Annotated in this window: 204 protein-coding genes, 3 tRNA genes and 2 pseudogenes (2 of these 209 running past the window's edge); 98 read left to right on the top strand and 111 right to left on the bottom strand. The window is 62.8% G+C overall.

The annotated features are described in order from the left end of the window. Positions 1 to 655: the 5' portion of a LysE family translocator gene (locus AC19YR_RS00250; RefSeq protein ID WP_500596710.1), read on the bottom strand. The gene continues 20 nt to the left of window position 1, outside the view; only the first 655 of its 675 coding nucleotides appear in the window; it begins with the start codon at positions 653 to 655; its stop codon lies off the left edge, out of view. A gap of 198 nt (positions 656 to 853) precedes the next feature. Here AC19YR_RS00250 and alaC point away from each other — a divergent pair, with 198 nt between their 5' ends. After that, positions 854 to 2,071: an alanine transaminase gene (alaC, locus tag AC19YR_RS00255; RefSeq protein ID WP_095108136.1), complete on the top strand. Its 1,218-nt coding sequence runs from the start codon at positions 854 to 856 to the stop codon at positions 2,069 to 2,071. Positions 2,072 to 2,127: 56 nt separating this feature from the next. Here the strand turns inward: alaC and AC19YR_RS00260 are convergent, their stop codons facing one another. Both AC19YR_RS00260 and AC19YR_RS00265 read right to left on the bottom strand, forming a co-directional pair. Beyond that, on the bottom strand, positions 2,128 to 3,480 hold the full coding sequence (locus AC19YR_RS00260; RefSeq protein WP_500596711.1) for a GntP family permease: 1,353 nt from the start codon (positions 3,478 to 3,480) through the stop codon (positions 2,128 to 2,130). An 83-nt stretch (positions 3,481 to 3,563) separates the two neighbouring features. Continuing rightward, complete coding sequence (locus AC19YR_RS00265) at positions 3,564 to 4,097, bottom strand: gluconokinase (RefSeq protein WP_095108134.1); 534 nt, start codon at positions 4,095 to 4,097, stop codon at positions 3,564 to 3,566. Positions 4,098 to 4,299: 202 nt separating this feature from the next. On the opposite strand from AC19YR_RS00265, the gene gntR reads away from it, so the two are divergent. Next, positions 4,300 to 5,331 carry an HTH-type transcriptional regulator GntR gene (gntR, locus tag AC19YR_RS00270; RefSeq protein ID WP_500596712.1) on the top strand — a complete coding sequence of 344 codons (1,032 nt, stop codon included), beginning with the start codon at positions 4,300 to 4,302 and terminating at the stop codon, positions 5,329 to 5,331. On the opposite strand, the gene AC19YR_RS00275 is transcribed toward gntR, so the two are convergent. Further along, complete coding sequence (locus AC19YR_RS00275; protein WP_500596713.1) at positions 5,328 to 5,948, bottom strand: LysE family transporter; 621 nt, start codon at positions 5,946 to 5,948, stop codon at positions 5,328 to 5,330. The two genes, gntR and AC19YR_RS00275, sit on opposite strands and share 4 nt — an antisense overlap. Positions 5,949 to 6,013: 65 nt before the next feature. Between AC19YR_RS00275 and AC19YR_RS00280 the strand changes: the two genes are divergently transcribed. Then, positions 6,014 to 6,934 (top strand): LysR family transcriptional regulator, encoded by a 921-nt coding sequence (locus tag AC19YR_RS00280; RefSeq protein ID WP_500596714.1) that lies wholly within the window; start codon positions 6,014 to 6,016, stop codon positions 6,932 to 6,934. A gap of 56 nt (positions 6,935 to 6,990) precedes the next feature. Here the strand turns inward: AC19YR_RS00280 and AC19YR_RS00285 are convergent, their stop codons facing one another. Continuing rightward, on the bottom strand, positions 6,991 to 7,878 hold the full coding sequence (locus AC19YR_RS00285) for a LysR family transcriptional regulator (protein WP_095108130.1): 888 nt from the start codon (positions 7,876 to 7,878) through the stop codon (positions 6,991 to 6,993). Between the two features lie 131 nt (positions 7,879 to 8,009). Between AC19YR_RS00285 and AC19YR_RS00290 the strand changes: the two genes are divergently transcribed. Next, positions 8,010 to 8,441: a PACE efflux transporter gene (locus tag AC19YR_RS00290; protein WP_095108129.1), complete on the top strand. Its 432-nt coding sequence runs from the start codon at positions 8,010 to 8,012 to the stop codon at positions 8,439 to 8,441. Between the two features lie 137 nt (positions 8,442 to 8,578). Next, positions 8,579 to 9,010 carry a hypothetical protein gene (locus AC19YR_RS00295; RefSeq protein ID WP_500596717.1) on the top strand — a complete coding sequence of 144 codons (432 nt, stop codon included), beginning with the start codon at positions 8,579 to 8,581 and terminating at the stop codon, positions 9,008 to 9,010. A gap of 36 nt (positions 9,011 to 9,046) precedes the next feature. Here AC19YR_RS00295 and AC19YR_RS00300 read toward each other — a convergent pair whose 3' ends face one another. Beyond that, on the bottom strand, positions 9,047 to 9,241 hold the full coding sequence (locus tag AC19YR_RS00300) for a hypothetical protein (protein WP_500596718.1): 195 nt from the start codon (positions 9,239 to 9,241) through the stop codon (positions 9,047 to 9,049). 305 nt (positions 9,242 to 9,546) lie between these two features. Between AC19YR_RS00300 and AC19YR_RS00305 the strand changes: the two genes are divergently transcribed. Then, complete coding sequence (locus tag AC19YR_RS00305) at positions 9,547 to 9,993, top strand: GNAT family N-acetyltransferase (protein ID WP_500596720.1); 447 nt, start codon at positions 9,547 to 9,549, stop codon at positions 9,991 to 9,993. Here the strand turns inward: AC19YR_RS00305 and def are convergent. The 3 genes from def to AC19YR_RS00320 form a co-directional block, all read right to left on the bottom strand. Continuing rightward, positions 9,947 to 10,486, bottom strand: coding sequence for a peptide deformylase (gene def / locus AC19YR_RS00310; RefSeq protein WP_095108126.1), 540 nt, complete (start codon positions 10,484 to 10,486; stop codon positions 9,947 to 9,949). The two genes, AC19YR_RS00305 and def, sit on opposite strands and share 47 nt — an antisense overlap. A 2-nt stretch (positions 10,487 to 10,488) precedes the next feature. Then, the gene (locus AC19YR_RS00315; protein ID WP_095108125.1) at positions 10,489 to 11,433 is read right to left on the bottom strand and encodes a YihY/virulence factor BrkB family protein; all 945 of its coding nucleotides are present in this window, start codon (positions 11,431 to 11,433) and stop codon (positions 10,489 to 10,491) included. 192 nt (positions 11,434 to 11,625) lie between these two features. Further along, entirely contained in the window at positions 11,626 to 11,817 is a 192-nt protein-coding gene (locus tag AC19YR_RS00320; protein ID WP_095108124.1) for a CsbD family protein, read from the bottom strand. Positions 11,818 to 12,018: 201 nt separating this feature from the next. On the opposite strand from AC19YR_RS00320, the gene AC19YR_RS00325 reads away from it, so the two are divergent. The 4 genes from AC19YR_RS00325 (at position 12,019) to AC19YR_RS00340 (ending at position 16,326) form a co-directional block, all read left to right on the top strand. Then, a complete protein-coding gene (locus AC19YR_RS00325; RefSeq protein WP_095108123.1) occupies positions 12,019 to 12,396 on the top strand; it encodes a hypothetical protein in 378 nt (125 codons plus the stop codon). 247 nt (positions 12,397 to 12,643) lie between these two features. Further along, the gene (plsB, locus tag AC19YR_RS00330; RefSeq protein ID WP_095108122.1) at positions 12,644 to 15,127 is read left to right on the top strand and encodes a glycerol-3-phosphate 1-O-acyltransferase PlsB; all 2,484 of its coding nucleotides are present in this window, start codon (positions 12,644 to 12,646) and stop codon (positions 15,125 to 15,127) included. 83 nt (positions 15,128 to 15,210) lie between these two features. Continuing rightward, the gene (locus AC19YR_RS00335) at positions 15,211 to 15,609 is read left to right on the top strand and encodes a YbaY family lipoprotein (protein ID WP_095108121.1); all 399 of its coding nucleotides are present in this window, start codon (positions 15,211 to 15,213) and stop codon (positions 15,607 to 15,609) included. Between the two features lie 27 nt (positions 15,610 to 15,636). Further along, positions 15,637 to 16,326 (top strand): DUF4197 domain-containing protein, encoded by a 690-nt coding sequence (locus AC19YR_RS00340; protein WP_095108120.1) that lies wholly within the window; start codon positions 15,637 to 15,639, stop codon positions 16,324 to 16,326. Positions 16,327 to 16,571: 245 nt separating this feature from the next. Here the strand turns inward: AC19YR_RS00340 and AC19YR_RS00345 are convergent, their stop codons facing one another. Both AC19YR_RS00345 and AC19YR_RS00350 read right to left on the bottom strand, forming a co-directional pair. Beyond that, positions 16,572 to 19,643 carry an efflux RND transporter permease subunit gene (locus tag AC19YR_RS00345; protein WP_095108119.1) on the bottom strand — a complete coding sequence of 1,024 codons (3,072 nt, stop codon included), beginning with the start codon at positions 19,641 to 19,643 and terminating at the stop codon, positions 16,572 to 16,574. A gap of 6 nt (positions 19,644 to 19,649) precedes the next feature. Beyond that, a complete protein-coding gene (locus AC19YR_RS00350; RefSeq protein WP_095108118.1) occupies positions 19,650 to 20,750 on the bottom strand; it encodes an efflux RND transporter periplasmic adaptor subunit in 1,101 nt (366 codons plus the stop codon). A 93-nt stretch (positions 20,751 to 20,843) separates the two neighbouring features. Between AC19YR_RS00350 and AC19YR_RS00355 the strand changes: the two genes are divergently transcribed. Beyond that, the gene (locus AC19YR_RS00355) at positions 20,844 to 21,482 is read left to right on the top strand and encodes a TetR/AcrR family transcriptional regulator (RefSeq protein ID WP_500596723.1); all 639 of its coding nucleotides are present in this window, start codon (positions 20,844 to 20,846) and stop codon (positions 21,480 to 21,482) included. Positions 21,483 to 21,492: 10 nt separating this feature from the next. Here the strand turns inward: AC19YR_RS00355 and AC19YR_RS00360 are convergent, their stop codons facing one another. Continuing rightward, positions 21,493 to 22,284, bottom strand: a complete 792-nt coding sequence (locus AC19YR_RS00360; protein ID WP_500596725.1) for a class I SAM-dependent methyltransferase — start codon at positions 22,282 to 22,284, stop codon at positions 21,493 to 21,495. Between the two features lie 92 nt (positions 22,285 to 22,376). Between AC19YR_RS00360 and AC19YR_RS00365 the strand changes: the two genes are divergently transcribed. After that, entirely contained in the window at positions 22,377 to 23,000 is a 624-nt protein-coding gene (locus tag AC19YR_RS00365) for an energy transducer TonB (protein ID WP_095108116.1), read from the top strand. A gap of 14 nt (positions 23,001 to 23,014) precedes the next feature. On the opposite strand, the gene AC19YR_RS00370 is transcribed toward AC19YR_RS00365, so the two are convergent. The 7 genes from AC19YR_RS00370 to ppc all read right to left on the bottom strand — a co-directional run bounded on the left by AC19YR_RS00370 (position 23,015) and on the right by ppc (position 30,192). Then, positions 23,015 to 23,710: an extensin-like domain-containing protein gene (locus AC19YR_RS00370; RefSeq protein WP_095108115.1), complete on the bottom strand. Its 696-nt coding sequence runs from the start codon at positions 23,708 to 23,710 to the stop codon at positions 23,015 to 23,017. 6 nt (positions 23,711 to 23,716) lie between these two features. Further along, the gene (locus AC19YR_RS00375) at positions 23,717 to 24,538 is read right to left on the bottom strand and encodes an isocitrate lyase/PEP mutase family protein (RefSeq protein ID WP_500596859.1); all 822 of its coding nucleotides are present in this window, start codon (positions 24,536 to 24,538) and stop codon (positions 23,717 to 23,719) included. 29 nt (positions 24,539 to 24,567) lie between these two features. Beyond that, on the bottom strand, positions 24,568 to 25,428 hold the full coding sequence (locus AC19YR_RS00380; protein ID WP_095108113.1) for a DUF72 domain-containing protein: 861 nt from the start codon (positions 25,426 to 25,428) through the stop codon (positions 24,568 to 24,570). Next, positions 25,425 to 25,721, bottom strand: a complete 297-nt coding sequence (locus AC19YR_RS00385; protein ID WP_500596727.1) for a hypothetical protein — start codon at positions 25,719 to 25,721, stop codon at positions 25,425 to 25,427. The genes AC19YR_RS00380 and AC19YR_RS00385 overlap by 4 nt, the downstream gene beginning before the upstream one ends. Before the next feature lie 150 nt (positions 25,722 to 25,871). After that, positions 25,872 to 26,546 (bottom strand): tRNA (adenosine(37)-N6)-threonylcarbamoyltransferase complex dimerization subunit type 1 TsaB, encoded by a 675-nt coding sequence (tsaB, locus tag AC19YR_RS00390; protein WP_095108112.1) that lies wholly within the window; start codon positions 26,544 to 26,546, stop codon positions 25,872 to 25,874. An 89-nt stretch (positions 26,547 to 26,635) separates the two neighbouring features. After that, entirely contained in the window at positions 26,636 to 27,283 is a 648-nt protein-coding gene (gene adk / locus AC19YR_RS00395; protein WP_095108111.1) for an adenylate kinase, read from the bottom strand. Positions 27,284 to 27,561: 278 nt separating this feature from the next. Beyond that, the gene (gene ppc, locus AC19YR_RS00400; protein ID WP_095108110.1) at positions 27,562 to 30,192 is read right to left on the bottom strand and encodes a phosphoenolpyruvate carboxylase; all 2,631 of its coding nucleotides are present in this window, start codon (positions 30,190 to 30,192) and stop codon (positions 27,562 to 27,564) included. Between the two features lie 305 nt (positions 30,193 to 30,497). Between ppc and AC19YR_RS00405 the strand changes: the two genes are divergently transcribed. The 3 genes from AC19YR_RS00405 (at position 30,498) to lptF (ending at position 32,390) form a co-directional block, all read left to right on the top strand. Further along, complete coding sequence (locus AC19YR_RS00405; protein WP_095108109.1) at positions 30,498 to 30,842, top strand: pilin assembly protein; 345 nt, start codon at positions 30,498 to 30,500, stop codon at positions 30,840 to 30,842. 286 nt (positions 30,843 to 31,128) lie between these two features. Further along, on the top strand, positions 31,129 to 31,542 hold the full coding sequence (locus AC19YR_RS00410; protein WP_095108108.1) for a DUF4398 domain-containing protein: 414 nt from the start codon (positions 31,129 to 31,131) through the stop codon (positions 31,540 to 31,542). 59 nt (positions 31,543 to 31,601) lie between these two features. Further along, complete coding sequence (lptF, locus tag AC19YR_RS00415; protein WP_095108107.1) at positions 31,602 to 32,390, top strand: lipotoxin F family OmpA-related lipoprotein LptF; 789 nt, start codon at positions 31,602 to 31,604, stop codon at positions 32,388 to 32,390. Between the two features lie 55 nt (positions 32,391 to 32,445). Here the strand turns inward: lptF and pcaD are convergent, their stop codons facing one another. The 6 genes from pcaD to pcaR form a co-directional block, all read right to left on the bottom strand. Continuing rightward, the gene (pcaD, locus tag AC19YR_RS00420) at positions 32,446 to 33,237 is read right to left on the bottom strand and encodes a 3-oxoadipate enol-lactonase (protein ID WP_095108106.1); all 792 of its coding nucleotides are present in this window, start codon (positions 33,235 to 33,237) and stop codon (positions 32,446 to 32,448) included. Between the two features lie 62 nt (positions 33,238 to 33,299). Beyond that, a complete protein-coding gene (locus AC19YR_RS00425) occupies positions 33,300 to 33,560 on the bottom strand; it encodes a hypothetical protein (protein WP_500596866.1) in 261 nt (86 codons plus the stop codon). A gap of 19 nt (positions 33,561 to 33,579) precedes the next feature. Then, positions 33,580 to 34,785 carry a 3-oxoadipyl-CoA thiolase gene (gene pcaF, locus AC19YR_RS00430; RefSeq protein WP_500596861.1) on the bottom strand — a complete coding sequence of 402 codons (1,206 nt, stop codon included), beginning with the start codon at positions 34,783 to 34,785 and terminating at the stop codon, positions 33,580 to 33,582. Continuing rightward, entirely contained in the window at positions 34,782 to 35,561 is a 780-nt protein-coding gene (locus AC19YR_RS00435; RefSeq protein ID WP_095108103.1) for a CoA-transferase subunit beta, read from the bottom strand. Before AC19YR_RS00435 ends, pcaF begins: the two co-directional genes overlap by 4 nt. Further along, positions 35,561 to 36,418: a CoA transferase subunit A gene (locus AC19YR_RS00440; protein WP_500596730.1), complete on the bottom strand. Its 858-nt coding sequence runs from the start codon at positions 36,416 to 36,418 to the stop codon at positions 35,561 to 35,563. Before AC19YR_RS00440 ends, AC19YR_RS00435 begins: the two co-directional genes overlap by 1 nt. Positions 36,419 to 36,581: 163 nt before the next feature. Continuing rightward, complete coding sequence (gene pcaR / locus AC19YR_RS00445; protein WP_095108101.1) at positions 36,582 to 37,424, bottom strand: pca regulon transcriptional regulator PcaR; 843 nt, start codon at positions 37,422 to 37,424, stop codon at positions 36,582 to 36,584. Positions 37,425 to 38,068: 644 nt separating this feature from the next. Between pcaR and AC19YR_RS00450 the strand changes: the two genes are divergently transcribed. Both AC19YR_RS00450 and AC19YR_RS00455 read left to right on the top strand, forming a co-directional pair. After that, a complete protein-coding gene (locus AC19YR_RS00450; RefSeq protein ID WP_095108100.1) occupies positions 38,069 to 38,269 on the top strand; it encodes a hypothetical protein in 201 nt (66 codons plus the stop codon). A 374-nt stretch (positions 38,270 to 38,643) separates the two neighbouring features. Then, positions 38,644 to 40,119 carry an inorganic phosphate transporter gene (locus AC19YR_RS00455; protein ID WP_095108099.1) on the top strand — a complete coding sequence of 492 codons (1,476 nt, stop codon included), beginning with the start codon at positions 38,644 to 38,646 and terminating at the stop codon, positions 40,117 to 40,119. Positions 40,120 to 40,266: 147 nt separating this feature from the next. Here the strand turns inward: AC19YR_RS00455 and ccoM are convergent, their stop codons facing one another. The 3 genes from ccoM to AC19YR_RS00470 all read right to left on the bottom strand — a co-directional run bounded on the left by ccoM (position 40,267) and on the right by AC19YR_RS00470 (position 41,098). Then, complete coding sequence (ccoM, locus tag AC19YR_RS00460; RefSeq protein ID WP_015634423.1) at positions 40,267 to 40,383, bottom strand: cytochrome c oxidase subunit CcoM; 117 nt, start codon at positions 40,381 to 40,383, stop codon at positions 40,267 to 40,269. A gap of 144 nt (positions 40,384 to 40,527) precedes the next feature. After that, positions 40,528 to 40,689: a hypothetical protein gene (locus AC19YR_RS00465; RefSeq protein WP_095108098.1), complete on the bottom strand. Its 162-nt coding sequence runs from the start codon at positions 40,687 to 40,689 to the stop codon at positions 40,528 to 40,530. Between the two features lie 67 nt (positions 40,690 to 40,756). Continuing rightward, positions 40,757 to 41,098: an aspartate-semialdehyde dehydrogenase gene (locus AC19YR_RS00470; RefSeq protein WP_095108097.1), complete on the bottom strand. Its 342-nt coding sequence runs from the start codon at positions 41,096 to 41,098 to the stop codon at positions 40,757 to 40,759. A 230-nt stretch (positions 41,099 to 41,328) separates the two neighbouring features. Between AC19YR_RS00470 and rapA the strand changes: the two genes are divergently transcribed. Beyond that, positions 41,329 to 44,175 (top strand): RNA polymerase-associated protein RapA, encoded by a 2,847-nt coding sequence (rapA, locus tag AC19YR_RS00475; RefSeq protein ID WP_500596732.1) that lies wholly within the window; start codon positions 41,329 to 41,331, stop codon positions 44,173 to 44,175. Between the two features lie 87 nt (positions 44,176 to 44,262). Here the strand turns inward: rapA and AC19YR_RS00480 are convergent, their stop codons facing one another. Further along, positions 44,263 to 45,681, bottom strand: a complete 1,419-nt coding sequence (locus AC19YR_RS00480; protein ID WP_095108095.1) for a spinster family MFS transporter — start codon at positions 45,679 to 45,681, stop codon at positions 44,263 to 44,265. Between the two features lie 341 nt (positions 45,682 to 46,022). Here AC19YR_RS00480 and AC19YR_RS00485 point away from each other — a divergent pair, with 341 nt between their 5' ends. Further along, entirely contained in the window at positions 46,023 to 48,314 is a 2,292-nt protein-coding gene (locus AC19YR_RS00485) for a putative bifunctional diguanylate cyclase/phosphodiesterase (RefSeq protein ID WP_500596734.1), read from the top strand. Here AC19YR_RS00485 and AC19YR_RS00490 read toward each other — a convergent pair. After that, positions 48,205 to 49,101 carry an NAD(P)-dependent oxidoreductase gene (locus AC19YR_RS00490; protein WP_500596735.1) on the bottom strand — a complete coding sequence of 299 codons (897 nt, stop codon included), beginning with the start codon at positions 49,099 to 49,101 and terminating at the stop codon, positions 48,205 to 48,207. The genes AC19YR_RS00485 and AC19YR_RS00490 overlap by 110 nt on opposite strands. A gap of 196 nt (positions 49,102 to 49,297) precedes the next feature. Between AC19YR_RS00490 and AC19YR_RS00495 the strand changes: the two genes are divergently transcribed. Next, positions 49,298 to 51,490 (top strand): hypothetical protein, encoded by a 2,193-nt coding sequence (locus tag AC19YR_RS00495; protein WP_095108092.1) that lies wholly within the window; start codon positions 49,298 to 49,300, stop codon positions 51,488 to 51,490. 291 nt (positions 51,491 to 51,781) lie between these two features. Here the strand turns inward: AC19YR_RS00495 and AC19YR_RS00500 are convergent, their stop codons facing one another. Then, positions 51,782 to 52,288 carry a DUF2288 domain-containing protein gene (locus AC19YR_RS00500; protein WP_256576541.1) on the bottom strand — a complete coding sequence of 169 codons (507 nt, stop codon included), beginning with the start codon at positions 52,286 to 52,288 and terminating at the stop codon, positions 51,782 to 51,784. 136 nt (positions 52,289 to 52,424) lie between these two features. Here AC19YR_RS00500 and AC19YR_RS00505 point away from each other — a divergent pair, with 136 nt between their 5' ends. From AC19YR_RS00505 to AC19YR_RS00545, 9 genes are all read left to right on the top strand, one after another. Further along, positions 52,425 to 53,552, top strand: a complete 1,128-nt coding sequence (locus AC19YR_RS00505; RefSeq protein ID WP_500596736.1) for a branched-chain amino acid ABC transporter substrate-binding protein — start codon at positions 52,425 to 52,427, stop codon at positions 53,550 to 53,552. A 232-nt stretch (positions 53,553 to 53,784) separates the two neighbouring features. Next, positions 53,785 to 54,708, top strand: coding sequence for a high-affinity branched-chain amino acid ABC transporter permease LivH (livH, locus tag AC19YR_RS00510; protein WP_095108090.1), 924 nt, complete (start codon positions 53,785 to 53,787; stop codon positions 54,706 to 54,708). Beyond that, positions 54,705 to 55,961 carry a high-affinity branched-chain amino acid ABC transporter permease LivM gene (locus AC19YR_RS00515; protein WP_095108089.1) on the top strand — a complete coding sequence of 419 codons (1,257 nt, stop codon included), beginning with the start codon at positions 54,705 to 54,707 and terminating at the stop codon, positions 55,959 to 55,961. The genes livH and AC19YR_RS00515 overlap by 4 nt, the downstream gene beginning before the upstream one ends. Further along, positions 55,958 to 56,725, top strand: a complete 768-nt coding sequence (gene livG / locus AC19YR_RS00520) for a high-affinity branched-chain amino acid ABC transporter ATP-binding protein LivG (RefSeq protein WP_095108088.1) — start codon at positions 55,958 to 55,960, stop codon at positions 56,723 to 56,725. The genes AC19YR_RS00515 and livG overlap by 4 nt, the downstream gene beginning before the upstream one ends. Then, entirely contained in the window at positions 56,726 to 57,427 is a 702-nt protein-coding gene (locus AC19YR_RS00525; protein ID WP_095108087.1) for an ABC transporter ATP-binding protein, read from the top strand. It abuts the gene before it with no gap. Positions 57,428 to 57,548: 121 nt separating this feature from the next. Then, entirely contained in the window at positions 57,549 to 57,845 is a 297-nt protein-coding gene (locus AC19YR_RS00530; protein ID WP_500596740.1) for a BufA1 family periplasmic bufferin-type metallophore, read from the top strand. A gap of 25 nt (positions 57,846 to 57,870) precedes the next feature. Continuing rightward, a complete protein-coding gene (bufB, locus tag AC19YR_RS00535) occupies positions 57,871 to 58,758 on the top strand; it encodes an MNIO family bufferin maturase (RefSeq protein ID WP_500596742.1) in 888 nt (295 codons plus the stop codon). After that, the gene (locus AC19YR_RS00540) at positions 58,755 to 59,534 is read left to right on the top strand and encodes an HvfC/BufC family peptide modification chaperone (RefSeq protein ID WP_500596743.1); all 780 of its coding nucleotides are present in this window, start codon (positions 58,755 to 58,757) and stop codon (positions 59,532 to 59,534) included. The genes bufB and AC19YR_RS00540 overlap by 4 nt, the downstream gene beginning before the upstream one ends. Further along, on the top strand, positions 59,531 to 60,076 hold the full coding sequence (locus AC19YR_RS00545; protein WP_095108083.1) for a DoxX family protein: 546 nt from the start codon (positions 59,531 to 59,533) through the stop codon (positions 60,074 to 60,076). The genes AC19YR_RS00540 and AC19YR_RS00545 overlap by 4 nt, the downstream gene beginning before the upstream one ends. On the opposite strand, the gene AC19YR_RS00550 is transcribed toward AC19YR_RS00545, so the two are convergent. Then, positions 60,025 to 60,933 (bottom strand): LysR family transcriptional regulator, encoded by a 909-nt coding sequence (locus AC19YR_RS00550; protein ID WP_095108082.1) that lies wholly within the window; start codon positions 60,931 to 60,933, stop codon positions 60,025 to 60,027. The two genes, AC19YR_RS00545 and AC19YR_RS00550, sit on opposite strands and share 52 nt — an antisense overlap. 105 nt (positions 60,934 to 61,038) lie before the next feature. Here AC19YR_RS00550 and AC19YR_RS00555 point away from each other — a divergent pair, with 105 nt between their 5' ends. The 3 genes and pseudogenes from AC19YR_RS00555 to AC19YR_RS00565 all read left to right on the top strand — a co-directional run bounded on the left by AC19YR_RS00555 (position 61,039) and on the right by AC19YR_RS00565 (position 63,823). Next, positions 61,039 to 61,641, top strand: coding sequence for a short chain dehydrogenase (locus tag AC19YR_RS00555; RefSeq protein ID WP_500596745.1), 603 nt, complete (start codon positions 61,039 to 61,041; stop codon positions 61,639 to 61,641). Between the two features lie 163 nt (positions 61,642 to 61,804). Beyond that, a pseudogene (locus AC19YR_RS00560) lies at positions 61,805 to 62,098 on the top strand (hypothetical protein); the annotation flags it as partial. A gap of 111 nt (positions 62,099 to 62,209) precedes the next feature. Beyond that, positions 62,210 to 63,823, top strand: coding sequence for an NAD(P)/FAD-dependent oxidoreductase (locus AC19YR_RS00565; protein WP_095108079.1), 1,614 nt, complete (start codon positions 62,210 to 62,212; stop codon positions 63,821 to 63,823). A gap of 110 nt (positions 63,824 to 63,933) precedes the next feature. Here the strand turns inward: AC19YR_RS00565 and AC19YR_RS00570 are convergent, their stop codons facing one another. After that, on the bottom strand, positions 63,934 to 65,028 hold the full coding sequence (locus AC19YR_RS00570; RefSeq protein ID WP_500596746.1) for a PLP-dependent cysteine synthase family protein: 1,095 nt from the start codon (positions 65,026 to 65,028) through the stop codon (positions 63,934 to 63,936). A gap of 265 nt (positions 65,029 to 65,293) precedes the next feature. Here AC19YR_RS00570 and nhaA point away from each other — a divergent pair, with 265 nt between their 5' ends. Next, complete coding sequence (gene nhaA, locus AC19YR_RS00575) at positions 65,294 to 66,481, top strand: Na+/H+ antiporter NhaA (protein ID WP_095108077.1); 1,188 nt, start codon at positions 65,294 to 65,296, stop codon at positions 66,479 to 66,481. Between the two features lie 66 nt (positions 66,482 to 66,547). On the opposite strand, the gene AC19YR_RS00580 is transcribed toward nhaA, so the two are convergent. Further along, positions 66,548 to 67,012, bottom strand: a complete 465-nt coding sequence (locus AC19YR_RS00580; RefSeq protein WP_095108076.1) for an outer membrane lipoprotein — start codon at positions 67,010 to 67,012, stop codon at positions 66,548 to 66,550. 170 nt (positions 67,013 to 67,182) lie between these two features. Between AC19YR_RS00580 and AC19YR_RS00585 the strand changes: the two genes are divergently transcribed. Next, positions 67,183 to 67,419 carry a hypothetical protein gene (locus AC19YR_RS00585; RefSeq protein ID WP_500596747.1) on the top strand — a complete coding sequence of 79 codons (237 nt, stop codon included), beginning with the start codon at positions 67,183 to 67,185 and terminating at the stop codon, positions 67,417 to 67,419. Between the two features lie 5 nt (positions 67,420 to 67,424). Here AC19YR_RS00585 and pdxH read toward each other — a convergent pair whose 3' ends face one another. The 5 genes from pdxH to dinG form a co-directional block, all read right to left on the bottom strand. Beyond that, complete coding sequence (gene pdxH / locus AC19YR_RS00590) at positions 67,425 to 68,072, bottom strand: pyridoxamine 5'-phosphate oxidase (protein WP_500596748.1); 648 nt, start codon at positions 68,070 to 68,072, stop codon at positions 67,425 to 67,427. Positions 68,073 to 68,096: 24 nt separating this feature from the next. Further along, positions 68,097 to 69,077 carry an OmpA family protein gene (locus AC19YR_RS00595; RefSeq protein WP_095108188.1) on the bottom strand — a complete coding sequence of 327 codons (981 nt, stop codon included), beginning with the start codon at positions 69,075 to 69,077 and terminating at the stop codon, positions 68,097 to 68,099. A 139-nt stretch (positions 69,078 to 69,216) separates the two neighbouring features. Beyond that, positions 69,217 to 70,362, bottom strand: a complete 1,146-nt coding sequence (locus AC19YR_RS00600; protein WP_095108073.1) for a serine hydrolase domain-containing protein — start codon at positions 70,360 to 70,362, stop codon at positions 69,217 to 69,219. Positions 70,363 to 70,528: 166 nt separating this feature from the next. Beyond that, positions 70,529 to 72,727: a beta-galactosidase gene (locus tag AC19YR_RS00605; RefSeq protein WP_500596749.1), complete on the bottom strand. Its 2,199-nt coding sequence runs from the start codon at positions 72,725 to 72,727 to the stop codon at positions 70,529 to 70,531. 88 nt (positions 72,728 to 72,815) lie between these two features. Further along, positions 72,816 to 74,960 carry an ATP-dependent DNA helicase DinG gene (dinG, locus tag AC19YR_RS00610; RefSeq protein ID WP_095108072.1) on the bottom strand — a complete coding sequence of 715 codons (2,145 nt, stop codon included), beginning with the start codon at positions 74,958 to 74,960 and terminating at the stop codon, positions 72,816 to 72,818. Between the two features lie 99 nt (positions 74,961 to 75,059). Between dinG and AC19YR_RS00615 the strand changes: the two genes are divergently transcribed. After that, positions 75,060 to 75,524 carry a DUF2269 family protein gene (locus AC19YR_RS00615; RefSeq protein ID WP_500596750.1) on the top strand — a complete coding sequence of 155 codons (465 nt, stop codon included), beginning with the start codon at positions 75,060 to 75,062 and terminating at the stop codon, positions 75,522 to 75,524. 4 nt (positions 75,525 to 75,528) lie between these two features. Here AC19YR_RS00615 and AC19YR_RS00620 read toward each other — a convergent pair whose 3' ends face one another. The 4 genes from AC19YR_RS00620 to AC19YR_RS00635 all read right to left on the bottom strand — a co-directional run bounded on the left by AC19YR_RS00620 (position 75,529) and on the right by AC19YR_RS00635 (position 78,220). Continuing rightward, positions 75,529 to 76,287 (bottom strand): collagen-like protein, encoded by a 759-nt coding sequence (locus AC19YR_RS00620; protein ID WP_500596752.1) that lies wholly within the window; start codon positions 76,285 to 76,287, stop codon positions 75,529 to 75,531. Further along, on the bottom strand, positions 76,280 to 76,558 hold the full coding sequence (locus AC19YR_RS00625) for a DUF1145 domain-containing protein (RefSeq protein ID WP_095108069.1): 279 nt from the start codon (positions 76,556 to 76,558) through the stop codon (positions 76,280 to 76,282). Before AC19YR_RS00625 ends, AC19YR_RS00620 begins: the two co-directional genes overlap by 8 nt. Positions 76,559 to 76,708: 150 nt before the next feature. Beyond that, positions 76,709 to 77,434, bottom strand: coding sequence for a PA1041 family peptidoglycan-binding anchor lipoprotein (locus tag AC19YR_RS00630; RefSeq protein ID WP_500596753.1), 726 nt, complete (start codon positions 77,432 to 77,434; stop codon positions 76,709 to 76,711). 90 nt (positions 77,435 to 77,524) lie between these two features. After that, a complete protein-coding gene (locus AC19YR_RS00635) occupies positions 77,525 to 78,220 on the bottom strand; it encodes a PA1041 family peptidoglycan-binding anchor lipoprotein (RefSeq protein WP_500596754.1) in 696 nt (231 codons plus the stop codon). A gap of 443 nt (positions 78,221 to 78,663) precedes the next feature. On the opposite strand from AC19YR_RS00635, the gene AC19YR_RS00640 reads away from it, so the two are divergent. The 5 genes from AC19YR_RS00640 (at position 78,664) to AC19YR_RS00660 (ending at position 83,811) form a co-directional block, all read left to right on the top strand. Continuing rightward, positions 78,664 to 79,161 (top strand): DUF6231 family protein, encoded by a 498-nt coding sequence (locus AC19YR_RS00640; protein WP_500596756.1) that lies wholly within the window; start codon positions 78,664 to 78,666, stop codon positions 79,159 to 79,161. A 4-nt stretch (positions 79,162 to 79,165) separates the two neighbouring features. After that, a complete protein-coding gene (locus AC19YR_RS00645) occupies positions 79,166 to 79,642 on the top strand; it encodes a YchJ family protein (protein ID WP_095108065.1) in 477 nt (158 codons plus the stop codon). Between the two features lie 94 nt (positions 79,643 to 79,736). Next, complete coding sequence (locus AC19YR_RS00650) at positions 79,737 to 79,934, top strand: SEC-C metal-binding domain-containing protein (RefSeq protein ID WP_500596758.1); 198 nt, start codon at positions 79,737 to 79,739, stop codon at positions 79,932 to 79,934. Between the two features lie 227 nt (positions 79,935 to 80,161). Further along, the gene (locus tag AC19YR_RS00655; RefSeq protein ID WP_500596759.1) at positions 80,162 to 82,594 is read left to right on the top strand and encodes a penicillin acylase family protein; all 2,433 of its coding nucleotides are present in this window, start codon (positions 80,162 to 80,164) and stop codon (positions 82,592 to 82,594) included. A gap of 101 nt (positions 82,595 to 82,695) precedes the next feature. Then, positions 82,696 to 83,811: a succinylglutamate desuccinylase/aspartoacylase family protein gene (locus tag AC19YR_RS00660; protein ID WP_095108062.1), complete on the top strand. Its 1,116-nt coding sequence runs from the start codon at positions 82,696 to 82,698 to the stop codon at positions 83,809 to 83,811. Between the two features lie 8 nt (positions 83,812 to 83,819). On the opposite strand, the gene AC19YR_RS00665 is transcribed toward AC19YR_RS00660, so the two are convergent. Both AC19YR_RS00665 and dcd read right to left on the bottom strand, forming a co-directional pair. After that, positions 83,820 to 84,029: a hypothetical protein gene (locus AC19YR_RS00665; RefSeq protein ID WP_095108061.1), complete on the bottom strand. Its 210-nt coding sequence runs from the start codon at positions 84,027 to 84,029 to the stop codon at positions 83,820 to 83,822. A gap of 107 nt (positions 84,030 to 84,136) precedes the next feature. Then, positions 84,137 to 84,703: a dCTP deaminase gene (dcd, locus tag AC19YR_RS00670; RefSeq protein WP_095108060.1), complete on the bottom strand. Its 567-nt coding sequence runs from the start codon at positions 84,701 to 84,703 to the stop codon at positions 84,137 to 84,139. A 351-nt stretch (positions 84,704 to 85,054) separates the two neighbouring features. On the opposite strand from dcd, the gene AC19YR_RS00675 reads away from it, so the two are divergent. Continuing rightward, positions 85,055 to 85,264, top strand: coding sequence for a cold-shock protein (locus AC19YR_RS00675; RefSeq protein WP_014336857.1), 210 nt, complete (start codon positions 85,055 to 85,057; stop codon positions 85,262 to 85,264). A 121-nt stretch (positions 85,265 to 85,385) separates the two neighbouring features. Here the strand turns inward: AC19YR_RS00675 and AC19YR_RS00680 are convergent, their stop codons facing one another. Continuing rightward, positions 85,386 to 86,393 (bottom strand): DUF481 domain-containing protein, encoded by a 1,008-nt coding sequence (locus AC19YR_RS00680; protein WP_500596761.1) that lies wholly within the window; start codon positions 86,391 to 86,393, stop codon positions 85,386 to 85,388. A 163-nt stretch (positions 86,394 to 86,556) separates the two neighbouring features. Between AC19YR_RS00680 and AC19YR_RS00685 the strand changes: the two genes are divergently transcribed. The 4 genes from AC19YR_RS00685 (at position 86,557) to AC19YR_RS00700 (ending at position 91,292) form a co-directional block, all read left to right on the top strand. Next, the gene (locus AC19YR_RS00685) at positions 86,557 to 86,901 is read left to right on the top strand and encodes an MGMT family protein (protein WP_095108058.1); all 345 of its coding nucleotides are present in this window, start codon (positions 86,557 to 86,559) and stop codon (positions 86,899 to 86,901) included. Between the two features lie 44 nt (positions 86,902 to 86,945). After that, complete coding sequence (locus AC19YR_RS00690) at positions 86,946 to 88,478, top strand: AmpG family muropeptide MFS transporter (RefSeq protein WP_500596762.1); 1,533 nt, start codon at positions 86,946 to 86,948, stop codon at positions 88,476 to 88,478. 125 nt (positions 88,479 to 88,603) lie between these two features. Beyond that, positions 88,604 to 90,319 (top strand): proline--tRNA ligase, encoded by a 1,716-nt coding sequence (locus tag AC19YR_RS00695; RefSeq protein WP_095108056.1) that lies wholly within the window; start codon positions 88,604 to 88,606, stop codon positions 90,317 to 90,319. 19 nt (positions 90,320 to 90,338) lie between these two features. Further along, positions 90,339 to 91,292, top strand: a complete 954-nt coding sequence (locus tag AC19YR_RS00700) for a hypothetical protein (RefSeq protein WP_095108055.1) — start codon at positions 90,339 to 90,341, stop codon at positions 91,290 to 91,292. A gap of 37 nt (positions 91,293 to 91,329) precedes the next feature. Here the strand turns inward: AC19YR_RS00700 and dinB are convergent, their stop codons facing one another. Beyond that, a complete protein-coding gene (gene dinB, locus AC19YR_RS00705) occupies positions 91,330 to 92,391 on the bottom strand; it encodes a DNA polymerase IV (RefSeq protein ID WP_095108054.1) in 1,062 nt (353 codons plus the stop codon). A gap of 300 nt (positions 92,392 to 92,691) precedes the next feature. Between dinB and AC19YR_RS00710 the strand changes: the two genes are divergently transcribed. The 5 genes from AC19YR_RS00710 (at position 92,692) to AC19YR_RS00730 (ending at position 97,419) form a co-directional block, all read left to right on the top strand. Further along, positions 92,692 to 92,768: transfer RNA gene (locus AC19YR_RS00710), tRNA-Met, on the top strand. A gap of 153 nt (positions 92,769 to 92,921) precedes the next feature. Continuing rightward, positions 92,922 to 92,998: transfer RNA gene (locus AC19YR_RS00715), tRNA-Met, on the top strand. 132 nt (positions 92,999 to 93,130) lie between these two features. Further along, positions 93,131 to 93,207 (top strand) — tRNA-Met (locus tag AC19YR_RS00720). A gap of 274 nt (positions 93,208 to 93,481) precedes the next feature. Next, a complete protein-coding gene (mprF, locus tag AC19YR_RS00725; RefSeq protein ID WP_500596763.1) occupies positions 93,482 to 96,124 on the top strand; it encodes a bifunctional lysylphosphatidylglycerol flippase/synthetase MprF in 2,643 nt (880 codons plus the stop codon). Continuing rightward, the gene (locus tag AC19YR_RS00730) at positions 96,124 to 97,419 is read left to right on the top strand and encodes a virulence factor family protein (RefSeq protein WP_500596764.1); all 1,296 of its coding nucleotides are present in this window, start codon (positions 96,124 to 96,126) and stop codon (positions 97,417 to 97,419) included. Before mprF ends, AC19YR_RS00730 begins: the two co-directional genes overlap by 1 nt. A gap of 65 nt (positions 97,420 to 97,484) precedes the next feature. On the opposite strand, the gene AC19YR_RS00735 is transcribed toward AC19YR_RS00730, so the two are convergent. Further along, positions 97,485 to 99,326: a potassium transporter Kup gene (locus tag AC19YR_RS00735; protein WP_371856227.1), complete on the bottom strand. Its 1,842-nt coding sequence runs from the start codon at positions 99,324 to 99,326 to the stop codon at positions 97,485 to 97,487. Positions 99,327 to 99,693: 367 nt separating this feature from the next. Here AC19YR_RS00735 and rimO point away from each other — a divergent pair, with 367 nt between their 5' ends. From rimO to tsaA, 6 genes are all read left to right on the top strand, one after another. Further along, positions 99,694 to 101,031, top strand: a complete 1,338-nt coding sequence (rimO, locus tag AC19YR_RS00740) for a 30S ribosomal protein S12 methylthiotransferase RimO (protein ID WP_095108050.1) — start codon at positions 99,694 to 99,696, stop codon at positions 101,029 to 101,031. 98 nt (positions 101,032 to 101,129) lie between these two features. After that, entirely contained in the window at positions 101,130 to 101,603 is a 474-nt protein-coding gene (locus tag AC19YR_RS00745) for a GNAT family N-acetyltransferase (protein WP_500596766.1), read from the top strand. A gap of 93 nt (positions 101,604 to 101,696) precedes the next feature. Next, complete coding sequence (locus tag AC19YR_RS00750) at positions 101,697 to 102,407, top strand: rRNA pseudouridine synthase (protein WP_095108048.1); 711 nt, start codon at positions 101,697 to 101,699, stop codon at positions 102,405 to 102,407. Positions 102,408 to 102,484: 77 nt separating this feature from the next. After that, positions 102,485 to 102,946 (top strand): YehS family protein, encoded by a 462-nt coding sequence (locus AC19YR_RS00755; RefSeq protein ID WP_095108047.1) that lies wholly within the window; start codon positions 102,485 to 102,487, stop codon positions 102,944 to 102,946. Positions 102,947 to 103,078: 132 nt separating this feature from the next. After that, positions 103,079 to 103,849, top strand: a complete 771-nt coding sequence (locus AC19YR_RS00760; RefSeq protein WP_095108046.1) for an SDR family oxidoreductase — start codon at positions 103,079 to 103,081, stop codon at positions 103,847 to 103,849. 146 nt (positions 103,850 to 103,995) lie between these two features. Then, entirely contained in the window at positions 103,996 to 104,694 is a 699-nt protein-coding gene (gene tsaA / locus AC19YR_RS00765) for a tRNA (N6-threonylcarbamoyladenosine(37)-N6)-methyltransferase TrmO (RefSeq protein WP_500596768.1), read from the top strand. 63 nt (positions 104,695 to 104,757) lie between these two features. Here the strand turns inward: tsaA and fpr are convergent, their stop codons facing one another. Continuing rightward, positions 104,758 to 105,537 (bottom strand): ferredoxin-NADP reductase, encoded by a 780-nt coding sequence (fpr, locus tag AC19YR_RS00770; protein ID WP_019827846.1) that lies wholly within the window; start codon positions 105,535 to 105,537, stop codon positions 104,758 to 104,760. Between the two features lie 122 nt (positions 105,538 to 105,659). Here fpr and AC19YR_RS00775 point away from each other — a divergent pair, with 122 nt between their 5' ends. After that, the gene (locus tag AC19YR_RS00775) at positions 105,660 to 106,586 is read left to right on the top strand and encodes a LysR family transcriptional regulator (protein WP_095108044.1); all 927 of its coding nucleotides are present in this window, start codon (positions 105,660 to 105,662) and stop codon (positions 106,584 to 106,586) included. A gap of 6 nt (positions 106,587 to 106,592) precedes the next feature. Here AC19YR_RS00775 and AC19YR_RS00780 read toward each other — a convergent pair whose 3' ends face one another. The 3 genes from AC19YR_RS00780 to AC19YR_RS00790 form a co-directional block, all read right to left on the bottom strand. Then, entirely contained in the window at positions 106,593 to 106,955 is a 363-nt protein-coding gene (locus AC19YR_RS00780; protein ID WP_095108043.1) for a diacylglycerol kinase, read from the bottom strand. A gap of 73 nt (positions 106,956 to 107,028) precedes the next feature. Continuing rightward, positions 107,029 to 107,679, bottom strand: coding sequence for a response regulator transcription factor ErdR (gene erdR, locus AC19YR_RS00785; protein ID WP_095108042.1), 651 nt, complete (start codon positions 107,677 to 107,679; stop codon positions 107,029 to 107,031). Between the two features lie 172 nt (positions 107,680 to 107,851). After that, complete coding sequence (locus AC19YR_RS00790) at positions 107,852 to 108,628, bottom strand: tRNA-uridine aminocarboxypropyltransferase (RefSeq protein WP_095108187.1); 777 nt, start codon at positions 108,626 to 108,628, stop codon at positions 107,852 to 107,854. Between the two features lie 194 nt (positions 108,629 to 108,822). Here AC19YR_RS00790 and AC19YR_RS00795 point away from each other — a divergent pair, with 194 nt between their 5' ends. Continuing rightward, complete coding sequence (locus AC19YR_RS00795) at positions 108,823 to 109,245, top strand: quorum-sensing-regulated virulence factor family protein (RefSeq protein WP_095108041.1); 423 nt, start codon at positions 108,823 to 108,825, stop codon at positions 109,243 to 109,245. Here the strand turns inward: AC19YR_RS00795 and AC19YR_RS00800 are convergent, their stop codons facing one another. After that, positions 109,246 to 109,440, bottom strand: a complete 195-nt coding sequence (locus AC19YR_RS00800; RefSeq protein WP_095108040.1) for a hypothetical protein — start codon at positions 109,438 to 109,440, stop codon at positions 109,246 to 109,248. 200 nt (positions 109,441 to 109,640) lie between these two features. Here AC19YR_RS00800 and AC19YR_RS00805 point away from each other — a divergent pair, with 200 nt between their 5' ends. Then, positions 109,641 to 110,759 (top strand): LOG family protein, encoded by a 1,119-nt coding sequence (locus AC19YR_RS00805; protein ID WP_500596770.1) that lies wholly within the window; start codon positions 109,641 to 109,643, stop codon positions 110,757 to 110,759. A 5-nt stretch (positions 110,760 to 110,764) separates the two neighbouring features. On the opposite strand, the gene recX is transcribed toward AC19YR_RS00805, so the two are convergent. The 22 genes and pseudogenes from recX to AC19YR_RS00915 all read right to left on the bottom strand — a co-directional run bounded on the left by recX (position 110,765) and on the right by AC19YR_RS00915 (position 126,628). Next, entirely contained in the window at positions 110,765 to 111,232 is a 468-nt protein-coding gene (gene recX, locus AC19YR_RS00810) for a recombination regulator RecX (protein ID WP_500596771.1), read from the bottom strand. An 8-nt stretch (positions 111,233 to 111,240) separates the two neighbouring features. Then, complete coding sequence (gene recA / locus AC19YR_RS00815) at positions 111,241 to 112,293, bottom strand: recombinase RecA (RefSeq protein ID WP_500596772.1); 1,053 nt, start codon at positions 112,291 to 112,293, stop codon at positions 111,241 to 111,243. Between the two features lie 83 nt (positions 112,294 to 112,376). Then, a complete protein-coding gene (locus AC19YR_RS00820; protein ID WP_095108036.1) occupies positions 112,377 to 112,877 on the bottom strand; it encodes a CinA family protein in 501 nt (166 codons plus the stop codon). An 81-nt stretch (positions 112,878 to 112,958) separates the two neighbouring features. After that, on the bottom strand, positions 112,959 to 113,495 hold the full coding sequence (locus tag AC19YR_RS00825) for a lysis system i-spanin subunit Rz (RefSeq protein ID WP_095108035.1): 537 nt from the start codon (positions 113,493 to 113,495) through the stop codon (positions 112,959 to 112,961). Beyond that, positions 113,477 to 114,040 (bottom strand): glycoside hydrolase family 19 protein, encoded by a 564-nt coding sequence (locus AC19YR_RS00830; protein ID WP_500596773.1) that lies wholly within the window; start codon positions 114,038 to 114,040, stop codon positions 113,477 to 113,479. Before AC19YR_RS00830 ends, AC19YR_RS00825 begins: the two co-directional genes overlap by 19 nt. A gap of 50 nt (positions 114,041 to 114,090) precedes the next feature. After that, positions 114,091 to 114,270 (bottom strand): hypothetical protein, encoded by a 180-nt coding sequence (locus AC19YR_RS00835; protein WP_095108033.1) that lies wholly within the window; start codon positions 114,268 to 114,270, stop codon positions 114,091 to 114,093. A 1,066-nt stretch (positions 114,271 to 115,336) separates the two neighbouring features. Continuing rightward, positions 115,337 to 115,546 (bottom strand): annotated as a pseudogene (locus AC19YR_RS00840) (phage tail protein); the annotation flags it as partial. A 9-nt stretch (positions 115,547 to 115,555) separates the two neighbouring features. Further along, entirely contained in the window at positions 115,556 to 116,155 is a 600-nt protein-coding gene (locus AC19YR_RS00845) for a YmfQ family protein (RefSeq protein WP_500596775.1), read from the bottom strand. After that, positions 116,143 to 117,183: a baseplate J/gp47 family protein gene (locus tag AC19YR_RS00850; protein WP_500596776.1), complete on the bottom strand. Its 1,041-nt coding sequence runs from the start codon at positions 117,181 to 117,183 to the stop codon at positions 116,143 to 116,145. Before AC19YR_RS00850 ends, AC19YR_RS00845 begins: the two co-directional genes overlap by 13 nt. Next, on the bottom strand, positions 117,173 to 117,571 hold the full coding sequence (locus tag AC19YR_RS00855; RefSeq protein ID WP_095108030.1) for a phage GP46 family protein: 399 nt from the start codon (positions 117,569 to 117,571) through the stop codon (positions 117,173 to 117,175). The genes AC19YR_RS00850 and AC19YR_RS00855 overlap by 11 nt, the downstream gene beginning before the upstream one ends. Beyond that, entirely contained in the window at positions 117,571 to 118,080 is a 510-nt protein-coding gene (locus AC19YR_RS00860; RefSeq protein WP_095108029.1) for a phage baseplate assembly protein V, read from the bottom strand. The genes AC19YR_RS00855 and AC19YR_RS00860 overlap by 1 nt, the downstream gene beginning before the upstream one ends. Positions 118,081 to 118,101: 21 nt before the next feature. Beyond that, entirely contained in the window at positions 118,102 to 119,145 is a 1,044-nt protein-coding gene (locus AC19YR_RS00865; protein WP_095108028.1) for a phage baseplate assembly protein, read from the bottom strand. A gap of 3 nt (positions 119,146 to 119,148) precedes the next feature. Next, positions 119,149 to 120,387 carry a DNA circularization protein gene (locus AC19YR_RS00870; protein WP_500596778.1) on the bottom strand — a complete coding sequence of 413 codons (1,239 nt, stop codon included), beginning with the start codon at positions 120,385 to 120,387 and terminating at the stop codon, positions 119,149 to 119,151. After that, entirely contained in the window at positions 120,374 to 121,903 is a 1,530-nt protein-coding gene (locus tag AC19YR_RS00875) for a phage tail protein (protein WP_500596780.1), read from the bottom strand. Before AC19YR_RS00875 ends, AC19YR_RS00870 begins: the two co-directional genes overlap by 14 nt. Next, complete coding sequence (locus AC19YR_RS00880; RefSeq protein ID WP_500596867.1) at positions 121,903 to 122,088, bottom strand: hypothetical protein; 186 nt, start codon at positions 122,086 to 122,088, stop codon at positions 121,903 to 121,905. The genes AC19YR_RS00875 and AC19YR_RS00880 overlap by 1 nt, the downstream gene beginning before the upstream one ends. Continuing rightward, positions 122,034 to 122,330, bottom strand: coding sequence for a phage tail assembly protein (locus AC19YR_RS00885; RefSeq protein WP_095108025.1), 297 nt, complete (start codon positions 122,328 to 122,330; stop codon positions 122,034 to 122,036). The genes AC19YR_RS00880 and AC19YR_RS00885 overlap by 55 nt, the downstream gene beginning before the upstream one ends. Further along, a complete protein-coding gene (locus AC19YR_RS00890; protein ID WP_095108024.1) occupies positions 122,327 to 122,674 on the bottom strand; it encodes a phage tail tube protein in 348 nt (115 codons plus the stop codon). The genes AC19YR_RS00885 and AC19YR_RS00890 overlap by 4 nt, the downstream gene beginning before the upstream one ends. Positions 122,675 to 122,741: 67 nt before the next feature. Beyond that, a complete protein-coding gene (locus AC19YR_RS00895) occupies positions 122,742 to 124,238 on the bottom strand; it encodes a phage tail sheath subtilisin-like domain-containing protein (RefSeq protein ID WP_095108023.1) in 1,497 nt (498 codons plus the stop codon). Beyond that, on the bottom strand, positions 124,238 to 124,420 hold the full coding sequence (locus tag AC19YR_RS00900; RefSeq protein ID WP_095108022.1) for a DUF2635 domain-containing protein: 183 nt from the start codon (positions 124,418 to 124,420) through the stop codon (positions 124,238 to 124,240). The genes AC19YR_RS00895 and AC19YR_RS00900 overlap by 1 nt, the downstream gene beginning before the upstream one ends. Then, complete coding sequence (locus tag AC19YR_RS00905; protein ID WP_500596782.1) at positions 124,417 to 125,001, bottom strand: phage tail terminator protein; 585 nt, start codon at positions 124,999 to 125,001, stop codon at positions 124,417 to 124,419. Before AC19YR_RS00905 ends, AC19YR_RS00900 begins: the two co-directional genes overlap by 4 nt. 72 nt (positions 125,002 to 125,073) lie before the next feature. Beyond that, entirely contained in the window at positions 125,074 to 125,421 is a 348-nt protein-coding gene (locus AC19YR_RS00910; protein WP_095108020.1) for a phage holin family protein, read from the bottom strand. A 463-nt stretch (positions 125,422 to 125,884) separates the two neighbouring features. Next, positions 125,885 to 126,628, bottom strand: coding sequence for a LexA family transcriptional regulator (locus tag AC19YR_RS00915; protein ID WP_095108019.1), 744 nt, complete (start codon positions 126,626 to 126,628; stop codon positions 125,885 to 125,887). 197 nt (positions 126,629 to 126,825) lie between these two features. Here AC19YR_RS00915 and mutS point away from each other — a divergent pair, with 197 nt between their 5' ends. Continuing rightward, positions 126,826 to 129,405 (top strand): DNA mismatch repair protein MutS, encoded by a 2,580-nt coding sequence (mutS, locus tag AC19YR_RS00920; RefSeq protein ID WP_095108018.1) that lies wholly within the window; start codon positions 126,826 to 126,828, stop codon positions 129,403 to 129,405. Positions 129,406 to 129,546: 141 nt separating this feature from the next. Beyond that, the gene (gene fdxA, locus AC19YR_RS00925) at positions 129,547 to 129,870 is read left to right on the top strand and encodes a ferredoxin FdxA (protein WP_095108017.1); all 324 of its coding nucleotides are present in this window, start codon (positions 129,547 to 129,549) and stop codon (positions 129,868 to 129,870) included. Between the two features lie 555 nt (positions 129,871 to 130,425). On the opposite strand, the gene AC19YR_RS00930 is transcribed toward fdxA, so the two are convergent. Further along, entirely contained in the window at positions 130,426 to 131,028 is a 603-nt protein-coding gene (locus AC19YR_RS00930; protein WP_095108016.1) for a peroxiredoxin, read from the bottom strand. 299 nt (positions 131,029 to 131,327) lie between these two features. On the opposite strand from AC19YR_RS00930, the gene AC19YR_RS00935 reads away from it, so the two are divergent. Then, positions 131,328 to 131,546: a bacterioferritin-associated ferredoxin gene (locus AC19YR_RS00935; RefSeq protein ID WP_095108015.1), complete on the top strand. Its 219-nt coding sequence runs from the start codon at positions 131,328 to 131,330 to the stop codon at positions 131,544 to 131,546. Positions 131,547 to 131,745: 199 nt separating this feature from the next. After that, complete coding sequence (gene bfr, locus AC19YR_RS00940; RefSeq protein ID WP_095108014.1) at positions 131,746 to 132,216, top strand: bacterioferritin; 471 nt, start codon at positions 131,746 to 131,748, stop codon at positions 132,214 to 132,216. A gap of 126 nt (positions 132,217 to 132,342) precedes the next feature. Here bfr and grxD read toward each other — a convergent pair whose 3' ends face one another. Together grxD and AC19YR_RS00950 are read right to left on the bottom strand one after the other, a co-directional pair. Next, positions 132,343 to 132,684 (bottom strand): Grx4 family monothiol glutaredoxin, encoded by a 342-nt coding sequence (grxD, locus tag AC19YR_RS00945; RefSeq protein WP_095108013.1) that lies wholly within the window; start codon positions 132,682 to 132,684, stop codon positions 132,343 to 132,345. 108 nt (positions 132,685 to 132,792) lie between these two features. Continuing rightward, a complete protein-coding gene (locus AC19YR_RS00950; RefSeq protein ID WP_500596785.1) occupies positions 132,793 to 134,901 on the bottom strand; it encodes a molybdopterin oxidoreductase family protein in 2,109 nt (702 codons plus the stop codon). Positions 134,902 to 135,272: 371 nt separating this feature from the next. Here AC19YR_RS00950 and argF point away from each other — a divergent pair, with 371 nt between their 5' ends. Then, positions 135,273 to 136,193, top strand: a complete 921-nt coding sequence (gene argF / locus AC19YR_RS00955) for an ornithine carbamoyltransferase (protein ID WP_095108011.1) — start codon at positions 135,273 to 135,275, stop codon at positions 136,191 to 136,193. Next, positions 136,190 to 137,299 (top strand): ABC transporter ATP-binding protein, encoded by a 1,110-nt coding sequence (locus AC19YR_RS00960; protein ID WP_095108010.1) that lies wholly within the window; start codon positions 136,190 to 136,192, stop codon positions 137,297 to 137,299. The genes argF and AC19YR_RS00960 overlap by 4 nt, the downstream gene beginning before the upstream one ends. Positions 137,300 to 137,327: 28 nt before the next feature. Here AC19YR_RS00960 and AC19YR_RS00965 read toward each other — a convergent pair whose 3' ends face one another. Together AC19YR_RS00965 and ybaK are read right to left on the bottom strand one after the other, a co-directional pair. Next, positions 137,328 to 138,116 carry a PhzF family phenazine biosynthesis protein gene (locus AC19YR_RS00965; RefSeq protein ID WP_500596788.1) on the bottom strand — a complete coding sequence of 263 codons (789 nt, stop codon included), beginning with the start codon at positions 138,114 to 138,116 and terminating at the stop codon, positions 137,328 to 137,330. 94 nt (positions 138,117 to 138,210) lie between these two features. Continuing rightward, on the bottom strand, positions 138,211 to 138,681 hold the full coding sequence (gene ybaK / locus AC19YR_RS00970; RefSeq protein ID WP_095108008.1) for a Cys-tRNA(Pro) deacylase: 471 nt from the start codon (positions 138,679 to 138,681) through the stop codon (positions 138,211 to 138,213). Between the two features lie 369 nt (positions 138,682 to 139,050). Here ybaK and AC19YR_RS00975 point away from each other — a divergent pair, with 369 nt between their 5' ends. The 11 genes from AC19YR_RS00975 (at position 139,051) to AC19YR_RS01025 (ending at position 151,567) form a co-directional block, all read left to right on the top strand. Next, the gene (locus tag AC19YR_RS00975; RefSeq protein WP_095108007.1) at positions 139,051 to 139,902 is read left to right on the top strand and encodes an MIP/aquaporin family protein; all 852 of its coding nucleotides are present in this window, start codon (positions 139,051 to 139,053) and stop codon (positions 139,900 to 139,902) included. An 80-nt stretch (positions 139,903 to 139,982) separates the two neighbouring features. Continuing rightward, positions 139,983 to 141,497: a glycerol kinase GlpK gene (gene glpK / locus AC19YR_RS00980; RefSeq protein ID WP_095108006.1), complete on the top strand. Its 1,515-nt coding sequence runs from the start codon at positions 139,983 to 139,985 to the stop codon at positions 141,495 to 141,497. Between the two features lie 75 nt (positions 141,498 to 141,572). Beyond that, complete coding sequence (locus AC19YR_RS00985; protein WP_095108005.1) at positions 141,573 to 142,328, top strand: DeoR/GlpR family transcriptional regulator; 756 nt, start codon at positions 141,573 to 141,575, stop codon at positions 142,326 to 142,328. 257 nt (positions 142,329 to 142,585) lie between these two features. After that, positions 142,586 to 144,124: a glycerol-3-phosphate dehydrogenase gene (glpD, locus tag AC19YR_RS00990; RefSeq protein WP_500596789.1), complete on the top strand. Its 1,539-nt coding sequence runs from the start codon at positions 142,586 to 142,588 to the stop codon at positions 144,122 to 144,124. A gap of 430 nt (positions 144,125 to 144,554) precedes the next feature. Next, a complete protein-coding gene (locus AC19YR_RS00995; RefSeq protein ID WP_095108003.1) occupies positions 144,555 to 145,481 on the top strand; it encodes a glutamate/aspartate ABC transporter substrate-binding protein in 927 nt (308 codons plus the stop codon). Between the two features lie 192 nt (positions 145,482 to 145,673). Continuing rightward, the gene (locus AC19YR_RS01000) at positions 145,674 to 146,420 is read left to right on the top strand and encodes an amino acid ABC transporter permease (protein WP_095108002.1); all 747 of its coding nucleotides are present in this window, start codon (positions 145,674 to 145,676) and stop codon (positions 146,418 to 146,420) included. Then, on the top strand, positions 146,420 to 147,091 hold the full coding sequence (locus AC19YR_RS01005; protein WP_095108001.1) for an amino acid ABC transporter permease: 672 nt from the start codon (positions 146,420 to 146,422) through the stop codon (positions 147,089 to 147,091). The genes AC19YR_RS01000 and AC19YR_RS01005 overlap by 1 nt, the downstream gene beginning before the upstream one ends. Further along, the gene (locus AC19YR_RS01010; protein WP_095108000.1) at positions 147,088 to 147,822 is read left to right on the top strand and encodes an amino acid ABC transporter ATP-binding protein; all 735 of its coding nucleotides are present in this window, start codon (positions 147,088 to 147,090) and stop codon (positions 147,820 to 147,822) included. The genes AC19YR_RS01005 and AC19YR_RS01010 overlap by 4 nt, the downstream gene beginning before the upstream one ends. A gap of 150 nt (positions 147,823 to 147,972) precedes the next feature. Continuing rightward, positions 147,973 to 149,874 (top strand): two-component sensor histidine kinase AauS, encoded by a 1,902-nt coding sequence (gene aauS / locus AC19YR_RS01015; protein ID WP_095107999.1) that lies wholly within the window; start codon positions 147,973 to 147,975, stop codon positions 149,872 to 149,874. After that, a complete protein-coding gene (gene aauR, locus AC19YR_RS01020; protein WP_500596792.1) occupies positions 149,871 to 151,217 on the top strand; it encodes a two-component response regulator AauR in 1,347 nt (448 codons plus the stop codon). The genes aauS and aauR overlap by 4 nt, the downstream gene beginning before the upstream one ends. 20 nt (positions 151,218 to 151,237) lie before the next feature. After that, positions 151,238 to 151,567, top strand: a complete 330-nt coding sequence (locus AC19YR_RS01025; RefSeq protein WP_176465074.1) for a GlpM family protein — start codon at positions 151,238 to 151,240, stop codon at positions 151,565 to 151,567. A gap of 69 nt (positions 151,568 to 151,636) precedes the next feature. On the opposite strand, the gene AC19YR_RS01030 is transcribed toward AC19YR_RS01025, so the two are convergent. Then, complete coding sequence (locus AC19YR_RS01030) at positions 151,637 to 152,653, bottom strand: alpha/beta fold hydrolase (RefSeq protein WP_095107997.1); 1,017 nt, start codon at positions 152,651 to 152,653, stop codon at positions 151,637 to 151,639. Positions 152,654 to 152,847: 194 nt separating this feature from the next. Next, positions 152,848 to 155,160: a 5-methyltetrahydropteroyltriglutamate--homocysteine S-methyltransferase gene (gene metE, locus AC19YR_RS01035; protein ID WP_500596794.1), complete on the bottom strand. Its 2,313-nt coding sequence runs from the start codon at positions 155,158 to 155,160 to the stop codon at positions 152,848 to 152,850. 108 nt (positions 155,161 to 155,268) lie between these two features. On the opposite strand from metE, the gene metR reads away from it, so the two are divergent. Next, positions 155,269 to 156,186 carry a transcriptional regulator MetR gene (metR, locus tag AC19YR_RS01040; protein ID WP_095107995.1) on the top strand — a complete coding sequence of 306 codons (918 nt, stop codon included), beginning with the start codon at positions 155,269 to 155,271 and terminating at the stop codon, positions 156,184 to 156,186. A 155-nt stretch (positions 156,187 to 156,341) separates the two neighbouring features. On the opposite strand, the gene AC19YR_RS01045 is transcribed toward metR, so the two are convergent. Continuing rightward, on the bottom strand, positions 156,342 to 156,977 hold the full coding sequence (locus AC19YR_RS01045) for a LysE family translocator (RefSeq protein WP_095107994.1): 636 nt from the start codon (positions 156,975 to 156,977) through the stop codon (positions 156,342 to 156,344). A gap of 24 nt (positions 156,978 to 157,001) precedes the next feature. After that, positions 157,002 to 157,415 (bottom strand): NUDIX hydrolase, encoded by a 414-nt coding sequence (locus AC19YR_RS01050; protein WP_095107993.1) that lies wholly within the window; start codon positions 157,413 to 157,415, stop codon positions 157,002 to 157,004. Positions 157,416 to 157,640: 225 nt separating this feature from the next. On the opposite strand from AC19YR_RS01050, the gene AC19YR_RS01055 reads away from it, so the two are divergent. The 3 genes from AC19YR_RS01055 (at position 157,641) to AC19YR_RS01065 (ending at position 161,645) form a co-directional block, all read left to right on the top strand. Next, positions 157,641 to 159,473 carry a putative bifunctional diguanylate cyclase/phosphodiesterase gene (locus AC19YR_RS01055; RefSeq protein ID WP_500596795.1) on the top strand — a complete coding sequence of 611 codons (1,833 nt, stop codon included), beginning with the start codon at positions 157,641 to 157,643 and terminating at the stop codon, positions 159,471 to 159,473. 194 nt (positions 159,474 to 159,667) lie between these two features. Then, on the top strand, positions 159,668 to 161,287 hold the full coding sequence (locus tag AC19YR_RS01060) for an FMN-binding glutamate synthase family protein (protein ID WP_095107991.1): 1,620 nt from the start codon (positions 159,668 to 159,670) through the stop codon (positions 161,285 to 161,287). 61 nt (positions 161,288 to 161,348) lie between these two features. Beyond that, positions 161,349 to 161,645: a cupin domain-containing protein gene (locus AC19YR_RS01065; protein ID WP_500596797.1), complete on the top strand. Its 297-nt coding sequence runs from the start codon at positions 161,349 to 161,351 to the stop codon at positions 161,643 to 161,645. 8 nt (positions 161,646 to 161,653) lie between these two features. Here the strand turns inward: AC19YR_RS01065 and AC19YR_RS01070 are convergent, their stop codons facing one another. Together AC19YR_RS01070 and AC19YR_RS01075 are read right to left on the bottom strand one after the other, a co-directional pair. Next, on the bottom strand, positions 161,654 to 163,171 hold the full coding sequence (locus AC19YR_RS01070; protein ID WP_500596799.1) for a glucosyltransferase domain-containing protein: 1,518 nt from the start codon (positions 163,169 to 163,171) through the stop codon (positions 161,654 to 161,656). Next, positions 163,168 to 163,542 carry a GtrA family protein gene (locus AC19YR_RS01075; RefSeq protein ID WP_500596800.1) on the bottom strand — a complete coding sequence of 125 codons (375 nt, stop codon included), beginning with the start codon at positions 163,540 to 163,542 and terminating at the stop codon, positions 163,168 to 163,170. The genes AC19YR_RS01070 and AC19YR_RS01075 overlap by 4 nt, the downstream gene beginning before the upstream one ends. A 208-nt stretch (positions 163,543 to 163,750) precedes the next feature. Between AC19YR_RS01075 and AC19YR_RS01080 the strand changes: the two genes are divergently transcribed. Beyond that, positions 163,751 to 170,287 (top strand): NEL-type E3 ubiquitin ligase domain-containing protein, encoded by a 6,537-nt coding sequence (locus tag AC19YR_RS01080; protein WP_500596802.1) that lies wholly within the window; start codon positions 163,751 to 163,753, stop codon positions 170,285 to 170,287. A 57-nt stretch (positions 170,288 to 170,344) separates the two neighbouring features. Here the strand turns inward: AC19YR_RS01080 and AC19YR_RS01085 are convergent, their stop codons facing one another. Continuing rightward, positions 170,345 to 171,763, bottom strand: a complete 1,419-nt coding sequence (locus AC19YR_RS01085) for an amino acid permease (RefSeq protein WP_095107986.1) — start codon at positions 171,761 to 171,763, stop codon at positions 170,345 to 170,347. A 716-nt stretch (positions 171,764 to 172,479) separates the two neighbouring features. On the opposite strand from AC19YR_RS01085, the gene AC19YR_RS01090 reads away from it, so the two are divergent. Together AC19YR_RS01090 and AC19YR_RS01095 are read left to right on the top strand one after the other, a co-directional pair. Further along, positions 172,480 to 175,617, top strand: coding sequence for a transglycosylase domain-containing protein (locus AC19YR_RS01090; RefSeq protein WP_500596803.1), 3,138 nt, complete (start codon positions 172,480 to 172,482; stop codon positions 175,615 to 175,617). Positions 175,618 to 175,748: 131 nt separating this feature from the next. After that, positions 175,749 to 180,896 (top strand): dermonecrotic toxin domain-containing protein, encoded by a 5,148-nt coding sequence (locus tag AC19YR_RS01095; protein ID WP_500596804.1) that lies wholly within the window; start codon positions 175,749 to 175,751, stop codon positions 180,894 to 180,896. A gap of 122 nt (positions 180,897 to 181,018) precedes the next feature. On the opposite strand, the gene AC19YR_RS01100 is transcribed toward AC19YR_RS01095, so the two are convergent. The 5 genes from AC19YR_RS01100 to AC19YR_RS01120 form a co-directional block, all read right to left on the bottom strand. Continuing rightward, positions 181,019 to 182,200, bottom strand: a complete 1,182-nt coding sequence (locus AC19YR_RS01100; RefSeq protein WP_500596805.1) for a hypothetical protein — start codon at positions 182,198 to 182,200, stop codon at positions 181,019 to 181,021. Between the two features lie 59 nt (positions 182,201 to 182,259). Continuing rightward, positions 182,260 to 182,766 carry a CS1 type fimbrial major subunit gene (locus AC19YR_RS01105; protein ID WP_095107982.1) on the bottom strand — a complete coding sequence of 169 codons (507 nt, stop codon included), beginning with the start codon at positions 182,764 to 182,766 and terminating at the stop codon, positions 182,260 to 182,262. A 39-nt stretch (positions 182,767 to 182,805) separates the two neighbouring features. After that, a complete protein-coding gene (locus AC19YR_RS01110; protein ID WP_371856225.1) occupies positions 182,806 to 183,558 on the bottom strand; it encodes a molecular chaperone in 753 nt (250 codons plus the stop codon). Between the two features lie 28 nt (positions 183,559 to 183,586). Beyond that, positions 183,587 to 186,133, bottom strand: coding sequence for a TcfC E-set like domain-containing protein (locus AC19YR_RS01115; RefSeq protein ID WP_500596807.1), 2,547 nt, complete (start codon positions 186,131 to 186,133; stop codon positions 183,587 to 183,589). 111 nt (positions 186,134 to 186,244) lie between these two features. Beyond that, entirely contained in the window at positions 186,245 to 186,730 is a 486-nt protein-coding gene (locus AC19YR_RS01120) for a CS1 type fimbrial major subunit (RefSeq protein ID WP_500596809.1), read from the bottom strand. A gap of 566 nt (positions 186,731 to 187,296) precedes the next feature. On the opposite strand from AC19YR_RS01120, the gene AC19YR_RS01125 reads away from it, so the two are divergent. Both AC19YR_RS01125 and AC19YR_RS01130 read left to right on the top strand, forming a co-directional pair. After that, positions 187,297 to 187,863, top strand: a complete 567-nt coding sequence (locus tag AC19YR_RS01125; RefSeq protein ID WP_095107979.1) for a PadR family transcriptional regulator — start codon at positions 187,297 to 187,299, stop codon at positions 187,861 to 187,863. Further along, positions 187,856 to 188,632, top strand: a complete 777-nt coding sequence (locus AC19YR_RS01130; RefSeq protein WP_095107978.1) for a siderophore-interacting protein — start codon at positions 187,856 to 187,858, stop codon at positions 188,630 to 188,632. Before AC19YR_RS01125 ends, AC19YR_RS01130 begins: the two co-directional genes overlap by 8 nt. A 61-nt stretch (positions 188,633 to 188,693) precedes the next feature. Here the strand turns inward: AC19YR_RS01130 and AC19YR_RS01135 are convergent, their stop codons facing one another. Together AC19YR_RS01135 and AC19YR_RS01140 are read right to left on the bottom strand one after the other, a co-directional pair. Then, entirely contained in the window at positions 188,694 to 189,353 is a 660-nt protein-coding gene (locus tag AC19YR_RS01135) for a Pr6Pr family membrane protein (RefSeq protein ID WP_500596810.1), read from the bottom strand. A 3-nt stretch (positions 189,354 to 189,356) separates the two neighbouring features. Next, on the bottom strand, positions 189,357 to 189,587 hold the full coding sequence (locus tag AC19YR_RS01140) for a VF530 family protein (protein ID WP_095107976.1): 231 nt from the start codon (positions 189,585 to 189,587) through the stop codon (positions 189,357 to 189,359). Positions 189,588 to 189,787: 200 nt separating this feature from the next. Between AC19YR_RS01140 and AC19YR_RS01145 the strand changes: the two genes are divergently transcribed. The 3 genes from AC19YR_RS01145 to AC19YR_RS01155 all read left to right on the top strand — a co-directional run bounded on the left by AC19YR_RS01145 (position 189,788) and on the right by AC19YR_RS01155 (position 196,078). Beyond that, entirely contained in the window at positions 189,788 to 191,815 is a 2,028-nt protein-coding gene (locus AC19YR_RS01145; RefSeq protein ID WP_500596812.1) for a TonB-dependent receptor, read from the top strand. Between the two features lie 266 nt (positions 191,816 to 192,081). Next, a complete protein-coding gene (locus AC19YR_RS01150) occupies positions 192,082 to 193,446 on the top strand; it encodes a carbohydrate porin (protein WP_500596813.1) in 1,365 nt (454 codons plus the stop codon). Between the two features lie 229 nt (positions 193,447 to 193,675). Continuing rightward, positions 193,676 to 196,078: a glucose/quinate/shikimate family membrane-bound PQQ-dependent dehydrogenase gene (locus AC19YR_RS01155; RefSeq protein ID WP_500596815.1), complete on the top strand. Its 2,403-nt coding sequence runs from the start codon at positions 193,676 to 193,678 to the stop codon at positions 196,076 to 196,078. A 182-nt stretch (positions 196,079 to 196,260) separates the two neighbouring features. On the opposite strand, the gene AC19YR_RS01160 is transcribed toward AC19YR_RS01155, so the two are convergent. Then, positions 196,261 to 196,560, bottom strand: a complete 300-nt coding sequence (locus AC19YR_RS01160) for a hypothetical protein (protein ID WP_500596816.1) — start codon at positions 196,558 to 196,560, stop codon at positions 196,261 to 196,263. 274 nt (positions 196,561 to 196,834) lie between these two features. Here AC19YR_RS01160 and lon point away from each other — a divergent pair, with 274 nt between their 5' ends. The 5 genes from lon to cmoB all read left to right on the top strand — a co-directional run bounded on the left by lon (position 196,835) and on the right by cmoB (position 202,413). Beyond that, a complete protein-coding gene (gene lon, locus AC19YR_RS01165) occupies positions 196,835 to 199,252 on the top strand; it encodes an endopeptidase La (protein WP_500596818.1) in 2,418 nt (805 codons plus the stop codon). Between the two features lie 210 nt (positions 199,253 to 199,462). After that, a complete protein-coding gene (locus AC19YR_RS01170; protein WP_095107971.1) occupies positions 199,463 to 199,855 on the top strand; it encodes a protease inhibitor I42 family protein in 393 nt (130 codons plus the stop codon). A gap of 2 nt (positions 199,856 to 199,857) precedes the next feature. Beyond that, positions 199,858 to 200,502, top strand: coding sequence for a lysoplasmalogenase (locus AC19YR_RS01175; protein ID WP_500596819.1), 645 nt, complete (start codon positions 199,858 to 199,860; stop codon positions 200,500 to 200,502). 214 nt (positions 200,503 to 200,716) lie between these two features. Continuing rightward, entirely contained in the window at positions 200,717 to 201,460 is a 744-nt protein-coding gene (cmoA, locus tag AC19YR_RS01180; protein ID WP_095107969.1) for a carboxy-S-adenosyl-L-methionine synthase CmoA, read from the top strand. After that, positions 201,457 to 202,413 carry a tRNA 5-methoxyuridine(34)/uridine 5-oxyacetic acid(34) synthase CmoB gene (cmoB, locus tag AC19YR_RS01185; RefSeq protein WP_095107968.1) on the top strand — a complete coding sequence of 319 codons (957 nt, stop codon included), beginning with the start codon at positions 201,457 to 201,459 and terminating at the stop codon, positions 202,411 to 202,413. The genes cmoA and cmoB overlap by 4 nt, the downstream gene beginning before the upstream one ends. A 158-nt stretch (positions 202,414 to 202,571) precedes the next feature. Here the strand turns inward: cmoB and tadA are convergent, their stop codons facing one another. Further along, complete coding sequence (gene tadA / locus AC19YR_RS01190) at positions 202,572 to 203,069, bottom strand: tRNA adenosine(34) deaminase TadA (protein ID WP_095107967.1); 498 nt, start codon at positions 203,067 to 203,069, stop codon at positions 202,572 to 202,574. Continuing rightward, positions 203,069 to 204,445, bottom strand: coding sequence for a multicopper oxidase family protein (locus AC19YR_RS01195; RefSeq protein ID WP_500596822.1), 1,377 nt, complete (start codon positions 204,443 to 204,445; stop codon positions 203,069 to 203,071). Before AC19YR_RS01195 ends, tadA begins: the two co-directional genes overlap by 1 nt. 262 nt (positions 204,446 to 204,707) lie before the next feature. Here AC19YR_RS01195 and AC19YR_RS01200 point away from each other — a divergent pair, with 262 nt between their 5' ends. Next, the gene (locus AC19YR_RS01200) at positions 204,708 to 207,656 is read left to right on the top strand and encodes a membrane-targeted effector domain-containing toxin (RefSeq protein ID WP_500596823.1); all 2,949 of its coding nucleotides are present in this window, start codon (positions 204,708 to 204,710) and stop codon (positions 207,654 to 207,656) included. 95 nt (positions 207,657 to 207,751) lie between these two features. Here the strand turns inward: AC19YR_RS01200 and guaA are convergent, their stop codons facing one another. The 4 genes from guaA to AC19YR_RS01220 form a co-directional block, all read right to left on the bottom strand. Next, positions 207,752 to 209,329 (bottom strand): glutamine-hydrolyzing GMP synthase, encoded by a 1,578-nt coding sequence (gene guaA / locus AC19YR_RS01205; RefSeq protein ID WP_095107964.1) that lies wholly within the window; start codon positions 209,327 to 209,329, stop codon positions 207,752 to 207,754. Between the two features lie 126 nt (positions 209,330 to 209,455). After that, positions 209,456 to 210,925 carry an IMP dehydrogenase gene (guaB, locus tag AC19YR_RS01210; RefSeq protein ID WP_095107963.1) on the bottom strand — a complete coding sequence of 490 codons (1,470 nt, stop codon included), beginning with the start codon at positions 210,923 to 210,925 and terminating at the stop codon, positions 209,456 to 209,458. A 113-nt stretch (positions 210,926 to 211,038) separates the two neighbouring features. Next, positions 211,039 to 211,587: a sugar ABC transporter ATPase gene (locus AC19YR_RS01215; RefSeq protein WP_095107962.1), complete on the bottom strand. Its 549-nt coding sequence runs from the start codon at positions 211,585 to 211,587 to the stop codon at positions 211,039 to 211,041. Positions 211,588 to 211,703: 116 nt separating this feature from the next. Continuing rightward, entirely contained in the window at positions 211,704 to 212,471 is a 768-nt protein-coding gene (locus AC19YR_RS01220) for a sulfite exporter TauE/SafE family protein (protein WP_500596863.1), read from the bottom strand. A gap of 103 nt (positions 212,472 to 212,574) precedes the next feature. On the opposite strand from AC19YR_RS01220, the gene AC19YR_RS01225 reads away from it, so the two are divergent. The 4 genes from AC19YR_RS01225 to leuA all read left to right on the top strand — a co-directional run bounded on the left by AC19YR_RS01225 (position 212,575) and on the right by leuA (position 217,780). Continuing rightward, positions 212,575 to 213,489 carry a LysR family transcriptional regulator gene (locus AC19YR_RS01225; RefSeq protein ID WP_500596824.1) on the top strand — a complete coding sequence of 305 codons (915 nt, stop codon included), beginning with the start codon at positions 212,575 to 212,577 and terminating at the stop codon, positions 213,487 to 213,489. A 27-nt stretch (positions 213,490 to 213,516) separates the two neighbouring features. Further along, entirely contained in the window at positions 213,517 to 214,896 is a 1,380-nt protein-coding gene (gene xseA / locus AC19YR_RS01230; protein WP_095107959.1) for an exodeoxyribonuclease VII large subunit, read from the top strand. Between the two features lie 3 nt (positions 214,897 to 214,899). Continuing rightward, positions 214,900 to 215,721 carry a peptidoglycan DD-metalloendopeptidase family protein gene (locus AC19YR_RS01235; protein WP_095107958.1) on the top strand — a complete coding sequence of 274 codons (822 nt, stop codon included), beginning with the start codon at positions 214,900 to 214,902 and terminating at the stop codon, positions 215,719 to 215,721. 379 nt (positions 215,722 to 216,100) lie between these two features. Further along, positions 216,101 to 217,780, top strand: coding sequence for a 2-isopropylmalate synthase (gene leuA, locus AC19YR_RS01240; RefSeq protein WP_095107957.1), 1,680 nt, complete (start codon positions 216,101 to 216,103; stop codon positions 217,778 to 217,780). A 173-nt stretch (positions 217,781 to 217,953) separates the two neighbouring features. Here the strand turns inward: leuA and AC19YR_RS01245 are convergent, their stop codons facing one another. From AC19YR_RS01245 to rlmN, 10 genes are all read right to left on the bottom strand, one after another. Further along, on the bottom strand, positions 217,954 to 218,745 hold the full coding sequence (locus tag AC19YR_RS01245; protein ID WP_500596826.1) for an amidohydrolase: 792 nt from the start codon (positions 218,743 to 218,745) through the stop codon (positions 217,954 to 217,956). Then, complete coding sequence (locus AC19YR_RS01250; protein ID WP_500596827.1) at positions 218,733 to 219,881, bottom strand: pyridoxal phosphate-dependent aminotransferase; 1,149 nt, start codon at positions 219,879 to 219,881, stop codon at positions 218,733 to 218,735. The genes AC19YR_RS01245 and AC19YR_RS01250 overlap by 13 nt, the downstream gene beginning before the upstream one ends. Before the next feature lie 118 nt (positions 219,882 to 219,999). Then, positions 220,000 to 221,472, bottom strand: a complete 1,473-nt coding sequence (der, locus tag AC19YR_RS01255; protein ID WP_095107954.1) for a ribosome biogenesis GTPase Der — start codon at positions 221,470 to 221,472, stop codon at positions 220,000 to 220,002. Between the two features lie 135 nt (positions 221,473 to 221,607). Beyond that, complete coding sequence (gene bamB, locus AC19YR_RS01260; RefSeq protein ID WP_500596828.1) at positions 221,608 to 222,759, bottom strand: outer membrane protein assembly factor BamB; 1,152 nt, start codon at positions 222,757 to 222,759, stop codon at positions 221,608 to 221,610. Further along, complete coding sequence (locus tag AC19YR_RS01265; protein WP_095107952.1) at positions 222,752 to 223,393, bottom strand: YfgM family protein; 642 nt, start codon at positions 223,391 to 223,393, stop codon at positions 222,752 to 222,754. Before AC19YR_RS01265 ends, bamB begins: the two co-directional genes overlap by 8 nt. Positions 223,394 to 223,433: 40 nt before the next feature. Continuing rightward, complete coding sequence (gene hisS / locus AC19YR_RS01270; protein WP_095107951.1) at positions 223,434 to 224,723, bottom strand: histidine--tRNA ligase; 1,290 nt, start codon at positions 224,721 to 224,723, stop codon at positions 223,434 to 223,436. 22 nt (positions 224,724 to 224,745) lie between these two features. Next, a complete protein-coding gene (gene ispG / locus AC19YR_RS01275) occupies positions 224,746 to 225,855 on the bottom strand; it encodes a flavodoxin-dependent (E)-4-hydroxy-3-methylbut-2-enyl-diphosphate synthase (protein ID WP_095107950.1) in 1,110 nt (369 codons plus the stop codon). A 3-nt stretch (positions 225,856 to 225,858) separates the two neighbouring features. Beyond that, complete coding sequence (locus AC19YR_RS01280) at positions 225,859 to 226,851, bottom strand: RodZ domain-containing protein (protein ID WP_500596829.1); 993 nt, start codon at positions 226,849 to 226,851, stop codon at positions 225,859 to 225,861. Further along, positions 226,851 to 227,609 carry a type IV pilus biogenesis/stability protein PilW gene (gene pilW, locus AC19YR_RS01285; RefSeq protein WP_095107948.1) on the bottom strand — a complete coding sequence of 253 codons (759 nt, stop codon included), beginning with the start codon at positions 227,607 to 227,609 and terminating at the stop codon, positions 226,851 to 226,853. Before pilW ends, AC19YR_RS01280 begins: the two co-directional genes overlap by 1 nt. A 12-nt stretch (positions 227,610 to 227,621) precedes the next feature. Beyond that, positions 227,622 to 228,342, bottom strand: partial view of a dual-specificity RNA methyltransferase RlmN gene (gene rlmN, locus AC19YR_RS01290; protein WP_500596831.1) — the 3' portion only. 428 nt of this gene lie beyond the right edge of the window; 721 of the gene's 1,149 nt are visible here — the last part of the coding sequence; its start codon lies beyond the right edge, outside the window — the gene reads right to left on this strand; its stop codon occupies positions 227,622 to 227,624.

Raw genomic sequence — 228,342 nt, forward strand, 5'->3', positions numbered from 1 at the left:
GGGCGGCCTCGAAAGAGGCGGCTTCGCCAACAAACTCATTGTACCCGGAAACGATCACGTACACCGCGAAATAGCAGAAGATCGCCGCAGAAGCCAGGTAGGAGTAGCGCAATAGCTTGTCCCCCAGCAGCTTGCCGCCCTGGGTGGCGGCCAGGCACAAACCGGCGCTCCACAGCAGCCCGGCGCTGAAGAAACCGCCGAGGAACAGGCCCGCGCTGGCCAGGCTGCCGCCACCCGAGCGGGCGATCAGGGTGCCACCCACGGCGGCGAACCAGAGGATCGCGCTGGGCGAGGACATGGCCAGGAACATGCCGCGAAAGAACTCGCGGCGATGGGAGCCGGCGGGCACTTGAGCGGTTTGGGCCAGTGCCGCTTCGTGGTGGATGGCGGCATGGATCATCTTCGCCGCGAAGTACAGCAACAGCAGCGAACCACCGACCCACAGCACCCAGCGCACCGTTTCGTACTGCAGCAACACGCTCATGCCGGCCAGGGCCAGCACGGCATAAATCAAATCGCCAAAACAGGTGCCCAGGCCCAGGGCAAAGCCCTGGAAATAGCCGCGCTGCATGGCCAGGGTAATCATCGCGATATTGGCCACGCCAATGTCCAGGCACAGGGAAAGGCTGAGCAAAAAGCCGCTGGTAAATTCCATGGTCGATTCCAGAAAAACGGTGGCATTGGCGCCGGAACTGGCCGGCAATGTGCCCAATCAGGGCGAAAACAGCCACCAAAATATTTGCCGGCCCACTCTGGACAATTGGCCATCATCGCCCTTATCGTGCCGCCCAGGCCACCGCAGTGGCCAACGTCGCTCGGACGGTTCCGGGCGCTTACGTACTTCGAGGCAACAATGGCCGAACCAGGTTCGCCGCGCCGCTTTGCGCGCATAGATCGACTCCCCCCTTACGTGTTCAACATCACTGCCGAGCTGAAGATGGCCGCCCGTCGTCGTGGCGAAGACATCATCGACTTCAGCATGGGCAACCCCGACGGCCCGACGCCGCCCCACATCGTGGAAAAACTGGTGACCGTCGCCCAGCGCGAAGACACCCACGGCTACTCCACGTCCAAGGGCATCCCGCGCCTGCGCCGGGCGATTGCCAACTGGTACAAGGAGCGCTACGAGGTCGATATCGACCCGGAAAGCGAAGCCATCGTCACCATCGGTTCCAAGGAAGGCCTGGCGCACTTGATGCTGGCCACCCTGGACCAGGGCGACACCGTGCTGGTGCCCAACCCCAGCTACCCGATCCACATCTACGGCGCGGTGATCGCCGGGGCCCAGGTGCGCTCCGTGCCGCTGGTGCCAGGGGTGGACTTTTTCGCCGAGCTGGAACGGGCCATTCGCGGCTCGATCCCCAAGCCGAAAATGATGATCCTGGGCTTTCCGTCCAACCCTACCGCGCAGTGCGTGGAACTGGATTTCTTCGAGCGCGTGGTGGCCCTTGCCAAGCAGTACGACGTACTGGTGGTGCATGACCTGGCCTACGCCGACATCGTCTACGACGGCTGGAAAGCCCCGTCGATCATGCAAGTGCCGGGGGCCAAGGACATCGCCGTGGAATTTTTCACCCTGTCCAAGAGCTACAACATGGCGGGTTGGCGCGTGGGCTTCATGGTCGGCAACCCGGAACTGGTCAACGCCCTGGCGCGGATCAAGAGCTACCACGACTACGGCACCTTCACCCCGCTGCAAGTGGCGGCCATCGCCGCGCTCGAAGGCGACCAGCAGTGCGTCAAGGACATCGCCGAGCAGTACCGCCAGCGCCGCAACGTGCTAGTAAAAGGCCTACATGAACTGGGCTGGATGGTAGAAAACCCGAAAGCCTCGATGTACGTCTGGGCCAAGATCCCCGAAGCCTACGCCCACCTGGGTTCGCTGGAGTTCGCCAAGAAACTGCTGGCCGAGGCCAAGGTGTGCGTCTCGCCGGGGGTGGGTTTTGGCGAGTACGGCGACGATCATGTGCGCTTTGCCCTGATCGAAAACCAGGACCGCATCCGCCAGGCAGTACGCGGCATCCGGGCGATGCTGCGCGCCGATGGGCTGGTGCACAAAGCCAACGGCTGACCCAGGGCGACAATGGGGAGCCGGGCCGGGCCCGGTTCCCCCAACAGCCACTTGGCTTAGACCACCAACGACAGCAGCAGGATAAAGATCAAGGCCACCACCGAGAGGATGGTTTCCATCGCGGTCCAGGTCTTGAAGGTTTCGGCCACGGTCATATTGAAATACTGCTTGACCAGCCAAAACCCCGCGTCGTTGACGTGGGACAGAATCAACGAACCGGCGCCGGTGGCCAGCACCAGCAACTCGCGGTTCACCCCCGGAATCATCCCCACCACCGGCACCACAATGCCCGCCCCGGTAATGGTCGCCACCGTCGCCGAACCCGTGGCGATGCGGATCACCGCCGCCACCAGCCAGGCCAGCAGGATCGGCGAGATTTGCGCGTTCACCGCCATATGGCCGATCACGTCACCCACCCCACTGGTCACCAGCATCTGCTTGAAACCGCCACCGGCGCCGATGATAAGAATGATCGCCGCGGTCGGCGCGAGGCTGGCGTCGAGCAACTTGAGGATCTGCTTGGAACCAATGCCCTGGCGGTGGCCGAAGGTGTATAGCGACAGCAGCAACGCCAGCAGCAGTGCCGAGATGGGGTGGCCGACCATGTCCATCCAGGTGCGCAACCAATGGCCATCGGTGAAGGCCACGTCGGCAAACGTCTTGAGCAGCATCAAGAACACCGGCAGCAGCACGGTGACCAAGGTAATGGCGAAGCTTGGCAACGTCTCGGACGCCGGCTCGCGGGCCAGTTGGTCCACCAGTTCCTGGGACGGGTTACCGGGAATGTACTTGGAGATAAAGGTGCCGTAGATCGGCCCGGCGATGATGGCCGTGGGCAGCGCGACGATCAGGCCATAGAGGATGGTCTTGCCGATGTCCGCGCCAAACACGCCGATGGCCAGCAGCGGCCCCGGGTGCGGTGGCACCAGGCCATGCACCGCCGAAAGGCCGGCCAGCAGCGGGATGCCGATCTTGATGAGCGACACGCCGGTACGCCGCGCCACGATAAACACCAAGGGAATCAGCAGCACAAAGCCGATCTCGAAGAACAACGGGATGCCCACCAGAAACGCCGCGAACATCATCGCCCACTGCACTCGCTCCTTGCCGAAGGCGCGGATCAGGGTTTGCGCGATCTGATCGGCGCCCCCCGACTCGGCCATCATTTTGCCGAGCATGGTGCCCAGCGCCAGGATGATGCCGACAAACCCCAGCACGCCGCCAAACCCGTCCTGGAAGGCCTTGATGATGGTGCCGATGGGCATGCCCGACGTCAGCCCCAAAAACGCGGCGGCGATAATCAGGGCGATGAAGGGATGGAGCTTGAACTGGGTAATCAGCACGATCAGGCCGATCACCGTAACCACTGCGTCTAACAGCAGGAACGTCTCGTGGGACAGACCAAACATGGGGTTTCTCCTGTTTGTTGTTGTTATTAAAGCGGGTGTGGAAGGTTGGGTTGCCAGACAGCGCTATCTTTTTGCCCCGCGCCTCAGGCGCGCGGCGTGAGGCCGTGTTCGATCCACCACCGGGTGGCCTGGCTCGCCAGTTGCTCGACGCTGTGGGTCGAGGCATCAAGGGCCAGGGTGCGCGGCTCGCCCACCGGTGATTCGAGGGTGGCGAACTGGCTGTCGATCAAGGTGGCAGGCATGAAATGCCCCGGGCGATGAGCCACGCGGTCGGCGGCCACTTCGCGACTCAATTCTAAAAATACGAAACCCAGCCCCGGCGAGGCGCTGCGCAGGCGTTCGCGGTAGCTGCGCTTGAGGGCCGAACAGGTCAGCACCGGGTGCTCGCCCGCCGCGAGGGCACGGCGCAGCTCTGCGCACAGGCTATCGAGCCAACCGGCGCGGTCGTTGTCGTCCAAGGGGATGCCGGCGCTCATCTTTTCGATGTTCGCGGCCGGGTGAAAGGTGTCGCCTTCGATGCCGGTGGCGCCGCTGAGGGTGCAAATGGCCTGGCTCACGCTGGACTTGCCGCAACCGGCGACCCCCATGATGACCAAAGCAGTAACGGGTTGACTCATGGAACACCTCAGAACGCAGACAGCGCTATCTTTGCGAATTTGATGCGGGTGCAAAAACAGGCCCTATCGGCGCCTTCTCTCGTTTTTATGGGGGGTCTCGACCGACAGGAACGGGATCAGGCAACCCACGGTTCATGCCAATTGCAGGCACATCGAGACAGCGCTACCTTAGTGCCTCGAATTTTGTTTGGCAAGCAGCCTGATGACCTCCCCTAAAAACGATAAAAACCCCCGCACCACGGGCCGCCCTACCCTCAATGAAGTCGCACGCCTGGCCGGCGTCAGCCCCATCACCGCGTCCCGCGCCCTGCGCGGCATCAGCACCGTGGCCCCGGCGCTGGTGGAAAAGGTGCGCCAAGCCGCCCTGGACCTCAACTACGTGGTCAACCCTGCCGCCCGCGCCCTGGCCTCGGCCCAGAGCCATTCGGTGGTGGTGCTGGTGCCGTCGCTGTCCAACCTGCTGTTCATCGACACCCTGGAAGCCATCCACCAGGTGCTGCGGCCCAAGGGCTTCGAGGTGCTGATCGGCAACTACCACTATTGCCGCGACGAAGAGGAAAACCTGCTGCGCAACTACATGGCCTATCAGCCCCGAGGCCTGTTACTCACCGGTTTCGACCGCACCGAAAGCGCCCGGCGCATGATCGACGCCAGCCAGGTGCCGTGCGTGTACATGATGGAGTTGGACGCCGGCGCCGGGGTCAATTGCGTGGGTTTCTCCCAAGTCAGCGCGGGCGAAACCGCCGCCGCCCACCTGATTGCCCGCGGGCGCAAACACCTGGCCTACATCGGCGCGCAACTGGACCAACGCACCCTGCTGCGCGGCGAGGGCTTTCGCCGCGGCTTGCAGCAGGCCGGCCTATACAACCCGGACTTGGAAGTGCTGACCCCGCGGCCCTCCTCGGTGGGCCTGGGCGGCGAACTGTTCCTGCACCTGATGGCCAGCCAACCGCAAGTGGACGCGATCTTCTTCGGCAACGACGACCTGGCCCACGGCGCCCTGCTCGAAGCCCTGCGCAGCGGCATCGAAGTGCCCGGGCGCGTGGCGATCCTGGGCTTCAACGACCTGCCCGCCTCGGCCCACATGGTGCCGCGCCTGAGCAGCATCAGCACCCCGCGCGAAGCCATCGGCCGGCGCGCCGCCGAGCAGATGCTGGTGCTGATGGCCGGCAACCGCGTGGCGCAACCGGTGCAGGACATGGGTTTTGAACTCAAAGTGCGCGAAAGCACCTAGCCGCGCACGCTCATCAGCCCCAGCAAGGCGCCGAACACCACCAGCACGCCACCGAACACCTGGTCGATGCGCCGCTTGTAGCCCATCAAGCGGTTGCGAATGGCCGGCGCGGAAAAAAACAGCGCCAGCGCCACGAACCACAGCCAGTGCGCGGCGACGATGATCGCGCCGTAACCCAGTTGCAGCGCCAGCGGCGTGTTCGGTTGCAGCACTTGCAGGTACAGGCTGACCACGAAAATCATCGTCTTGGGGTTCAGCGCATTGGTCAAAAACCCGGTGCGCAAGGCCTTGCACAGCGACTGCTGCACCGCGCCAAGTTGCCCCGCCGCCTCGGCCTGGGGCTTGGCGCGCAGCATCTGCACGCCCAGGTAGATCAGGTACAACGCCCCCGCCACTTTCAACGCGGTGAACAGCAGCAGCGACTCGCGCACCACCAAGCCCACGCCAAGCACGGTGTAGGCGACATGGACCATCACCCCCAAGCCAATCCCCAGCGCCGTCATCACCCCGTGGCGCCGCGACAGCAGCAGGCTGTTGCGGGTGACCATGGCAAAGTCCGGCCCGGGGCTGAGCACCGCCAGCACGGTTATGGTGATTACAACTAACAGTTCAGTCATGGGCCGCGCTCCGGGGTATAGAATCAGCGCCACACTTTAATGGCTACAGGGCGGCCAGGCGAACGATGAAAACTGACACTCTCGGTGATAAAAACTCACAGACTGCCAAGCGCCGCCTGCCGCCCCTCAGCGCCCTGCGTTGCTTCGAGATGGCCGCGCGCCTGGAGAGCTTCACCCGCGCCGCCGCCGCGCTGCACCTCACCCACGGGGCCATCAGCCGCGCCGTACGGGCCTTGGAGGACGACCTACAAACGGCCCTGTTCGAGCGCCGCAGCCACCGAGTGTTTCTCACTGACGCCGGGCGTGAACTGCTGCAAACGGTGGAGAACGCCTTCGATCAACTGGAAACCACCGCCCGCCGCTTGCGTACCCCCAGTCCGAGCGCACCGCTGGTGCTGTCCTGCGAGCCAACCTTGCTGATGCGTTGGCTGATCCCACGGATTCCGGCGTTCTACGCCGCCCACCCGGGCATCAGCCTGCAACTGGTGGCCGGGGGCGGGCCGTTTTCGTTCAAGGACGGTATCGACCTGGCCATTCGCCGCCAGGATTTCCCTTGGCCCGCCGATGCCCACGCCGATTGGCTGTTCGACGAAAGCGTCGGCCCGGTGTGCCGCCCCGACCGATCCGCGCACTGGGCGCCCCTGCACAACGGCCAGCCCCGGCTGGCCCGCGACGCCCCGCGCCTGCACAGCGCCACCCGGCCCCAGGCCTGGAGCCATTGGCTCGAAGCCACCGCCAGCCCGACGCCAGAGCCCGCGGAGCAAGTCTTCGAGCATTTCTACTTCAGCCTGCAAGCGGCCGTGGCCGGGCTAGGCCTGGCAATTGCCCCGTGGCAACTGGTGCGCGACGACCTGCAATCGGGCCTGCTGGTGGCGCCTTGGGGCTTTGTTCCCGATGGCAGCGCCTACTACCTCCTGCGCCGGCAAACCCCGGAGCCCGACGGCGCCATGACGGCATTGTTGGCGTGGCTCAGAAGCGCCTTATAGGCGTGGAAAACACCGACGACGTTGCCTTTTTTATAGGAGGCGGGCTCGCCCGCTGGCTACAACAACGGTGGGGTCAGCAGTTGCACGAAGGCAGCGGCGCCTTTGCCCAGGGGTTGGTTTTTCAGCCACACCACGTGCAACGGCAGCAGCAGGCCGTTTTCGGTGTTGTGAAAATCCAGGCGTTTGAGCCGCCCGGCGGCCAGCAGCGGCGCCACCACCGAGAGGGGGAAGTTGCCCCAACCGATGCCGCTTTCCACCATGTCCAGGGCCATTGCCAGGCTATCGGTGCGCCAGTACGACTCGGCCACCAGCGGCCGGGCGTCGGCCAGGGGCAGGTCGCGGCTGGCGACGAGGATCTGGCGCACGTTCACCAGGTCTTCCAGGTACAGCGGCCCATGCGCCCCGGCAAACGCCGGGTGGGCGGCGCCGATGGTGGCCACCAGTTGCTCGCTGCCAATGAACTGGAAACGCTCCAACACGTTCACCGCCAACCCGGCGAAGGCCAGGCACACACTGACGCGGCCGCTGTGCAGCAAATGCAGGACATCGTCCTGGGGCGCGGTCAGCACTTCGATGTCCAACAAGGGATGGCGCTGGGCAATCACCTTAATGGCCGCCAGCAACCGCGAAGGGCCAATATCCGCCACCACGCCGATGGATAACTTGCTCTCCAACCCCAACGACAACTGCAACGCGTGCACTTGCAGTTGCTTGAGCTGCTCGGCGATCAACCGCGCATGGGGCACCAGGGCATTGGCCAGCGCCGTGGGCTGGGGTTCGCGGTGGCTGCGGTCAAACAGGGCGTACCCCAACTCGGCCTCCAGGTTGGCGATACCCATGCTCACCGCCGACGGCACCTTGCCCAAGGCCCGGGCGGCGGCAGAAAACGAGCCGCGTTCGATCACGGCAAGGAACAATTCAATACTCGAAGGGCTGAAACTCACGGCACCACCTATCAATAAAACTGAAAGCTACTGACTTTTTCTATCAGCCGCATTGAAGCTACCTTCTGCGCCCAGCGCCAGCCCTGCCCACAAAAAAGCCTGGCCCCCATCACGCGCACAAGGAATCCCCCATGCAAGGCGTCAAACGCAAACTGGTCTATGTCTCGTTGTTCGAGGTGTTCGGCATGACCTTCTCCGCCCTCGGCCTGGCGCTACTGTCCGGCACTTCGCCAAGCAGCACCGGGCCGCTGGCAGTGGTCATCACCAGCATCGCGGTGGCCTGGAACTTCATCTACACCACCCTGTTCGAGCGCTGGGAAAGCCGCCAGCCGTCGCGCACCCGCACCGTCAAGCGGCGCATCGCCCACGCGGTGGGGTTCCAGTTGACGCTGATCGTGTTCCTGATCCCGTTGATCGCCGGGTGGATGGGCATCAGCCTCTGGGCCGCCTTCCTCCTGGACCTGGCCCTGATTCTGTTCATCCCCTGCTACACCTTTGCCTTCAACTGGCTGTTCGACCGCGTGTTCGGCCTGCCCGCCTCGGCCCTGCCCGACCCGGCCTGACAGCGGCAAAAACCTTCCGCCCAGGGGAAAACCCTCACCGCTCAGCCCCGCCAAAACCCCATGAAACCGGGGCTTTGCGGGGCAGGCACGCAATTTGCTCAAGGCCTTGGCGTTCCCATCGTTCAAGGATTTGAATCATGTCACTCAACGTTCAGACCAGCCCGGTGCTGCAACTGGGCATCCGCCCCGACAAAGACCCCGCCACCTCGGCGGCGGCCAGCACCCAGTTCAACGCCGTGCTGCACAGCGTGCAGAACAGCGCAGACACCACCAAGGTGCCGCCCACCACCAAAGCCGAAACGGCCACCCACGCCACCGACGGCAGCAAGCAGAGCAACGCCCTCAAGGATTTTCTCGAATACATGCACCAGACGCCCGAACAGCGCCTGCGGGCCAAGCTCCTCCTGGAAATGAACCTCACCGAAGAAGAGATCAAAGCCATGCCGCCAGCGGTGCAGTTCGATATCGAGCAGAAAATCGCCAAGCGCATGGCCGAAGAAATAGAGTTCGCCAAGGTCACGAGCGAGCAAGAGATGAAGCTCAAGAGTGAGGGCATGGCGGCGGTATAGCGGTTGCAGGGGAGGGCTTGCGTGGGAGCGGGCTCGTCAGCGATGAGGCTGGCACAGCCAACCTGACCGCCAGGGCGTGGCCGATGGCGTTGGGTTTTCGTGTTCCAGGTTGATCCGTTCGCTGATATTGGAGGCCACTTTAAGCACGCGGTGCACTTGCCGGTCCGGGCCCAGCACCGGCCTGTAGCGGGCCTCCAGCCATAGCTCCTCGCCACTTTTGCTCAGGCGCAAGCTAGTCGGCCATTATCGAGGGAAGTTTGCCTGGGCAAACTAAGGCCAAGCCCGACAAACGGGCTTGGCGCGAGGATCTATCAGTGGCCGAAAACGCCGACCTTCTTGGCTTTTTTATCGGCGCGTTTTTCGTCGGCGGTTTTTGCCGGTTTCTTTTTCGCGGCTTTCTTTGAATCCATGCCTTTGGCCATGATGCGTGCTCCACTCATACGGGAAGGTAACGTTGAGGTATAACACCAATTGCCTGGCAGAATGCCATTTGCCCGATTTAACTGCCCAGTTCCCCGAAAAAGCCCTCTAAAACCATGCCCGAGCTGAATTTCCAAGCATTGCCCGACCTGCATCTGCCCTTGCTCAACAAGTTTTACCGCAGCCACGACACCGCCATGCGCAGTAGCCGCGAAGGGGTTTCGTGGGTGGCGAAAGAGGCGCAGATCGTCGCTGCATTGAACCTGCGGCCGATGGCACAGGGGCATTGGCTGACCGGGTTGTTCGTTGACCCGGCCTACCGTGGCCGGCAGATCGCCAGTGGCCTGGTGGCACAGGCTATCGCCCCGCTCGACGGCCCGGTGTGGCTGTTCTGCCACCCGGACTTGCAAGGCTTCTACGAAAAACTGGGGTTTTGCAGCCAGTGCGCCCTGCCCCAGGCCCTGGCCGAACGGTTGGCGCGCTACCGGCGCAACAAGGCGCTGGTGGCGCTGCAGGCTACTCCAGCGTGCCGTGCGGCAGGTCCGGGAACATCACGTCAATAAAGCCGAACTTGCTGAAATCGCTGATGCGCGACGGGTACAGGCGCCCGATCAGGTGATCGCACTCGTGCTGCACCACCCGCGCGTGAAAGCCCGAGGCCATGCGCACGATCGGCTCGCCCTTGGGGTCGAAGCCTTCGTAGCGGATGTGCTGGTAGCGCTGCACCGCACCCCGCAGCCCGGGCACCGACAGGCAGCCCTCGAAACCCTCTTCGAGGGTCGGCGCCAGGGGCGTAATCAGCGGGTTTATCAGGATGGTCTGCGGCACTGCCTCGGCGTCCGGGTAGCGCTCGCTGTGTTCGAAGCCGAACACTACCAGTTGCAGGTTGACGCCCACCTGGGGCGCGGCCAGGCCAACACCGCCGACGTGTTCCATGGTCTGGAACATGTCGTCGATCAGTTGCCACAACTCGGCGCTGTCGAACATGTGCGGTGGGACGGGTGGCGCGATGCGCAGCAGGCGTTCGTCGCCCATTTTCAGGATTTCACGGATCATCTTCAGGCTTCGTCTGTGGTCGGCTTGAGCGAGTGGTCCCGGCCCAGTCCCGACACGTGTTGTTTTTCGCCGTGCCCAGGCATGTCCTTCTCACCAGGATTTTTGCCATCGGCCGACATGTGCTCGATCACTGCGTTCATTTCCGCCCCCAGCAACAGCACCGCGGCGGAGATATAGAAGTACAGCAGCAATACGATGATCGCGCCGATACTGCCATACATGGCGTTGTAGTCAGCGAAGGTTTTCACGTAGTAGCCAAAGCCCAGGGACGCGATGATCCACACCACCACCGCCAGCACGGAACCTGGGGTGATGAAGCGAAATTCCTGCTGCACGTCCGGCATCACGTAGTAGATCAACGCCACGGCCACCATCAGCAAAATCACGATCAGCGGCCAACGCAGCACGGTCCAGAGGGTGACGATGAAGTCTTCCATGCCCACCTGCCCGGCCACCCAAGCCATCACCTGCGGGCCCAGCACCATCAGCGCGGCGGCGGCCAGCAGCATGCCGGCGATGCCTACGGTGTAGAAAATCGACAGCGGAAAGCGTTTCCAGATCGGCCGGCCCTCGACCACGTCGTAGGCGGCGTTCATTGCGCTCATCATCAGCCGCACGCCCGCCGAGGCGGTCCACAGGGCAATAACGATACCCACCGAGAGCAGGCCGCCCTTCGATTGCTGGAGTTGGTCGATGACCGGGTTGACCTGCTCCAGGGCCTGGGGCGGCAGCACCAGTTCCGATTGCAGGCGCAACCAGGAGAAGAAATCCGGTAAATGCAGGAAACCGATCAGGGCGATCAGGAACAGCAGGAAGGGGAACAGGGAAAACAGCATCTGATAGGCCAGCGCCGAGGCGTAGGTGGACATTTCGTCGTCAACGAACTCCGTGACCGTACGCAGCATCACGCGGTGCAGGGGCAGGCCTTTCAAATCCGGGAAAATCATAGCGTCTCCTTTCGCCGCAAAAAGGTGTGAAGTCGGGGGCGACTCAAGGGCGTTTATTCGGGTGGTTTTTGAAAGCGGATGTTCTACACCAAAGTAGCCTAATTGACCTCATGCCTACAGTTTCGGTTCATTGCACCTACAAAAGCGGCCATCCAAGGATGGCCGCTCAGTGACACTAAAACGCACTTCAACTTACGCCTTATCGACGCCTTTCTTGATGGCGTCCTTGGTTTTGCCGACAGCCTGTTGCGCTTCGCCCTTCAATTCCTGGGCTTTGCCTTCGGCACGCAGTTTGTCGTTATCGGTGGCCTTGCCCACGCCTTGCTTGACGTTGCCGACCGCTTCGTTGGCCATGCCTTTGACTTTATCGCTGGTGCTACTCATGGTGATTCTCCTGGTAACTATCCGGGTGATTCGAGTGCTTGCGTAAAGGTTGACCGGGAGCGTTCTGGGCAAGTTTCATTTATTTTCCCGGCGGCTTTTCAAGGCCCGGCGCAGGTTGGGCTTTATGTTTGCGGCGCAACCCCCGAGAATGCGCACCTTATTTGCGGCCACGCGCCGAAGATCCAACCGTGCAGGTATGTCATGAAACTCAATAAAGCGCAGGCCATTGCCCGCAGAAACCAGGAACTGGGCGGTGCCGTGCTGGGCGTCAACAACTGCCACTTCACCGAGTTGAACCGCAACAAGAACATCTGGTGGTTCGATATACCCCTGGCGCGCCTGGCCATCGGCCAATACGAGTGGATTCACTTGCTGCTGCACAGCCCCGCCAGCGACCAGTTGCTGCACCTGAAAGTGCCCACTGTGTTCCTGCGCGAAAAAATGGAAGGCCTGGTGGTACGCAACGAAGGCAAGCGCAAATCCACGGTGAGCCTGGAACTGAGCGCCGACAAGGACGCCTACCTCGAAGACGTGCGCCCGGCGGGTACCGGGGTGAATTTCGCGCAGTTCCTGCAGTAAGCCCCGCGACAACACCGCCAACAGTCACCACTGCGGGAGCCAGCCTGCTGGCGATAACGTCCACCCAGCCAACATCCGTGTTGAAAGATGTACCGCCCTCGCGAACAAGCTCGCTCCCACAGGGCGCTGTGCCCGCCCTGTCGCGATATTTCCCGCTCATTCGCCGCTTTTTTGCCGATTTTCCGCGGATACGGCACACTAGCGGCCCGAGCGCCCGCTCGGTTTTTTTAACTCATGCAGAAGCCGTATGACCCGCTCCCCGTTCCGCCGTCTTGTGTTTGGCACCTTGCGCCGACTGTTGTACCTCTGGGTGCGCTCGGAAACGATCAACCAGTCGTCCTTCACCCTCAACCTCGACCGCAGTCGTCCGGTGTTCTACGTCCTGCAAAACCCTTCGCTGACCGACCTGGCCGTGCTCGATACCGAGTGCACCAAGGCCGGCCTGCCGCGCCCGGTATTGCCGGTATCGGTGGGCAACCTGATGGAGCCGGCGGCGTTTTTCTACCTCACGCCCGAGCCCGACTGGCTGGGCCGCCAGGACAAACGCGGCGCGCCGCCGACCCTCACCCGGCTGGTCAGCACCCTGACCCAGAACGCCGCCGAAGACGCGCAGATCATTCCGGTCAGTGTGTTCTGGGGGCAATCGCCGGGCAGTGAGTCCAGCCCTTGGAAGCTGCTGTTCGCCGACAGTTGGGCGGTCACCGGGCGCCTGCGCCGCTTGCTGAGCATCATGATCCTGGGCCGCAAGACCCGCGTGCAGTTCTCCGCGCCCATCCACCTGCGCGAACTGATCGAACACAACAAGGGCCACGAACGCACCGTGCGCATGGCCCAGCGCATTTTGCGGGTGCACTTTCGCCACCTCAAAAGCGCGGTGATCGGCCCGGACATTTCCCACCGCCGCAACCTGGTCAAGGGCTTGCTCAACCAGCCGTTGGTCAAGCAGGCGATCCTCGACGAAGCCGAGCGCGAGAACATCTCGCCCGACAAAGCCAAGGCCCTGGCCTTGCGCTACGGCAACGAAATCGCCTCGGACTACACCTTCACCGCCATCCGCTTCCTGGAAGTGGTGTTGAGCTGGTTCTGGAACAAAATCTACGACGGCATCAAGGTCAACAATATCGAGGGTGTGCAGCAGATCGCGCCGGGGCATGAGGTGATCTACGTACCGTGCCACCGCAGCCATATCGACTACCTGCTGCTGTCCTACCTGCTGTTTCGCAATGGCCTGACCCCGCCGCACATTGCCGCCGGGATCAACCTCAACATGCCGGTGATCGGCAGCCTGCTGCGCCGTGGCGGGGCGTTTTTCATGCGCCGCACGTTCAAGGGCAATCCGCTCTATACCTCGGTGTTCAACGAATATCTGCACACGTTGTTCACCAAAGGCTTCCCGGTGGAATACTTCGTGGAGGGCGGGCGCTCGCGTACCGGGCGCATGCTGCAACCGAAAACCGGCATGCTGGCCATTACCCTGCGCAGCTTCCTGCGCTCCTCGCGCATGCCCATCGTGTTCGTGCCGGTGTACATCGGCTATGAGCGGGTGCTCGAAGGCCGCACGTACCTGGGCGAATTGCGCGGTGCGAGCAAGAAAAAAGAGTCGATCTTCGACATTTTCAAGGTGATTGGCGCCCTTAAGCAGCGTTTTGGCCAAGTGGCGGTGAACTTCGGCGAGCCGATCAAACTGGCGCAGTTTCTTGACAGCGAACAACCGGGCTGGCGCAGCCAGGACCTGGGCCCGCAGTTCAAACCGGCGTGGCTGAGCGAAACCACCCATCGCCTCGGCGAGCGCGTGGCGCGCCACCTCAACGAAGCGGCGGCGGTCAACCCGGTCAACCTGGTGGCCCTGGCGCTGCTCTCCACCACGCGCCTGGCCCTGGACGACCGAGCGATGGCGCGGGTGCTGGACCTGTACCTGGCGCTGCTGCGCCGGGTGCCCTACTCGCCCCACACCACGCTGCCCGAAGGCGACGGGCGGGCGCTGATCGAGCACGTCAAGGGCATGAACCTGTTGGCCGAGCAGAGCGACGCCCTGGGCAAAATCCACTACCTGGACGAGCAGAACGCCGTCCTGATGACCTACTATCGCAATAACGTGCTGCACATCTTCGCCCTGCCGGCGTTGCTCGCCAGTTTCTTCCAGAGCACCTCACGCATGAGCCGCGAACAGATCCTGCGCTACACCCGTGCGCTGTATCCGTACCTGCAATCGGAGCTGTTCATCCGGTGGTCGCTGGAAGAACTGGACGCGGTGGTCGACCAATGGCTGGAGGCGTTCGTTGAGCAGGGCCTGCTGCGCTTCGAGAAGGACGCCTACCTGCGCCCGGCGCCGAGTTCGCGGCACTTCGTGCTACTGACCCTGCTGTCCAAGAGCATCGCCCAGACCCTGCAACGCTTCTATATGGCCATCTCGTTGCTGCTCAACAGCGGCCAGAACAGCATCAGCGCCGAAGAACTGGAAGACCTGTGCACCGTCATGGCCCAGCGCCTATCGATCCTGCATGGCCTTAACGCCCCGGAATTCTTCGACAAGAGCCTGTTCCGCCACTTTATCCAGACCCTGCTCGACCAAGGCGTGCTGCGCCGCGACGAGGCCGGCAAACTCAGCTACCACCCGATGCTCGGCGAGTTGGCCGAAGGCGCGGCCAAGCGCGTATTGCCGGCGGAAATCCGCCTGTCGATCCGTCAGGTGGCCCTGCACCGCAGCGAGGACGCGGCAGAGCTGGAGTGAATCGGTAGGCCCCTGGCGGCGCAAATCCGCTAGATTGTCGTAGGCGCCTGTTTGGTAAGGCGCCCACGATAAGGAACCCTGCGATGAAAAAACTCTCCCTGCTTGCCCTCGCCGCGCTGCTCAGCGCCTGCCAGAGCCCGACCCCGGCCGCCAAGGCCAGCCTCGACGGCGAAGTCTTCTACCTGCAACGCATCGCGCTGCCGCCTAACGCCACCCTCAGTGTCAGCCTGCAAGACGTGTCCCTGGCCGACGCCCCGGCGCGGGTCCTCGACCAGCAGAGCGGGCCGATCAAAGGCCAGGTGCCGCTGCCGTTCCACCTCACTTACGATCCGTTGCTGGTGGAGCCCGGCCATCGCTACTCGGTCAGCGCCCGCATCGAGGCCGATGGCAAGTTGCTGTTCATCACCACCGAGCACCACGCCGTGCAACTCAATGGCCAAGACCCGCAGCCATTGAAAGTACGCGTCGATCAAGTCCGTTAACCACCCCTGCCGCCCAAGGAAACCGCCATGCTCCGTCCCTCCCTTCGTTTTGCCGGCCTGTGTGCTGGCCTGTTGGTCAGCGCCAGTGCGCTGGCCTTGTCCCTGAGCGACCTGTCGCAAAAAGACGCCACCGGCGGGCTCAAGGACGCCTTGACCCAGGGCGCGCAAATCGCCGTCAAGCAATTGGGCGCACCCGGGGGCTTTAGCAATAACCCCGAAGTGAAAATCGAACTGCCGGGCAAACTGGGCAAGGTCGCCAAGAAAATGAAGCAGTTCGGCATGGGCGCCCAGGTCGACGAACTGGAAACCAGCATGAACAAAGCCGCCGAAGCCGCTGTGCCGCAGGCCCAGGCGCTGCTGGTGGACGCGGTGAAGAAGATGACCGTGGACGACGCCAAGGGCATCCTCAGCGGCGGCGAAGACTCGGCCACCCAATACCTGAGCAAGACCAGCCGCGAGCAGATCCGCGCCAAGTTCCTGCCCATCGTCAAGCAAGCCACCGACAAAGTGGGCCTGGCGCAGCAGTACAACGCCTTTGCCGGGCAAGCCGCGACCCTGGGCGTGCTGGACGCCAAGAGCGCGAATATCGAAGGCTACGTGACCGAACAGGCCCTCAACGGCTTGTTCGAGATGATCGGCAAGCAAGAAGCCAACATCCGCCAAAACCCGGCGGCCGCTGCCACTAGTTTGGCGAAGAAGGTGTTTGGGACGCTGTAAAGCCTTGAGGAAAATGAAGGGGCAACTGTGGGAGCAACTGTCTTAGCCCTACCATTCGTCACCGCCACTGCGTGCCGCCATCGCGAGCAGGCTCGCTCCCACAGAGCCACCCGCCCCACAGTTCAACTGTGGGGCGGGCGCTGCCCGCGATGGCGGCAGCACAGCCAACATCCCTGTCGGCTATCAGATCGCTATCGCGAGCAAGCCCGCCCCACAGAGGTGGCTACCACAAGGGCCTGCGGCCTTTAGGCGGCTTCCTTCTTGACCCTGAACCACGCCGCATACAGCGCTGGCAAAAACAGCAGGGTCAGGGCCGTGGCGACGATCAGGCCACCCATGATGGCCACTGCCATCGGCCCGAAGAACACGCTGCGTGACAGCGGGATCATCGCCAGCACCGCCGCCAGGGCGGTAAGCACGATGGGGCGGAAACGCCGCACCGTGGCTTCGATGATGGCTTGCCATGGGCGCAACCCGGCCTTGATGTCCTGCTCGATCTGGTCCACCAGGATCACCGAGTTACGCATAATCATCCCCGACAACGCGATGGTGCCCAACATGGCCACGAAGCCGAACGGCTGGCGGAACACCATCAGGAACAACGTCACCCCGATCAACCCCAATGGCGCGGTCAAGAACACCATGAAGGTGCGCGAGAAGCTGCGCAGTTGCAGCATCAGCAGGGTCAGCACCACCACGATGAACAGCGGCACGCCGGCCTTCACCGAGTTCTGCCCACGGGTGGAGTCTTCCACCGTGCCACCCACGTCCAGCAAATAGCCATCTGGCAGTTCGGCGCGGATCGGCTCCAGGGTCGGCAGGATCTGCTTGACCAGGGTGGCCGGTTGCTCTTTGTCGTAGATATCGGCGCGCACCGTGACGTTGGGCAAGCGGTTGCGGTGCCAGATGATGCCTTCCTCGAAGCCGTACTCCAGGGTGGCGATCTGCGACAGCGCCACGCTTTTGCCGTTATCGGTGGGCACCGCCAGGCTTGGCAGCAACGACAGCTCAGTGCGTTCGTGAACGGTGCCGCGCAGCAGGATCTCGATCAACTCGTTGTCTTCGCGGTATTGGCTGACGGCCGACCCGGTGAGCGAGCTTTGCAGGAACTTGGCCAAGTTGGCGGTGCTCACGCCCAGGGCGCGGGCGCGGTCCTGGTCGATGTTGAGGTACACCACTTTGCTCGGTTCTTCCCAATCCAGGTGCACATTGACCACATGGGGGTTCTCGCGCACCTTGGCCGCCACTTTGCGGGCCAGGGCGCGCACCTCTTCGATGTGCTCGCCGGTCACCCGGAACTGCACCGGGTAGCCCACGGGCGGGCCGTTTTCCAGGCGCGTAACCCGCGAGCGCATCATCGGGAACTGCTCGTTGAGGGTCTCGATCAGCCAGGTGCGCAGGCTTTCGCGGTCTTCGATGGTCTTGGCCAGCACCACGAACTGGGCGAAGCTCGCCGCCGGCAGTTGTTGGTCCAGGGGCAGGTAGAAACGCGGCGAACCGGTGCCCACGTAGGCCACATAGTTGTCGATGCCGGCGTGGTCCTTGAGCAAGGCTTCCAGGCGCTTGACCTGCTCGGCGGTGTTGCTCAGGGACACGCCCTCGGCCAGTTTCAGGTCGACCATCAGCTCCAGCCGCCCGGAGGCCGGGAAGAACTGCTGGGGCACGAAGCGGAACAGCACCACCGAGGCGACGAACAACACGATAGTCAGGCCGATCACCGTTTTACGCCGGCGCACGCACCACTCCACCACCCGCCGCACGCGCTGGTAAAACGGCGTGCCGTAAGGGTCGGTGGCGCCATCGGTGGTGCCGTGCTTGGCGGCGTGCAGCTTGGCCAGGTCTGGCAGCAGCTTCTCGCCCAGGTACGGCACGAACACCACGGCCGCGACCCAGGAGGCCAGCAGCGCGATGGTCACCACCTGGAAAATCGAACGGGTGTACTCGCCGGTGCCGGACTGCGCGGTGGCAATCGGCAGGAACCCAGCCGCGGTAATCAGGGTGCCGGTGAGCATAGGGAACGCGGTGCTGGTCCAGGCGTAGCTGGCGGCCTTGATGCGGTCGTAGCCCTGCTCCATCTTGATGGCCATCATCTCGACCGCAATGATCGCGTCGTCCACCAGCAGGCCCAACGCCAGCACCAGAGCACCGAGGGAGATCTTGTGCAGGCCGATGCCCAGGTAATACATGCTGGCAAAGGTCATGGCCAACACCAGCGGAATCGCCAGGGCCACCACCATGCCGGTACGCACGCCGAGGGAGAAGAAGCTCACCAGCAGCACGATCACCAGGGCCTCCACCAGCACCCGCACGAACTCGCCGACGCCGGTCTTCACCGCTGCCGGTTGGTCGGAAACCTTGCGCAACTCCATGCCGGCAGGGAGGTTTTTCTGGACGCGGGCGAACTCCACTTCCAGCGCCTTGCCCAGCACCAGGATATCGCCGCCTTCTTTCATGGCCACGGCCAGGCCAATGGCGTCTTCGCCCATGAAGCGCATGCGCGGCGCGGGCGGGTCGTTGAAACCGCGACGCACATCCGCCACATCGGAGATGCGGAACGTGCGATCACCCACGCGGATCGGGAAGGATTTGATCTCTTCTACCGTCTGAAAATTCCCCGACACCCGTAGCTGCAAACGCTCGCTGCTGGTCTCGAAAAACCCGGCAGTAGACACCGCGTTCTGCTCCTGCAAGGCCTGCTGCACCGCAGCCAAAGGCAGGCCGAGGGTGGCGAGTTTGAGGTTGGACAGCTCGATCCAGATCTTCTCGTCCTGCAAGCCCAGCAGCTCGACCTTGCCGATGTCCTTGACCCGTTGCAGCTGGATCTGGATACGGTCGGCGTAGTCCTTGAGCACCGCGTAGTCGAAACCGCTGCCGGTCAGGGCGTAGATATTGCCGAAGGTGGTGCCGAATTCATCGTTGAAAAACGGCCCCTGGATACCGGGCGGCAAGGTGTGGCGAATGTCGCTGATCTTCTTGCGCACCTGGTACCACAGCTCCGGCACCTGCACCGAGTGCATGGAGTCGCGGGCCATGAAGGTCACCTGGGATTCGCCGGGGCGCGAGAACGAGACAATGCGCTCGTACTCGCCGGTTTCCATCAGCTTCTTTTCAATGCGCTCGGTAACCTGGCGCGAAACCTCCTCGGCCGTGGCCCCGGGCCATTGGGTACGAATGACCATGGCCTTGAAGGTGAACGGCGGGTCTTCGCTTTGCCCCAACTTGGTGTAGGACAAGGCGCCAACAACCGCCAGCAACAGCATCAGGAACAGTACGATCTGGCGATTACGCAACGCCCACGCGGAAAGATTGAAACCCATCGAGGACTACTCCTTGGCCGCCAGGTTAACCGAGCGGTTGGAGCGATCCACGGGCCGCACCTGCTGGCCCTCGTGAAGCACATGCACCCCGGCTGCCACCACCCAATCGCTGGCGTTCAGGCCTTCGAGCACCGGCACGCTTTTTTCGCCAAACGGGCCGACGCGCACGGCGGTGCGCTTGAGTACGTTGTTGGCGTCCACGCGCCAGACGTAGGTCTGGTCGTTTTCTGCGGTCAGCGCCGACAGCGGCACCGAGAGTGGCACCGCGCCTTCGCCCTGAATCGACACCCGGGCACTCTGGCCCAACTCGGCGGGGACTTTGCCGGAGGTGAAGGTGATGCGCGCGGCGAAGGTGCGCGACTTGGGGTCGGCCGACGGCGACAACTCGCGGATGCGCCCGGCGAACGCCTGGCCCGGTTGGGTCCACAACTGCACCGAGACGTCCTGGCCGACCTTGAAACGGCCAAAACTCTGCTCCGGCAGGCTAATCAGCACTTCGCGCTCGCCATCGGTGGCCAGGGTGAACACCGTTTGCCCGGCCGACACCACTTGCCCGACTTCCACGGCGCGGCGCACCACCACACCGTCCTGGGGCGCACGCAGCACCGCATAACTGGCCTGGTTGTTGGACACGTCGAATTCGGCCTTGATCTGCTTGAGGCGCGCCTCGCCGGAGCGGTAGAGGTTCTCGGCGTTGTCGTATTGCGAGCGGCTGACCATCTGCCGGTCCATCAGGGTCTTGTAGCGGTCGCGCTCGGCACGCACCAGGCTCAGGTTGGCCTCGGCGGCCGCGACCTGGGCGCGGGCGGCTTCCAGTTGCAGGCGCACGTCCTGGGGGTCGAGTTCGGCCAGGGGCTGGTTGGCCTTGACCCGCTCGCCTTCATCTACCAGCCGTCGGCTGACCTTGCCGCCGATGCGGAACGCCAGGTCCGGCTCGTAGCGCGCCCTCACCTCACCGGGGTAGCTGTCCATGGCCTGGGCCGAAGGCTCTGGCTGAACCACCATGGCCGGGCGCACCACGACTTGTGCGGGTTCTTCATGGCCGCAGGCAGACAAAAAAAGTGCCAGGCTGGCAGGCAAAGCAAGGGGCAGGACATAGCGGAACATGGTGAAGGACCTTTCGCTAATGGTGCTAGGAATAATTATACTTGCCGGTATGTTATTAATAGCAAACTCACCAGTCCAGTAATAAAGCGAAAAATGTCGAACAATCTTTCTGCCCCCAACGGCCCCGGCCGTCCCAAAGACCTGGCCAAACGCCAGGCCATCCTTGATGCGGCGAAAAAGCTGTTTTTGAGCAACGGCTACGCCAACACCAGCATGGATGCGGTGGCAGCAGAGGCCGGTGTGTCGAAGCTCACGGTGTACAGCCACTTCAACGATAAGGAGACGCTGCTGTCGTGCGCCGTCATGTCCAAGTGCGAAGAGCAGTTGCCTACGCTGTTTTTCGAATTGCCCGACGGCGCGCCCATCGAACAGGTGCTGTTGAACATCGCTCGCGGCTTTCACCAACTGATTAACGGCGAGGATTCGGTCAACCTGCACCGCCTCATCATGGCCCTGGGCAGCCAAGACCCCCAGTTGCCGCAGATTTTCTTCGAGGCGGGGCCGCAACGGGTGCTCAACGGCATGGAACGGCTGCTGACCAAAGTCGATCAGATCGGCGCCCTGCGCATCGCCAGCCCACGGGTCGCGGCCGAGCACTTCTTCTGCCTGCTCAAGGGCGCGGCGAACTTTCGCCTGCTGCTGGGCTGCGGCGGGCCAGTGGTCGGCGCGGCGGCCGAGGCCCACGTGCAGGACGTCGTTGCGCTGTTCATGCGCGCCTACCGCCTCGACTGACGGCCGCTTGCTACAACAGCTGGGGTTTGAGGGCTTTTTTCGGGTAGATGTCGTAGCGGCTGGATTTGCCGTCCAGCGAATGGCTCGGCTTGGGCCCCGCGATGCACGGCGCTTTGCGCGGGCGCTTGACTACCACCCGGTGGCTGGCCAGGGCCAGCGCGGCGGCCAGCAGGGCCGGGGCGTCCGGGTCGTCGCCCACCAAGGGGCGGAACAGGCGCATTTCCTTCTTCACCAGGGCGGTTTTCTCACGGTGCGGGAACATCGGGTCCAGGTAGATCACCTGGGGCGGTTCGCCTTCCCAGTGGCCCATGACGTCGATCGAGTTGCCCTTGAGCAGGCGCATGCGCGCAACGATCGGCGCCACCTCAAAATCCTCAGCGCCACGGGCCAGGCCATCCTCCAGCAAGGCGCCGATCAACGGTTGGCGCTCGATCAGGCTCATCTCGCAGCCCAGGCTGGCCAGCACGAAGGCGTCCTTGCCCAGCCCCGCCGTGGCGTCCAGCACCCGCGGGCGCACGCCTTGGCCCACACCCACGGCCTTGGCGATCATCTGCCCACTGCCGCCGCCGTACAAACGCCGATGGGCCGCGCCGCCCTCGACGAAATCCACCCGCACCGGCCCCGGCGCGTCTGGCCCCAGCTGTTGCAGCTGCAAACCCTGGGCGCCAACCTGCAAGGCGAACTCGGCGTCCTCCAGGGCCAGGGGTAAATCCAGTTGGCCGGCCCAGTGCCGGGTCTGTTCGGCGAACGCCTCGTCCAGTGCCTGGACGATGATGCGGCAGGCCGCGGGTTGTTCAATCATGGAAAACACGCCCAAAAAATTAATGATCGGCAAAAACGGCCGATAACAAAACTATCGGGCATTTTGCCAGAGCTGAACGTCGACCGAGACAAATGTCAGAGATTATTCCCAGTACATTCGTAGGCTTTATCTCGCCCCACGGCGACTACGGCCTACGCAACTCCCAAGCACTGAGCGGCGTCAGCCACCTGTGGCAAGATTTTTTTGCCCGGGCCCTGGCCGAGCAGCAAGGGAGCGCGACGAATACGATCAAGCCGCTGGAACCGGTGGACATCGAGGGCCCCCTCGAACCCACCGCCGGCGCCGACCTGCTCAGCCACATCCTCACCCAGCGCGAATGCGACGTGCAGGACACCGAAATCCGCCCGCCCGAGCCACTGTTCCTGCCCATTGCCGAGTTTGAAGTGGAGCTGCTGGACAAACCCGCGCCGCCCTACCCGGACGACGAAATCGTCGCCCAACAGCAACAGCAGAATTTCGACAGTGGCTGGGTGCGCCCTATTGTCCTCAACGCCGGCCAACCGATTCCAGAACCCGGCCCGGCGCCTCAGCCACGGCCGCTGTTACTGCCGATTGCCGAGTTCGAACTGGAGTTGCTGGACAAACCGGCGCCGGCCTTCGCCGCCGAAGAACTGGCCGAGCAGCAGAAGCAACTCAACTACGACATCGGCTGGGCGCGCCCGCTGATTCTGAACAACCTGCGCCTCGCCGCCTGACCTGCGCTACGCCCTTAACGGCACACCCACCACGGCCCCACGTCCAGATGGAAGTGGTTGCGATGGGCCGCGTTGTAATCGGGGCCGAGCACCACGCTGAACAGGCCACACGCGCCTTCGTGCACCCGCCGCAAGAACTGCGCGTCGGCGCCCTCCCCCGGCCAATCCTTGAGCACATTGATGGCGCGCCCGTCCGCCAGGCGAAACCCGGCGATATCCAGGGCATTGGCCCGGGCGTGTTGGCTGAGGGCGCCAGTTTGGCGGTGGTACATGTTGCGGCAGGCGAAACTGCCGAGGTGATCGACCCGCGCCACGCTCTGGCCATACACCGCGTGCGCCGCCGGTTGCAGGGCATGGCGGTCGAACAGGGCAAAGGCCACCGCCAACGGGCAACTGGCCAGGAAACTGCTGCTCAGGGCCACCGGGCCGCCCTGCACCCGCACCGTGTTGGTCAACGGGCACGTGGCGGCGGGGCTGTCGCTTTGCCGTGCCACCCGCAGGCCCGCGTCCTTGAGCACCTGGTCACACAGCGCCGGGTCATCGCGCAGGCGCAGCAACTTGAAGCGGGTCAGCAGGTTCGGCGCGGCCCGCACATCCAGCGGCGCCCAGGGGTTCCAGGCTGGCGGCACCGGCAGCAGGCCTGCCCACAGCGCCAGCAACGCGGCGCCCAGCAGTACAACCGCCAGTAGCAGGATTTTCAGTACTCGCACCGTTTGTCAGCCCTTGAACAGTTGATTGGCCTGGGCGTAAGGCAGGCAGCGGTCGGTGTAGGTGAAGGTGCCGTGTTCCTGGATCTCCCGGGCAGCGGCCATAAATGCGCCGTAGGCCGCCAGGGCCATGGACGAACCGACACTGATGCGCTTGACGCCCATCTCGGCCAGCTGCGTCACGCTGAGCTTGAGCGCCCCGGACATCAGCACGTTGACCGGTTTGGGCGCCACCGCGCGCACCACCGCCAGTACCTCTTGCGGGGTGCGCAGGCCCGGGGCGTAGAGCACGTCGGCGCCAGCCTCGGCAAAGGCCTGCAAGCGGCGGATGGTGTCATCCAGATCCGGGCGGCCATGCAGGAAGTTTTCCGCACGGGCCGTCAGCAAAAACGGGAACGGCAGGCTGCGCGCCGCCGTGACACAGGCGTCGATACGCTGCACCGCCAGGTCGAAGGGGTAAATAGGATCACCCGCACGCCCGGTGGCGTCTTCGATGGAGCCGCCCACCGCACCCGCCTCGCTTGCCGCCAGAATGGCTTGAGCGCAAGCCTGGGGCGCGTCGGCGAAACCGTTTTCCAAATCCACCGCCACCGGCAAGGGGCTGGCCGCGACGATGGCGCGGACGTTCTCCAGGGTGTCGTTCAGGCTCAAGCCGCCGTCCGGGCGCGCCTGGGAAAAGGCATACCCGGCGCTGGTGGTGGCCAGGGCCTGGTAGCCGAGGCTGGCGAGCATTTTCGCCGAGCCGGCGTCCCAGGGGTTGGGGATCACAAACACCCCGTGCGCCTCATGCAGGGCCTTGAACCCATGGGCGCGTTGGGTTTGGTTAGGCAGGTCCATGGCGAGCTCCTTCGACGGGTTCGTCAGAGCAGGCCAAGCTGCTCCGCGGCGGGTTCTCTGTATAACTCAGGCAGCGCGGGCATGCCAGGCAACCGTGCCATCAACTGGCTATGAAAGCGTTGGGCCAGTTTGGCCGCCAGCAGGTTGTCGGCGGTGTGCAGGAAGATATACGGCGTGCGCCCTTCTTCGATCCAGGTGGCGATTTTTTCCACCCAAGGCACCAGGAACGGATCGTTGGCTTCCAACTGCGGATGGCCGATGAAGCGTACCTGTGGGAACTGGGTGAACGCCGCCGGGCGCGGCGGCACCTTGGGTTTTTTCGCCTGGGCGTGCAGGACCGAAGGCGCGGTGCTGGTGCAACTGAACAGTGCCCGCGGGTCCAGGCAAATGCGCTCCACGCCACGGTCCAGCAGCAAGCGATTGAGCTGGCGCTCGGCGTCGCCCTTGGCGAAAAAGTCGCGATGGCGTACTTCCACCGCCAGGGGCCGTTCAAGGCCATCAATGAATCCGGCCAATTCTCCCAGGCGCTGCGGTGAAAACGCGGCAGGCAATTGCAGCCACAGCGGCGACACCCGCTCGCCCAAGGGGCCGAGCAGTTGCACGAAGGTCTCGGCGGCGCTCAGTTGTTCGCGCAGGTCGCCGCCGTGGCTGATGTCGCCGGGGAACTTGGCGGTGAAGCGAAAGTGCGCGGGCATTGTCTCGGCCCAGCGTTGCACGGTGCTGGCGGCCGGGCGCGCATAGAAAGTGGTGTTGCCTTCGACCGCGTTGAAGACCTGGCTATAGAGTTCGAGAAACTGTGCGGGGCGGGCATCTTGCGGGTACAGGTACTCGCGCCAGGCGTTTTCGCTCCAGGACGGGCAACCGAGGTAATAAGGCAGCATCAGATGTGCAGGTCGAGCCCCAGCACTTCCATGTCCCAATCGACGAAACCGGCGGTGGTCAGGTAGCTGGCCAGGGCGGTGGCCACGCTTTTGCTCATGGTGCGCGGGAAGATCATGTCTTGTTGGCGGGCGGGCAGGTTGGCGGTGCGGGCTTCACCGCGTACCGACACTGGGGTGTCGGCCAGTTCGATCTCGGCGTCGACGATGTCTTCGACACCCTCGTCCACCACCGCATTCGCCTTGCGCGGCTTGCGTTTGATGGGGTACGCCTGGGATGAAACGCCGTCTATACGCATAATCACATGCCCGGTATCAATGATGGCAATTTAGCGGCACCCATGCCGCTAAGCAAATGCCCAAGTGATAACTAGAACACAGAAAGGCAAAAAGGTTTAAAACCGCAGGGAAATTGCCGGGAAAACAGACGATTGGCGGGGCTGCGCGGCTCAACGGGCCTTGGGCGTCGCCACTTTGTCGCGCAGGTACACGGGTTGGGCCTGGTCGGCAGGGACGGCTTCGCCCCGTTCCCAGGCGAAACGCGCCAGGGTCAGCAGGTCTTCGGCGTGGGGCAGCATGGCCGCGTCCTGGCCGCACAGGCTGACGCCAATGCGCTCGCCATAACCCCAACCGGTGCCGGCGCCGAACCAGTCGCCACTGGCGTCAGCCGGCAATGCCGCCACTTGCGGTGGCAATACCGCTTCGCTGCCGGCCAAGCGCATTTCGCCGTCGATGGCGCGGTAGCAACCCCAGTACACCTCGTCCATGCGCGCATCGATGGCGGCCGCCACTTGCACGGCGCCGTGTTCGCGCAAGGCGCGCTGCGCCAGCACCGCCAGGTTGGACACCGGCAACACCGGGCGCTCCAAGGCGAACGCCAGGCCCTGAACCACGCCTATGGCGATCCGTACACCGGTGAAGGCGCCTGGGCCGCGGCCGAACGCAATGGCGTCCACCGCTTGCAGCGTAGTGCCCGCCTCGGCCAGCAATTGCTGGATCATCGGCAGCAGCTTTTGCGCATGCAGGCGCGGGATCACCTCGTAATGGCTCGTCACCTTGCCGTCGTGCAGCAAGGCGACGGAGCAAGCTTCGGTCGCGGTGTCCAGGGCCAGCAAGGTGCTCATCGATGTTTCCGTCACAGAGAAAAAAGTGCGCCAGTATAAACAACAACGGCCCGCAAGCGGGCCGTTGGCGATAAAGCCGATCAGGCTTATCAGCTCAGTGCTTCAAGCACTTTACCGGTAATGGCCTCGACCGAACCCACGCCCGCGATGTGGCTGTACTTGGGTTTGCCCTGGCTGGCGGCCAGGTTCTGGTAGAACTCCACCAGCGGCTTGGTCTGGGAATGGTAGACCGAGAGGCGATGACGCACGGTTTCTTCGGTGTCGTCCTTGCGCTGCACCAAAGGCTCGCCGGTAACGTCGTCTTGGCCTTCGGTTTTCGGCGGGTTGTAAATGGTGTGGTAAACGCGGCCGCTGGCCTCGTGAACACGACGACCGGCGATGCGCTGGACGATTTCTTCGTCGTCAACGGCGATTTCCACCACGTGGTCCAGCTCGACGCCAGCCTTCACCAAGGCTTCAGCCTGGGGAATGGTGCGCGGGAAGCCGTCGAACAGGAAACCATTGGCGCAATCAGCCTGGCTGATGCGTTCCTTGACCAGGTTGATGATGAGGTCGTCGGACACCAGGCCGCCGCTGTCCATCACGCTCTTGGCGATCAGGCCCAGTTCGGTGCCGGCCTTGACCGCAGCACGCAGCATGTCGCCGGTGGAGATCTGCGGAATGCTGAATTTTTCGGTGATGAACTTAGCCTGAGTACCTTTTCCGGCCCCGGGAGCTCCCAGCAGAATTACGCGCATCGATGTGCTCCTCAATTTTTTATTTAGTAACGCTCGGATTCGCCGCGTGGGGCCAATCTGAAAAAGGGGGTAGTGGCCGCCCAAACGGCCAAAGGCTGCTCAAGATACACAGCAGGCCCTGCCCACACAAGCCGCCGAAAGTAGCAAGAACCGCCGCCGCCGTGGCTCTTGCGGGCGGGTATGCCAAGTCGCAACCCGACCACGAAGTCGCCGCCGATGGCCGGTTGCGGTGGCGTGCAACCCGCGCCGGGCGCCCCGCCACCACCACTCCCGATTCCTCAGCCGGTATTGCGCAACCCGGCGGCGATTCCGGCTACAGACACCAGCAGCGCCTGTTCTACGGGGCTGCCCTGGGCCGTCTCCTGCTGCCGGGAACGGGCCAGCAGTTCAGCTTGCAGCAGGTGCAAGGGGTCCAGGTAGGTATTGCGCAAACGGATGAATTCCAGCGTCGCCGGGCTGTGGGCCATGAGTTGCGACTGGCCGGTCAGCCCCAGCACCACGGCGCAGGCCTGCGACAATAGGTCGCGTAAATGCGCGCCCAACGGCAGCAGCTCTGGCTCCACCAGGCGCTCGTCATAGGAGCGGGCGATATCCGCGTCGGCCTTGGCCAACACCATCTCCAGCATGTCGATGCGGGTGCGAAAGAACGGCCACTGTTCGCGCATCTGTGCCAGCAACTCGCCCTCGCCTCGCTCCAGGGCCTTGCTCAGGGCCGATTCCCAACCCAGCCACGCCGGCAGCATCAGGCGCGATTGGGTCCAGCCGAAGATCCACGGGATCGCCCGCAGGCTTTCAATGCCCCCGGCGCGGCGCTTGGCCGGGCGGCTGCCCAGGGGCAAACGGCCCAGTTCCTGCTCAGGGGTGGACTGGCGGAAATACTCGACAAACTGCGGGTTCTCGCGCACCACGGCGCGGTACGCGGCCACGCCGTCGGCGGCCAGTTCGTCCATCAGCCCGCGCCAGGCCGGCTGCGGCGGCGGAGGCGGCAGCAGGGTCGCCTCCAGCACGGCGGCCAGGTAAAGGTTGAGGTTTTGCTCGGCGATGTCCGGCAGGCCGAATTTGAAGCGGATCATCTCGCCCTGCTCGGTGGTGCGAAAACGCCCCGCCACCGAACCCGGCGGCTGCGACAGGATCGCCGCATGGGCCGGGCCGCCGCCACGCCCGACGGTGCCGCCACGGCCGTGGAACAACAGCAGTTCCACTTGCTGCTCACGGCAGATGTCCACCAGGTGTTCCTGGGCCCGGTATTGCGCCCAGGCCGCGGCGGTGGTGCCGGCGTCCTTGGCCGAGTCGGAGTAACCGATCATCACTTCCTGCGGCCCTTGTAGGCGCGCGCGGTAGCCCGGCAACAGCAGCAGTTTCTCGATCACCGGCCCGGCGTTGTCCAGGTCGGCTAGGGTCTCGAACAGCGGCACCACGCGCATCGGCCGCAGTACGCCGGCCTCCTTGAGCAGCAGTTGCACCGCCAACACATCGGAGGCCGCACCGGCCATGGAAATCACGTAAGAGCCCAGGGACGCCCCCGGCGCGGCGGCGATTTCCCGGCAGGTGGCGAGCACCTCGGCGGTCTCGCCCGACGGTTTGAAGTGGCCGGGCAGCAGGGGCCGGCGGTTGCTCAGTTCACGCAGCAAAAAGGCGATGCGGTCGTCTTCGCTCCAGTCGCCGTAGCGGCCCAGGCCCAGGTAGTCGGTGATCTCCGTCATGGCCGCGGTGTGCCGCGAGGAATCCTGGCGCACGTCCAGGCGTACCAAAAACAGGCCAAAGGTCACCGCGCGGCGCAGGCAGTCGAGCAGCGGGCCGTCGGCGATCACGCCCATGCCGCATTGGTGCAGGGATTGGTAGCAAAGCAACAGCGGCTCGCGCAGGTCGCGGTTGCTGTGCAGCACCTCGGCCGGCGCCGGCACGTTCTCGGCCAGCGAGGCCTGGGCCCATTGCCGGGTGGCGCGCAAGCGATCGCGCAGTTGCTTGAGCAGGGTGCGGTAGGGTTCGGCGCTGTCGCCCACGCGGGCACGCAGCTCATCGCTGGCCTGCTGCATGGACAACTCGGCGGCCAGGTGTTCGATGTCGCGCAGGAACAAATCCGCCGCCATCCAACGCGCCAGTAACAGCACTTCGCGGGTCACCGGTGCCGTGACGTTGGGGTTGCCGTCGCGGTCGCCGCCCATCCACGAGGCGAAACGGATCGGCGCCGCCTCGAGGGGTAAATGCAGGCCCGTGGCGGCGAACAGAGCCTGGTCGGCTTTGCGCAGGGAATTGGGGATGGCGTGCCACAGCGAATGCTCGATCACCGCAAAGCCCCACTTGGCTTCGTCCACCGGGGTGGGCCGGGTGCGGCGGATTTCTTCGGTGTACCAGGCCTCGGCGATCAACCGCTGCAAGCGCTGGTGGATCTGCTCGCGCTCGGCGCGGGTCAGGTCGCGGTGATCCTGGGCGGCCAATTGGGAGGCGATGGCGTCGTACTTCTGGATCAGGGTGCGGCGCGCCACTTCCGTGGGGTGGGCGGTGAGCACCAGTTCGATGTCCAGGCGCCCCAATTGCCGGGCCAGGGCCTCGGCGCCATGGCCTTCGGCCAGCAGGCGGGCGAGCAGTTCGGGCAGCACCCGGTCCTCGAACGGCGCCGGTTGCGAGTCGTCGCGCCGGTGGATCAACTGATACTGCTCGGCAATGTTGGCCAGGTTGAGGAACTGGTTGAACGCCCGCGCTACGGGCAGCAATTCGTCTTCGCTCAACTGGCCGAGGGTGGCGCTCAGTTGCGCGTCCACGGCGCCCCGGCGGTCGGCCTTGGCGCTTTTACGAATCTGTTCGATCTTGTCGAGAAAGCCTTCCCCGTACTGTTCCCGGATGGTGTTGCCCAACAGCTCACCCAACAGGTGAACGTCTTCGCGCAGGCGCGCATCAATATCGGTCATCTACGGTTTCTCCAGCAGGCTCGGGGGCGATGGACAAGGCGCCAGAGTGCCGCCGCTGCCGGGTTCTTACAAGCCTTGTAGCAAGCGGGCTTGCCCGCGCTCGGGCGCGTAGCGGCCGTCACCGCGATCTGTCTGACACCGAATGAGGGCTGCTGCGCACGCCAGCGCGGGCAAGCCCGCTTGCTACAACAGGGCAAAGGAAAACTCTTTAAACCTTGTGGGCAAGGGCTAGTCTCAACTGTGAGCCGTATCGCGGCTTGCCACTCACTACGGCCTGCCACGAGCAGGCAATCACTGAGGTTGCCATGAAAATCCGAGACCTGGCCCAGCACTGGGAAGAAAACGCCAAGGGCCGCCTGACCGACACCGGTTACACCATTCGCCTGGACGTCGAGGCCGCCGCACGCCTGGCGGCGATTGCCGAGATGTACCCCAAGCGCCACCCCGAAGAACTGCTGGGCGAGCTGATCGGCGCCGCCCTGGAAGAACTCGAAGCGAGCTTCCCGTACGTGCGCGGCGCCCAGGTGGTGGCCACCGACGAGGAGGACAACCCGCTGTACGAAGATGTCGGCCCCACACCGCGCTTTCTCGCCCTGTCCCGTCGTCATTTGCATGAGCTGGCTTCGGCCCCCGACAAACCCAAGCACTGACCGCCCTCGCCTCCTCGGCTACTCCCTCTGGCTACTCCCACGCCCCTCCCGGGCTGGGAGTACCCCTGGGCGCGGCAAAAGTTCCCGTTCTAGAGCCTCGCGTGCCCAATCAATTTATTTTCGGGCAATTGGCCATCTTCTCTGAACTATTCAAAAACGCCTCGGGTCACAGCCAGTACGCCAAGACTGGAACGGTCGTTTTAATTCACGCCCGCAGCCCTTCGCCCATTTGCCGCGACGGCACCAGTCCAGGACGCATTTTTTGATGTTTTTAAGGAGTTACCCAATGGAGTTGAAGACGATGAAGACCAGCACTGCCAAAACCACGTTTAACCATCTGCGCGGGCTCAAATTGGCCGCGCTGGCAATCGGTAGCACCTTCATTCTGGCCGGTTGCGCTGGCAACCCGCCGAGCGAGCAGTACGCCGTCACCCAGTCTGCGGTCAACAGCGCAGTCACCGCTGGCGGCACCGAGTTCGCGGCCGTGGAAATGAAAGCTGCCCAGGACAAACTCAAGCAGGCCGAACTGGCCATGCACGACAAAAAGTACGACGAAGCCAAGCGCCTGGCCGAACAAGCCGAGTGGGACGCCCGCGTCGCCGAGCGCAAAGCCCAGGCCGCCAAGGCTGAGCGCGCTGTTCAGGATGCCCAGAAAGGTGTTCAGGAATTACGTCAGGAAGGCATGCGCAGCGTGCAATAAGCCGCCGCATCCACCACGCGAAACCTGCACCCTTATATCGATAGAAAGGACGAACCATTATGCGTAAACAATTGATGATCCCAGCTCTTCTGGCCCTTAGCGTTGGCTTGGCCGCGTGCTCCACGCAGCCCAACGCCAACCTGGAACAGGCGCGCACCAACTACTCCGCCCTGCAGGCCAACCCGGCTGCGAGCAAAGTCGCCGCCCTGGAAACCAAGGACGCCAGCGAATGGCTGGACAAGGCCGACAAAGCCTTCCAGGACCGCGAAGATGAAGCCAAGGTCGATCAACTGGCCTACCTGACCAATCAACGGGTCGAGGTTGCCAAGGAAACCATCAACCTGCGCACCGCTGAAGCCAACCTGAAGAACTCCGCCGCCCAGCGCGCCCAGGCTCGCCTGGATGCCCGTGACGCGCAGATCAAGCAGTTGCAGAACAGCCTCAACGCCAAGCAAACCGAGCGCGGCACCCTGGTGACCTTCGGCGACGTGCTGTTTGCCACCAACAAGGCTGAGCTCAAATCCAGCGGCCTGGTCAACATCAACAAACTGGCGCAATTCCTGGCCGAAAACCCGGACCGCAAGGTGATTGTCGAAGGCTACACCGACAGCACCGGCAGCGCGGCGTACAACCAGTCGCTGTCTGAGCGTCGCGCCAACTCGGTGCGCATGGCCCTGGTGAAAATGGGTGTCGACCCGGCCCGCATCGTGGCCCAGGGTTATGGCAAGGAATACCCGGTTGCTGAAAACAGCAGCGTTTCGGGCCGCGCCATGAACCGTCGTGTGGAAGTCACCATCTCCAACGACAACCAACCTGTAGCACCGCGTTCGACCGTCAGCGTCAACTGATTAGGTTTCACGCGTAAGAACCGGGCCCAAGGCCCGGTTTTTTTACGCCTGGCGATCAAGGCGCCAGCAGAAATTGCAGCACCCGCTCACTGAACGCAGCACCGGCCTGCACGTTGGACAGGTGCGCAGCGTAGAACTCGGCGTATTCGGCGCCCGCCACACGGGCCTGGATAAAGTGGCCGCCTGAAGGTGGCGTGACGGCGTCTTCGCTGCCGCTGATAACCAGGGTCGGCACCTTGATGGCGCCCAGTTGCTCACGCAAATCGGCATCGCGCACCGCCGCGCAGTTGGCCGCGTAGCCTTGCGGCGAGGTGGCGGCGAGCATGTCGGTGATCTTGCCGGCCTGTTCGGGGTGGGCCTGGGCGAAATCGGCGGTAAACCAGCGGGCAATCGACGCATCACGCAGGGCCACCATCGCCGCCGCGCCGTCACGCAGTACCGTTTCGATGCGCGGGTTCCACACCGATGGCTCGCCAATCTTCGCCGCCGTGTTGCACACCACCAGTTTGCCCAGCCGCTCACCCGCATTGATGCCCAGCCACTGGCCGATCAGGCCGCCCATGGACAAGCCGCAGAAATGCGCCTGGCGGATCTCCAGGGCATCGAGCAAGGCCAGAACATCGCCGCCCAACTGCGCGATGCTGTAGGGCCCGGGCGTCACCAGCGACCGGCCATGGCCGCGGGTGTCGAGGCGCAGCACGCGAAAATGCTCGGCGAACGCCGGGACCTGGGCGTCCCACATATGCAGGTCGGTGCCCAGGGAGTTGGACAACACCAGCACGGGCGCACCTTGCGGGCCATCGAGTTGGTAGTGCAGTTCGCCCTCGGCGAGTTGAACAAAAGCCACAGCAGCCTCCTTCCAGGCACAGTCAAAAAGAACCGCCCGCCGAACCGGCGAGTGGTGGTCAATCAAAGATCGTGGTGCAAATACGCCGCTTGCGTGGGCAAGCGCAAGCTGAACAGGAACGCCACCGCCATCATCGCCGTGACGTCCCAGTAAACGCTGTTCTCCATCCCCAGGGATTTAAGCCCCCAGAGTGGCTGCTCGCCCAACCGTTCGGGCGTGTGGTCAGAGTGAAAAGGTTGATCGCAGCATTGATCGAGGCTGGCATACCGCGATCGGCGGATCGCCGCCCGGACCCAGCCTGCGCCCACAACACGCTTCACCATTGCCGCTACGGGGCCTGGCTCAGACCCGCTCGATCGCCAACGCCAACCCCTGCCCCACGCCCACGCACATGGTGGCCAGGGCTTTTTTGCCGCCGCTGTGTTCCAGTTGGTGCAGTGCCGTCAGTACCAACCGCGCACCGCTCATGCCCAGTGGGTGGCCGAGGGCGATGGCGCCGCCGTTGGGGTTGACCTGAGGCGCGTCGTCGGCCAGGCCCAGCTCACGCAACACTGCCAAGCCCTGGCTGGCGAAGGCTTCGTTGAGTTCGATCACATCGAAATCACTCACCGCCAGGCCCAGGCGCTCGGTCAGTTTGCGCACCGCTGGCACCGGGCCGATACCCATGACCCGCGGCGCCACACCGGCGCTGGCCATGCCCAGTACCCGCGCGCGCGCGGTCAAGCCGTGCTTTTTCACCGCTTCGGCCGAGGCCAGGATCAGCGCCGCCGCGCCGTCATTGACCCCCGAAGCGTTGCCGGCGGTGACGGTTTTGTCCGGGCCGTTGACCGGTTTGAGCTTGGCCAGGGTGTCCAGGGTCGTGTCACCGCGCGGGTGTTCGTCCTGCTCGACCAGCGTTTCGCCCTTTTTATGGGCAACGCGCACGGCGACGATTTCTTCGGCAAAAAAGCCCCGGGCCTGGGCCGCCGCGGTGCGTTGCTGGCTGCGCAGGGCAAAGGCGTCCTGGTCGGCGCGGGAGATCGCGTAATCATCGGCCACGTTATCGGCGGTTTGCGGCATCGCATCGACACCGTACTGGGCTTTCATCAACGGGTTGATGAAACGCCAGCCGATGGTGGTGTCTTCGAGTTTCATGTTGCGCGAGAACGCGGCGTCGGCCTTGCCCATGACGAACGGCGCGCGGGACATGGACTCCACCCCGCCGGCAATCGCCAACTCCATCTCGCCACTGGCGATGGCGCGGAACGCCGTGCCGATGGCGTCCATACCCGAAGCACAGAGGCGGTTGAGGGTCACGCCCGGGATGGTTTCAGGCAAGCCGGCCAGCAACAGGGCCATGCGCGCCACGTTGCGGTTGTCCTCACCGGCCTGGTTGGCGCAACCGAGGAACACCTCGTCCACCGCGCTCCAGTCCACCGACGGGTTGCGCTCAAGCAGCGCCTTGATCGGCACGGCGGCCAGGTCGTCGGCGCGCACGCCGGCCAGGCCGCCACCGAAGCGGCCGATGGGGGTGCGGATCGCATCGCAGATAAAAACGTCGCGCATCAGGCTTCTCCCGGTGCCTGGCCATGGGCCACGGCGGTGCGTGCTTCAAGGTCGCGCAGGGCGGTCAGTTCCACCTCGGTGGGCGCGGCGGTGTGTTCCACCTGCTCGGCAAACCGCACCGGCCAACCGGTGGCGGCCACCACTTGCTCGCGGGTCACGCCCGGGTGCAGCGCGGTGACGACGAATTCGTGGGTGCCGGCCTCCGGTTCCATGATGCACAGGTCAGTGATGATCCCCACCGGCCCGGCACCCGGCAGGCCCAGGCGCTGGCGCGAATCGCCACCTTCGCCGTGGCCGACCGAGGTGATGAAGTCGAGCTTCTCGACAAAGGAGCGCGAGGACTGCTTGAGGATAATCAGTACGCTCTTCGCCGAACCGGCGATCTCCGGCGCACCACCGGCACCCGGCAAGCGCACCTTGGGCTGGTGGTAATCGCCCACCACCGTGGTGTTGATGTTGCCGAAGCGGTCAACCTGGGCGGCGCCGAGGAAACCAACGTCAATGCGCCCGCCCTGCAACCAATAGCGAAAAATCTCACCGGTCGGCACGACGGTGTCAGCGGTTTCCGCCAGTTCGCCGTCACCAATGGACAACGGCAGCACCGTGGGTTTGGCGCCAATCGGGCCGGATTCGTAGATCAGCACCACGTCGGGCGAGGAGGTCAGGCGTGCGAGGTTGGCAGCCTTGGAGGGCAAGCCGATGCCGACGAAGCACACCGAGCCGTTTTTCAGGCGACGGGCAGCGGCGACGGTCATCATTTCATTGGTGGAGTAAGCCATTAGTGAGCCTCCGAAGCGGCGGCCAGTTTGGCCTGGAATTCGCTGAAGTCAGCGCTGCCGTGGATGTATTCGTTGATCCACGCGGTAAAAGTCTCACGGTCGCGGGCGATAGGGTCCCACGCTTGGTAGAAACGGTTATCGCGTTGGGTATAACCGTGGGCGTAGGACGGGTGGGCGCCGCCCGGCACGTGGCACACCGCGCTCAGCGCCCAGGTCGGCAATACGCAGGCGTTCATCGGCGCATTCAAGTCATCAACGATTTCTTCCACGGTAACGATGCAGCGCTTGGCCGCCAGGGCCGCTTCCTTCTGCACACCGAGAATGCCCCAGAGCAGCACGTTGCCCTTGCGGTCGGCTTTCTGGGCGTGGATCACGGTGATGTCGGGGCGCACCGACGGCACTGCCGCCAACACTTCGCCAGTGAAGGGGCAGGTCACGGTCTTAATCAGCGGGTTGACCTTGGGCAAGTCGGAACCGGCGTAGGCCCGCAGTACCGCGAACGGTAGGCCAGAGGCACCAGCCACGTAGGCGTTAGCCAGGTCGGCGTGGCTGTGTTCTTCGATTTCCAGGGCGTGAGGCCAGTGTTTTTCCACGGCATCGCGCAGGCGATGGAGGGAACCGACGCCGGGGTTGCCACCCCAGGAGAAAATCAACTTGCGCGCGCACCCGGCGCCGATCAACTGGTCGTAGATCAGATCCGGCGTCATGCGTACCAGCGTCAGGTCTTTCTTGCCCTGACGAATGATTTCATGACCCGCCGCCGTAGGAATCAGGTGAGTGAAGCCTTCGAGTGCGACGGTGTCACCGTCATTGACGAATTGCTTCACCGCGTCGTGCAGCGAAAGGATTTCAGCCATGGAGTGGGCTCCCGGGGTTGACCGACATGGACACAAAGGCGCGTAGGGTGCGCCGCGATGCCTGAAGGTTAAGCCGGGGAAAAATGCCAAACAATCCGATAATCGACTAAGTGTTCGATTATCGAACGCATTGTTGTCTAGCTATCAAAGTCTGCTGCCGACCTCAGGCGAACAGTTGGGCGCTGAGGTCGCGGCTCGCTTCCAGCAAGCCTGGGAGGAAGCGCTGTTGCAGGTCATCGCGGCTGACCCGCCCGGCGTGGGTGCTGATGTTCAGCGCCGCCAACACCTGGCCGGAAGCGTCATACACCGGCACGGCGATGGAACGCAGGCCTTGCTCCAGTTCCTGGTCAACGATGCACCAGCCCTGCTGGCGCACCTGCTGCAGGCATTCGAGCAAGGCCTGGGGGGTGTGCAGAGTGCGGCGGGTCTTGGCTTGCAGGTCGGCGTGGTCGAGGTAGTCGCGCAGCGACACATCGTCCAGGGCTGCCAACAGAATCCGCCCCATGGAGGTGCAGTAGGCGGGCAGGCGCCCGCCCACCGACAGATCGACGGAAATCAGGCGCTGGGTGGTGGCGGAACGGGCGATGTAGAGAATGTCCTCGCCTTCCAGGGTGGCCATGTTGCAGGCCTCGTGCATTTGCTCGCTCATGCGGTCCAGGTACGGCTGGGCCGACACGGCCAGGGGCGTGGACGACAGATAGGCGTGGCCCAGGGTCAGCACTTTGGGCAACAGCGAATAGGTACGGCCGTCGGTGGTGGCGTAGCCGAGTTTAATCAGGGTGTGCAGGCAGCGGCGCACGGCGGCGCGGGGAATTTCCGTACGGTGGCTGATCTGGGCGATGGTCAGGTGACGCTTGCGCTCCTGAAAGGCCTGAACCACGGCCAGGCCACGGGCCAAGGAGGTCATGAAATCCGGGTCGCCGGTCAGCGCCTGGATACGCTTGGCCGGCGAGGCGACGATGGGTGGCGCCACGCAAGTGAAGGCATTGCGCAATTGATCGTTCATTGCTGGTCCTCGGCCATGGCGGCACTGGCGCTTCTTATATATAGAAGGAAAAGCTACGGCAGGTGGGGTAGAACCGGGCGATTATCGAACCAACGACCGATAATCGCAATTCATCCAGGGCCAGGCTCAGACTATTTACCCAGCGTTATTTAAAGGTCAAGCCTACCGGGTACTACCGTGCGCAATCGAGGCAGTTTTAATCTTCGCGCAACCGCCAAGGCCTTAGAGTTGACGCGTGATTAGATGTTCAAGCTGGAACTTGCGCACATCGACGCAACGCACAAGTTGAAGACTTTTAACTTCTGGTGATAGTGTTATTCAACCCGGCCGCTATAATGCCAGCCACTGGCGCCGGGATTTATTCAGGTTTCCGGATCCAACTCCCGCAGGTAGCTACCGTTCCACCGGCGCTACCTGCTGTCACCGTCGGCACTTATTCAGTTCCCCCGGTATTTGCAGTTGCTGGTAAATACACTGTCTCACGGCAGTGGTTTTGATCGAGTGCCGTGCCCCGCGCAACATGGATGCTGCCTGGCCAACCGAGGGTACTGCGGTGGAGCGCTAATGCGCCGCGCCCGACTTGACCGATGGCAGAGTTGCTGGCGTATCGCCAGAATTAATCTCAACTTGATAAAGGTAATACTGTGACGAAAGAAGAACTGCGCGCAGAACTTGAGCGCCAGGAACAACGTTACAAGGAAGTTTACGGCGGGGAAGTCACCACCTACGCCGCCCAACCTGAACCGGAACGCAAACCTTGGCGTAAACGCGCCAGCATTCTCGATCAGGCTTTTACCCAAGAACTGGAAAAAATGGAAAAGGAACTCAAGGCGGACGAGCCCTAGCGGCAACTGCTGCTATTCCTGACCCCGTCCCACGTCGCCGGCAAAACCTGCGGCCGGGCGGTCAACCGTCACCCCGCACGGCATACGCGAGCGGCACCTCATTAGCCCCGCGGGTGAGGTAGAAAGTCACGGGCAGCCTTCTTGCTGAAATTTCGTACAGTGCTTTCAACCCTTTGGCACAACCGCGAAGACGCTGCCTGCTCATGGCATTCTCAATAAAATCAAACCCTTGCTTCACCCTGAGAAAACCCGAGCGGCAAAATCGTCCTACAAAATATTTCGTTGAAGAATGTTACCGATGAGCAGCTAGTGCATCGATTACCAGGGTTTTCTGGCATAATCGCGCCCCCTTACGACCGGGTCAGAAAACCTTCATGATCGATTTATTCAGCGGACTAGATGCTTGGGTGCTTGTGAGCCTCTTGCTCGCCCTGGCCTTTGTCCTCGCCTTCGAGTTCATCAACGGCTTTCATGACACCGCTAACGCGGTTGCCACTGTTATCTACACCAAAGCCATGCCACCCCACCTGGCCGTGTTCTTTTCCGGTGTGTTCAATTTTCTGGGCGTGCTGCTCGGCGGCGTGGGCGTGGCCTATGCCATCGTCCACCTGTTGCCGGTGGAGCTGCTCATCAATGTGAACACCGGACACGGGCTCGCCATGGTGTTCTCGTTGCTCGCCGCGGCGATCACCTGGAACCTGGGCACCTGGTACTTCGGTATCCCGGCCTCCAGTTCCCACACGCTGATCGGTTCGATCCTCGGTGTGGGCCTGGCGAATGCGTTAATCAACGACATTCCCCTGGCCGATGGCGTCAATTGGCAGAAAGCCATCGATATCGGCGCGTCCCTGGTGTTCTCGCCCATGGCCGGTTTCCTGGTCGCGGCCCTGGTGCTGATCGGCCTGAAATGGTGGCGTCCACTGTCCAAGATGCACAAAACCCCGGACCAGCGCCGCAAACTCGACGACAAGAAACACCCGCCGTTTTGGAATCGCCTGGTATTGGTGATTTCGGCCATGGCCGTGAGCTTCGTGCACGGTTCCAACGACGGCCAGAAAGGCATTGGCCTGATTATGCTGGTGCTGATAGGCATCGTGCCGGCGCAGTTCGTCCTCGACCTGAACAGCACCACTTACCAGATCGAGCGGACCCGCGACGCCACCTTGCACCTGAGCCAGTTCTACCAGCGCAACAGCGATTCGCTGGGTGAGTTCCTGGCCCTGGGCAAGAACATCAAGGATGACCTGCCGGAGAAGTTCCGCTGCAACCCGCAGCAGACCGAACCGACCATCGCCGCCCTGCTCGGCACCCTCAAGGGGGTTTCTGACTACCATTCGCTGTCTTCCGAGAGCCGCATCGAAGTGCGTCGCAATCTGCTCTGCCTGGACGACACCGCGAAGAAAGTGGGCAAGCTGCCTGGCCTGGCCGCGCGTGAGAAGTCCGATCTGGACAAACTGCGCAAGGACTTGACCGCCACCACCGAATACGCGCCGTTCTGGGTCATCCTGGCCGTCGCCCTGGCCCTGGGCCTAGGCACCATGGTCGGCTGGAAACGCGTGGTGCTGACCATCGGCGAGAAGATCGGCAAGCAGGGCATGACCTACGCCCAGGGCATGTCGGCGCAGATCACCACGGCATGCATGATCGCCATGGCCAACATCTTTAGCCTGCCGGTATCGACCACCCACGTGCTGTCTTCTGGCGTGGCGGGCACCATGGTTGCCAACAAAAGCGGCCTGCAAGGCGGCACGGTGAAAACCATCCTGCTGGCCTGGGTGCTGACCCTGCCTGCCACCGTCGGCCTGTCGGCCGGCTTGTTCTGGGCAGCGTCGAAAGTCCTCGCCAGCTGATTCCAGGCGCAGGACAAAAAAAGGTGCACCCGCAAGGGTTGCACCTTTTTTTATAGTCGTCGGCGCCACCAGCACTTTCTTGCGGGCAAAAAAAAGGGCAACCGAAGTTGCCCAAAATGCCTTGCGTGCTCGTGTAACTGAAAAGACCTATGGCTTTTTGCGCTTATTTGCGTCTTTCCAGATGAAGAATCCAAACCCTGCAAAAAACAGAACCATGAGGCCGACTGTCAGCACTCCGGCTATCACCACATTATCGAAAAACATGACTGGCCTCCTGCGCTCGCCTTGTTGCGATGGAGCTAAGTTAACCAATCGGCGGGAGGAGAAAATTGACCGGGATCAATGGCGCCCGCAAGAGCGCGCAAAGGAGGGGGAATAACTGACGTGCATCAACAAATACGGGGGGTTTCAGCGTTTTTTCGGTTTGTTCTTCGGCTTTTTCTTCGCCTTGCCCAACGGCATGGCCTGCTCGAACGCGTTGCGCACTTCGTTCAGGCGTTTTTCCTTGAGGTCATGGATACGCTTGGTGCGTTCGCTATTGAGGTCGATCAGGTTGTCGTCTTGGCTCATGAGGCTCGCCTGGCAGTCGGGTTCAGGGGCGTTGCAAGCGCCAGAGTAAGGAGCCCGCGCGCGCAAATCAAACCTCGACGTCCACCCACAGGCCTTGGCGCGGTTGCTCTTCCATCAAGGGCGCCACCGGCACGGTGTTGTCGCTGTTGAGTTCATCGCCCGGGATCGCCAAATGCTCCTCGGGGTCTTGCTGGGCCTCGCGCTCGCGCTGTTGGCGCTGCTGGCGGCGCTGCTGTTCTTCACGCAGGAGCAAGGCGGCCTGTTCGGCATCGCGTTTTTGCAGGTCGATGGTGCTTTCATTGGAGCCGGGTTGCACCGGTACAACCGGCGGAATATCCGGTTTGACGCGCACGGGGTCCTGTTGCGAGGTGATGGGGACGACGCTCAACGGCAAGATCGGTGGCAGCATGATTGTTGTTCTCCTGTGGGCAGGCTGTCGGCTGCACGGTCGGCGACTTGAGCCGCCGGTCGCAAACTTGTGACCGGATAGGCACTGATAAGTGCCTTATGTGCTGCAAACAACCCGCAAGGGCCGACGGCCCGACAAGACTTATCTACGCCCAAACGCCGCTAATCCTTTGGCCTCAAGGCCTCGTTCCGCTAGAATAGTCGGCTTTTTCATGGCGGGAGTCAGGTAGCATGGCGCAGCAGTATCAACCGGGGCAACGCTGGATCAGTGACAGCGAAGCCGAGCTAGGTCTAGGCACCGTTCTGGCACAGGACGGCCGCTTGCTGACCGTGCTCTACCCGGCCACTGGCGACACTCGCCAGTATGCGCTACGGAATGCGCCCCTCACCCGCGTGAGGTTTTCCCCAGGCGATACGGTCACTCATTTCGAAGGCTGGAAAATGACCGTGCGCGAAGTCGATGATGTCGACGGGCTGCTGGTCTACCACGGCCTCAACGCGCAAAACGAAGTGGTCACCCTGCCGGAAACCCAACTGTCGAACTTCATCCAGTTCCGCCTGGCCAGCGACCGTCTGTTCGCCGGCCAGATCGACCCGCTGGCGTGGTTCTCCCTGCGCTACCACACCCTGGAACACACCAGCCGCCAGTTGCAGTCGCCGCTCTGGGGCCTGGGGGGCGTGCGCGCCCAACCCATCGCGCACCAATTGCACATCGCCCGTGAAGTGGCCGACCGAATCGCCCCACGGGTACTGCTGGCCGACGAAGTGGGCCTGGGCAAAACCATCGAGGCCGGCCTGGTCATCCATCGCCAGTTGCTCTCGGGCCGCGCCAGCCGCGTGCTGATCCTGGTGCCGGAGAACCTGCAGCACCAATGGCTGGTGGAAATGCGCCGCCGCTTCAACCTGCAAGTGGCGCTGTTCGACGAAGAACGCTTTATCGAAAGCGATGCCGGCAACCCGTTCGAGGACACTCAGTTAGCCCTGGTGGCCCTGGAATGGCTGGTGGACGACGAGAAGGCCCAGGACGCGCTGTTCGCCGCCGGCTGGGACCTGATGGTGGTCGACGAAGCTCACCACCTGGTGTGGCACGAAGACCAGGTCAGCCCGCAGTACGCACTGGTCGAGCAACTGGCCGAAGTCATCCCCGGCATCCTGCTGCTCACCGCTACCCCCGAGCAACTGGGCCAGGACAGCCACTTCGCGCGCCTGCGCCTGCTGGACCCGAACCGCTTCCACGACCTCCACGCCTTCCGCGCCGAAAGCGAGAACTATCGCCCGGTGGCCGAAGCCGTGCAGGAGCTGCTGGACCAGGGGCGCCTCTCCCCGGCCGCCCACAAAACCATCCATGACTTCCTCGGCAACGAGGGCGAAGCGCTGCTCACCGCCGTCAATGACGGTGACACCGAAGCCAGCGCCCGCCTGGTGCGCGAGCTGCTCGACCGCCACGGCACCGGCCGCGTGCTATTCCGTAACACCCGCGCCGCCGTGCAGGGCTTCCCCCAGCGCAAACTGCACCCGTACCCGCTGCCCTGCCCTGACGAATACCTGGAACTGCCCCTGGGCGAACACGCCGAGCTGTACCCGGAAGTCAGCTTCCAGGCCCAGCCGGACGCCAGCGAAGAAGAACGCTGGTGGCGCTTCGACCCGCGCGTGGAGTGGTTGATCGACACCCTGAAAATGCTCAAGCGCACCAAAGTCCTGGTGATCTGCGCCCACGCCGAAACCGCCATGGACCTGGAAGACGCCCTGCGTGTGCGTTCCGGGATTCCGGCCACGGTGTTCCACGAAGGCATGAACATCCTGGAGCGCGACCGCGCCGCCGCCTACTTCGCGGATGAAGAATTCGGCGCCCAGGTACTGATCTGCTCGGAAATCGGCAGCGAAGGCCGCAACTTCCAATTCGCCCACCATTTGGTGCTGTTCGACCTGCCTTCCCACCCGGACCTGCTGGAGCAACGCATCGGCCGCCTCGACCGGATCGGCCAGAAGCACGTCATCGAACTGCACGTGCCGTACCTGGAAACCAGCCCGCAAGAGCGCCTGTTCCAGTGGTATCACGAGGCCCTCAACGCGTTTCTCAACACCTGCCCTACCGGCAACGCCTTGCAGCATCAGTTCGGCCCGCGCCTGCTGCCGCTGCTGGAAAACGCCGATGATGGCCAGTGGCAAGCGCTGATCGACGAGGCCCGCGGTGCTCGCGAAGCCCTGGAAAGCGAACTGCACACCGGCCGCGACCGCTTGCTGGAACTCAACTCCGGCGGCGCCGGTGAAGGCGAGGCGCTGGTGGAAGCGATTTTCGAGCAGGACGACCAGTTCGCCCTGCCGATCTACATGGAAACCCTGTTCGACGCCTTCGGCATCGACAGCGAAGACCATTCGGAAAACGCCCTGATCCTCAAGCCCAGCGAAAAAATGCTCGACGCCAGCTTCCCCCTGGGCGACGACGAAGGCGTGACCATCACCTACGACCGCAACCAGGCGCTGTCGCGCGAGGACATGCAGTTCATCACCTGGGAACACCCCATGGTGCAGGGCGGCATGGACCTGGTGCTGTCCGGCTCGATGGGCAACACCGCCGTCGCGCTCATCAAGAACAAGGCGCTCAAGCCAGGCACCGTGTTGCTGGAACTGCTCTACGTCAGCGAAGTGGTCGCCCCGCGCGCCCTGCAGCTGGGCCGCTACCTGCCACCGGCGGCCCTGCGCTGCCTGCTGGACACCAACGGCAACGACCTGTCGGGGCGCGTGTCGTTCGAGACCCTGAACGATCAACTCGAAAGCGTTCCACGGGCCAGCGCCAACAAGTTCATCCAGGCCCAACGCGACCAGTTGACGCCACGGATCAACGCCGGCGAAGCGAAAATCACCCCTCGCCACGCCGAGCGCGTCGCCGAGGCGCAACGTCGCCTGGCGGCCGATACCGACGAAGAACTGGCACGCCTGACCGCGCTGCAAGCCGTCAACCCAAGCGTGCGCGACAGCGAGCTGGTGGCCCTGCGCCAATTGCGCGAGCAAGGCCTGGCCATGCTCGACAAGGCTGCCCTGCGCCTGGAAGCGATCCGGGTGCTGGTGGCAGGCTGACCCCTACCGCTGTACCGCGCAAAAATAAAAGGCCCGCAGTGATGCGGGCCTTTTTCATTTATTACTGGCGGCTGACACGCCGCGTGCTCAAGCCGTTACCGCCCTCGCCCCCATCACCGGCGCAGCGCTCATGCCCTCCTTCATGCGTTGGGCGTCGCGCACAAAGCAGCGCGAGGCCAGCACCAAAAACACCATGGTCAGCAACAGTGCCCCCGGGATCAGGTACATGGCGTCGTGCAGGCCCACGGCCTTGAAGGCTTCGCTCATTTGCTCAGCGCCAGCGGCCAGCATCGCGGTGTGGGCGAAGTGGTCCGACAGCGCGCCCACCACCACCGGGCCCAAGCCGCCGCCCAGCAGGTACAGGCCAGCAAAAAACAGCGCCATGGCCGTGGCCCGCAGGCGCGGCTCGACCACGTCCTGGATCGCGGTGTAGACGCAGGTATAGAAGTTGTAGGCGAACAGCCAGCCCACGCTGAACACCGCGACGAAGACGCCGATCTCGACGCGCCCGGCGTGCAGCGCCCAAGCAGTGGCCAGGGTGGAGATCACCATGCTCGCGGCGGCGAACAGCAGGCGGCCGTTGGCCACCCGTTGGTGGATTTTGTCGGCCACCCAGCCACCCAGCGTCAGGCCCACCAAGCCGGTCAGGCCGACAATCACCCCGGTGGCCACCGCCGCTTCCTGCAAGGGCAGCAGGAAGTAGCGTTGCAGCATCGGCACCATGAACGAGTTGCAGGCGTAAGTGGCGAAGTTGAAGGTCAGGCCTGCTAGCACCAGCCACAGAAAGGTCGGGATCGCCAGTACGCGACGCACCGGGCGCTCGACCCGCTCCTGGGACACTTGCACGGTTTCCGCCGCGCCGCGCTTGGGTTCCTTGATGAAGAACATGAACACCGCCAGCAGCAGGCCCGGCACCGCGGCAATGAAGAACGGCGCGCGCCAGCTATCGAATGCCTTGACCATCGCGCCGATGGTGAAAAACGCCAGCAACAGCCCCAACGGCAAGCCCAGCATGAAAATACCCATGGCCCGCGCCCGCCGATGGGCCGGAAACAGGTCGCCGATCAGCGAGTTGGCCGCCGGTGCGTAGCTGGCTTCGCCGATGCCGACGCCCATGCGTACCAGCAGGAAAGTCCAGAAACTGCCGACCAGGCCATTGACCGCCGTCAGCCCGCTCCAGGCCGCCAGGCCCCAGCCCATCAACTTGGCCCGCGAGCCGTTGTCGGCCATGCGCCCCAGCGGTAGCCCGGCGATGGCGTAGACGATGGTAAAAGCGGTGCCGATGATGCCGATCTGGAAGTCGCTCAGGCTCCACTCCATCCGGATCGGCTCGATGATGATGGCCGGGATGGTGCGGTCGAAGAAGTTGAACAGGTTCGCAAGGAACAGCAGGAACAGAATGCGCCAGGCATTCGACGCTTGCTTCGAGTTCTGCATGGGGGCGTCTCTTTTTTTTGTTGTTATTGGGGCTGCACTGCCATGAACTCCGCAGCCCGGAACCCGCAATCTAGTCAGCCTGCCGGGTGCTGTCTGTAATGATTCGTAAAGCTGATACCGCGCTATGGCCCGGCCTCGCGTAAGAAGAGGGCGCGCCCGCGCTGGGCTGCGCAGCGCGCCCCGGCGGTGTGGAGCCCTATGGATTTTTGCGGCCGCTACGTGGCCGAGCGCGGGCGAGCCTGCTTGCTACAAAGACAAATGGGGTTATTGCCAATCGATCTTGAGCCCAGCGCAAAATCATTGACACTAATATGCCACTACCGCTTGCAGTGTCAGAAGGCCTTCTATACTCCAGCCATTGGCCAGTATTGATCGCGCTGGCGCGGGCTGACTCTCAAACGGGACACGCTATGGATTGGCTTGGTTTGCAATTCGTTACCCAGCTCCCGGAAAGCGGGCAAGTCATTCTCGATTGCACTCACAACCCCTTTCTGCTGCTTCTGGCGTATGTGGTGGCATGCGCCGCCAGCTTCGCCGTGCTGGACATGGCCGAGCGCCTCAGCCATGTGGAGAAACCCGCGTCCCAGAGCCTCTGGCGCTGTGTCGGGGCGCTTTGCCTGGCCGGCGGGATCTGGACCACCCACTTCATCAGCATGCTGGCGTTCCAGGCACCGGTCGAAATCCATTACGCCCTGCCCATCACTTTCGCCTCGTTGCTGATCGCCTTGATCGCGTCGTACCTGGCCATGCTCACCCTCAGCCACACCCAGTTGAGCCTGGGCCGCTACCTGCAAGCCTCGGTGTGGATCGGCCTGGGCATCGCCACCATGCATTACGTGGGCATGGCGGCCCTGCATTCCAACGCCACGCCCTACTACAACCCGCTGCTGTTTGGCCTGTCGATCCTCATCGCAATCGGCGCCAGTGTCGCCGCCCTGCTGCTGTCGCGGCACCTGCGCAACGGCAGCGGCATGTTCCACCAGTTGCTCAAGTACGGCGCCAGCCTGGTGCTGGGCGCGGGCATCCTGAGCATGCACATGACCGGCATGTGGGCCCTGAGCCTGGTGCTGCCGGCCGGCGAGCAGCCGCTACTGCCGGCGGCCGAAAGCAACCACACACAACTGGGCCTGAGTATCGCCGTGATTGCCCTGCTGATTATCGGCAGCAGCATCAGCGCGGCCCTGGCCGACAAGAAACTGCAAAGCAAGGAGCACGACCTGCGTCGGGTCAACGCCTTGCTCAGCCAACTGGACCAGGCGCGGGTGTCCTTGCAGCATGTAGCCCATTACGACGCCCTGACCAACCTGATAAACCGCCGCGGTTTCAATCAGATCTTCGCCGAGAAACTCATCGAAAAAACCACCTTGGGCGGCATGTTGGCGGTGATCTTCCTCGATATCGACCATTTCAAGCGCATCAACGACAGCCTCGGCCACGACGCCGGCGACGCGTTGCTCAAGGTACTGGCCTGCCATATCAAAAGCGCGACCCGCAGCCATGAAGACGTGGTGGCGCGCTTTGGTGGCGACGAATTCTGCATCCTTATCAGCGTGCATGCGCGCGACGAAGCCCAGCACATGGCCCAGCGCATCATGCAAAAGATGAAGGACCCTATCGAGCTGGCCGGGCGGCGCATGGTCATGACCACCAGCATTGGCATCAGCATGTTCCCCGACGACGGTAAAACCAGCGAAGAGCTGCTGAAAAACGCCGACCTGGCGCTGTACCAATCCAAGGGCACGGGGCGCAACAGCCTGCATTTCTTCAGTTCCAGCATGAAAACCAAAGCCACCCTGGAACTGCAACTGGAAGAGGAATTGCGCAACGCCCTGCGCGACGACCATGACCTGGTGCTCTATTACCAGCCGATCTTCAACCTCAAGACCGGCCAGGTGAGCAAGGTTGAGGCCCTGGTGCGCTGGCAGCACCCGGTCCACGGCTTGCTAGTGCCCGAACGATTTATCGGTATCGCCGAAACCAACGGCCTGATCGCCGAGCTCGACAGTTGGGTGCTGCGCACCGCGTGCCGTGACCTCGCCCACCTGTCCCGCCAGGGCTACCCGGAGCTGAAAGTAGCGGTGAACTGCTCGGCCCTGAACCTGACCCGCGAAGAACTGCCCGGCGAGATCGACACCGCCCTGCGCTCCGCCGACGTGGCGCCGTCACGCCTGGAACTGGAGGTCACCGAAAACGCGCTGATGGGCAACATCACCAACACCCTCAACCTGCTGCGGCACATTCGCGCCCTCGGGGTGTCGTTGTCGATCGATGACTTCGGCACCGGTTATTCATCCCTGGCGTATCTCAAGCGTTTGCCGCTCAACACCCTGAAAATCGACCGTTCGTTCATTCAGGACATTCCCCACTCCACCCCGGACAAGGAAATCGTCCAGGCCATTATCGTCATGGCCCACACCCTGCATTTGCAGGTGGTCACCGAGGGCGTGGAGACCGAGGCGCAGTACGACTTCCTCAGCTACTACGGCTGCGATTTCGCCCAGGGTTACCTGTTCAGCCATCCCCTTGCCCTGGCTGACCTGCCCCAGGTGCTGCGCGAGATCAACCAGCAGCGCTACCGGCCACCGGCCACCCTCAGCCTGCTGAGCGCGGCGCGCGGTACAGATGGACCAGGGTCGAAGGATCTTGCTCCCGAAACCCCTGACCACTGTGCAAACGCATCAACTGGGCAGCCAATCCGCTGAGCGGCGTGGCTGAACCTTGCTCGCGGGAAAACTTAACCGCGCCATCCAGGTCCTTGAGCAACGTGCGCACGTGCCACTTCACCGGCTCGAAACGGCTCTCGGCCATTTGCGGGGCGAGGATCTGGAGCGGCCGCGAGTCGGCAAAACCGCCGGCCAGGGCCTCGGCCAGCAGGCTGGCATCCACCCCGGAGCGTTCGGCCAGCGCCACCACTTCGGCGATCACCAAGGCATTGCACGCCACGATCATCTGATTGCAGGCCTTGGTCACCTGCCCGGCCCCCACCGCGCCCATGTGGGTGATGCGCTGGCCCAGGTGCAGGAGGATCGGCCGCACCCGCGCCAGGTCCGCGGCCTCGCCGCCAGCCATGATCGCCAAGGTGCCCGCCTCGGCGCCCGCAGTACCACCCGATACCGGCGCATCCAGCCACGCCATGCCTGTTTCGGCCTCAAGCCGAGCGGCCATTTCCCGCGTGGCGGTGGGTTCCAGGCTGGAAAAATCCACCAGCAACTGCCCCGTTTTCGCGCCAACCGCCACGCCTTCAAGGCCAAACACCACCTCCTGCACCACCGCGGTGTCGGCCAGGCACAGCATCACCACGTCTGCGTGCTCGCACAGTTGCGCAGGTGCGGCCACTTGCCGCGCCCCCGCTGCCACCAGTGGCGCACATTTATCCGGGTTGCGGTTCCACACCGTTAGCGCGAAGCCCGCTGCCAGCAACCGGCGGCACATCGGCAAGCCCATCAGGCCAATGCCCGCGAAGGCCAATGAAGGTAACGCCGCATTCATAAATCGCTCCTACAAGATTAAAGAACGCCGGTAAACGGCCGATTCAACATGACTCACAAAAGGATTTCCCCTAGCGAATCTAAGGTTAAACCCTATCGCTGCGGCGCAAATCGCACTATAAAGTCGCGACATCCTATCCGTGATGGCCCGATGACATCTCGTCTTCAGGCCGACCAGTCCAAGCACGTGGCGCACAATGACTTCTAAAAACAACCCTGCCAACGAAATATCCGAACTGACAGTGACTACACCGGATAAACCCTCGGCTTCGAAGCCATTGGTCAGCTCGCGCCCGCTTGCCACCCAGCAGTACCTGTATTTCACCGAAACCAACACTGACCGCATCCTCGACAACCTCGACGGCCTGCGCGACATGGTGTTCCCGCGCCCACCGCACCTGGAAGGCGACAGCGAGCAGCACAACGACCAGGAATTCCCCTCGGTGTGCCTGATCGGCCTGGGCCGGTGCGGCTCCAACATTGCGCTGGACGTCGCGGAGCTGGTGTACAACGCGCGCAAGTTCTACCTCAACGAATTCAATAACGAAGACCGCCCCTACGCGGACAAAAAGAACCTCGACAAGGGCTACAGCCCCGCGCAGTGGATCCGCAACAACCTGCGCCTGGGCCCGTACAAGGCCACCAAACCGGTGTTCCTGGTCGAGCCACTGGTGATGCTGGGCGACTTGGACAAAGACATCGCCGGGCGCATCCGTTTTTCGCGCAAGGGCGAGAAAAGCGGCTTCCTGCGCGATTACAGCAAAATGAAAATCATGGACCTGTCCGAAGTCCATGCCGGCGGCGCCGGTAACGCGCCGATCCTGGGCCAGTACCTGGCCAAGATCATCCTGAACAAGGACACCCAGCGCTTCTCCAGCCCCGACTGGAAAATGATCCACTCGTACTTGATCGACTCCTGCGGCATCAAGGCCAACCAGTCGCGCCTGTACTTCTCGATCTTCAGCGCGGGCGGCGGTACGGGCTCGGGCATGGCCTCGGAGTTCGGCCTGGCGCAGCAGCACTCGTACATGAACAAGACGTTCGACACCAAACCGGTGGACGAGCACGACAGCAAAAGCGGCCACTCCTTCGTGTTCGAGCCGATCTTCACCAGCGGCATCTGCGTGCTGCCGAACATTTCCGATCATCGCAGCGAAATGTCTGAAGCGTTGCACATCAATGCCGGTCGCTTGCTGTGCAAGTACCTTTCGGAAGAATGGGATTTTTCGTACAACTTCGCCAACGAAGACAGCAGCGAAGCCAGCGTCATGGGCCGTATCCGCCCCTGGAACGCGATGATGCTGATCTCCAACGACATCATGCGCTACGCCGAAGAAAGCGATGACGGCAACATCCAGAACATTGACGTCAATGCCATGGAAAAACACGCCAACCAGTACATTTCGCAGCAGATCTTCAACATCCTCACCGCCCAGGCCGTGACCACCGATTACGACCAGAACTACTTCCGTCGCGCCGGCATCGACATTGGCGAAACCATCCGCCTGGACGCCAACGACCTGTTCATGAGCCTGGCCGGCCCGGTGGCCATCGCCTACGCCGAATCCGTGGTGCCAGAAACCCCGGCGCCGTCGAGCGACAAGTTCAAGGTATTCGAGAAAGAGCCGCAGCGCCTGAACATCGATGACCTGTTCTTCCGCTCCATCGACCTGCCCCACTTCAACAAGGTGACCCAGGCGATCGAAGGCATCAGCCTGTTGCCCATCGAGTCCAAGCGCTACCGCGCCTCGCTTGAGCAGTACAAGAACTCGGGCTACGACGCGGCCGCGTTGCACGACCTGCACTTCTTCAAGAACTGCTCCTCGGTGGTGTCGATCGTGTCCCTGCCCAAGGACTACAAGCTGTCCTACATGGACCTGAACCGGCTCAAGACCCACCTCAACAGCCTGTTCCCCAACACCACGCTCAAGCGCTATGCCCTAGTGATCGGCGCATCGGCCAACCTGTCGCTGACCACCCTGATCGCCAAGAGCCCGTGCCTGTCGGACGACTTCCTGACCCTGATCGTGGCCTTCATCAAGCGCTGCTTTGCGCGCAACCCGTACCGCTTCGATGAAACCCTGGACAACTCGATCCTGGACTTCATCATCCACGACGAATTCAACGAAAGCCTGATCGACGACCTGCTCAACGAATTCGAGAACCCGGCCAAGATCCTCGACACCAACTGGTACGCGATCAAGCCGATGTACGAGAAAAAGTACCGCGAGCTCATCAACGATAAAGAGAAGTTCGTTTCGATCAACGACATCCGCCTCTCGCGCGATTGCGTGAAAAAGGCCATCAAGTACCTGCGCGAGATCTATCGCCACCGCATCGGCAAGACCAAGGTCATCTCGCTCAATAACCACACGGGCAAGACGGCTTGATTCAATACGTCTAAAAGCATCGCGGGCAAGCCCGCTCCCACAGGTTTTACTTCAGCCTGTGGGAGCGGGCTCGCCCGCGATAGCGATCTTTGCGGCACCGCAAAAGCCCGGTTTTGTTCACATTCAGAAACAATCAGACAGCCTCACGGCCGCCCGATAAACTGTTCCCGTGACGTTAACGTCACCCTCGGCCAAATCTCGCTGTGGCGTTTCTCTACGGCAACGTGCCATCACGCTACTCGGCTACACACTTTCTCCCGCCCTGGCGACGCACCCATTCGGTGCGCGCCATCAAGCCTCTGCTCTTTCCTGGACCATAATCCAGGGCGAAACCACCACCGCCCACAGCTGCGGATCACGCGTCACCAGATCCAACGCCCGCGACGCAGACACCTTGCCCAGCGTCTCAGTGGCCAGCCAGGCAGCCACTTTGTCGGCTTCGTTCTGCGCCATGGCCTGCGCGGCCTCGATCAAATCCAGGGAGCCGTCGACCCACAATAGGGCACCCTTGGCAAAGAAGGGTTCGAGCTCCTTCCACGTAATAGGTGCTGTCTCGCCGAGCAGCTTGGCATAGAGGGTGCTAGGTTCTTCGATCATGGGTCTGTCCAGAAGGGAAATCGGCGCAATCATAACGTCGGTGGTCGGGCAGAAAAACCCAGAGATAAAGGCGTCAACGATCGAAAAATTCGCAAAACCCCGGCATAGCTCAAAAGTCCCACGGCAAACCGGCGTGATTATGTCTTTTTCTTTCAGCAATGCGACATCCTCAGGTTTTGCCCCCAGCAGCCAGCTTTTCAAGCGAACAACCGGCGCTCTACACTGTACCGGTACAGTTGCCGGGGGCATTTCCGGAAGAGATATCCATTTATCTTGTCCGGTTCTGTAGCCTTGGCTGCCAGAACTATAAAAATTACAACAGTAAGAGTGGAGCACTATGAATAAGGCTACTAAGCAGATTTCCAAACTGTTTGCCGCTATGGTCCTGGCCGGGGTCGCCAGCCATTCGTTCGCAGCTGACACCATCAAGATTGGTATTGCCGGCCCTAAAACCGGTCCTGTAGCCCAATACGGCGACATGCAGTTCAGTGGCGCCAAAATGGCCATCGAGCAAATCAACGCCAAGGGCGGCGTCGACGGCAAGCAACTGCAAGCGGTCGAATACGACGATGCCTGCGACCCGAAACAAGCCGTGGCAGTCGCCAACAAAGTCGTCAACGATGGCGTCAAGTACGTTATCGGCCACCTGTGCTCCAGCTCTGCCCAACCGGCTTCGGACATCTACGAAGACGAAGGCATCATCATGATTACCCCGGCGGCCACCAGCCCGGACATCACCGCTCGTGGCTACAAGATGATCTTCCGCACCATCGGCCTGGACAGCGCCCAGGGCCCGGCCGCCGGCAACTACATCGCCGACCACGTGAAGCCGAAGATCGTTGCCGTACTGCACGACAAGCAGCAGTACGGTGAAGGCATCGCCACCGCCGTGAAAAAAACCCTCGAAAGCAAGAACATCAAGGTCGCTGTGTTTGAAGGCATCAATGCCGGCGACAAAGACTTCTCGTCCATGATCGCCAAGCTCAAGCAAGCCAACGTCGATTTCGTCTACTACGGCGGCTACCACCCGGAGCTGGGCTTGATCCTGCGCCAGTCCCAGGAAAAAGGCCTGAAAGCCAAGTTCATGGGCCCGGAAGGCGTGGGTAACGACTCCATCTCGCAAATCGCCAAGGATGCGTCCGAAGGCCTGCTGGTCACCCTGCCGAAGTCTTTCGACCAGGACCCTGCCAACGTCGCCCTGGCCGACGCCTTCAAGGCCAAGAAAGAAGACCCGAGCGGTCCGTTCGTGTTCCCGTCCTACTCGGCCGTTGAAGTCATCGCCGGTGGCATCGTTGCCGCCAAGAGCGAAGACCCTGCCAAAGTGGCCGAAGCCATCCACGCCGGTACTTTCAAGACCCCGACCGGCAACCTGAGCTTCGACGCCAAGGGCGACCTCAAGGACTTCAAATTCGTCGTCTACGAGTGGCACTTCGGCAAACCTAAAACCGAAGTTTCGCCTCAGTAAGGCTGGATTTGGTTGACTGCCCACAAAGCCCACGGCGTGCCGTGGGCTTTGTTTTACGAACGTATCTGGGCCGCGCTTGCGTGATCCGCAAGTCTCCCCACCTGAAAATCTCAAAACCGTCATCAGCGGTTCGCTGGTAACCCGCCGCCCGAAATGGATCGAGATCCATGGGGCCGGAGCGGGAAGATGACTCAACCAGTGAAATGCGTATCAGGTTTTTAGGAGCGCTGTAATGCCTGACATCTATCACTTTTTCCAACAGCTGGTTAACGGCCTGACCGTTGGCAGCACCTATGCCATGATCGCCATCGGCTACACGATGGTTTACGGCATTATTGGAATGATTAACTTCGCCCACGGCGAGGTGTACATGATCGGTTCCTACGTGGCGTTCATCGCCATCGCCGGGCTGACCATGATGGGACTCGACAGTGTCCCGCTGTTGATGACCGCAGCCTTCATCGCGAGCATCGTGGTTACCAGTGCCTACGGCTACAGCATCGAACGGGTTGCCTACCGCCCCTTGCGCGGCAGCAACCGTCTGATCCCGCTGATTTCCGCCATCGGCATGTCGATTTTCCTGCAGAACACCGTTCTGTTGGCGCAAGACTCCAAGGACAAATCCATCCCCAACCTGATCCCCGGCAACTTCTCCATCGGGCCAGGTGGCGCACATGAAGTGCTGATTTCCTACATGCAAATCGTGGTCTTCGTGGTGACGTTGATCGCCATGCTCGGCCTCACCCTGTTCATCTCCCGTTCACGCCTGGGTCGCGCTTGCCGTGCCTGCGCCGAAGACATCCGGATGGCCAACCTGTTGGGCATCAATACCAACAACATCATCGCCCTGACCTTCGTGATCGGCGCTGCACTGGCGGCCGTGGCCGCGGTACTGCTGAGCATGCAATACGGCGTCATCAACCCCAACGCCGGTTTCCTCGTCGGCCTCAAGGCCTTCACCGCCGCGGTACTGGGCGGCATCGGCAGCATCCCGGGCGCCATGCTCGGCGGTTTGGTGCTGGGGGTGGCCGAAGCGTTCGGTGCCGATATCTTCGGCGACCAATACAAGGACGTCGTGGCTTTCGGCTTATTGGTACTGGTTCTGTTGTTCCGGCCGACTGGCATCCTTGGCCGTCCGGAGGTTGAGAAGGTATGACTAGGAATCTTAAATCGGCGCTGTTCAGCGCCCTGCTGGTGTGGGCCGTGGCCTACCCGGTACTCGGTCTGAAGCTGACCATCGTCGGCATCAACCTGGAAGTGCACAACACCAGCACCGCCACACTGATAACCATCGCCGTGTGCTCGTTGCTGATGTTCCTGCGTGTGTTGTTCCACAGCCAGATCAGCGCAGCCTGGAAGGCCTCGCCCAACATGCCGCTGGTACCGGCCAAGGCCAGCAACTTCCTGACCCTGCCCTCAACCCAGCGCTGGATCATCCTGGGCCTGGTGCTGGTGGCACTGGTCTGGCCGTTCTTCGGCTCACGCGGGGCGGTGGACATCGCCACCCTGATCCTGATCTACGTGATGCTCGGCCTGGGGCTGAACATCGTGGTCGGCCTGGCGGGCCTGCTCGACCTGGGCTACGTCGGCTTCTACGCCGTCGGCGCCTACAGTTATGCGCTGCTGTCGCATTACTTCGGCCTGAGCTTCTGGATCTGCCTGCCGATCGCCGGGATGATGGCCGCCACGTTTGGCTTCTTGCTGGGTTTCCCGGTACTGCGCCTGCGCGGTGACTACCTGGCCATCGTGACCCTGGGCTTTGGTGAAATCATCCGTCTGTTGCTGCGCAACATGACCGAACTCACCGGCGGCCCGAATGGCATCAGCAACATCGAGAAGCCGACCTTCTTCGGCCTGACCTTCGAGCGTAAAGCCGCCGAAGGCCTGCAGACCTTCCACGAGTACTTCGGCCTGCCCTACAACTCGATCAACAAGGTGATCTTCCTGTACCTGGTTGCCCTGTTGCTGGCGTTGGCGGCGCTGTTCGTGATTAACCGCCTGCTGCGCATGCCGATCGGCCGCGCCTGGGAAGCGCTGCGCGAAGATGAAATCGCCTGCCGTGCCCTGGGCCTCAACCCTACGGTCATCAAGCTCTCGGCCTTCACCCTCGGTGCAGCATTCGCCGGGTTCGCCGGTAGCTTCTTCGCCGCGCGCCAGGGCCTGGTCACACCGGAATCCTTCACCTTCATCGAGTCGGCGATCATCCTCGCCATCGTGGTGCTGGGCGGTATGGGCTCGCAATTGGGCGTGATCCTCGCCGCGATCGTGATGATCCTGCTGCCCGAGCTGATGCGTGAGTTCAGCGAGTACCGCATGCTGATGTTCGGCGCCCTGATGGTGCTGATGATGATCTGGCGTCCACAAGGCCTGCTGCCCATGCAACGTCCTCACATGGAGCTGCGCAAATGAGCCGCGAGATCCTGAAAGTCGATAATTTAAGCATGCGCTTCGGCGGCTTGCTGGCGGTCAACGGCGTGGCCCTGACCGTGAAGGAAAAACAGGTGGTGGCGCTGATCGGCCCCAACGGCGCTGGCAAGACCACCGTGTTCAACTGCCTGACCGGTTTCTACAAGCCCAGCGGCGGTGAAATCCTGCTCGACGGCCTGCCGATCCAGGGCCTGGCCGGCCATGAAATCGCCCGCAAGGGCGTGGTGCGCACCTTCCAAAACGTGCGCCTGTTCAAGGACATGACTGCGGTCGAGAACCTCCTGATCGCCCAGCACCGTCACCTGAACACCAATTTCCTGGCGGGCCTGTTCAAAACCCCGGCGTTCCGCAAGAGCGAAGCCGATGCCATGGAATACGCCGCGTATTGGCTGGACAAGGTCAACCTGACCGAATTCGCCAACCGCCCGGCGGGTACCCTGGCTTATGGCCAGCAACGTCGCCTGGAAATTGCCCGCTGCATGATGACCCGCCCGCGGATCCTCATGCTCGACGAACCGGCGGCTGGCCTTAACCCCAAGGAAACCGAAGACCTCAAGGCGTTGATAAGCGTGTTGCGCGAAGAGCACAACGCCACCGTGCTGTTGATCGAACACGACATGAAACTGGTCATGAGCATCTCCGACCACATTGTCGTCATCAACCAGGGCACGCCCCTGGCCAACGGCACGCCCCACGAGATCCGCGACAATCCTGAAGTCATCAAAGCCTACCTGGGGGAAGCGTAAATGCTGCAGTTCGAAAACGTTTCCACCTTCTATGGCAAGATCCAGGCCCTGCACAGCGTCAACGTGGAAGTCCGCCAGGGTGAAATCGTCACCCTGATCGGCGCCAACGGCGCGGGCAAGTCCACCTTGCTGATGACCCTCTGCGGTTCACCCCAAGCCCACAGCGGTAGCATCCGCTACCTGGGCGAGGAACTGGTCGGGCAACACTCGGCGCACATCATGCGTAAAAGCATCGCCGTGGTCCCGGAAGGTCGTCGGGTATTTGCCCGCCTGACCGTGGAAGAGAACCTCGCCATGGGCGGATTCTTCACCGACAAGGGCGATTACCAGGAGCAGATGGACAAGGTCCTGCACCTTTTCCCACGCCTCAAAGAGCGCTTTACCCAACGCGGCGGCACCATGTCCGGCGGCGAACAGCAAATGCTCGCCATCGGCCGTGCGCTGATGAGCAAGCCCAAACTGCTGCTGCTCGACGAACCGTCCTTGGGCTTGGCGCCGATCATCATCCAGCAGATCTTCGACATCATCGAACAACTGCGCCGTGATGGCGTGACGGTGTTCCTGGTGGAACAAAACGCCAACCAGGCGTTGAAGATCGCCGACCGTGCCTACGTGCTGGAAAACGGCCGGGTGGTGATGCAGGGCAGCGGCGAGGCCTTGTTGACCGACCCGAAAGTGCGCGAAGCCTACCTGGGCGGCTGATGTACCGGGAGCGGGCCCACCCGCTCCCTTTTTTATTCTTGCGCTGTAACAATCCCCGCACCGCTTTTCTCTAGAGGCATGTGCAAGCAATCACGCTTGCCCGACCTTCTGGAGAAACACCATGACCTCTTCCCTCTCCGCCACCACCCTCGCCCTGGCCCTCGGCACGGCATTGAGCCTCGCCGCCCTACCCACCACCGCCCAAGCAGCCAATGACATGGAGAAATGCTTCGGTGTCGCCCTCAAAGGCCAGAACGACTGCGCCGCTGGCGCCGGAACCAGTTGCGCCGGCTCCTCGAAAACCGACTACCAGGCCGACGCCTGGAAACTGGTCCCCACCGGCACCTGCGTTAAAACCGCCAGCCCCACCTCGCCTACCGGGTTGGGCCAGACCGAAGCCTTCACCGCCAAGTCCTGATCCGTTCCCGGCCTGAGTGTTGAACATGTCTCTCTCATCGCAGCCCCTGCGCCATCGCACTCAGGCCCGCCACGGCGAGCTGCCCCTCAGTGTCGGGTTGGGGCTTAAAAGCGAACACTTTCGCGATGTCCTGGAGACCAAGCCAGACATCGGCTTCTTCGAGGTGCACGCCGAAAACTACATGGTGGCCGGCGGGCCCTTTCATCACTACCTGGGGTTGATCCGCGAACACTATCCGCTGTCGCTACATGGCGTTGGCCTATCGATCGGCACCCAGGGGGCGCTGGATGGAGAACATCTGGGGCGCCTGGCCGGATTGATCGAGCGCTATCAGCCCCAAGCCTTTTCCGAACACCTGGCCTGGTCCAGCCATGGCCCGGTGTTTCTCAACGACCTACTGCCCCTGGCCTACGACGTACCCACCCTGCACCGCGTCTGCGACCACATCGACCAGGTGCAGAACACCCTCAAGCGCCCCATGCTCCTGGAAAACCCGGCCACCTACCTGGAATTTCGCCAATCAAGCATGGATGAAGCGATGTTTATCCGCGAAGTGGTGCACCGCACAGGCTGTGGCTTGCTGTTGGACCTCAACAACGCCTACGTGTGCAGCGTCAACCACCAGCGCCACCCCTTGGCCTATATCGACGCACTGCCATTGTGGGCCGTGGGCGAGATTCACCTGGCCGGGTTCGCCGAAGACACCGACAGCCTGGGCGAACGCCTGCTGATCGATGACCACGGCGCCCCTGTCGACGCCGCCGTGTGGGAGCTGTACCGCGAAGTGCTCAAGCGCTGCGGCCCGGTGGCCACCCTGATCGAGCGGGACAACCGGGTACCACCGTTCGCCGTGCTCCACGCCGAGGCACGCCAGGCGCAAGCGCTGCTCAACGTCATGCAGGCTGGCCCATGAACACTCACACCCTATTTGCCGAAGCACTGCTGGACCCACAAAAAAACTGCCCCCCCGGCCTGTTCTGCCGCAACGGTGCCGATCCGGCGAGCCGCTTCGCGGTTTACCGCAACAATGTGCTGCGATCGTTGATCGGTGCGCTCACCGACCACTACCCGGTCGTCGCGCAACTGGTGGGCGATGAGTTTTTCAGCGCCATGGCCCGCCAGTTCATCCGCCAGCATCCACCACTCAACCCCCGGCTGATTGAATACGGCAATGAACTGGCGCACTTCATCGAAGGCTTCAGCCCCGCCTCCTGCGTGCCTTACCTCGCCGATATCGCGCGCCTGGAGCGGCTGCGGGTACAGGCCTATCACGCCGCCGATGCGGTGCCCCTGCTCCACGAACAGATAGGTGCCGCACTGAGCGATTGCCAAGCGCCAGACCTGTTGCACCTTCAACTGCATCCCTCGGTCAGCACCCTGAATTCCAGCTACGCAGTGGTTGCAATCTGGGCTGCGCATCAGCAGCCGCAGGGCCTGCTGCCAGGCCTAGATCTACTGGAAGGGCAAAACGCCCTGGTATTGCGCAACGGTCAACACGTTGAAGTCTTTGCCGTAGACCCAGGCTCAATCGCTTTCATCCGCGGCGCGCAAAGTGGCTGGCCGTTGGGCCGGGCCGCATCGTGCGGCCAAAACGTCGCACCCGAATTCGACTTGAGCCAATGCCTCGCCTTGCTCATTGGCCACAACGTCATCACTGAGCTGTACCACCACCCAAGGGTTTCACCATGAATACGCCCCCCAACACCTGCAATGCCCGGCCCTGCCTGCTGCAACGCGGCATCGCCTTGCTGGAAAAAATCCCCCATAGCCTGATCGCCTTGCTCGCGCGCTTTTCCATCGCCGCTGTGTTCTGGAAATCCGGGCAAACCAAGGTCGAAGGCCTGGTCGTCGATCTGGTCAGCGGGCAGTTCCAATTCGCCATGCCACGGTTGGCCGACGCCACCCTGTTCCTGTTTCGCCACGAGTACCGCTTACCGCTCCTTCCCCCAGAGTGGGCGGCTTACCTGGCCACCGTGGCCGAACATGTGTTCCCGGTGTTGATTCTGCTAGGCCTGGCCACGCGCTTCTCGGCGGCGGCACTGTTGGCCATGACCCTGACCATCCAGTTCTTCGTCTATCCCGATGCCTACGCCACCCACGGCACCTGGGCCGCGGTCCTGCTCTACCTGATGGCCCGGGGCCCCGGCGCCATTGCCCTCGACGCGCTCATCGCCCGGCGCTACAACCGGTCCAGTGCCTCGCCACTGCGCTTGAACCAGCCAATCAAGTAATCGGCCAGCACCTGGGTGCGCCGGGGCAGGCCGCCCTGATAGGGGTGCACCAGGTACATGGGCGTGCGGCGGGTCTGGTAGTCGCGCAGCAACCAGCACAAGCGCCCATCCGCCAGCTCGCTGTGCAGCATATAAGAAGGCAGGCGAGCGACTCCCGCCCCCACCAGGGCCGCTTTTTTCAGCAGGTTGTAGTGATTGCTGGCAAACGGCCCGCTGACCCGCACCCGCAGCAGTTCATGCTGCTGGTGGTACAACCACTCTTCGCGGCCGCTGTAGTGGCTATTGAGCAGGCAGCGGTGCTCGGCCAAGGCTGCCGGAGTCTGCGGCTCACCGAACTGCTCAAGGTAAGCAGGGCTGGCGCAGGTCATTTCCTCCCACGCCAGCAAGGGCCTGGCCACCAGTCGCTCGTCGTTGCCCACCTGGGAGCGGATCGCCAGGTCAAACCCTTCGCGGGACAGGTCGCGGTAGCTATTGTTGAGCTCCAACTCGATCTGCACCTGCGGGTACTGGCGGGAAAACTCCAGCAGCAATCCATCGAAAAACGTCTCGCCCAACGACACCGGCACCGTCAGCCGAATCGGCCCGGCCATATCGTCCTTCAACCGTGCCAGGGCCTGGCGTGCCCGCTCCAGTTGCACCACCAGGGCCTGCGCCTGGGGCAGCAACGCCGCGCCCGCCGCCGTCAGGCTCAGGCGCCGGGTGGTGCGCTGCACCAGCACCACCGCGAAACGCGCCTCCAGCAGGCTGATGCGCTTGGACAACTGGCCCTTGCTGCACCCCAGGCGCTGCGCCGCCAGGGTGAAACTACCGGCCTCGATCAGGGTGGCGAATGCCGCCAAGTCATCCATTTCGCTCATGGACTGTTTCCAATAAAAAACCAAAGGTTGCCTATTAGCGCGCTTTTCCCGATTAAAAACCACTCTAGACTCAGGCCTCATTCACTCCAATGAGGAAACATCCCGATGAAAATCCTATTGATTGGCGCCAATGGCACTGTCGGTTCGGCGGTCGACAAAGAGCTCGCGCAACGCCATGAAGTCATCCGCATTGGCCGCAGCAGCGGCGATTTCCAAGTGGATATCAGCGACAGCGCCTCGATCCGTGCCCTCTTTGAAAAAACCGGCAAGTTCGATGCCCTGGTATGCGCCGCCGGCAACGTGACCTTCGCACCGCTGGCCGAAATGAGCAGCCAAAGCTTCGCCCTGGGCCTGCAAGACAAACTGATGGGCCAGGTCAACCTGCTGCTGATCGGCCGCGAATTCGCCAATGACGGCGCCTCGTTCACGTTCACCAGCGGCATCCTCAGCCAGGATCCGATCCGCAGCGGCGCCTCGGCGGCCTTGGTCAACGGCGCCCTGGACAGCTTCGTGCGCGCAGCGGCCATCGAATTGCCCCGGGGCCTGCGCGTCAACTCGGTGAGCCCCAATGTGTTGGTCGAAGCCATGGGCAGCTATGCCCCGTACTTCCGAGGCTACAAACCCGTTCCCGCTGCCGATGTAGCACTGGCCTACGCAAAAAGCGTCGAAGGCCTACAAACTGGCCAGACCTTTCATGTTGGCTACTAGTCCTTGTGATGAAGGATCAGCCTGAGTAACGTGGCGGCACTTGTCTGGAGACTCCCCGATGCGCGCCGCCCGTTCCTTGCTGTTTGTTGCCCTGCTCCCGCTATTTTCCGGTTGTTCGTGGCTGATAAGCCAACCCGACCCCAGCGCCAACGCCGGCCAGACCCTGCACGCCAATGGCCACGCTCCACAGTGGAGCGTCACGGTCAACGGCAAGGGCCTGCTGCTGGAACGGGCCGGGCAGGCGCCCCTGGCGCTGCCTTACCTGGAAGAACAGGCCGGTGAAGGGCGGTTCAGCCTGACCAGCGACGCCAATGGCCAGCACATCGAGCTATGGGTCGCGCCGCAACGCTGTGTCGACGCAGGGGATTCAACCGTGCGGCCCTTGAGCGCCGAGCTGCGGATCAACGGCCAGGTGCAGCGCGGTTGCGGGTATTTTGACGGAGCGCGAAGCGGCTGATTTGGCGGGTTGCGGTTTTAACCTCCCGGCAACGGGGCGTTAGCGCCTATAATCGCCGGTTTGTGAAACGCCTTTGGCGCGTTTGTGCGCCCTCGCGAACCGGATACTGTCATGTTACGAATCACCGAACTCAAGCTGCCGATCGACCATCCCGATGAAGACCTGCGCCCTGCCATCGTGCAGCGCCTGGGCATTGCCAGTGACGACCTCCTCGACTTCACCCTGTTCAAGCGCAGCTACGATGCGCGCAAGAAGTCGTCCGAGCTGTGCTTTATCTACACCGTCGATCTGCAAGTGCGCGATGAAGAACCGCTGCTGCGCAAGTTCGCCGATGACCGTAACGTCAACGTGGCGCCGGACATCAGCTACAAAGTGGTCGGCCAGGCCCCGGCAGGCCTGAGTGAGCGCCCGATTGTGGTGGGCTTCGGCCCCTGCGGGATTTTCGCCGGCCTGCTGCTGGCGCAAATGGGCTTCAAGCCGATCATCCTCGAACGCGGCACCGAAGTGCGCCAGCGCACCAAGGACACCTGGGGCCTGTGGCGCAAGAACGTGCTCAACCCCGAATCCAACGTGCAGTTTGGCGAGGGCGGCGCGGGGACGTTCTCCGATGGCAAGCTCTACAGCCAGATCAAGGACCCCAAGCACCACGGCCGTAAAGTCCTGCACGAGTTCGTCAAGGCCGGCGCGCCGGACGAAATCCTTTACGTCAGCAAGCCCCACATCGGCACCTTCCGCCTCACCGGCGTGGTGGAAAACATGCGCCAACAGATCATCGCCCTGGGCGGTGAAGTGCGCTTCCAGCAGCGCGTCACCGATGTGCTGATCGAAGACGGCCAGTTGACCGGCGTCGAGTTGGCCAGCGGCGAACAACTGCACTCGCGGCACGTGATCCTGGCCCTGGGCCACAGCGCCCGCGACACCTTCCGCATGCTCCACGGCCGTGGCGTGTACATGGAAGCCAAGCCGTTTTCCGTGGGCTTTCGCATCGAGCACCCGCAATCGCTGATCGACGCCGCGCGCCTGGGCAAATACGCCGGCCATCCGAAACTGGGCGCCGCCGACTACAAACTGGTGCACCACGCCAAGAACGGCCGCTCGGTCTACAGCTTCTGCATGTGCCCCGGTGGCACCGTGGTCGCCGCCACCTCCGAGCCGAACCGGGTGGTGACCAACGGCATGAGCCAATACTCGCGTAACGAGCGCAACGCCAACTCCGGCATAGTGGTCGGTATCACTCCGGAGGTGGATTTCCCCGGCGGCCCGCTGGCGGGCATCGAGTTGCAGGAACGCCTCGAATCCCACGCCTTTGTGCTCGGCGGCAGCAACTACGAAGCCCCGGCACAATTGGTGGGCGACTTTATCGTCGGCAAACCGTCCACGGCCCTGGGCAGCGTCGAGCCGTCCTATAAGCCGGGGGTTGCCCTGGGTGACCTGGCGCAGGCCCTGCCGGCGTTCGCCATCGAAGCCATCCGCGAAGCCTTGCCGGCCTTTGAGAAGCAGATCAAGGGCTACTCGCTGTACGACGCGGTGTTGACCGGCATCGAGACCCGCACTTCATCGCCGTTGCGCATCACCCGCGACGCGTCGATGCAGAGCCTGAACGTCAAGGGCCTGTTCCCGGCCGGCGAAGGCGCGGGGTACGCGGGCGGGATTCTGTCGGCGGGCGTGGACGGCATCCGCATCGCCGAAGCCGTGGCGCGGGACATGCTGGGGCTGGAGGCCTAAAGCCCCCAGCCAATGCAAGCCCTTGTGGGAGCGAGCCTGCTCGCGATAGCGGCGTGCCAGTCACTCGAGGCGCTGAGGCCTCATCGCGGGCACGCTCGCTCCCACAGTGTTTAGAGATTGGCGCGCAGCACGCTCTCGGGCAGCGGCGCGCCTTGCTCGACGCTGGCCGCCACGGCAGCGATCAACCCGCTCAACTCATAGCCCTGGGCCTTGAGCCATTGTGGGTCGTAGTAGCTGGTGGCATAGCGCTCACCGCCATCGCACAGAATCGCCACGATCGAACCCTGCTCCCCCGCCGCCGCCATCTGCTGCGCGGCCATCAACGCGCCCACCAGGTTAGTGCCGCTGGACCCTCCGACCCGTCGGCCCAGGCGCTCGGCCAGGTAATGCATGGCCGCCAGGGACAACGCATCCGGCACCTTGACCATGGCGTCGATGACCTTGGGCAGAAAAGACGCCTCGACCCGTGGCCGGCCGATCCCCTCGATCCGCGAACCGCAATCGAGGCGCAGGCTGGCGTCGCCGCTTTGGTAATAGTCGAAAAAAACCGAGCGTTCAGCGTCGGCGCATAACACCCGGGTGCAGTGCTGGCGATAGCGCACATAACGCCCCAGGGTGGCCGTGGTGCCGCCCGTGCCGGGGCTGGAAATCAGCCAACTGGGCAGCGGATAACGCTCGAAACGCATCTGCTGGAAGATCGACTCGGCAATGTTGTTGTTCGCCCGCCAGTCCGTCGCCCGCTCGGCGTAGGTGAACTGATCGATGAAATGACCATCGTGTTCCCGGGCCAAGCGCTCGGATTCGGCGTAAATCTGCGTAGGGTCCTGGACCAAATGACTGTGGCCGCCATAGAAGGCAATCTGCGCGATTTTTTCCTGGGACGTGCTGGCGGGCATCACCGCAATAAACGGCAAGCCCAGCAAACGGGCGAAATAAGCCTCGGAAATCGCCGTCGAACCGCTGGACGCCTCGATCACCGGCGCGCCGGGTTTGAGCCAGCCATTGCACAGCGCATACAGGAACAGGGAGCGGGCCAGGCGATGTTTGAGGCTGCCGGTGGGGTGGCTGGATTCGTCCTTGAAATACAGGTCGATTCCCGTGAACCCGGGGAGCGGCAACGGAATCAGGTGAGTGTCGGCGCTACGCTGGAAGTCGGCCTCGATAATGCGAATGGCTTCACGGGCCCACTGCCGGGGGTCGTTCATGGTGTTTTCTCGGTGAACTCAAGCGCTTTACGGGGGCGCCAGAAGGTGACTGACAGCACTTGGCTGATGAGGACTACACAGATTAGGAATATTCCTACATTAAGCACAGGTACAGCTGCATCTCAATTCGCCCCGCAACTGCTAGGCTCCCTGCGGCACAACTGCCCCGTCCGCATATAACAAAAAAGAATATAACTTTTGTTTTAACAACCATCGGTACGGGTTAGGGTGTGCCACCTTTTGAATTCCAGAATGGAGAGCGACCTTGCCTCTGCGTAGCACTTTCACGCGTTTCTTTCAGTTGGAAGCTGCCAGCGGTCTGTTATTGATCGCCGCTGCAGCCCTGGCTCTGATTATCAACAACTCACCGCTGTCGTGGCTGTACAACGGCCTGCTGGAGACCCCCGTGGTCGCCCAGGTCGGCGCCTTGCAAATCGCCAAGCCCCTGCTGCTATGGATCAACGATGGCCTGATGGCCCTGTTCTTCCTGCTCATTGGCCTGGAGGTCAAACGCGAGCTGCTGGAAGGCCACCTGTCCAAACCCTCGCAAGTGGTGCTGCCCGGCGCAGCCGCCATTGGCGGCATGGTGGTACCGGCGCTGATCTACTGGTTCCTCAACAAGGACAACCCGGCGGCGCTAGGCGGCTGGGCGATCCCCATGGCCACCGACATCGCCTTCGCCCTGGGCGTGCTGGCGCTGCTGGGCAAGCGAGTGCCGGTGTCCCTCAAGCTGTTCCTGATGACCCTGGCGATCATCGACGACCTGGGCGCCATTATCGTCATCGCGATTTTCTACTCCCACGAACTCTCCACCCTGTCGCTGATGCTGGCCGCGGCCTGCCTGGTGGCGTTGATTGCAATGAACCGCCTCGGGGTGGTCAAGCTCGGGCCGTACATGATCGTCGGCCTGATCCTGTGGGTCTGCGTACTCAAGAGCGGCGTACACGCGACGCTGGCCGGCGTGACCCTGGCCTTCTGCATCCCGCTGCGCACGAAAAACGCCGAGCCCTCGCCATTGCTGGGCCTGGAGCATGCGCTGCATCCGTGGGTCGCCTTCGGCATCCTGCCGCTGTTCGCCTTCGCCAACGCCGGCGTGTCCTTGGCGGGCGTGAACCTGGAGAGCTTCACCCACCACGTGCCCATGGGCATCGCCGCGGGCTTGCTGCTGGGCAAGACGGTCGGGGTGTTCGGCCTGACCTGGCTGAGCGTGAAGATCGGCATCGCCGCCCTGCCCACCGGCGCCAACTGGGGCCAGGTGTTCGGCGTGGCGATCCTGTGCGGGATCGGCTTCACCATGAGCCTGTTCGTCGGTTCCCTGGCCTTTATCCCCGGGGCCAGTGAATACGCGGGCATGGACCGCATGGGCATCCTCACCGGCTCCATCCTCGCCGCCCTGCTGGGCTACGCGGTAACCGCCATGGCCAGCGGCAAAAACAGCGCCGTTATCAAGTAACGCCAACCTGAAAGCACAAAACCCCGATCAGTCGCCTGATCGGGGTTTTGTTTTTGCGGCCCGTGGTCAGTGGGAAACGCGGCTGGTGCCACCCACGGTGGAGATACGCACCCGCTCGCCAACGCGGAAAATCTCGTTCTCCTGAACCTGCTGCACGTAGGCGCGGATGCTGCCGTCGTCTTCGCGAACGGTGATTTCCACGCCCTGGGTGCGGGTCAGGCCTTCTTCCGTGGCCGAGCCCAGCAGGCCACCGGCCACGGCACCGATCACGGCGGCCACAATGCTGCCGCGACCGCCACCGATGGCGCTACCGCCAACGCCGCCGATCACTGCACCTGCCGCACCGCCGATAGGGGTCTTGGTGCCTTCGATCTTGACCGGGCGCAGGGATTCAATGGTGCCCAGGCGGATCGACTGCACGCGGCGTGCTTCATCGCGCGAATAGGAGTCGCCGGTCAGGCTCGACTGGCAACCGGTGAGCAGCATCGCCAGGGTGGAAAAGGTAGCAACCAGCAGAACAGACTTGCGCATAGCATCAACTCCAAAAAGGACAGGTATTCATTAAACTGCGCAGCTTGACGCCTGTCACGGCGCCGTGGGGATTAACATGTTTTCATTCAGGCGCCGTACAGGCGCAACCGATCTTTCATCAAACAGTAGCGCCAACTCCTACAAACTGCGCCGCACACCCAAGGATTTCCATGGATTACTTCATCATCGTCGCCACCACCCTGGCCGGGCTGTACTTTCACTGGTGGCTCTATGTGCGGATCAAGCGCTGGGTGGATCGCGACCTGGCCCTGTCCATGGCTGGCAACGACCCCCGTAAAAAAGCCTTCATGCTTGAACAACTGGCCAACGCCCACGCCCAGAAGATCAAGCGCCGCGACCTACCGAAGTGGCTAGAGGCCAGCGCGGCGCAGTACCGCGAGCAGTAGACTGCTCAGGGCGCCAGTCGTTCGCGCAGCCAGCCGCCGCCCTGCGCGCGGTAGTTGAGGCGATCATGCAAGCGGCTCGCCCGGCCCTGCCAAAACTCGATGCGCTCGGGCAGCAGGCGATAGCCGCCCCAATGCTGCGGGCAATCGGGCTGGCTGTCGCTGAAACGCGCCTCGGTGGCCTTGAGCAAGCCTTCGAGTTCCTGGCGATCGGCAATCACCCGGCTCTGGGGTGAAGCCCAGGCACCGAGGCGGCTGCCCAGCGGCCGCACTTGGTAATAGGCATCGGACTCCTGCACCGTGACCTTGACCACCCGCCCTTCGATTCGTACCTGGCGCTCCAGGGTCGGCCAGAAAAACGTCATGGCCGCAAACGGCCGCGCCACCAGTTGCCGGCCCTTGGCACTTTCATAGTTGGTGAAGAAGGTGAAGCCCTGCTCGTCCAGGCCCTTGAGCAACAGGATGCGGCAATGGGGGCGGCCCTCCTCGTCGACCGTGGCCAGGGTCATGGCATTGGCCTCCACCGGCGGCTGTTCGGTTTTTACCGCCTCGGCGAACCATTGGTGAAACAGTGCGAACGGCTCACCGGGCGCCTGGGCTTCGGTGAGGCCATCGCGGATGTAGTCGCGGCGCATATCGGCCAGGGCTTGAGTCATGGCGCTTTCCTTGTTCGAGCAGCGTTATTTTTTGACGGTATCGGCCGCCGCGACTTTTTTCGCGGTACTGGCAGCCTTGGCCGGAACAGGTTTTTTCGCCGGCGTTGGGGTCTTGGCCGGTTGCTTCTTGGCCGGGGCCTTGACCGCCGCTTTTTTGGTGGCGGCCGGTTTTTTCGCCGGCACGGCTTTCTTGGCTGCCACGGCCGGGGCCACGGCGGGCTTGGCGGCGGGCTTGACGTCCTGCACGGCCACCAGGCGCACAGGGGCCGGCGCCGGCATGTTGTACTTGCTCAGCAGGGCCAGCATGGTGGCTTGCGGCGTGAGGAGGATTTCCACACGGCGGTTCAGGGCGCGCCCTTCGACACTGTCATTGGCCGCGCGCGGGGCGTCCGAGCCCATACCGCGCAGGCTCAGGCGATCACGCTGCAAGCCGCTGAGGCGGAAGATAGAGGCCACCGACTGGGCGCGCTCCTGGCTCAACTTCAGGTTCGCCGGTGCAGCCCCCGAGGTGTCGGCGTGGCCGAGCACCAGCACGGCGGTCTTGGGGTCCACTTCGAGGATCTTCGCCACCCGGGTGAACGGCCCGAGGGTCACGGGCAGCAGCATGGCCGGGCGATCCGGGTTGAACGAGCCGTCCACCGGCGCCGTCACCACCAGCACGTTTTCCCGGCGCTCCAGCTCCAGGTTGCTGTCCTTGATGGCCGTGCGCAGGCGCGGTTCGTAGTCATCGAGCCAGGCCTGGGTGATTTTTGGGTCGGGCATGGGCACGGCCTTGGTCGCGGCTTTATCCTTGCCGCCAAACGGCCACCACCAGTTACCGCCGGTTTCGGCCTTGGCTACCACTGGCGCAGGTTTGGCAGGCACAGGGGCCGGGCGCTGCTCGGCGACTTTTTCGGAAGAACCGAACTGCCACCAGTGGCCGCCATCGGAATCGGATTGAGGCGTCTGTGCGCAACCGGTGATCGCTAGGCAAAGCCCCAGCGCGACGAATTTATGAGATGACATTGAAAATCCAAAAAATGAGATGAAAAAAATCGGCAGCGGGCCGAACTGCGGCTGTTGTTGTAGCAAGCGGGCGCCCACACCACGCACAAACAGCCCGTTGGAAAACACAAATAGCACAGGGTTCCTGCCGTGTTTGCCCTTACAGACAGCCGGCCAGTACCCGTACCAGTTTCTGCGCCCGTGGGTCCATCAGCACATAGGGCCCCAGGGTGTTGGTGACGAAGCCAAAGGCCACGTCATGCTGCGGGTCGGCGAACCCCACCGAGCCGCCCGCGCCCGGGTGGCCGAAGGCCCGTGGGCCGAGGCCGAAGGTGGCGTTGGGCACATCCGGTTGGTCGAGCATGCAGCCCAGGCCGAACCGGGTGCGGGTCAGCAGGGTCTTGTCTTCGCCCAAGCTGTGTTCGCGGGTCAGTTCTTCGAGCATGTCGGCTTCCAGCAGGCTGCCGTCGAGCAGGCCGCTGTAGAACCCCGCCAAGCTGCGGGCGTTGCCGTGGCCGTTGGCGGCCGGTTGCTGCATGCGCCGCCATTCGGGTTTGTTGGTGCTGGTGAGGATCGACGGCGGGTTGGTGAACGCCCGGGTGGTCATGGCCGTGGGTTCGCGCATCGTCACGTGCAGCAGGCGCTGGGCCGCGGCGTCGCCAACGTTGCCTTTGCCCCGGGCGATATGGGCGACGCGGTGGAACTCTTCATCGGCCAGGCCAACGTGGAAATCCAGCCCCAAGGGCCGCGCCACCCGCGCCACGATGGATTCGCCGGGGCCACGGCCGTCGGCGCGGCGCAGCAATTCGCCCACCAGCCAGCCGTAGGTGATGGCGGCATAACCATGGCCTTCGCCGGGGGTCCACCATGGTGCTTCTGCCGCCAGGGCCGTGACCATGGTGTTCCAGTCATACAGCGCCTCGGGCGGCAGCAGCTCGCGTAACGCCGGCAGGCCCGCGCGGTGGCTGAGCAGGTGGCGCAGGGTCACGCCTTCCTTGCCCGCCGCCGCGAATTCGGGCCAGTAGCGGGCCACCGGGGCATCGAGCTGCAACTTGCCTTCGGCCACCAGTTGCAGGGCGGTGACGGCGGTGAAGGTCTTGGTGCAGGAGAACAGGTTGGCAATAGTGTCGCTGTGCCAGGCCACGCTGGCGTCCTTGTCGGCGGTGCCGGCCCAGAGGTCGACCACGGTTTCCCCGCCGACCTGGATGCACAGCGCCGCGCCACGTTCCTGGGGATCGTCGAACAGCGCCGCGAAGGCTTCGCGCACGGCTTCGAATTTAAGCTCGTAATGACCCTGAATCTGCACCCGGTGCTCCCCCGTTTTTTCGCGTTACAAAGTGGCCCGCATTGTTCCAGCCTTGGAGGGTTTTGGGAACGGTAGCGAGCGAGCTTGGCCGCGTTCGGCTGCGCAATGGTGCCGGGGATGAATCATAACGGGGCGCTTCGCATCCCAGCCCGGGCAAGCGCGCTTGCTACGGTAGGGTTTCGATTGCTTGCAGGTTGCTTTTACGCACGCTCTGCACAAAGCCCTGGAACGGCACGTCGGTGATGCCCACCAGGCCGAAGTGGCCGTTTTCGCCGTCCAGCAGGCGCCCGGTAACGGGTTGGTCCAGGTACTGGAACCAGTGCACGCCGACAATCGACGGCTCGGCCAGGGCCTGCTGGAGAAAGTGCGCGTAGGCCGGGCCGCGGTCTTCTTCGCGAGCCAGTTCGGTGATGCCGCCCCAGAACGGCCCGCGGTCCCGTGAGCCGAAGTTGAACTCGCTAATCAGCACCGGTTTGTCCAGCGCCCGCAGGGCAACAAAATCATGGCCGTCCTGGGGTTTGAGGGTATAGAGGTTGAGGCTCAACACGTCGCAGTACCGGGCGCAGGCCTGTAAGGCCTGGGGCGTGTTGACGGCAAACCGGCCGCCCAGCAGCAGGTGATTGGGCGCGTGCCATTGCAGCGAATCGGCGATGGTCTTGAAGTAGGTGTCGGCGAATACCTGCTGAAAATGCTGGTAGTCGGCTTCGATCTGCGGGTGTTCGGCGCTGGGCAGCGGCGCCGCGAAGCCCGGGTCTTCCAGCAGTTCCCACGCGCTCAATTCGATACCCCAGGCCTGGGACAACCCGGCGTGGTTGCGGTACTTGTCGCGCAATTGCTTGAGGAAGGCGCGCTTGGCCGGGGCGTCGGTGGTCAGGCGCAAAGTGCCCAAGGCCAAGGCATAGCGCGCCTGGGGCGTGTCGCCGGGGCCGGCCCAGGCCAGTTCGTTGTCAGCGAAGTAGCCAATCAGCCAAGCGTCCTGGCGGTGATCGCGGGCAGCAATCGCCACCGCGCGCTCGGTGGCCATGGCAAAGCGAGGGTCGAAGGGGTCGGGCATGGCGCCCCACCAGTCGCTGCCGGTGCTGACGCTGGCGTAATCGCCGACGATGGACAGCGCCAGGGTGTAGGGCACGCGGTCGCTGTTGCCCAGCACGGGCGCGCTCCAGTTGCCCACCGTGTTGAAGCCCCAGGCCTGCAAGCGGTCGAGGGTATGACGGGCCCAGCGTTGCTCGTCGAAGGCCATCGGCGGGCACGATGCGGCCTCATCGAGGCAGGGTTGGCCGTAGGTGCGTTGCAGGTTGGCGCCATAAAAGTCGAACCAGCGCCCGTGGTTGAACCCTCGGCCCTGATCCGCGCCGTTGCCGCCACGGTTATCGCCTGCACCGTGGTAGGCCGCCAGGGGCGTGCCGGCTTCGGGCAAGGCGCTGAACATCGCCTCGCGGCCGGCGACGTAGGTGCGCCCGGCATCCGCCGCCACGGCGTTGACCCCCAGGGAATAGAAGGCGTGCCCCAACGGCGTCACCAGGTACCAGCGCTCGCCGCGCTTTTGCGTGCGAAAGAAGCCGCTGGCACTGAAGGCCGGCACGGCGGTCGAACCGCCATACAGGTCCAGGGTGGCCTGCTGGCGCTGGGCGAGCCAGGTGTCGAGTTGCTGCTGCTCGCGGGCGGCGTGGGTCTTGAGCTGTTCGTCGCTGGCGATTTTTTCCGGCCAGCGTGCGCGGGTGGATTGGCCATGGGCGTCCACTACCGCGCCGTAGGCCGCCTCGACCACCGCGCCCATGTCCTGGGTGCCGAAGCGTTCCAGCAGCAGGCTCTGCGCCGCCCGGGGCTGGTCCATCGACAGCGCCACCGAAACCACCTGGCTGCGGTCGATGGCCCCGGCGCTGCTGGCCAGCAGGATGCGCTGGCCCTGCACGGTCATCGGCATCGGCGGCCCGGCCGTCATGCCCCGAGCCAGGGGCGATGTGGCCTGCAAGGGCACCAGCAGGGTCTGCGCCGGGCCGGCCGGCAGGTCGATGCGGCTGACCAAGGTGCGGCCGTCGTTGCTTTGCACGGTGATGTGCAGGGTCACCGCCCAGTTCATGCCGTTTTGCAGGCGCAGGCTCATGGCCTCGGCGCTGGACCAGTCCCACGCGCCGGTTTGTGGGGCCAGGCGCAAGGTTGGCCGGGGGCTGGGGTTGAAGATCACCCGGCGCAGTACCTCGCCTTCAGCCGTTTGCTCGGCGTTCGATTGCGGCAGGCGGGTGTCCTCGGTCAGCACCCGTACCACTTCGGCGGGGCGCACGAAGTTGAACAGGGTCTGGGGGGCGGCCCACAGGGGCGCGGCGAACATCAGGGCAAATACGGCGGGCAACGAACGGCGAATCATGGGTACGGGTTTCTCCCTAACGACCAGGGTTTGGCCAGCGTGCGAAGGTGGATATCAGACGGGCGTGGGCGCAAAGGCCCACGCCACTTCAGGAAATTTCCCGGCGAAACGGCGGCAGCGCATTGAGGATGGCTTTGCCGTAGCGCTGGGTGACCAGGCGCCGGTCCAGCAGGGTGATGGTGCCGCGGTCCTGTTCGGTGCGCAGCAGGCGCCCGCAGGCCTGGACCAGTTTGAGCGAGGCGTCGGGCACGGAAATTTCCATGAACGGGTTGCCGCCCCGGGCCTCGATCCATTCGGCCAGCGCCGCTTCCACCGGGTCGTCCGGCACGGAAAACGGGATCTTGGCGATCACCACGTGCTCGCAGTAGGCGCCCGGCAAGTCCACGCCCTCGGCGAAACTGGCCAGGCCGAAGAGCACACTGGAATCACCGCCATCGACCCGCGCCTTGTGCTTGTTCAGGGTTTCCTGCTTGGACAGGTTGCCCTGGATAAACACCTGCTTGCGCCAGTCGCGCTCCAGACCATCGAACACGTCCTGCATCTGTTTGCGCGAGGAAAACAGCACCAGGGTGCCACGCGAGCCTTCCACCAACGCAGGCAGGTCGCGGATGATCGCCGCCGTGTGGGCGGCCGCGTCGCGGGGGTCGGCGCGCAGGTCGGGCACCCGCAGCACGCCGGCGTCGGCGTGGTGGAAGGGGCTGGGGACTACGGCGGTGACGGCTTTTTTCGGTAGGCCGGCACGCATGCGAAAACGCTCGAAGGTGCCCAGAGCGGTCAGGGTGGCTGAGGTTACCAGGGCGCCGTAGGCCACGTTCCACAGGTTGCGGCGCAGCATCTCGGCGGCCAGGATGGGGCTGGCGTTGACCTCGATGTCGAACAGCGAACCGCTTTCGGCCAGGGTCAGCCAGCGCGCCATGGGCGGGTTGTCGTCCGGGTCTTCGACGGTGAACGCGGTCCACAGCTCCCAGTTGCCTTGCGAGCGCGACAGCAGGCTGCCGAACAGCGGGTACCACTCCTCGGCCTGGTTGCTGGCGATGCCGATGTTGACCTCGCCGTCCATGCCTTCCTTGAGCAGGTCGGTGAGGCGGGTGAACAGGTCGGTGAGGCGCGAGAACCCCTTCTTCAACTCGATGCCCATTTCGCGCATGTGCTCGGGGATCACCCCGCCGACAAAACGGTGGCGCGGGCGCTCGCGGCCCTCGACGTCTTCACCGGGTTTGAAGTCGGCCACCTGCTCGCACGCGGTGAACATGAACTGCTGCTGGGTCTTGATCTCGCGCGCCAGCTCCGGCACCTGCTCGATCAACTTGCCTAAATCGCCGGGCAGCGGGTGTTGGGCGAGCAATTTGGTGAGGTTCTTGGCGGTGGTTTCCAGCCAGTCGGCGGTGGAGCGCAGGCGCGTGTAGTGGGCGAAGTGGCCGATGGCCTTGTCGGGCAGGTGGTGGCCTTCGTCGAACACGTAGAGGGTGTCGCGCGGGTCCGGCAGCACGGCGCCGCCGCCCAGGGCCAGGTCGGCCAGGACCATGTCGTGGTTGGTGACGATCACGTCAACCTTGCCCATGCCTTCGCGGGCCTTATAAAAGGCGCACTGGCCGAAGTTGGGGCAGTGGCGGTTGGTGCATTGGCTGTGGTCGGTGGTCAGGCGCGCCCAGTCGGCGTCTTCCAGGGCGGTGGACCAACTGTCGCGGTCGCCGTCCCATTTATTGCCGGCAAGTTTTTCGATCATGCTGGTAAACAGCTTCTGGCTGGCCTCATCGACCTCGATCCTGAAGCCTTCTTCTTCAAACAGCTGGGCCGTGGCGGTTTGCGCGTGGCCTTCTTGCAGCAGCATGTCGAGCTTGGACAGGCACATGTAGCGCCCGCGCCCCTTGGCCAGGGCGAAGGTGAAATTCAGGCCACTGTTGCGCATCAGGTCGGGCAGGTCTTTGTAGACGATCTGCTCTTGCAGGGCCACGGTGGCGGTGGCGATCACCAGGCGCTTGCCCGCGGCCTTGGCGGTGGGGATGGCGGCCAGGCTGTAGGCCACGGTCTTGCCCGTACCGGTGCCAGCCTCCACCGCCACCACCGCCGGGTCGCCACTGCGCCGGCCTTCGTCGTCGGTATCGATATCGCCCAGGACCTTGGCCACTTCGGCGATCATCAGGCGCTGGCCGTAACGCGGCTTGAGGCTCTTGGCTTCGAGAAAACGCGAGTAGGCGCCCTGGATCGTGGTTTTGAGTTCGGTGCTAATCATGGTTGTCTGGGCGCGCAAAACGCTGGATAAATTTTCAGTGGTTCGGATCGGCCGCTATCATACCCCGCTAATTAATCCCGCGCAGAACGGAGTACCCCCATGACAGTCTTTGCCCTTCTTTACACCCTCCATGTGCTGGCCGCGCTGGTGTGGGTCGGCGGTATGTTTTTCGCCTGGATGGTCTTGCGCCCCGCCGCCGTTAAGGCGCTGCAAGGCCCAGCGCGCCTGACGCTGTGGGCCGATGTGTTCCCCCGGTTTTTCGTGTGGGTGTGGGTGGCGGTGGTGCTGTTGCCGATCAGCGGCACGGGGCTGATGCACTTGCGCTTCAACGGTTTCGAGACCGCGCCGCGCTATGTGCAGGTGATGATGGGCCTGTACGTGGTGATGACGGCGCTGTTTATCCGCATCCAGGCCCTGCAACTGCCGTTGTTGCGCCAAGCGGTGCAGGCCGAGGACTGGGCGGCGGGCGCCGCCACCCTGGGTTCGATCCGCCGCTTAGTGGGAATCAACCTGCTGGTCGGGTTGAGCCTGGTGGCCATCGCGGCGGCACGCCCGGGGTTGTGAGGCGTTACAGGCGTTGCAGGGTCACTGAGCCTGCATCGCCGGCCGGGCCGGGTTGGCCTTGGGCGCCGGGGCGGCCGCTTTTACCGCCGTCGGCGCGGTAGACGATGCAGCCCTTGGACTGGCCACCGGCCCCCGGCTTACCCGCCGTGCCGGGCAAACCGCCGGCGCCGCCGTCCACCAACACCTTGATTTGCGCCTGCGGATAAGCGTGGGGCAGCGCTAGGCGTACCTGGGCGCCCGCTGCGCCGGGGTGGCCATCGCCGCCGTTGTCGCCATCGGCCCCGCGCCCGGCCTGGCCCCAGGTGCAACCCGGGGCCTTGCCGTTGGCGCCGTCCAGACCCGCATAGCCCGGCGCGCCGGCGCCGCCACGGGCGTCCACCGACAATTGTTCGGCTTTGAGCGAATCAATGCGCAGCTCCAGGTTGCGCCCCGGTTTGGCCGCTTTAAGGTAGTTGCCCGGCGCGCCCCGCGAAGTGATCTGGCTGCCAGTGCCCAATTGCGCATGGGCCACCCGCAGTTGCAGGCCCTGCTCGGCGGGCACGATAGCGATGCGTGCTTCGTGGCCCAGGTGCAACTGGCCCACCTCGACCTGGGTCACGTTGGCCGGGATCAGCAGGGTGGCGTAGTCCGCCACGTCCAGGCGTTCCAATTGCAGGGTGCTGGTGGTATTGGGCAGGCGCAGTAGGGAGTTGGGTTGCACCGTCACCGACTGGGCGAAGGCCAACGGGCTGCAAAGGGCGGCAAGCAAACACAGGTTACGCATGGTGGGCCTCGGTCACGGCCGGGGCCGGAAGGGTTTGGATATGGAAAATGCCCACCAGCAAGATCTGCAAGCGGTCACGCCAAGGGTGGCGGCGGCCTTTGAGGCTGCCATTGAACAGCACGAGTTCCAACACATGGGTCAGCAGCAACAGGCTGCCCGCTAGGCTGACCAGTACGTCGAACGGGTTAATCAGCGGTTGATGCAGGTTGAACAGCACCACCAGCCAGAACACTAAGGTCAAGCATTTACCCAGCCCCCAGAACACTTTCATGCGCCCCCCTTGTTGATTTGAGCGGTTTTATTGGCGCGCACAGTATCGGCGTCTGATGCAAATTTGCCAGCACTTAATGCAAATAATTCTCGAATAGAGCATTGGGCCACCGGCCCATCCCGGCCCGGCGGCCCTGCCTTTATAGAGCAGTCAACGGCCTATCTGCAATTCCACGCGGCGGTTTTGCGCACGCCCTTCTTCAGTGCTGTTGTCGGCCACTGGCTGGCTCTCGCCCAGGCCTTGGCTGGTGAGTTTCTCTGGCGCCAGGCCATTACTGAGGAGGAACGCGGCGACGCTGCTGGCGCGGCGCTCCGAGAGTTTTTGGTTATAGGCGTCGCTGCCCTGGCTGTCGGTGTGGCCAACCACCTTGATGCTCACCACGTCGGCGTTGTTGAGCTTGCTCATCAATGCCGTCAGGGTGCCGCGGGCGGCGGAGGTCAACTCGGCGGAATCGAAGGCAAACAGCACATCGCCCTGGTCGCTGAGGGTGATGACTTCACTCTGCGGTGCCACCGGTTCGGCCGGTTTGACGCTGGCCGGGTACTGCGGGACCGGGCAACCGCGGTTGTCCACTTCGGTATTTTGCGGGGTGTCGGGGCAACTGTCGCGGCGGTCGAACACACCGTCGCTGTCTTCATCGCCATCCTGGGCATAGCAAATCAGGCCACCGGCCAAGACGCCCAACGCCGCGCCGCCGCCCGCCCAGGCGCTGCTTTCTATCGCGCCCAAGCCGCCGCCCACCAGGCCACCGAGCAGGCTGCAAATCGGCCAGGTGCGTTGATTGAGGGGGGCTGTGCCATCGCTGTGGGTTGCGCAACCTGTCAGTAGGCTGCTCAGCAGAAGAACCGGTAACGCGACTCGTGAGAAAACTCTCATTTTGAATGCTCCTGTGTTACCGGCCCATACCGGTCACACAGGAGTAAAGACCCGCATCCGCGACTACACAAGCCGCGGTTTGATTGGCTTCTAGCGGTTGATTTGGATTTCCACGCGGCGGTTCGAGGCACGGCCGTCGGCGGTTTTGTTATCCGCCACCGGGTGGCTCTCACCGGCACCGACCACCGAGACAAAGTTGCTGCGCGGCACACCCGCGCCGATCAGGTACTCGGTTACCGAATGGGCGCGTTTTTCCGAGAGTTTCTGGTTATAGGCGTCGCTGCCCACGCTGTCGGTGTGGCCGCTGACCCGCAATTGGGCGCTCGGCGCTTCTTGCTTGAGGCGCGTGGCGATGGTGTCGAGCTTGGTTTTGTCGGCGCTGGTGAGGCGCGCCGAGTCGAACTCGAACAGCACATCGCGGATCACGATGGTTTCTTCCTTGACCACCACCACTTCCTCGACCACCACCGCGACCGGTTCTGGCGGGCAACCATTGGCATCGACCTGCACCCCTTTAGGCGTGCCCGGGCACTTGTCGCGGCTGTCCGGCACGCCGTCGCCGTCCTCGTCGCCATCGCCATGAACCCAGCAATAGGCCGCCGCCAAGCCGCCCACCACCAGCGCGCCACCGCCGGCCCAGGACGTGCTTTCCGTCGCCCCCAGGCCCGCGCCCACCACACCACCAACGGCGGCGCAGGTTGGCCAGTCGGTTTTCTGCAAACCTGCGCAACCAGTCAACACACTGGTTAGCAGAACCAAGGGAAGTGCTGTGCGAATGATGCTCATCGAGTGCTCTCCTGAGGGATCGGCTTAAAACCGATTCAGGCAGTAAAGACTGCCCTTTTAATATCCGCCAGCAATAGGCCATCAACGACCTCACCCCGTGTTCATGGGGGTGTGCCGGTTAGAGACCAGCGCTGTGGATGACGCCCCTTGTAGGAGCGCTTGTTCGCGATGGCGGCATACCGCCGCCAGACGTGCATCGCCTGCCCCTGCCTCATCGCGGGCAAGGCCCGCTCCTACAGTTGAACGGTGGTGCGGGCGAGATTTTCATTTTTCCTCTGTGGGAGCGAGCCTGCTCGCGATGGCGGCACGCAGTGGCGGTGGCGAATGGCAGGGGTAAGACAGTTGCTCCCACAGGCGTATAGCCCGGGCCGCTATTTGCCCCCTACCCCTAGGCCCTGGCCCTGCGCCGCGCTAGTCTTGCCCGCTCTGACCGAGGAACTTCAATGACCGCAGGTATTTCTTCGCGCACGCCCCAGCAGGCCCTGGCGGCCTTGCTCGCCCGCTACGCCCCGCAGCGCCTGTTGTTGGTCGGCGCTGGCGACTTCCCGGCCCTGGCCGCGTTCCGCCAGGCCCACCCCGGCTGCACCATCGCCCAAGCTCAACCCGGGCCATTGCCCGCCGACCTGGCCGGCCAACGCTTTGACCTGGCCCTGGTGCTCGACTGCCTCGAACACCTGCCCAAGCGCGATGGCCTGAACCTGCTGGGTGGCATCCGCAACCTCAACGCCAGCCGCATCGCCGTGCTGGCGGACCTTTCGGCCTGCGGCTGGCAAGAGACGGACTTTTTCTCCCTGGCCCTGCAAGCCAGCGAGCGTTTCGAGCGCGAGGCACAGGTGCTGACCCTGTTTACCTACGATCTGCTTGACTACAAGCAAGTGCCCGACTGGCTCAACGCGCGATTCTGGGCAAACCCGGAAAACTTCGGCAAGTATTGGTGGTAATACGATGAGTACTTCGATTTGCCCTTGCGGCAGCGGCACCCTGCTCGACGCCTGCTGCGGCCACTATCACGCGGGCCAACCCGCGCCCTGCGCCGAGGCCCTGATGCGCTCGCGCTACAGCGCCTACGTGCTGGGCCTGGTGGATTACCTGGTGGCCACCACCCTGCCTGCCCAGCAAGCAGGCCTGGACCGCCAGGCCATGGCCGACTGGAGCGCGGGCAGCACCTGGCTGGGCCTGGAGGTGGAAAGCCGCGAAGTATTCGGCGGCCAACCGGAACACGCCTTCGTCACCTTCACCGCCCGCTGGCACGACGACAGCGGCGAACACAGCCACCGCGAACGTTCCTCTTTCGTACAAAACAATGGGCGCTGGTACTTCATCGACCCCACCGTAGTGCTCAAGGCCGGGCGCAACGACGCCTGCCCCTGTGCCAGCGGGCAGAAATTCAAGAAGTGCTGCGCCAGCTATTTCACACCCTGAAACCGCGGCGGCGGATTATTCCTCATGCCCAGCGTGCACGCGCCGTACATTGGCGCGATAATCGCCGCCGATTTTTCCTGCGGAGTAACCCCCCATGACCCAAACCCCTCACGTCCACGGCCCTGATTGCAATCACGACCACGAGCATCAACACGAGCATGGCCACGTCCACGGCCCGAACTGCGGCCACGCCCACCAGGAGCCGGTGCGCAACGCCCTCAAAGACGTCGGCCGCAACGACCCTTGCCCCTGCGGAAACGGCAAGAAATTCAAAAAATGCCACGGCGCGTGAGGCCTTAAACACCTCTCCCCTGTGGGAACGAGCCGGCTCGTGAGAGCGGCTCTCTGTTGACGCAGCGGGGCCGAGCCCGCCGCCATCGCGAGCCGGCTCGCTGCCACCGGGCGCATGCTGGGCCTGATTCTCCCGCCACGAAATAACCTGCGCCCCTGCTTGCGCAGGCTCCTGCCGCTCACTAACGTAGCGCCTTTATTCGCACCACCCCGCGTAGGAGTTCCGCCATGGCCTCGCCAGCCTTTACTCAATTCATTCCCCGGTTCGGCGTTGCCGCAGCAGTGGCCGGTGCGCTGGGCCTGACCGGATGTCAGTCCTGGAACGCCCAGGACAGCCTCCCGCCCACCTCGGGCGTGCAAGCGGTCAAAGGGCTGGCACAGAACGTTTCGGTACGCCGCACGCCCGTGGGCATGCCGCTGATCGAGAGCAACAGCTTCCACGATGCGCTGTTCACCCTTGGCTACGTGCACGCCAGCGATCGCCTTACGCAAATGCTCACCATGCGCCTGCTGGCCCAGGGCCGCTTGGCGGAAATGGCCGGCAGCGAGGCGCTCGACGGCGATCGCCTGATGCGCGCGGTCAACCTCAAGAAGAGCGCCGAGGAGCTGTACAACGCCTCGTCGCCACGCCTCAAGCGCTTCTTCGAGGTCTACGCGCGCGGCGTCAACGCCTACCTGTTCCGCTACCGCGACAAACTGCCGCCGGACCTCGCCGCCAGCGGCTACAAGCCCGACTACTGGAAACCCCAGGACTCGGCACTGATCTTTTCCCTGCTCAATTTCAGCCAATCGGCGAACTTGCCCGAAGAACTCGCCACCCTGGTGCTGGCGCAAAGGGTCGGCGCAGACAAACTGGCCTGGCTCACGCCGTCCTACCCGGATGAGATGCTGCCGTTCGCCGAAGCGGAAAAACTCAAGGGCCTCAACCTCGCCACCCAGGTGCCGGGCCTGGCCGCGTTGCAGCAGACCAGCGCCCGCCTCGCGGCGATGAACCTGCTCAATGTCGCCGCCGCCAGCAACTGGGCCATCGGCGCGCAGCGCTCGCGCAGTGGCAAGAGCCTGTTGGCCAGCGACAGCGTTCAGCCCCTGGCCGTACCGTCGCTCTGGACCCCGGTGCAGATCCGCGCGCCCAAATACCAGGCCGCCGGCATGACCGTGGCCGGGTTGCCGCTGATCGTCAGCGGCTTCAACGGCAAAGTGGCGTGGAGCATGAGCGCGGTGATGGGCGACAACCAGGACCTGTTCCTGGAAAAAATCCGCCGCCAGGGCAGCAACCTTACCTACGAAGCCAACGGCAAATGGCTGAACGCGGCGGTGCGCAACGAAACCTATTTCGTCAAAGGCCAGCGGCCGATTCGCGAGCCCCTCTACGAAACCCGCCACGGCGCCCTTCTCAATAGCGTCGGCGGCTACGGCTTGGCCCTGCAAGCCCCGAGCCTCAAGGACGACAAGAGCCTGGACGCGTTCTTCGACCTGTCCCGCGCGCCCAATGTCGAGAAAGCCTCGGACGCCAGCCGGGAAATCCGCGCCATCGCCCTGAACATGGTGTTTGCCGATGCCAGCAACATCGGCTGGCAGGTCACCGGGCGCTTCCCCAACCGCCGCGACGGCCAGGGCCTCGTGCCCTCGCCAGGCTGGGAGGGGCGCTACGACTGGGACGGTTACGCCGACCCGATGCTGCACCCCTACGACCAAGACCCGGCCCAGGGCTGGCTCGGCGCGGCCAACCAACGGGTCATCCCCCAGGGTTACGGCATGCAGTTGTCCAACTCCTGGAGTGCACCGGAACGGGGCGAGCGCCTCGCCGCCCTGGCGGGCACGGGCAAGCATGACAGCCGCAGCCTGATCGCCATGCAGTACGACCAGACCACGCCCTTCGCCGCCAAGCTGAAAAAAGTCTTCGAGGCGCCGGGCATGGCCCAGCCGCTCAAGCACGCCATCGATGCCCTGCCCGAAGCCCAGCGCGCCAAGGCGCGGGAGGCATTGAGCCGCTTGCTGGCGTTCGACGGCCGGCTCAGCCCGGTGTCGGCCGACGCGGCGATCTACGAACTATTTCTGCAAGAAAGTGCACGGCAGATCTTCCTCGACGAACTGGGCCCCGAATCCAGCCCGGCGTGGCAGGCGTTTGTCGCCAGCGCCAGCCTGTCTTACCCAGCCCAGGCCGACCACTTGCTGGGCCGCGAAGACAGCCCCTTCTGGGACGACACCCGTACCCCCAGCACGGAAGACAAACCGGCGATCCTCGCCCGCAGCCTGGCGGCGGCCATCGACGCCGGCACGCAACGCATGGGCGCCGACCGCAAGGCCTGGCAGTGGGGCAAGCTGCACGCTTATGAGTGGAAAAACGCCAACGGCCAAACCGTGCGTGGCCCGCACGCGGCGGGGGGCGACCACAATACGCTGAACGCTGCGGCCTACGCCTGGGGCCAGGACTTCAACACTACGCGGGCGTCGGCGGTGCGTTTTATCGTCGATTTCGGCCAACCGGAACCCTTGATGGTGCAGAACGCGGGCGGCCAATCCGGCAACCCGACCAGCCCGAATGCCCTTAATGGCCTCGACCCGTGGTTCAAGGGCCAGTACCAGAGCCTGCCGCTGCAACCGCAGAATTTTGAGCGTGCCTACGGCAAGGCGCGCTTGACGTTGGTGCCAGGCAAGTAAGGGAAAAGGCAACAACCTGTGGGAGCCTGCTCCCATAGGGCGTACACCCACTCGACCCCTGGGCATCTACCGCCAGGCCGATTCATGAGGACTTTGAGCATATGCGCCACCAGATCCAGCACCTGCTTGCCCCACTGCCCGGCACTGCGCGGCAGATCGACAGCTTCCACTTCGGGCCCGAGGGGGGCGGCAAAATCTATATTCAAGCGTCCCTACACGCCGATGAACTGCCCGGCATGCTGCTGGCCTGGCACCTCAAGCAGCGCCTGGGCGAACTGGAAAAGCAGGACCGCCTGCGCAGCGAAATCGTCCTGGTGCCGGTGGCCAACCCCATCGGCCTGGCGCAAGTGCTGATGGACGTGCCGTTGGGCCGTTACGAGCTCGAGAGCGGGCACAACTTCAATCGCTACTTCGCCGACCTGGGCGAAGAGGTCGGCAACCGGGTCGAGGAGCGCCTCAACGATGACCCACGGCACAACCTGCGGCTGATCCGCGACACCCTGCGCGAGGCCCTGGCCCAGCAGATCGCCAGTACCCAACTGCAATCCCAGCGCCTGACCCTGCAACTATTGGCCTGCGACGCCGACATCGTGTTAGACCTGCATTGCGACTACGAAGCCGTGGCCCACCTCTACACCACACCCGAAGCCTGGGCGCAGATCGAACCGCTGGCCCGCTACATCGGCGCCGAGGCCAGCCTGCTGGCGAGCGACTCGGGCGGGCAATCGTTCGACGAGTGCTTCAGTTTGGTGTGGTTGCAGTTGCAGGAACGCTTTGGCGAGCGCTTCGCCATTCCCCTGGGCGCCATCGCGGTGACCGTTGAATTGCGCGGCCAGGGCGACGTCAACCACGGCCTCGCCAGCCTCGACTGTTTGGCGGTGATCGACTACCTGACCCACCAGGGTGCCATCAGCGGCGAACCTGCGCCGTTGCCGGAGCTACCCTACCCGGCTACGCCCCTGGCCGCCGTGGAACCGGTGCAAACCCCGGTGGGTGGCCTGCTGGTGTTCATTGCCCTGCCCGGCGAATACCTGGAGGCTGGGCAACTGGTGGCAGAAATCATCGACCCCATCGGCGACAGCGTCACGCCTATCCACTGCGCCAACGCCGGGTTGCTCTATGCCCGCACGGTACGGCGCATGGCGACGGCGGGCATGGTCATCGCCCACATCGCCGGCACCAACGCGTACCGCAGCGGTTACCTGCTGGCACCTTGAGGGATGCGTCAGGCCACTGGGGCCGGTGGCGGCTCGTCCGGCAGGGTCGGTTCACCGGGCTCGGTGGGCTGTTCGTTGGGGGTATCGGGGTCAGGCTGGCCGGGAATACCACCTGCCATGCTCACGGGTGGATGGGCCAGCAATGACCAAGCCAGCACGCCAACTTGATTGGGCGAAAGCCTCGCCAGTTCAGCACTGATTTGCGGATCGATCTTCATGGGGGACTCCTGGGCGATGGCCCGGCTCGCCTTGCGCGAACCAGAGCGGTACTGCTTGTAGAGTGCAGGTACGCCCAGGAATTCCCACGGTTTGTCAGATACTCGGATCAGGTCCGAGGCAGGGTGACGCCGAGCTGGCCCTGATACTTGCCGCCACGGTCCTTGTAAGAGGTTTCACACTGCTCGTCGGACTCGAAAAACAGCATCTGCGCCACGCCTTCGTTGGCGTAGATCTTGGCCGGCAGCGTGGTGGTATTAGAGAACTCCAGGGTCACGTGGCCTTCCCACTCCGGTTCCAGCGGCGTGACGTTAACGATAATGCCGCAGCGCGCGTAGGTGCTCTTGCCCAGGCAGATGGTCAGCACGTTGCGCGGAATGCGGAAGAATTCCACGGTGCGGGCCAGGGCAAAGGAGTTGGGCGGGATGATGCACACGTCGCTCTTGACGTCGACGAAGCTCTTTTCATCGAAGTTCTTCGGATCGACAGTGGCCGAGTTAATGTTGGTGAACACCTTGAATTCATCAGCACAACGCACGTCGTAACCGTAGCTCGACACCCCGAAGGAAATCACCCGGTCAGCGCCTTCGCCGCGTACCTGACGCTCTACGAAGGGCTCGATCATGCCGTGCTCTTGCGCCATGCGGCGAATCCACTTGTCCGATTTGATACTCATGGCGGGTGTCCTGAAATAGCGAGGTGGAGAAAATCTGTCCGGCATCTTACCGGGGCGCGCCTTAGGGTTCAAAGACCGGCATGTTTTTCTCGCTTTTCCCACAATAGCTGGGCCCCGCGGGCTCCGGCTGTCACCTTCAGTCACGAAAACCCATAAACCTTTACAAAGACCATTGGCACGTTCCGGAAAAAGGGTTAAGGTGGCGCCACTGTGCTGCTTGTGTCACTGAGAATCTCTACACGATGTTGAATTTCGATCCAACCATCTCCAAGAATTTTTCCTGCTCTTTGCACTCAGTCTCGGCCAGGGCTTTTCCTGAGTCGCAGTTAACTTTGTCCAAGGAGATACACCATGTCTAATCGCCAAACTGGTACCGTTAAGTGGTTCAACGATGAAAAAGGCTTCGGCTTCATCACTCCACAATCCGGTGACGACCTGTTCGTTCACTTCAAAGCTATCCAATCCGACGGCTTCAAAAGCCTGAAAGAAGGCCAACAGGTTTCTTTCGTCGCTACCCGCGGTCAGAAAGGCATGCAAGCTGAAGAAGTTCAAGTTATCTAACTTGTACTGATTACAGCTAAAAGCCCCGCCCTCAAAAGCGGGGCTTTTTTGTGCGCGTCTGTTTTACCTGAATGTGCCGGCGATAGCGCGGTAAATATCGCTATCGCCGATAAACCCAGCCTTACCAGGTCACGCCGAAACCGGCGGTGTAGCGGGTCTTGCTCATATCACTGTCGTTGGTGCCGGTGATGATGTCCTTCTCGGCCTTGAGGTTGAGCGAGGCCCATTCCGTGACCCGATAACGCAGGCCCACTTCGGCATCCAGCGCATAGTCGGCGACGCCCGCCAGGGGCTTGCCCACTTCGCCATTAGTGAAGAACTCAACGCTCTTGCCTAGCAGGTAGCGGTTGTAGTCCCACTTCATGGCCAGGGAATAGAAGTTGTCCTTACCACCGTCCGAATACTCATAGTCGGTGCGGTTGACCAACGACCCCAGCGAGAACGCCCCCAACTCGTCATCCCAGAACTGGTAACCCGGGCCAGTACCGACAGTACGTTGGCGGGCCAGGTCTTCGACTTTGTCGCGCTTGTAGGTCAAACGCCCCTGCCAGAACCACTGCTCGGTGAGGAAGCGGTCCAGCGCATACTCGGCACTCCAGTTGTCGGTGGTCACCACGTCATTCTGGAACACCCGGTTGTACTCGCCCTCGGCAATATGCCGCCACTTGCCATGGCGAGCGGAGGTCTTGAAGTCGACGTCGTAGTCGTCGACGTCTTTCTCGGCGCGCTGATAGTCCAGCGCCACATCGACATTACCCTTCCAGACGAGATCCTCGATCACAGGTTTAGGCTTGATGATCTGCTCGATACTGGCCAGCTCGACGGTTTTCGGCGCCTCGCCGCTGGCCAAGATCACCATGCCCTCCTCGGCCGCGTGCAAGGACTTGGCCTTCTCGCCCACATAGGCATCCTGCTTGACCAACAACTCCTGATCGCTCTCCAGGGTCTTGACCTGATGCCAGTCCAGAGCCACGACCCCGGCGTACTTGGTTTGGATCAGCAATTTGCCGCCATCGAACACCTTGATCTTGCCACTGAGGCGGTCGCCATTTTTCAACCAAACGGTATCGGCCAATACAGGGGTGGAGGTACTGAGGACAGCGAGGCACAGCAGGGATCTGGACAGCATAAGCAAAGACAACGCTCGAGTTCGCGGAAAAAACCGGCATTATCCCCATGGATAAAGCCTTAGGAAGGACTGACCCGAGTATTTGAGTTGAGTTCACTTCCCATTCGAGAATCAGAGACGTTTCCTACATTAATACGGACATACCTCCTACTGGACCACCACAATGAGTGACACGCCCGAAAGCCCGGCGCAGATGCGCCGCACCGCGCTTTACCTGACGCTGGCCCAAGTGCCCGAAGGCAAAGTGGTCAGCTATGGCCAGTTGGCAGAACTGGCAGGCCTGGGTCGCGCGGCGCGCTGGGTAGGCCGCACCCTCAGCCAGTTGCCCGGCGATAGCAAACTGCCCTGGCACCGCGTAATGGCAGCGGGCGGACGTCTGAGCCTGCCCGCCGGTTCCGCCTCGGGTGACGAGCAACGTGCGCGTTTACGCAGTGAAGGTGTCAGTATCCTGAACAATCGTGTTGATATTCAGCGCCATGGCTGGCGCCCGGTAGAGCACAGCGGTTAGAGTGCGCGCTTTGTTTCCGTACTTCTTGAGGCAGACTCCAGCCCATGCCCCGTAAAACCTGGCGAGCCGCACTTGCCGCCTATGCCAGCCCCTCGACGCTCGTGTTGTTGCTGCTTGGTTTCGCTGCCGGCCTGCCTTACATGCTGGTGTTTTCTACGCTGTCGGTCTGGTTGCGCGAAGCCGGTGTGGCGCGCGAAACCATCGGTTATGCCAGCCTTATCGGCCTGGCCTATGCCTTTAAATGGGTGTGGTCGCCGCTGCTCGACCAGTGGCGCCTGCCACTACTGGGCAAACTGGGGCGCCGGCGCTCTTGGCTCGTCCTGTCCCAGGTGTTGGTGATCCTCGGCCTGGTAGGCATGGGTTTCTGTGACCCGCAAAAACACCTGTCCTGGTTGATCGCCATTGCCGTGGTCGTGGCGTTCGCCTCTGCGACCCAAGATATCGCCGTGGACGCCTATCGCCTGGAGATCGCCGACGACACCCGCCAGGCTGCCCTCGCCGCTGCTTATATGTCCGGTTACCGGGTCGCGGCGCTGCTGGCGACCGCAGGCGCGCTGTTTTTCGCCGAAGGCTTCGGCTCCACCGGGTTCAGCTACAAGCACTCAGCGTGGACCGGCACTTACGTGCTGTTCGGCGCGCTGATGGTGCCCGCCCTGCTCACCACGCTTTTTATGCGCGAGCCACCGGTGCCCTTGCGCACCCAACTGTCGGCCGGGCGCTACAGCTTCGTGCATCAACTGGCATCGGTGTTCGTGCTGATCGTGCTGCTGGTGTCGGTGCCGGCCCTGTGCACTCAGCTCTATAACACCGACTTCGCCAGCGTGTTATTCGAGGGCGTCAGCCTGCTGGACCTCCTGCTGGAAGACCGCGCATTCCTGCGTGCCATCCTCTACGGCACCCTCACCGCACTGTGCCTGTCCGCCATCGGCCGACGCGGCCTGGCGCCGGTACTGACGCCGGTCAACGACTTTATCCTGCGCTACCGCTGGCAAGCCCTGCTGCTGCTGGGGTTGATTGCCACCTATCGCATGTCCGACACGGTCATGGGCGTGATGGCCAACGTGTTCTACATCGACCAGGGCTTCACCAAGGATCAGATCGCCAGCGTCAGCAAAATTTTCGGCCTGATTATGACCCTGGTAGGCGCCGGCATGGGCGGCCTGCTGATCGTGCGCTTCGGCATCCTGCCGATCCTGCTGATCGGCGGCATCGCCTCGGCCGGCACCAACCTGCTGTTCCTGATGCTCGCGGGTATGGGCCCGGACCTGCAAATGCTGATGGTGACCATCTCGCTGGATAACTTCAGCTCGGGCCTGGCCACTTCCGCCTTCGTCGCCTACCTGTCGAGCCTGACCAACCTCAAGTTCTCCGCCACCCAATACGCCCTGCTCAGCTCAATCATGCTCTTGCTGCCACGCCTGATCGGCGGCTATTCCGGGGTGATGGTGGAGAAGTTCGGCTATCACGACTTCTTCCTGATAACCGCCCTGCTCGGCGTGCCGACCCTGCTGTTGATCGCCCTACACTGGTTCCAGGAAAACCGCCGCATTCGCCTGAACCCGCAAGAGCAAAGCTGACACCCCAGGGCCACGTGGGCGCAAACGCCTACAGGGCCTGGCCAACCTGATGCCTGTACGCCAGCAATTACCGCCCGTACAATGCCCAGTCATTTCTCGTCATCAGCAACCGACAACGGCCTACCATGCGCACCAGTCAATATTTGCTCGCCACACAGAAAGAAACGCCTTCGGACGCGGTCGTCATCAGCCACCAGCTGATGCTGCGCGCCGGCATGATCCGCAAACTGGCCTCTGGCCTGTACACCTGGTTGCCCATGGGGCTACGGGTCATGCGCAAGGTTGAAGCCATCGTTCGCGAAGAAATGAACGCCGCCGGCTCCCTTGAAGTGCTGATGCCGAGTACCCAACCGGCCGAGTTGTGGCAGGAATCCGGGCGCTGGGAAGAGTACGGCCCGGAATTGCTGCGCTTCAAGGATCGCCATGGCCGCGAGTTCTGCGCCGGCCCGACCCATGAAGAAGTCATCACCGACCTGGCCCGCAACGAGTTGAGCAGCTACAAACAGCTGCCAATCAACCTGTTCCAGATCCAGACCAAGTTCCGCGACGAAATCCGCCCGCGCTTCGGCCTGATGCGTGGCCGCGAGTTCATCATGAAGGACGCCTACTCCTTCCACGCCGACCCCGCCTCACTGCAAGTCACCTATGACCGCATGCACCAGGCGTACTGCAACGTATTCACACGCCTGGGCCTGAAATTCCGCGCGGTCGAGGCTGACAACGGCTCCATCGGCGGCGCCGGCTCCCACGAATTCCACGTGCTGGCCGAGTCCGGCGAAGACGACATCATCTTCAGCAATGGCTCCGACTACGCGGCGAACATCGAGAAAGCCGAAGCCGTGCCCCGGGAAACCTCCCGCGCCGCGCCGAGCGAAGAGCTGCGCCTGGTCGACACGCCCAACGCCAAGACCATCGCCCAACTGGTCGAGGGCTTCAATCTGCCGATTGAAAAAACCGTCAAGACCCTGGTGGTTCACGCGCAAGAAGCCGGCAAGCTGATCGCGCTGATTATCCGTGGCGACCACGAGCTCAACGAAATCAAGGCCGCCAACCAGCCTGGCGTCGCCAACCCTCTGGTCATGGCCAGCGATGCCGAACTGCGCGACGCCATTGGCGCCGGTGCCGGCTCCCTGGGCCCGCTGAACCTGCCATTGCCGATCATCATCGACCGCTCGGTCGCGCTGATGAGCGACTTCGGCGTCGGCGCCAACATCGACGACAAGCACTACTTCGGCGTCAACTGGGAACGCGACCTGCCGGTTCCGACCGTGGCCGACCTGCGTAACGTGGTCGCCGGCGACCCAAGCCCGGACGGCAAAGGCACCTTGGAAATCAAGCGCGGCATTGAAGTCGGGCATATTTTCCAACTGGGCACCAAGTACAGCGAAGCCATGAAGTGCCAGGTCCTGGGCGAAAACGGCAAGCCTGTGACCCTGTCCATGGGCTGCTACGGCATCGGCGTCTCTCGCGTGGTGGCTGCCGCCATCGAGCAGAACAACGACGAAAACGGCATCATCTGGAGCGATACCCTGGCACCTTTCCAGATCGCCCTGGTGCCCCTGCGCTACGAAACCGAACAGGTGCGCGAAGCCACCGACAAGCTCTACGCCGAACTGACGGCTGCCGGCTTCGAGGTGCTGCTGGACGACCGCGACAAGAAAACCAGCCCCGGCATCAAGTTCGCTGACATGGAACTGATCGGCATTCCCCACCGGATCGTGGTCAGTGACCGCGGCCTCGCCGATGGCAACCTGGAATACAAAAGCCGCACCGAAGCCGAGGCACAAGCGCTGCCGGTCGCTGACGTGCTGTCGTTCCTCCAGGCCCGTATCCGCCGCTGAAACCAGATCAAGAGACGTCATGTTCAAGCGAAACACCTTAGGCCTCGGTGGTGCCGCCCTGTGCGGCGCCCTGCTGGTCAGCGGCTGTGCCAATCACATGTCACAACGCAGCGAGCACGAGGAACGTGTCGAGCGCAAATTGCTCGAACACAGCCTGCAGATCGATGTCGGCGAGCCTAAGGTGCTCGAACTGCCTCAGCGCCGCGTGCGGATCCACGAACAGAAGACCTTCGAGGTCACTGAATTCGAGGTCACCCGCCGCTACGACCGCTACACCCCGTACCAACCCTGGCGGGAGGTCTACGAGATCCCGTTGGGCGCGGTCGCGGTGGTCGCGGGTATCGGCGCCAATGTGCTCAACGTGATCGCCCTGGGCAACCTGCCCGACAGCGTCACGCGGGACTGGATCAATTACGGTTTCGCCGGGCTCAACCCGGCCATGAACGTGCCATCCCATGGCCGCGCCCAGCAGAACCTGGCCGCCATCGAAGAAACCCAGCGCGATAAACGCCTGGAATACTCGAGCCTGCCCTGGAGCGAACGCCCGGTAGAGGTCAAGGCCGGCAAGCAGACCTTCAACCTGAGCACCGACCGCAACGGCGTCCTACGCCTCAACCTGCTGGACAGCCCCTTCTCCGAGCAGGACCTGAACCACATCGGCAAATTGCAGATCAGCGTGGAAGATGCCCAGGACGACGTGCATTCGGACTCGTCGCTGGCCATCAGCAGCACGTTGCGCGGCAAGTTGCTGGAGGCTCACGCCCTGATCTACGACGACCTGGAGGATGACGAGGTGAGCCAATGGGTGCACCGGGTCAAACGTCTGTCGGAGCTGGGTTTGGAAGAAGAAGCCAGCGAACTGGAACAGAGCCTGATCGAACTGACCCGCAACGATCCCGAGTTGCAGGGTGAATTCCTCAAATCCCTGACCAAGGACGCCGGGCGCCTGGTCGCCGACCCTGGCGCCAACTGATACCCCAGTAGCGATGGCGGCCGGGACGGCGCCATCCTTACCGCTCGAACAGATCCAACTGTTCAAACCCGCCGCGCAAATCCTGTAGACGCACGCCAATGCCCAGCAACCGCACCGGCTTATCCCCGCGCTTGAAGGCCTGGGTCAGCATCTGCGTGTAACCCTGCAAATCCCGCCCTACTCCCGCCTGTTCCAGGGTGGTTTGCGTGAAATCGTGGAACTTCACTTTGACGAACGGCTTACCCGGGCGGTAGCTGCTGTCGATCCGCGCCATGCGCCCGGCCAGGGTTTCCAGCAGTTCAGGGAGCTTTTCCAGGCAACTGACCAGATCTGGCAGATCTACATCGTAGGTATTTTCAACACTGACCGACTGACGTCGGCTGTCGTTGTGCACCAAACGCTCATCGATCCCACGGGCCAACCCCCAGAGCCGCTCACCAAAACTGCCGAATTCACGTACCAGCGCTAACTTGTTCCAGTCCCGTAGCTCCAGGCAGGTGCTGATGCCCAGGCGCGCCAGTTTCTGCGCCGTAACTTTGCCCACGCCGTGCAACTTGCTGACGGGCAGCGCAGAGACAAAATCCTCGACCTGATCCGGGGTAATCACGAACAGCCCATTGGGCTTTTTCCAGTCGCTGGCGATTTTCGCCAGGAACTTGTTCGGCGCCACCCCCGCCGACACCGTGATGTGCAACTGGTTAGACACCCGCCGGCGGATATCCTGGGCGATGCGCGTGGCGCTGCCATCGAAATGCGGGCACTGGGAGACATCAAGATAGGCCTCGTCCAGCGACAACGGCTCAATGAGGTCGGTGTAGTCGCGAAAGATTCCCTGGATTTCCTTGGACGCGGCTTTATAGGCGTCCATGCGCGGCTTGACGATGACCAGGTCCGGGCACAGTTGCAAAGCGTGGCGGGACGACATGGCAGAACGTACGCCATAAGCGCGCGCCTCGTAGTTGCAGGTCGCGATCACGCCCCGATGGTCTGCCTGGCCGCCGACCGCCAACGGCTTGGCGGCCAGGGCCGGGTTGTCGCGCATTTCGATGGCGGCATAAAAACAGTCGCAATCGACGTGGATGATTTTGCGCTGCGTCATATAAAGGCAGGTTTGGCCAAGAGGAAAAGGACTACAAGATAAATGGAAGCGTAGTATCGCACTGAGAACTGTATATAGCACCAGTACTTTGCTTCTTCTGATTGAGGCGGCGGAAGAAGCGCTAGTAATTTATTTGCTCAATCGAATTAAAGTCGTCAATAGAGCTGAAAGCCATACCTGGCAACCCCTGCAGCGGTTCACGTCCTCTCGATCGGGGTCCTAAGCGATTGAAGCCAAAGAGGTTTCCCCAGGTTTTCGGTTGACAGCCCAGCGTTCCTCTGTAGAATGCCGCCACACAGACGCGGGATGGAGCAGTCTGGTAGCTCGTCGGGCTCATAACCCGAAGGTCGTCGGTTCAAATCCGGCTCCCGCAACCAAACATCAAAAAAGGCTACTCGCAAGAGTGGCCTTTTTTGTGCGTGTCGCTTTTGAGTAGATACCCTTTTCAATCAAAGGCTTAGCTAAGTTGTCCATCCAAGCCATTAACGATTGACACCTGCGCGTATGCCTGTAGGATGCCGCCACACAGACGCGGGATGGAGCAGTCTGGTAGCTCGTCGGGCTCATAACCCGAAGGTCGTCGGTTCAAATCCGGCTCCCGCAACCAAACATCGAAAAAGGCTACTCGCAAGAGTGGCCTTTTTTGTGCGCGCAGGTTTTTAGGTCAGGTGCTGATTGCACGGCCCGGCAGATTAGCGATTGACACATCTTGATTGGCCTGTACAATGCCGCCCACAGACGCGGGATGGAGCAGTCTGGTAGCTCGTCGGGCTCATAACCCGAAGGTCGTCGGTTCAAATCCGGCTCCCGCAACCAAACATCGAAAAAGGCTACTCGCAAGAGTGGCCTTTTTTGTGCCTGTAAGAAATTTCCTTCCAGAACAATAGCCTGCAGCGAAAAGCAGGCACCGGGCCGCTACCCTGCGCCCATTAGCGACTATGCTCTTGCGCTGCTCCACTCCGGCACCTACACCGCGCGGGGGCGGTGAAACAGGATTTGCCGTTGTAACTATCTGAAATAATTTTTCCCCAGGGATTGGTTACCTGGCCGGATGCCCCCATCCTGTCGCGCACCATCCAAGAGGTGATTGATGCGCGCCCATTCGTCCGATCCACAAGACACCGTCACCGCAACCCAACCCATCGCTGCCAAACGCCTGCAATGGCTGGACTTGCTGAGCAAGTACCGCCAGCCCATCGGCCTGGCCGTGACGCTGTTGCTGTTCGCCATGGCCTTGATCGCCTGCCGCCATTTGTTGAGCGCGCTGGACCTCAACGCGCTGCACGACTCGATCCTGAATGTGCCCAAACCGGCGCTGCTCGGTGCCTTGGCCGCGACAGCCGCCGGTTTCGTTTTCCTGCTCGGCTATGAATGGTCCGCCAGCCGTTATGCGGGTGTCAGCCTGCCGCCGCGCACCCTGGTCCTGGGCGGTTTCACCGCGTTTGCCATCGGCAATGCCATTGGCCTGTCCCTGCTTTCGGGGGGTTCGGTGCGCTATCGCCTGTATGCGCGCCATGGCCTGGGGGCGTCCGACGTGGCGCACATGACGCTCTTCGCCAGCCTTTCCCTGGGCTGCGCGCTGCCACCGCTGGCCGCACTGGCGACCCTGAGCAACCTGCCCGCCGCCTCGGCGGCGCTGCACCTGCCCGAAGCGCTGTTGGGCACGATTGCCGTCGCGGTACTGCTGCTCGGCGCGGTGCTGGCCGTGGGTATCTACCGCCGTCGCCTGCCCGAGCAACCCTTCAAAGACAGCCTGCTGGTACGCGCCGGGCGCCGTACCCTGCGCCTGCCGGGGCGGCGCCTGACCTTCTTGCAATTGCTTATCACCGCGCTGGACGTGGCCGCTGCCGCTACCGTGCTGTACTTGCTGCTGCCCGAAGCCCCGCCCTTTGGCGCCTTCGTGCTGGTGTACCTGCTGGCCCTCGCCGCCGGCGTGCTCAGCCATGTGCCTGGCGGGGTCGGGGTGTTCGAGGCGATCCTGCTGGCCGCCTTTGCCAACCAACTCGGCGCCGCGCCACTGGCCGCCGCGCTGCTGCTGTATCGCTTGATCTATGTGATCCTGCCGCTGTTGGTGGCGTGCTTGCTGTTGCTGGTCAATGAAGGCCAACGGTTGTTCCAGTCGCGCCAGTCGTTGCGGGTCGCTTCCGGCCTGGCGGCGCCCATTCTTGCGGTGCTGGTGTTCCTCTCGGGGGTGGTGCTGCTGTTTTCCGGGGCGACACCCGAGATCGACACGCGCCTGGAGCACATCGGCTTCCTGATTCCCCATCGCCTGATCGACGCCTCGCACTTTGGCGCCAGCCTGGTGGGCGTGTTGTGTCTATTGCTGGCCCAGGGCCTGCGCCGGCGCCTGTCGGCGGCGTGGATGCTGACTACCGTGTTGCTGCTGGTGGGCGCCCTGCTCTCGCTGCTCAAGGGCTTCGACTGGGAAGAGGCCAGCCTGCTGACCCTCACCGCGTGCCTGCTGGCGGTGTTCCGCAGTTCGTTCTACCGCCCCAGCCGCCTCACCGAAGTGCCCTTCTCACCGCTGTACCTGGTGGCCAGCGTGTGCGTGCTGGGGGCGTCGATCTGGCTGCTGTTGTTCGCCTACCAGGACGTGCCCTACAGCCATCAGTTGTGGTGGCAGTTCACCCTCGACGCCGATGCGCCCCGGGGCCTGCGCTCGTTGCTGGGCGCCGCCGTGGTGCTGGTGGTGGTGTCGCTGACCTGGCTGCTGCGCACCGCCCGCCCGGTGATCCACCTGCCCAACAGCGAGGAACTGGCCAAGGCCTGGAAGATCCTCATGGCCTCGGCCCAACCCGACGGTGGCCTGGCCCTGACCGGCGACAAAGCGCTGCTGTTCCACCCCAACGACGACGCTTTCCTGATGTATGCCCGCCGCGGCCGCAGCCTGGTGGCGCTGTACGACCCCATCGGGCCGCCCCAGCAACGGGCAGAGATGATCTGGCAGTTCCGTGACCTGTGCGACATCCACCATGCCCGCCCGGTGTTCTACCAGGTGCGCGCGGAGAACCTGCCGTACTACATGGACATCGGCCTCACCGCCATCAAGTTGGGCGAAGAGGCCCGCGTCGACCTGCTGCGTTTTGACCTCGAAGCCAAAGGCAAGGAGATGAAGGACCTGCGCTACACCTGGAACCGCGGCACCCGCGATGGTTTATCCCTGGAGATCCACGAACCCGGCCACGCGCCGATGGACGAACTCAAGGTCATCTCCGACGCCTGGCTGACGGGCAAGAACGTGCGTGAAAAAGGTTTCTCCCTCGGGCGTTTCAGCGAGGACTACCTCAAGCATTTTCGCGTTGCGGTGATCCGCTTCGAGGGACGGCCGGTGGCCTTTGCCAACCTGCTGGAGACCTACAGCCATGACCTGGCCAGCCTCGACCTGATGCGCGCCCACCCGGACGCGCCCAAGTTGACCATGGAGTTTTTGATGGTGGGTCTGATCCAGCACTATAAAAACCACGGCTATGCCCGTTTCAGCCTCGGCATGGTGCCGCTGTCGGGCCTGCAACCGCGGCGCGGCGCGCCCCTGACCCAGCGCCTGGGTTCGATGGTGTTCCGCCGTGGCGAGCAGTTGTACAACTTCCAAGGCCTGCGCCGCTTCAAGGACAAGTTCCAGCCGGACTGGGAACCGCGTTACATGGCTGTCCCCGCCGGACTCGATCCGCTGGTGGCTCTGGCCGATACTGCCGCCCTGATTGCGGGCGGCCTGACTGGATTGGTGAAACGCTGATGACTCTACGCTTCTGGCGGTATGTATTGGTCACCCTGGTGACCCTGGCCCTGATCGCCGCGCTCGGTTACTGGTATTGGAACCGCCCGGCGCCCGAACCGAGCCTGGAACGCCTGGCGCCGGCCGATGGCGCCGCGATAACCCGTGTCACCCCCGGCACCGCACCACGGGCCCACGTGGTGGTGGCGGTGACCGACGAACAGACACTCAGCGACGCCCAGTTGCTGGCCCTGAGCCGTGGCGCCAGTGCACAGATCGTCCAGGTGATCCTGCCCAGCGACTGCATCCACCAGGGCCGCGCCCTGCAATCGGCGCTGCGCCAGTTGCACGGCCCGGCGACCCTGGTCAGCGGCATCGGCCCGGGCGCGGTGCTGGCCTGGCGTTGGCTGGCGGAACAGAAAGACGACAAGGCCCAGGCTGTCTCGGTGGACCTGGCCCTGGAAAAACCCGGCTGCACCCACCTGCTGCCCAGGAAAGCAGCCTACGGCCATTGGCTGGCGGCGTGGAACGACAACCCCGACGACACCAGCGCAGGCTTCGTGCGCGACCAGCCCAATGCGCAAACCAGCATCAGCGACTACGACATCAACCTGACCCAAGTGCTGAACAACGAGCTGCGCAAAATCCTGATCGGCGCCGACAAGGGCAATGGCGGCCTGAACATCCCCGTGGTGGAAGTCCCGGCCCAGGCGAACAACGACACCGTGACCCTATTCCTCTCCGGCGACGGCGGCTGGCGCGACCTGGACAAGGACGTGGCCGGGGAAATGGCCAAGATCGGCTACCCGGTCGTGGGCATCGACACCCTGCGCTACTACTGGCAGCACAAGAGCCCCGAGCAAAGCGCCACCGACCTGAGCGAACTGATGCAACACTACCGGCAAAAATGGGGCACCAAGCGCTTCGTCCTCACCGGTTACTCCTTCGGTGCCGATGTGCTGCCGGCCATCTACAACCGCTTGCCCGAGGCCGAGCAGCAACGGGTCGATGCCATTATCCTGCTGGCCTTCGCCCGCACCGGCAGCTTTGAAATCGAAGTCGAAGGCTGGCTCGGCAACGCCGGCAAAGAAGCCGCCACCGGCCCGGAAATGGCCAAGCTGCCCGCCGCCAAAGTGGTGTGCATCTACGGTGGCGAAGAGGCCGACGAAAGCGGCTGCACCGACAAGAGCGTCGTCGGCGAAGTGGTGAAACTGCCCGGCGGCCATCACTTCGACGAAAACTACCCGGCCCTGGCCAAGCGTTTGGTGGACCTCATCAACAAACGCCAGAACGACAGCAAAGTCGCCGAACAATAAGCTGAGCCCACACAAAAAAAGCCCCCGCTGCCGCAAGGCAACGGGGGCTTTTTTGTGGCGCAGGCTTACATCTCGACTTGGGTACCCAGTTCGATCACCCGGTTTACCGGCAGGTTGAAGAAACGCAGGTTGCCGTTGGCGTTTTTCAACATGAAGGCGAACAAGGCTTCGCGCCAGCGGGCCATGCCTTCGAGCTTAGAGGCGATCACCGTTTCGCGGCTCAGGAAGTAGGTGGTGCGCATGGGGCTGAAGTCCAGGTCTTGCAGGTGGCAGAGCTTCAGGGCCTGGGGTACGTCGGGTTCGTCGGTGAAGCCAAAGTGCAGAATGACCCGGAAGAAGCCTTCGCCATGGGCCACCACTTCGAAGCGCCGCGACGCCGGTACGCGGGGGATGTCTTCATAGACCACCGTCAGCAGTACCACCTGTTCGTGCAGCACCTGGTTGTGCAGCAGGTTATGTAGCAAGGCATGGGGCACGGCGTCCGGACGGGCGGTGAGAAACACCGCTGTACCCTGAACCCGATGCGGTGGCTGCACGCGGATGCTGCTGATAAAGATCGGCAGCGGCAACCCGCTTTCGTCCAGGCGATCGACCAGCAGTTGCTTGCCACGCTTCCAGGTGGTCATCAACACGAACAAAACGATGCCCGCCAGCACCGGGAAGGCGCCGCCCTGAATGATTTTCGGCACGTTGGCAGCGAAGAACAGGCCATCGACCAGCAGGAACCCCAGTAACACCGGCACCGCGAGGATCGGTGGCCATTTCCACAACAGCAGCATCACTGCCGACACCAGGATGGTGGTCATCAGCATGGTGCCGGTCACCGCCACGCCGTAAGCCGAGGCCAGGGCGCCGGACGACTCGAAGCCCAGCACCAGCAGGATCACCCCGACCATCAGCGCCCAGTTGACGGCGCCGATGTAGATTTGCCCCTGCTCATCGCTAGAGGTGTGCTGGATGTGCATGCGCGGGATGTAGCCGAGTTGGATCGCTTGACGGGTCAGGGAGAACGCCCCGGAAATCACCGCTTGGGAGGCGATCACCGTGGCCAGGGTCGAGAGCGCCACCAGCGGGATCAGCGCCCAGCTCGGCGCCAGCAGGTAGAAGGGGTTGCGCGCCGCTTCCGGGTCCGCCAGCAGCATCGCGCCCTGGCCGAAGTAGTTCAGCACCAACGCCGGCAGCACCAGGATGAACCAGGCACGGGCAATCGGCTTGCGGCCGAAGTGGCCCATGTCGGCGTACAGCGCCTCAGCGCCGGTCAGCGCCAGCACCACCGCGCCGAGGATCGCCACGCCCATGCCCGGGTGCACCATAAAGAAGCGCACAGCCCACACCGGGTTCATCGCCTTGAGCACTTCCGGTTGATGGACGATGCCCCAGACGCCCAGCGCCCCCAGCACCAGGAACCAAGTCACCATCACCGGGCCGAACAGGATGCCGATGCGCGCCGTGCCATGGCTCTGGATCAGGAACAACGCCACCAGCACCACCAGCGACAGCGGCACCACCCAATGGTCGATGCCGTCGAAGGCCAGGCCCAGCCCTTCAATGGCCGAAAGCACGGAAATCGCCGGGGTAATCATGCTGTCGCCATAGAACAGCGCAGCGCCGATCAAGCCGCACACCACCAGCAGGGTGCGCAGGCGCGGGTGATCCGCCGCCGCCCGCCGAGCCAGGGCGGTCAGGGCCATGATGCCGCCCTCGCCCTGGTTGTCGGCGCGCAACACAAACAGCATGTACTTGATCGAAACTACCCAGATCAGCGACCAGAAAATCAGCGCCAGGATGCCCAGCACCCCATCGTGATTGACCGGTACTCCGTACCCGCCGGAAAACACCTCTTTGAGGGTGTACAACGGGCTGGTGCCGATATCGCCGTAAACCACCCCGACCGCCGCCACCAGCATGCTCAACGGCTTGGCGGGCGAATGCCCGGCATCCGCCACCTGACTACTTGCCTGACCCATCAACCACTCCTGCCACCGCACCGGGGCTTAATTGGAAAGCGCGCCTACACTTGAAAAACCCGCGCGACCTGTCGTGCAGCATGGGCGTTTTACGCGTTGTAACAGATTCTCAATTGACCTACGGGATCCGCTCGGTCTTGACGGCGCGAAGCATAGCGCAGCACTCGTCGTTTTTCCCTGCATAAAGCTGGTCAAGTGCGTTTCCCATCGCTAGAATTGCGCACTTTTTGACCAGAGGCGCAGCCAAGCGCCCACCCGCAACCTCGTCGTGCCCGACCGGTTGTGTCATTCCATACCGAGGTTAGACATGTCCACCACCCCCGCGCCGGCCAATCCCAAGGTTGGCTTCGTCTCTTTGGGTTGCCCAAAAGCCTTGGTCGACTCCGAGCGCATCCTCACGCAGTTGCGAATGGAGGGCTATGACGTCGTGTCCACCTACCAGGACGCCGACGTGGTAGTCGTCAACACCTGCGGTTTCATCGATTCGGCCAAGGCCGAGTCGTTGGAAGTGATCGGTGAAGCCATCAAGGAAAACGGCAAGGTCATCGTCACCGGTTGCATGGGTGTCGAAGAAGGCAATATCCGCAACGTGCACCCCAGCGTGCTCGCGGTGACCGGCCCGCAGCAGTACGAGCAAGTGGTCAACGCGGTGCACGACGCCGTGCCACCACGCCAGGACCACAACCCGCTGATCGACCTGGTGCCGCCGCAAGGCATCAAGCTGACGCCGCGCCACTACGCCTACCTGAAGATTTCCGAAGGCTGCAACCACAGTTGCAGCTTCTGCATCATCCCCTCGATGCGCGGCAAACTGGTCAGCCGCCCGGTGGGCGACGTGCTGGACGAGGCCCAGCGCCTGGTCAAGGCCGGGGTCAAGGAACTGCTGGTGATTTCCCAGGACACCAGCGCCTACGGCGTGGACGTCAAGTACCGCACCGGGTTCTGGAACGGCGCGCCGGTGAAAACCCGCATGACCGAACTGTGCGAAGCCCTGAGCAGCCTCGGCGTGTGGGTGCGCCTGCACTACGTCTACCCCTACCCTCACGTGGACGAACTGATCCCCCTGATGGCCGCCGGCAAGATCCTGCCGTACCTGGACATCCCGTTCCAGCACGCCAGCCCCAAAGTGCTCAAGGCCATGAAACGCCCAGCCTTTGAAGACAAGACCCTGGCGCGGATCAAGAACTGGCGCGTGATCTGCCCGGATCTCATCATCCGTTCCACCTTCATCGTCGGTTTCCCCGGCGAAACCGAAGAAGACTTCCAGTACCTGCTCGACTGGCTGACCGAAGCCCAGCTCGACCGCGTCGGTTGCTTCCAGTATTCGCCGGTCGAAGGCGCCCCGGCCAACCTCCTGGACGCGGCCATCGTGCCCGATGACGTCAAGCAGGATCGCTGGGACCGCTTCATGGCCCATCAACAGGCCATCAGCTCGGCGCGCCTGCAACAGCGCATCGGCCGCGAGATCGAAGTGCTGGTGGACGAAGTTGACGAACAGGGCGCCGTCGGCCGCTGCTTCTTCGACGCCCCGGAAATCGACGGCAACGTGTTCATCGACAACGGCAGCAACCTCAAGCCTGGCGACAAGGTCTGGTGCAAAGTCACCGACGCCGACGAATACGACCTCTGGGCCGAACAGATCTAAGGCCTGAAGCTGAAAAAGCCCTGCTCTGTGACAAGATGCGGGGCTTTTTTACGGCTATCGTTCTGGGCATCGCCACCACCGCACAAGGAACCGCCGGCATGCTCAAGCACTCGGCCATCCACACCCCCAAACAGAGCGACTACGACGAGTTGACCCAGGTGTGGGAAGCCTCGGTACGCGCCACCCACAACTTCCTGCCCGAGAGCTACATCAGCCTGCTCAAGGACCTGGTGCGCACCCGCTACCTGGATGCGGTGATGCTGATCTGCACCAAGGACGCACGCCAGCACATCACCGGGTTCGCCGGCATCGCGGCGGGCAAGATCGAAATGCTCTTCATCGACCCAGCCCAGCGTGGCCAGGGCCTGGGCAAGCAGTTGCTGCGCTATGCCATCGAGCACCTCAATGCCGATCAACTGGACGTCAACGAACAGAACCCGCAAGCCCTGGGTTTCTACCTCAAGCAAGGTTTTGAAGCCGTCGGTCGCTCAGAGCACGATGGCATGGGCCAGCCCTACCCGCTGCTACACATGCGCTTGCGCCCGGCCCAGGCTGCGTTCCGACGCGGCTGAACCGGCGCAAAAAACCGGCCCCTGCAAATGGACCCGCGATTAACCGGCGCCAGGCAGGTACAATGCCCACCCCTTTTTTACTACGGCCCTGTCATGACTGACCCGATACGTCTCTCCAAACGCCTCATCGAACTCGTCGGCTGTTCCCGTCGGGAGGCTGAGCTGTTCATCGAGGGCGGCTGGGTCACCGTGGACGGCGAAGTGATCGACGAGCCGCAGTTCAAGGTCGACACGCAAAAAGTCGAGCTGGACAAGGACGCCAAGGCCACCGCGCCAGAGCCGGTCACCCTGCTGCTCCATGCCCCGGCGGGCGTGGACGCCGAAACCGCGATGCAGAGCCTGGGCGCCGAAACCCTGAGCGAAGAACACCGCTACGGCAAGCGCCCGCTCAAGGGCCACTTCCTGCGCCTGAACGCCAGCGCCGACCTGCAAGCCAACGCCAGCGGCCTGTTGGTGTTCACCCAGGACTGGAAAATCCTGCGCAAACTCACTGCCGACGCCAGCAAGATCGAGCAGGAGTACGTGGTCGAGGTCGAAGGCGACATGGCGGCCCATGGCCTCAATCGCCTGAACCACGGCCTCACCTATAAAGGCAAGGAGCTGCCGGCAGTCAAGGCCAGTTGGCAGAACGAGAATCGCCTGCGCTTTGCCATGAAGAACCCGCAACCGGGAATCATCGCCCTGCTGTGCCAGGCTGTCGGCCTGAAGGTCATCGCCATGCGCCGCATCCGTATCGGCGGCGTGTCCATCGGCAAGGTGCCGGTGGGCCAATGGCGCTACCTGTCCGCCAAAGAGAAGTTCTAACGACTTCGCGCAACACCCTACATCTCGACGCCGCGCCCAGACGCGGCGCTCACGACCGATCGATCAGGACTGCCCACATGATTCATAACGACGTACTGCGCAGCGTGCGCTACATGCTCGACATCAGCGACAACAAGGTTGTCGAACTCATCAAGCTCGGCGGCATGGACGTCAGCAAGGAAGACCTGGTGACCTACCTCAAGAAAGACGAGGAAGAAGGCTTCGTCTTCTGCCCCGACGAGGTCATGGCCCACTTCCTCGATGGCCTGGTGATCTTCAAGCGCGGCAAGGACGAGAGCCGCCCGCCGCTGCCCATCGAACTGCCGGTCACCAACAACATCATCCTGAAAAAACTGCGTGTGGCCTTCGAGCTCAAGGAAGACGACATGCACGCGATCCTCAAGGCCTCGGAGTTCCCGGTGTCCAAGCCCGAGCTGAGCGCGCTGTTCCGCAAGTTCGGCCACACCAACTACCGCACCTGTGGCGACCAGTTGCTGCGCAACTTCCTCAAGGGCCTGACCCTGCGCGTCCGCCCCTGACCCTTGCCCTGTGGGGCGGCCACCCACGGCCGCCCCACAGGCATGCCCGCCCATTCTCACCAGCAATGATGGCTCCGCTGCGCGCCACTGACCGCTAGGGTAGCGACATCCCCTCAGCCCTCAGGATTCGCCATGCACCCTTACTTCTCCCTGCAAGGCCGCACCGCCCTGGTGACCGGCGGCACCCGTGGTATCGGCAAAATGATCGCCAAAGCCTTCGTCGAAGCCGGCGCCACCGTCTATGTCTGCGCTCGCGATGCCCAGGCCTGCGCACAAACCGCGCTTGAGTTGAGCGCCCACGGTACGTGCCATGGCATCGCCGCCAACCTGGCCACGGAGGAAGGCGTGCAGCAACTGGCCGCCACCCTGGGCGAGCGCATCGGCCAACTCGACATTCTGGTCAACAACGCTGGCACCACGTGGGGCGCGCCCCTGGAAAGCTACCCGGCCAAGGGCTGGGAAAAGGTCATGCAACTGAACGTGACGTCCGTGTTCACCTGCATCCAGCAATTGCTACCACTGTTGCGCAAGGCCGGCTGCGCGGCGAACCCAGCACGGGTCATCAACATCGGCTCGGCGGCCGGTATTTCTTCCTTCGGCGAACAGGCCTACGCCTACGGCCCGAGCAAAGCCGCGCTGCACCAACTGTCGCGCCTCCTCGCTCGGGAGCTGGTGAGCCAGCACATCAACATCAACGTGATCGCCCCCGGGCGCTTCCCCAGCAAAATGACCCAGCACATCGGCAACGATGAACAGGCCCTGGCCGAAGACACCGCGCTGATCCCGATGAAACGCTGGGGCCGAGAAGAGGAAATGGCCGCTCTCGCCATCAGCCTGGCGAGTACGGCCGGGGCCTACATGACCGGCAACATCATTCCTTTGGATGGCGGGTTTAGCCTCTGAGATAGCGCGCGGCTATCGCGGGCAAACCCCACAGGGAAGCGATTGCGCTGAGGTGGGAGCGAACCCGCTCGCGATAGCGCCCCAACGGCCACCCCGGCGCCTACCCGGGTTATCATGCCCGCCCCTCTTGCGCCTCGATCCAGACCATGACCTACAGCGTTTCCCCCATCGGCTTCGTGCGCTCCTGCTTCAAGGAGAAATTCGCCATCCCCCGCCAACCGCAACTGGCACCGGCGGCACGGGGCGTCCTGGAGTTGGTGGCGCCTTTCGATCAGGGCGAAGCGGTGCAGGGGCTGGAACAGGTGAGCCATGTGTGGCTGCTGTTCCTGTTCCATCAAGCCCTGGAAGACAAGCCACGGCTCAAGGTGCGCCCGCCACGCCTGGGTGGCAACAAATCCATGGGGGTGTTCGCCACGCGCGCCACCCATCGCCCGAACGGCATCGGCCAATCGGTGGTGAAGCTGGACAAGGTGGAGGCGGGGCGCCTGTGGATATCCGGTATCGACCTGCTGGACGGCACGCCGGTTCTCGACATCAAGCCCTACGTGCCTTACGCCGACATCATCGCCGCTGCCAGCAACACCATCGCCAGCGCCGCGCCGGCATTGATCCCGGTGCAGTGGCAGGATTCGGCCCTGCAACAGGCTCACAGCCACGCTCAGCGCCTTGCAGAGCCGTTGGTGGAACTGATCGAGCAATGCCTGGCCCAGGACCCCCGCCCGGCCTACCAGGCACCGGCGCCGGAACGCGAGTACGGGGCGCAGTTCTGGGACGTGGATGTGCGCTGGCACTACCCGCAACCAGAGTTGATCCGCGTGCTGGAAGTCATCCCCGCACACGCCTGAACCCCAGAAACGACTGTGGGAGCGGGCAAGCCCGCTCCCACACAGGAGCCGCTTTAAACAGGCTTACTTCTCGACGAATGCACGCTCGATCAGGTAATCACCCGGCTCGCGCATGCGCGGCGAGACTTTCAGGCCGAAGCTGTTGAGCACTTCGCTGGTTTCGTCGAGCATGCTCGGGCTGCCGCACAGCATGGCGCGGTCGTCCTGCGGGTTGATCGGCGGCAGGCCGATATCGCTGAACAGCTTGCCGCTGCGCATCAAGTCGGTCAGGCGCCCCTCGTTCTCGAACGGCTCGCGGGTCACGGTGGGGTAGTAGATGAGTTTTTCGCGCAGCGCTTCGCCGAAGAACTCGTTCTGCGGCAGGTGCTCGGTGATGAATTCGCGGTAGGCGACTTCATTGACGTAGCGCACACCGTGGCACAGGATCACTTTCTCGAAACGCTCGTAGGTTTCCGGGTCCTGGATCACGCTCATGAACGGCGCCAGGCCTGTGCCGGTGCTGAGCAGGTACAAATGCTTGCCCGGTTTCAAGTCGTCGAGCACCAGCGTGCCTGTCGGCTTTTTGCTGATGATGATCTCGTCGCCTTCCTTGAGGTGCTGCAACTGGGACGTCAGCGGGCCATCGGGCACCTTGATGCTGAAGAATTCCAGATGCTCTTCCCAATTGGGGCTGGCAATCGAGTAAGCGCGCATAAGCGGGCGGCCGTTGGGCTGTTGCAGGCCGATCATCACGAACTGACCGTTCTCGAAGCGCAGGCCCGGATCGCGGGTGCACTTGAAGCTGAACAGAGTGTCGTTCCAGTGGTGAACACTGAGGACACGCTCGTGGTTCATGTTGCTCATGTACGTGGGACTCCTGGAGATTTTGCCTGCGCCGACAGGGTGCGCAATTGCATCGCATTCTAATGGCGGTGACAATATCTGTTAAATGGATTATTAAGATAAGGGTTATCGGTTATATCGATATGCGATTTACTCTCCGTCAACTTCAAGTATTCGTCGCCGTCGCTCAGCAAGAGAGCGTGTCCCGTGCTGCCGGCCTGCTTGCCCTGTCGCAATCGGCGGCCAGCACTTCGATCACGGAACTGGAACGCCAATCCAGCTGCCAGTTGTTCGACCGCGCCGGCAAACGCCTGAGCCTCAACGCCCTGGGCAAACAACTGTTGCCCCAAGCCGTGGCCCTGCTCGACCAGGCCAAGGAAATCGAAGACCTGCTCAACGGCAAGTCCGGTTTCGGCTCACTGGCGGTCGGCGCCACGCTAACCATCGGCAACTACCTGGCCACCCTGCTGATCGGCAGCTTCATGCAGCGCCATCCCGAGAGCCAGGTGAAACTCCATGTACAGAACACTGCCCATATCGTGCAGCAAGTTGCCCACTATGAAATTGATCTGGGTCTAATCGAGGGCGACTGTAGCCACCCGGATATCGAAGTGCAGAGCTGGGTCGAGGATGAATTGGTAGTGTTCTGCGCGCCTCAGCACCCCCTCGCCGCCCAGGGCCAGGCGAGCATGGAGCAGTTGACCCATGAGGCGTGGATCTTGCGGGAACAGGGTTCGGGCACGCGCCTGACCTTCGACCAGGCCATGCGCCATCACCGCAACTCGCTGAACATCCGCCTGGAACTGGAACACACCGAAGCGATCAAGCGTGCGGTGGAGTCGGGCCTGGGCATCGGCTGCATTTCCCGCCTGGCCCTGCGCGATGCGTTCCGCCGCGGCAGCCTGGTACCGGTGGAAACCCCGGACCTGGACCTGGCGCGGCAGTTCTACTTCATCTGGCATAAACAGAAGTACCAGACGTCGGCCATGCGCGAATTCCTGGAACTGTGCCGCGCCTTCACCGCCGGGGTGCAGCGTAGCGACGAAATCGTGCTGCCCAGCATCCCCTGAGCGAGGTCAGAGCAGAATCACCGCCCACACCACGGCAATCATGCTCAACGCCACGAATTGCGCGGCGCTGCCCATGTCCTTGGCGTTTTTCGACAAGGGGTGCAGGTCCAGAGAGATGCGGTCGATGGCCGCTTCCACGGCCGAGTTGAGCAACTCGACGATCAGCGCCAGCAGGCACACGGCGATCAGCAAGGCACGCTCGACGCGGCTGACGTGGAACAGGAAACTCACGGGAATCAGGATCACGTTGAGCAAAACCAACTGGCGAAAGGCGGCTTCGCCGACAAAAGCGGCGCGCAACCCATCAAGGGAATAGCCGCCAGCGTTGAGAATGCGTTTAAGACCGGTTTGACCTTTGAAAGGCGACATAGAAGTAGGCAACTGAAAAAAGGAAGGGAAAACTAGTTCAACGGAAGTCAAAAAAGCGTGAAGGCACAACGCCTTACTGGCTGGAAATTGACTCAAGCTGTTGCAGCAACAATGCCGCCTGGGTGCGGGTGCGCACGCCCAGCTTGCGAAAAATCGCCGTAACGTGGGCCTTGATGGTGGCCTCCGACACGCTCAACTCATAGGCGATCTGTTTGTTCAACAAGCCTTCGCAGACCATGGTCAGCACGCGGAACTGCTGCGGCGTCAGGCTGGCCAACCCGGCACTGGCGGCTTTGGCTTCATCGGAAACAGCCACATCCTCGAACGCTTGGGGCGGCCACGACACATCACCGTCCAGCACCGTGCGCACGGCCTGCTGGATCGCTTCCATGGAGCTGGATTTGGGAATGAAGCCACTGGCGCCGAACTCGCGGGACTTGACCATGATCGACGCTTCTTCCTGCGCCGAGACCATCACCACCGGAATTTGCGGATACTGGCCACGCAACAGCACCAACCCGGAAAAACCGTAGGCCCCCGGCATATTCAGGTCCAGCAGCACCAGGTCCCAGTCGGCCTTCTCGGTCAGACGGGTTTCCAGTTCGGCAATACTCGCCACTTCCACTAACCGGACCTCAGGGCCAAGGCCCAAGGTGACCGCTTGGTGCAGTGCGCTACGGAAGAGGGGGTGGTCATCGGCAATCAGGATTTCGTATGTGGCCATCAGTCAAATGATCCTGTTTTTTTATGGGAGAACCGATGGATTCGGTCCTCGCCAAAACAACATAAGGTGACAACCTGCTGGCCATCACCGAAGGGCGAACTCAAACCAAAGGCCCGCCAAACGGGGCGGGCGCCCTAAACGGCGCCAAGCATGCCCAGCGCAGCCTATGGGGTCAAGCCGCAGTGCCACTACGTGCCTGCATGGTAATAGCACCTTGCGGGACAAAGGGCGCCAGTTCAGCGTGGGCGGCAGTGGTCTCGTCTAGGGGTAATTGATGCTTGGCATCCAAGTAATGCTGGCTGAACACGTCAAAATAGGCGCCCAACGCCGAGGACGCGGGGCCATCGCCCGCCAGTTCCAGGCACAAAGCCGCCACTTCGGCTGTACACAGGTGCTCACTGCGGGTGGAGCGGCGCAAGCGGTAGCGCGACAGTTTTTCCGGCAGCAGGCTGAGGATCGGCAAGCCGTCGAAATACGGGCTCTTGCGGAAAATCTTGCGGGCCTCGGTCCAGGTTGCGTCCAACAGAATAAACAGCGGCCGCTTGCGGCTATCGACCTGAACCTCATGAGTGACCCGCTCAGGCTCGACATACTCACCGGGAAACACCAGGTACGGTTGCCACTGCGGGTCGGCCAATAGCGCCAGCAACTGGGGGTTGGTTTCGGTACGCGACCAGATAAAGGCAAAGTTGTCTTGCACCACATCCGCGATCAACCACCCGGTATTGCTCGGCTTGAACACTTCCTTGGCCGTCATTATCAAGCACACCGCCGAGCGGGCCTGGACCTGAGGGCGCCAGGCGCACAGGCAATGGCTCTCGATCACCCTGCAATCATGGCAGCGCGGCGCGCGGGAACCGCGGGCCAGATAAGGCTTGGTGCTCTCTTCCTCGCGCTCGTCACGCAGGCACGCAACGGCATTGACGGCAAAGGGCGAAGCAGCGCGCAGGGTCACAGACAACTCCGGCGGGGAATGAGAATCGGCACAAATAACACTCAGGCGGGCAAAAAAAGTAACCGCAGTTTACCAGAGCAACACGCTCAAACCTGTACCGTCCACACCGCCTCCCCTATAATTCGCCGCCACTGAACGCACAGTCACGTGGCTGGTCGAAGCACCAGTCACTGAACCAGGAGAGTTTCATGCTGCGCCTTATCGTTCCTACCGCTGCCGTTCTGCTGGCGTCATCCTTCGGCGTGCAAGCCGCCTCACTCAAAGAACTCGAACTGAGCAAAATGCTGCAAAGCGTCGCCGCCCAAAGCAGCGTCGGCACGCCCCGGGCCATCAACGAAGACATCCTCGACCAGGGCTACACCGTGGAAGGCAAGGAGCTGATAAACCACCTGAGCGTGCAAAGCAGCCACGCCGAAAAAATGCGCGCAGACCCCAAGGCCGTGTACTTCCAACTGGGCTCCACCGTGTGCAACAACCCAGGCTTTCGCAAGCTGATGGCCAAGGGCGCGGTGATGCGCTACGAGTTCACGGAGGTCAAGACCAACCGCCCGGTTGCGTCGGAACGCTTCCAGGAAGCCGATTGCCTGCAACCGGCCAAAAAGAAAAAGTAATCACTGCTCCATTGCGCGCCGCTGCAAATCATCGGCGCGCAGCTCCGCCACCAGCGCTTGCAGATACTGCGAGTGCTGCCGGGGGCCCTCCAGGCGCCGCCGGCATTCATCCTCAACGCTACGATGATTGGCCCGCGCCGCCGCCTGCAACAGCTGATACAACTCGGTATCGATTTCCAGAATGATTCTGGTCATGTTTCGCCTCCCTGCGCTTGCCCACGCCAAACAGCGTCGTGATGCCTGTGTTGAGTAAATCAGAGCCATCACCGCATGCCGGCACTTCTGACCAGCGGTGATCCGCGCCCACGGCTTGCGATTGAGCGGTTGCCAGGCACGACCAGCGGAGGCCATGATCGAATCGGCAAAACCAGGCGTTGTGCAGAAGGAGACGTTGAATGCCTTACCAATCGAATGACCTCCTCAGCCGAGATCTTCAGGGCAACGGGGGCGAGCTCGCCCAGCAGGTCGAAGAACAACTCAAACTGATTTCCCCCAACAGCGCGAATATCGCGATTTATCGCGACATGATCCTCACCGTCCTGCATATGGCCAAGCAAGACCATAGCCGCTGGAACGCCAAGATCACCCTGCAGGCGTTGCGTGAACTGGAACAGGCATTCCGTGTGCTGGAGCAGTTCAAGGGGCGGCGCAAGGTCACCGTGTTCGGCTCTGCGCGAACCGCCACCGAGCACCCGCTTTACGCCATGGCCCGGGAGCTGGGCGCCGCGCTGGCGAGGTCAGACCTAATGGTCATCACCGGCGCCGGGGGCGGCATTATGTCTGCAGCCCATGAGGGCGCAGGCTTGGAGCACAGCCTGGGGTTCAACATCACCCTGCCCTTCGAGCAGCACGCCAACCCCACGGTCGATGGCACCGGCAACCTGCTGCCGTTCCATTTTTTCTTCACCCGCAAGCTGTTTTTCGTCAAGGAAGCCGATGCACTGGTGCTCTGCCCGGGCGGCTTCGGCACGCTGGATGAAGCATTGGAGGTATTGACCTTGATCCAGACTGGCAAAAGCCCCCTGGTTCCCGTGGTGCTGCTGGACACACCGGGCGGGCGCTTCTGGGAAAGTGCCCTGGATTTCATCCGCAACGAACTGGAGGCCAACCACTACATCCTGCCCAGCGACATGAAGCTGATGCGCCTGGTCTACAACGTCGAGGAGGCGGTGCAGGAGATTCAGCAGTTCTACGGTAACTTCCACTCCAGCCGCTGGCTGAAGCATCAGTTCATCATCCGCATGAATCACCCGTTGAACGAGCAGGCACTGGAGCACATCCAGCAAGCTTTTGCCAACCTGTGTTTGAGCGATTGCTTTCATCAACACAGCTACGCCGGTGAAGAACAGGATGAGGCGCAGTTCAGCCACCTGACGCGACTGTCGTTCACCTTCACCGCCCGTAATCACGGGCGCTTGCGCGAGTTGGTGGACTTTATCAACCTGCCGGAAAACTGGGCCGAGGCCGCCCCGCAGGCTTCACAGCGCAACCGTGAACCGATCAAGCTCACCTGACCGGCTCAGTCATCCAGGCCACGGCCGCTGAACAAGCGGCCGATCATCTCCATCGAAAAACCCCGGTAGCTCAGGAACCGCCCTTGCTTGGCACGCTCGCGGACATCGATCGGCAAGTGCCCGGCGAATTTCCGGCGCCAGGTGTCTTCCAACTGTGCCTGCCAATCGATACCGCTTTCGCGTAAGGCGAGTTCGATATCGGTTCGTTGCAGGCCACGTTGGCTCAACTCTTCACGAATACGCAGAGGGCCGTATCCGGAGCGGGCACGGTAGGAGACAAAGCTTTCGAGGTAGCGCGATTCGGACAGCAAGCCCTCTTGCGTCAAGCGGTCGAGTGCGGCATCGATCATTTCAGGAGGGGCGCCGCGCTGACGCAACTTGCGCGTCAGCTCGACTCGACCATGCTCGCGTCGCGCGAGCAGGTCCATTGCGGTTCGCCGTACGGCGACGGGTGTATCGAGTACGGCTGTCATGGGATCAATCAGATATCGGCGTCAGCCAGATCATCAACAGCTTCCTTGACCGGCGAAGCCTTGGTGTCTGCAGCCGGGGTCAGCAGCTTGTCGCGGATCTGTTTTTCAAGTGTGGCCGCAATCTCTGGGTTCTCCTGCAGGAACTTGGCCGAGTTGGCCTTGCCCTGACCGATCTTGGTGCCGTTATAGGCATACCAGGCCCCGGATTTTTCGACAAAGCCGTGCAACACGCCCAGGTCGATCATCTCGCCGTTCAGGTAGATACCCTTGCCGTAGAGAATCTGGAATTCAGCCTGGCGGAACGGCGGTGCCACCTTGTTCTTCACGACCTTGACACGGGTTTCGCTGCCGACAACTTCATCACCTTCCTTCACCGCGCCGGTACGGCGGATGTCCAGGCGCACCGAAGCGTAGAACTTCAGCGCGTTACCACCGGTGGTGGTTTCCGGGCTGCCGAACATCACGCCGATCTTCATGCGGATCTGGTTGATGAAGATCACCAGGCAGTTGGCGTTCTTGATGTTGCCGGTGATCTTGCGCAGCGCCTGGGACATCAAGCGAGCCTGCAGGCCAACGTGCATGTCACCCATCTCGCCTTCGATCTCGGCTTTTGGCACCAGGGCCGCCACGGAGTCGATGACGATGACGTCGATGGCATTGGAGCGCACCAGCATGTCGGTGATTTCCAGTGCCTGCTCGCCGGTGTCCGGCTGGGACACCAGCAGGTCGTCGACGTTGACGCCCAGCTTGCCGGCGTATTCCGGATCCAGGGCGTGCTCGGCGTCGACGAAGGCGCAGGTCGCGCCCATCTTCTGGGCCTGGGCGATTACGGACAGGGTCAGGGTGGTTTTACCCGAAGATTCCGGGCCGTAGATTTCAACGATACGGCCCTTTGGCAGGCCGCCGATGCCGAGCGCGATGTCCAGACCCAGAGAGCCAGTGGAAATGGCCGGGATCGCCTGACGGTCGTGATCGCCCATACGCATTACGGCACCCTTGCCGAATTGACGTTCGATCTGACCCAGGGCCGCAGCCAAGGCTTTCTTCTTGTTGTCGTCCATTAAAGTCCTCACGTAATCAATAAGGCCTGACGGCCAACACCTGTATAAGTAGACAGTATTATTCCACAGCGTTTGAAGATCGCCTACCCCTGTTTTGAGATTTCTGCCTCGGCATGCAGCAACAACCCCTCTAGCGCGGCCTTCACCGTTTGTCGGCGGACATCGTCGCGGTTGCCGGGGAAGTGCCGCACCTCGCTCACTACCGCCTCTCCTACGCCCCAAGCCAGCCAAACGGTGCCCACCGGTTTATGCGGTGAACCACCGTCCGGCCCCGCCACACCACTGACCGCCACGGCAAAATGCGCCCCGCTTTTAGCCTGGGCGCCACGCACCATGGCCTCGACCACCTCGCGGCTCACCGCCCCAACCTGGTCGAACAAAGGCGCGGGCACGTCCAACTGGCGGGTTTTCTGGCGATTGGAATAGGTCACGTAACCGGCCTCGAACCACGCCGAACTGCCGGCAATGCGCGTGATCGCTTCGGCAATCCCGCCCCCGGTACAGGACTCGGCGGTGCTGACGTGGGCATTGAGCACCTGCAAACGCCGCCCCAGTTCAGCGGCAAGCTGAGTAATTTCGTCCATGACTGTCTCCCGGTCAGGTTGGCGAAACCACCACCCTACACGAGCCGCCTGCCCTGACAAGCCGCCCAGGCGCTCAAAATGTTAGCGCCCAATCGCCCGCACATAGGCCTGGCAGGCGCGCAGGGCAATCAGTCCCTGATCGCCGGCGTCGGTGATGGCGATAATTCGCTGAGCATGCGCTGGGTCAAGTCGGGCGCGCGCGGCGCCATGAACCACGCCGCCGGTGCCGGTAGCGGCGGGCACTGCACCGCCAGCGGCTGAACCCGCACCGTCGAGGAGGACTGACAGCCGCAGATCAGCAGTGGCAAGACGGTCGCGTAGGCGAGTCTGATTGCCTTGTGCATCGCTTAACTCCTGATAGTGCTGTTGGTCACTGGCCTGAAGCTGCTGCTCCAGCGCCAGACGTTGATCCTGGGCGGCCCGTAACCCACTCGCCGCCGCCACGGATAGCTGTTGCAGCGCCTGGGCGTGCAGACTGGCCTGCTCCGCCAACTGCCGCCCAAAACGCCACGCCTGAATTTGCCAGGAACCCGCCGCCGCACTGCCCGCCACCACGGCCAGCAACACAACGACGCCCGTCACCTGGAACCCCCTGGGCATCAGGCCGAAGGCTGGCATAACACCGCCCTCGCCCGTGCCCACAACTGCAAACGGTCCTGCAGCCCATTCAACCCGCCGTTGATCCGCCGGGTGATGCTGTTGAACTGATCCTGGTCCGCCAGCTCATTGAGCCCATTAAGCTGCCAAAACCACCCCGCCGACTCCGCAGCCCACTGCGGTTGCTCCAGCAATTGAGGTTGCTGGAGCAACCGCTCATCGCCAAACAACGCGAGGCTGCATTGCCGATAATTGGCGCGCCCGGTGATTTGCAAGAGGCCGCGGCCGCGGTAACACTGCCCATCTCCATCGGCCTCAGGCGTATTACCCAGGCGCCTTGCCAACGAACCGGTGTCGTACTTGCTCAGGTAGTGCTCACTGCCCAACTCACGCAGGTACTGCAATTGGCCAGACTCATGGCCCACCTGCGCGAGAAATGCAGCGATGCGTTTGGGTGTGGTGATTTGGTGATGAGGCATGGCGGCGTTAAGGGCAGAAATGAAAACGCCCGCTTGGGAGCGGGCGTTTGGGAGGATTTCTAGCAATTTTCGCAGAGTTAGTTGCATTTCCCTGATCTCTTTCAGTCATCTAAAGATGGAGCCCGCTCTAGTTATTTCTAGATAACCGCCTCAGGAGGAACCTCCACCACTGACACCGCGCCACTTTCTTCTACCTTGAATCCGTACCCCAACTGACCTCTTATCAATTTGAGATACTCGTCATCGGTCAATTCAATTCCATCTTCAATAACATCAAGCGATCCGTAGAAACCACCATCTTTTGGGCAGTAAAACATAATAAATCCCCTCTTATTTTCCGGTGCTTTGATAGTGAATAACGGGTACCCACCCTGTCATAGGAGTAGTGATGCTGACGCTGAAGGAGGTCAAGCTTTCGAGTGGTCCCGCAGTGAGCTTGTTTGACTTTATGAATACCAATGGTTCCGGCCCTTGCGCAGATGAGGGACGACCCGCCAAAGAAACAACCGTCTCAAAATGCTGAGATAGATAGGCTCTTGGCAACGTTACCGTATAAAAATGTGAGTACCACGTCACTCCCCCTACTACCTGAGGATTAAAGGCCCCTACTGCGCTGAGAGATACCGTTCCCCATTGGCGGATATCACCTCCTGGTGTTTTTTGGAATCCGGGGTTTACCAGGCTTTGGTTTGCTCCTGTAAACATACTGAGCGTGAGATCCGCTTTCTTGGAGTACGAAGATGCCCACCAACGAGTCGCATCCCTGGTTAAAGTTATCGTGTCCCCTTGCGCCAGCTGAATAGCTGACACGTTTCCAGCTTCAGGAACACTGATCGTTTCAGACCCACTTGGCACAATAGTGAAACTGGTGCTTGCGGTAAAAACGATAGTGCCACCGGTCGGTACTCCGACAATGGGCATCAACGTTTGGGTCGATCCGGCCGCTCCCTCGACAGAGATCAAGGCGCCGACATCTGCCGCAGCCAGGGTGGTGGAGGCGTTAAGGATCCGTTTAACCCCGCTCAGGCTGCCCAGTTGGGATTGATTGACCGCCTGACCAGAAGACACCCCGCGGACCACCTGCTGCGCCCCCCCACTGCTGGCAAGGATCACCCACGACCCGCCGCTCAGCGAGCTGTTGTACTGCAACCACGCATGGCCATTGGCGACTAATTCCCCGCCCTGGAGCGCTGCGTGTGCCGCGCCGACGATGGGCTTGGCGCCCAATCCGTTTGGGTTAAACGTGCTGGCACCGGTATTGGCAGTCTTGATCTTGACCCTCACAACCGTCCCATCAGTCAGTGCGGTCAGCGCCGGTGTGAATGCTGCGACGTAAACCCCGGCAGTCCCGGTGTCAGCCGCATAGTTGGTGGCAGACGCCTGGACAATCGAGCGAATGGCCGTGACCAGTTGATTCAAATCCGCCTCCGCCGGCACCAATCCGCCTGCGGTAATAACGTTCAACATCTCCTGCGTCACCGAGTTCCCCCACGCGGAAGGGATCAGCGACCCCGGCGTTCCCGCCACGGGGTTTTCGTCGACGAATTTGCCATTGACCAGCCCTACGCTGGGGATGCTTTTGGGGTAATCCATTTTTATTCCCTATTCATAGTTGATGTGCACCAGGGTGTGAGCCGGTGCGGTGCGGTGGATGAGGCATTCCAGGGCGCTGCTGGGGTTAACGCCGAAGCGTTCGCCCCAGTAGGTGGCGCCGAAGCGGCGGCCCAGCAGCAGGCGCCCGCCGGTGTTGAGGGTCCACATGAATTGCGCTTGCCAGGTGCCGAAGCGAGCGCTACCAAACCGTGAGCGGCCGAAACGCGGGGCGCGGTGTTCGGTGAGGGTGGCGTTGGGGTAGCCCTGGGTACGGGCGATGTCCAGGTAGTAGGCGATGCTCTGGTTGCCCACTGCCAGGAGCCGGCGGCGCACGGCGAGGCGACGGTCGTCGAACAGCGGCGTGAGGCCCAGGCATGGGTCGGGCAGGTTCATCACCCGCTCCCAGTCCGGCACCAGTTCAGTGACCCCGGCCGGGTCCATTTCGTTGAGCAGGTCCACCGCGCGGGCGTCGATGCGCGCCAGTTCTTCGGCGAGGCCTTGCAGCACCTGGTGGAGTTCCGGCACCCGTTCCGGGTCCCAGGCCGGGCCGCTGGGGAGCAGGCTGCGCAGTTGTTCCTGGTATTGCCCGGCCGTTCTTATTCCAACCATGTGCAACCTCCAAAGGTCAGCAGTTGGTAGCTGGCGGCGGGGACATCGGCCAGGGGCGCCAGCAGCTTGTGATCGGTCTCGCCGGTGGCGCTGCTGATGGCTTCGGCGATGTGGCTCAGCAGCAAGGGTTCGCCCAACCCCGCTTCGCGGTTGTGCAGGTCACGCAGTTGCGCTTCGACGGCCGCGCGCACGGCGCTGGTGTCCGGGGTCAGGCGCAGGCGATAAGCCACTGCGACCGGCGCCGGCGGCATGACTTGCACTTGAGCGGTCACCGGGCGCAACGGCTCGATGTGCGCCAGGACCCGGGCCAACTGCGGTGCACTCGGGATTGGTTGCGGGTCGTCGTCGCGCATCACGAAAACAGCAACGGTGCCCGGCCCCAGGAGGCCGCCGCGACACCAGGCGCGGGTGATGCCGGGGCATTCCAAGGCCCAGGTTTCATAGTCCTGGGCCGAACCGCCGTGGGGGATGATGCGGTACGAACGGATGACCCGGGCACGCAGCGACTCCAGGCTTTCCTGGGCGATGCCCCCGGCCAGGCCCGGCGCCAGCACGGTGAAGGCATTGCCGATGCCCTGGATTGGTTGCACCGGCATCAGCACCAACCCGGCGTCGGCGTTGCCCAAGGCCCCGGCGTCCAGGGCCATGACGGTGGCACTGTTGCTGCCCGCCACCGCCGTGCGCGGCGCGGTTACCCGGTACACGCGCCCATCCAGGGCTTGCAGCAGGGTGTCGGCATCCAGCACCGCGCCGGTGGCCGCGCTGAAACTCACCGTGCCGGTGGCGGCCTGGGCGGGTTTGCGCGGTTGGTTCAGGCGTAACGCGGCGATGCGCTCCAGGGTCGATTCATCGGCCTTATCCGGGAGGATCTGCTCGGCGATCCAGTCCAGGTAGCCATAGAGGCCATAGGCGGCGCCGCTCAGGGTGCGGGCCAGCACCTGGGCATCGGACTGGCGCAGCGCATCGCTGGCCAGGTCGCTTTGGGTGCGTTTAATCAGCACCGGCAGCGAAGGGGTTTCAAACGGCATAGGTCACCTGCCAACTGTCATTAGGGTTGATGTCCAGACGCTCGCCGCTGGCCAGGGTCAGCACCGTGCGCAGGTTCAGGCGCTGAGCGTCGAGGCGTTCGGTGCGGATGTCGATGGCGCTCACGTGGCCGTCGTCGATCAGCCATTGCAAGGCTTGCCGGGCATAGAACTCGGCGTCGCCCTGGGTCTGGCGGGTCAACTTGACCCGGCGCAGCAACCACAGCCGCGAGCCGATGCGGTCATCGGCCACCGTGGGAAAACTGTCGCCCCACCAGCCGAAACGCTCCTCGTCATCGAGGGCATCGTCAGCCGCCGCGCGGCGCCAAGTGAACAGGCTGATAAGCACGGCGCGGGTCAAGGCGCTGTGGAGGTCGTTGAGCAGCACCATCACGCGTCCCCCGCCGGGGCACTGGTCTGGCCCCTGCCCGGTTGTACATTGAGGTGAACGTGCTTGATTTGGCTGATACCACCGGCGATCTGGTCGCCTTGGGAGACGATCTTGCCGCTCTGGGTCAGGGTCGGCGTGTCGATGTTTACCGCCGTGGCCGCGCGGATGTTCAAGGTGTGGGTATCGATATCGATGATGCGCCCGCGCTTGAAGTGGACCTTGTCGCCTTCGTCGGTGTAGATCGCCACTTCGCCCGGCGCCAGGGCCTTGAGGCGGTAGCGGCGGTCAGCCACCACCAGCACCACCGCGTGGGAGCGGTCGCCGCCCAGAAAGGTGGCGATGCCTTCGGCCCCGGCCAGCGGGTGGCTGGTAAAACCGTAGGGCTCAAAGTGCTCCATGTCATCGTTCACTTCGCCAGCGGTGAGGCGCATTTGCAGCGATTGCAGTTTGCTCGCCGAGTTGGCGAGCACCACGGTGCCGCGCGCCAACAGGCGTGTCAGTAGGCTCATGGGGGTTTCCTTGTGAGGGGTTCAGCGGGCCGCGGGCAGTGCCGGGCTGGCGTCGAAGCTATGGGGCGGCGCCACGCTCAGGGTGCTGATGGCACCGCGTTCGGACAGCGACCAGGTGACCTTGGAGATCAGCATGTCCTGGTCAAAACCCAGTACCGGGTCGATCACCCGCACCAGGCTGTTGTGGCGCCACAGGGCGCCATTGGTTTGCCGCCAGCCCTGCACGCTGTAGGTGGCGGCCAACGCCTTGGCGCTGCGGGTGGCGCATTCCCAGTCGGCGCGCTGCTGGGCCAGCTCTGCCGTCAGTTGCGTGGGTTCGCTGATGACCGTGACCCGTTTGCGCGGCGCCCGGCCGTCCGTGGCCAGGCCCGCGACTTCCGCCACGGCACTGCCGCTTTGGCGATCGTCACCCTTGTGCTGGCCGATCACCCGGTACTCGGAAAACACCGAGGTGTAATCCATCGCCGCGCTGGCCGAGAGGATGTTCTTGCCCAGTTCCAGGGCATCGGCCGCACGCCCGGCGCTACCGGGCTGCGCCAACACCACACGACCCTGGGCATCGTCGGTGGAAAACACCCGGTACAGGGTCAGCAAGCGGTCGATGGACTGGAACACGGTTTCACCAGGCACGATGCTGTGGCTGCGCAAGCGTGCGGTCTGGGCGATCTCGCTGACCACGCCCACGCCATAGGGCGCGGCCAGGGCCTGGACGATGCTCAACACACTCTGCTCGCGCCACTGGCCGGGACGGTTGATTGCGGCGCAGTCCACCAGGTCCTGGGTGGTGGAACTGCCTTCGATGCTCAGGCTGATCTGCCGGCCGTCGTAGCTGACCGGCGCCTTGTAGACATGGCCGCTCAGCACCAGGTCGCAGCCGATCCGCACCTGGCAGCGGGCGCCGGGGCGGATGGGCACTGCCAGGGTCTGGCCCGGCCACTGCCAGGTGATGGCGAGGGTAAAGGAGCGGAACTGACGCTCTAGGTCGGCGCTGATTTGCACGCTTTTCCAGCCGCCATAATCCAGACCGTCCACGGTCAGGGTGACGGTATTTTCCAGGTCGGTCATGGCTTACTCCCGGGCGACTTTAAGGTCGGTGGGCGGCAAGAAACCCGGGTGGGGCACGCGGTTGCGCTGCACCACCTCCCCCACCCGCGTGGCGTCGCCAAAGCGCTGATACGCCAGCACCAGGGCCGGCAGGCTCTGCATCGGCGACAGCGTTATCAAGCGCACACCGGAGGAGGCCACCGCCGTCAGGTGCCTGAACACCTGCTGGCGCAAGGCGCTCAGGGCCTGGTAATGCTCGGCATCGGCCTTGAGGGCGGCTTGCCACAGCGCTTCGTTGAGCGCCTCGCGCAGGGCCAGCACATCGTCGGCCACCGGCACTTCCAGGCGTTGCACCGGGCGCAGCGCCTGCTGCGCCAGGGACGGCGTGGCGTTCAAGGGCACGGCATTGGTGGCCACCGGCAGCGCCGCCAGCCAGTGGGCGATCTGCACCAGCAAGGCGTCCTGCACCAGGTTCGCCGTCGCCTGGGCGGCGGCGATGCTGTCCTTGCCGGTGGTCAACTGCGGCGCGTCGATCAGCCTCACCGCGTCAACCTGCTGGGACACCCCGGCGATCACCCCGCGATAGCCGCCGCGGGCGAAATCCTCGAGGTCCTTGAGGTCCCCCAGCAACCCCTTGAACTCGGCGCTCAACTGCCGCGGCAAATCCTTGATGCCGTTGACCAGGGCATGAACGTCGGCATACAGGGCCACCAGCGGCGCAAAGTGCTGCTCGATCACCTGGTACACCGTCGCCAGGCCATTGCGCAGGGCCAGCACACCGATGCGCGCCTGCCTGACCAGCGCCATCGCCAGCTCGAAGCGGCGCAGGGCCGAGCCGAGCAGGCTGTGCGCCGCCAGCAGCAACTGCTGGCGGGTATTGACCGTGGCCGTGGGAAACTGCAGGGGCCGGTCGGGGTAGAACTTCAAGGCGAACGTCACCAAGCCGCCGTCCTGGCGGGCCTGGGTCATGTCGCATTCGCCTACCTTGACCTGCATGCGCCCCAACCACGGGTGCACCAGTTCGCCACTGCCCTGCTCCAACGCCTGGAGCAACAGGTCGCGCTGCTCCAGGCAATCGGCACCGACGATAAACGCCGTCAGGTCATGGACTTTGGCCTGCTGCCCCAAGCCTTCAAAGAACGGCTGGTCCCGTTGTGGGTATTCGTGCAACTGGCCCTTGTGGCCCACCGGGGTTTTCGCCTGGTCAACCCAAAACCCCACGCCGCGAAAAGACGCCGGCAACAAACGATCACGCCAGCTCATTGGAACCTCCTAAAGACAGGGAGCGATAACCGACGCGCGGCGTCAGGTTCAGGCCCGGTTGGTTGCTACGGGGCGGGTCGACCCGCAGGCCGGGCGGTGCGTTTTCAAAGCGCACCGTCAAGCCGCCCTCCACCTGCGCGCGGTTGTTGGCGGCGCTTTGCTGCACCAGTGCGCTGGCGCCCTGGGGCAGATGGCTGGATGCGGTCAGCGACGGCGCTGATGTGCTGGCACTGGCGCCGAAAAAACCCGCTGCTGGCGCGCCCTCGCCTTGTTGGTTGCGCTTGAGTTGCTGTTCGGTGAGGCCTTGGACCTCCCCGGTGATCTTGGCGATAAAACCACCGACGCTGCCGCCGAGCATTTCCCGAAAGGGTGCGAGCACGCCTTGCAGCTTTTGCCACCAACTGGCGAACCATTCAGTGATCGGCTCCCAGTGCTGGGTAATCAGCCCCAGGGGCGACCAGTCGAAAACACTGCCAAGCACCGCATACATCGCCAGGGCTTGCGCCTGGATACCGCCCCAGAGCGCGCTGAACACCTCGCCGATGCTGCCCCAATTGGCAATCACCAAGCCCAACGGCGACCAGTTGAACAGCTCGCGCAAGAACCCCATGACCGGCACCGCCAGGGCCTGGAGCAATGCCCAGAGAGCTGCGAAGAGCCCGGTCAGCGGTGTCCAGTTGGCCATCACCAGGCCCAGTGGGCTGAAGCTGAACAGGCTTTTCAAACCGTCCATCAAGCCCTGGGCCGCCGTGCTGATGCCTTGCCAGAGGCTGGCGAGGAACCCGCTGATCGGCCCCCAGTTGGCCAACACCTGCACCATGGGCGTGAAGGCGAACAGGGTTTTGAAAAACGCGGCCATGGGCAGCACCACGGGGGCGATTTTCTGCCATAGCCCGACAAAAAACGCCGACAGCGGTTGCCAGTTCGCCACGATCAACCCCGCCGCCAGGGCAATGCCCATGGCAATCAGGGTGAAAGGCGTGGCGCCCAGGGCGAGGCTGGCCAGTTCCAACGCCTGGGACGCGCCGGCGACCGCCCCTTGAATCGCGGTAAACGCCCCCACACCGCTCGCCAGGCCTTGCACCAGTTGGGGGTTGTCCACCAGCACCTGGGCCACGCCCGCCAACAGCGGCTCGAACCCCACCGCCACGGCGCTCACCGCCGGCAACAACGCCGCGCCGAACGCCACCGAGACACGCTGGGTACTGTCGCCGAACGCATTCAGCGCTTGCGCCGTATCCGCCGGTAACCGAGGCAGTTCCAGGCCCTGGGTGCTGCGGTTGACCTGCGCCACCTGTTCTTGAAACGCCAAAGCCGAGCGCACACCGTCGACAAAGGGCGCGGCCAACCCCTCACCCTTGACCAACCCGGCCACGTCCAGCGTGCCCAGGCCGGTGTCCGCCAGGTTCTGCTGGAAGCGCTCGACGGTCGCCCGCAGCCCTGCGAGTTTGGGCGATAACTGGTCGATGCCGGTCAACAGCACCGCGCGCCGTTCTACTTTTGCTGTGTCTGCCATCACTGCACCTGTGCCATTGCGTTGATCCGTTGTGCCTGCTGTAGAGACTCGCGCAGCACATCCAGCGACCTGGCCATCATCTGTTCGGGGTCAACCTTCCAGAACCAGGCCAGGTCGTAGGCCACCGCGATCAGGTCGGCGACGGTGGCGATGCCGCACTCATGAAAAAACCGGCGACGGCCCAACTCAGGCCGTTGAGGTCCGCCAGGTCCAGTTGGTTGACCGAGGATGGCGGGATGCCTGCGCACACCGCGATGTATTTAGCCGCCACGTCCATGTCCAGGCTGACCTCCTCGCTTTTGTCGATCTTGTAGGGCAACGCCTTGATGGCGCGCACTTCCTGCACCGTCGGGCGGCGCAGGGTGAGTTCGCCCAGCGGCTCGCCGTGGGCCTCAATGGCCACGCGCAACTTCACCGTGTCGCTCATTGCCAAGTCCCCTTGATGCCTTCGAACTTGAGTTCGATGGTCGCGTCGTCGCCCTTGGCCACCGGTTCTTCCACCAGGTAAGCACCGGCCAGCACATAGACCTTGCCGTTGCTGAACTCGCAGGTGACGGTCATATCGACGCCCGCGATCAACGGTTTGAGCGGGAAGTCCGGGGTGTACAGCGCCGTGACCTTGAACGATGGCGCGATGTCGGTTTCCTTGTAGAAACCCGGCACCACGGTTTCGCGTTTGACCGCCATCAGCGGGGCTTCGCAGCCGCCACTGATGGTCAGTTGCGCGCCGTCGACCTTGACGTAGCAGGTGCCTGCAATCAGTTGACCCATGATGTTTCTCCCAAAAAAAGTAAGCCCGCGCGCGGCGGGCTGAAAAATAGCGGTGTGGCGAAGCGCCTTAGGCGGCCGCGTCGTACTGCAGGCGGAATTGGTTGAGCAGGGCAAACACCCGCAGGCCATTGATGTAGTCGGGCGGGAACAGCACATTGACCCGGCTCGGGTCCTGGCTGTCGCGCTCCACAATCAAGTGCTCGGCGAACAACTCGGCGTTTTCCACGTGGCCTTCCTGTTCGAGCTTGGCGTACTGGGCAATCAGCTCGCCGCGCAGGGTGCTGGGCGTGACGATGGGCTGGCCGGCGCCGAACCGCGTGCCATCGCTGGCCAACTTATGGCGCCCGTACTTGCTGGTCATCACACTTTGCAGGCGGCGCACGATAAAGGCCGACTGGTGCATGGTTTCGCTGTCCAGGTAGGAATTGTCTGCCTGGCCGTAGGCGTTTTTCTGATAGGTGGTGATCGCCCGCTGAATGCGCAGGTAACCGCCCTCGTAGTACGCCGTGGCGATGCCGTAGCTGAGCAGCGACTGGCGCTCGGTCAGGGTGAACCGCTCACTGGCCGGCGCCGGGTCCAGGCCCGGCAGGCTGCCGCTTTGGGTCGGGCGGCTGGCGTCGGCCGAGATGAACACCGCTGTGCGCGCCGCCAGCGCTGCCGCCTGAACCCAGAAGGGTTGCGGCACACCGGGTTCCAGCGCCTGAATGGTCATGTGCTGGTCGTTGCGGGTCTGGCCGGCGGCGACCAACGTCCCCACCGTGCCGCGCTTGGCGGTATAGACATGGCCGAACAACTGCTTAGCCCAAGACCAGCGCCCCGAACTGTCATTCATCGCCCCCTGCCAGGCATTGAGGGTGGCCACATCCGACCACGGCAGGCAGATGAACTCGAACGGCTCATCCCCCAACGCCGCCAATGCCGCGACCTGGTCCGGCACGCCGACGCCGCCGGCCATTTTGGTGATGGCAATCGTCAGGCCCGCCGGGGTGTCTTCGCCATTGCTTTTGCCCAGGCGATTGAATTGCAGGCTGATGTCATTGCCACTGTCGCCAGTCCACTTGGCGCTGAGCTTGACCACGCCCTCCACCGCCGTGGCCAGCACCGGCAAATCCGCCGCTGCGTTGATTTTCAGGGCCAGGGCCGTGGCCGCTTGCACGGCGGTGGCGCCATTGACGATGGCGGCCTGCACCCGGGCGCCGCCCACATACAGGTTGAGCAGGCCGGCTTCAGTGGCCGTGCCGGTCAGTTTCAACTCAGCCTTGGCCGCACTGCCGGTAGCGTTGCGCAGTGGCAGGCACCAGACCTCGCCCACCGGGTCGGTCTTGCGCCAGGCCTCGTACATCGCCGCCAGCATCGAGCCCTGGCCGGCGATTTTCTTTGCCAGTGCCAGGCTAGGCACCAGCACCAGGCTGCCCACTTCCGGGCCGGTCACGTCGTCGTTGACCTGGGCCACGATCAAGCGGCGCATGCTCGAAGAGGCACTGTTGGCCGCCGAGTTGTCCATTTCCGCATAGAACAGCGGAACACGCAGGTCCGCCGGGATGTTGCTGAATCCGATCGCCATTATTGGGCTTCCTGTGGTTTGGCCGCTTTCACGGCTTTAGTGGTGATATCGCCATCCGCCAGGCGGCGACGCCACCAAGCGCTGTCGGACACTTCGCGGCCTTCGGTGGGCAACAGGTCGCCCGCCTCCGGGTCCGGTACAACCCGGCCAGGGGCCGGTAGCACGGTGATGCGTTTGCTCATGGGTTCAACTCTCCAGAAAAAACCACTTCCAGGCGCCCGTCGGGGCCGGGACGTTGCAGGTTGGGGTCGGCCGGGTCGATGGCATCGACCCGCACCGTGACCCCGGACAAAGACGGCAAGCCGTCCAATTCATGCTCTTGCCAGGTCTGCGCCGGGTCCTTGGCCTGGCGGCGGCCCAACTGACACTCGGCGAAAAAATCCAGCTGATACAGCCCGCGCTGTGCATCCAGCGCCAGCCACTCGCCGCCGCCGTACTCGACCCCCGCATAACCGCTACCCGGCCGAAACCCTACGAGCGCGCGCCAAACCTCGGCACGCAACTCATGCAATTGATCCAGAGCGGCGGCGCCTTGGGTGGCGTCTACCACCAGCAGCACGGCGAAGCGGTCGCGGATGATCTGGCACGTGGCGTTTTGCGCCTGGTTCTCAGCGGCGCGGTCACCCAACCCACGGACCAGGGCACAGGGGGTTTGCACTGGGGTGGGCGATTGCAGGACCGGTGGGTCGATCCCCACCGATACCCGTTGGGCGAGGCTGGGGCAGTAGTCACGTAGTTGAGTGAGGATTGGGCTGATTTTCATGGGGGTTACCAGGAAGTGAACGACCCGCGCGGGGCGGGCTGGGGCCAGGAAAAGGGTTGGGCCGGGGTGGCGCTATCGATCGTCACTGGGGGTGCGCGGCGGCACTTCACACACCCCCATGCGCCGCGCCGCCCAGCGTTCGTACAAGCCAATCGCCACATCGGCGCCGGCCATCGCGGTGAGGCAGCCAATGGCGCATGCGGTCCAGATAGACGTGCCGGCGGCGTACAGCAGCATGAAGGCCGAAACGCCGCACACCACGCAGGCGCCGGAGCGCAGGGCGAGGCGGCGCAGCAGCGACCAGCCGCGGGCGCCCTCCTTGTCGGCGCGCCACATTTCGCCGCTGACGCCGCCCAGCAAGGCCAGGGCGATGACCAGCCAGAGCGGCATGTCCAGCAACGCTTGTTGCTCGTTTGTCATGTCACGCCTCCTTCAATTGATGGGCGCTCGGGTAGAGGGATGCGGTAGGCATTGCCAAAAGCCCGGTCACCCAGGCTTTTGAAAATGCGGTCCTTGATCTTTCGGCGCGACTGGCGCGGTACGGATCCATTCAAATTGTTCCTCCGACCGCGACCCTGTCCGCCGGATAACTGCTTACGGTGCTTTACGCTGCACACCCGGGTCAGTTGCCAACCCTCTGAACTGTTGAGGCCAGTTCATCGCTGCCTTTGCCATGGAACTAAAGAGCGTCGTTGCAAGCCGTTGTCGGGCGGCTTGAGACAAAGACTATGCATGTATGCATATACAGTCAATGCATAAATGCATTTATTTATGCGTAGAGAATGCACTGGCGCATAAAAAGCCCGCAAACAAAGGCCTGGATAGTTTTCAATCGGCGAAAAAAAACCCGCACGGCGGCGGGTTTTATCTGACGTGGGAGTGGTTAACGGGCGTACATGCCCCACCAGAAGACGTGGCCAAGGATGACGATCTGCTCATCCTGGATCTCCTGGAAGCTGTAGTCCTCATCCGGATGTTCATCGCGGTTGAAGCTGCGCAGGCGGATCCCGGTGGGCAGGCGATACAGCTGCTTTACGCGCAACTGGCCATTGTGGTTGATGGCGTACAGGTCGCCGTCGATGATGTCGCCAATGGACGACTTCCCGGCATTGACCCCCACCGTCGCGCCGTCGCGCAGTACCGGCAGCATGCTATTACCGCGCACGGTCACGCACTTGGCCTGGTCGAACTGCACACCGTTGTGGCGCAGGCTGCGTTTGCCGAAGCGCAGGCTAGAGCGCTCGCTCTCCTCAATGACGAATCTTCCTGATCCTGCTGCCAATTCAACCTCGCGAAGAAAGGGCACGGACACCTCGTCGTCATCGAGCGGGGTGTCGTCGTCCCACAAACTTATGTCCTTGAGTTCCGCATGCTGCCCATCGAGGGCCGCGTCCCGTGCAGGCGCAATCGGCACACGCCCGCGCAACTGTTCGGTGCTCACGCGAAAATACTCGGCGAGCTTGGAGATGTGCTTGTCCGAAGGGTCGACAATCTTGCCGCCGAGAATCCGCGACAGAGTGGATTGAGGCACACCCGTGCGACGGTGAAGCTCCGTAGGGGAGATCCCGTGGCTATCGAGCAGCTCTCTTAAGACGATAGATACGTTGCGTTTTTGCATAACGCGCATAGTGAGGGTTCTACGCGCCGATGACAAATGCCAATTTGCATTTTTATGCATAAAGCGTGCATGAATATTCACAAAGGACTTACCCCTTGGCGCCTGCGTGTGGCCGACCGCCCATGGTAACCTTGCGCCCATTGCGAAAAGCCGGGCCAGACAGCCCCTTTGCCCCACCACTTTCGACGAATCCGCCTGAATATCCGATGAGCAAAACGACCTCCGATCTGTCCGCGCACACCCCGATGATGCAGCAATACTGGCGCCTGAAAAATCAGCACCCCGACCAGTTGATGTTCTACCGCATGGGCGATTTCTACGAGATCTTCTACGAAGATGCGAAGAAAGCCGCGAAATTGCTGGATATCACCCTGACCGCCCGCGGGCAGTCGGCGGGGCAGGCGATTCCAATGTGCGGGATCCCTTATCACGCCGCCGAAGGCTACCTGGCCAAACTGGTCAAGCTGGGCGAGTCGGTGGTGATCTGCGAGCAGGTCGGCGACCCGGCAACCAGCAAAGGCCCGGTGGACCGCCAAGTGGTGCGCATCATTACCCCGGGCACGGTCAGTGACGAGGCGTTGCTGGATGAGCGCCGCGACAACCTGATTGCCGCGTTGTTGGGCGATGAGCGTTTGTTCGGCCTGGCGGTGCTGGACATCACCAGCGGCAACTTCACCGTGCTGGAGATCAAGGGCTGGGAAAACCTGTTGGCGGAGTTGGAGCGGGTCAACCCGGTGGAACTGCTGATCCCCGACGATTGGCCCAAGGACCTGCCGGCCGAGAAGCGCCGTGGCGTGCGCCGTCGCGCGCCGTGGGATTTCGAGCGCGACTCGGCGTTCAAGAGCCTGTGCCAGCAGTTTTCCACCCAGGACCTCAAGGGCTTTGGTTGCGAGAACCTGACCCTGGCCATCGGCGCCGCCGGGTGCCTGCTCAGTTATGCCAAGGAAACCCAGCGCACCGCCCTGCCCCACTTGCGCAGCCTGCGCCACGAACGCCTGGACGACACCGTGGTGCTCGACGGTGCCAGCCGTCGCAACCTGGAGCTGGACACCAACCTGGCCGGCGGGCGCGACAACACCCTGCAATCGGTGGTCGACCGTTGCCAGACCGCCATGGGCAGCCGCCTGCTGACCCGCTGGCTGAATCGCCCACTGCGCGACCTGCAGGTCTTGCAGGCGCGCCAGAGCTCGATCACCTGCCTGCTGGACGGTTATCGCTTTGAGAAGCTGCAACCGCAGCTCAAGGAAATCGGCGATATCGAGCGGATCCTGGCGCGGATCGGCCTGCGTAACGCGCGCCCACGGGACTTGGCGCGCCTGCGCGATGCCCTGGGCGCGCTGCCGCAGTTGCAAGTGGCCATGACCGAGCTGGAAGCCCCGCACCTGAGCCAATTGGCGCACACCACCAGCACCTACCCGGAACTGGCGGCGCTGCTGGAAAAAGCCATCATCGACAACCCGCCCGCCGTAATCCGCGACGGCGGCGTGCTGAAAACCGGCTACGACAGCGAACTCGACGAACTGCAATCCCTGAGTGAGAACGCCGGGCAGTTTCTGATCGACCTCGAAGCCCGGGAAAAGGCCCGCACCGGCCTGGCCAACCTGAAAGTCGGCTACAACCGTATTCACGGCTACTTTATCGAGCTGCCCAGCAAGCAAGCCGAATCGGCACCCGCCGACTACATCCGCCGCCAGACTCTCAAAGGCGCCGAACGCTTTATCACCCCGGAACTCAAGGCCTTCGAGGACAAGGCGCTATCGGCCAAGAGTCGCGCCCTGGCCCGGGAAAAAATGCTCTATGAAGCCCTGCTCGAAGACCTGATCGGCCAATTACCGCCGCTGCAAGACACCGCCGCCGCCCTGGCCGAGCTGGATGTGCTGAGCAACCTGGCCGAGCGGGCACTGAACCTGGACTTGAACTGCCCGCGCTTTGTCAGCGAGCCGTGCATGCGCATCACCCAGGGCCGCCACCCGGTGGTGGAGCAAGTACTGACCACGCCTTTCGTGGCCAACGACCTGAGCCTGGACGACAGCACCCGCATGCTGGTGATAACCGGGCCGAACATGGGCGGTAAATCCACCTATATGCGGCAAACAGCGCTGATCGTGCTGCTGGCCCACATCGGCAGCTTCGTCCCGGCGGCCAGTTGCGAGCTGTCACTGGTGGACCGCATCTTCACCCGCATCGGTTCCAGCGACGACCTGGCCGGCGGGCGCTCGACCTTCATGGTGGAAATGAGCGAAACCGCGAACATCCTGCACAACGCCACCGAACGCAGCCTGGTGCTGATGGACGAGGTTGGCCGCGGTACCAGCACCTTTGACGGTTTGTCCCTCGCGTGGGCTGCGGCCGAACGCCTGGCCCATTTGCGCGCCTATACGCTGTTCGCCACCCACTATTTCGAGCTGACCGTCCTACCGGAAAACGAGCCGCTGGTGGCCAACGTCCACCTCAACGCCACCGAACATAACGAGCGCATCGTGTTCCTCCACCACGTACTGCCAGGGCCGGCCAGCCAGAGTTATGGCCTGGCGGTGGCGCAACTGGCGGGCGTGCCCAGCGAGGTCATTACGCGGGCACGCGAACACCTGAGCCGTCTGGAGACCACCAGCCTGCCCCATGAAGCGCCCAAGCCGACCAAAGGCAAGCCCGCGCCTCCGCAACAAAGCGACATGTTCGCCAGCCTGCCCCATCCGGTGCTGGATGAATTGGCCAAACTTGACCTGGACGACTTGACTCCGCGAAAAGCGCTCGAATTGCTCTATGCACTGAAGACTCGGGTCTAACGCACGGGCGTGCAAGCTGATAGACTCTCGCGCGGTTTGGGATGCTGCGTGGCCATTAGCCTGACTCGCAGACTATCGCTCCCAACCCTCGCGAGCCCGTCTTGGAAGGGCTCGCAGCCGCCGCCTGAGGAGAAAATTAGAATGACCTTCGTCGTCACCGACAACTGCATCAAGTGCAAGTACACCGACTGCGTAGAAGTCTGTCCGGTGGACTGCTTTTACGAAGGCCCGAACTTCCTGGTGATTCACCCGGATGAGTGCATCGACTGCGCACTCTGCGAGCCAGAATGCCCGGCCGTGGCCATCTTCAGCGAAGATGAAGTGCCCGAAGATATGCAGGAGTTCATCCAGTTGAACGTTGAGCTGGCGGAAATCTGGCCCAACATTACGGAAAAGAAAGAATCTTTGCCCGATGCCGAAAAGTGGGATGGCGTCAAAGGCAAGATCAAGGATCTGGAACGCTGATTACCGCGCGTCCACCGAAAAGGCCCCTTGCGGGCCTTTTTGCTGCCCCGGATTTGGCTTGCGTGTACTTTTTCGCAGGCAAAAAAAGGGGCGGTTTGACCCGCCCACATTTTTTCCCTAATCCCTGTGTTCCTTTTCATCGTCCTGATGAATCGCGTCCTGCGATGTCCTTAAACCCTCTTCCTTGAAGGCTGTGTCTGTCCGTTGACACAGTTCTGATACTAATGGGTTCTGCGCCGAGAACAATCGGCCACGGAGAGCGGACTGCTTGGCTTAATCCACCGCAAACAAAAAAAATAAACCTATAAATCAATAAGATAAAAAACACATCAGGAAAAAATAGGCATCTACCGGCTAATAAAAAACCAAACACCTACGAAAGAGTAAGCCTAGGCTTACACGCGCCGAAGGTTAAGCCTGAAGACTTGGGGGGAGCTGAGGCAGTGGTGCCTACAACCAAAAACGCCCCGGGCCGATAAGGCCCGAGGCGTCATAGATACCAAAGAGCCGCTCCCGCAGCCCTGAGGCCTGCGGGGGCGACTTGGCTATCTAGGTTTACAGCTTGCCGGCGTTTTCGGTCAGGTACGCTGCAACGCCTTCTGGCGAAGCGTTCATGCCCTTGTCGCCTTTTTTCCAGTTGGCCGGGCAGACTTCGCCGTGCTCTTCGTGGAATTGCAGCGCGTCAACCAGACGGATCAACTCTTCCATGTTACGGCCCAGCGGCAGGTCGTTGATGATCTGGGAGCGGACAACGCCCTTGTCGTCGATCAGAAACGCGCCACGGAACGCTACGCCGCCTTCGGATTCAACGTCGTAGGCTTTGGCGATGTCGTGCTTCATGTCGGCAGCCATGGTGTATTTGACTTTGCCGATGCCGCCATCATTGATGGCAGTGTTGCGCCAGGCGTTGTGGGTGAAGTGGGAGTCGATGGAAACGGCAACGACTTCAACGTTACGTGCCTTGAAATCGTCCATGCGGTGATCCAGAGCAATCAGCTCGGATGGGCAGACGAAGGTGAAGTCCAGCGGGTAGAAGAACACCAGGCCGTATTTGCCTTTGATGGCCGAGGACAGGGTAAAGCTGTCAACGATTTCGCCATTGCCGAGTACGGCGGGAACGGTGAAGTCTGGGGCTGGTTTGCCGACGAGTACGCTCATTGGATATCTCCTGGTGTGATGGAGTTAAAGGACGAGATCGCGCCCAGCCTGCCACGGATAAGCGACAGGCCTGTGACTCGATCTCCCTTCGCAAGGACCGACCATCATACACCGCGACTTTGCCCTGTCCTTAGCGGTTTTTGAAAAGCGCCTCAAAAGCGGGCACTCGACCTGTTGCGCCCGTTCGTCGGGCAAAACCTCAAGCCGGGTATTGCCCCACAGAAACAACTTTGACAATCATTCTCGTTAACATTAAGATCCGTCCCAATTGAGCCACAACCTTGCGACGGTTCTCCTATATGTATGTCTGCCTGTGCACCGGCGTCACCGACGGAAAAATCCGCGACGCCATCTACGAAGGTTGCTGCAGCTACCGCGAAGTACGCCAAGCCACCGGCGTCGCCAGCCAATGCGGAAAATGCGCCTGCCTCGCCAAGCAAGTGGTACGTGAAACCCTCACCGAGCTGCAAAGCAGCCGTGCGGCGATTCCCTACCCTGTGGAATTTTCCGTCGCATAACTAACGCATTTCAAAGAACCGGACTTAGTGTCCGGTTTTTTTATGCCCATAATTCAACCGCTTAGCGTTCAGACGCGGAACACAAACATTCTTATTCCGATTAATTTTCATTTATTATTCAACAACTTAGGTTTGACACTTATGAGTACGCAGCTCAAACTCCATTTTATATACCGCGAATAAAGGACAGGGCCCCACCATGAAAGGCGACGTGACAGTCATTCAACATCTCAACAAGATCCTTGCCAATGAGCTGGTCGCGATCAATCAATACTTCCTGCATGCCCGCATGTACGAAGATTGGGGCCTGAACAAACTCGGCAAGCATGAGTACAAAGAATCCATCGATGAGATGAAGCATGCGGACAAGCTCATCAAGCGCATCCTGTTCCTCGAAGGCCTGCCTAACGTGCAAGACCTGGGCAAGCTGCACATCGGCGAGCACACCAAGGAAATGCTGGAGTGCGACCTGCGGATCGAGAAGACCGGCCACGCCGACCTCAAGGCCGCCATCGCCCACTGCGAAGTCTCTGGCGATTTCGGCAGCCGCGAGTTGCTCGAAGATATCCTGGAATCGGAAGAAGAACATATCGACTGGCTGGAAACTCAACTTGGCCTGATCGACAAAGTAGGTATTGAGAACTATCTGCAATCGCAGATGGGTGAATAACCCAAGTTAGCCTCAATAAAAAAGCCCCGCTCTCTTATATGAAGAAGCGGGGCTTTTTATTGCCTTCAATCCAGGCTCGCCGTGAAACGTCTGCGGGACCGGAAGGGCCCGTTCCCGCAGAAGCAATCAGGCTTCGGTCTTGCCAGCGGCCGCTTTTTCAACGGCGGCCTTGATGGTGGTCTGCAACGAACCGTCTGCGGCCATCTCGGTCATGATGTCGCTACCGCCGACCAGTTCACCGCCCACCCACAGTTGTGGAAAGGTTGGCCAGTTGGCGTACTTAGGCAGGTTGGCGCGGATTTCCGGGTTCTGCAGGATGTCCACGTATGCGAACTTTTCGCCACAGCCCATGACGGCCTGGGCCGCTTTGGCCGAGAAGCCGCACTGCGGGGCATTCGGCGAGCCTTTCATGTAAAGCAGAACGGTGTTGTTGGCGATCTGCTCTTTAATAGTTTCGATGATATCCATGAAGCACCTCGGCTGAACTTTCCGACTCAGGGTCGGCACGGTGGCGCATTGTAACGGAAAGCCGAGCCCTATGCTCGGTCTCCCAGTGCCGTCACCGACCAACCGCCATCAAGCCGCCACCACGGTTACCGGCACGCCGTTGAGCGCCGCGTTGCCGGACAGGTGATCCAGTTGCCGTTCATCGGTCAAGTCGTTGGCACTGGCCCCCGGTTGGCCGCTGGCGATTTCCATTTGTACGCCGGGGCGCGCATGGCCCCAACCGTGGGGCAGGCTGACCACACCCGGCATCATGTCGGCACTGGCCAGCACCTCCACCTCGATGGCGCCAATGCGCGAGCTGATGCGCACCCGCTGGCCGTCGCTCAGGCCACGGTGCGCCAAGTCGTCGGGATTCATCAGCAACTGGTGGCGCGGCTTGCCTTTAACCAGGCGATGGTAGTTGTGCATCCACGAATTATTGCTGCGCACATGGCGCCGCCCGATCATCAGCAGCTCATCGGCCGCCGGTGCCTGTAACGCGGCAAAGCGCTGCAGGTCGGCGAGCATCTGCGCGGGCGCGGCCTGAATGCGCTGGTTGGCGGTTTTCAGCCGCGGGGCGAGGTTGGCTTTGAGCGCCCCCAGGTCTACGCCATGGGGGTGGTCGAGCAGCGTGGCGAGAGACAACTGTTGCGCCGCGCCATCGCCATAACGGCCCGCCCGCAAGCCCCGGTCGATCATCTGCGCCGGGGCCATGGTCGGCTTGAGCTCTTTGCCCGTATGGGCGGCGAACGCCTGGGCCAGGCCGACAAAGATCTCCCAGTCATGCAGCGCGCCATCGGGCTTGGGCAGGATCGCCCGGTTGAAACGGCTGACGTTGCGCACCGCGAACATATTGAACGTGGTGTCGTAGTGATCGTTCTCCAGCGAGGACGTGGACGGCAGGATCAGGTCGGCATAACGGGTGGTTTCGTTGATATACAGATCGACACTGACCATGAACTCCAGGCCATCGAGCGCCTGCTCCAGTTGCCGGCCGTTGGGGGTGGACAGCACCGGGTTGCCGGCCACGGTAATCAGCGCCCGCACCTGGCCCTCGCCTTCGGTGAGCATCTCTTCGGCCAGGGCCGAAACCGGCAGTTCACCGCCGTATTCGGCCAGCCCCGAGACCCGGCTCTGCCACTGGTTGAAATGCCCGCCCGAGGTGGATGCCACCAGGTCCACCGCCGGCTCGGTGCACAGTGCGCCGCCGACCCGGTCGAGGTTGCCGGTCACCAAGTTGATGAGCTGCACCAGCCAATGGCACAAGGTGCCGAAGGCCTGGGTCGAGACGCCCATGCGCCCATAGCAGACCGCCGAGGGGGCTGCGGCGAAGTCCCGGGCCAACTGGCGGATCTGCGCCGCCGGCACCGCGCACAGTGGGCTCATCGCCTCGGGACCGAACCGGCTGATGGCCGCGCGCACCTCGGGCAAGCCGTCCACCGGCAAGTGGCTGTCGCGGGTCAGGCCTTCTTCAAACAAGGTGTTGAGCACGCCAAACAACAACGCCGCATCGCCGCCGGGGCGCACGAACAGGTGCTGGTCGGCCATGGCTGCGGTTTCGCTGCGCCGCGGATCGACGACCACGACTTTGCCGCCGCGAGCCTGGATGGCTTTGAGGCGTTTTTCCACGTCCGGCACGGTCATGATGCTGCCGTTGGACGCCAGCGGATTAGCCCCCAGGATCAGCATGAAATCGGTGTGGTCGATGTCCGGGATCGGCAGCAGAAAGCCGTGGCCGTACATCAGGTAGCTGCTCAAGTGATGGGGCAACTGGTCCACCGAAGTCGCGGAGAAGCGATTGCGGGTCTTGAGCAAGCCAAGGAAGTAGTTGCTATGGGTCATCAGCCCATAGTTGTGCACGCTGGGGTTGCCCTGGTACACCGCCACCGCGTTGGCCCCATGGCGCGCCTGAATCGCCGCCAAACGCTCGGCCACCAGGGCGAAGGCCTCGGCCCAGCCGATGGCCTGCCACTGGTTGCCGACGCGGCGCATGGGTTGGCGCAAGCGGTCCGGGTCATTCTGGATGTCTTGCAGCGCCACGGCTTTGGGGCAGATATGGCCACGGCTGAAGGTGTCCAGGGCATCGCCCTTGATCGAGGTGATACGCGGCGCGGCGCCGTCCTCGGTGGTGGTCTCGATGGTCAAGCCGCAAATGGCTTCGCACAGGTGGCAGGCACGGTGATGGAGAGTCTTGGTCATGGCCAGTCTCTTGTTGTGTTCGGGCAACCCGCAACGGGCTGCAAAGCCAAAACTATGGTGCCAGAACGCCCCGCGCACCAGAGACGTTCGCCTTGTGAATCGAGCGGCATCAGGCCAGCCGATACCGGCCAAGCCCCGCCTTGTTTGCCAAGGCGCAGGGGCGCAGTGTACAAATGCCCCTCGCGACCACTCGGTCGCCCCTGCAAAACGCCCAAAACCTTAGCCCTATTGGAAAAACGCGACATTTAATGTCAGTATCGCGCCTTTCCCCATTTCGTCGCCCCGTGCGGCTTTCGCCGCAGGTCTCGCCCGTTTTCTAAATTAAACAAGGCTTTGAGCATCTGCGGTCCGTTGCAAAAAGGTAGTTAATGATGAGCGCAAGGCACTTTCTCTCCCTGATGGATTGCACGCCCGAAGAGCTGGTCAGCGTGATCCGTCGCGGCATCGAGTTGAAGGACCTGCGTAACCGCGGCGTTCTCTTCGAGCCCCTGAAAAACCGCGTTCTGGGAATGATCTTCGAGAAGTCCTCGACCCGCACCCGCCTCTCTTTCGAGGCCGGCATGATCCAGCTCGGCGGCCAGGCGATCTTCCTTTCGCCGCGCGACACCCAATTGGGCCGTGGCGAGCCGATCGGCGATTGCGCCATCGTCATGTCGCGCATGCTGGACGCGGTGATGATCCGCACCTTCGCCCACAGCACCCTCACCGAATTCGCCGCCAACTCCCGCGTGCCGGTCATCAATGGCCTGTCCGACGACCTGCACCCGTGCCAGTTGCTCGCCGATATGCAGACGTTCCTCGAACATCGCGGCTCGATCCAGGGCAAAACCGTGGCCTGGATCGGCGACGGCAACAATATGTGCAACAGCTATATAGAAGCGGCGATCCAATTCGACTTCCAATTGCGCATCGCCTGCCCCGAAGGCTACGAACCCAACCCCGAGTTCGTGGCCAAGGCCGGTGCGCGGGTGACCATCGTGCGTGACCCGCGCGAAGCGGTCCGCGGCGCGCACCTGGTGAGCACCGATGTCTGGACCTCCATGGGCCAGGAAGAAGAAACCGCCAAGCGCCTCAAGCTGTTCGCCCCGTTCCAGGTCAATCGCGCCCTGCTCGACACCGCTGCCGAGGACGTCCTGTTCATGCATTGCCTGCCCGCCCACCGGGGCGAAGAAATCAGCGTCGACCTGCTTGACGACCCACGCTCGGTGGCCTGGGACCAGGCAGAAAACCGCCTCCACGCACAAAAGGCTCTGCTCGAGTTCCTGGTGCCACCGTCGTACCACCACGCATGAGCCAGCCACTACTGCTTAACCTGCGCAACCTCGCTTGCGGCTATCAGGATCAACGGGTGGTGCAGAACCTCAACCTGCACCTCAACGCCGGCGACATCGGCTGCCTGCTCGGCTCTTCCGGTTGCGGCAAGACCACCACCCTGCGGGCCATTGCCGGTTTCGAGCCGGTGCACGAAGGCGATATCAGCCTGGCCGGCGAAGTCATCTCCAGTGCCGGTTTCACCCTGGCGCCGGAGAAACGTCGCATCGGTATGGTGTTCCAGGACTACGCGCTGTTTCCGCACCTGAGCGTGGCCGAAAACATTGCCTTCGGTATCCGCAAGCACCCGCAAAAACAGCGGGTGGTGGAGGAGTTGCTGGAACTGGTCAACCTGAAAAACCTCGGCAAGCGCTTCCCCCACGAGTTGTCCGGCGGCCAGCAACAGCGCGTCGCCCTGGCCCGCGCCCTGGCGCCGGAACCGCAATTACTGCTGCTCGACGAGCCGTTCTCCAACCTCGACGGTGAGCTGCGGCGCAAGCTCAGCCACGAAGTGCGGGACATCCTCAAAAGCCGTGGCACCAGCGCGATCCTGGTCACCCATGACCAGGAAGAAGCCTTCGCCGTCAGCGACCACGTGGGCGTGTTCAAGGAGGGGCGCCTGGAGCAATGGGATACGCCCTACAACCTCTACCACGAACCGCTGACGCCTTTTGTCGCGAGTTTTATCGGCCAGGGGTACTTCATTCGCGGCCAACTCGACACCCCGGAGTCGGTGCAAACCGAACTCGGCCTGCTGCGCGGCAACCGCGCCTACACCTGGCCGACCGGCGGCGCGGTGGACGTACTGCTGCGCCCGGACGACATCGTCTACGCCCCGGACAGCGCCCTCCAGGCGCGGATCGTCGGCAAAACCTTCCTCGGCGCCTCGACTCTGTACCGTTTGCAACTGCCCACCGGCAGCCAGTTGGAATCGATCTTCCCCAGCCACGCCGACCACCAGGTTGGCGCGGATGTGGGAATTCGCGTGGCGGCCGAGCACCTGGTGCTGTTCCAGGCCAGCGGCAGCATGGCGGCGCAGATTCGCGCCGAGGAATCGGGTGTGCGGCGCTATAGCACCGCCAGCTAGGAGCCGAGAGGCGTAGCAAGCAAGCTTGCTACGCCACGTCGATCAACAGCGTGCCGCGTGCCACCAACCGCGCCTGCCCGCCGATCTTCACCCGCTCGCCTTCCAGGCGACAGAACAACGCCCCTCCACGCGCCGAGCACTGATAGGCGTTCAGCTCGGCCTTGCCCAGGCGTTCGGCCCAGTAAGGGATCAACAGGCAATGGGTGGAGCCGGTGACCGGGTCTTCGTCGATACCGATGGCCGGGGCGAAGTAACGCGAAACGAAATCGTGGCCGCTGCCCCGGGCGGTGACGATCGCGCCCAACCACGGCAATTGCGCCAGGGCCGCCATGTCCGGTTGGCAATCGCGCACCGCTTGCTCCGACTCCAGCACCACCAACAACTCGTTGGATTCCCACACCTGCAGGGGCTTGAGCCCCAACGCGGTCTCGATCGCGGCGCTGGCTTCAATCGGGCGCGGCTCGATCAGCGGGAAATCCAGCCACAAACGGTCGCCTTCGCGGGTAACGCTCAAAGGCCCGGACTGGCTGGCAAATTCCAGGCGCTCGGCCGGCTCTTTATAGATCTCGAACAGCACATGGGCGCTGGCCAGGGTGGCATGGCCGCACAGCGGCACTTCGGTAGCGGGGGTAAACCAGCGGATATGCCAGCCTGCGCCCTGGCGCACCACGAATGCGGTTTCGGCCAGGTTGTGCTCGGCGGCGATGTTCTGCATCAACTCATCACTCAACCACTGCTCAAGGCGGTAGACCATCGCCGGGTTGCCCGCGAACGGCCGATCGCTGAATGCATCGACCTGATAGAACTCAAGGGCCATCGCTCTTCTCCTCATTGTGAAGTGAGCGAGCATGGCGCCCGGCGCAACGGCCGACCAGAGACAGATCGGCCCGATTTACGCCATACAGCCTGGGTCAGGGGCGGCCGATATCGGCGAACGTGGCCTGGGTGTGCTCGGCCAGCACCGCCGGTGCCAACTCCACCTCCAGGCCACGGCGCCCGGCACTGACAAAAATGCTCGCCTGGGGCTGGGCCGAGTTATCGATAAACGTACGCAGGCGCTTCTTCTGCCCCAAGGGGCTGATGCCGCCCAATAGGTAGCCGGTGGAACGCTGCGCCGCCGCCGGGTCGGCCATCTCGACTTTCTTCACTCCCGCCGCGTGGGCCAGCCCTTTGAGGTCCAGGGTGCCCGCCACCGGCACCACCGCCACCAACAACTCGCCTTTTTCACTGGCCGCCAGCAGGGTTTTGAACACCTGGGCCGGGGCCAACGCCAGTTTTTCCACTGCCTCCAAGCCGTAGGAGGTCGCCTTGGGGTCATGTTCGTAACTGTGGATGCGATGTTCGGCGCGAACTTTTTTCAACAAATCCAATGCGGGGGTCATGGCAGCTCCAAACCGGGCGAAGGGCAGAAAAAACAGACGCCCGATTCTAGGTGATCGACGGGTAAAAGGCTCTACCACAGCCCTTAAGCCCCGCCGCGAGGCCCCCTAGGGCGTGACCACAAAAGTCGACACGCACGCCCTGGCTGGAATCATTCATACAACTAATAGTTAAATAATGACCAATAGTTCACTTTCGACCTTTGACAGCAGTGTTTCTTGTCTATATTTTTTCGATTCTGAATATATTACCCAAGATAAAAAGCAGTACCCGGCAGTAAGCCTGTGTTCGGATGGGGATCCTTACGCAGGTGCACATCGCGCTTTGGTCATTAGGCAAAGCGCCAGACAACAAAAAAAACGAGGTTTTCGATGACGACTGCTCTACAACAACCTTCGCTCTCGGGCCAATGCATGGCCGAGTTCCTGGGAACGGCCCTGTTGATTTTCTTCGGCACCGGTTGCGTTGCCGCGCTCAAGGTCGCGGGTGCCAGCTTCGGCCTGTGGGAAATCAGCATCATCTGGGGGATCGGCGTGAGCATGGCGATCTACCTCACGGCCGGGGTTTCCGGTGCGCATCTGAACCCTGCGGTCAGCATTGCGCTGTGCCTGTTCGCCGACTTTGAAAAGCGCAAACTGCCCTTCTACATCTTCGCCCAGGTCGCGGGCGCCTTCTGCGCCGCCCTGTTGGTGTACACGCTGTACAGCAACCTGTTCTTCGATTTCGAACAAAGCCACCAGATGGTACGCGGCAGCCAGGCCAGCCTGGAGTTGGCCTCGGTGTTCTCCACCTACCCGCACCCGGCGCTGTCTACGGCCCAGGCGTTCCTGGTGGAAGTCATCATCACGGCCATCCTGATGGGCGTCATCATGGCCCTCACCGACGACAACAACGGCTTGCCACGCGGGGCCATGGCGCCTTTGCTGATTGGCCTGCTGATCGCCGTGATCGGCAGCGCCATGGGCCCGCTGACCGGGTTCGCGATGAATCCGGCGCGAGATTTCGGGCCTAAACTGATGACGTTTTTCACCGGTTGGGGCGACATTGCCTTCACCGGCGGGCGCGATATTCCGTACTTCCTGATTCCAATTTTTGCGCCGATCATCGGTGCCTGCCTCGGTGCTGGCGTTTATCGCGGGATGATTGCCCGCCATCTGCCCAGTGCCGCACCTGTTGTGATGGAGGCCGAACCCGCCGCTGACGGCAAGGTTCGCGCCTCCTGACACCGATGGCCGGGCCGCGCTGCCAACGTAGCGGCCCGCACCATCCGAATTGAACTCCTATTTATTCCAAGGCAATCGACATGACCGACATTGAGAATAAGAACTACATCATTGCCCTTGACCAGGGCACGACCAGTTCGCGGGCGATCATCTTCGATCGTGACGCCAACGTGGTGTGCACCGCCCAACGCGAATTCGTCCAGCACTACCCGCAGGCTGGCTGGGTCGAGCACGACCCGATGGAAATCTTCGCCACCCAGAGCGCGGTGATGGTCGAGGCCCTGGCCCAGGCCGGCCTGCACCATGACCAGGTCGCCGCCATCGGCATCACCAACCAGCGCGAAACCACCGTGGTCTGGGACAAAAACACCGGCCGGCCGATCTACAACGCCATCGTCTGGCAGTGCCGGCGCAGCACCGAGATCTGCCAGCAGCTCAAGCGCGACGGCCACGAACAATACATCAGCGACACCACGGGCCTGGTCACCGACCCGTACTTCTCCGGCACCAAACTCAAGTGGATCCTGGACAACGTCGAAGGCAGCCGCGAACGGGCACGCAACGGCGAGCTGCTGTTCGGCACCGTCGATAGCTGGCTGATCTGGAAATTCACCGGCGGCAAGACCCACGTCACCGACTACACCAACGCCTCGCGCACCCTACTGTTCAACATCCATACCCTGGAGTGGGACGCCAAGATGCTCGAAATCCTCGACATCCCGCGCCAGATGCTGCCCGAGGTCAAATCCTCCTCCGAGATCTACGGCCGCACCAAAAGCGGCATCGCCATCGGCGGCATCGCCGGCGACCAGCAGGCCGCCCTGTTCGGCCAGATGTGCGTGGAGCCGGGCCAGGCGAAAAACACCTACGGCACCGGTTGCTTCCTGCTGATGAACACCGGCGACAAAGCGGTCAAGTCCAGCCACGGCATGCTCACCACCATCGCCTGCGGCCCGCGCGGCGAAGTGGCCTACGCCCTCGAAGGCGCGGTGTTCAACGGCGGCTCCACCGTGCAATGGCTGCGCGATGAACTGAAGATCATCAACGACGCCCACGACACCGAATACTTCGCCAACAAGGTCAAGGACAGCAACGGCGTGTACCTGGTGCCGGCCTTCACCGGCCTCGGCGCGCCCTACTGGGACCCCTACGCCCGTGGCGCACTGTTCGGCCTGACCCGCGGCGTGCGCGTGGACCACATCATCCGCGCTGCACTGGAGTCCATCGCCTTCCAGACCCGCGACGTGCTCGACGCCATGCAGCAGGATTCCGGCGAGCGCCTCAAGGCCCTGCGCGTGGACGGCGGCGCGGTGGCCAACAACTTCCTCATGCAGTTCCAGTCCGACATCCTCGGCACCCTGGTCGAGCGCCCGCAAATGCGCGAAACCACGGCCCTGGGCGCCGCCTACCTGGCAGGCCTGGCCTGCGGGTTCTGGGGCAGCCTGGACGAGTTGCGCGGCAAAGCGGTGATCGAGCGTGAGTTCGAGCCGCAACTGGACGAAGCGGCCAAGGAGAAGCTCTACGCTGGCTGGAAAAAAGCCGTGAGCCGCACCCGCGACTGGGAACCCCACGAAGGCGCCGAACAGGACGCCTAAAGGCACGCAACTGGCCGGGAGCCAATTCCTGCGGCATCATGGGCAAATTTTGCCCGGCAGCCCCAAGGACGCCCCATGAATCTGCCTCCCCGCCAGCAGCAAATCCTCGAACTGGTCCGCGAACGCGGCTACGTGAGTATCGAGGAAATGGCCCAGTTATTCGTCGTCACCCCGCAGACCATTCGCCGCGACATCAACCAACTCGCCGAAGCCCACCTGCTGCGCCGCTACCACGGCGGCGCGGCCTATGACTCCAGTGTCGAAAACACCGCCTACGCCATGCGCGCCGACCAGATGCGCGACGAGAAACAACGTATCGGCGAAGCCATTGCCGCGCAGATCCCCGACCACGCCTCGCTGTTCATCAACATCGGCACCACCACCGAATCCATCGCCCGGGCACTGCTCAACCACAACCACCTGAAAATCATCACCAACAACCTCAACGTGGCAATGATGCTCAGCGCCAAGGACGACTTCGACGTGCTGCTCACCGGCGGCAACGTGCGCCGCGACGGCGGCGTGGTGGGCCAGGCCAGCGTGGATTTCATCAACCAGTTCAAGGTCGATTTCGCCCTGGTGGGCATCAGCGGCATCGACGAAGACGGCAGCCTGCTGGACTTCGACTACCAGGAAGTGCGGGTGTCCCAGGCGATCATCGCCAATGCCCGGCAAGTGATCCTGGCCGCCGACTCCAGCAAATTCGGGCGCAATGCCATGATTCGCCTGGGCCCCATCAGCCTGGTCGATTGCCTGGTCACCGACCAGCAACCCGTCCCCGCCCTGACCCAACTGCTTAACCAGCACAAGGTGCGGCTGGAAGTGGTGTGACGCTTTAACCGCTGTCACGGCCCGCGTTAAGCCTCTGTGAGCGCGCACCGGGCCGGGCGGCGCTGCGCTCGCCCGCGACAGAGATCCCCCCGACACCCCACCCCATGTTCATAATTTTTCCTTTCTCCTCCTTCGATGAGTTTTTTCAATCGAAAGCGGCTGGCTGTGGCCGCGTTTATGGGCTACCATTTTCGCAAATGAACATTAATGTTCGATTTCAAATACAAACCGATCATAAAAGATCGCGAGGCCAGCCCATGACCGCTTCTACCTTGCCTGCTTCACCCCTTGCCGAAGTCTATGACGTTGCCGTAATTGGCGGCGGGATCAACGGTGTCGGCATCGCGGCGGATGCAGCGGGTCGCGGCCTGTCGGTGTTCCTTTGCGAAAAGGACGACCTGGCCAGCCACACCTCCTCGGCCAGCAGCAAACTGATCCACGGCGGCCTGCGCTACCTCGAACACTACGAATTCCGCCTGGTGCGCGAAGCCCTGGCCGAGCGCGAAGTGCTGCTGGCCAAAGCGCCACACATCGTCAAGCAGATGCGCTTCGTGCTGCCCCATCGCCCGCACCTGCGCCCGGCGTGGATGATCCGCGCCGGCCTGTTCCTCTACGACAACCTGGGCAAGCGCGAACAACTGGCCGGTTCCAAAAGCCTCAAGTTCGGCGCCGACAGCCCACTTAAAAGCACCATCACCAAAGGCTTCGAGTATTCCGACTGCTGGGTCGACGACGCACGCCTGGTGGTGCTCAACGCCATGGCCGCCCGCGAGAAAGGCGCCCATGTGCACACCCAGACCCGTTGCGTCAGCGCCCGGCGCAGCAAGGGCCTGTGGCACCTGCACCTGGAGCGCGCCGATGGCAGCCTGCTATCGATCCGCGCCAAGGCCCTGGTGAATGCAGCCGGCCCTTGGGTGGCCAAATTCATCAAGGATGATTTGAAGCTGGAATCGCCCTACGGCATCCGCCTGATCCAGGGCAGCCACCTGATCGTGCCCAAGCTGTACGAAGGCGAGCACGCGCACATTCTGCAAAACGAAGACCAGCGCATCGTCTTCACCATCCCCTACCTCAACCAGTTCACCCTGATTGGCACCACCGACCGTGAATACACGGGCGATCCAGCAAAAGTGGCGATCACCGAAGGCGAAACCGACTACCTGCTGAACGTGGTCAATGCCCACTTCAAGAAGCAATTGAGCCGAGACGATATCCGCCACAGCTATTCCGGCGTGCGCCCACTGTGCAACGACGAATCGGACAACCCGTCCGCCGTGACTCGCGACTACACCCTGGCACTGTCCGGCGCTGCGGACGAAGCCCCCCTGCTGTCGGTATTCGGCGGCAAGCTGACCACCTACCGCAAATTGGCCGAGTCGGCTTTGGCCCAGTTGGCGCCGTTCTTCAAGAACATCCGCCCGAGCTGGACCGCCACCGCCACCCTGCCCGGCGGCGAAGACATGAGCACCCCGCAGGCCCTGGCCGCGCTGATACGCGACCAGTTCGGCTGGCTGCCCACTGACCTCGCCCGACGCTGGGCCAGCACCTACGGCAGCCGCACCTGGCGCCTGCTCGAAGGCGTGCAGCAACTGAGCGACCTGGGCGAACACCTGGGCGGCGGGCTCTACACCCGTGAAGTCGATTACCTGTGCAGCGAAGAATGGGCCACCAGCGCCCACGACATCCTGTGGCGGCGCAGCAAGCTGGGCCTGTTCACCAGTGCCGAGGAACAGCAGAAACTGGCGGACTACCTGAGCAAGGTCGAACAGCACCGCAGCAAGATCGAAGCGGCCTGAGGCCCGGCCCGCGTCGGCAAAAGCCCCCTGACCTTGTGGTCCGGGGGCTTTTTTGTGAACAACGGCTCGCCTCGGGTGGCAGCGAACCTGCTGGCCATGACGGTATTTCTGCGGGCAGAGGTGTGTCGGTCGTACCAGCCCTATCGCCGGCAGGCTGCCACAGGCGAAACCCGTTCGGCTTTCCGAACGCATCACTATGCCTGATTCGGTTAACCGGATAGTTCATCTGAACCATCGGCCCTGCACGCACTCCACTGCCTTGAGAATCGCGGTTTTGACCTAAATCAGCGGGTCTGGCACGACTCATGCTCTACACTCCTGCACGAATGTCCGTAGTGCCATCACTCTTAACGGCCACCGCGGTGTTCGCAGTACATATAAAGGGCCGGTGTACCGGCTCCATAAAAAAAACAATGTCGAGGAAAATTTGATGCGTATCGTTCCCCATCTTCTGGGCGCAGCCATCGCTGCCGCACTGATTAGCACTCCAGTTTTCGCTGCCGAACTCACCGGCACACTGAAGAAGATCAAAGAGTCCGGCACCATCACCCTCGGGCACCGTGACGCTTCCATCCCGTTTTCCTACATCGCGGATGCTTCCGGCAAACCGGTTGGCTACTCCCACGACATCCAACTGGCCATCGTCGAAGCCATCAAGAAAGACCTGGACATCCCGGACCTGAAGGTCAAGTACAACCTGGTCACTTCGCAAACCCGTATCCCGCTGGTGCAGAACGGCACCGTGGACGTGGAATGCGGCTCCACCACCAACAACGTCGAGCGCCAGCAGCAGGTTGATTTCTCGGTAGGCATTTTCGAGATCGGTACGCGCCTGCTGTCCAAAAAGGACTCGACCTATAAGGACTTCCCTGACCTCAAGGGCAAGAACGTCGTGACCACCGCCGGCACCACGTCCGAGCGCATCCTCAAGGCGATGAACGCCGACAAGCAGATGGGCATGAACGTCATTTCCGCCAAAGACCACGGCGAATCCTTCCAGATGCTCGAAAGCGGCCGCGCAGTGGCCTTCATGATGGACGACGCCCTGCTCGCCGGCGAAATGGCCAAGGCCAAGAAGCCTGGCGACTGGGCCGTGACCGGCACCGCGCAGTCCTACGAAATCTACGGCTGCATGGTGCGTAAGGGCGATGCCCCGTTCAAGAAAGCCGTGGACGACGCCATCGTCGCGACCTACAAGTCTGGCGAAATCAACAAGATCTACGACAAGTGGTTCCAAGCGCCTATCCCACCTAAGGGCCTGAACCTGAACTTCCCAATGAGCGACGAGCTCAAGGCGCTGATCGCCACGCCAACCGATAAAGCGGCTGACGATAAATCTGACGCAAAAAAATCCTGATTCCTGACTAACCTTACATCCCGAGGGGGCTAACGCTCCCCCGGGTGTCCGCTACTACCTGCTGGTATTTTTTGGAACACTCGACCCGGTGGTTTTCGAGCCGATCGTGTGTGTCTGGCGCTTTGCGTCAGGCGGGAAAGGATTTTCCCCAAGCGGGTGCTTGTACATCGATCGAACTGAGGGGAGACCCTGATGAATTACAACTGGGATTGGGGCGTGTTCTTCAAGTCCACCGGCGTGGGCAGCGAGACGTATCTCGACTGGTTCATCTCCGGGCTGGGCTGGACCATCGCCATCGCCATCGTGGCCTGGATCGTTGCCCTGACATTGGGCTCTATCCTGGGCGTCATGCGCACCGTGCCGAACCGGCTGGTGTCGGGTATCGCCACCTGCTACGTGGAACTGTTTCGTAACGTGCCGCTGCTGGTGCAGCTGTTTATCTGGTACTTCCTGGTGCCCGACCTGCTGCCGCAAGACTTGCAGGACTGGTACAAGCAAGACCTCAACCCGACCACTTCGGCCTACCTGAGCGTGGTCGTGTGCTTGGGCCTGTTCACCGCCGCCCGGGTGTGCGAGCAAGTGCGCACCGGTATCCAGGCGTTGCCCCGAGGCCAGGAAGCGGCCGCCCGCGCCATGGGCTTCAAGCTGCCGCAGATCTACTGGAACGTGCTGCTGCCCCAGGCCTACCGGATCATCATTCCGCCGCTCACCTCGGAATTCCTCAACGTCTTCAAGAACTCCTCCGTGGCCTCGCTGATCGGCCTGATGGAGTTGCTGGCGCAAACCAAACAGACCGCCGAGTTCTCCGCCAACCTGTTTGAAGCCTTCACCCTGGCGACCCTGATCTACTTCACCCTGAACATGAGCCTCATGCTGTTGATGCGCCTGGTCGAGAAGAAAGTCGCGGTGCCCGGCCTGATCTCCGTGGGGGGTAAATAATGGACTTCGATTTCAGCGGCATCATCCCCGCCCTGCCCGGCCTGTGGAACGGCATGGTAATGACCCTGCAACTGATGGCCCTGGGCGTCGTCGGCGGGATCATCCTCGGCACGATCCTGGCGCTGATGCGCCTGTCGTCCAGCAAGCTGCTGTCACGCCTGGCCGGCGCCTATGTGAACTACTTCCGCTCGATCCCGCTGCTGCTGGTCATCACCTGGTTCTACCTGGCGGTGCCGTTCGTGTTGCGCTGGATCACCGGCGAAGACACGCCGATCGGTGCGTTCACCTCCTGCATCGTGGCGTTCATGATGTTCGAGGCCGCGTACTTCTGCGAAATCGTGCGGGCCGGCGTGCAGTCCATCCCCAAGGGCCAGATGGGCGCCGCCCAGGCACTGGGCATGAGCTACGGCCAAACCATGCGCCTGATTATCCTGCCCCAGGCGTTTCGCAAGATGACCCCGCTGCTGCTGCAACAGAGCATCATCCTGTTCCAGGACACCTCGCTGGTCTACACCGTGGGCCTGGTGGACTTCCTCAATGCTTCGCGGGCCAACGGCGATATCATCGGGCGCTCCAATGAGTTCCTGATCTTTGCCGGTGTCGTGTATTTCATCATCAGCTTTGCCGCCTCGCTGCTGGTCAAGCGTCTGCAAAAAAGGTTCGCCGTATGATCTCAATCAAGAACATCAACAAGTGGTATGGGGACTTCCAGGTGCTGACCGATTGCAGCACCGAGGTCAAGAAGGGTGAAGTGGTGGTGGTCTGCGGCCCGTCGGGCTCGGGCAAGTCCACCCTCATCAAGTGCGTGAACGCCCTGGAACCCTTCCAGAAAGGCGACATCACCGTGGACGGCACTTCCATCGCCGACCCCAAGACCAACCTGCCCAAACTGCGTTCGCGGGTGGGCATGGTGTTCCAGCACTTCGAGCTGTTCCCGCACCTGACCATCACCGAAAACCTGACCATCGCGCAGATCAAGGTACTGGGCCGCAGCAAGGAAGAAGCCACCAAGAAGGGCCTGCAACTGCTTGAGCGTGTCGGCCTCTCGGCCCACGCCCACAAGCACCCCGGCCAGCTCTCCGGCGGCCAGCAGCAACGGGTGGCGATTGCCCGCGCCCTGGCCATGGACCCGATCGTCATGCTGTTCGACGAACCGACCTCGGCCCTGGACCCGGAAATGGTCAACGAAGTGCTGGACGTGATGGTGCAACTGGCTCAGGAAGGCATGACCATGATGTGCGTGACCCACGAAATGGGCTTCGCGCGCAAAGTCGCCAACCGCGTGATCTTCATGGACCAGGGCCAGATCATCGAAGACTGCCCGAAAGAGGAGTTCTTCGGCGATATCAGCGCCCGCTCCGAACGTGCCCAGCACTTCCTTGAGAAAATCCTGCAGCACTAAGCAGCCCATGCTTGCTCGCTCCTTCTGTGGGAGCGAGCCCGCTCGCGATGACCATGGCAAGGAACAGGTTGGCTGTGCGTCCGTCATCGCGAGCAGGCTCGCTCCCACCGGGTACTCCAGCAAGCAGGTGGTTGCCACAAGGCATCTGTGATGAAATGCGACCCCACCCTTTATCGCGCCGCACCGCCATCACTTGCCGTGAAACCCCGCCTGATTCGTCACCTGTTCCTGCCGCCCCTGGTCATCCTGCTGATGATCGGCCTGGGTTTTGCGGGCTATCGGGTCAGCGAGCACTTTGCCGTGCGCGCCCTCGCCGAGAGCGGTGAGCGGCAACTGGAGCTCAACGCCCGCGCGGTGGAGAGTGAAATCAGCAAATACACCTACCTGCCCAGCCTGCTGGAGCTCGAATCCAGCGTCTCCACCCTGCTGGCCGACCCCAGCCCCGAACACCGCGAGACCGTCAACACCTACCTCGAAGGCCTGAACCGGCGCAGCCGCAGCCGCGCGATCTACATCATGGACACCACGGGCCGGGTGATGGCCACCAGCAACTGGCGCGACTTCGACAGTTACCTGGGTGAAGACCTGTCTTTTCGCGCCTACTTCCAGAACGCCGTGCGCGGCCAGCCCGGGCGTTTCTACGGCATCGGCAGCACCAGCGGCGAGCCCGGCTACTACCTGGCCCATGGCCTGGAAGAGCAAGGCAAGATCATCGGCGTGGCCGTGGTCAAGGTGCGCCTGGAAACCATGGAAGAACGCTGGCAGCGGGCGCGCCTGGAGGCCTTCGTCAGTGACGAGAACGGCATCATCATCCTCTCCAGCGACCCGGCGCGGCGGCTCAAGGCCGTGCGCCCACTGAGCGAAGACACCAAGGAACGCCTAGCCCGTAGCCTGCAGTACTACTGGTTTCCGCTCAACGAGCTGCAACCCTTGGCCCGCGAACGCCTGGCCGAAGGCGTGGAGAAGCTCACCTTCCCCGCCAACACCGAGCTGGAGGCCGAGGACACGCAAGTCAGCTACCTGTCCCAGACCCGGCCCCTGAGCGACACCCCGTGGAACTTCACCCTGCTCACGCCCCTGCAGGACCTGCAACGCCAAGCCGTCAACCAGGGCATCCTGGTGGCCGTGGCCTTCGCCCTGGTGGCGTTTTTCCTGATTGCCTGGAACGAGCGACGCAAGGTCATCGCCACGCGCCTGGCCGCCCGCGAGGCCTTGCAGGAAGCCAACAACCAGTTGGAACGGCGCATCGCCGAGCGCACCGACAACCTGCGCGCCAGCAACGAACGGCTCAAGGCGCAGATCCGCGAACGGCGCCTGGCCGAAGAAACCCTGCGCCGCGCCCAGGACGAACTGGTCCAGGCTGGCAAACTGGCGGCCATCGGCCAGATGTCCACCAGCATCGCCCACGAGCTCAACCAACCCCTGGCGGCGTTGCGCACCCTGTCGGGCAACACCGTGCGCTTCCTTGAACGCGGCGCCCTGGACACCGCCAGCGCCAACCTCAAGACCATCAACGAATTGATCGACCGCATGGGCCGCATCACCGCCAGCCTGCGCGCCTTCGCCCGGCGCGGCGACGACCAGGGCCAGGCGAGCCTGGGCAAAGCCGTGGACGCCGCCCTGCAACTGCTCGGCACCCGTATCGAAACCCTGCCGCTGCAGGTGCACCGCCACTTCGACGACGTGCAAGTGCGCATCGACCAGACGCGCCTGGAGCAGATCCTGGTCAACCTGATCGGCAACGCCCTCGACGCCATGCAGGCCCAGCCGCTGCCACAGCTGTGGCTCGAAGGCGAGGCCAGCCCCGGCAAGTACCGCTTGCGGGTACGCGACAACGGCCACGGCATCGACGCCGAGGCCCGCAAGCATTTGTTCGAACCCTTTTTCACCACCAAACCCGGCGAACAAGGCCTGGGCCTGGGCCTGACCCTCTCGGCCAGCCTGGCCGCAGCCACCGGCGGGCAGTTGGGGGTCGAACACCCGGCCAGCGGCGGTACGGCATTCGTGCTCAGCCTGCCTGCGATCGGCCCCACTCAGAACGAGCCGTCATGAACCAAGTGAACGCTGTGAACAACGACCTCATCGTGCTGATCGTCGAAGACGACCCCCATGTCCTGCTCGGCTGCCAGCAAGCCCTGAGCCTGGAAGACATCCCCTGCGAAGGCGTGGGCAGCGCCGAAGAAGCCCTGGCGCGCATCGGCGACAACTTCGCCGGCATCGTCATCAGCGACATCCGCCTGCCGGGCATCGATGGCCTGGAACTGCTGACCCGCCTCAAGGCCCGCGACAAGAGCCTGCCGGTGGTGCTGATTACCGGCCACGGGGATATCTCCATGGCCGTGGGCGCGATGCAAAAAGGCGCCTACGACTTCATGGAGAAACCCTTCTCCCCCGAACGTCTGGTGGACGTTGCCCGCCGCGCCCTCGAGCAGCGCAGCCTGGCCCGCGAGGTCTGGGCGCTGCGCCGGCAACTGGCCGAACGCGACTCCCTGGAAGGGCGGATCATCGGCCGCTCGCCGGCCATGCAGCACTTGCGCGAACTGATCGCCAACGTCGCCGATACCTCGGCCAACGTGCTGATCGAAGGCGAAACCGGCACCGGCAAAGAGCTGGTGGCGCGCTGCCTGCACGACTTCAGCCGCCGCCAATCCCAGCAGTTCGTCGCCCTCAACTGCGGGGGCCTGCCGGAAAACCTGTTCGAAAGCGAAATCTTCGGCCACGAGGCCAACGCCTTCACCGGCGCGGGCAAGCGGCGCATCGGCAAAATCGAACACGCCCACGGCGGCACGCTGTTCCTCGATGAAGTGGAAAGCATGCCCCTGCCCCTGCAAATCAAGCTGCTGCGGGTGTTGCAGGAACGCACCCTGGAACGCCTGGGCTCGAACCTGAGCGTAGCGGTCGATTGCCGGGTGATCGCCGCCACCAAGTCCGACCTCGATGAACTGGGCCGCGCCGGGCAGTTTCGCAGCGACCTGTACTACCGCCTCAACGTGGTGACCCTGGAACTGCCGCCCCTGCGCGAGCGGCGCGAAGACATCCTGCAACTGTTCGAGCACTTCTTGCAGCAGTCGTCCCTGCGCTTTGACCGCACCGCGCCGGAGCTGGACAACCAGACCCTGTCGAGCCTGATGAGCCACGATTGGCCGGGCAACGTGCGCGAATTGCGCAACGTCGCCGAACGCTTCGCCCTGGGCCTGCCGGCTTTCAAAAAATCCGGCACCCCCAGCGACAGCCAGGGCATGGGGTTTTCCGAAGCGGTGGAAGCGTTCGAGCGCACCTTGCTCAACGACGCCCTGCAACGCAGCGGCGGCAACCTCACCCAGGCCAGCCTGGAACTGGGCATGGCCAAGACCACGCTCTTTGACAAGGTCAAGAAGTACGGCCTCAACCACTAAGCGAGAACCCTGTGGATTTATTGCTCAAGGCAGCCCTGGGCGCGGCGGTGGTGGTGATCCTCGCCGCCCTGGCCAAGACCAAGAACTACTACATCGCCGGCCTGGTGCCGCTGTTTCCCACCTTCGCCCTGATCGCCCACTATATCGTCGGCAAGGGCCGCTCCCTGGACGACCTGAAGACCACCATCGTGTTCGGCATGTGGTCGATCATCCCGTACTTCATCTACCTGGCGACCTTGTACCTGATGGTCGATCGCCTGCGCCTGGAAGCCTCCCTGGCCGTCGCCGCCGTTGCCTGGCTGATGGCCGCCACCGTGCTGGTCAGCGTCTGGGTGCGCCTGCACGCCTGACCCCCCGTAGCCAGCGGGCTCGCCCGCGCCGGGGTGCGCAGCAGCCCTAAACCCGGGCCAGCCCGGTTGCTACAACAACAGCGGCGGTGGGGTTTCGAGGCCGGCCCAGTGGCCGGTGTCCTGGCGATGGCGTTTCAGGTAGGGCAGCACCGCCGCCAGTAGCGGCGCCTTGAAGGCCTCCTGGAAACGGTGGGCCAACCCCGGGATCAGCGCCAACTGGCTGCCGCGTATGTGCGCGGCCAGGTGTACGCCGTGCATCACCGGCAGCAACGGGTCGGCGGTGCCGTGGACCACCAGGGTCGGCACCCGCAGTTGGTTGAGCAGCGCCACCCGGCTCGGTTCGGCGAGGATGGCCATGATCTGGCGCTCCACGCCCTGGGGGTTGAACGCCCGGTCGTAGGATTGCGCCGCTTGTTGCAGCAACTCGGCGCGCTCGTCCGCCACTTGCGGGCTGCCCAGGGCGGCGAGCAAGTCGGCCTGTTGCTCCAGCGCCACCGCGCGGTTCGGCGCACTGCGCCGCGACAGCAATTGCACCAGCGCCGCCGTGGGCGCCGGCAGGCCTTCGGCGCCGGAGCTGGACATGATGAGCGTCAAGCTCTCGACCCGTTGCGGCGCCAGTGCGGCCATGTGTTGGGCCACCATGCCGCCCATGCTCACCCCCAGCACGTGAAACTGGCGCACCTGCAACGCGTCCATCAGCCCCAGGCCATCGGCTGCCATATCGCTCAGCGAATAAGGCGCCGCCACCGGCAGGCCGAGTTTGTAGCGCAAGGCCTCGAAGGTCAGGTTGGCGCTGGCCGGCGCCTGGCGCCAAGTGCTCAGGCCGACATCGCGGTTGTCATAGCGGATCACCCGAAAGCCCTGGCGGCACAGTGCAACTACCACCTCGTCGGGCCAGTGGATCAACTGCCCGCCCAGGCCCATCACCAGCAGCAGGGCCGGGTCCGAGTCACGTCCGATACTTTGGTAGGCCAGGCTGACCTGGGGCAGATCGACCCGTTGGGTCGCCACCGCGACATCGCAACGCGAGGCCGCAAAAGAAGGCAGGCCGAACAACAGTGCGGCCAGCAAAAACAATACACGCATGAAAAACACCGAAACGCAGAACCCCAGTAGAACGCGAGTCTGATGATGTTTTTGCCAGCGCGCTGCCACAGTTGCGTGACAGTTTGATGAAGATTGCTTCAGTGGTCGTACGCCACCGCGAGCGGGCTCGCGCCCACAAGCCTTCGGTGGGAGCGAGCCCGCTGGCGATGACGCCCGTCGCAACAATGAACCCCTTAAGCCAACTGGTTACGCAACTGCCGCGCCGCCGCCACCATGTTCACCAGAGCCGCTTCGGTTTCGAGCCAGGCGCGGGTTTTCAGGCCGCAGTCGGGGTTCACCCACAGGCGCTCGGCGGGGATGCGTTTGACTGCCTTGGCCATCAATTTGACCATCTCGGCGGTGTCTGGCACCCGTGGCGAGTGGATATCGTAGACGCCCGGGCCGATGTCGTTGGGGTACTCGAACTGCTCGAAGGCCTCCAGCAGCTCCATGTCCGAACGGGAGGTTTCGATGGTAATCACGTCGGCGTCCATGGCGGCGATGGCTTCGATCACGTCGTTGAACTCGCTGTAGCACATGTGGGTGTGGATCTGGGTTTCATCGGCCACCCCCGAGGCGCTGAGGCGGAACGCTTGCACCGCCCAGTCCAGGTACTCCTGCCATTGCGCCCGGCGCAGCGGCAAGCCTTCGCGGAACGCGGCTTCGTCGATCTGCACGATCTTGATCCCGGCCTTCTCCAGGTCCGTCACTTCGTCGCGCAGGGCCAGGGCCAGTTGCTGCGCCTGCACCTGGCGCGACACGTCTTCGCGGGGGAACGACCACATCAGCATGGTCACGGGGCCAGTGAGCATGCCCTTCATCACCTTGTCGGTGAGGCTCTGGGCGTAGGTGATCCAGTCCACGGTCATGGCTTTGGGCCGGCTCAGGTCGCCGTAGATCACCGCCGGTTTGACGCAGCGCGAACCGTAGCTCTGCACCCAGCCGAAGCGAGTGAACAGGTAGCCGTCCAGTTGCTCGGCGAAGTATTCGACCATGTCGTTGCGCTCGGCCTCGCCGTGCACCAGCACGTCCAGGCCCAGGCGTTCCTGCACTTGCACGGCGTGGCGGATTTCGCTGTGCATGGCGTCGGTGTAGTCGTTGGCCGACAACTTGCCTTGCTTATAGGCCTGGCGCGCCAGGCGAATCCCTGCGGTCTGTGGGAAAGAGCCAATGGTGGTGGTCGGGAACACCGGCAATTGCAAACGGGCGCGCTGCAAGGCGATGCGCTGGGCGAACGGCGCGTGGCGCTGGCTATCGGCAGGCTTGATCGCAGCGATCCGCGCCTGCACCTGGGCCTTATGGATGCGCGGCGACTGCGCACGGCTGGCGGCCACGGCGCGGCTGTCAGCCAGGGCGGCTTGCACCTTAGGCGCCTGCGGGTCGTTGAGGGCGTCGCGCAGCACCGAGATTTCCCCGCACTTTTGCACGGCGAAGGCCAGCCAGCTCTTGAGTTCCGGGTCGAGCTTGTCTTCGCGCTCCACGTCCACCGGGCTGTGCAGCAGCGAGCAGGACCCAGCGACCCAGAGGTTGTCGCCAAAGCGCTCCTGGGCGAATTGAAGTTGTGCCAGCGCCGCTTCCAACTCGCAGCGCCACACGTTGCGCCCGTTGACCAGGCCCACCGACAGCACCTTGTAGGTGGGCAAGCGGTCGAGTACGGCGGTCAGTTGTTCCGGGGCGCGCACGGTGTCGATGTGCAAGCCGTCCACCGGCAGGCCTACGGCCAGCCCGAGGTTGTCTTGCAGGCCGCTGAAGTAGGTGGCCACGAGTTTTTTCAGGGGCGAGTACTGAAGGATGTGGTAGGCGCGCTCGAAGGCGCTTTTCCAGGCCTGGGGCAGGTCCAGGGTGAGGAGGGGTTCGTCGATCTGCACCCATTCCACGCCTTGGGCGGCGAGGCGGCCGAGGATTTCGTTATAGACCGGCAGCAGGCGCTCCAGCAGTTCCAACTTGTCGAACTCGTTGCCCTTGGCCTTGCCCAGCCACAGGTAGGTCAGCGGGCCGATAATCACCGGTTTGACCTTGTGGCCCAGGGCGTGGGCTTCGGCCACTTCGTCAAACAGCTGTTCCCAGCTCAGTTGGAAGGTCTGCTCGGCGCTGAACTCCGGGACCAGGTAGTGGTAGTTGGTGTCGAACCACTTGGTCAGTTCCTGGGCGTACTGGGCCTGGCCGTGCTCACCGCCGCAGCAGGTGGCGGTGGCACCACGGGCCATGGCGAACAGGGTGTCCAGGGTCGGTAGGCCGCGTTCATTCAGGGCACTGGCGAAACGCTCGGGGATCACCCCCAAAGCCAGGGAATGGCCCAGCACCTGGTCGTACCAGGCAAAGTCGCCCACCGGCAGCAGGTCGATGCCGGCGTCTTTTTGCAGTTGCCAGTGCTTGGCCCGCAGGTCACGGCCCACGGCTTGCAATGCGGCCTGGGTCAGGTCGCCCTTCCAGTAGGCCTCCAGAGCCTTTTTCAATTCGCGGTCGGCGCCGATACGTGGAAAACCGAGGTTGTGGGCTAGTGCCATGACGATGTCGCTCCCTATAAAAGATGGCGCCATTGTCGACACCCAACCCAACATGAGACAAACTCAATGTATTCGTGTTGAACACAAGTTTTACTCATGGAGACTGCGGTGCTCGAAATCCGTCACTTGAAAACCCTGCATGCCCTGCGCGAAGCCGACAGCCTGGTGGAAGCCGCCGAACGCCTGCATTTGACCCAATCGGCGTTGTCCCACCAGTTCAAGGAACTGGAAGAGCGCCTGGGCATGGCGCTGTTCGTGCGCAAGACCAAACCGGTGCGTTTCACCAGCGCCGGGTTGCGCCTGTTGCAACTGGCCGATGCCACCCTGCCGCTGCTGCGCGGCGCCGAGCGCGACATCGCACGCCTGGCCGGGGGCACCGCCGGGCGCCTGCACATGGCCATCGAGTGCCACAGTTGCTTCCAGTGGCTGATGCCCACCATCGACCAGTTCCGCGACGCCTGGCCGGAAGTGGAACTGGACCTGGCCTCGGGTTTCTCCTTCGCCCCGCTGCCGGCCCTGGCCCGTGGCGACCTCGACCTGGTGGTGACCTCCGACCCGGTAGAGCTGGCGGGCATCACCTATGTGCCGCTGTTCACCTACGAAGCCATGCTCGCGGTGGCCAACCAGCATGCGCTGGCGAACAAGGCCTACATCGTGCCCGAAGACCTTCTGCGCGAAACCCTGATTACCTACCCGGTGGAACGCGATCGCCTGGACATCTTCACCCGTTTCCTGGAGCCGGCCGACATCGAACCGGCGCAGGTGCGCACCTCGGAACTGACGGTGATGATGATGCAACTGGTGGCCAGCGGGCGGGGGGTGTGCGGCATGCCCCACTGGGCGCTGCATGAATACAGCTCGCGCGGCTACGTGAAGGCCAAGCGCCTGGGGGAAAAAGGCCTGTTCGCCACGCTCTACGCCGGCATCCGCGCCGACATGCTCGACGCGCCGTACATGCGCGATTTTTTGCTCACCGCCAAAGACACCTCGTTCTCCACCCTCGATGGGGTGAGCGCGGTGCGCTGAGCCACCGGCCCCGAGAGCTCATGTGGGAGCAGGCTTTTTGTGGGAGCGGGCTCTGCCCGCGATGAGGCCCGCTCAGCCTCTGTTCCTCTAGGGGCTGGCATGCCGCCATCGCGGGCAAAGCCCGCTTCCACAGAAAGTGGGGTAATAGACGGGGGTCAAGCCCGCCGCTGTTCCAGCATCAAACGCACCGCCAAGGCTGCCAGCACAAAACCCATGACGTAGCGCTGCACCGCCAGCCACAGCGGGTTGTGCACGAACCACGCGCTGATCCCGGCGGCGAACACCGCGATCAGCAAGTTGACGAAGAAGCTCACGCTGATTTGGGTCATGCCCAGGATCAGGCTCTGGGTGAACACCGAACCGTGCTCGGGGTTGATGAACTGCGGGAAGATCGACAGGTAGAACATGGCGATCTTGGGGTTCAGGGCGCTGGTGAGAAAGCCCATCAGGATCAACTTCCTCGATGAATCGGCCGGCAATTGCTGGGCCTCGAAGGGCGAACGCGCCCCCGGTTTCAGGGCCTGCCAGGCCAGCCACAGCAAGTACAACGCGCCCGCCCACTTGAGCACTTCATAGGCCATCGGCACCGCCATGAACACTGCGGTCAAACCCGCCGCCGCCGCGAACAGGTGCACGAAAAACCCGGCCACCACGCCCAGCAGCGAGGTGATGCCGGCCTTGCGGCCCTGGCAGATCGAACGGGAAATCAGATAAATCATGTTGGGCCCCGGCGTCAGCACCATCAACAGCGCGGCGGCGGCGAATACAAGCAGGTCGGGAATAGGAATCATGGAGCAGTCCTTGTACGAAAAAGGTCAGGCAGTGGTGAGCAAGGTGTCGCGGTAAAACGGCAGGATCAGGTCGCGGGTCAGGGGGGCGAGCGTCAGGTTGCCCTCGGTGAGTGGGTCGATCCACTGCACTTCTTCAATCTCCGCCGCCGGCTGCACCGGGGCGTCGATGTGCAGTTGGAACAGTTCAGCCTGCACCTCAAAACCCGGCTCATTGGCCGCCGGGGCCGAGAATACGCCCAAATACCGGGCCTGGGCCGGGTCGATCCGCAGGCCCAGTTCCTCCAACAGCTCGCGGGCCAGGGCCTGCAACGGCTGCTCGCCAGGGTCGATCTTGCCCCCCGGCTGCATAAAGGCCTGGGTGCCGCGCTTGCGCACCAGCAGGGTGTGACCATTGGGCCCTAGCAACAGGGCGGCGGCGATACGGATGATGGCAGGCATGGCGACTCTTGGGCTTGGGCGGAAAAGCCGCAAATATCCCACGGCCTCGCAGGATTTGCAGCTACCCAGTGGCAAATTGAACGCACCTGCCAGCGAAGGCCCACGACCCCGGCTATGCTCTTGCTGCCCCGCGCATAAACGCCATGCCCGGCCCATTGCAGTTATCAGGAGGGGAGGCCCTATGAGTCCGAGGCGCATCAGGTTTGCAGTACTCAGGCCCTCACGATGAAAACAGCCCCCGCGCTGACCAACCGGCGCATCCTGATAATCGACGACACGCCTTCGATACATCAGGACTATCGCGACATCCTCGCCCCGCCCGCCCCCGCCCCAGGCACGCTGGGACCGCGCCCCTATTTCGAGCTCGATTCGGCCTACCAGGGCGAAGAAGCCCTGGAACTGGTGACCCGCGCCGTGGCCGAGGGCCGGCCTTATGCCATGGTGTTCACCGACATGCAGATGCCGCCGGGTTGGGATGGCCTGGAGACCATCGAACGGCTGTGGCAGGTTGACCCGCACCTGCAAATCGCCCTGTGCACGGCCTATTCGGACTACACCTGGGAAGCCATGGCCCAGCGCCTGGAGTTCGGCGACCAGTTGCTGGTGCTGAAAAAGCCTTTCGATAGCCTGGAAATCCGCCAGATGGCAAACGCCCTGACGTGGAAATGGCAAATGGCCCAGGACGCGGCGAGCAAAATGCTCAGCCTGGAGCGCACCATCGAGGAGCGGGTGCATGAGCTGCTCAAGGTCTCCCACCTACTGCAATACGACGTGCTCACCGAGTTGCCCAACAGTACGCTGCTGGGCGATCGCCTGACCCAATCCCTGGCCCTGTCGCGGCGCCACGATAAACAACTGGCGGTGATGTTCCTTGGCCTGGACCGTTTCAAACGCATCAACAACGCCTTGGGCCACCCCATCGGCGACGAAATGCTCAAGCGCGTGGGCAAGCAACTGGTGGCCACGGTGCGGGCCTCCGACTCGGTGTTCCGCTACGGCTCTGACGAATTCGTGGTGATCCTCGCCGACATCCACCATCCCCAGCAGACCAAGCGCATCGCGCAAAAACTCCTGGCCGCCGTCAGTGCGCCGCAGCACATCGCCGCCCACGACCTGAGCGTGACCGCGAGCCTGGGCATCAGCATTTATCCCGATGACGGCTTCGATGCCCTGGCGCTGATAAAGAAAGCCGAAACCGCCATGCGCAACGTCAAGGAGTCCACGCCCAACGATTTCGGCTTTTTCATCGAAGCCATGAACCAGCAGGCCCGCGAGCAGCAAGGCATCGAAAGCGGTATTCGCCTGGCCCTGGCCCGGGGCGAATTCGTGCTGCATTACCAGCCCAAGCTGAACCTGCAATCGGGGCGGATTGTCGGCGCCGAGGCGTTGATCCGCTGGTTCAAACCCGACCACGGCTGGGTCTACCCCTCGGACTTCATCAGCGTCGCCGAAGACAGCGGCTTGATCGTACCCCTGAGTAAATGGGTGCTCCGCGAGGCCTGCCGCCAGGCCTGCGCCTGGCAGGCCCAGGGCCTGGCGCCCATCAGCCTGTCGGTGAACGTCTCGGCCATCGACTTTCGCCAGCGCAATTTCGTCGCCAGCATCGAGCAGATCCTCGCTGAAACGGGCCTGGACCCGACCCTGCTGGAGCTGGAAATCACCGAAGGCGTGCTGATGCAGAACGTCGACACTACCGTCGCCACCCTGCGCGCCATCAAGGACCTGGGGGTACGCCTGGCCATCGACGACTTTGGCACCGGCTATTCGAGCCTGAGCTACTTGCGCCGGTTTCCCATCGACGTGCTGAAAATCGACCAATCCTTCGTGCGCGACCTGAGCACCGACAGCAACGACGCCGCGCTGGTCGGCGCCATCATCAGCCTGGGCCGCAGCCTGAACCTGAACATCATCGCCGAGGGCGTGGAAACCCTGGCCCAACTGGCCTTCCTCAAAGCCCAGCAGTGCGAGGAGGTGCAAGGCTACCTGTTCAGCAAAGCGGTCGACCCGCAGACCTTCGCCCTGCTGCTCAAGCATGGCCTGCAAATGCCCGAGGCTTGATGCGCGCCCCCTGTGGGAGCGGGCCCTGCCCGCGATAGCGCCTGCCATGCCATTAGCTGTTTAAGGGCAGCAATGCCGCCATCGCGGGCAAGCTCGCGCCTACACAGGTAAGCTGTGGCGTTGCCGTGGCCTGCGTGGCAGGCCAACACAAGTCGACGTTGATCGACCGAAGCGTCCGAACCCAAGGAAACCGTATGAGCCTGTCCCTCCTGAGCCGCTACGCCTTCTTTGCTGCGTGCGTGCTGTTTACACTCGCCAGCCTGCCCTTTTTGCATCACGACTGGCTGTGGCCCTTCGCCCTGGTCACCGGGCTGTTGAGCCTGTTGGGGTTGTTCGACTTGCTGCAAAGCCCCCACGCGGTGCGGCGCAATTACCCGATTCTGGGCAACATCCGCTATCTGGTCGAAGGCATTCGCCCGGAGATCCGCCAGTACCTGCTCGAATCCGACAGCGATGCCCTGCCCTTCTCCCGCGCGCAGCGCTCCCTGGTGTATTCGCGGGCCAAGAATGAAAGCGCCGACAAGCCGTTCGGCACCCTGATCGACGTCTACCAGTCAGGCTTCGAGTTCATCGGCCACTCCATGCGCCCGGCACCGTTGAGCGACCCGGCCGGGTTTCGCGTGATCGTCGGCGGCCCGCAGTGCACCCAGCCGTACTCGGCGTCGGTGTTCAACATCTCGGCCATGAGTTTCGGCTCCCTGAGCGCCAACGCCATCCGCGCCCTCAACCAGGGCGCCAAGCTCGGCAATTTCGCCCACGACACCGGCGAAGGCAGCATCAGCGCCTATCATCGCGAACATGGCGGCGACCTGACCTGGGAACTGGGCAGCGGCTACTTCGGCTGCCGCACCAGCGATGGCCGTTTCGACCCCGAGCGCTTCGCCGCCCAGGCGCAGACACCGCAAGTGCGCATGATCGAAATCAAGATGAGCCAGGGCGCCAAACCCGGCCACGGCGGCATCCTGCCCAAACACAAAGTCACCCGGGAAATTGCCGAAACCCGCGGTGTACCCATGGGCGAGGACTGCATCTCGCCCTCGCGCCACAGCGCGTTTTCCACCCCCATCGAGCTGATGCACTTCGTCGCCCAGTTGCGCGAACTGTCGGGCGGCAAGCCGGTGGGCTTCAAGTTCTGCCTGGGCCACCCGTGGGAGTTCATGGGCATCGCCAAGGCCATGCTGGAAACCGGGATCCTGCCAGACTTCATCGTGATCGACGGCAAGGAGGGCGGCACCGGCGCCGCGCCAGTGGAGTTCACCGACCACATCGGCGTGCCGCTGCGCGAAGGCCTGCTGTTCGTGCACAACACCCTGGTGGGCCTGAACCTGCGCGACAAGATCAAGCTGGGCGCCAGCGGCAAGATCGTCAGTGCCTTCGACATCGCCAGCGTGCTGGCCATCGGCGCCGACTGGGCCAACTCGGCGCGCGGCTTTATGTTCGCCATCGGCTGCATCCAGTCGCAAAGCTGCCACACCAACAAGTGCCCCACGGGCGTGGCCACCCAAGACAGCCTGCGCCAGCGCGCCCTGGTGGTGCCGGACAAGGCCCAGCGCGTGTTCAACTTCCACCGCAACACCCTCAAGGCCCTGGCCGAGATGCTCGCCGCCGCCGGCCTGGACCACCCCGCGCAACTGTCGGCCAAGCACCTGGTGCGGCGCATGTCGGCCACCGAAATCAAACTGTTCTCGCAGTTGCACGTGTTCCTCAAACCGGGCGAATTGCTCACCGGCGAAGTCAACGGCGAGTTCTACTCGCGTATGTGGCAAATGGCCCGGGCGGACAGTTTCGAGCCCCACGAAGAAGCGCTAGCCTGACCTCCCCTAAAAAACCCCGCCCAACCGGACCACCGAAGGCACGTTGCACAAGGAGTACACCATGCCTTTACTGGATTTCGACGCACTGGCCCGGCACCTGCCGGGCCCCTGGGCCTCCACCGTACTGGGCCAGGTCGGCCCCGCGCGCATCAAGGTGCTGCGCATGGACGCACAGGCCTACCCACGGGAAACCCACGACTACGACGAAGGGCTGCTGGTCATCAGCGGCTGCCTGCGCCTGGACATTGGCGGCGCGGTGGTGGAAGTCGGCCCGGGCAACCTGTACCTGGTGCCGGCGGGGCAGGCCCATGGCGTGCTGGCGGGCAGCCATGGGACGTTGGTGATTGTGGATGTTTAGGGCACGACTTACTGCCCCAACTTCATGTTGTAGTGCTCGCTGTGCAAGAGGGGCTTCATATAGATGTAACCTTCGGCGCCCACCACGTAGATGTCGTAGAACCTGTGACTCACCACTGGTTTTAGCGAATGCTCCGGCACTTTCTCGCGAAAGTTCTTTTCACTGATCGTTAACACATTAGTTGCCCCCAAACGCGGCATCATTTCCGGCAAAACGATAAAGTTCACATTCAATACATACTTCAAGGCCGGTATCACTTGGGTCGAGCCCTGTGCACCGGCCAGCCAGCCCCGGGTGGAGATATTGACCATATAGAACATCTGAACCTGTTGTAACTTGGTATCGGATAAAAGTCTTTCAGCCAGCCCCTGGGAGACACTGTCGGTGAAAATTTTCTGCACATTCAAGACCCGACCATAGGCGTATGAAAACGACAACATCGCGACGACCGGCACTACTAACAAAAAGCCCAGCGGCGCATAGATGCGAACCAAGGCCTGCCAAGCCAGGTAAAAAATACCCACAAGCAGCGCACCCAACCCCAACATTAGCCTGGCTCCGTCATTAAACTCTTCAAACACCATTGCCAGGCCTGAAACGGAAACAAGCAACACCACCACCGCCACACCACTGGCCGCCATTAACAATAATTTATGAGCACCTGAATTGGCCGAGCGCACAATTCGCACGCCCATTAACCCGCCCCCCACCGCCACCAATAACAATAGCGCCCAACATAACCAGGTGTTCCCGGCGTTATAAAGCATGCCGACCCTGTAGGCGGTCAGCGACAGGTTTTCGCCCATGCGCACAAACCAGTTTGAATCCAGCGCCAGTAGCGCAGTTCTGTCCGCGTTCGTCAGTTGATGCGCGGTCAGGTAGTAAATAAGTACCCCTGCCCCCAGTTGGGCCAACCTGCGGCCCATCAACAACCACACCCGGCTCATGCGCAGGTGTTCGTTGATACAGCGAATCAACTCCACACAACATAACCCTACAAACACATTGATATTCATCTGGTAAAAACTTAGTGCCACTGCCAACAGCCCACTGGGAAAAATGATTCGCCCTAGCAACGTTCGCCCCGAAATCACCATCGCATAGATAACCGCCGCCACGCCCAGCGCCATCGCGGGGCCGTCATATTGATAAGACAGGTTTTGCAAAAAGAACGGGCTGTACCAAAGCGGTATAACGATAAAACAGTGGGCAAGCGTGACGGCTGGAAAATAATGAAAGACCAAACGCCGAAGGGCAAACGCCATGACCAAGGTAGAAGCCAATAAAGGCAAGGGAAATATATTCGGCGCCCCCTCTGTAAACGACAGGCCCTGATAAAGCCATTGGGTGAGAATACGGCCCTGTTCTTTCCAGGCCAACCCAGCCAGCTGAGCTCGCCAACTGTCATCGATATAAAAATAATCCGCGAGTAACAACGGATAAATAAAGGCATAACACGCGACTGTAAAAAATATCAGCACCTCCCGCCCGCTCAGTTCCCGCTCAAGGTAAAAATATCTATTCATCGATCACCCTCGCGAAACACCACCAAACGGGAAAACAAAAAACCACATACCAAACTCACGCCACTGAAGATCACCAGCGTCAGCAACCCATGCAGTTCGAAGTAATCTCCCGCCGCACCTACTATTAGGCTCAACAGCCCCATAAAACTGATAAACAATAAGTACCGTCCCACCGAAGTCTGGCTTTCAAACGTATAAAGCGCGTTCACATAAAACGAGAACGACGCGGCAAAACAAAAGGCCGTGAAGTTACTCACCCGTTGGCTCAGGCCAATGCCTGAATGCAGGACGTAGAAGATCTGCCAGTGAATCAGGGTATTGGCCACGCCGATAAAGGCGTAGGCGACGAATCCTTTCCATGTGCTTTTCATCGCGGCTCCGGTCATGGGTGCCTGCGGGCGACAAGCCCAACCTAGAGGCAAGAACTCTGCGCCGTCTACTGTCAGAACTTACAGGGTGGCGGTGTTTTCCGACCGACGGCGCCAAGCGCTGCGGGACGTGCTGCCCTTACATAGTTAACACCTGGCCCTGGGCTGTTTTTGTTGTCATCGACCGTTCAATCAAACAGGGAGATGGCACATGCCAACCGTTGAACCCCTTAATGGCCTTTCGGGCAATCTGCACAACAACAGTACCTGGGCCCAGCAGCAAACCCTTGCCTTCATCCAGAAGGCCGTCGATGCGTCGATGGCCAGCCTGACGCCCGACCAGCGCACCCAATACATACGCCTACAGCGCGAGGCGACGGACGCGCTCCAGATGGTGGATCAGGAAAACCAGGCGCTGATCCAACAGTTCAAGCGCACAGGCCTGGCGCAACTGCGGGCGCGCCTGGGTGACAAGGATCCCGAGGCGTTTTTTATCCACACCGACTACCTGGAGAAAATCGACCACGGCATGCCCTGGAACCCACCCCGCCCGACACAGGCGTTGCGTGTGCCGCGCAGCGCGTTGCCGAGCGACCGCCCCTCACGGGCGCTGGACGAAACCAGCTACAAGCGCCACACCCGCTCGATGACCCTCTGGGAAGCGGCGTGCCTGAACTTCGGCGTTACTCGCAACATCTTGCAGGACTCAGGCTACAGCCTGGTGGAGGCCAGCTATATCAGCGGCCCGGAGGCCGACACCGACCCGGTCTCGGTCGAGGCTTTCATCGATATTGCCCGCGACCTGGACCTGGGCCTGCAACTCAAAAGAACCCTAGGCGCTGCCATGGGCCAGGGCGGTCGCATGCGCGCGCTGTTGCGTACCGCCACCCAGGCCTGCTTGCAATTCGACTTGCTGGAGTCGTACCGCAACCGAGCCCACACCGGTATCAGCCAGCCGCTTTACGAAGTGGCGCAAAGGATGGTCGACAACCCCACCCCCCACCACGGTATCGACACCATCAGCCTGGGCACCGACCTGTTCGAGTTCCCGTTCGCCGGCACCGAGAGCATGCCCATCCCCCTGGCGATCCTCACGCTCGACGACAATGCCGGCGTGCTGTCCTACTTCCCTGCGCGGCCCAGCGGCCCTTGGCAACACCACGAAAACGCCGCACAAGCGGCTGCCGACTTCATGAACCAACTGCGCGACGGGCACGACAAGCGCAACCTGGGTTGGCTGTCGCGGCAACTGGCCTTGCGCGACCTGGCCCGTTTCAACAAACTGCTGGCCCCCTCAGCGCGCCCGGAAGGCATGAACTGGCTGGCCGAGTTGCTGTATGACGGGTTTCACCTGCTGGTGGAAAAGCGCAACCTGGAGCATCTGCGCTTTAAGACCGATGCCACCCCCGAACGCCCGCGTACCCTGCTCGACACCCTGACCAACCACAGCCTCCAGCGCTACCACACCAACCTGAGCAGCATGGCCAGCGTGCGCTCGGAGGTGGACTGGCAGGCCGTCAAGGACGCGGTCGCCGCCATCGCCAGTGAAGTCATGGGAGTGCTGCTGACTCCCGTCCCTGGCGGCCTCACCGGGGTGCAGCGCGCCCTGCAATACATCGTCATGGGCAGCCTGAGCTACAGCACACTGGTCGGGGTCAGCGAGCTGGCCAAGGGCGAGCCCGACACCCTGGCCAGCACCCTGAGCGACTTGATAGACATGGCCATCAGTGCCCGCTTGATGTCTGTGGCCGGGCGCGCCCAGCAGTTGCGCATCAACCAGCACCTCATGCGCCTGGGCAACCCACAGGCCGTCAGCCTGCCCAATGGCGAGGCCATGCTGTGGAAACCAGACCTGACACCCTATGCGATCCCCGCCCAGGGTTTGCTCGATGGCCAACAGACCAATGCCCAGGGCATCTACCTGCTGCACGGCAAGACGTTCGCCAAATTGCACAACGGTGAGCGCGCGCTCGTGGCGCAGATCAGCTATGACGAGCCAAATAAACGCTACACCCTGGTGCCGCGAGACGGCTCGTCTTATCAGCCGACGGTAACGTTCGACCCCTCCACCCAGCGCTGGAAGCTCAACCCCCATGACACCCACGCCCTGGACGACGTCGCCCTGCTGCAACGCCTGCTGCCCGATGGCGACCAGGCCATCCCCCTCGGCGAACTGGCCCAAACCCTCAAGAGCACCGCCACGCCCCGGGCGACCCTCGACGCGGTGTGGCAGGGCGAGGAAGCGCCGCTGAACCTGACCGAAGGGGTGCGCCGCGTACAGGCAGATCGGTTGATCCAGCGCATCATCAGCGACCTGCCCCAGCGCGGGCACATGCCCGCCTACAGCGACAGTACCGTGCTGGCGCTGCTCACCCGGCTACCGGACTGGCCCGGCAATACGCGGATCGATATCTATGACCCCCAGGGCACGTTGATCGAAGCCTATGGCGAAGCCGACGCCCACCAGCGCATCGAATTACGCCGCCGCGACGATGAGACCTACGTCGCCCGCCACGACCCCAGCGAAAAAACCGCCACCCGCGAACAGCTCTTTGAACTGATTGTGCGCCAGCAACCGGCCGACTCGGCCCTGGGCATGGCGGGCCTGCTGGCGCGCCCACTCAGCGCGCGCATCGTCGACATCCGCCAGCAGATCGCAGCCCTGGCCGAATCGGAGCAGAACCTGTTGTTCGAGGCCCTGACCCTCTTCGCCGGCCAGGAGAAAAAACATTTACCCGAGGCCGAGGGTGCGCGCCGCTTCCTGCCCCTCCAGGCGCCACGCCCCCTGGTCGAGGTGACACCGCTGCTGAGCAAGCTGCGCGCCCTCAACCCACCGTTGACCGTCGCTAACCTGGAAGTGCTGCTGCGCCAGGCGCCGTTAAATCCGCGCCAGCAAGAGGAGTTCCTCAGGGGTGGGACACTGCCTTCCTCGTTCAAGGAACTGATCGACCACCATCGCACCGTTCTGCAAATCGACAGCGCCATTGATGCGCTCTACCACCCGCGCCAATACAACGCCAGCCAGCACCAATGGGCCTACGAATTCGCTTCGGCACTGATCCTGCGCCAGTTCAAACGTCCATTGCTGCTGACCCAGGTGCCGGACCGCAGCGCCTTCCAACCCACGGCGAAGGACACAACGGTCATTGAGCTTTGCCACTATGGCGCAGGCCACTATGAAGCCTATGACAGCGTCCTGGGGCGCACGCTGCCCACGGCCGCCGGCCCCGACAGTTTCTACCTGGCCCTCGGCTCGGCCCTGCACCCGCGCGAACTCGCCGAGCTAGGCATGAGCGGTGCGAACGACAGCCAGACCCTGCGCAATGTGCTGGGCGACCTGATGAGCAAGCAACGCGGTGCGCGCGGCTTCATCAACTTGCTCGGCCGCTCGCTGGCGCAGTACGAGCGAGGGGTAATTTTGCCCAGCGACCTGCGGCCCACCTCGCGGGGAATTTTCGAGCATCAGGGTCACCAGTACCTGCCACTGCTGGGTTCGCTCTACGAGATCACCTTCGATGCGGCACAGCGCAAATGGCGCCTCAAGCACCCCTCCCAGGCGGGCATCGAGACGCCGACTTTGGAACACAACAACGAGGGCGCCTGGCGGCTCTCCAGTGAAGACCCGATGACCTGGAGCGACACCCAGTTGTTCCATCGCCTGAGCGCGCAACACAACAGCTTTACCGACCAGACCGCCAGCGACATCCTGGCCGTCACCCAGACCCCGGCGCGCCTGTTGCGCCAGGTACACGCCACCCAAGTCCCGGCGCCACCGTTATTGGCCGACACCAGCAAGCGCTTTCGCCTGGAGCAGGAAACGGCGAACTTCATCGACGCCATGCACAACGCGTTCTCCCTCACCAACGCCAACCCGCAGATGGTGCTGCTGTTGCTGCCCAACCTGCCGAACTGGCCCGCTACCCACGTCCTGCAACTGGTCGACCAGGATGGCGCGGTGCTACAGCAGTACCCCAACGCCGACCCCGCACGCACGCACAAACTCACCGTGCCCGAACACCAACTCAGCACCCCAGCGCTGCTCAGGGCGACCATCAGCAGCAGAGAAATGACCCAGGCCCTGCTCGGTGAGCTGCCCGCGTCCATTGAAGAACGCATGCTCAAAGTGGCCGGTAAAGTAGCGGCCGCCGCCCTCAGGGAAAAAAGCCAACTCATCGACACCCTGTACGAACGCAGCGAAAAAAACGCCACCGAGCTTGAGTTGAAAATCAAGGTCCGGCACCCCCAACTGCCCAACACCCTGGTCAAAGCCGTGCTGGCCCACGCCACGGGCAGGGAACTCAAGCAATTGCAAGACAGCAACCAAGTGGGCCTGCGTTTGAGCGAGCAAATCCACCGCTGCGGCCATGACGTGCGCCTTAACCGCGCCTACGAAGGCCTGTTCCGCGAAGCGTTGAGCAATGCCGACAGCGAGAAAATCACCCTGCATCTGCTCAACGCATTGCCCAACTGGCCCACAAGCCTGCGCCTGCAAGTGCGCCGTGCCAGCCTGGATGGCGAAATACTGCATACCGCCGGCAACCCGGCCGCGCCCACGGCCAGGGTGCTGGTGCGCCGCCCCGAGGGCTACCAGGTCGTGGATGCTCTGGGCGCGGCCCTGACTCCGGCGCCCGCTACCGGCAACAACCTGCTGGCTTCGATCCTGGCCACCCTGTCGGCCAGCGACCGCACGGCTCTGGGCCTGCCCGCGCAACAGGCCGAAGAGGCCCTGCGCCAGAAAATCATCGACCTGGCCCTGAACCGACGCGTGGAGATCAAGTCCCTGCTGGACTTACCCCACCTGCAACCCTGGATGCGCCCGGCCATGCCGATCGAGAGCACCTTCACTGTTTACCCGTTCTGGGAACGCCTGTGGCCGCGCCGGGGCCAGCGCGCGCCCGACCCGGTGCGTGAAGTGCAGCGCCTCTTCCCCCGCTACACCTCGCAGCAGGCCCGCGCCTTTGTCGAGGCCCAAGGCCTGGAGCCCCCGGCGCTGTTGCTGGAGCTGGAACGCCGCAGTACCGAGTACCACCAGATGAACGTGATTACCAACCAGTGGATCGATAGCCCTGCGGCCAATAACCTGGAGCGCGCGGACCGCTACGACAGGGTCCAGCACGGTAGGCGCCAAGTCCTGGAGCAACTGCAGCGGGCCTGGCGCCGAGAAAGCGAAGAGCTGTACTACGCCGGCGAGTTCGACACACCGATGCTCAGGCTTGAATGCCGCTACAACGACCTACCGCCGTCGACCTTCATCGAGGGCACGCGCGGCTTCGAGCACATCCAGCACCTGCACATCACCGGAGGTCGCCCGCTCGCCAATCTGGGCGATTTTTTAAGCAAATTCACCAGCCTGCACTCCCTGACCCTGGAGTGCGCCCTCACCGAACTGCCCACTAGCATCACACAAATGACCGGGCTCACCGACCTGTACCTGAACCACAACCAGATCCGCCTCGATGAGAACGCCGTGCAACGCCTGAGCACCATGACCGCGTTGCGCACCCTGGTGTTGGGCTACAACCCCCTGGGCATGACGCCTGACGTGAGCGCCATGACCCGCTTGCAAACCCTTGATCTGCGTTCGACCGGCATCCGCACCTGGCCCGAGGGCAGCTGGCTACACGCGAGCCTGTTGACCCAGTACCTGCAAGACAACCAGCTCACCGAAGTACCCGACGCCGTGCTGAACCAAGCCACCCCCCTGAGCGTCAACACCCTGATGCACGGCAACCCTTTCAGCGAACAGACCCTGGTGCGCCTTGGCCAATACATCGAGCGTACTCACGCGCCCCTGAACAACGACTTGGCGCCTGTCGCCCACTCGCCTGAAGCCATCGACGCGTTGTCGCTGTGGCTGGAAAAAGTGCCCCCCGGGGAACACACGCAACGGTCCGAGCTATGGCAGCTGTTGCAGGTGGAGGTCGAAGGCCAGCCCCTGGCCGCGGATACCTTCCGCGTCCTGCGCGACCTGACCGCCAGCGCCCCCTTCATCGGCGGCGACGCCACCCGCCAAGCCATCACCGCACGGGTCTGGGCCTTGCTCACCGCCATGGGCGAGTCCACCGAACTGCGCAACAACGTGTTCAATTCGGTGTATGCCGGGGGCACCTGCGGCGATGGGGCGATTCTGACCTTCATCAATATGGAAATCGAAGCACGTAAATTCGCTGCCAAGAACCAGTCCGCCAGCGCTGAGGCCGACAAGCAAGTGCTGGAGCTGTGCCGCTCGCTGTTTTATCTCGACCAGGTCGACAGCATCGCCCGCACCTACATCGACCGACGCCTGATGACCGGCGTCGACCCCGACACGGTAGATGCCGCCGAAATCATTCTTTACCTGCGCACGGAGCTGGCAGCGGAGTTCAACCTACCGCCCCACCCCAGGGACATGATGCTCTACGGCACCGACATCACCGACGTCGAGCTGGCGCAGGCGCGCGCACGCCTGCGCACCCTGCAAAACACCCCGGCCGCGGACGAGTCGATCCTGCTCAGCGAACTGTGGCGCGAGTACCTGTTCCTCAGTGCCAACGAGCCGTTCTCCCACATCGCCGCCACCTACCGGCAAAGGACCCAGATCCTGGACAAGGAAGTCACGGACAAACGTTCGGAAGGCTACCTGGAACGGCGCCAATCACTGATCGATGAGGAAAATATGGAGAAGGAACGCCAGGTCCGGCTTTACACCGAAGCCGCGCTGCTGAGGCAACAACGTGTGGAGGGAGGGTCAGGTAGCCAGGCCAACTGACTACCACCCCCACGCGCACCCAGGCTGGCGCGCGTGGGGGGGTTCAGCGTCAGCCCATCAGGCCGAAGGCGCAACCGGCTCCTTGACCGGAGTCGGTTGCAGCTTGAACGCGTAGAACACCAGCGTCAGGAACACTAGGAACACCGGGCCGACGTACAGCGCGATGCGGGTGTCCGGGAAGTACGCCATCAGGCCCACCACCAACACCAGGAACGCCAGCGCCACATAGGAGCTGACCGGGTAGAACCACATGCGATAGCTCAGGCCATCACGCTCGGCCGGGGTCAGGCTTTTGCGGAACTTGAGCTGCGCCAGCAGGATCATGGCCCAGGTCCAGATCGCGCCGAAGGTGGCAATCGAGGTCACCCAGACAAAGACTTTTTCCGGCACCAGGTAGTTGAGCAACACACCCAGCAACAGCGCGGCAATCGACAGCAGCAAGGCGCGACGCGGCACACCGTTGCTCGAGGTCTTGGCGAAACCGGCCGGGGCCTGGCCGTTCTGCGCCAGGCTATAGAGCATGCGCCCGGTGCTGAAAATGCCACCGTTGCACGACGACAGCGCTGCGGTAATCACCACGAAGTTGATGATGCCCGCCGCCGTTTTGATGCCCAAGCGCTCGAAGGTCATCACGAAGGGGCTGCCCTGGGTGCCGATTTCGTTCCACGGGTAGATCGACAGGATCACGAACAACGCACCGACGTAGAACAGCAGAATCCGCCAGAACACCGAGCCGATGGCGTCGGGAATGGTCTTGCGCGGGTTCTTCGCTTCACCGGCGGTCAGGCCGATCATCTCCACGCCCAGGTAGGCGAACATCACCATTTGCAAGGACATCAACACGCCCTGCACGCCGTTGGGCATGAAGCCGCCGTGGGCCCACAGGTTGGAAATCCCCAGCGCCACACCGTCGTTGCCGAAACCGAACGCGATCACGCCGATACCGCCGACCACCATCGCGATGATGGTGACGATCTTGATAAGGGCGAACCAGAACTCGAACTCACCGAAAGCCTTGACCGCGATCAGGTTGATCGAGCCCATGCTCACCAGGGCCGCCAGGGCCCAGATCCAGCGCGGCACCTCGGGGAACCAGACACCCATGTACACCGCCACCGCGGTGATTTCCGCGACGCAGGTCACCAGCCACAGAAACCAGTAGTTCCAACCGGTCAAAAAACCCGCCAACGGGCCCAGGTAGTCTTGCGCGTAACGGCTAAACGAGCCCGCCACCGGGTTGTGCACGGCCATCTCGCCGAGGGCGCGCATGATGACCAGGATCGCCAGGCCACCAATGATGTAGGACAGCATGATGGCCGGGCCGGCCATTTCAATGGCCTTGGCCGAACCGAGGAACAGACCGACGCCGATACAGGCGCCAAGCGCCATCAGGCGAATATGCCGTTCGCCGAGTTCGCGTTTGAGCGGGCCGCCTTGAGCGGTCTCGCCGTGGGGCATAGGGTTGCCGACTGGCATGGGAGTACAACCTCGTCTTGTTATTGGATATGAACCACCGAGTCCGCACATCCGCACCGGTAGGCTCGGGTGTACGCAGGCCGGATCCACTTTGTGAGCAGACCCGTCTTGTAGGACAAAACCTGCAAGATCAGCGGGGCGTGCAGTATAAAAAGCTCCCAGCAGGGCTTTTCACTCTATAAATGACAGTTTTCAGCGTTAATTCGGGGCAAAAGCCTTTTACACAAAAACACTTGCTTCGAGACGCCAGGCTTGTCTGCCAGAAAAAACGGCGGCGAGTATTGCACAGCCAAGGGGCAGCGTCATGCCCCTACCTTGGGCCAATTTACGCAGCGCCAAGGCTCTAGGGCGGGCCTGAGCCTTTCAACCCAGGCTCCTCCAGGCAGGTCAGGTGGCAAGGGAAATACAGCGCCGCGCCCCTCATCTGAGGGAGCAACTGCCTTACCCCTAGCCACTCAGTGCCGCCATCGCGAGCAGGCTCGTTTCCACAGAGGAAAAATGAAAATCCCACCCGCACCACCGTTCAACTGTGGGAGCGGGCCGGGCGGCGCTCCGCTTGCCCACGATCGCGTGTGTCTGAAATATCCGACCCAAAACTCAATAATTACCCCACACCCTACAAAGAAATCTCGCCTCTAGAATTTCTTCACACCCTACAGCCACCGTCTAAGCTTCAGACAAGTCCGATCAATCTGAGTGGAATGGATCAATCGACTATGGGTGCTTTGTTGCCAACCGATTCGAGTGAAGCACTGGTGCCAACTGACCGCGTGGATCAAACCCCTTTACCCGCCAGAAAACGCCCACTACGCCGCTACGGCTGGCGCATGTTCTGGCTGTTGCTGCTGATCGGCCTGATCTTCCTGGGGCTGGCAATTGCCCGGGAAAGCCGCACCTCCAAGCTCCAGGCCAGGGAATTCAGCCAACTGGCCGCGGCCCTGACCTACAGCCTGGAGCCGGGGCCCAGCGAGGCCATCGTCTACCCCGGTGACGGGCCGTTCGACAAACGTTTGGGCTACAGCCACATCGGAGATTTCGTACAGCGCCTGCTAAAGCGCAATTACGTTGTGCAGGAACAAACACGCTTTTCCCAAGCACTGCTGGACTACACCGATAAAGGCCTGTTCGTGCCCTACGCGGAGAAAATCCAGGCAGGGTTGTCGATCACCGATTGCCGCGCCGCACCGCTGTACCAATACAAATATCCCCAGCAGTTGTACCCGGACTTCGCCGCCATCCCGCCGTTGGTGGTCCATAGCCTGCTGTTCATCGAGAACCGAGACCTGCTCGACCCCAAGCAGCCGCTGGCCAACCCAGCCGTGGACTGGCCGCGTTTTGCCCGGGCCGCGTGGTCGCAAGTGGCGAAAATGCTCCACCTGCCGGGGCAGACGGCGGGGGGCAGCACCCTGGCCACCCAGTTGGAAAAGTACCGCCATTCCCCGGACGGGCTGACGGTGTCGGGCGCCGAGAAGCTGCGCCAGATGCTCTCGGCCAGCGTGCGCGCCTACCAGGCCGGGCCCCACACCGAGTTGGCGCGGCAGAACATCGTGCGTGATTACCTCAACAGCGTGCCGCTGTCGGCGGTGCCCGGCCACGGCGAGGTGCACGGCATGGCCGAAGGGTTGCGCGTGTGGTACGGCGCCGAGTTCAACCAGGTCAACGCGGCGTTGGCCAGCACCGCCAACGATGAGCAGAGCCTGGCCAAGCGCGGCCTGGCCTTGCGCCAGGTGTTGTCGTTGATGATCGCCCAGCGCCGCCCTTCCTATTACCTGGCCCGGGGCCGCGAGGATCTGGCCCGGCTGACCGACAGCCACATTCGCCTGCTGGCCCAGAACGGCGTACTCGACGCGCCTCTCACCGCGGCCGCCCTGGGCAGCAAGGTGACCTACCGCGACTGGGTGCAGCAGCCGACGATCCAGCCCATCGAAACCAACAAAGGCATCAGCGTGGCGCGCAGCCGTTTGGGCGGCATGCTCAACCGCCCGTTGTACGACCTCGACCGCCTCGACCTGTCCGCCACCAGCACCCTGCAAGGCGACCTGCAAGCCCAGGCCACCGCCTACCTCAAACGCCTCGCCGACCCGGCCTTCGCCGCCGAAATCGGCCTGCTGGGCGAGCGCCTGCTGACACCCACCAGCACCACCCAGGTGCGCTACAGCTTCACCCTGTTCGAGTTGACGCCCGACGGCTCGCGGGTGCGGGTGCAGACCGACAGCACCGACCAACCCTTCGACATCAACGAAGGCAGCAAGCTGGAGCTGGGCTCTACGGCGAAAATGCGCGTGCTCACCACTTACCTGCAAATCATCGCCGAGCTGCACGAACGCTACGCCGGGCAAAGCGTCGCCGAGCTGAAGAAAGCCGCCATTGCCGAACAGGATCGCCTGAGCCGCTGGGCCGTGGACTACCTGATCCAGAGCAACGACCGCACTCTGGCGAAAATGCTCGGCGCGGCCCTGGACCGCAAATACTCGGCCAGCCCCGGCGAGGCGTTTTTCACCGGCGGCGGGTTGCACACCTTCAATAACTTTCGCAAGGAGGACAACGGCCGCTTGCCCACCCTGCGCGATGCGCTGCGCGAATCCATCAACCTGCCGTTCATTCGCCTGATGCGCGATTTGGTGCGCTACACCATCTACGCCGGCCCCAGCGAGCGCGCCGAACTGCTCAAGGACGACGCCAACCCGCGTCGCCAGGAATACCTGGCGCGCTTCGCCGACCGCGAAGGCACCTCGTTCCTGCAAAGGTTCTGGAAGAAGTACCAAAAGAAAGACACCCAGGCGCGCCTGGACACCTTCCTCGACAGCATGCACCCCACCGCCATGCGCCTGGCCGCCGTGCACCGCTACCTGCTGCCCGACGCCAGCCAGGAAAGCTTCAACCGCTTCGTGCGCGCCCACCTCAAGGGCGTGGCCAAGCCCGAGAAACTCACCGACGAACGCCTCGACAACCTGTATTACGCCTACGGCCCAGGCAAATACGACCTGCCCGACCAGGGGTTTATCGCCAAGGTCCACCCCCTGGACCTGTGGCTGATGGGCTACCTGCTGAACAACCCCGAGGCCCAGTTCAGCCAGATCGTCAAGGCCAGCGAGTTCGAACGCCAGGAGGTCTACAGTTGGCTGTTCAAAAGCCGCCACAAAGGCGCGCGCGACAGCCGCATCCGCACCATGCTGGAGATCGAAGCCTTCCTCGACATTCACCAGCGCTGGCAGAAAGTCGGCTACCCCTTCGACCACCTCGTGCCCTCCCTGGCCACCGCCATCGGCAGTTCAGGCGACCGCCCCGCCGCCCTCGCCGAGCTGATCGGGACGATCCTCAACGACGGCGTGCGCCGGCCCGCCGTACGCATCGACAGCCTGCACTTCGCCGCCAATACGCCCTATGAAACGCGCTTGGTCAGCGACCCTGACCGGGGCGAGCGGGTGATGCCCGTCGAGGTTGCCCGGGCCATGCGCGAGGCGTTGTCCCAAGTGGTCGACGCCGGCACCGCGCGGCGGGTGTCCGGCAGCTTCAAGTTGCCCGATGGCACGCCGCTGGCCATGGGCGGCAAAACCGGCACCGGCGACAACCGCATCGAAGCGGTGGGCGCCGGTGGGCGCATCCTCAGCTCCAAGGCCATCAACCGCACCGCGACTTTCGTCTTTTATATGGGCGACAGCCACTTCGGCACCCTCACCGCGTTCGTTCCCGGTGCCGGCGCCCAGGCCTACAAGTTCACCTCGGCGTTGCCGGTGCAGGTGCTCAAGGGCATGGCGCCGATCCTCACGCCGTACCTGCAACCGGGCAGTGCCACGGCATGCCAGCCGCCCGCGCCACCCCCCAAAGTAGCGGCCAATAAGGGCGGTAGTTAGTTATTAAGAGGCGTTTATTAATGGGGCAAAAACACTATATAAGTCTGCTTAACAGGCCATAAATCAAACTTATTATCCGCCCCGCACCTGCATAGACTTGAAGTTTAATTCGTCAACTTCAGGCCCATACCATGGTTTACCCGTTCTTTAACCCCACACCGCCATTAACCGCGCAAAGTGCACTAAAGGGGCAGCATTTCGAGCTCATCCAGCGCAACTTACCGCCTTGGATAACCACCATTGCCCCGCACCGCCTCAAGGCTTTGCAAGCCACCGGCTACCGCGCCTCCAGCCATTACCCCCACGCCAACACCGAGCAACACCAGGCCCTCAGGCACGCCATCGGCCAACAGTGGCGGACGCAAACGGCGGTGGATAAAAAACTCGACGCCCTGCGTGATGTTTATGCCTTCGCCGAACCGCTGTTAAAACAGGCACTCAATGCCTATGGCGAAGTCGACGTCAAACACGTATTCCTGCGCACCTATACCAGTGCCTCGTACATCACCGCCGGCCAGCAAAGTACAACTTCGTCTTTACTCGACCGCGCCTTGCACAACTTTGCCGCCGACGAAACCTTCACCGACTTTGCCTTTTTATCCGCTGCCGACGCGCGCGGGCAGCAAGACGTGCTGACCCTGCGCCACCGCACCACCGGCCAGGCGCTGAACCTGGACCAGTTCAAAGCCATTTGCCGCCAATTGGACATCGGCGCGCAGTATCAGGCCCAACTCCATAAGGTGCTGGGTGGCGGCTACCCGCAGGTCCAGCGAACGCTGCGCGAGGCGGTGATCGCCAGCCAGCAGGCCGCGTTCACCAGCGCCGTGCACCTGGCGCACATCAGCGGCGATATCAGCCAAGGCGCGATGCTCGCCCTGCTGCAATTGATCGACGCCCGCGGCCCCGTGGCGTTCGAGGACGGCGAGCTGCATGCCTACACCCTGAGCATCATGAATTGCACCTTGACCGGCGTGGTGCTGTTCTCCAGCAACGCCCAGGATGCGTCACGGATCAAACCGCTGATCGCCTACGTGCCCGGCGACCCTGAGCACCCCCTCAAGCAATACCCGTCCTCTGCGGCCTTCGTCCAAGAGCTGACCCGCCAACTGCGGGGCACGCCCAGCGAGCGGCCGGCGGGGCAGCGGTACCCGCAATTTTTTGCCCAGTTCATCGCCCACGCCCAGCGCGGTGCGTTTTTCAGCGGGCTGAACCGCCAGCTCAGCGAAATCACCTGGCACCAGCGCGAACGCGGCGAGCGGCTGCCCAGTTGGACCACTACGGCGGTGGAAAACCCGACGCTGTACTTCAGCGTGCAGGACATCCGCGACGACTATCAAAACCGCCCCAACGGCACCCCCGATAACCTGTGGCACTACCTCTACCGCACCCGGCTGAACAAGATCATCAACGACGCCCAAGACATCGCCGTCTCCACCCAGCGCGTAGACCAATTGGCGCGCCAGGCCTGGTGGGACAACCTCGAAGGCATCCTGGGCACCGCCCTTAACGTCGCGCTGCTGGTGGTCACGCCGTTCGTGCCGGTAATGGGGGAATTAATGCTGGCCTATACCGCCTATCAACTGACCGAGGAAGTCTTCGAGGGCGTGCTGGACTGGACCGAGGGCCTGGGCCGCGAGGCCGCCGAACACCTATTGGCGGTGGTTGAAAGCCTGCTGCAACTGGGCGAGTTCGCGGGCGCCGGGGAGATTGTCAAAGTGGCCCAGCTCAAGCTGTCGTTGTTCGTCGAAGGCATGCGCCCCGTGCAAACAAGCGATGGCCGGACCCGCCTCTGGCACCCAGACCTTGCGCCCTACGCGCAACCCGACCTGGCCCCGCCCACAGGCTCGCGGCCCCAAGCCTCGGGGCTGCACCGGCACCAGGGCAAAGACGTGCTGGCCGTGGACAACCGCCATTACGAGGTCGCGCGCGCCCCCCACGCGGGCGAGCACCGCATCCGCCACCCGCGCCGTGCCAACGCCTACCAGCCGCGGGTGCGCCTCAACGGCCACGGCGCCTGTGTGCTCGAAGGCGAACAACCACGCACCTGGAACACACCCACCCTGCTGCGCCGCCTCGGCCCCCGCACCCAGCCGTTCAGCGACCGGCAACTGGAGCAGATGCGCGTCATCAGCGGCACCGATGCTGGCGTGTTGCGGGGCATGTACCTGCGCAACGAACCGCTGCCGCCCCTGCTGGACGACACCCTCAAGCGCTTCGAAGCCGAGCACTACGCCCGCACGGCCAGCGAACTGACCCGCACCGGCCAGCCCCTGCCCGCCGACCCGGCCGCCGACTGGTTTGAACAATCGGTCACCGAACTCCCCGGCTGGCCCGCCGACAAGGCCCTTGAGGTGTTCATCAACAGCGACCTGAGCGGCGCCAGCCACAAATACGGCAACACCCAGGCAGGCCCCGGCGACACCCTGCAACTGGGGCTGGCCGAGGTCATGGCCGGCAAACTGGCCGAGCGCGTGCTGGGCTTTCTCGATGAAGGCCAGATCGAAACGCTACTGGGCGGCAAGATCCCTGCACCGCAACAAGTGCAAGCCCTGCGCAATGCCCTGGCCGACTACGTCACCGGCCAGACCGACGACATTGCCCGCCATGTCTACCGCGCCGGGCAAGTGAGCGACGATGCCCAGGTCAACCTGCTGCGCCAGTCTTTCCCCACCCTGGACAACAGCAGCGCAGAGCGCCTGCTGAGTACCGCCACCCCCACCGAACGCCAGACCATGGCCCAGGGCAACTACCTGCCGCTGCGCCTGGCCGAACAGGCCCGGGAGCTGAGCTTCGCCGCTGATTCGGCCCTGGCTTTTCGCGGCCTGCAGAACGCCGCGCGGATCAACGCCGACAGCGAAAACCTCGCGCTCAACGCCTTGCGCATTCACAGCGACCTGCTGGCCAACCTGCGCGTGCAGGTGCGCGAAACCAGCCCCAGCGGCATGTTGCGCTGTGAAGTAGGGCCGCAGGACGCCGCGCTGACCCGCGTCCTGGTGCGCCACTCCACGCAGGGCTACGAAGTGTTCGATGCCCAGGGCAACAAGCTGCAAGGCCTCAAGAACCTGTACGAGTCCATCATCGCCACCCTGCCGGCCGAAGGGCGCACCGACATGGGCTTTGGCCCCGGCCAGGGCGCGCAACTCAAACAGTGGCTGATGGAAAAGCTCGAACCCCTGGCTGAACGCCGTACCGCCATCGCCCGCCCGCCCGTGCGCAGCAACACCGCCCCACAAACCCAGGCCCTGCTCGGCGGCCCCGCTTACAGCCGCCTGCGCGCCCTGTATACGCCGCAGACCGAAGCCGAACAAACGCTGCACAACCTGTTCCCTACCCTCAGCGGCGAACAGGTCAAGGCACTGATCGCGAAAATGGAACCGGACAAGGTGGCGCAGTACCTGGAAAAGTTCGCCCTGGAAAACTACCGCGTGCCCCGCGAGCTGGAACAGTGGCGCCGTTCCCCCTCTGCGTGGGCCAAAGGCAGCGTCGAAGACGTGGTCGAACGCGAGCGTCGTGACTCCCTCGCCCAACGCCTGCTGCAAGGCTGGGAGAATCGCCTGCTGTTCTTCATCGAAGTACCCATCCGCCAAACCTACGGCTCAGAACTCAACCTGGCCCATGTGCCGCTGCCCGACAGCCTGCCGGTGCTGACCGACGAATTGGTGCACGTGCGCTCGGTTCTGCTCAACAACAGCGGCTTCAGCGCCCGCCATGCACCCTTCCTGGAACTGTTCCCCTCGTTGCAGATCCTGGGGCTGGCCAACAACGAGCTGACCGAGTTGCCCGAGGTGTTCACCACCCTCACGCACCTGGAATACCTCGACCTGCACAACAACCGCATCGTCGACGCCTCGCCCCTCAACAGCCTCAAGGAGTTGACTGAAATCGACCTCAGTTCCAACCCGCTCACCGTCGCCCCAGACATCAGTGCCATGGCGCACCTGCGCCAATTGAACCTCAACCGCACCCAACTGACGCAGTGGCCCAAAGGCCTGTTCGTACTGCCGCGGGTCAGCGACTTCACCCTGCAAGCCGTTGGCGTGCCCTTGCGCCAACTGCCGATGGCACCGCCCGTGCCCGAGGCGGCAGAAATCATCGCGCGCATCCGCCTGAACCGCACCACCCTGGACTTCGACCAGCAGCAGGCCTACGAGCAGTACCGCAACGCCGTGGGGCTGGACCCTCACCGCACCTATGAGCCCAAGGGCGACTATCGCTACTGGCTGACTGACCTCGCCCCGTACCGGCACAGCGAGTTTTCCGAACAATGGCTGGCGGTAGAGCGCGAGCATGGCTCCCAGGGCTTTTTCGAAGTCATCAAGGCCCTGGAGACCTATGACGACTACCAGGACCCGCAGGATTGGGACCGCTACGAAGAGAACCGCCAACGGGTGGCTGAGCAGGTGGCGATGATGCTCGCCCAGGCCCATGCCGACAGCGCACTGCGCGCCCGCTTGTTCCAGATGGCGAGCTTCCCCGGCCTGTGCGCCGACGGCGCGGCGCAGATCTTCAACAACATGGGCATTGAAACCCTGGCGACCCTGAACGAACGCTACGCCCATGGCGACCGCCAGCACCAACTGGTGACCCTGGCCAAGGGCGCCGCGCGGCTCAAGTTACTGGGCAAGGTGGTGCGCCAGGACATCGCCCTGCGCACGCGCCCCCGCGAAGAGGGCGGGCAAGGCCTGTGGCATCGCTCGCAGATGCGCGACACCGCCGAAGGCCCCAGGCCCGGCGAGGTGGACGAGGTGGAAATCCACCTGGCCTATGAAACGTCCCTGGCCAAGAGGCTGGACTTGCCCTGGGTCACCGACCACATGCACTACCGCGACAGCGCCCAGGTCAGCGCAGACATGACCGAAAATGCTTACCAGATGGTGCTCACGCTCAGCGAGGGCGATGGCCTGGTGGACCAGATGCTGTTGGAGCCGTACTGGGAAACCTACCTGCGCAACCGCTACAACGCCCAGTACCAGAGCAACGAACAAGCCGTCGCGCTGAAACTGGAAAAACTCGATGAGTTGCAGGAGCTACTCGACACCGTGGCACAAGCCAAAGAGGCCGGCACCCCCATGGACGACGCACAGCAAACCACCCTGCAAGCGTTGGCCCAGGAACTGGGCATCCCCATCGCCGAGGTTGCCCCAGGCACCCGGATGAACAGCACACGCTACGCGCAACTGCTCACCGACCTGGGCGAAACCCGCAAGCAGTGGGCCCGCGACCTCACCCGCCAGGCCCTGCAAACCGCCGAAGCCCGGGGCTACGCGAATCAGGCCTAAACCCACCGCTGCCCCGTGGCTGGGGATGGAGTTAGAGCTGTGGGGGCGGGCCTGCCCGCCCCCACAAACAGCAACCTCCCATACCGATTTGCGCCACCACAAAAGTGGCCGCCCCGGCCGGCTCAGATCTGCGAATCCCAGACCACCGTGACGTTACCCTTGTAGGTACCCGCCTCCCGCGTGAGCATCTGCTCCACATCTGCCTGGCGAATCTCGAAATGCAAGGTACCGGGCTTGAAATCCACATAGCGGGACGGTTGCAACAGCTCGGTGCCTGCCCCGCTGAGTAGCAGCGGCCGGCGCGTCACGGCTTCTCCACTGCTCCCCACCAAACCATTGGGCAAGCTCACTTGCACATGCAGCGGCACCTGGTTGCCCAAGCGGTCTTGCAAGCCACAGGTATCGCCCACCGGGTACTGGCACTGCATCTGCATCTTGAAGCGCGAGGTGGTGGAAATGACGAAGGTCTGGTCGCGGAACAACCGCGCAGGCTTGCGCCCGCTATTGAGCCACCCCTGCCAACCACCCAGGGGCACCAGGTCGACTTTGTTGCCACCCGGTGGGATATCGACTTTGAGGGTGTGCTGCACCGCCAGCACGAAGTTCAGGGTCAGGGCGCCGTCATCGGGAATCATCACATCCCCCATGTCGAAGTCCTGATTGGGCCCCAAGGTGTAGGTCAGGCTGCCGGTGTACATACCGGAGAGCATCTTCAACGGGTCGGGGGTCTGGAGCTGATAGGCCATGTCCAGGTAGTCATAGGTCATGAAAGGGATGCGATAGCTGGCGCGCTTGGCGCACACCGCCTCGGCGGGTGTACGCCAGAAAAACATGTAGGTATACGCCGTGTAGGCACCCAAGCCGCTGTACAAGCAGGCGGGCGGTGGGTACACCCAACTGGCGCCCCCCCACAACAGGTAGTGGCCATTGCCAGGGGTGTTCTCCACCAACTCGTTGACCGGTTGGTTGAACCGATAAGTTGAACCCAAGCCGTGAATGCGCAACTTGAGTGTTTGCACTTCCCCCGTGGCCGCATGGGTCACGGTCAGCTCCCGCCAGTTAGCGGGCACCTTGAACATGGCGCCATCGCGTTCGTTGGCGTGGTTGGCCTCGATCGCCCGGCTGCTGGTGAAGCGAATAGGCAGGCGAATGCTGAACATGCCAAACGGCTGGCACGCCCCCGGATAGATCGCGCAATAACCCGAATTGGGAGTGGTGTTGACGAACTCATTGCGCATCGGATGACTGGGGCTGGGCTGAAACACCGCATCGATTCGCTGGGTCGCGGCCCCGGCCGCGGCCATGAACAAAACGCCGGATAGACCCACTAAAGGGGCAAGCAGAACTTTCTTAATCCAAAACTTCATGGCGTGGGCACCACCGCGTTAAACATGATATTGACACTGCCGTAGTAACTTCCCGGCCTATAACCGGCCTCTGTCAGCGGTTGCGCAGTGATGTCCAGCAACACCCGTTTACCGGCGGCTGCTTCAACTTGGGAAACCACTTCAACCGGCCCCAAATGAGTGAGTTGCACGTTATTGAACATGACGGTCAAGGGAATGACCTGCGCATCGGCCACGCCCGTCGACAAATAAGCTGGGCTGTCTAACTTGGCCTCGATGGCACCGGCGTCGTGACGCACGTCAAAAGATTTACGCAAGCCTGCCAACTGCGACGTCACCGGGTTCCAGGCCAATTGTTGTTCACGGTGAATCCAATTGGGATCGGCGGGAATTACATAAAAACTGGGCGTGGGGATGCTCACCGACACCTCAAAGGTATGTTCTACGCGCTCTTGAGCCCAGCCCGTGGGGCCGCCCAACAGCAGGCTACCCAGTGCAATTGCCCAACGCAGCTTATCGGTCATGGCACCACCTGATACTTATCAATAGATTCAACACGCCACTTAACCTCGGATATCCATCTTGGTTTGTTTGGCGCCCTCGACCAGGGTGAATAAATAATGGCGCCCCGGTTGTTTATTAAACTCGAAGGCATGCCCCGCCATGATGTGGTGTTTAAGGGTCGGCGCGCAGTCGGTTTCACTGTTGATCGCACAGTCCTTGAACTCATCGACCACAACAACGGTATTGCCGTTATTACGGATGCGGTACTGTTGCGCGCTGTTGTCGATCACACTGTTGAACTTCGTATCGTTGGGCCGCACAAAAAACACCGTGCCGTACCCGGCCAATACATTGACCCCAGCGGTCAACTTTTCCTTGTACTCGGCGCGCTCTTGTTCGGAGACGGCGAACTCGTCTTCCTTCTCGGGCATTACCGGTACAAAACGCACGCGAAAGTAACGCTCGCGGCTACGGTCGCCCAAAAACAGCAAACGGGTACTTTGCATGCCATTGGCCGGCACAATCAGCCGCGCGGGGCTGGCGATCAGGCCATCCTTGCTGCTGTCGCCCCGGTCTTTCAGGGGCTGCTCGCTGATGTTGCCCTGCTCGTCGTAGAAGATTTCCATGATGCTGATGCGCACGAACGCCGTGCTGTCGCCGCCGTTGAACACCCGTTTGAGGTACGTGCCTTTATCGCCGTCGAGGTAGTCGTAGACCACACCGACGTTAATTTGCGGCCCGGCCTGCAACGCCGGGGCGCACGCGAGAATGCCCAGCAAAAGCATGCTTTTCAGGCCCAATAGCTTTTTCATCCAGTTCCAACCTCAATCTTCAATGGCGTTAAAAAATGCCGGCGTGGGTGGCGTCGCCGGCGTTGCTGCCTGGCGTGGCCAGGGTGTCTGGGGTGCAGCGCAAGTCACCGATCATCAACACGTCGCTCTCGGCGCTCGCGTTGGCCGGATCGAGACGGAACTGACACATCACGTTTTCCCCCGAGCGCACTTCCAAGGTCGGCGAATTGGCATTCATTTCCATGGAGAAGAACCCGTCCACCTCACTCACGCCGCGGCTGGCGTGGTTGATGACGTGGTAGCCGCGCAGGGGGCGACCTTCGGCGTCCAGCAGCCGGCCAAGGATGGTCACGGTTTTCATCACGCTGACCTTGCGGTAGTCCACCGCGCCCCGGTTCAGGTGATAGTTGGAGCGGGCCGGTTGAATCGTCGCCGCCGGGGCGTGATTGCCTTCGAAGTCGAAGCTCAATGAGCTGTTGCGGTACGCGGTGATAGGGATGAAATTACGCCCCGTACGCAAGCGCGTGCTCCCACCGCCCTGGTCATCGGCGCGGATAACGACGTCGTCGACATCCGACTCCACGTCCACAATCATCCCCGCGCCCTGGCCCTGGGGCAGGCTGGTCAAGGCCATCGCCCCGCCGCCCACGGCCAGGGTATTGCTCAGGTTCAGGCCACCGGTGAGGTCGCCATTGAACGAAGAGCGCTGCACAAAGCCGTCACCGTTGAGTTGCCGCGTATCGAAACTGGCCATGCCGGACAGCCCCACGCCGTAGGTGTCGGCGCTGGCAGTAGCGGAGACGCTTTGCAGCACATGGTTTTGCAGGTCACGGCGGTAGCTCACCGCGGCGTTGTGGTCGCGCTCGCCTTCGCGGGAGGTGCGCGAGCCCAGGCTGGCGGCCCAGTGCCGGTGGTCACTGGGCCCCCCCAGGGCCAGGTTGAAGGTCAGGTCGAAGCCACGGTTACGCTGGCTGCCGCTGCTCAGGCTGCCCGGGCGGTCAAACAGCGACAGGCGCCAATACCCGTCACTGCCCAGCCAACGGGCACGCTGCATCCAACCCACGTCCAGGCCAGTGCCCTGGGTGTTGCCCTGGCTGTGGGACAGGCGTGCATTGAGGGAGTTGCTGCGGTCCAGGCGATGGTTGAGCGACAGCGATGAATTGCTGGTCTGGCCGACAAAGTCGCTGCGATGGCGGATACGCGTGCCGTCGGGCAGGATCTCGTAGGTATTGCGGGTATCGAGCCAACTGCGGGTGTGGTTGAACGCGACACTGCCGTTGCCGTAGTGGTACAGCAGGTTCAGGTCGGCGCCGGTGCCGTACTCCTGGGTCTGATACAGGTTGGCGTAGAGATTGACCGCGTTGGCCAGGCTCCAGTCCAACGAGGTGCCCAGTTGCAGGTGATCGCGCACCTGGCGCCCGGAGAGGCCGACGATCAACCGCGGGTGCAGCAAGTAATTGACGGCTGCACCGGCGGTCATTGCGCCGCTCGATTGCTCGTCCCAGTTGCTCAGCAGTTTGGTTTCGCGCCCGGCAAACAGGTTGTAGCGCCAGCGCTCGTCGTGGTTACGCCAGTTGCTGGGCTTGTACACCAACTCCTGGGTGGTGCTGGTGACCAGACCATCCTCGATCAAGCGCACTTCCACTTCATAGATGCCGCCAGGCAGTGGCCGGGTGTCCAGGCTCTGCAACCCGGCGGCCACGGCTTGGGTATTGACCAGCAAGCCGTTGCGGTAGATCTCCACCGAACCCTGGCGGTTGGCAGTGACGTAGATGGGGTACACGCTAGGCTTGGGATTGTTGATAGCCAGGGTGTCGGAGCTGCCGTACATCACGCCCAACGCGGTGTCGGGGCTGGCACCGAACGAGCGCAACTGGCGCGTCAGGCCTTCGGCGTTGGGGGTGAAGTAGCCCAGGCGCAGGAAGTGGCCATCCAGTTCGCGCTGGCCGTAGAGCGAGTACACCGCGTGGTACAGCGTGCTGTCGTCCGGCCCGCCCAGGCGAGACAACTGCATGTTCATCGACTGGGTCCAGTTGCCCAGGCTGGCGTTAGCCTCCAGGCCCAGTCGCCCGCCCAGGTCCTGGCCCTGGCCGCCATTGAGGTTCAGTTGCTGGGTCAGCATCAGCCCTTGGCTGCCTTCGCTGGGCTGGCTGTGGTAATCAGGTTCGTCGGCATCGCGCTCGACGTTTTCGGTGAGCAGCGACACCAGAGATTCTTCGAGGTTGTAGTGCACCGCTACCAATTGCTCAATACACCCCGTGGCGCAGCCGCCCAGGGCCACGCCCTGCTTCAGGTACGCGGCCCAACGGTCGCGTTCGTCGGCAGTGACGGGGCTGTTGTCATGGTCGGTAAAGTTAATCAGGGTCAACCGATCATCGCGGGACAACACCACCATGGCTTCGCCGACGAGTTGCTGGTCGCGCTCTACGCGCACGGCCAGGGGTACATCGAAAAAGTGTTCTTCAAAGTCCGATGGAAGGCCTTTAGCCTGGTTCAATAAACTGCGTGGCGTGGTGCCCTCGGCCGCAACGCAAATTGTCATGACCGAGGTTAAAAACAGGACAAGCGCGGCCGCGATAGATGTCATCGGGAACATGAACAAAATACTCTGACTGCAGACAATCAACAGGGAAGTCCCGGCCGAGCGATAAAACTACCGAACGGCCGGAGATACGGCTTCTTGTTATGAAATACCGTGCATGCTTAGTTACGGCGTAACACGCGGCACGTTATCAAACACCACGGTCATGTTATTGGCCGTGAACTCACCGGCTTGGGTATCGGCAGGCTTGGCCGCGACGATCACCATGTCGGCCTGGGTACCCGGTGTGGAGGCGGCATCGTCAACCACTTCCTGGGGGGTGCCGGTCAGGGTCTTGCCGTTGAAGGTGGTGGTCAGGGCGATGGAAGAGGAGCCGTTGGTCAGTGCAGCCGGGCCGCCCTCGATGTAGGCATGCACGGAACCATCGGTGTTTTTCACGTTGTACACCTGGCGCAAGCTGCTCAACAGGCCGGTTACCGGGTTGTAGTTCATCACCTCGTTACGGCCCCAGTTCGGGTCGTTGGGCAGCACGTGGAACTGCTTGGTCGGGATGGTGGCGGAGATGTTGATGATGCTGGTTGCCTCGCCTGCTGCAAAAACGCTCGACGACGCGAGCCCCAGAACAACCATGACTGCCATTTTCTTGAGCATCGTTTGAATACCTGTGTGGACCATTAAAAGTGTGTTTTCGATTCAGCAGAAGACCGGAAACCCAAGTTTCCGCCAAATCAACTAGACGCCTGAACTTGGGCCACGAAAGTTTCGTGACCGCCTCAAGTGCCGGGGCATGATCGGCCAATTCGCAACAAAATTAAGTAAGACACCTCAGTTAAATGTGTAGCCATATAACAAGAGGAATGGAAAGAAATAACCAGGCTTTTATTAAAATCAACTTATTGGCTGTAAGAGACCGACTACACACTATAAAAAACAACTAACCACACAGATTGAGGTTAACTGTAAGACAAGTACTACTTGCCAGGCAACCTCGGCATTTACACCCGGCCAATAGTCTGGAATTCATTTAACTGTCATAAAAAACATAGCCAAGAATCCGCCTTCTGTCGGGTCAAAAAACATACACACCGGCGGGTTTCGACTCGGAGCCTTTTTGCCTGGCCGGTGGGGCCGTGAGCCGGTGGCGATGGTTTTTTCTTCTTGCATGCGCCTAAAGATATATCTTAAGTTGTATCTAAACCTGCATAGAGAACGACAAAATGAGCGAGCAGCATCCCCGCCACGACGGCCGTGACGGCTTCGAAAAACGCCCCGGCCGCGAACGCGGCGGCCGTGGGCCCCGAGTATTCGCCCCCGGCGACCTGAAATTGCTGCTGCTGGCATTGATCGCCGAGCAGCCCTGCCACGGGTACGACTTGATCCGCCAGATCGAAGGCATGTTCGACGGCGCCTACAGCCCCAGCCCCGGCGTGATCTACCCGACCCTGACGTTCCTGGAAGAAAGCGAACTGATAAGTGGCGACGCCGAAGGTGGGAAAAAGCGCTACAGCGTGACCGACGCCGGACGCCTGTCGTTGCAGGACCAGGCCATCGCTCTGAGCGGCGTGTACATGCGCATCGACGTCAGCAAACGCTCGCTGCGCGGCCACGACCGCCCGGCCGAAATCCACGAGGCGGTGCATAACCTGCGCCACGCCTTGCAGTTGCACCACGGGCGCTGGAGCCCGGCAGAAATCCTGCGGGTGCGCGACCTGCTCAACAACACCGCCAAAGCCATTGTCGACGGCCCCGCCGTCCAGCCCCAACAGGAGCAGCCCCATGAATGAAGTGAATCAACAGCGCATCCACCGCGTCAGCCATCCCATCGTGCGCCGGCACCTGGAGGTGCTGCGCATCACCGACCTGACGCCACGCATGCGCCGCATCACCCTCGGCGGGCCGGAGTTGGCCGGGTTTGTCAGCGTCGGCACGGACGACCACGTCAAGCTGCTGTTCCCCCAGACCGCGGCCGAACACGAAGCCATGAAAACCCTGGTGATCGGCGCCAAAGACGGCGGCCCGATGCCCGCCATGCGCGACTACACGCCACGCCGCTATGACCCGGACAGCCTCGAGCTGGATATCGATTTCGTGCTCCACGGCGACGGCCCTGCCTCGACCTGGGCCGAGCAGGCCCGCGTCGGCCAGGCGCTGTACATCGCCGGGCCACGGGGTTCGATGGTGGTGCCGGACATTTTCGACAGCTACCTGCTGATCGGCGACGAAACCGCCCTGCCCGCCATCGCCCGCCGCCTCGAAGGGCTCACGGGCCAGCGCCGGGTGCACGCGGTGATCGAGATCGCCAACGCCGCCGAGCGCCAAGCGCTGCCAAGCCCGGCGCAGGTCGAGGTGACCTGGGTGATACGCGGTGAACAGAATTTGCTGGAGACGGTGCGCCAACTGACCATTCCCGCAGGCTCGCTGTACGCCTGGATCGCCACCGAAACCAAGCTGTCGCGGCAACTGCGCCGGGTGCTGCTCGACGAACACGGGCTCGACGAGCAGTACGTCAAGGCTGTCGGCTACTGGCGGTTGGATAGCACGCTGGATGAGTGAAGCAGGCTGGCATGGGGTTCAGGTGGGAGCTGGCTTGCCAGCGATGGCGCCCTCAAGATCGCTATCGCGGGCGAGCTCGCGCCCACAGGAGCCGATCCAGCGCCACCAGCGCCAGCCCCACCGCGACAAACCCCAGCAGAATCCCCACGGCATTGAGCAGCACCTGTGGATAACCCAGTTTGCCCACGTCGATAAAGGGATAGGGGTATAAGCCAATGGATTCGCCGCGTAGCAGCACCGCGCCGAAGTACAGCAGCGGGTACGCCGCCCACAGCGCCACATGCGCCACACGCAAGCGGCCCTTAGGCACCCAGCGCCACCAGTAAAAGGCAAACAGCAGCGGCATCACGTCGTGCAGCAATTGATCCGCCACCCGTTGCCAGCCCTGGGGTTGCCACAAGTGGCGCAGCAACAGGCTGTAGGCCACCGCCACCACCACAATGCTCACCGCCACACCGCTGCTGACCCACGGCTGGAGGAAAAAGCGCCGTGCCGCACCGTTGCGGGCGCTGAGGTGGCAGGTCAGCACCACCGCCACCAGGGTGTTGCTCAGCACCGTGAAGAAACTGAAGAAATTCACCAACCCGCCCACCAGGCTGGCCTCGGCCGCCCAGCGCAGGCTCAAAATCAAATACAACTGAATCGCCAACCCCGCCCAGCCCAGCCACGCCGCCGCCGTGACAAACCAGCGCTGATGACGGCCCAGGGCGACGGCGTGCATGGCTTAGTGCGGGCGCTTGGTGCGCATCAACTTGACGTAGAGGTGCTCGACCTTCTCCCGCGCCCACGGGGTTTTGCGCAGGAAGGTCAGGCTCGACTTGATGCTGGGGTCGCTTTTAAAGCAGCGGATATCGATGCGCTCGGCCAGCCCCGTCCATTCGTAGTGCTGCACCAGGGCGTTGAGGATCTGTTCCAGGGTCACGCCGTGCAGGGGGTTGGTGTCGGTTGCGGTCATGCCGGGCCTTTGAGCGAAGTGGGGAAGGAAGCCGCGCACCTTAGCCGACGGGCCGCCCCGGTGGAAGCGCTGCCTTGACTGTAGCCGCTGGCGACCACGACGGAAAAGTTCCCCTTGAGCCACGAAAAGAAATGTTATCTTATTACATAACGTAACCCACCCTTTCGTCTCAATCCCCTCCGTTTGCCAAGGAACGCTCCATGCTCCCCACCGCCTCTCGCCCCCTGCTCTGGCGCCTGACGCCGCTGTGCGCCGCGCTGCTGTTCGGCGCCCCGGCCCATGCCCTGCAACTGCAACCGCAAATCATCACCGCCAACCCCTTGGGCAGCCAATTGGCCGCCCCCGCCAGCGTGCTCGAAGGCGACGCCCTGACCCTGCAACAGCAAGGCAGCCTGGGGGAAACCCTGAACAAGCAGCCTGGCGTGTCGTCTTCCTACTTCGGCCCGGGCGCCAGCCGCCCGATCATTCGGGGCTTGGATGGCGACCGCATCCGCATTCTGCGCAACGGCGTCGGCGCCCTCGACGCCTCGTCGTTGTCCTATGACCACGCGGTGCCGCTGGACCCGGTCAACGTCGAGCGCATCGAGATCGTGCGCGGCCCCGCCGCCCTGCTCTACGGCGGCAACGCCATCGGCGGCGTGGTCAACAGCTTCGACAACCGCATCCCCACCGCCGCCATCGACGGTATCCAGGGCGCGGGCGAGTTGCGCTACGGTGGCGCCGACACCACCCGTAGCAGCGCGGGCAAACTAGAGGCTGGCAACGGCACCTTCGCCCTGCACCTGGACGCCAACTCGCGGCAGTTCAACGACCTGAAAATCCCCGATTTCGCCCGCAGCCGCCACGCCCCCGCCAGCGACGACGGTAATGGCAAAAAGGGCCGCTTGGGCAACAGCGACGGGCGCCAGGACGGCGGCGCGGTGGGCGGTGCCTACACCTGGGACGACGGCTATGCGGGGCTTTCCTACAGCAACTACGACGCCAACTACGGCTCGCCGGCCGAAGACAGCGTGCGCATTGGCATGAAGCAGGATCACTACGCCTTCGCCTCGCAACTGCGCAACCTCAACGGGCCGTTCAGCTCGGTGAAGCTCGACGCCGCCTACACCGACTACGAACACCGGGAAATCGAGGACGGCGAAGTCGGCACGATCTTCAAGAACAAGGGCTACGAAGCGCGTATCGAGGCCCGGCACCAGCCCTTGGGCCCCGTGGAAGGCGTGGTCGGCGCCCAGTTCAGCCGCAGCGAATTTTCTGCCCTGGGCGAGGAAGCCTTCGTACCGCAAACCGACACCAACAGCGCCGCGCTCTTCGTGCTCGAAGAACTGCAAGCCAGCGAACGCCTGAAACTGAGCCTGGGCGCGCGCCTGGAGCACACCCGCATCGCCCCCGACAGCCAGGGCAACGAGCGTTTCGCCCGGGCCGACCAGGCCAGCCGCTTCAACGCCGCCAGCCTGTCGTCCGGCGCGGTGTACAGCCTGACGCCGGTGTGGTCCCTGGCCGCGACCCTGGGCTACACCGAACGCGCGCCGACCTTCTACGAGCTGTACGCCAACGGCGCCCACGTCGCCACCGGCACCTATGAAGTGGGCGACGCCGGCCTGAACAAGGAAAAAGCCGTGTCCAGCGACCTGGCCCTGCGCTTTGACAACGGCGTGCACAAGGGCAGCGTGGGGCTGTTCTACAGCCACTTCTCCCACTACATCGGCCTGCTCGGCACGGGGCGCAACCTCAATGACGAAGGCGAAGAAGACGCCGACGGCATCCCCGAATACGGCTACTCCGGCGTGCGGGCGCGCTTCAGCGGCATCGAAGCCCAGGATCGCTGGACACTGGGAGAAAATGCCTACGGCAAGTTTGCCCTGGAGCTGTCCGGCGATTACACCCGCGCGAAAAACCTCGACAACGGCCAGGCCCTGCCCCGCATCGCCCCGCTGCGCCTGAACAGCGGCCTGCTGTGGGAACTGGAACGCTGGCAGGCACGCATCGACGTCGAACACGCCAGCAGCCAACACCGCGTACCGGCCAACGAAAGCGCCACCGACGGCTACACCACCCTGGGCGCCAGCGCCGGCTACCGCTTCGACATCGGCGCCAGCCAATGGCTGGCCTTCGTCAAAGGCGAAAACCTGACCAACCAAACCGTGCGCTACGCCAGCTCGATCCTGCGCGACATCGCCCCGGCCCAAGGCCGAGGGGTGGAGGTGGGGTTGCGCACGACATTCTAAGCCCCCCCTTGAGAAGCACCCTCGGTAGGCGCGGGCTCGCCCGCGCCTACCGGGACGGCCCAACCCACAGCGTTCGAGCCACACTGTTACCAAACCTGAAATGATCCATGTCAATAAAAGGGCTTTCTCTTGGGGAGAAGGCCCTTTATCCTTTCTGTCACACGCTGAAACGATTCACTTTCGCCCGACAGGCCCGTCACGGCGCGTTTTTTGCCAATGGCCGCGGCTTGCATCCGCCCCCCGCACTTCACCAAGACCTCATTTCTATGCCTGCTTTACACCCTTTGCGCTGCACCTTTCCCACCCATTCCCTGCGCCTGCTCGGCGGCCTCGGCGCCATGGGGTTCGCCCTCTGCGCCCACGCCACGCCCGCGCTGGAGCGCGATTCGAACTGGATGCTGGGTGATTGGGGCGGTACCCGGACAGCGCTGTCTGAGCAGGGTTACGACTTCAAGATCGACTACACCGGCGAGACGGGCAGCAACCTGCACGGCGGCTACGACCACCACCACACCACCCGCTACAGCGGCCAGTTCGGCTTTGGCAGCCACCTGGACCTGGACAAGATTCTGGGTTGGGACCATGCCGAGTTCCAACTGACCCTCACCGAGCGCCACGGCGACAACATCAGCAACGACCGCATCAACGACCCACGGGTCGGCGGTTTCACCTCGGCCCAGGAAGTCTGGGGCCGTGGCCAGACCTGGCGGCTGACACAGATGTGGTACCAGCAGAAATTCTTCGACCAGGCACTCGACATCAAGGCCGGCCGCTTTGGCCAAGGCGAAGACTTCAACAGCTTCCCCTGCGACTTCCAGAACCTGGCGTTCTGCGGCTCGCAAGTGGGCAACTGGGCCGGCGACATCTGGTACAACTGGCCGGTCAGCCAGTGGGCGCTGCGGGTCAAATACCACCTCACTCCCCAGCTCTACGCCCAAGTCGGCGCCTATGAGCAAAACCCCTCGAACCTGGACCGCGGCAACGGCTTCAAGCTCAGCGGCAGCGGCACCCAGGGCGCGGTGCTGCCGGTGGAGTTGGTGTGGACGCCGGCGCTCAACAGCCTGCCGGGCGAGTACCGCGCCGGTTACTACTACAGCAACGCCAATGCCCGCGATGTGTACCAAGACAGCCACGGCCAACCCGCGGCCCTGAGCGGTGAAAGCTACCGCAGCGCCTCCAGCAAGCACGGCTTCTGGCTCGGCGCGCAGCAGCAACTGACCAGCCGCGCCAGCGACCGGTCCCGGGGCTTGAATGTGTTCGCCAACGCGACGCTGCACGACAAGAAAACCAACGCCATCGATAACTACGTGCAGGCTGGCGTGGTTTACAAAGGCCTGTTCGACGCCCGCACCAAAGACGACATCGGCTTCGCCCTGGCCCGGGTGCACGTCAACCCGGCGTACCGCAAGAACGCCCAGGCGCAGAACCGCGCCCGCGTAGTGGCCGACTACGACGACGCCCGCTACCTGCCGCCCCAGGACACCGAGTACAGCGCCGAACTGTATTACGGCATCCACCTGGCCAACTGGCTGACCGTGCGCCCCAACCTGCAATACATCCGCCACCCCGGCGGGGTCAGCCGCGTCGATGACGCGTTGATCGGCGGGGTCAAAATTCAGTCGTCGTTCTGACCCACGCCAGAGAAACCTGTGGGAGCGGGCTTGCCCGCGATAGCGCTAGATCGGCCGCATGCAAAGCCGCCATCGCGAGCAGGGCTCGCTCCCACCGCAGCGCACCCTGCCACCGAGGAAGGCCCAGGGCTCAAAGCCCCTACTTACTTATCTGAACCAAGCCCGCGCCTGATCGTCATCTACAGTGAACCAGCGCGGGACCACTCTCAACGTCACGGAGAACCACACTATGGGCACTGATGGTGCTTTGAGTCGCAGCCGCCTGCTGCCGAGCCTGCTCGGTATCGTGCTTGCGCTAATGGGCCTGGCCTTGCTGGCCGGGGGGATCAAGCTGAGCCTGCTCGGCGGCTCCCTGTATTACGTCTTGGCCGGTATCGGCCTGATTGCCACTGGCGCCCTGCTGCTGGCGGCCCGCCGCGCAGCGCTGGGCCTGTACGCGTTGGTGCTGTTCGCCAGCACCGTGTGGGCCCTGTGGGAAGTGGGCCTGGACTGGTGGCAACTGGTGCCACGCCTGGCGATGTTCTTCGCCATCGGTATCGTCCTGCTGCTGCCCTGGCTGCGCCGGCCGCTGCTGCGTGGCCAACCGTCAGGCATGGGCACTGGCGCCCTCGGCGCGGCGGTTGTCATCGCTGGCGCCGCGGCGCTGGCCAGCCAGTTCACGAACCCCGGCGAAATCAAGGGCGAACTGGACCGCGACAGCGTGCCCGGCATGGCCAACACGGCCCCGGCCCAGGCCGATGGCGACTGGAACTCCTATGGGCGCAGCGCCCACGGTGACCGTTATTCGCCCCTGGCCCAGATCACCGCGCAGAACGTGAGCAAACTGGTGCCGGCCTGGACCTATCGCACCGGCGACTTGCCCGGGCCGAACGACCCGGGCGAAACCACCGCGGAAAACACCCCGCTCAAGGTCAACGGCATGCTCTACGTGTGCACGCCCCACAGCCAGGTGATCGCCCTGGACCCGGACACCGGCAAGGAAATCTGGCGCTTCGACCCCAAGCTCTCGACGCAGAACGCGGCGAACTTCAAGGGCTGGGCCCACATGACCTGCCGTGGCGTGGCGTACCACGATGACGCCGCCTACGCCGCCAGTAGCACCGAGCAAAGCCCAGCGGCCACGGCCAACGCCTGCCCGCGCCGGATCTTCCTGCCCACCGCCGACACCCGCCTGATCGCCCTCAACGCCGACACCGGCAAGATGTGCGAAGACTTCGGCGACAAGGGCCAAGTCGACCTACGCGCCAACATCGGTGGCTTCACGGCCGGTGGCTACTACTCCACCTCGCCACCGGCGGTGACGAAAAACCTGGTGGTGATCGGCGGCCATGTCACCGACAACGTCTCCACCGACGAGCCCAGCGGCGTGATCCGCGCTTTCGACGTGCACACCGGCAAACGGGTGTGGAACTGGGACAGCGGCAACCCCGACGACACCACGCCGCTGGCCGAGGGCAAAACCTACACCCGCAACTCGCCCAACATGTGGTCGATGTTCGCGGTCGATGAAAAGCTCGGCATGCTCTACCTGCCCATGGGCAACCAGACCCCCGACCAGTACGGCGGCGACCGCACCCCCAAGTCGGAAAAATACGCCGCCGGCCTGACCGCCCTGGACATCGATACCGGCAAGGTGCGCTGGTACATGCAGTTCACTCACCATGACCTGTGGGACATGGACGTGGGCGGCCAACCCACCCTGATGGACCTGAAAACCGCCGACGGCGTCAAACCCGCCGTGCTGGCCTCGACCAAGCAGGGCAGCATCTACGTGCTGGACCGACGCACCGGCGAAGCCATCGTGCCGATCCACGAAGTGCCGGTGCCGCAAGGCGCGGTGGCAGGCGACCACACTTCGCCGACCCAGCCCAAGTCCGAGTTGAACTTCATGCCACCGCCCCTCAAGGAGCGTGACATGTGGGGCGTGACGCCGTTCGACCAGCTGCTGTGCCGTATCGACTTCAAGTCCCTGCGCTACGACGGCCCGTTCACCCCGCCCTCGCTGCAAGGCTCGATCGTCTACCCGGGTAACTTCGGTGTGTTCGACTGGGGCGGTATTTCAGTCGACCCGGTACGCCAGATCGCCTTCGTCAACCCCAGCTACATGGCGTTCCGCTCCAAGCTGATTCCGGCCTCGGAGATCGCCGCCCAAGGCCCACGCGTCAGCGAGACCGAAGGCGTGCAACCGAACAAAGGCGCGCCCTATGGCGTGGTGCTCGAAGCGCTGCTGTCGCCCATGGGCCTGCCGTGCCAGGCGCCAGCCTGGGGTTACGTGGCGGCGGTTGATTTGACCACCCACACAACCATCTGGATGCACAAAAACGGCACCGTGCGCGACAGCGCGCCGGTGCCCATCCCCCTGACCATGGGCGTCCCGAGCCTGGGCGGCACCTTCACCACCGCCGGTGGCGTGGCCTTCCTCAGCGGAACCCTGGACCAATACCTGCGCGCCTATGACGTGAAAAACGGCAAGCAACTGTGGCAAGGCCGCCTGCCCGCAGGCGCCCAGACCACGCCCATGACCTACACCGGCAAGGACGGCAAGCAATATGTGCTGGTCGTCGCCGGCGGCCACGGTTCCCTGGGCACTAAGCAGGGCGACTATGTAATTGCGTACAAATTGGCGGACTAAGCGTCAAAACCCGGCAATGAAAAAACGGCGGCCCTCGGGCCGCCGTTTTTTTTGCCCGTGCCTCAGGCCTGCACCCGCGATTGCGCCACCCAGGCCTCGAACGCCAGCGCATCCAGCGGCCGGACGCCAACAACGGCTGCTACTACGGTTTGGGCCGCTGCGGGGGTTGGCTGCGCGGTTTCCTATTTGGACGAGTCATTGAGGTTGAACCGTTCGACCGCGGTGGCGAGGTCGAGCAACAAGCGCTTGTCGTCGCCGTCCACATCCTGGTCGCCGTCGAGGTCGCTGTTGTTGTAGACCCGGTCAAAGGCCCCGCCCGGCGTGGATTTGGTCACCCGCACGGCATAGGCGTCGGTGATCCGGTCGACCGCATCGTCGTTTTCAAAGCCCCGTTCCCGAGTCACGAACTCGATGATGATTTCAGAGACGCCATCCGCGTTGGAGTCGGTCTCGGTGATGAGAAGGCATTTGCTGGTGTCCATGTTTACTTGCTCCTGCGTAGGGGAATCAACAGTGTCCCGACCCTTGCCAACGACTGCTGCCTACCGGGGTGGAGCCCCGCCAATACACATGGACCCGGCCAAGAACCATCACGCCGCTACGGCCAGCAAAACGGCGGCTACCTATAAAAATAGTCGCCTTTTCAGCAACTGCCGCGCCGCGAGGGCGCCCGTGCGCGCCAACTGATTGCCCCGCCATTGAAACCCCTGGCCATGTGCCCCATCTAAGACCCATACCCCATTGCGCAGGTGCCTCATGACCGACCAGCAAGAACACCCCGAAGACACCGACCATTACGCCGATTCCGAGCACATCGAACACGATACCCAGGGCCGTGGCCTGGCCCTGCCGGGGCAGAACCTGCCGGACAAGGTCTACATCATCCCGATCCACAACCGCCCGTTCTTCCCCGCGCAAGTGCTGCCGGTGATCGTCAACGAAGAACCCTGGGCCGAGACGCTGGACCTGGTGGCCGAGTCCGAACACCACTGCCTGGCGCTGTTCTACATGGACACCCCGCCCGAAGACCCACGCCATTTCGACACCTCGCGCCTGCCGCTGTACGGCACGCTGGTCAAGGTGCACCACGCCAGCCGCGAAGACGGCAAGCTGCAATTCGTCGCCCAGGGCCTGACCCGCGTGCGCATCCGCACCTGGCTCAAGCACCACCGCCCGCCGTACCTGGTGGAAGTGGAATACCCGCACCAGCCCAGCGAGCCGACCGACGAGGTCAAGGCCTACGGCATGGCGCTGATTAACGCGATCAAAGAGCTGCTGCCCCTCAACCCGCTGTACAGCGAAGAGTTGAAGAACTACCTCAACCGCTTCAGCCCCAACGACCCTTCGCCCCTGACCGACTTCGCCGCCGCCCTCACCTCGGCCACCGGCAACGAGTTGCAGCAGGTACTCGACTGCGTGCCCATGCTCAAGCGCATGGAAAAAGTCCTGCCGATGCTGCGCAAGGAAGTGGAAGTCGCGCGCCTGCAAAAGGAAATCTCCGCCGAGGTGAACCGCAAGATCGGCGAACACCAGCGTGAGTTCTTCCTCAAGGAACAGCTCAAGGTGATCCAGCAGGAACTGGGCCTGACCAAAGACGACCGCAGCGCCGACCTCGAGCAGTTCGAGCAGCGGCTTACCGGCAAAACCCTGCCGGCCCAGGCGCAAAAGCGCATCAGCGAAGAAATGAACAAGCTGTCGATCCTGGAAACCGGCTCGCCGGAATACGCCGTGACCCGCAATTACCTGGATTGGGCCACCGCCCTGCCGTGGGGCGTGTACGGCGCCGACAAACTGGACCTCAAGCACGCGCGCAAAGTGCTCGACCGCCACCACGCCGGGCTGGACGACATCAAGGAACGCATTCTCGAATTCCTCGCCGTCGGCGCCTACAAGGGTGAGGTCAGCGGCTCCATCGTGCTGCTGGTGGGGCCGCCCGGCGTGGGCAAGACCAGCGTCGGCAAATCCATCGCCGAATCCCTGGGGCGGCCGTTCTACCGCTTCAGCGTCGGCGGCATGCGCGACGAGGCCGAGATCAAGGGCCACCGGCGCACCTACATCGGCGCCCAACCCGGCAAACTGGTGCAGGCCCTCAAGGAAGTGGAGGTGATGAACCCGGTCATCATGCTCGACGAGATCGACAAGATGGGCCAGAGCTACCAGGGCGACCCGGCCTCGGCGCTTTTGGAAACCCTGGACCCGGAACAGAACGTGGAATTTCTCGACCACTACCTGGACCTGCGCCTGGACCTGTCCAAAGTGCTGTTCGTGTGTACCGCCAACACCCTGGACTCGATCCCCGGCCCGCTGCTGGACCGCATGGAAGTGATTCGCCTGTCGGGCTACATCACCGAAGAAAAAATCGCCATCGCCAAGCGCCACCTGTGGCCCAAGCAACTGGAAAAGGCCGGCGTGGCCAAGACCAGCCTGAGCATCAGCGACAGCGCCCTGCGTAGCGTGATCGACGGCTACGCCCGCGAAGCCGGCGTGCGCCAACTGGAAAAACAACTGGGCAAACTGGTGCGCAAGGCCGTGGTGAAACTGATCGACGCCCCCGCTGCGGTCATCAAACTGGGGCCCAAGGACCTGCAGGCCTCCCTCGGTACCCCGGTGTTCCGTAACGAGCAGGTGCTCAGCGGCATCGGCGTCATCACCGGCCTGGCCTGGACCAGCATGGGTGGCGCCACCCTGCCGATCGAAGCCACGCGCATCCACACCCTCAACCGCGGCTTCAAGCTCACCGGGCAACTGGGCGATGTGATGAAGGAGTCGGCCGAGATCGCCTACAGCTATGTCAGCTCCCACCTCAAGCAGTTCGGCGGCGACAGCCAGTTCTTCGACGAAGCCTTCGTGCACCTGCACGTGCCCGAAGGTGCCACGCCCAAGGACGGCCCCAGCGCCGGGGTGACCATGGCCAGTGCCCTGCTTTCGCTGGCACGCGACCAGGCCCCGAAAAAAGGCGTGGCCATGACCGGCGAGCTGACCCTCACTGGCCATGTGCTGCCCATTGGCGGCGTCCGGGAGAAAGTCATCGCTGCACGCCGGCAGAAAATCTTCGAACTGATCCTGCCCGAGCCCAACCGCGGTAACTTCGAGGAACTACCCGACTACCTCAAGGAAGGCATGACCGTGCACTTCGCCAAGCACTTTGCGGATGTGGCGAAGGTGCTGTTCTAACGCTGCGCGCTTGCTCCCGGCCAAATGCGCAAGCGGGCCGGGCGGCGCTGCGTGGTTGTGTGGGAGCCTGGCTTGCCAGCGATGGCGCCCTCACGACCGCCATCGCGAGCACAGGGGGAATGAGGCAGCATGCCCGCACACCCCGTCACACCTTGTCTCATCTTCGGTTATGCTCGCCGTTCGTCGTGTATGACCGGAGCTTCCCGACCCATGTCCCCTACCCGCCTATTGCTGCCGTTGAGCCTCGCCCTGTTGGCCGCGTGCGCCACCTCGCCGAAGCAGAACGTCACTGTGGAAAAATCCAGCGACTGCCCGCTGACCCTCAATCAGGGGCAAAACCTGATCCTCACCCTGCCCAGCAACCCCACCACCGGCTATCGCTGGGCCATCCAGGACTCGGCCGGCGGCGTGTTGCGCGCCTTGAGCCCGGAGGTTTACAGCAACCCCGAAGACGCCGGCCTGGTGGGCAGCGCCGGGCAATCCACGTGGCGCTTCCAGGCCTTCGCCCCAGGCACCGGCCGCTTGTTGTTGACCTACTCCCAACCCTGGGCGCCGGAAGTCCCGCCGGTGAAAGCGTTCGACTGCGCGATCAAGGTCAATTGAGCATGGGCTGGCTGATTCTCGCGTTGATGGGCGCCGTGACTTTCATCTATGGCGTCAGCGTCCAGGCCACCTTGTTGTGCCTGGTGGTCAAGCCGTTGCCGGTGCTGGCGCTGCTGGGCTGGTTGCACGACGCCCCGCCCAGCGACTACCGACGCTGGATCAGCCTGGGCCTGATTTTTTCGCTGGTCGGGGATCTGCTGCTCGCCTGGCCCGGCGATTTGTTCGTGTTTGGCCTGGGAGCGTTTCTGGTCGCGCACCTGGCGTACCTCAAGGCCTACCTGAGCGATTGCCGCCGGCCCGCGCTGCCTGCGTTGCTCGTGGCAGCGGTGGCTGGCGCCGTGCTGCTGGGAATCCTCATCGCCCATGACCTGGGCCCATTGCTGGTGCCGGTGATCGTCTACGGCCTGGCCATCAGCGCCATGCTCTGGCGCGCCCTCGCCCGCCTGGGCAGCGACGTGCCGCAACGCTCGGCAGTGCTGGCGGCGGTGGGCGCGGTGGTCTTCGTGTTCTCCGACAGCGTGATCGGCATCAGCCGCTTCGTCGTCGCCTTCGACGCCGCGCCCTACCTGATAATCCTCAGCTATTGGCTGGGGCAATGGGGCATTGCGGCGTCGACGTTCAGCCAGGGTAAGGCGGCAAAACCCTAAGCCTCCCTGGGGAGGTTGCTGTGGTGGGAGCGAGCCTGCTCGCGATGGCCCTGGCCGTACCGGCGGTATCGCGGGCCGGCCCGCACCCATAACCGCCTGATGCCACAGGGGCCGCGTCCACACAGGCCGGGAGCGGTTTATCAGACAACCCGCGCATCGCCCCGCCAACTTGGCTAAAATGCCGGCCTTTTCCACCCCAGCCGCTGGAACCGCCGTGAGCAAAGAACCCGATCGCCTTTTCGCCCAGCCCCTGCCCCAGGTGCCGGACTTCGCCTTCAACGAGGACGTGGTGCGGGTGTTCCCCGACATGATTAAGCGCTCGGTGCCCGGTTACCCGACCATCGTCGAGAACCTGGGCGTGCTCGCCGCGCAATTCGCCCAACCGGGCAGCGTGCTCTATGACCTGGGCTCGTCCCTGGGCGCGGTGACCCAGGCGCTGCGCCGCCATGTGCGCAGCGAGGGTTGCCGGGTGATTGCGGTGGATAACTCGCCTGCCATGGTCGAGCGCTGCCGCGAGTACCTCAATGGCCAGGACTCGATGTTCCAGGAACTGTTGCCGGTGGAGGTGATCGAGGGCGATATCCTCGCACTGCAATTTCAGCCGGCCTCGGTGGTGGCGCTCAATTTCACCCTGCAATTCATCGCCCCCGAGCAACGCCTGGCACTGCTGGGGCGTATCCGCCAATCGCTGTTGCCGGGCGGGGCGCTGATTCTCTCGGAAAAACTGCGCTTCAACGACGCCCAGGAACAGGCGCTGCTCACCGACCTGCACGTGGCCTTCAAGCGCGCCAACGGCTACAGCGACCTGGAAATCGCCCAGAAACGCAGCGCCATCGAAAACGTCATGAAGCCCGACAGCCTCGAAGAACACCGCGAGCGCCTGTTGGCGGCGGGGTTCTCGAACGTCGTGCCGTGGTTCCAGTGTCTTAACTTTGCCTCGTTGATTGCCCTGCCATGATCGATCTGTCTCCCCTTGCCCGCCGCCTGGCCGGCACCCCGCTGGCCGACTGGGCCAACACCCTGCAAGCGCAACTCGATAGCAAGATGGAAAAAGGCCACGGCGACCTGGAGCGCTGGCAAAGCGCCCTGGACGCCTTGCCCAAGGTCCAGCCCAGCGAAATCGACCTGCTCCATGGCCTGACCCTGGATGTCGCGTGCGACGACGCCACCCGCGTGCAGATGCGCACCGCGCTGATGGGCCTGAGCCCGTGGCGCAAGGGGCCGTTCAACCTGTTCGGCGTGCACGTGGACACCGAATGGCGCTCGGACTGGAAGTGGTCGCGGGTGGCCCCGCACCTGGACCTCGTGGGCAAACGCATCCTCGATGTCGGCTGCGGTAACGGCTACTACATGTGGCGCATGCTCGGCGCCGGGGCCGACAGCGTGATCGGCGTCGATCCCAACTGGCTGTTCTTCTGCCAGTTCCAAGCCGTGCAGCGCTACTTGGGCGCACCCAACGCCTGGCACCTGCCGTTTCCCTTTGAAGACCTGCCGGCCAACCTGGAAGGCTTCGACACGGTGTTTTCCATGGGGGTGTTCTACCACCGGCGCTCGCCCATCGAGCACTTGCTGGCGCTCAAGGACTGTTTGGTCAAGGGTGGCGAACTGGTGCTCGAAACCCTCGTGGTCGAAGGCGACGAGCAGCAAGTGCTGGTGCCCGAAGACCGCTACGCGCAGATGCGTAACGTATGGTTCCTGCCTTCGGTGCCCGCCCTGGAACGCTGGCTGCGCCGCGCCGGGTTCAGCGACGTGCGCTGCGTGGACGTGAGCTTGACCACCGTCGAAGAACAGCGCAGCACCGAGTGGATGAAGTACCAGTCCCTGAGCGACTTCCTCGACCCCGACGACCACAGCAAAACCATCGAAGGCCTGCCCGCGCCGAGGCGCGCCGTGATCGTCGCCCGCAAATAAACCGCACTCACCTGGCGGGTTAGGGCCTTTGTGGGATTGAGCCGTTGTTAAGAGCAGACTTTCGTGGGAGCGAGCCTGCTCGCTAACCCTCCACCTGCCTGCCCCTCGCCCCCAGCCCCACCGCCATCGCTGGCACACGGCCGGGGTGTTTCAGCGCCCTAGAGCTCTGGCTTCGCCCGGCGGGCCTTGAAGAACTGGCTCAGTACCGCGCCGCATTCCTCGGCCAGCACGCCCCCCTCGAACAGGACGCGGTGGTTGAGGAAATCCTGGCTGAAGAACTGCCCCTGGCTCTGCACGATGCCAGCCTTGGGTTCCAGGGCGCCGTAGACCACCCGGGCGATGCGCGCGTGCACGATCAGGCCGGCGCACATGCTGCACGGTTCCAGGGTGACGTACAGGGTGCTGCCGGGCAGACGATAGTTGCTGGCCGCTTGGGCGGCGTTGCGGATGGCGACCATCTCGGCGTGGGCGCTGGGGTCGCTGCCGCTGATGGGGCAGTTGAAGCCGCGGCCGATGATTTCACCACCCTGCACCAACACCGCGCCCACTGGCACTTCGCCCAGGGCCGCGCCTTGGGCCGCCAGGGCCAGGGCCTCGCGCATGAAGTCGCGGTCGCGGCTGCGGTCGATGATCGGGGCCGGGCGAAACTGGCGCATTACTTCACCTCGATGGCGGCCATCAGGCCGGTTTCCATGTGGTCGATCACATGGCAATGGAACATCCACACCCCCGGGTTATCCGCCACCAGCGCCACGCGGGCGCGTTCGTTCTTGCCCAGCAGGTAGGTGTCGGTGAAGTACGGGGTGATCTTCTTGCGGTTGGAGGCGATGACTTTGAAGCTCATGCCGTGCAAGTGGATCGGGTGCTGGTACTGGGTCATGTTCTTCAATTCAAAAATGTAGCTCTGGCCCTTCTTGAGCGTGGCGATGGGGCGGTCGGCGCAGGTTTTGTCGGTAATGTCCCAGGCCTTGCCGTTGATCTGCCACAGGCTTGGCGGGCGGCCGTTGTCCACGTCCACCGAGACGGAGCCGACCCACTCGAAATTGAAGTTGAGCTTCTCGGCAGTTGCCAGGTCCGGCTCGGCGATGGGGTTGGCCGGCAACGCCGCGGGCCATGGGCCGGGGGCTTCAGTGCTGGCCACCGCGCGCAGGGTGCCTAGGCGCACCGGGCCGTTGCGCAGGGATAGCTCCTGCCCCGCCGCCGGCGCCTTGATCCCCAGGCAGATGCGCATGCCCGGCCCCAGCCAGTATTCCTTGCCCAAGGGGCGCGGCTCGATGGGGTTGCCGTCCAGGGCGTAGATCTGCGCCTCCACGCCGGGGATGTTGATGCGATAGGTCAGGGTGTTGTCCAGGTTGAGCAGGCGCACGCGGGTGATCTGCCCGGCCGGCAGGTCGATCACCGCCCCGGCCACGCCATTGATGGTGTGCAGCCGCCCCGCCGTGCCCCCGCGGGCCGCCTCGCGGGGGATGCTGAAGGGCAGGTACTCGCCCTGCTCATCGACGTGCCAGCTCTTGAGGCTTAGGGTGCGTTCGTGGGCGAACCCGGTGGGCTCGCGCTCTTCGACGATCAGCGGCCCCACCAGCCCGCGGCCCAACTCTTCGCTGCTGTTCACATGGGGGTGATACCAATAGCTGCCGGCGTCCGGCACGCGGAACTTGTAGTCGAAGTACTCCCCCGGCAGCACCGGTAGTTGGGAAATGTAGGGCACGCCATCCATCTCCAGCGGCAGGCGGATGCCGTGCCAGTGGATGGTGGTGGCCACTGGCAGATGGTTGATGAAGCGCACCCGCAGCCATTCGCCCTGGCGTACCCGCAACTCGGTGCCCGGCGCCGACGGGCCAAAGGCCCAGGCCTGGGTGGTGTGCCCGGCCACCAGTTCCACGTCCAGCGGCGCGGCGATCAGTTCGTAGTCGTGGCCCGCGTCGGCATCGGCCATTTTCCCCAGCCAGTAGCGCGATGCCCCACCGGCCCCCACCCCAACCACTGCAAGACCGGCCAGGCCACCGAGGATCTGTCGACGGGTAAAGGACATTGGCTCAACTACCTCACGTATGCGCAGCAGGCTGGCGCCCGCAAAAGGCGAATACGATACACCCGCACCTGGCAAACCGTAAGGGCGGGCGGCGAAGGGTCACAGGGAGCAACCACAAAGGTCGTGGCCGCCCGGCGCTCCGCAGGCACACATATGCGGTTACTTTTTCGCGAGCACATCCGCTTTGTGCGGTAACTATGTATCGCGAGCCTGGCGGGGCGCCGTGGAATTCTTGAGCCTCATGTATCAAGGATGATTAACCATGAACGACTCGCAACAACCCAACGCCGCCGATCTCGCCACCCTCAAGACCATCGCTGAACAGGTGGTGGGTACCTGCCCAGGCCTGCTCGATACCGCTCGCGAAGTGGCCACCACCTTGCTGCGCAAATATGGCCTGCCAGACCTGGACCCCGACCACGTCTACTACCACCGCTTCAAGACTAGCCAGAGCAGCACCAAGACCTTCACCGGCTGGGAGCACACCTATGAAAAACCCTACGAGTCACTGACCCTGACCCAACTGGTGGTCCAGCGCTTTCGTGCCACCGACCAGGACAACGCCGACCTGCTGGACTTGTACGGCGGCTTCTACAGCGCCGGGCCAGAGGTGGAGAACTTCAACGAAACCAATGAAGTGCGCCTGCACGGCAACGAGGTGCTCAAGGATTTCTGGGAGATCGACTTCAGCGCGCTGTACACCGACAAACTCCAGAGTTTCTGGGGGACACGCGCGGACGATTTCCGGTTGCTGGCCAAGTGCAACTTCCTCAGCAAGGCCCTGCAAAGCCGCCAAGCCCGCCAGCTCAGCGAAGACGACTTCCAAACGGTAGTGCAAGCGGTGGCTGGCCCCCTGAGCTGGCCCATCGACCTACAGGCCCTGCGAGGCAGCACCGGGCCGCTCGATGGCGCGCAAGTATGCGCCCTGGATATCGACGGCCATGTCGCTACCGATATCCTGCGCATCGTGCTGCCGACGGGCCGGCAGGTCGTCTATGTGCCCGGCGAAGCCCAGGCCTTTCGTGTGTTCGAGCACCCTGGCGACCTGCATTGGTGGGCCTTGGGGCAACTGGACAACGACCATGCCCGCGCCGTGGTCATGGCTCACTTCGCGCTGGACGACCGCGAGGCAGTCAAGGACAACCTCACGGACCTGATGAATCGCCTCACCCAGACCTGGGGCAAATCCGACCATCACCTGCTAAACCGCAAAAACCTGGTCATCAAAGGCGACGCGTTCCAGTGGCTCAGTGAGCAGGCCCGGGCAACGATGTACGCCGAAGCCGCGACCTCGCTGACCTCCAACGGGGACCTGCGCAAAAAGCTCTGGATTGGCTACCTCACCGCTGGAGCCAAGGTCTTTGGCCCCCTGGCGGCGTTGGGCTGGCCGGTGGCATTACCCGCGATTGGCGCCAGCCTGGCCAACCTGGGCCTGAACGTCGACCAAGCCGTCAATGGCAAAACGGCAGCCGAACGCAAGGCCGGGGTGATTGGCGCGGTCCTCAGCGGCCTCGACACCCTGTTCAATGCACCGTTCCTCAAAGGTACCGGCAAACTGGCGGAAGTTGGGGCCGAGATCGAAGCGGCGGGCACTGAGGTAACTGAAATCTCCGAGCTAGAGCCCGAAGGCATCGACCCGGAGGATGAGCTCGACGTCGAAGAAACCCAAGGGCTACCCGGGGACATTACCCCCACGGCGCCCAGTTCCACCCAAGGCAACAACATACCCGCCAGCTACCAAAGCAATGAGCTACTCGACGGGTTGGTGCCAGAAAGCGAGCCAGGCAAATTCCAGGGCATCTATCGGCTGGAGTCAAACCCACCCTACGCCATTGAACTGGACGGCCTGCCCTACTATGTAACGTTCTTCCCCGACAGCAAGGGCGCGGGCGAATGGGCGATCGTCGACCCAACCCGCCCCAACCAGTTCGCCTCATCGTTGCCGGTACGGCTCTCGGCCTCGGGTGACTGGGTGCTACTGGAAAAACTGGGCCTCAAGGGCGGGCTCAATGACAGCGAGGCTATTGCGGCACGCGCAGCCTACGACATGCCCGAAGCCTTTCGCGGCGAACTTCAGGACACCGCCGAGGGCCGCCGACCGATCCGTGACATTGAGGTTATGCTGGACGGCACCGACACGGCGCAACAACAATTCAAGGCCGTGAGAACGCGCCTCTATAACGAGGCCCGGGCGTTTTACCAGAAACCCGAATTGCCGCCACGCCCGTTCATCACGCCCCTGGAGTCAGGAGCCAGCGACAAAATCATTATCCGCTCGCTGCTCAAAGACTCCCCGGCCCTGGTGATCGGTGAGTCCCACGGCGAAATCGGCAGCAAGCGGTTCCTGATAAAAAACATGAGAACCCTAGCCAAAAGCGGCGTCAAAACCCTCTATATGGAACATCTGCTGTCGGACTTTCATCAGGCCGACCTAGACACGTTCTTGCGCAAAGGCACCATGAGCCGCGACCTGGAAACCTATCTCAGGAACCTGGACGACGGCTTCATGTTGAACCCCAAGGCCAAGTACGGTTTCCTCAATCTGGTCAAGGCTGCGCGTGCAGAGAAGGTTCGCATCCAGGCCATCGACTGCCTCGCCAGTTACCGCCTCAAGGGCATGCGACCGAGCGATGGAGCTGGGCAATCGCTGAACGACCCCACGGCCCGGCAGAAGATGATGAACTACTACGCCCATACCGTGATCCGCGCCGACCAGGCCGTCAACGGCCCACACCGCTGGGTGGCGCTGATGGGCAACAGCCACGCCAACACGTTCAAGGGTGTGGCCGGCGTCAGCGAACTGATGGAGGGTATCGGCCTGCGCATCGACGATGTGAACATCGGTACGTCCAAGGGCATCTTTGTGGACGAAGGCATCACCTATCCGGCGTCATTCGATACGCCACCGGGCTATCTGAAGAATGACCTGTGCCTGCAAGTCGAAGTGCCCGGCAACCCCCTCCCAAAGGTCAAAGACCTGAGCATCCTGCTCGAACGCCCCGGCAACTACACCCTGGTGCGCAGCCCGGAACGCCTTGAACTCGTCCACCGCAGCGGTGACAAATCTATCGTGCGCACCGAAATCCGGGTCCAGGGCGACCATTACAGCCTAGAACGCCCCAACTGGCCCAAGGTCAGCGGCAAGCCCTTCGACAGCCTAGAGGCCTTGCTCCAAGCCCTCAACGAAATGGGCATGAGCCAGGTCGGCTGACACGGCTTTCCCCGAGCCGAAAAAAAACCGGGGGAGCGCAAGGCTCCCCCGGTCATTGGGTGTACAGCGTGCCAGCCCTCAGGGCTTGTTCACGATCATTCCCACTCAATGGTCGCCGGCGGCTTGCTCGACACGTCGTAGGTGACGCGGGAGATGCCTTCGATTTCATTGATGATGCGGCCGCTGACGGTTTCCAGCAGTTCATAGGGCAGGTGCGCCCAGCGGGCGGTCATGAAGTCGATGGTTTCCACCGCACGCAGGGCCACGACCCAAGCGTAGCGACGGCCATCACCGACCACGCCCACCGATTTCACCGGTTGGAATACCACGAAAGCCTGGCTGACCTTGTGGTACCAGTCGGCCTTGCGCAGCTCTTCGATGAAGATGTGGTCGGCGCGACGCAGCAGGTCGGCGTATTCCTTCTTCACTTCACCGAGGATGCGCACACCCAGGCCCGGGCCCGGGAACGGGTGGCGGTAGACCATGTCGTAGGGCAGGCCCAACTCCAGGCCCAGGCGGCGGACTTCGTCCTTGAACAGCTCGCGCAGGGGCTCGACCAGTTTTAGGTTCATCTCTTCGGGCAGGCCACCGACGTTGTGGTGGGACTTGATGACGTGGGCCTTGCCGCTTTTCGCGCCCGCCGACTCGATCACGTCCGGGTAGATGGTGCCCTGGGCCAGGTACTTGATGTTGTCCAGTTTGTTGGACTGGGCATCGAACACGTCGATGAAGGTGCGGCCAATGATCTTGCGCTTCTTCTCCGGGTCCGACTCGCCGGCCAGGTTGTTGAGGAACTGCTCTTCGGCGTTGGCGCGGATCACCTTGACGCCCATGTTCTCGGCGAACATAGCCATCACTTGCTCGCCTTCGTGCAGGCGCAGCAGGCCGTTGTCGACGAAGACACAGGTCAACTGGTCGCCGATGGCCTTGTGCAGCAGCGCAGCAACGACCGAGGAATCGACACCGCCGGACAGGCCCAGCAGCACGTTGTCGGTGCCGACCTGGGCGCGCACTTGGGCGATGGCGTCTTCGGCGATCTTCGAGGGGGTCCACAGTGCTTCGCACTCGCAGATGTCGAGGATGAAGCGCGACAGGATGCGGCCGCCCTGCTTGGTGTGGGTCACTTCCGGGTGAAACTGCACGCCGTAGTAGCGCAGGTCATCGTTGAACATGCCGGCAATCGGGCAGCTCGGAGTGCTGGCCAGGATATGGAAGTCCTGGGGCATCTTGGTGACCTTGTCGCCGTGGCTCATCCACACGTCGAGGCCGAACAGGCCATCGGCGTCCACATGGTCTTCGATGCCATCGAGCAGGCGGCTCTTGCCGACCACATCGACACGGGCGTAGCCGAACTCGCGCAACTCGGAGCCTTCGACCTTGCCGCCCAGTTGCTCGGCCATGGTCTGCATGCCGTAGCAGATACCGAAAACCGGCACGCCCAGGTCGAACACCGCTTGCGGGCAGCGCGGGCTGTTGGCTTCGTGCACGGACTCGGGGCCACCGGCGAGGATGACGCCTTTGGGAGCGAATTCGCGGATCGCGTCATCGTCCATGTCGAACGGGTGCAGCTCGCAGTACACGCCGATCTCGCGCACGCGGCGGGCGATCAGTTGGGTGTACTGGGAACCGAAGTCGAGGATCAGGATGCGGTGGGCGTGAATGTCGAGGGACATGAAAGAAACTCTGAAGAGCAGTTGCAAGCTTCAAGCTGCAAGCTGCAAGTAATCGGAAGCCTTGCGGTGACTGCGCTGACGCAGCACCGCTTGCAGCTCATAACTTGTGGCTTTTAGCTGTCGGCGTCAGCCGACTCGATAGTTCGGTGCTTCCTTGGTGATCTGCACGTCGTGGACGTGGGATTCCGCCATGCCGGCGCCGGTGATGCGCACGAACTCAGGCTTGGTGCGCATTTCTTCGATATCGGCGCTGCCGGTGTAACCCATCGAGGAACGCAGGCCGCCCATCAGTTGATGGATGATGGCGGTCAGGGAACCCTTGTACGGCACGCGACCTTCGATGCCTTCAGGTACTAGCTTCTCGGCACCGGCCGAGGAATCCTGGAAGTAACGGTCGGACGAACCCTGGGCCTGGGACATGGCACCCAGCGAGCCCATGCCGCGATACGCCTTGTACGAACGGCCCTGGAACAGTTCGATCTCGCCCGGGGCCTCTTCGGTACCGGCGAACATCGAGCCCATCATCACGCAGGACGCACCGGCCACGATGGCCTTGGACAGGTCACCGGAGAAGCGGATGCCGCCGTCGGCGATCAATGGCACGCCGGTGCCTTCAAGGGCAGCGGCGACATTGGCGATGGCGCTGATTTGCGGCACGCCGACACCGGCGACGATACGGGTGGTGCAGATCGAGCCTGGGCCGATACCGACCTTGACCGCATCCGCGCCCGCTTCGGCCAGGGCCTTGGCGGCAGCGCCGGTGGCGATGTTGCCGCCGATCACTTGCACTTCAGGGAAGTTCTGTTTGACCCAACGCACGCGGTCGATCACGCCTTTGGAGTGACCGTGGGCGGTGTCGACCACCACCACGTCCACACCGGCAGCGACCAGGGCCGACACACGGTCGCCGGTGTCTTTGCCGGTGCCGACCGCCGCGCCCACGCGCAGACGACCTTGGTCGTCCTTGCTGGCCAGCGGGTAGGCCTTGGCTTTTTCGATGTCGTTGACGGTCATCATGCCTTTGAGGGCGAACTTGTCGTCGACGATCAGCACGCGCTCGATGCGGTGCTTGTGCAGCAATTCGCGGGCTTCGTCCTTGTCGGCGCCTTCGCGCACGGTGACCAGGCGCTCTTTAGGCGTCATCACTTCACGGACGGAGGCTTCCAGACGGTTCTCGAAACGCACGTCACGGGAAGTGACGATGCCAACCAGGTCGCCGTTGTGCAGCACTGGAACACCGGAGATGTTGTGCAGGCGAGTCAGTTCGAACAGTTCGCGTACGGTGGCGTCGGCCTCGATGGTGATCGGGTCCTTGACCACGCCGGCTTCGTAGCGCTTGACCTTGCGCACTTCAGCCGCTTGCTGCTCGATGGTCATGTTCTTGTGGATGATGCCGATCCCACCTTCCTGAGCCATGGCGATGGCCAGACGGGCTTCAGTGACGGTGTCCATGGCAGCGGAAACCAGGGGGATATTCAGCTCGATGCCACGGGTAAGGCGGGTCTTGAGACTGACTTCGTTAGGGAGTACCTCGGAATAACCGGGCACGAGGAGAATGTCGTCGAATGTCAGAGCTTCTTGGCTGATACGCAGCATCGCGGGGGCTCCCGAGCGGGAAAATGGAAGCGCGCCATTATACTCAGACACCCCTGGCTGCGAAAGATAAAACTCTGACTATGTTGGCCATGCGGATGGATGGGGCAAAAAGCTCACAACTCCACTTTCACCCAACTGATCTTCTGATCCAGCCAGTCGGCGAACTCGTCGATGAAACTCGGCTTGAAGCCCGCCTCGGCCCAGTTGTTGAAGATAAACCCCAGGTTGGAAAAACCGCACTCCTGTAAAAACAGAAAGCCGTTGATGTCATCTTCATGGCCGCACAAAGGGCAGATGAAGTTATCGGTGCGCCCCGGCATCCAGTCTTCCAGGCTGTCGAACAACACCTCGCCCACTTCCTGACGGCACTCGGGGCAACCGGCCTCTTCGAGAAAACCCTTGGCCGGCGTGTAGATGCAGCGCTTGGTGACGATTTCCAAGCCATTGATCGGTTCGCCGAAGGGCAGCGCCTCGGGGTGCAGCACCACCGCCCGGGCGCCGTCGGCAATGGCGTAGGCCATGCGATTGCCCGTGCGCCCGCAGGTCGAGAGTTCTTCTTTAATAATGTTCTTGCGCACCAGCCAGCGCACAACCGCCCGCGCACGGGGTTCGTGGACCGGCAGGGTGGAGATTTTCGGGACGAGAATGCTTTGCGAATTCATGGCGGGCCTGCGGGGCTGCTGGTGCTATCGCGGGCGACCCCGCACCCACAGAGTGTGGCGCTTTGCCCGCGATGGCGCGCTAAAAGGCCAGCAGCTTAATCCTTGAGCCCCGCAGGTCAAGCGCTCAGATAGCGGCCGATCAGCGCAATGCCACTGGCCAGCACCAGCCAGGTCACCAAGCGCACGAAGGCCTCGCGCGATAGTTTCATGCTCAGGCGCCGGCCGATCCACAGGCCCAGGGCCATGGCGGGCAGCAAGCAGGCCGCCAGTACCAGCAACGGCAGTTCGGCATAAACCCCGGCCAGCAGGAACAGGCTCAGGCGCACCAGGGTGCTGCAGCTAATCAGCGCACTCTGGGTGGCCCGCGCCGCATCCTTGGGCAAGCGAGCATTGAGGTAGATCGCATACAGGAACCCGCCGCTGCCAAACAGTGCGCCAAACAACCCGCCCACCGTGCCCATCGGCACTGCCCACCCGGCCGCGAGCTGGCTGGCGCGCACTTTCACCGCCAGGCTGTAGATCGCATAGGCGCTGATAAACAGCCCCATCAACAACAGCAAGATGTCCGACTTAAGGTTGAGCAAAAAGGTCACCCCCAGGGCGCACCCCACCACCATGCACGGCAGCAAGCGCAGCAACTCCCCCCGGGCCACGTCCTTGCGCGACGGCAGCAGGTTGCCGAACGCGGCGACAAAATCCAGCAGCACCAGCAGGGGCACGATTTTCGACAGCGGCATGAACAGGATCAGGATCGGCCCGGCCACCAGCGCCGTGCCAAACCCGGCGATGCCGAACACGATGTAGGCCAGTGCAATGCCCAGGCCGATCACCAGCCAATCCACCCCGCCCCACGGCCATGACTCCAACAACCCCATCACGCTCATCACTTGCCTGCCTCCTGTTTGGTTAGCGCCTGACTTTAGCCAGCAACGAGCATTGCGACTAATATCATCCTTGCCCGCCACCCATCTCAAAAAGGCATGACTCGTGATTTCCACCCGCCAGTTGCGTTACTTCGTCGATATCGCCGAATGCGGCAGTTTCAGCGCCGCCGCCGAGCGCCTGTTCGTCGCCCAATCGGCCCTGAGCCGTCAGATCAAAGAACTGGAAAGCCAATTGCAAACGCCGCTGTTCGAGCGCACCGCGCGACAACCGCGGCTCACAGCGGCCGGCGAGGCGTTTTACCCCCGCGCCCGCAGCCTGCTCAACGAACTTGAGGCGGCCAGCGAACTGGCCACCCAGGTCGGCAATGGCCAGCGCGGCACCCTGCGCTTGAGCCACTCCAGCACCGTGCCCATGTGCGGGCGCCTGCTCCAAGGCATCAGCGCTTATCTGGCGCAATACCCCGGCGTGTCCATGGACATCGTCAAGCTGTCCTCCGAAGCCCAATTGCAGGAGTTGGCCGAGGGGCGCCTGGACATCGGCCTGCTACGCCTGCCTGTGCTGCGCCAGCGCGAAGGCGTGCGCGTGCTGCCTTTATATAGCGAGCGCCTGCTGCTGGCGGTGCCGCCAGGCCATGCGCTGGCCCGGCAAGTGCCCGCCCAAGGCGTGGACCTGGCGCAACTCAAGGACCAGCCCTTCATCTCCCTGCCCCACCCACAGCGCGGGGGCTTGAGCTACCTGTCGGCGGAACTGTGCATGCGCGCAGGATTTTTCCCCAAGGCCGCGCGAGTGGTATCGCGCAAGACCACCCAGTTGCAATTGATCCAGGCCGGGTTCGGCATCGCCCTGCTGCCCGAATCGATGCAAGACATCGCCCCCGCCAACCTGCACTTTCTGCCCCTGGCCGACCCGGATTGCCACAGCACCATCGCCCTGGCGTGCCGGCAAGCGCCCACGCCGCTGGTGGAACAGTTCACCCGGCACTTTACCCAGGGATTTGCCCACAGCCGTGGAGATTGATCGCGTTATGCCTTTACACTGCGCCCCATGATTAAAGATCCCTTTGCAAGACTCGGCCTGGACCGCGAAGTCCTGACCGTCAGCCAGCTCAACGGCCGCGCGCGGGTGCTGCTCGAAGATGTGTTCAGCAACATCTGGGTCGAAGGCGAAATCTCCAACCTCGCCCGCCCGGCGTCCGGCCATGTGTATTTCACCCTCAAGGACAGCGGCGCCCAGGTGCGCTGCGCGCTGTTCCGCCAGAACGCGGCGCGGGTGCGCCAGGCGCTGAAGGATGGCCTGGCGGTGAAAGTGCGCGGCAAAGTCTCGTTGTTCGAGGGCCGTGGCGACTACCAATTGATCCTCGACACCGTGGAGCCGGCCGGCGACGGCGCGTTGCGCCTGGCCTTCGATGCCCTGAAAGAGAAGCTCAGCGCCGAAGGCCTGTTCAGCGCCGAGCGCAAAGTGCCACTGCCGGCCCATCCGCAGCGGATCGGCATCATCAGTTCGCCCACCGGCGCGGTGATCCGCGACATCATCAGCGTGTTCCGCCGCCGTGCGCCCCAGGTTCGGCTGACCCTGATCCCCACCGCCGTGCAGGGCCGCGAAGCCACCGCGCAGATCGTCCGCGCCCTGCAACTGGCCGACGCCCGTGGCTTCGATGCGCTGATCCTGGCCCGTGGCGGCGGCTCGCTGGAAGACCTCTGGTGCTTCAACGAAGAGGCCGTGGCGCGGGCGGTGGATGCCTGCGTGACGCCGATCGTCAGCGCGGTGGGCCATGAAACCGACGTATCCATCAGCGACTTCGTCGCCGACGTGCGCGCGCCGACCCCTTCGGCCGCCGCTGAACTGCTGGCCCCGGATGCCAGCAACCTGGTGCGCCAGGTCGAAAGCCTGCACCGCCGCTTGGTGCTGCTGATGCGCAATCGCCTGAGCCACGACCGCTTGCGCCTGGAAGGCATGGCCCGGCGCCTGCGCCATCCGGGCGAACGCCTGCGCCAGCAAGCGCAACGCCTGGACGACCTGGACATGCGCCTGCGCCGCGCCTTCGAGCGCAGCCTCAACTCCCGCCGCGAACGCCTGATCCGGCTCGAAACACGCCTCGCCGGGCAGCACCCCGGGCGGCAACTGGCCTTGCTGCGCCAACGCCTGGCCAGCCTCGCCGAGCGTCTGCCACGAGCCATGGGCGAAGGCCTCAAACGCCGGCGCCTGCAACTGCAAAGCCAGGTGCAAACCCTACACGTGGTCAGCCCACTGGCCACCCTGGGCCGTGGCTACAGCATTTTGCTCGACGAACGGGGCAACGCCATCCGCAACGCCGCGCAAACCCACAACGGCCAGCGCCTCAAGGCCCGGCTCGGCGAAGGCGAACTGCTGGTGCGCGTCGAAGACAACCACCTGACCCCTGTCACCCTCTCTTTACTGGACTGATCGATGCCGCGTTTTTTCTGCACCCTGTTGCTGCTGTGCCTGACCCTCAACGCCCACGCCGACAGCTACATCACCCGTTTGCTCAACAAACCGGTGCCCGGCGGCGTGGCGGTGGTGGACCTCGGCGCGGCGGCGCAAGCGCCCAAGGCGAGCTATCAAGGCAAACCGGTGCTGGTGGTCAAGGAACAAGAGAACTGGCTGGCCATTGTCGGCATCCCGCTGACCGTCCAGCCTGGCAATCACCAGATCACGGCGGGAGGGCGTAACCTGCCGTTCATCGTCGGCTTCAAGAAGTACCCGGAACAGCGCATCACCCTGAAGAACAAAAGCCAGGTCAACCCCGACCAGGCGCAGCTCAAGCGCATCGAAGGCGAACTGGCGGTGCAGCTCAAGGCCTACCGCACCTTCAGCCCCAACCTGCCAAGCAACCTGCTGCTGGACAAACCGGTCAACGGCCCGCTGTCGAGCAAGTTCGGCGTGCGCCGCTTCTTCAATGGCGAAGAGCGCAACCCCCACGCCGGGCTGGATTTCGCCGTCCCCGCCGGCACGCCCATCAAGACCCCGGCCGGCGGCAAGGTGATCCTGGTCGGCAACTACTTCTTCAATGGCAACACCGTGTTCGTCGACCACGGCCAGGGCTTTATCAGCATGTTCTGCCACATGTCGAAAATCGACGTGAAGCCCGGCCAGCAATTGGCGCGTGGCGCGGTGGTGGGCAAGGTCGGCGCCACCGGCCGCGCCACTGGGCCCCATATGCACTGGAACGTCAGCCTCAACGACGCGCGGGTCGACCCGGCGATTTTCATTGGTGCGTTCCAGCCCTGAGTTCATCGCCGCCATCCCTGTGGGAGCGGGCTCGCCCGCGATGGCATCAGCCCAGCCGCCCCAATTGCGCAAGCCGATAGCCTCGCGCAAACAAAGCTAATAATCCCTCACTTATAAGCCATAAAATCTCGCCAATTAGAGAATTAGCAGAACTTATCTCAATTTTTCCCGGCCGCTTGCCATCGTCCCCCCGGCGCGGTTAGGGTTGAACGCATGAAAACCTCTCACACCCTCATTCAGCGTCGCCAACACCGCAGCCTGTGCCTCGTCAGCGCACGACTGCCAGGGTGAATCGCGGTGCCTCGCCCCTTGCCTCATCTCTCGTAAACGCATTACCGGCAGGCCGCCTCTTTTCGGCCGAACAATAAGGATTACCCCTATGACCATGCTCAAAGACCCGTCCTCGAAATACCGCGCCTTCCCGACCATCGACATCCCGGACCGCACCTGGCCGTCGAAAACCATCACTAGCGCGCCGATCTGGTGCAGCTCCGATTTGCGCGACGGCAACCAGTCGCTGATCGAGCCGATGGATGCAGTGAAAAAACTGCGTTTCTGGAAAACCCTGGTCGCCGTCGGCGTGAAAGAAATCGAAGCCTCCTTCCCGGCCGCTTCGCAAACCGACTTCGACTTCGTACGCACCCTCATCGAAGACGGCCACATCCCGGACGACACCACCATCCAGGTGCTCACCCAGGGCCGTGAAGACCTTATCGAGCGCACCTTCGAATCCCTGCGCGGGGCGAAAAAAGCCATCGTCCACCTGTACAACGCCACCAGCCCATCCTTCCGCAAAATCGTCTTCAACCAGGACAAGGAAGGCGTCAAGGCCATCGCCGTGAACGCCGCCAAGCTGTTCGTCAAGTACGCAGCCATGCAACCTGAAACCCAGTGGACCTTCGAGTACTCGCCAGAAACCTTCAGCGCCACGGAGCTGGAGTTCTCCAAGGAAGTCTGCGACGCGGTGATCGAGGTGTGGAACCCAACGCCCGAGCACAAGATGATCCTCAACCTGCCGGCCACGGTTGAGTGCGCCACGCCGAACATCTACGCCGACCAGATCGAATGGTTCGGCCGCCATATCAACCGCCGTGACAGCGTGCTCATCAGCCTGCACACCCATAACGACCGTGGCACAGGCGTTGCCGCCACCGAACTGGGCCTGATGGCCGGCGCCGACCGTGTCGAAGGCTGCCTGTTCGGCAACGGCGAGCGCACCGGCAACGTCGACCTGGTGACCGTCGCGCTGAACCTCTACACCCAGGGCGTGGACCCTGAGCTGGACTTCTCCGACATCGACGGCATCCGCAAGGTCGTGGAAGAGTGCAACCAGATCCCGGTGCACCCGCGCCACCCCTACGTGGGCGACCTGGTCCACACCGCGTTCTCCGGCTCGCACCAAGACGCCATCCGCAAAGGCTTCAGCCAGCAACAACCCGACACCCTGTGGGAAGTGCCGTACCTGCCGATCGACCCCGCCGACATCGGCCGCAGCTACGAGGCGGTGATCCGCGTCAACAGCCAGTCGGGCAAGGGCGGCATCGCTTACTTGCTGGAACAGGAATACGGCATCAACCTGCCACGCCGCATGCAGATCGAGTTCAGCCAAGTCGTGCAGCGTGAAACCGATCGCCTGGGCCTGGAGATGACCGCCCAGCAGATCCACAGCCTGCTCCACAGCGAGTACCTGCAAGCCAACACCCCGTATGCACTGGTCAGCCATCGCTTGCAGGAAGAGAACGGTCATAGCGCGGTCGAGGTGGAAGTCTCCAGCAAAGGCCAGGGCGAAACCAACCTGCACTGGCGCGGCAAGGGTAACGGTGCCCTGGAAGCCTTGGTGGCCGGTTTGCCGATCCCGGTGGAGATCATGGACTACAACGAACACGCCATCGGCGCCGGCACCAACGCCAAGGCCGCGGCGTACATCGAACTGCGGGTCAATGGTGAGCGTGCGGTCCACGGCGTGGGTATCGACGAAAACATCACCACCGCCAGCTTCAAGGCCCTGTTCAGCGCGCTGAACCGCTCCCTCAGCCAGCCGCAGGCGAAAGCGGCGTAAGGCCCTGCGCAATACAAAAGGCCCCTGGATGAGCGTCCAGGGGCCTTTTTATTGGGTGGGATTTCGTACTGCCTTATCGCGGGCAGGCCCCCACAAAGGGAGTGGCAAACAATACAAATCCTTGTGGGAGCGGGCTCGCCCGCGATAGCAATCTTGCAGGTAACGCTGCCCCCTCAGGCAAACTGAAAACCGTCCGCATCCAGGTTCGCCGGGAACCTCGTGCGATAAGCCGCCAGCTCTGCCGCATCCAGGCACACCAGGAACACCCCGTCCGCCTCTCCCGCACTCAACAGGCTTTCGCCCTGGAAATCCAGAACCTGGCTATCCCCGGTGTAGGCAAAGCCCTTGCCGTCGGTGCCGACCCGATTGACCGCCGCGACGTAGCACAGGTTTTCAATGGCCCGCGCGGGCAGCAAGCGGTTCCAGTGCTGGCGCCGCGCGCCTGGCCAGTTGGCGGTGTAGAGCAGCAGGTCGGTGTCGTGGGGGTCGCGGCTCCACACGGGGAAACGCAGGTCGTAGCAAATCAGCGGCCGAATGCGCCACCCTTTGAGCTCGAACCGCACCTGCCGCTCGCCTGGGCTGAAGTGCTTATGTTCACCGGCCATGCGGAACAGGTGACGCTTGTCGTAGTGCAGCACTTCGCCATCCGGGCGCGCCCACAGCAAGCGGTTGCGATGGCTGCCATCGGCCAGTTGCACAATCAGGCTGCCGGTCACCACCGCGTCGTACTTTTTCGCCTGGCCCCGCAGCCATTGGCTGGTGGGGCCGTTCTCGGGCTCGGCCAGGGTTTCGGACTCCATGGAAAACCCCGTGGTGAACATCTCCGGCAGGATTATCAAGTCCGCGCCACGCGCCTGTTCCAGCAGCAACTCGAAGTGATCGTGGTTGGCCTGACGGTCGTGCCAGGCCAGCGTGGTCTGCACCAGGGCGATGTTCAGGTTCGGAAAAGCAGTCAAATCCCACATAGTTTTTGCGCTGCCTGACGCAGCGTCTCCTCCCGTTTAGCGAAGCACAAGCGCACCAGGCGCTGCTCTTGTGGTGGGTTCTGGTAGAACACCGACACCGGGATGGTCGCCACACCATGCTCACGGGTGAGCCACAGCGCCATCTCGACATCGTTGAGGTCGGGGCGGATCTGCGAGTAATCCACCAACTGGAAGTAGGTGCCGGTGACCCGGGTAAAGCTCAAGCGCGAAGGCGCGAGCAGATCGCAGAACAAATCGCGCTTGGCCTGATAGAACCCCGGCAGCTCATCGATGTGCTCCGGGTGCTCGGCCATGAAATCGGCCAGGGCGTACTGCAATGGCGTCACACCGCAGAAACTCACGTACTGGTGCACTTTGCGCAGCTCGGCGCTCAGGGCCGGAGGCGCCACCACGTAACCGGTTTTCCAACCGGTTACGTGGTAGGTCTTGCCGAACGAACTGACCACAAAGGCGCGCTGATACAGCTCTTCGTGGGCCAGCACACTGGCGTGGGCCACGCCGTCGAACACCAGGTGCTCGTAAACTTCGTCGCTAATCAGGTAAATGTCGCGGTCACGGATCAGTTGCGCCAACTGGTCCAGCTCGGCCCGGGAGATCAACGCGCCGCTGGGGTTATGCGGGGAGTTGAGAATAATCATCCGCGTGCGCGGGCTCAGCGCCTGGGCGAGCTTGTTGAAATCGATGGTGAAGGTCTGGCTGTCCAGTTGCACATGCACGCAACGCCCGCCGGCCAGTTCTACCGATGGCTCGTAGCTGTCGTAGGCAGGGTCGAAAACGATAACTTCATCGCCGCTGTGGATAACCGCCTGGATGGCGCAGAAGATGCCCTGGGTGGCGCCGGGGGTGATGGTGACTTCCATGTCCGCATTGACCCGCACGCCGTAGCTGCGCTGGATCTTCGCAGCCACTTGCTGGCGCAGTGCCGGCAGGCCGGTCATGGGCGAGTACTGGTTGTGGCCGTTGGCAACATGCCAACTGAGCGCATCCCGTAGGGCCTGCGGGCCGTCGAAATCGGGAAAGCCCTGGGACAGGTTCAGTGCGCCGGTTTCCATCGCGAGCTGCGACATGCGGGTGAAGATAGTGGTGCCGACATTCGGCAGCTTACTGGCGATCATGGGTGATTCCCTGCTCAACACCCGGCTCTACGGCGGCGCGGGAGCCCCGGAGGATAGCCCATCCAACGCCCATAAAAAAAGGGCGCATAAAGCGCCCTTCTTCAACCGGCCCGATGAATCAGCGCTTGTCGCGGCGCTTCTTGTCGGCCTTCTTGTGGTGGGTCATCAAACGACGCTTCTTGTTGACCTGGCGGTCGGTGAGCGTGTTTTTGTTGCCTTCGTACGGGTTCTCACCGCCCTTGAACTCAATACGGATCGGCGTACCGACCAGTTTCAGTACCCGGCGATAGGTGTTCTCCAGGTAGCGCACATAGGACTTGGGCACCTTCTCGATCTGGTTACCGTGGATCACGATAATCGGCGGGTTGGCACCGCCCAAGTGGGCGTACCGCAGCTTGATCCGACGGTTGTTGACCATCGGCGGCGCATGCTCGCCCACGGCGTCTTCGAGAATCTGGGTCAGGCGATTCGTCGGCCAGCGGGTGACCGCCGACTTGAACGAGTTCTGCACCGAAGCGTAGAGGTTGCCCACGCCCGTACCGTGCAGGGCCGAGATGAAGTGAATGTCGGCAAAATCAACGAAAAACAGGCGACGTTGCAACTCGACCTTGACGAAATCACGCTCGCCGGGGGTCATGCCGTCCCACTTGTTGATCGCGATCACCAGCGCCCGACCCGCTTCCAGGGCAAAGCCCAGCAGGTTGAGGTCGTGGTCAACCACACCTTCGCGGGCATCCATGACGAAGATCACCACGTTGGCGTCTTTGATCGCTTGCAGGGTCTTGACCACGGAGAACTTTTCAACTTCCTCGTGGATCTTGCCGCGTTTGCGCACACCAGCGGTGTCGATCAGCGTGTACTTCTCTTCGTTACGCTCAAAGGGAATATAGATACTGTCGCGGGTGGTGCCGGGCTGGTCGTAGACGATAACCCGGTCTTCACCGAGCATGCGGTTGACCAGGGTCGACTTGCCGACGTTCGGGCGGCCGATGATGGCAATCTTGATCCCGTCTTTTTCGCTCGGACCGGGAATGCGCTTGGCTTCCTGGCCTTCTTCGACGATTTCCTCTTCGCCGTCTTCAGGCGCTTCGTCATCGTCTTTGGGGAAGTCGCTCAGGGCGATTTCCAGCATCTGCGTGATGCCGCGGCCGTGGGCACCGGCGATCGGGATCGCGTGGCCCATGCCCAACGGGGCGAACTCGGCGCGGGCCATTTCAGGGTCGATGTTATCGACCTTGTTGGCGACCACGTAGGAACGCTTATTTCGCTTGCGCAGGTGCTCGGCGATCATCTGGTCGGCAGCGGTGAAACCGGCGCGGGCATCGACCAGAAAGAGGACGACATCGGCTTCTTCGATGGCCAGCAGCGACTGCTCGGCCATCTTTTCGTCCATGCCATGCTCGTCACCGGAAATACCGCCGGTATCGATCAAAATGTAGGAGCGCCCTTGCCACTTTGCCTCACCGTATTGGCGATCACGGGTCAGACCGGACAAGTCGCCGACAATGGCGTCGCGAGTCCTGGTCAGGCGGTTGAACAGGGTGGACTTGCCGACGTTCGGGCGGCCCACCAGGGCGATTACGGGAACCATGCGGCTCTCCACTTCGTTATTTGCGAAAATACAAAAGCCGCTGCGAGGCAGCGGCTGGTGCTCGGGGCAGCGCCCGAAGGCGCTGCAAACCCCGTGAGAACGGGGCCGCTTGGGGTCAGACCCCAAGCATAGTCATTACTTGATGGTCAGGGCTTCCAGTTTGCCACTGTTGCCATACACATAAATCATGTCGCCTACCACCAGCGGACGGGCACGCAGGCCATCGCTGTCGATACGCTCACGGCCGACGAAGCGGCCATCCACCTGGCTCAACAGGTGCAGGTAACCTTCCAGGTCACCGACGGCCACGTAGCTGGAAAACACTTCCGGTGCCGACAACTGGCGGCGTGCCAGGGAATCGTTGGTCCACAACGCGGTGGTAGAACGCTCGTCCACGCCTTCGACGGTGCCCGAAGCCAGGCTCACGTAGACGCTGCCAAAGCCCTGGGCCACACCGGCGTAGCTGGAAGCATCCCGCTGCCAGAGCGGACGACCGCTTTCCAGGTCCAGCGCCGCAACACGGCCCTGGTAGCTGGCGATATACAGGGTGCCGCCAGACAACAGCAGACCACCATCAATATCGACCACGCGATCCAGTTCCGAACGACCTTGTGGAATGGCTACCCGTTGCTCCCAGACCGGCACGCCGTTATGGGTATCCAGGGCCACCACTTTACCGGTGGAGAGGCCGGCGACAGCTAGGCGATTGGTGACGATTGGCGCACTGGTGCCGCGCAGGGTCAGTACCGCCGGGGTGCTGTCATAGAGCCAGCGCTGGTTGCCAGTGGCAGCATCCAGGCCGATCAGGCGATCGTCCTGGGTCTGCACCACCACCACGTCACCGTTGGTGGCGGGCGGCGCAAGCACTTCACTGGTCACGCGTGCGCGCCATTTCTCTTCGCCGTTGCTGGAATCCAGGGCAACCACTTCACCCTTGAGCGTGCCGATCATGACCAGGCCATAACCCACGCCGACGGCGCCGGAGACGGGCAGATCGAGATCCTGCTTCCACTTGACGTCGCCAGTCATACGATCGAGCGACATCACCACACCTGTCACATCGGCGGCGTAGAGGGTGTCACCGTCGATCGCGGGCACCAGCATGTTGTAGGTTTCGCCCTGGCCGTCACCGACCGAACGGCTCCATTGCTTTTGCAGGACCACTTCTTCTTTGAAGTCGACCAGCTCTGCCGGAGGCAATTCTTTTTTGCTGTTGCTGCTGCAACCCGCGGCCAGAATGGCCAGGGCCAGCAATGCTGCATGTTTCCAACGAATCACGTCACGCATCCCCTTTGGCCAAGTCGTCCAGCTTGATTTGTAGGCCACCGACCGCTGCTTCATCAGACAGCGCAGCCTTGGCTTTTTCGTACGCGGCATGGGCTTCGTCGGCGCGACCCAACTGGACCAGCAGGTCACCTTTGAGTTCTTCGCGAGTGGCCAGGAACGCCTTGTCCGCATCTCCTTCCAGCAACTTGAGGGCCTCATCAGCCTTGTTCTGTGCCGCCAACACCTGGGCCAGACGCTGACGCGCCACTTCGCCCAGAGTCGGGTTGACCGGTTTGTCGGCAATTGCCTTGAGCTGGGCCGCAGCGTCGTCCAGCTTGCCGGTATCGACCGCGACCTTGGCCACGAACAGGCTGCCGTACTGGGCATAAGCGGTGCCGCCGAACTCTTTGTTCAACTTGCCCGCCAGGTCCGCGACACGGGCCGGGTCAGGCTTGCCGTCGGGCGTCAGCGTGGTTTCCAGCAGTTGCTGATAGAGAATCGAGGCGCCTTGCGACTGATTGCTCTGGTACTTCTGCCAGGCCTGCCAGCCGAACACGATAACCAGCGCCAACAGGCCGCCAGTGACCAAGGGTTTGCCGTTCCGCTGCCACCAGTCTTTGAATTCCGCTAGCTGTTCATCTTCGCTACTCGACACCCCAATACTCCTTATTCGCTAAATCGGCTGTTTGACAGCTTCAACCCTGCACGACGCAGGTGGCCAGGTGCGCAGCAAGTGCATCCCAGGCGACGCTTTGTTGTTCACCCTGGCCACGCAGGGGTTTGAAACCTACCACTTGCTGCGCCAGCTCATCGTCACCCAGGATCAGTGCGTACAACGCACCGCTCTTGTCGGCTTTCTTGAACTGGCTCTTGAAGCTGCCGGCACCGGCATTGACCTGCAGGCGCAGGTGGGGCAACTGGTCACGCACTCGCTCGCTCAAGGCCAGAGCAGCCAGTTCGGCGGCCTCGCCGAAGGCGCAGAGGTAAACATCAACCTGGCGCGACAACTCTTCTGGAACTTGCTCCAGTGCCTCAAGCATCAGTACCAGACGCTCGATGCCCATGGCGAAACCGACGCCGGAAGTAGGTTTGCCGCCCATCTGCTCGACGAGGCCATCGTAGCGGCCACCGGCGCACACGGTGCCTTGGGCGCCGAGCTTATCGGTCACCCATTCAAAAACGGTCTTGCTGTAGTAATCGAGCCCGCGCACCAGTTTGGGATTAATCACGTAGGGAATGCCCGCCGCATCCAGGCGCGCCTTGAGCCCTTCAAAGTGGATGCGCGATTCATCGTCCAGGTAATCGGCCATTTTCGGCGCATCGACCAGAACCGCTTGGGTATCGGCGTTCTTGGTATCCAGCACCCGCAACGGGTTGGTCTTCAGGCGACGCTGGCTGTCTTCGTCAAGCTGGTCCAGGTGCTGCGAGAGATACGCCACCAGCGCTTCGCGATAGCGCCCGCGGGACTCGCTGGTGCCCAAGCTGTTGAGTTCAAGCTTGACCGCATCGCGGATACCCAGCTCGCCCCACAGGCGCCAGGTCAGCACGATCAGCTCAGCATCGATGTCCGGGCCGTCGAGGTTGAACACTTCGACGCCTATCTGGTGAAACTGGCGATAGCGGCCTTTCTGCGGGCGTTCGTGGCGGAACATCGGGCCGATGTACCAGAGCTTCTGCACCTGGCCACCGCCGGTAATGCCGTGTTCCAGCACTGCGCGCACGCAGGCAGCAGTGCCTTCGGGGCGCAGGGTTAGGGAGTCGCCGTTGCGGTCATCGAAGGTGTACATCTCTTTTTCGACGATGTCGGTCACTTCACCGATGGAGCGTTTGAACAGCTCGGTGAACTCGACGATCGGCATGCGGATCTGCTTATAACCGTAGTTATCCAGCAGGCGCGCGACCGTACCTTCAAAGTACCGCCACAACGGCGTCTGTTCGGGCAGGATGTCGTTCATGCCACGAATGGCTTGCAGAGACTTGCTCACAAAAATTCCTTAGTTCGTTCGGTCAGCCGCGCGCAATGACCGCAGCGTCAGCCTCGACCTTTTCGGCCGCTTTCTGGCGGATCAATCTTTCGAGTTGATCCACCAGATTGTCATTCGTCAGCTTCTGCGACGGCTTGCCGTCGATGTAAATCAGGTTCGGCGTACCGCCAGTCAGGCCCACGTGGGCTTCCTTGGCTTCACCGGGGCCGTTGACCACGCAGCCAATCACCGCGACGTCCAGTGGTACCAGCAGGTCTTCGAGGCGGACTTCCAGTTCGTTCATGGTTTTCACCACGTCGAAGTTCTGCCGCGAGCAACTCGGGCAGGCAATGAAGTTGATGCCACGGGAGCGTAAATGCAGGGATTTGAGAATGTCGTAGCCGACTTTCACTTCCTCGACCGGATCAGCCGCCAACGAGATGCGGATAGTATCGCCAATCCCTTCGGCCAGCAGCATACCGAGGCCCACGGCAGATTTCACTGTGCCTGAACGCAAACCGCCGGCCTCGGTAATCCCCAGGTGCAACGGTTGGACGATTTCCTTGGCCAAGAGGCGGTAGGCTTCAACGGCCATGAACACGTCGGAGGCCTTCACACTGACCTTGAAGTCCTGGAAATTCAGGCGTTCCAGGTGTTCGACATGGCGCAGCGCCGACTCGACCAAAGCAGCCGGGGTCGGCTCGCCGTATTTCTTCTGCAGGTCTTTTTCCAGGGAACCGGCGTTGACGCCGATCCGGATCGGAATTCCGCGGTCGCGAGCCGCATCGACCACGGCACGCACTCGGTCTTCGCGACCGATATTGCCCGGGTTGATTCGCAGGCAATCCACGCCCAACTCGGCGACACGCAAGGCGATCTTGTAGTCGAAGTGAATATCGGCAACCAAGGGCACCTTGACCAGTTGCTTGATCCGCCCGAAGGCCTCGGCTGCGTCCATGTCCGGCACGGACACTCGCACGATATCCACACCTGCCGCTTCCAGACGATTGATCTGGGCCACGGTGGCGGCCACATCGTTGGTGTCGCTGTTGGTCATACTCTGAACCGCGATAGGCGCATCGCCGCCCACGGGAACCGAGCCGACCCAGATTTTGCGGGATTCGCGACGTTTGATTGGAGATTCGCCGTGCATGACTTATTGACCCAACTTCAGGCGAGCAGTCTCGCCACTCGTGAACGGCGCGAGATCGACCGCTCGCCCGTTGTAGCTGACTTGTGCGCCTCGGGCATAACCCAGGCGCACGGAAAACGGTGGCTTGCCGCTGACATCGACAGTCTCGCCCTTGCGCTTAAGGGCACTGACCAGAACCTTGCCGCTGCCATCGGTCACTTGTGCCCAGCAGTCGGCGGTGAAGTGCAGTTGCACCTGGCCATCACCCGCCGCAGGGGCTTGAGCCACAGTCGGAGCCAGAGCCGCGGGCGCCGGGGCGCTGACAACGGGAGCTGCAGGGGTAGCCGGCGCGTTCACTACTGGCGCTGGCGGGGTGACCGCAGTGGCCGCAGCCACCACAGGTGCTGTGGGCGCGCTGGCTTCGGCCGCAGCTTCGCCAGTGGTTGATGCATCAGGCAGGGCCAGGGCGGTTTCGCCCTCGCTCTGGCCTTCTACGACAGCCTGGTCTTCCGGCTCGTCGAGGGGATGAATCTGCGTGGTGCCATCGGCGCCCTCGACTTCAACGTGTTCTTGGTTGAGGCCGATCAGGTCCTTGGTGCGCAGCGACGTCTGGTCTTGCCACCAGATAAAGCCACCACCGACCACCGCAATCAACAACAGTAGGCTGACAATGCGCAAAATAGTGTGGGAAACCCGCACAGGCTCCTCAATCCGGCCCAGGCTGTGCACGCTGCTGCCTTGGGAATCGGTGCCGGTGTACTGATCGAACGCCTGCACCAACACTGCCTGGTCCATCTCCAGCAACTTGGCATAGGCGCGGATATAACCGCGGGCGAAGGTATGCCCCGGCAATTTGTCGAAGGCGCCGTTTTCCAGGTTGGTCAATGAACTGATCGTGAGGTTGAGCTTCAACGCCACTTCGGCCAACGACCAGCCATTGCTTTCGCGAGCCTGGCGCAAAGTCTCACCGGGATTGACACGAGTCGCTGCTACAACTTCGGGATGCGCCGCTTTCATCATTGCTCCGACAGGTATTGCTGATATTCCGGCGTACCGGGATAGAGTCGTTCTAGTTGCTGGCCAATACGCATGGCCTTGTCGCGGTCCTCAAACACATCGGCCAATTTCAGACCGAGCAATAGACTACGTGCATTTTGCGCGCTGAGCAGGCTAAAACGATCGTAATAGTCCCGCGCGGGGACATATTGCCTATCTTCGAAAGACAACTCAGCCATTTCCAGCAAGGCGCGCGGCTGTTGCCGGTTCAGGCGCAAGGCTTTTTCCAGTTGCTGACGGGCCACATCACGCTGGCCCATCACCGACGCCGTCACCCCCAGGTTCTCGAAAACCCGCGAACGCTCGGAGTAGAGAGTATCGGCAGCGGCCCGCTCAAAGTACTGGTAAGCGTCCGGGTAACGCTTTTGTTCAAACAGAAAACTGCCGTAGTTGTTCAGGATACGCGGTTCGTCGGGGCGGGCAGCCAATGCCTTGCGAAAATAGCCTTCTGCCAGCTCGGGCTCCATTTCCGCCTGGAACACCAGCGCAAGGGCCGCGTTGGCGTCGGCATCGTTGGCGTTCAGCTCCAACGCCTTGGTCAGCGGTGCCTTCGCTTGCTCGCTCAGGCCCTGCTGCAAATAGCCCAGGCCAAGCTGGACATAGGCAGCACGCGCCTCATCGCGGCCCTTGCTCGTTGCCATTGGGTGGGTTTCACCGAACAGCACACAACCGGCCAACAGGCTGGCAAACAGCAAAAGCAGCGCGAGGCGCACAGGCATGGAGATCCTCTCTCAGGGGCGGTTCACAGCGTTTTGCGCCGTATCGCCGTCTGCACTCAGTTCGCGCACGGCAATGTAACGTTCGCTGCGGCGGGTGCGGTCCAGCACCTGCCCGACCAACTGGCCACAGGCTGCGTCGATGTCCTCACCACGGGTGGTGCGCACGGTGACGTTGAAGCCGGCGTGATGCAGTTGATCCTGGAAGCGACGAATGGCGTTATTGCTGGGCCGCTCGTAACCGGAATGGGGAAACGGATTGAAGGGAATCAGGTTGATCTTGCAAGGCACATCCTTGAGCAACTCGATCATCTCCACCGCATGTTCAACCTTGTCGTTGATGTCTTTGAGCAAGGTGTATTCGATGGTCAGCACGCGCTTTTCGCCCAGGGACGACATGTAGCGCTGGCACGACTCGAGCAGCATCTTAAGCGGATACTTTTTGTTGATCGGCACCAATTGGTTACGCAATGCGTCGTTCGGTGCGTGCAGGGACAACGCCAGGGAGACGTCGATGTGCTTGGACAGCTCATCGATCATCGGCACCACACCGGAGGTAGACAGGGTCACGCGGCGCTTGGAAATGCCGTAGCCCAGGTCATCCATCATCAAGTGCATGGCCGCGACGACGTTGTCAAAGTTCAGCAGGGGCTCGCCCATGCCCATCATCACCACGTTGGTGATGGCGCGATCGACGGTGGCGGGAATGCTGCCGAACGATTTGTTGGCAATCCAC

This window comes from Pseudomonas sp. MF08817 (assembly GCF_059862705.1).

Coding starts and splice junctions, on each gene's coding strand:
- alaC (WP_095108136.1), top strand. CDS start 854: ATGGCCGAACCAGGTTCGCCGCGCCGCTTTGCGCGCATAGATCGACTC.
- AC19YR_RS00260 (WP_500596711.1), bottom strand. CDS start 3,480: ATGTTTGGTCTGTCCCACGAGACGTTCCTGCTGTTAGACGCAGTGGTT.
- AC19YR_RS00265 (WP_095108134.1), bottom strand. CDS start 4,097: ATGAGTCAACCCGTTACTGCTTTGGTCATCATGGGGGTCGCCGGTTGC.
- gntR (WP_500596712.1), top strand. CDS start 4,300: ATGACCTCCCCTAAAAACGATAAAAACCCCCGCACCACGGGCCGCCCT.
- AC19YR_RS00275 (WP_500596713.1), bottom strand. CDS start 5,948: ATGACTGAACTGTTAGTTGTAATCACCATAACCGTGCTGGCGGTGCTC.
- AC19YR_RS00280 (WP_500596714.1), top strand. CDS start 6,014: ATGAAAACTGACACTCTCGGTGATAAAAACTCACAGACTGCCAAGCGC.
- AC19YR_RS00290 (WP_095108129.1), top strand. CDS start 8,010: ATGCAAGGCGTCAAACGCAAACTGGTCTATGTCTCGTTGTTCGAGGTG.
- AC19YR_RS00295 (WP_500596717.1), top strand. CDS start 8,579: ATGTCACTCAACGTTCAGACCAGCCCGGTGCTGCAACTGGGCATCCGC.
- AC19YR_RS00305 (WP_500596720.1), top strand. CDS start 9,547: ATGCCCGAGCTGAATTTCCAAGCATTGCCCGACCTGCATCTGCCCTTG.
- def (WP_095108126.1), bottom strand. CDS start 10,486: ATGATCCGTGAAATCCTGAAAATGGGCGACGAACGCCTGCTGCGCATC.
- AC19YR_RS00315 (WP_095108125.1), bottom strand. CDS start 11,433: ATGATTTTCCCGGATTTGAAAGGCCTGCCCCTGCACCGCGTGATGCTG.
- AC19YR_RS00320 (WP_095108124.1), bottom strand. CDS start 11,817: ATGAGTAGCACCAGCGATAAAGTCAAAGGCATGGCCAACGAAGCGGTC.
- AC19YR_RS00325 (WP_095108123.1), top strand. CDS start 12,019: ATGAAACTCAATAAAGCGCAGGCCATTGCCCGCAGAAACCAGGAACTG.
- plsB (WP_095108122.1), top strand. CDS start 12,644: ATGACCCGCTCCCCGTTCCGCCGTCTTGTGTTTGGCACCTTGCGCCGA.
- AC19YR_RS00335 (WP_095108121.1), top strand. CDS start 15,211: ATGAAAAAACTCTCCCTGCTTGCCCTCGCCGCGCTGCTCAGCGCCTGC.
- AC19YR_RS00340 (WP_095108120.1), top strand. CDS start 15,637: ATGCTCCGTCCCTCCCTTCGTTTTGCCGGCCTGTGTGCTGGCCTGTTG.
- AC19YR_RS00345 (WP_095108119.1), bottom strand. CDS start 19,643: ATGGGTTTCAATCTTTCCGCGTGGGCGTTGCGTAATCGCCAGATCGTA.
- AC19YR_RS00350 (WP_095108118.1), bottom strand. CDS start 20,750: ATGTTCCGCTATGTCCTGCCCCTTGCTTTGCCTGCCAGCCTGGCACTT.
- AC19YR_RS00355 (WP_500596723.1), top strand. CDS start 20,844: ATGTCGAACAATCTTTCTGCCCCCAACGGCCCCGGCCGTCCCAAAGAC.
- AC19YR_RS00360 (WP_500596725.1), bottom strand. CDS start 22,284: ATGATTGAACAACCCGCGGCCTGCCGCATCATCGTCCAGGCACTGGAC.
- AC19YR_RS00365 (WP_095108116.1), top strand. CDS start 22,377: ATGTCAGAGATTATTCCCAGTACATTCGTAGGCTTTATCTCGCCCCAC.
- AC19YR_RS00385 (WP_500596727.1), bottom strand. CDS start 25,721: ATGCGTATAGACGGCGTTTCATCCCAGGCGTACCCCATCAAACGCAAG.
- tsaB (WP_095108112.1), bottom strand. CDS start 26,546: ATGAGCACCTTGCTGGCCCTGGACACCGCGACCGAAGCTTGCTCCGTC.
- adk (WP_095108111.1), bottom strand. CDS start 27,283: ATGCGCGTAATTCTGCTGGGAGCTCCCGGGGCCGGAAAAGGTACTCAG.
- ppc (WP_095108110.1), bottom strand. CDS start 30,192: ATGACCGATATTGATGCGCGCCTGCGCGAAGACGTTCACCTGTTGGGT.
- AC19YR_RS00405 (WP_095108109.1), top strand. CDS start 30,498: ATGAAAATCCGAGACCTGGCCCAGCACTGGGAAGAAAACGCCAAGGGC.
- AC19YR_RS00410 (WP_095108108.1), top strand. CDS start 31,129: ATGGAGTTGAAGACGATGAAGACCAGCACTGCCAAAACCACGTTTAAC.
- lptF (WP_095108107.1), top strand. CDS start 31,602: ATGCGTAAACAATTGATGATCCCAGCTCTTCTGGCCCTTAGCGTTGGC.
- AC19YR_RS00425 (WP_500596866.1), bottom strand. CDS start 33,560: ATGGTGAAGCGTGTTGTGGGCGCAGGCTGGGTCCGGGCGGCGATCCGC.
- AC19YR_RS00435 (WP_095108103.1), bottom strand. CDS start 35,561: ATGGCTTACTCCACCAATGAAATGATGACCGTCGCCGCTGCCCGTCGC.
- AC19YR_RS00440 (WP_500596730.1), bottom strand. CDS start 36,418: ATGGCTGAAATCCTTTCGCTGCACGACGCGGTGAAGCAATTCGTCAAT.
- pcaR (WP_095108101.1), bottom strand. CDS start 37,424: ATGAACGATCAATTGCGCAATGCCTTCACTTGCGTGGCGCCACCCATC.
- AC19YR_RS00455 (WP_095108099.1), top strand. CDS start 38,644: ATGATCGATTTATTCAGCGGACTAGATGCTTGGGTGCTTGTGAGCCTC.
- ccoM (WP_015634423.1), bottom strand. CDS start 40,383: ATGTTTTTCGATAATGTGGTGATAGCCGGAGTGCTGACAGTCGGCCTC.
- AC19YR_RS00465 (WP_095108098.1), bottom strand. CDS start 40,689: ATGAGCCAAGACGACAACCTGATCGACCTCAATAGCGAACGCACCAAG.
- AC19YR_RS00470 (WP_095108097.1), bottom strand. CDS start 41,098: ATGCTGCCACCGATCTTGCCGTTGAGCGTCGTCCCCATCACCTCGCAA.
- rapA (WP_500596732.1), top strand. CDS start 41,329: ATGGCGCAGCAGTATCAACCGGGGCAACGCTGGATCAGTGACAGCGAA.
- AC19YR_RS00485 (WP_500596734.1), top strand. CDS start 46,023: ATGGATTGGCTTGGTTTGCAATTCGTTACCCAGCTCCCGGAAAGCGGG.
- AC19YR_RS00490 (WP_500596735.1), bottom strand. CDS start 49,101: ATGAATGCGGCGTTACCTTCATTGGCCTTCGCGGGCATTGGCCTGATG.
- AC19YR_RS00495 (WP_095108092.1), top strand. CDS start 49,298: ATGACTTCTAAAAACAACCCTGCCAACGAAATATCCGAACTGACAGTG.
- AC19YR_RS00505 (WP_500596736.1), top strand. CDS start 52,425: ATGAATAAGGCTACTAAGCAGATTTCCAAACTGTTTGCCGCTATGGTC.
- livH (WP_095108090.1), top strand. CDS start 53,785: ATGCCTGACATCTATCACTTTTTCCAACAGCTGGTTAACGGCCTGACC.
- AC19YR_RS00515 (WP_095108089.1), top strand. CDS start 54,705: ATGACTAGGAATCTTAAATCGGCGCTGTTCAGCGCCCTGCTGGTGTGG.
- livG (WP_095108088.1), top strand. CDS start 55,958: ATGAGCCGCGAGATCCTGAAAGTCGATAATTTAAGCATGCGCTTCGGC.
- AC19YR_RS00525 (WP_095108087.1), top strand. CDS start 56,726: ATGCTGCAGTTCGAAAACGTTTCCACCTTCTATGGCAAGATCCAGGCC.
- AC19YR_RS00530 (WP_500596740.1), top strand. CDS start 57,549: ATGACCTCTTCCCTCTCCGCCACCACCCTCGCCCTGGCCCTCGGCACG.
- bufB (WP_500596742.1), top strand. CDS start 57,871: ATGTCTCTCTCATCGCAGCCCCTGCGCCATCGCACTCAGGCCCGCCAC.
- AC19YR_RS00540 (WP_500596743.1), top strand. CDS start 58,755: ATGAACACTCACACCCTATTTGCCGAAGCACTGCTGGACCCACAAAAA.
- AC19YR_RS00545 (WP_095108083.1), top strand. CDS start 59,531: ATGAATACGCCCCCCAACACCTGCAATGCCCGGCCCTGCCTGCTGCAA.
- AC19YR_RS00550 (WP_095108082.1), bottom strand. CDS start 60,933: ATGAGCGAAATGGATGACTTGGCGGCATTCGCCACCCTGATCGAGGCC.
- AC19YR_RS00555 (WP_500596745.1), top strand. CDS start 61,039: ATGAAAATCCTATTGATTGGCGCCAATGGCACTGTCGGTTCGGCGGTC.
- AC19YR_RS00565 (WP_095108079.1), top strand. CDS start 62,210: ATGTTACGAATCACCGAACTCAAGCTGCCGATCGACCATCCCGATGAA.
- AC19YR_RS00570 (WP_500596746.1), bottom strand. CDS start 65,028: ATGAACGACCCCCGGCAGTGGGCCCGTGAAGCCATTCGCATTATCGAG.
- AC19YR_RS00580 (WP_095108076.1), bottom strand. CDS start 67,012: ATGCGCAAGTCTGTTCTGCTGGTTGCTACCTTTTCCACCCTGGCGATG.
- AC19YR_RS00585 (WP_500596747.1), top strand. CDS start 67,183: ATGGATTACTTCATCATCGTCGCCACCACCCTGGCCGGGCTGTACTTT.
- pdxH (WP_500596748.1), bottom strand. CDS start 68,072: ATGACTCAAGCCCTGGCCGATATGCGCCGCGACTACATCCGCGATGGC.
- AC19YR_RS00595 (WP_095108188.1), bottom strand. CDS start 69,077: ATGTCATCTCATAAATTCGTCGCGCTGGGGCTTTGCCTAGCGATCACC.
- AC19YR_RS00605 (WP_500596749.1), bottom strand. CDS start 72,727: ATGATTCGCCGTTCGTTGCCCGCCGTATTTGCCCTGATGTTCGCCGCG.
- dinG (WP_095108072.1), bottom strand. CDS start 74,960: ATGATTAGCACCGAACTCAAAACCACGATCCAGGGCGCCTACTCGCGT.
- AC19YR_RS00615 (WP_500596750.1), top strand. CDS start 75,060: ATGACAGTCTTTGCCCTTCTTTACACCCTCCATGTGCTGGCCGCGCTG.
- AC19YR_RS00620 (WP_500596752.1), bottom strand. CDS start 76,287: ATGCGTAACCTGTGTTTGCTTGCCGCCCTTTGCAGCCCGTTGGCCTTC.
- AC19YR_RS00625 (WP_095108069.1), bottom strand. CDS start 76,558: ATGAAAGTGTTCTGGGGGCTGGGTAAATGCTTGACCTTAGTGTTCTGG.
- AC19YR_RS00630 (WP_500596753.1), bottom strand. CDS start 77,434: ATGAGAGTTTTCTCACGAGTCGCGTTACCGGTTCTTCTGCTGAGCAGC.
- AC19YR_RS00635 (WP_500596754.1), bottom strand. CDS start 78,220: ATGAGCATCATTCGCACAGCACTTCCCTTGGTTCTGCTAACCAGTGTG.
- AC19YR_RS00640 (WP_500596756.1), top strand. CDS start 78,664: ATGACCGCAGGTATTTCTTCGCGCACGCCCCAGCAGGCCCTGGCGGCC.
- AC19YR_RS00645 (WP_095108065.1), top strand. CDS start 79,166: ATGAGTACTTCGATTTGCCCTTGCGGCAGCGGCACCCTGCTCGACGCC.
- AC19YR_RS00650 (WP_500596758.1), top strand. CDS start 79,737: ATGACCCAAACCCCTCACGTCCACGGCCCTGATTGCAATCACGACCAC.
- AC19YR_RS00655 (WP_500596759.1), top strand. CDS start 80,162: ATGGCCTCGCCAGCCTTTACTCAATTCATTCCCCGGTTCGGCGTTGCC.
- AC19YR_RS00660 (WP_095108062.1), top strand. CDS start 82,696: ATGCGCCACCAGATCCAGCACCTGCTTGCCCCACTGCCCGGCACTGCG.
- AC19YR_RS00665 (WP_095108061.1), bottom strand. CDS start 84,029: ATGAAGATCGATCCGCAAATCAGTGCTGAACTGGCGAGGCTTTCGCCC.
- dcd (WP_095108060.1), bottom strand. CDS start 84,703: ATGAGTATCAAATCGGACAAGTGGATTCGCCGCATGGCGCAAGAGCAC.
- AC19YR_RS00675 (WP_014336857.1), top strand. CDS start 85,055: ATGTCTAATCGCCAAACTGGTACCGTTAAGTGGTTCAACGATGAAAAA.
- AC19YR_RS00680 (WP_500596761.1), bottom strand. CDS start 86,393: ATGCTGTCCAGATCCCTGCTGTGCCTCGCTGTCCTCAGTACCTCCACC.
- AC19YR_RS00685 (WP_095108058.1), top strand. CDS start 86,557: ATGAGTGACACGCCCGAAAGCCCGGCGCAGATGCGCCGCACCGCGCTT.
- AC19YR_RS00690 (WP_500596762.1), top strand. CDS start 86,946: ATGCCCCGTAAAACCTGGCGAGCCGCACTTGCCGCCTATGCCAGCCCC.
- AC19YR_RS00695 (WP_095108056.1), top strand. CDS start 88,604: ATGCGCACCAGTCAATATTTGCTCGCCACACAGAAAGAAACGCCTTCG.
- AC19YR_RS00700 (WP_095108055.1), top strand. CDS start 90,339: ATGTTCAAGCGAAACACCTTAGGCCTCGGTGGTGCCGCCCTGTGCGGC.
- dinB (WP_095108054.1), bottom strand. CDS start 92,391: ATGACGCAGCGCAAAATCATCCACGTCGATTGCGACTGTTTTTATGCC.
- mprF (WP_500596763.1), top strand. CDS start 93,482: ATGCGCGCCCATTCGTCCGATCCACAAGACACCGTCACCGCAACCCAA.
- AC19YR_RS00730 (WP_500596764.1), top strand. CDS start 96,124: ATGACTCTACGCTTCTGGCGGTATGTATTGGTCACCCTGGTGACCCTG.
- AC19YR_RS00735 (WP_371856227.1), bottom strand. CDS start 99,326: ATGCTGGTGGCGGCGGTCGGGGTGGTTTACGGCGATATCGGCACCAGC.
- rimO (WP_095108050.1), top strand. CDS start 99,694: ATGTCCACCACCCCCGCGCCGGCCAATCCCAAGGTTGGCTTCGTCTCT.
- AC19YR_RS00745 (WP_500596766.1), top strand. CDS start 101,130: ATGCTCAAGCACTCGGCCATCCACACCCCCAAACAGAGCGACTACGAC.
- AC19YR_RS00750 (WP_095108048.1), top strand. CDS start 101,697: ATGACTGACCCGATACGTCTCTCCAAACGCCTCATCGAACTCGTCGGC.
- AC19YR_RS00755 (WP_095108047.1), top strand. CDS start 102,485: ATGATTCATAACGACGTACTGCGCAGCGTGCGCTACATGCTCGACATC.
- AC19YR_RS00760 (WP_095108046.1), top strand. CDS start 103,079: ATGCACCCTTACTTCTCCCTGCAAGGCCGCACCGCCCTGGTGACCGGC.
- tsaA (WP_500596768.1), top strand. CDS start 103,996: ATGACCTACAGCGTTTCCCCCATCGGCTTCGTGCGCTCCTGCTTCAAG.
- fpr (WP_019827846.1), bottom strand. CDS start 105,537: ATGAGCAACATGAACCACGAGCGTGTCCTCAGTGTTCACCACTGGAAC.
- AC19YR_RS00775 (WP_095108044.1), top strand. CDS start 105,660: ATGCGATTTACTCTCCGTCAACTTCAAGTATTCGTCGCCGTCGCTCAG.
- AC19YR_RS00780 (WP_095108043.1), bottom strand. CDS start 106,955: ATGTCGCCTTTCAAAGGTCAAACCGGTCTTAAACGCATTCTCAACGCT.
- erdR (WP_095108042.1), bottom strand. CDS start 107,679: ATGGCCACATACGAAATCCTGATTGCCGATGACCACCCCCTCTTCCGT.
- AC19YR_RS00795 (WP_095108041.1), top strand. CDS start 108,823: ATGCTGCGCCTTATCGTTCCTACCGCTGCCGTTCTGCTGGCGTCATCC.
- AC19YR_RS00800 (WP_095108040.1), bottom strand. CDS start 109,440: ATGACCAGAATCATTCTGGAAATCGATACCGAGTTGTATCAGCTGTTG.
- AC19YR_RS00805 (WP_500596770.1), top strand. CDS start 109,641: ATGCCTTACCAATCGAATGACCTCCTCAGCCGAGATCTTCAGGGCAAC.
- recX (WP_500596771.1), bottom strand. CDS start 111,232: ATGACAGCCGTACTCGATACACCCGTCGCCGTACGGCGAACCGCAATG.
- recA (WP_500596772.1), bottom strand. CDS start 112,293: ATGGACGACAACAAGAAGAAAGCCTTGGCTGCGGCCCTGGGTCAGATC.
- AC19YR_RS00820 (WP_095108036.1), bottom strand. CDS start 112,877: ATGGACGAAATTACTCAGCTTGCCGCTGAACTGGGGCGGCGTTTGCAG.
- AC19YR_RS00825 (WP_095108035.1), bottom strand. CDS start 113,495: ATGCCAGCCTTCGGCCTGATGCCCAGGGGGTTCCAGGTGACGGGCGTC.
- AC19YR_RS00830 (WP_500596773.1), bottom strand. CDS start 114,040: ATGCAACTAACTCTGCGAAAATTGCTAGAAATCCTCCCAAACGCCCGC.
- AC19YR_RS00835 (WP_095108033.1), bottom strand. CDS start 114,270: ATGTTTTACTGCCCAAAAGATGGTGGTTTCTACGGATCGCTTGATGTT.
- AC19YR_RS00845 (WP_500596775.1), bottom strand. CDS start 116,155: ATGGTTGGAATAAGAACGGCCGGGCAATACCAGGAACAACTGCGCAGC.
- AC19YR_RS00850 (WP_500596776.1), bottom strand. CDS start 117,183: ATGCCGTTTGAAACCCCTTCGCTGCCGGTGCTGATTAAACGCACCCAA.
- AC19YR_RS00855 (WP_095108030.1), bottom strand. CDS start 117,571: ATGGTGCTGCTCAACGACCTCCACAGCGCCTTGACCCGCGCCGTGCTT.
- AC19YR_RS00860 (WP_095108029.1), bottom strand. CDS start 118,080: ATGAGCCTACTGACACGCCTGTTGGCGCGCGGCACCGTGGTGCTCGCC.
- AC19YR_RS00865 (WP_095108028.1), bottom strand. CDS start 119,145: ATGACCGACCTGGAAAATACCGTCACCCTGACCGTGGACGGTCTGGAT.
- AC19YR_RS00870 (WP_500596778.1), bottom strand. CDS start 120,387: ATGAGCTGGCGTGATCGTTTGTTGCCGGCGTCTTTTCGCGGCGTGGGG.
- AC19YR_RS00875 (WP_500596780.1), bottom strand. CDS start 121,903: ATGGCAGACACAGCAAAAGTAGAACGGCGCGCGGTGCTGTTGACCGGC.
- AC19YR_RS00885 (WP_095108025.1), bottom strand. CDS start 122,330: ATGAGCGACACGGTGAAGTTGCGCGTGGCCATTGAGGCCCACGGCGAG.
- AC19YR_RS00890 (WP_095108024.1), bottom strand. CDS start 122,674: ATGGGTCAACTGATTGCAGGCACCTGCTACGTCAAGGTCGACGGCGCG.
- AC19YR_RS00895 (WP_095108023.1), bottom strand. CDS start 124,238: ATGGCGATCGGATTCAGCAACATCCCGGCGGACCTGCGTGTTCCGCTG.
- AC19YR_RS00900 (WP_095108022.1), bottom strand. CDS start 124,420: ATGAGCAAACGCATCACCGTGCTACCGGCCCCTGGCCGGGTTGTACCG.
- AC19YR_RS00905 (WP_500596782.1), bottom strand. CDS start 125,001: ATGAAAATCAGCCCAATCCTCACTCAACTACGTGACTACTGCCCCAGC.
- AC19YR_RS00910 (WP_095108020.1), bottom strand. CDS start 125,421: ATGACAAACGAGCAACAAGCGTTGCTGGACATGCCGCTCTGGCTGGTC.
- AC19YR_RS00915 (WP_095108019.1), bottom strand. CDS start 126,628: ATGCGCGTTATGCAAAAACGCAACGTATCTATCGTCTTAAGAGAGCTG.
- mutS (WP_095108018.1), top strand. CDS start 126,826: ATGAGCAAAACGACCTCCGATCTGTCCGCGCACACCCCGATGATGCAG.
- fdxA (WP_095108017.1), top strand. CDS start 129,547: ATGACCTTCGTCGTCACCGACAACTGCATCAAGTGCAAGTACACCGAC.
- AC19YR_RS00930 (WP_095108016.1), bottom strand. CDS start 131,028: ATGAGCGTACTCGTCGGCAAACCAGCCCCAGACTTCACCGTTCCCGCC.
- AC19YR_RS00935 (WP_095108015.1), top strand. CDS start 131,328: ATGTATGTCTGCCTGTGCACCGGCGTCACCGACGGAAAAATCCGCGAC.
- bfr (WP_095108014.1), top strand. CDS start 131,746: ATGAAAGGCGACGTGACAGTCATTCAACATCTCAACAAGATCCTTGCC.
- grxD (WP_095108013.1), bottom strand. CDS start 132,684: ATGGATATCATCGAAACTATTAAAGAGCAGATCGCCAACAACACCGTT.
- AC19YR_RS00950 (WP_500596785.1), bottom strand. CDS start 134,901: ATGACCAAGACTCTCCATCACCGTGCCTGCCACCTGTGCGAAGCCATT.
- argF (WP_095108011.1), top strand. CDS start 135,273: ATGAGCGCAAGGCACTTTCTCTCCCTGATGGATTGCACGCCCGAAGAG.
- AC19YR_RS00960 (WP_095108010.1), top strand. CDS start 136,190: ATGAGCCAGCCACTACTGCTTAACCTGCGCAACCTCGCTTGCGGCTAT.
- AC19YR_RS00965 (WP_500596788.1), bottom strand. CDS start 138,116: ATGGCCCTTGAGTTCTATCAGGTCGATGCATTCAGCGATCGGCCGTTC.
- ybaK (WP_095108008.1), bottom strand. CDS start 138,681: ATGACCCCCGCATTGGATTTGTTGAAAAAAGTTCGCGCCGAACATCGC.
- AC19YR_RS00975 (WP_095108007.1), top strand. CDS start 139,051: ATGACGACTGCTCTACAACAACCTTCGCTCTCGGGCCAATGCATGGCC.
- glpK (WP_095108006.1), top strand. CDS start 139,983: ATGACCGACATTGAGAATAAGAACTACATCATTGCCCTTGACCAGGGC.
- AC19YR_RS00985 (WP_095108005.1), top strand. CDS start 141,573: ATGAATCTGCCTCCCCGCCAGCAGCAAATCCTCGAACTGGTCCGCGAA.
- glpD (WP_500596789.1), top strand. CDS start 142,586: ATGACCGCTTCTACCTTGCCTGCTTCACCCCTTGCCGAAGTCTATGAC.
- AC19YR_RS00995 (WP_095108003.1), top strand. CDS start 144,555: ATGCGTATCGTTCCCCATCTTCTGGGCGCAGCCATCGCTGCCGCACTG.
- AC19YR_RS01000 (WP_095108002.1), top strand. CDS start 145,674: ATGAATTACAACTGGGATTGGGGCGTGTTCTTCAAGTCCACCGGCGTG.
- AC19YR_RS01005 (WP_095108001.1), top strand. CDS start 146,420: ATGGACTTCGATTTCAGCGGCATCATCCCCGCCCTGCCCGGCCTGTGG.
- AC19YR_RS01010 (WP_095108000.1), top strand. CDS start 147,088: ATGATCTCAATCAAGAACATCAACAAGTGGTATGGGGACTTCCAGGTG.
- aauS (WP_095107999.1), top strand. CDS start 147,973: ATGAAATGCGACCCCACCCTTTATCGCGCCGCACCGCCATCACTTGCC.
- aauR (WP_500596792.1), top strand. CDS start 149,871: ATGAACCAAGTGAACGCTGTGAACAACGACCTCATCGTGCTGATCGTC.
- AC19YR_RS01030 (WP_095107997.1), bottom strand. CDS start 152,653: ATGCGTGTATTGTTTTTGCTGGCCGCACTGTTGTTCGGCCTGCCTTCT.
- metE (WP_500596794.1), bottom strand. CDS start 155,160: ATGGCACTAGCCCACAACCTCGGTTTTCCACGTATCGGCGCCGACCGC.
- AC19YR_RS01045 (WP_095107994.1), bottom strand. CDS start 156,977: ATGATTCCTATTCCCGACCTGCTTGTATTCGCCGCCGCCGCGCTGTTG.
- AC19YR_RS01050 (WP_095107993.1), bottom strand. CDS start 157,415: ATGCCTGCCATCATCCGTATCGCCGCCGCCCTGTTGCTAGGGCCCAAT.
- AC19YR_RS01055 (WP_500596795.1), top strand. CDS start 157,641: ATGAAAACAGCCCCCGCGCTGACCAACCGGCGCATCCTGATAATCGAC.
- AC19YR_RS01060 (WP_095107991.1), top strand. CDS start 159,668: ATGAGCCTGTCCCTCCTGAGCCGCTACGCCTTCTTTGCTGCGTGCGTG.
- AC19YR_RS01065 (WP_500596797.1), top strand. CDS start 161,349: ATGCCTTTACTGGATTTCGACGCACTGGCCCGGCACCTGCCGGGCCCC.
- AC19YR_RS01070 (WP_500596799.1), bottom strand. CDS start 163,171: ATGAATAGATATTTTTACCTTGAGCGGGAACTGAGCGGGCGGGAGGTG.
- AC19YR_RS01075 (WP_500596800.1), bottom strand. CDS start 163,542: ATGAAAAGCACATGGAAAGGATTCGTCGCCTACGCCTTTATCGGCGTG.
- AC19YR_RS01080 (WP_500596802.1), top strand. CDS start 163,751: ATGCCAACCGTTGAACCCCTTAATGGCCTTTCGGGCAATCTGCACAAC.
- AC19YR_RS01085 (WP_095107986.1), bottom strand. CDS start 171,763: ATGCCAGTCGGCAACCCTATGCCCCACGGCGAGACCGCTCAAGGCGGC.
- AC19YR_RS01090 (WP_500596803.1), top strand. CDS start 172,480: ATGGGTGCTTTGTTGCCAACCGATTCGAGTGAAGCACTGGTGCCAACT.
- AC19YR_RS01095 (WP_500596804.1), top strand. CDS start 175,749: ATGGTTTACCCGTTCTTTAACCCCACACCGCCATTAACCGCGCAAAGT.
- AC19YR_RS01100 (WP_500596805.1), bottom strand. CDS start 182,200: ATGGCCGCGGCCGGGGCCGCGACCCAGCGAATCGATGCGGTGTTTCAG.
- AC19YR_RS01105 (WP_095107982.1), bottom strand. CDS start 182,766: ATGACCGATAAGCTGCGTTGGGCAATTGCACTGGGTAGCCTGCTGTTG.
- AC19YR_RS01110 (WP_371856225.1), bottom strand. CDS start 183,558: ATGAAAAAGCTATTGGGCCTGAAAAGCATGCTTTTGCTGGGCATTCTC.
- AC19YR_RS01115 (WP_500596807.1), bottom strand. CDS start 186,133: ATGTTCCCGATGACATCTATCGCGGCCGCGCTTGTCCTGTTTTTAACC.
- AC19YR_RS01120 (WP_500596809.1), bottom strand. CDS start 186,730: ATGCTCAAGAAAATGGCAGTCATGGTTGTTCTGGGGCTCGCGTCGTCG.
- AC19YR_RS01125 (WP_095107979.1), top strand. CDS start 187,297: ATGAGCGAGCAGCATCCCCGCCACGACGGCCGTGACGGCTTCGAAAAA.
- AC19YR_RS01130 (WP_095107978.1), top strand. CDS start 187,856: ATGAATGAAGTGAATCAACAGCGCATCCACCGCGTCAGCCATCCCATC.
- AC19YR_RS01135 (WP_500596810.1), bottom strand. CDS start 189,353: ATGCACGCCGTCGCCCTGGGCCGTCATCAGCGCTGGTTTGTCACGGCG.
- AC19YR_RS01140 (WP_095107976.1), bottom strand. CDS start 189,587: ATGACCGCAACCGACACCAACCCCCTGCACGGCGTGACCCTGGAACAG.
- AC19YR_RS01145 (WP_500596812.1), top strand. CDS start 189,788: ATGCTCCCCACCGCCTCTCGCCCCCTGCTCTGGCGCCTGACGCCGCTG.
- AC19YR_RS01150 (WP_500596813.1), top strand. CDS start 192,082: ATGCCTGCTTTACACCCTTTGCGCTGCACCTTTCCCACCCATTCCCTG.
- AC19YR_RS01155 (WP_500596815.1), top strand. CDS start 193,676: ATGGGCACTGATGGTGCTTTGAGTCGCAGCCGCCTGCTGCCGAGCCTG.
- AC19YR_RS01160 (WP_500596816.1), bottom strand. CDS start 196,560: ATGGACACCAGCAAATGCCTTCTCATCACCGAGACCGACTCCAACGCG.
- lon (WP_500596818.1), top strand. CDS start 196,835: ATGACCGACCAGCAAGAACACCCCGAAGACACCGACCATTACGCCGAT.
- AC19YR_RS01170 (WP_095107971.1), top strand. CDS start 199,463: ATGTCCCCTACCCGCCTATTGCTGCCGTTGAGCCTCGCCCTGTTGGCC.
- AC19YR_RS01175 (WP_500596819.1), top strand. CDS start 199,858: ATGGGCTGGCTGATTCTCGCGTTGATGGGCGCCGTGACTTTCATCTAT.
- cmoB (WP_095107968.1), top strand. CDS start 201,457: ATGATCGATCTGTCTCCCCTTGCCCGCCGCCTGGCCGGCACCCCGCTG.
- tadA (WP_095107967.1), bottom strand. CDS start 203,069: ATGCGCCAGTTTCGCCCGGCCCCGATCATCGACCGCAGCCGCGACCGC.
- AC19YR_RS01195 (WP_500596822.1), bottom strand. CDS start 204,445: ATGTCCTTTACCCGTCGACAGATCCTCGGTGGCCTGGCCGGTCTTGCA.
- AC19YR_RS01200 (WP_500596823.1), top strand. CDS start 204,708: ATGAACGACTCGCAACAACCCAACGCCGCCGATCTCGCCACCCTCAAG.
- guaA (WP_095107964.1), bottom strand. CDS start 209,329: ATGTCCCTCGACATTCACGCCCACCGCATCCTGATCCTCGACTTCGGT.
- guaB (WP_095107963.1), bottom strand. CDS start 210,925: ATGCTGCGTATCAGCCAAGAAGCTCTGACATTCGACGACATTCTCCTC.
- AC19YR_RS01215 (WP_095107962.1), bottom strand. CDS start 211,587: ATGAATTCGCAAAGCATTCTCGTCCCGAAAATCTCCACCCTGCCGGTC.
- AC19YR_RS01220 (WP_500596863.1), bottom strand. CDS start 212,471: ATGAGCGTGATGGGGTTGTTGGAGTCATGGCCGTGGGGCGGGGTGGAT.
- xseA (WP_095107959.1), top strand. CDS start 213,517: ATGATTAAAGATCCCTTTGCAAGACTCGGCCTGGACCGCGAAGTCCTG.
- AC19YR_RS01235 (WP_095107958.1), top strand. CDS start 214,900: ATGCCGCGTTTTTTCTGCACCCTGTTGCTGCTGTGCCTGACCCTCAAC.
- leuA (WP_095107957.1), top strand. CDS start 216,101: ATGACCATGCTCAAAGACCCGTCCTCGAAATACCGCGCCTTCCCGACC.
- AC19YR_RS01245 (WP_500596826.1), bottom strand. CDS start 218,745: ATGTGGGATTTGACTGCTTTTCCGAACCTGAACATCGCCCTGGTGCAG.
- AC19YR_RS01250 (WP_500596827.1), bottom strand. CDS start 219,881: ATGATCGCCAGTAAGCTGCCGAATGTCGGCACCACTATCTTCACCCGC.
- der (WP_095107954.1), bottom strand. CDS start 221,472: ATGGTTCCCGTAATCGCCCTGGTGGGCCGCCCGAACGTCGGCAAGTCC.
- bamB (WP_500596828.1), bottom strand. CDS start 222,759: ATGCGTGACGTGATTCGTTGGAAACATGCAGCATTGCTGGCCCTGGCC.
- ispG (WP_095107950.1), bottom strand. CDS start 225,855: ATGCACGGCGAATCTCCAATCAAACGTCGCGAATCCCGCAAAATCTGG.
- AC19YR_RS01280 (WP_500596829.1), bottom strand. CDS start 226,851: ATGAAAGCGGCGCATCCCGAAGTTGTAGCAGCGACTCGTGTCAATCCC.
- pilW (WP_095107948.1), bottom strand. CDS start 227,609: ATGCCTGTGCGCCTCGCGCTGCTTTTGCTGTTTGCCAGCCTGTTGGCC.